The organism is Sediminicola luteus (assembly GCF_002514735.1).
GTDB lineage: Bacteria > Bacteroidota > Bacteroidia > Flavobacteriales > Flavobacteriaceae > HQA918.
In genome coordinates, this window is record NZ_NBWU01000001.1 from 634,386 (window position 1) to 865,071 (window position 230,686).

Consider the following 230,686-nt stretch of genomic DNA (forward strand, 5'->3'; position numbering starts at 1 on the left):
TGGGATCCGAATACAGCGGTGGAAGGGGATAAAAGCATACACCATATCCCGAACGGCAAAGCCTGGTATACCTATGTTCTAAAACGCTGGGTAGACAAAGAAGTAACACCCGATAGCCTGTTCCAGTTTGGGTTGCAGGAAATTGAAAAGGTGACTTTGGCCATGCAACGGATCCAGCAAAGATCAGGTTTGGACCCCAATGCCTTTCAAGCCCGTTTACAGTCGCCCGAATCTTTTACCGACGATGCCACCGAAATACAGCAACGCTTCGAAAAGGTTCATACTACGGTTACCCAAAATGCGTCCAGATTTTTTCCCTATCACGAAGACTTAATACCGCTTCGAATAGCCCGAGGCACCAATTCCCGTTTGGCCCATGCCCCTGCCTACTACCAAAACAATACTTTTTTCTACAACCTCTTCGATGCCCCCTTCAACAATCGCCAATATGGTTGGATCTATATTCATGAAGGCATTCCCGGCCATCATTTTCAAGCGGCCTTACGCGAGCAAAACGGACAAAGTCCCGTACAAGAAATGTTTTGGTACGGCGGGCTGGTAGAAGGATGGGCGGCCTATATAGAACAATACGGTTCGGAACTGGGTGCCAACGCCGACCTGTACGATGTTTACGGAAAATGGGAGTGGGACCTGATACGATCGGTACGGGTGTGTTTGGATATTGGCCTAAACTATTATGGGTGGACCGAGGAAAAAGCCTTGGCATTTTGGCAAAAACACATCCGGAATCAAGATCAAATCGCCCATCGGGAAATAGACCGCATGAAACGTTGGCCGGCCCAGGTGATTACCTATAAATACGGTGCCTATATCATTGACCGATTAAAGGCCCAAGCATCGCCAAAAAATGAATCTGAACTGAAAGTTTTCCATACCCGATTATTGGCCCTAGGCGATATGCCTTTAAGTGTTTTGGCCCGCTATTTCGATAACCTATAATTCTAATCTCATGTACAAATTTCTTTTCATTTTTATATGCCTAGGTAGTCAAGCCAATGCCCAAACTTTTGACTTTGCCCAAAAACAACTAGCTGTTTGGGAAATGGCCAAAAAACGAACCCTTGCGGTGGCCGAGGCCATGCCCCAAACCGATTATTATTACCAGCCCGCGCAGGGGGTAAAATCTTTTGCCCAACAAATTGCCCATATGACCAATAGCCTAAAAAGTATGCATACGCGGTTTATCTTAAAACAGCCTTATTCAAGTTCCGAGAAAGAAGCCGGGACAATGGGCAAAAAACAACTTGTTGCCGAACTCAGTGCGGCTTTTGATATGGTGTTGAAGGATCTGCCCAAATTGTCCGATACACAACTCCAAGAAACGGGAAAAACCCACGGGGCCTTTCCGCTTACCAAGTGGCAATCGTTATTATTTATGCAAGACCATATTACAAACCATAGGGCCAAGGCCGTATTATATTTGCGTATGAAAGGCATCCGGCCACCGCAGTATGGCTACAATTAATGGCACAAAAAAACCGTCGAGCGGAAAAAGCTAGACGGTTTACTTTAGTTGGGGTATTCGTGTTATTTACCCATCATCAAAATTTCGTAGGCCACCACCTCGGTTATATAGCGGGTCTGCCCTTCTTTGGTTTCATAACGTCGGTTAGAGAGTTTTCCCTCTAGGGCTACCTCTTGTCCTTTGGCCACGTATTTTTCTACTATCTCGGCCACCCGGTTCCAGGCAATAACATTATGCCAGGTGGTCTCGGTAATTTTTTCGCCCTCGGCATTCTTACGATGCTCGTTGGTGGCCAAGGAGAACCGGGCCAATTTTTTACCGGACTCCAAAGTAATTACCTCGGGGTCCTTTCCTAAATTTCCAATCAACTGTACTTTGTTTCTAAGCGCGTTCATAATCTATTGTTTTACGGGTTAACAGTTCATTCTATAGCATGACAATCATACTACAGCACAAACCTAAGTCGTTGAAAAACAAAGAATCGGTTACAAATTATTTATAGTCGGTTACAAATGGTTGTAAACGTTTGTTCAAAATTCAAAATGCAGGATATTTCTTGCATGCTAGAGTTTTAAACCTATCCCTATGAAATTTACGAAACGTGACCTTGCTTTTTTCCTTTTAGGATTCGCTACTTTGTTTATCATCGAAACCCTCATGGACTGGGAGGGCTCTAAAGCCACCTTTAAACAAGGTTTTGAAAACACCCAAACCGAATAAAAGCAAGATGCTAATGCAAAAAGCCGTTTATACCTAATGACACCTTTTAGTCTTTGGTATAAACGGCCATTAACCTTTTAAAATAAGGAGAGTCCGGCACTATTCTTTTTTGACCGGTGAAGGCATGGTCTCTTCAATCTGATCGCGGAGTTTTTCCTTGTCGCCTACCACGATCAAACTCATATTTTCGGGTTTGATGTATTTTTCGGCCATTTGACGTACCTGTTCCGGGGTCACGGCATTGATGTTGTTTACACGCTCTACTAAAAAGGATTCGTCCAAGTCGTGAATATCCAAAAAACTCATTTGATAAATGATTCCGCCAGGGGTAGAATTCCGCAACACATACAAACCACTTTCATAGTTTTTAATGCCCTGAAGCTCTTCTTCCGAAGGGGCCTCGGTCTTTAACCTTTTGATCTCTTTTTTGATCTCATCCAAGGAGGCACCGGTATGTTCGGTGGTTACATCGGCCACCTCGTACCAAAGGCCGCTTTTATAATTGGCATCCAAATCGCTATAGGGCGAATAGGTATAGCCTTTGTCTTCTCGGATATTGCTCGTAATACGAGACCCGAAGGAGCCACCTAAAATAGAGTTCATTACATCTAGGGCCACATAGTCGGGGTCGGACGGGCCGGCCACCGGAAGGCCAAAATATATGGTAGATTGGGGCGCACCGGGCCTATCAACGATTTTGGCCAAATGCTCAGTTTTGGCCTGGGCCACCGGATAACTGGGCTCCGGACCTTTTCGCCACTGCCCCAAAGCGCTTTCTACGGCTTGCTTAACCTTATCGGCATTGAATTTCCCTACCACATAGACCGTGGTACGCAAAGCCCCAAACTGTGCATCGTAATAGGCTTTAATGGAGGCCAAGTCGTAACTCTTTATCTGTTCAACGCTCGGGTAGATCCTTCCATAAGAATGGCCGGGGTACATCTCGGCCATAAAATCGCGACGGGCCTGGGATCCCGGGCGGGACAGCCGTACGGTTACATCGCGCTCCATATTGTTCTTAAGTCGTTCCAATTGATCGGCAGGCCATTTTGGATCGGTCATTACCGCAGCCAATAAACTCAGGGCTTCCGGGGTGAATTCGGACAGAACCGAAGTGCTAACCGAAGTGGTATGCATACCCACACCTACATTGAGGTTGCCCCCCATACCTGCCAATCGTTCTTTGACGTCGTAATCGGCATTCGGGCCTTCTTCCATTAAATCGCCTAAAATATCGGTGAGCCAAACCTGATCTTCACTTTCGTGTATGTTTCCGGTCTTGACCATAATATTAATGGTGGCCTTGGGAATACTGCCATAGGGCACCAATACCATACGTAATCCGTTATCAAAGGTGACCACTTCTTTTTCCGACAGGGTAAACCCCTTGGGCTCGCCCCCCTTTGGTGGCATTTCCTTTTCTTGGGCCATACCCAACCCTCCGAAAATAAGGGCCAATGTTACTAAAGCTATCTTTGTTTTCATGGTTTTGCTGTTTCGTTATCGGCCAAAAGTGGGTTTACGGTAAGTACGGTACGGTTGGTTTTCCTAAAATATTCGGCAATGGTCTTGTTCACCACCTCGGGAGTCACCTTTTTAAACTCGTCTTCCAAGCTATTGATCCTAGCGGGGTCGTCATCGAACAAGGCAAAACTACAGAGTAGATCGGCCCGACCCAAGCCAAACTGTCCGCCCAATTCGTCATATAAAGAAGAGCGCATTTTTACCAAGGCCTTATCCAACATTTCTTGGGTTACCCCTTGGGCCAATTGATCCATTACACTGTCAATGGCTTCAAGCACCTGGGCTTCCGACGTCTCGTTATCATAGGTGAAGTTGTACATAATCTGCATAGGGCCGTTGTAATTGAACATATTGCCCAAATAATTGATGCCCCCGCCCACATTGGAGGTATACCCCAATTCATCTACCAGTTTCTGTTGTAGAAGGGCATTGTCTCCTTGGATCAAGATTTGATCCAATAGCCCCATGGCATAATATTCCGGGGAGTTACGGGGTGGCATATGGTAAGCCACGGCCGTGGCTGGTTTATTGGCCAAGGAATCGTTTTTGATAAAATTTTTGGCCTCGGCCTGTCGGGGTTCCGAAATGTCCGGTTTTTCGGGAAGATCAACAGCCGGAATGGCACCAAAGTACTTTTGGATCCATGCTTTGGCCTCTTCCATATCAAAATCGCCTACAATAGATAGTGCGGCATTGTTGGGTGCATAATAAGTTTTAAAGAAACTGGCCACATCCTCGAGATTGGCGGCATCGAGATCTTTTAGATCGCCATAAAAGTTATGGGCGTTGTACCAATTGGTGTTGGCATATTGGGGCATATCTAACCAAGGGAAGCCACCATAGGGTTGGTTCAGTACATTTACCTTCACCTCATTCTTAACTACCCCTTGCTGGTTGGTGAGGTTTTCTTGGGTAATATCGAGCCCTTTCATACGATCGGCCTCGGCCCAAAGCATGGTCTCCAATTTATGGGAAGGCACGATCTCGAAGTAATTGGTAAAATCGAAACGGGTAGAACCGTTCAGTACCCCACCGTTACTCTGTACCAGTTTAATAAATTCCATCTTCCCCAAATTCTGGGAGCCCTGGAACATCATATGCTCGAATAAATGGGCAAAACCGGTACGGTCGCGGGGTTCTATCCTAAATCCGATATTGTAGTACACCGCCACTACGGCTGTTGGAGAGGTCGCATCGGGTGACAAGATCACCTTCAACCCATTGTCGAGTTTGTAGTACTCAACGGGTACGTTGTATACCGCCATATCGGCCGTATCTTCCTTTTTCTTCTGATCGCAACCTACCAGGGCCACCATCATCAGAAAAAGTAACATCCAAGTTTTCTTCATAATAAAGGTCTGATTGTTAAGCTTTATAAATATACTTCATCCATAGTAGACATAAAAAAACGGGATTAGTTACACCCTGATCCCGATCCCTTTTTAAAAACCGGATAGGATTGTTGAACGATGGGTAAGGTTTTCACGACCAATATTCCGTAACTTGCTTTCCATCAAAAAAACGAAAACACATGAGTTGGATAGAGACCATTCCATATCAAGAAGCCGATGGCCCACTAAAAAAACTATACGACCGGGTCAAAGGCCCCGATGACAAAATCGATAATGTACTTAGCATTCACAGCCTTCGACCACATACCCTAACCGGACACGTAACCTTGTACAAAAGTGTGTTGCACCACTCGGCCAACCAATTGCCCAAATGGTATTTGGAGGCCCTTGGGGTGTACGTTAGTCATTTAAACCATTGCGACTATTGTTTCGACCATCATTTCGAAGGATTTTCGCGTTTGGTTAACGATCCCGAAAAGGCGGCGGCTTTTAAAGGGGCCGTACTTACCGATTCGGTGGAACACTATTTTAAGGGGGCTTTTTTATCGGGCATGCGCTATGCCAAAAGACTGACGCTAAAACCAAAGACCCTGAAGGAAAAACATATCGATGTACTCCGGGTGGCCGGTTTTAACGATGGCGAAATACTCGAGATCAATCAAGTGGTCAGCTATTTTAACTACGTAAACCGCTCGGTGGTGGGGCTCGGGGTAACCACCCAAGGCGATATACTGGGCCTTTCGCCCAACGATAACGACGACCCCACCAACTGGAACCATAGCTAAAACAGTATGCAGAAAACCATAGACTATAAAGGCTTTGACCATGAGCTGTACCAAAGGGAACATTATGGGTCCGAACCCATGCTGGAACGCAGTAGCGCGTTTTACCAATGGCTCGATAAACGGCGGTCGGTACGGGAGTTCAGTGATGCACCCGTGGCTAAGGCCGTCATAGAACAGCTGATTATGGCGGCTTCTACGGCACCTTCGGGGGCGCATAAACAACCCTGGACCTTTTGTGCCGTGGCCAACCCGGCGCTTAAGACTAAGATTCGGGAAGCGGCCGAAAAAGAAGAGCGGGAAACCTATTCGAAACGTATGAGCGACCGTTGGCGCAACGATCTGGCCCCATTGGGTACCGATGCCAACAAACCCTTTTTGGAGGAGGCTCCTTGGTTGATCATTGCCTTTAAAAGGGTGTATGAACACGATAAGCAAGGGGTAAAACACAACAATTACTACGTAAACGAATCTATTGGTATTGCTTGTGGTATGCTAATCTCGGCCATTCATAATGCCGGACTGGTCACCCTGACCCACACCCCGAGCCCTATGAACTTTTTGACCCAGGTCTTAGATCGCCCCGGTAACGAAAGGGCTTTTTTGCTACTGCCCGTCGGTTACCCCAAAGATCCGGTCTACGTACCTAAATTGGAGCGCAAACCCCTAGGGGAAGTGAGCGTATTCTATGAGTAATACCTATGCCCATAGCGTTTCGGCCAGCCGTATTTTTCCGGTAGATAGGGCTTTGCTCTTTGCCACCTCGCAAGATATGGAACTGCGGCCCGAATGGGATACCCAAATAGAAAGTCTGGGTTTTATGCCCGGAAGCCGTCGCTTGGAGGCCCAAGCCCAAGTAGTTGTGGTGGACAAGGCCGGCGGACGTTCCGAAACCCGATACCTTCGTTACGACATTCCTGTTGGGATAACGGTGATCCAAACCGATACAAGCCGTTTTTTTTCGGCCTTTGAAGGCCGTTGGGATTATGAGGATCTAGATGGCCAAAACACCCGATTGACACTATGTTATAGCTACAATCTTCGATTTCCCTATAGCTTGGTGCCAGCCTTGGTTACAGGTAAAATCAAGAAAAAACTGGAGGCCAAACTGGGGTTATTATTTGATTTTATGGTGGAAGAAAATCCGGAAACCGGCTTGGCCTAATGTTTTTACTATGAACCAACTACCCTTTATCACCGATCAAGATTTTGGCAAGTTAAACGGTAAGGCCGCTTTGCCCAAAGGGGAATACGACGGTTGCCATTTTGAACATTGCGATTTTACCCAGACCCCCTTATCGAATTATAAGTTTAGTGATTGCACTTTTTCACATTGCGACCTCAGTAATGCCCCCTTGGTGAATACCCAGCTCAACCAAGTCCGCTTTACGGATTGTAAACTGATGGGACTCGATTTTTCGACCTGTGACGATTTCTTATTTACCGTACATTTTGAGCGTTGCCCTATGGATCTGTGCTCTTTTTACCAAGGCCGTATGCCCGCAACCACCTTTCTGGGCTGTTCCTTGAAAAAGGCTGACTTTACCGAAGCCGAACTGGCCGGGGCCGACTTTTCGGATAGTAATCTTGAGGGCGCGCTTTTCGAGGATTGTAATTTGGAAGGTGCCGATTTTAGGGAAGCCATATACCTATCCCTTGACCCAGCGCGGAACCGCATGAAAAATGCCCGATTCAAAAAGGAACAATTGGCCGGATTGCTCACCAAATACAGTTTGCAGATTGAATAAGGAAGCGATAGAAATAGCCAAAGAACTTGAACTACTGCCCATCACATTAGACGATGCAGCAGAATTGCTGCAATTGATGCAACGTATTTATCCGCCCCCCTACGCCCATCTATGGGACGATGATGGCGCCTGGTATGTACAACACACCTATAACCCCAAACAATTGGCCTTGGAATTGGCCCAACCCCATTGCCCGTATTTTTTTGTCCGTTTTCAAAACAGGCATATAGGTATTTTAAGGCTTTGCCACGGCTTGGAGTTTCCCGGAAAACCTAAAGTGCCCGCCACTAAATTACATCGCATTTATCTCGATAAGGCAGTACAGGGCCAAGGCATAGGGAATCGTTTAATGGCCTGGAGTAAAAAAGTGGCCCAAGAACAAGGCCACACCTTATTGTGGTTGGAGGCCATGGAGGTGCAATCCGGTGCCCGTTCTTTTTATGAAAAGCTGGGGTATGTGCAAGAAGGGAGGGTCACACTTCCGTTCAAACGCTTGTTGCCCGGTAAGGCGGGTCTGCTGCAATACTACTTGGAACTTTGATCCTGTCTGCCCGAAGTTGTTTATCTTTAAATCTCCAAACCTAGATCATGACCCGAAAATTACTTTTCTGGTTTTTCGTACTACTCTGCCTTGGGGTAGCCGTATATCCCATTACCTATTTTTTGGTGGAGGGTAACTTTGGCCTGCTCAGTACCAAACCCGATTCTTTGTTACAAGACCAACGGTGGCGTTTCTTTTTTTACGGCCATATCGTTTTTGGTGGGGTCGCCATGGGCCTGGGTTGGATCCAATTTGTGCGGGCCGCTAGAACAAAAGCCCCTTTCTTACATAGAATCATTGGGCTTTTCTATACCCTGGCCGTTATGGCCAGTGGGGTATCTGCCTTGTATATTGGTTATTTCGCCACAGGCGGACCCATAGCTTCCATAGGATTTATGACCTTGGGTTTACTTTGGATCGGAAGTACACTTGTAGCCTATGGCTTGGGTAAAAAAGGACAGTACCGTGCCCATGCCAAAATAATGGTCGTAAGTTATGCCTTGACCTTTGCCGCGGTTACCCTGCGGTTTTGGCTGCCTTTATTACAGGTGGTTACGGGCGACTTTGTGATTTCGTACCGTATCGTGGCCTGGCTCTGCTGGGTACCCAACCTTATTTTTGCCCTAACCTGGATTCGGAAAAGGGAGCGCTTGCCCATTTGACCCCTTAATTTTTTTCCAGACCGTTTGGTTTGTTTATTTTTGGACATTCAATTTCTAAGTATGTCCTGTAAATCCCTATACCAATATTTACTGCTCTTTGTATCGGTTCAACTCTCGGCCCAAGACTATGGTGCCCTAGTAGGTTATACCATGAATGGGAATATCGCCTCACTCGATAAAGAACAGGTAACCGCCCTCGATAAACTGATCTACTTCGGGATCGATGCCGATGCCGAGGGAAACATAGCCGTAGATAAGGTAAAAAAGGATCTTCACATCCTCGATTCACTCCGGCAAGGATCCAACACCGAGCTAAGCGTTTGTTTCGGTGGCTGGCACCGCTCCGATTTCTTTATCGAACTTTCGGCCGCAGCGGAAAGACGGGCGCATTTTGCCCAACAAGTATTGGAACTCTGTCGTACCTATACCCTAAAAGGGGTCGATATCGATTGGGAATTCCCCAAGGGTAAGGCGCAGAAACAAAATTTTGTACGCTTAATGCAGGCCTTACACCAAAAACTGCATCCAGCAGGTCTCGAAATTACCATTGCCGTTGGTTTTTGGAAAAAACAGGCCAAACTTAGCGCCCAGGTAAATCCTTATATAGATGGGGTTAACCTCATGTTGTACGATAATTTTAGTCCGTTTAAAGGCCAGGCCTCCTATACGCTGGTAAAGCGGACTACCAAACGTTTTATACGCCATGGGGTAGCGGCCGAAAAATTATTCGTAGGGGTTCCGTTCTACGGACGCCACCGCTGGAAATGGGGAAAGACCATGTCGTATAAAGACATTCACGATTTTGAGAAACTCAATGCTAAAGGGGTGTATAAAGGCTACTTTTTCGACAATAAAACCACCCTGGACCGTAAATTGGCCTGGGTTGCCGAAAAAGGTTTGGGCGGACTTATGTTCTGGGAATTGCAGGGCGATCTGCCGCTTAGCGACCCCAATTCACTCTTGGGCCATTTGCACCAACGCATAGAGTAAAGTAGAATGGCCCCCTTCTTCGATTCTTATATCCTTTTCGACCTAAAAAACCACACAAATAAGGAAAACGCCTTATTTTCAATGGCATGGAACGCCAATGTATGGAATGTGGGGATACGGTAAAGGGTCGTTCGGACAAAAAATTCTGCTCCGATGCTTGCCGTAATGCCCATAACAACAAACTGAACAAAGACAGTACCAATCTCATCCGGAACATCAACAACCGTCTTCGTAAAAACCATCGTATACTCGATAGTTTTCCTTTGACCGAAGGCAAAACCAAAACCACCAAACCCAAACTTCTGGATCTAGGTTTCGATTTTAACTACCATACCCATTTGTATACCACCCAAAAAGGTACCATCTATTACTTTGTATACGACCTGGGCTATTTACTGCTCGACAATGATTTTGTAATGATCGTAAAGCGGGAGAAACATCAATAAGCAACGTGAATCAAGAGTTGAACTCTCTGTGACCCTCTGTGCTACTCCGTGAAACTCTGTGCAACAATCGACAAGGCTCAAATAACACAGAGGCACGCCGAGAAGACGCAGAGTTACACTGAGAAATTGCCACAGATATTCAATAGATTACATAAACGCTTGATTCGAATAGGCAATTAATACATTCTGGCTGCCCTTTTAGAGACTGTTTTGAAACAATACCAAAAACCCCACCAAAAGGCAGGGTATCTTAGTTTCCTAATATGTTCTCCTATTTATAATTCTGGGCACTGAGTTTTAAGGCGGCGATCACCACATCTTTACGACTTATCTGCCCTACCAATATACCATCGCGCAGTACCGGAAGCCTTCTACGGTTGTTCTTATGGAAAATTCCGGCCGCATCGAATATACTGGTATCGTGCGATATGGTTTCTACGTTGGGCGTCATGTATTTAGATACGCTTTTATCTACTATGGGCATATTAAAATACCGGCTTTCCGCAATTTGTTTCATACAATCACCTTCCGAGATAATCCCTACCAGAAAACCGTTATCGTCCAATACCGGTCCGCCCGAAATACTGTGTTTGGCAAACAATTCCATCACTTCCAGAATAGACTGGTCGGGGTGAAAGGTTATCAATTTTTTCGTCATATGATCCGCTACCAAAATCGGTGCGTCATACTCCTTCTTGGCAGGGCCCCTGGCCCCCTGAAAACTTTTGATTCCCATAGTCCTTAGATTTTGGTTGATTAGTAATATAATGAATTTTAACCAATTGTATAAATTTCCCCGGTCAACGGACAGTAACGTCACTTTTTGTTATTTTTATACGATGGCCTTAACCAGGGTCTGTTTCAACCATACTTGTTTGTATAAAAACCATATCGGGAATTACCATTTCCTACCGTTACCATGAAAAAATCAACCTCATTACTCGCCGTAATCTTAATCGGTATTTTGGTGTTCTGGAGTTTCAGCGCCTTGTTACCCTCCTATTCACCCAAAACCGACACTCCAGAAGCCGAATTTTCTACCGATAGGGCCATGGCCCATGTAAAAGCGATGTCTACCGAACTGCATGGGGTCGGATTCCCCGGCCATGCCCCCGTACGCGAATATGTAGTACAGCAATTGGAAAAAATGGGTCTGGAGGTTAGCTTACAAGAGGGATATACCTCGGGCGACTGGGCCAACTACAGTAAGGCCATTAACGTTTTGGCCCGAATAAAAGGCAGCGGCAATGGTAAGGCATTATTGCTAATGTCGCATTACGATAGCGGGGTGCATTCGTCTTTTGGCGCCAGCGATGCCGCCAGTGGTGTAGCTACGGTCCTTGAAGGGATTCGTGCCTATTTGGCCAGTGGTGAAAGCCCGACCAACGATATTATTCTGTTGCTAACCGATGCCGAAGAACTTGGGCTTAACGGTGCCGACCTCTTTGTAAACCATCACCCTTGGGCCAAAGATGTAGGTTTGGCCATCAATTTCGAGGCCCGCGGAAGTGGAGGCCCCGGCTATATGCTCATTGAGACCAACGGGGGCAACAGCGCCCTAATCGATGCCTATGCCAAGGCAGATTCCGATTATCCGGTGGCCAATTCCCTGGCCTACAGCATCTATAAAATGCTTCCCAACGATACCGATCTTACGGTATTTCGGGAAGATGGGGATATCGAGGGCTTTAATTTTGCCTTTATCGATGATCATTTCGATTACCATACCGCTTTAGACGTAGCCGATAGGTTAGATCCGGAGACCTTGGCACATCAAGGGGCCAATCTTATGCCTTTGTTGCATCATTCCGCCCTGGCATCGTTAGCCTTAAAAAGCGATACCGATCAGGCCTATTTTAACGTCCCTATCTTTAAACTGGTTTCCTATCCCTTTTCGTGGATATACCCCATGTTGGGCCTGGCTGTCTTATTATTCGTGGTGCTGCTCATTTTCGGCTTTCAGAAAAACATGTTACAGGCCAAAGCGGTCTTTACCGGATTCTTACCGGCATTGATCGCCATTGTACTGGCTACCCTAGCCGGATTTATCGGTTGGAAAGCCTTATTGTGGATCTATCCGGACTATAACGATATGCTGCATGGCTTTACCTATAACGGTTATAGTTATATCGCTGCTTTTGTCGCTCTGGCCTTGGGTATTTGCCTATTGACCTATAAACGATTTAAGGAACTGGGCGCGGCCAATCTTTTGGTGGGGCCCATCTTTATTTGGCTTCTGGTATGTACCGCCACGGCACTTTATTTAAAAGGGGCCGCCTTTTTTGTAATCCCGGTTTTCGGACTATTAGCGGCCTTATGGGTGAGTATGAACCAAAAGCAACCAAGTATGTGGTTATTGGTACTCTTGGCGGTGCCCGCCATATGGATCTTTGCCCCTTTCATAAAAATGTTCCCGGTGGGGTTGGGACTGAAAATGCTTATGGCGGCCACCCTGTTTACGGCCCTTACTTTTTTCTTTGTACTGCCCTTGACCAGCAATTTTAAAAACCCCGGTTTTTGGGGGCGGGCCGGACTCTTATTCTTCCTTGGGTTTATGATCAAGGCCCATACCAATAGTGGGTTCGCTATAGACACCCCAAAACCCAGTAGCCTGCTGTATGTTTTGGATGCCGATACCAATAGCGCACAATGGGCCTCATACGACCATAGGCTGATTGATTGGAACAAACAGTTTTTGGGCCAATCGCCGGAACCTCCTACGGCTTTGGCCGATAACACCATTAGTAGCAAATATTCCACAGGCTTTAATTGGGTGGCCCAGGCCCCCATGAAGGCCATTGCGTCCCCTGATGTGCGCACAGTGACCGATACCCTGATCGGGGGAAAACGTCATTTGGAAATCTGCATTACCCCCCAACGCGATGTAAACCGTTTGGAGGTATACTCCAATGCCGTGGCCATTGAAAAGGCCTTGATTAACGAGATTCCCTTGTCGGAGGAGTTTATGTCGAGACGGAATCCGGCCGGAAAATTGCTAACCCATTATATTACCGATAACGAGACCAGCAACCTTTCTTTGGTAGTCGAAGCCGGCGAGACCCTGGAGCTTACCTTATATGAAGCCTCCAACGACTTACTATTCAACCCGCTATTCAGTATACCGCCACGACCGGAAACCAGTATTCCGTTACCCTTTGTGCTAAACGATGCGGTCTTGGTCAAAAAAACGGTTCGATTGTAAACGGTAGTCCATGCAAAAAATCGCCATTTTAGGCTGCGGATGGTTGGGCCTTCCTTTGGCCAAAACCTTGATAGAAAACAAGTTTTCGGTGGCCGGTAGTGTTTCCCGGGCCTCCCGATTACCCCTCTTAAGCGAAGCGGGAATACTCCCCTATCAAGTGATGTTGGCCCCCGATGGGGTACATGGCAATATTTCCGGGCTTCTTGAAAAGGCAGCTGTCTTGATAATCGCCGTCCCTCCGGGACTACGAAAAAATCCGGCAGGAAGCTTTCTCCAAAAAATGGAAAAGCTTCTGCCGCATATCAAATCGGCCGGCATCAAAAATTTGCTTTTCGTAAGTAGCACATCAGTCTATGGAGATATCCCAGGCTTGGTCACAGAGGCTACCCCAACCCAGCCCATTAGATCTTCGGCCCAAGAACTTCGAAAGGTGGAACAACTGCTATGTGCACATTTCCCCAATACCACCTTGGTTCGTATGGGTGGTTTGATCGGCCCAGACCGTCAACCTGTTCGTATGCTGAGCGGCAAGACCGAACTAAAGGGTAGATTATGGCCAGTGAACCTGATCCATCAAGCCGATGCCGTGGACTTGTTGCTCCATAGCATAGAACACCAACTATGGGGCAGGCTTTTCAATGGCGTCTATCCGGCACATCCGACCAAAGAAACCTATTACCAACAGCAAGCCGAGCGCTTACAGATTCCCCCTCCTCTTTTTGACCTACAAGACAGCTCCCAAGGGAAACAAGTCGATACCGCTGAAGTTGGACTGCTGGAACACTTTAGCTTCCAGCATCCTATTTAATTAGGCCTACATCTATTTTCTATGTCTTTTTTCTTTGAGCGAAGCGGTCTTAACCATAAACCTAAAGATTTCGGCGTCACATGAATGCCCTCACCCCTCTCTCCATCAAGAGAAGGGGCTTAAAAGCAAGTTGAGCGCTGCGTCAGCCGACAGGAGGGCGGTCAAAACCCTATTAAGCATATCGTTGTTCTATGCCCTTCGACGGCGCTCAGGGTGACATTGCTACGCGATCCTTTTATTACAACAAACTGGTACTCCATCTGAAAATAACTGGAGTGTCTAGACACCTCCCAGGAAAACAGGTCTATACCACTGAACTCGAATTGCTGAATCACCTCAGCTTCCAGTACCCCATTTAATCGAGCCTTCGTCTATTTTCTATGGTCTTTTTTCTTTTAGTGAAGCGGTCTAACCCCCATTTATGATTGCTTTCACACCCCATTTTAATTTATTTGTTTAGATTTGGCCGATTCCAAAATTTGATACCATGAAGAAGTTATTGCTGTTGGCCTTTTTGCTGACCGGAACCATACTACAAGCCCAAAGTAATGCCCAGTTGAAAGCGCATTTTCAAGGCTATTATGAAGCCATGCAAAAACAAGGCGATGTACAAGGGGTAATACAAGCCCTGACCCACCTCAATGTTTTGGAACCCTCTACCGCCCGTCGCGATACCCTGGCCATGATCTATGCCAACAACAACCAACACATGCAAGCGCTGAATACGGTTGGGGTAGAATTGGTGCCAACGGACAGTGATATGGCCGTACAAGTAAAGGCCATTTCTTTAAAAGCCATTAACCAACTTCCTAGGGCCATCGCACAATTTGAAGAATTATACAAAAGAAAACCCAATGCCTATTTGGCCTATGAATTGGCCGATCTAAAAATACAGACCGGTAAAATAGATGAGGCCAAAGCTAATATCGAGTACGGCATGGCCAACGCCAAGGAAGACGATCAATATGCCTTTTACGAAAGGCAGCAACCCTATCAAGTACCTTTAAAAGCGGCTTTTAAACATCTCGAAGCCTTAACGGTTTTCAATAAAGACAAAGATGTTGATAAAGCCATAGCGCTTATGGACGAGGCTCTGGCCATAGCACCGCACTTTAACTTGGCCAGTTTAAGTAAACAAGCCTTGGAAAAAAGAAAGGAACAACCCGAAGGAACTACCCAAGAATAAATTTTACGATGGCTACTTTTCCGTTGCACCTTTTGGGTCAATGGACTTTGGAATAGAATCAAAATCGGCAGCTTCCAGCTCTAAGATCACATCTAGATCAACATAGGTGTTCATCAATACCGAAAATTGGTTTACCCAAGCATTATAGGCCGTTACCAATTCGGTACTGGGTTCTTGAAGCCCCAAATTATAGGTTAGGGCGCCCTTAACCTTCAACACAAAGGTTTGGAACACCGCTTGGCGACTTTGTATCTGTGGTTTTTTAAACTCCTCAGGATATTCCGATTGGGCCAATAACTTTTCCTTGTCGATCAAATCATCGATAACCAAGGCCACATCTTCTTTCCCTTTTGCCGTGTATAGGGCATCCATAGAAGAAACCAAGGCGTTGTATTCGGGCCATTTGGCCAAAATTTCTCCAGCTTTGGCATTGGGTTGCTGTTTTTTTGGCAAACTAGCTCCATCAAAGACTATGGTTTCCTCATTTTGGGCAACCGCTTCCCCTTTTTTTTGGCCACAACCCGCAAGTAAGGACAACACAACAAAAGTGATCAGTATTCGAATCATGCAACGAAGGTACATATTTTTTAAGGCCATGGGTAACCCATTAACGTTCATTACAGGTTTCAGAGCATTTCTACTTCAAAATACATATGGACATATCTTTAAAAAATAATGACAAAAACTAAGAATTCGACAATTCGGATTATCTTTACGGCCATATTTTAAAGCATTCGCAACATATGCATCCAACTGTGTTGATTTTAGGCGCCTGTGGGCAAATCGGTACCGAACTTACCCTCTACCTTCGTGAACGATATGGTAAAGATCAAGTGATCGCTTCCGATATACGCGAAGGAGGTCGGTCTTTAATGGAATCGGGGCCCTTTAAATTGTTAGACGCCATGGATGCCGAAGGCTTGGCACAAGTAGTGGCCGATTATAAAATCGACCAAGTCTACCTTATGGCCGCCATGCTTAGTGCTACTGGTGAAAAATTCCCGGCCCGTGCATGGGATTTGAACATGACCACCCTATTCAACGTATTGGATCTGGCCAAAGCGAAAAAAATCAAAAAGGTGTTCTGGCCTTCGAGTATTGCCGTATTTGGGCCCTCTACCCCGGCTGAGAACACCCCTCAACAAACGGTTATGGAACCTACTACCGTGTATGGCATTAGCAAACAGGCCGGCGAACGTTGGTGCGAATATTACCATACCAAATATGGGGTAGACGTACGATCGGTCCGTTATCCCGGATTGATCAGTTGGAAAACCCAACCGGGTGGTGGTACCACCGACTATGCGGTAGATATTTACCACAAGGCCTTGGCCGAAGGAACATATACCTCCTTTCTTAAACAGGGTACACGCTTGCCCATGATGTATATGGACGATGCCATTCGTGCCACAGTAAGCCTAATGGAAACCGATGCCGATCGTATTCGTGTACGTTCTTCCTATAATTTGGCAGGCATGTCTTTCGCTCCAGAAGATATGGAAGCCAGCATTCAAAAACTGTTGCCTGATTTTAAACTGCACTACCATCCGGATTTTCGTCAGGCCATAGCCGATTCATGGCCCAGCAGTATCGATGATTCGATAGCCCAAAACGATTGGGGTTGGCAAGCCGAATTCGACTTGGAAAAAACTACCCGTGAAATGCTTAGCCAGTTGGGGCGCTTGGCCGACGATGGGGTGGTTCGTGGTTAGTGGCTCGTAAAAAATAATCATTGTCATTGGCACAATAAGGCTGATGGAATTCAATTCCAAAATCTAGTTCAACCTGAGGTCATTTTAGCCTAGGTGCCTTTCAAAATCCATTTTACCTCCTAAAACGCGTAAGACAAAAATACCCTCTGGGACTTTGTAATAGAACAATACATGTGCCTTAAAACGATAGCGAAAAACCATATGCGCTTTTATGGGCACATAGGCACGACCCAATTCGGGGTTGCTGGCCAATTTTTGAATCACTTTTATCAAGGCCTGTGCATATGCTAGGGATTGGTTTACACCAAAATTATCTAAGGTATAATCGGCAATTTGCCGTATATCTTGTTTTGCCCGAGCACTTAATACATAATTACTTTCCCGATTCATGGGCACGTATAGCTTCTTCCCAAATAGTTTCAATGGTAGCCTCCGTAGGACCGCTTTCCATCCCAGCAATCAAGGCCTCGTTTAAATCGATACTTCGCTTACGTCTCTCTTGATCTTTTCGGATAATATCGCGGATATATTCGCTGTCGTTGGTGTAAAATCCTTGTTCAATCAGACTTTTAACAAAGGCATCTTGTTGCTCGGTAAAGGTTATGGATTTTCGTACTACGCCCATTTTGAACCATTTTTAATACTATTGGTTCAAAATAATCAATAATTCCTATGAATGCAAAACTTTTACAGCACCAGACTTTCGACATTTGACATGCTGACGTTCGACTTCTAGTACATCATTTAGGTGACTTTTAGACAATTCCGTATCTTACTAGTATGGAAACACCCGATTTTTGGGTGTATTACGAACCTAAGCGTTACCACTATGAAAAAACTGCAAACATTCACCACACTTTTGATTTGCCTGCCCATGTTTATTTTGGCCCAAGTGGCCAATGGGGTCTATATGCACGAATCGGTAGATGCCGATGATAACCTACACCAAGAAAAATTCATGATCCAAGATGGGTATGCGGTACTTACCCAATACAGTAGCCAGCCGGCCGGATTTACCTCCACAAAAGGCGGAACGGTTACCACCAAACATGGTATAATGGAGATCTCCCTCGATTTCTCTACCACCTATGCCCAAGATGGGGCAAACGTAGCGGCGGTACCTTATGAGTTCGTTGGCGATACCTTGGTACTTGGTGGGAACAAGAAATTCACAAAACAAGCGGCCAAAGCCCAAGCTCTGGATGGACGCTGGCTTATGGGCGGCTGGGTAACCGACGAAGGCGAAAAACGGCGCGACATTACCCAAGCCCGGAAAACCCTGAAATTTCTTGTCGATGGGCATTTTCAATGGGTCGCCTTTACCCAAGGTACTTTTGAATTCTTCGGAAGCGGTGGCGGACAGTTTACTTCGGTCGATGGGGCCTATACCGAAAAAATCGAGTTCTTTTCACGCGATAACAGTCGAGTGGGTATGGGGCTCGAATTCCATTTCGACAGAAAGGATAACGACTGGTACCATAAAGGCTTTAGTAGCAAGGGCAAACCCATGCACGAGATTTGGACTATTTGGGCCGATTGACCTTCCCTCAACAGTAACTAAACATAAAACCCATTATCCCATGGCCACGTGGACCCATGGCCCTTGCAAATATTACCCAGCCTTGGGCCTTAATTGATTAGATAGGGAGTAATAATGGCGAAACTTGGATGGATAGCTTATCTTGAAGGGATTAGCATTTTACCATGAGAACCTTTCTACTTTTACTTTTCATCCCGGTTTCCTTATTCGCCCAATCATCGAATATCTACTGGGGCAATGCCATACCCGAAAACTGGAACGGCGATTGGCCCAATGATTTACGTACCGCCTGTGAAAAATCGGGCTTTACCCATACGGCCACCCATAACGACATTATGGACTACCTTTCGGAATTGCCCCGAAAAAGCGAATTGGTGTCCACTTCTACCCTATTCGTCAGCGACCGTGGGCTGGCTTCCCAGCTATTGATCATGGCCAACCCCAGAATCAGTTCGGCCCAAGAAGCCAAAGCCAGTGGTAAACCGGTCATTTATCTGCAAGGAGGCATACATCCGGGGGAACCCGAGGGCAAGGAAGCCCTACTTATGGTTATCCGCGACATTCTTTTTGGGGAGAAAAAACACTTGCTAGACAACTTGATCATTCTTGTAAACCCCAACTTTAATGTCGATGGAAACGAAACCCGTGTCATTACCAATGGTGACCTTAAACTGATGGGAACCCGTCGTAATGCCGCAGGTTACGACGTTAACCGCGATGCCCTAAAACTGCAGACCAAGAATATGCAAGGTGCCGTTAGCAAATTGTTTGCCCAGTGGGACCCCATTCTCATATACGACACGCATCGTATGGAGGAAACCCAGCATGGGTATGCCATTGCCCATGGCGGATCTAATGTGCCCACGGCTCATGCCGCCCCGCGCGATTATGTAACCTATAACATCTTTCCGGCCCTAGTAGACATCGCTCGAAAAGACTACCAGATTGAAGTAGGTATGCATTGCGGTTTGGACGATACTTGGCCTCCCAAAGTATTCTCCCACGATAATTCCATTTGGTCTACCGAAGGTAAATTTATGGTCAGTGGTTATGGGTTGCGTAACCGTATGGCCATTATTACCGAAACCCCCGAACGTGCCTCTTTTGAAAAAGCTGTCTATGCCCAATACGCCTATACCCAGGCGCTTTTAACCTATTGCCATACCCATGGACAAGAAATGAAGGCCCTTTGCGAAAAAACGGATGCCGAAGTGGTAGCCCAAATAAAGAACCATGCCAGCAGTGGCCAACTCACCAACTTTACCTCTGGCAAATATGTATCGGATGGTGCCCTAAAAATTCCCGCCTATCGCGACACCAAAAAGAAATTCGTGCCGGGCAGTAGTGTACAAGTATATGACCGCCCCGATACCCCCGAATGGGTAACCGTAGATTTGGTTACCAAACCTATTGGTACCCATTCGGCCAAGGTGCCCAATGCTTATTTGCTTCCGGAATCGCTAAAGCCAATAGTGGACAAGCTAAAAATGCATGGGGTACAGGTTTCGCAACTTGAGAAAGCTGTGAAAGTCAATGGCGAACGCTACCGGGTAGACCGTATGGAAAAAAGACCCATGGGTTTTGCCAAATATCCTATGACCACCCTGTTGGGCGATTTTGAACAAGCCAAACAGCAAAACTATCCGGCCGGCACCTATTTGGTTTCCCTAGAACAGCCCTTGGCCAACCTTATTTTCTATTGTCTGGAACCCCAAGTACGCGACGGACTCATGGGCTGGCAACTTATGGATGATCAATTACAGGCCCTCGAACAAAAAGGGAGTCCGTTTTATTATCCGGTCTTTAAGGTTTTTGGGGAGGTGAACTAATTGGAAGGAGTTAACCAGTATCTAGTATTAACTGGGAAGCTGATATTCACGTCGGGGGTACAATTTTTAAGGGCCTAAACCCGTTAGCCCTTATGTTTACCATTAACCCTTTCCCTTGAAAAAAGCCCTAGTTTTTCTTTTGATACTTCATAACAGCCTACAATCGCAAGAATTGAGCGAGCAAGAACAAATGCAAATCGACTTTGCCATTGATCTCTTTTACGCAGATGGTTCCAAAATTTTTGTTGACGGGCCGCTGTATTACACCAAAAAAACAGTCGACACCCCTTTGTTCTTGGCTCAGCTCCCCCCTAAGCAGGTGTTGAAAAACACTTTGGCCGCCTATGGTGAAATTGCGAAGCTGGAATTTGACGGCGAGGGCATGATGCACTCCCTAAATGTAGTAGCCACTTTGGAAAATATCGATTGGCCCCTACCCGAACTGTTCCAAATCTCCTTGGTCGGGAACAAGCTATTAGATGCCCAAGGCCAGGCCGTGGCCCTTAACGATCAAATTAGTACCAGCCATACCTACTTTACCCAGACCCAGCACGAAAATGGAGAAAACAAAATCTATAAAACCCTGCAATTAAGCTCGGGTATGTTCTTTACCGAAGACCATGTCGATACCCCCAAGGGCGATCTAAGTTTTCAATTGGATCTGATCTCGGGTTATGAAACGGTAAAAATAGGACCCCAAGATACGGGTAAGAAATTTTCGTTTTTGGGGGTTGATTATACCGTTATCGGTATTCGTAACAACTATGTTATCATTCACCCGGACCACTACGACCATGAAAAGGGGTTCCCTTTTAAGGTAATGCATCTAGACACCTCGAACAAAGCCCAATTTACCGAGTTGTCCTATGACGAAATCGAAGCCAGAAAGGAAGCTGGGGAAGTATTTGACAACGACGTTTTGGGTATGGGTACCGGAATGTTGAGCATTCCCCAAAACATGTATAAGATCTTTGAATCGGAACCGAAAATATCCAAGGCCGATTTTAAAAAGAAAGCCATGCCTTTATTATTGGCATCTTTAGCGGTTATAGGCGATGCCCCAAAAATGGCCGAGATATTAGGGCCCACCTATATCGTTATCCAAGACCTGGCACCTATTGAGCAGCTGTATTTATATGCGCCAAAATCAACGGAAAGTTTGACCATTACGAAGGCCTTACAATAAAAAACCCTCTCGACTGAGAGGGCTTTGGTAGCCTCACCAGGACTCGAACCTGGATCTAAAGTTTAGGAAACTTCTATTCTATCCCTTGAACTATGAGGCCAGTAAAATTGTTTTATACACATCGATCAACTTCTTTGTGTATCTGGCCCTAGGAAACTTCTTCCCGATAGTTCCGATAATTATCGGAATCGGGACTATCCCTTGAACTATGAGGCCAATACCCGAAAACATGCTTCGGGGCTGCAAAAATAATCGTTTTTTTAAAATTTGCATGCTATTCGATTCGTAATTCGCCTAAGCCCCTATTTACAATACTACCTAAAACCCTCACCGGTTTACCTGGGCTTGTCTTCCACCCCAACCAAAAAACATTGAAAAGCCCGCAAGGAAATAGAATACTTTTTTATCTTTTACCTACAGAAAACTGACAATTGTCAGTTTGCAATCCGTTTGGGCGATCTATCTTTGTGCCATGCAAGAGAAAGTTTCCCTTTTTCCGTTGGTATTGGCCCTTATGGTGCTCTTCGGTTCTTTTAAGGCCTCTTTCTCTTATGCCTACTATTTTATGGATACCGATGGGTTTATACAAACCTTTTGTGAAAACGTAGACAAGCCCGAACTCGATTGTAGGGCCAAGTGTTTTCTAAAAACGATAAACCAAGAGGTACCCGGGGATGCCGACGAACCCCAAAAGCATACTTTCGTCTACCGACTGTTGCTTTACCCCATGCAATTGGAGCAACTTCAACTCAATTCGATCGACCCGGCCAACCAACACAATTTCCGTTACCAAAACGGCTTTTCGCAGTGGCAACCGCTTACGGGTGGCCAACCCCCCGAGCTGGTATAATTCCGCTTATACTTTATTGACACTTCCGTAGCAGGGTTTCCTATGGTTTCTCCTGAACACCTTACCGTGTCATACCATCATTTTCATATACGAACCCGGAAGGGGTAACACTGGCCAAACAAGCCCTCAAGACCTCCTTCCAAAAAATACTACCTATGCGTACTTTTTTCGCACTATTCATGGGTGCCCTATGGCTACCCCTATCGTTATCCGCCCAAGAACAAGAAACCGATAGCACCGAGAAGCAAACCACTTTTTTAAACGAGGTAATCGTAACCGGTAACCTAAAGACCGACCCGGTACTGACCGAAACCGCAAACGACCTGGCCCAAAAAATCGTACAACCCAAAAACGTGGCCGACCTCTTTAAGGATGTCAATGGCTTTTCATTGATCAAAAGGGGCAATTACGCCATAGATCCCAGTTTTAGGGGATCGCAATACGAACAGCTGAACCTACAGTTCAACGGGGGTACCAAGGCCATGCATGCCTGTCCCAACCGAATGGACCCGGTGACCACCCATATTATCCCGGAGGAAATCGCCGATATCGAGGTCATCAAAGGGCCTTATTCGGTGCGTTACGGCGCCACTTTTGGGGGTATCGTTAACCTGGTGACCCAAATGCCCGACCTAAACGAAAAAGGTTTAAGCGGATTTGTCCATGGCGGGTACGAAAGCAATGGGAATACGGTGGTTACCTCTGCCGGACTCACACAGGTTTGGGACCGTTGGGATGTTATGGCCACCGGAGGATACCGCGATTTTGGAAATTATGAAGATGGAGATGGTACCGAGATCCCCTCAGCATTCCGTTCTACCGATTATGGGGTACGTTTAGGATTCCGCCCAACCGAAGACCAACGTTTACAGGCCCACTGGCGCCAGTCTTTCGGTCGTGACGTATTACATGCCGGTTTGCCCATGGATACCGAATACGACGACAGCTCCATCCTTTCTTTGGACTATAGCCACAAAGCCTTAAACGGATTCTTTACCAAACTCGCTGCCAAGGCCTACTATTCGTATGTAGACCATTTGATGAGCAATGTAAACCGACCCAATTTTATGATGGTACATGCCGTTTCGCCGGTAGAGGCCACCACCGTGGGCGGTAAATTGGAACTCACTTCCAAAAAACTGGGTAAGACCTGGTTTTATCTGGGTGCCGATTATTTCGGTATTGCCCGTGAAGGCAACCGTACCCGAACCATAAAACGCAATATGATGGGCATGCCTCTTGCCCAACCCATGGTGAAGGTAGACAAGATATGGCAAGATGCCTATGTAAACGACTTGGGTATCTTTTGGGAAGCCAAACACCCACTGACCGACAAGACCTTACTTACCGTTGGCGCCCGTTACGACAGGGTGGTCTCTGAGGCCCAAGACCCGGCCGAAGACTTCTTGACCATGTATCCAGACTTGGATAAACGTACCGAGAACAATATCTCGGCCACTGCCTCCATTAAATACCGTATGACGGAAGATTTTCTCTTGGAAATGGCCTATGGCCGCGGGGTAAGATCGGCCAATATGACCGAGCGTTTTATCAACCATTTTAGTGTAGGGCCCGACGGATTTGAATATGTAGGTAACCCCAATCTGGATGCCGAGGTAAACAACCAGTTCGAAATTGGCTTTAAAGGAAAGGCCCATGGGGAAACCAGTTCTTTTGACTACGGACTATCGGCCTATTATTCGATCTACGACAACCATATCGTACCGATCATAGACCCCAACGTTCCCCGAAAGTATATGCCCACCACCCCACCCACCGTGGCCAAAGTGTACCAAAACGTAGACGATGCCTACAAAACCGGATTCGAGGCTTATGGTAGTCTTAACTTTGCCGAACATTTTGAACTGGGCACCCAATTGTCGTATGTCTATGCCAAGAATAAAGACCTGAACGAACCCTTACCCCTTATACCACCGTTTACCGCCCGGTTTACCGCTGGTTTTGACAACAGCAAGTTTTGGGGTAAAATCGACTGGACCTTAAAATCGTCACAGGAGAACATATCGGAATCCTTTGCCGAGCAAGTGACCCCGGGTTATGGACTGGTTGACCTAAGGGCCGGTATCCGGGCATTTAAAAACCTTGATATCGGTGTGGCCGCCATGAATGTTTTTGACAAGACCTATCACGATCATCTGAATTTTTCCTTTGCCAACCAGCCTGGTTTTGGACGGGTACCGATCAACGATCCCGGAAGGAACCTTTCGGCTTTCGTACAGTATAAGTTTTAATGAAATCCACAGACCTGACAGGTTACCAAAACCTGTCAGGTCTACGATAACTCGATTCGACCGTTCCGCAGACGGTCTGGTACGATCAATCAAGGGAGGTTGATTTCTGATACTACAATAGAATTGAGTACTACAAGAAGACGGGTCCGCAGCCCGTCTTCTTTCTTTTTACATTTAAAGGGTTTGCTTATTTTTAGCAAAAAACCGCCAAACCTTGGAAACTTTCATCAAAAAAACCAAAGACACCATTATTTCCGGGATTATTCTTTCCCTACCTATTTTCATTCTTATTGCCATTTACCAAAAACTATACGGATTCCTATATGGTTTCGGACATAAAATAACGGCCGCCTTGGGGCTGCATGAAGTAGAAGGCGTAGATATCGCCCCTATTCTTACCTCTTTATTATTAATCGTGGCCCTGTATGTGTTCGGTTTACTGGGAAGGGTTTCCAAAATAGTTAATGGCAAGGATTGGATCGAGAACAATGTACTTACCTATATCCCTACCTATTCAAAATATAAAGCCACCATGATGAAAAAACTTCAGCCGGGTGAAGATCTTAGACAGCCCGTGTTCGTCGAAATGGCCGAAGGTTGGAAACCCGGACTCTTGGTACATGCCGAAAAACAAAAAGCCACCGTGTTTTTACCCTCTACCCCCGATACCGATTTGGGTGAGGTTTGGGTGGTCGACGAAGCCAAGGTTCGGCAGGTAAATATGACCGCTAAAGAATTTAAGACCGCGGTATTGCTTTCGGGGAAGGGCTTAAAGGTGGAAGCCTAGGCTGAACGCCTCCTATTACACATTCAATTCAGGAATACCCTGTAGTTCTGAACCCTCGGGCCTTCCTTAAGAACAATTATCAAAGGAAGTTAATGGCGCTATCCAGGTAAAAAAAACCTCTCTTCCCGAAAGCTATCGAAAAAGAGAGGGGCCTGGGCCATGGGCCACTACACTTCTTTACCCTGCATCATTTTATTCCAATACAAATAGGGTAACATATGTTTTTTGAACATATACAAACGCCAATGCTCCTTGGCGCTATTGAACACCAACATGCGTTTTAGTTTGGGGTCGGGTATAAAGTTGTTGTTATAGTCGAATTCGGCCAAGACCATCTTGCCATAACCGGTAACCAGAGGGCACGAAGAATAGCCATTATACCCGGTATTATCGGCCTGTTTTTTCGCCAAGAGTTTTAAGAGGTTATCGACCACAATCGGGGCCTGTTTTCTAATGGCTGCGCCCGTTTTGGCAGTTGGGAGTCCGGCTACATCGCCCAAACCAAAAATATTGGGGTATTTTTTGTGCTGAAGGGAGTGATGATCTACATCCAGCCAGCCATTGGCATTCACCAAATCGGAATCTTGAACGAACTGGGGAGCGGTTTGGGGCGGTGCCAAATGCAACATATCGTAAGGCATATCGATAATGGACTCGCCCTGTATATGTTCGCCGGTAGAATCGTCTTCGTTGATCACACAGGTATTGTCGCCCGGATTGGCATTTTTAAAATACACCACCTTATTGTCGGAATCGATTTTAATAGGGGTATAATGTGTACGAAAATCGATATTGTAACGGTGTAACACCTTGGTCAGGGTCTCTTTTATGGGTTTTACCCCAAAGATGACCGTACCAGGTGTGGCAAAGACCACATTGGTCTTATCGGCCAGACCGTGCTTTTTAAAATAGTGCGATGCCAAATAGGCTATTTTTTGGGGTGCACCCCCACATTTGATCGGGGTGGCCGGTTGGGTAAAGATGGCATTACCACCCTTAAAGTTTTGCAGCACCTTCCAGGTATGTTCGGGATCGGTATAGTTACTACAAACATTTTCTTTGCGTTCCAAAGCCTCGGTAAGGCCTTCTATCAGATGAGGGGCCATGACCAGACCGGGAGCTACCACCAAATAATCGTATTGCAATTTACCGCCGTTTCGGGTGCTTATCGCATTGTTGACCGGATCGAACCCTTCGGCATAATCCTTGATCCATGTTACCCCTTTGGGCATGACCGATGCCGTAGGCCGGGCGGTTTTCCCAAATTGGTAATCCCCAGCCCCTACCAAGGTCCAGGCGGGTTGGTAATAATGGGTCTCACTGGGTTCTAAGACCGCAATATCGAGTTTGGGGTCTTTTTTTAACAATTGTGCCGCGATCATAATTCCGGCCGTACCCCCGCCAATGACCACGATTTGATGATGTCCCTCCATGCTGTTACTTTTTTTATGGTTCCGCTAAATATAAAGGTAGTATTTTACCTATTTTGTAACTCGGGTTACAAATGCTTGCGAATACCTCGATTTCAATAAGACAATACTACCTATTATGGTAACTTGGGTTACGAAAAATCCGAATTCTAGCAACTAACTTGCGTCAAATTTTCCCTGTATGTATACAGATGCTTTTTTAAACGCCTTGATTGGTTCGGCCCAGTGGACCTGGAAATCCATCTTGTTCCAAGTGCCCTGGTACTCCAATTACTTTTGGGGCCTAACCCTGCTTTCATTGGTCGTCTGGGGGCTCGAATTGCTTTTTCCTTGGCGGAAAGATCAGAAACCCCTGCGCAAAGACTTTTGGTTGGATGGTTTTTATATGTACTTTAATTTCTTTGTATTCTCGGTGGCCATCAGTGGTTTTTACAAAGCCATCGGACTGTTTTTCGGGGGCATGGGTATCAGTATGCAATCGTTGGCCCTGTTGGATTTAAAAAGCCTACCCGCTTGGGCACAATTACTACTGTTTTTCGTCTTGCTCGATTTCGTACAGTGGTTCACCCATGTACTTCTACATAAAACACCTTGGTTTTGGCGTTTTCATCAGGTACACCATAGTGTGAAGGAAATGGGTTTTGCCGCGCACCTACGTTACCATTGGATGGAAAACCTGCTCTACAAGCCTTTAAAAACCGTCGGATTAATGCTTTTGGGCGGATTTGAACCTGAACAGGCCTATATCGTGCACTTTACCGCCATAGCCATTGGGCATTTGAACCATGCCAACATCCGGATTACCTGGGGGCCCTTAAAATACCTTTTGAACAATTCGGTAATGCACCTGTACCATCATGCCTATAACCTACCCGAACATAAGCCTTATGGTATGAATTTCGGAATCAGTCTCAGTCTTTGGGATTATATTTTCGGTACCGCCCATGTACCCGACGACAATGCCCACATTCAATTGGGTTACCCGGGCGACGAGCATATGCCCGACAGCTTTATGGGCCAATTGGGCCATGGGTTTAAGGACGCTTCTAATAAGTAACTGAGTCCTAAAAAAGAGGCTGCTATTACAAATCTGCGCCTTAAATTACTGATTACCCATTACCAACGATCATAGTAACACATTACGGCCTCATGAATCCCCGTGTTCTTGGGTTATGAATAGTTGTTACACAGCGTATCACGGAGCACCGCAGAGTTTTACAGAGTTTCTTACCCTTGATACTTGCTTTAAGGCAATTCGTTTAATTCGATTCGATCAATCGGATCAATTCTTGGGCAGGTACTACACCCGATTGGCGCCAGAGTTGTTTGCCGTTTTTGAACAACATTAGAGTAGGTACACCACGCACTTGATATTGGGCAGCCAAGGCTTGGTTTTTGTCCACATCTATCTTTAAGATAGCCGCCTTTTCCCCCACCGCGGTCTTTACTTCGGTCAAGATCGGGGCCATCATTTTACAGGGTCCGCACCACTCGGCAAAAAAATCGATGAGTACGGGTTTGTCGCTATTGATGATATCGTTAAAGTTCGCCATTTTCATTTGGGTTTAAAGTTATTCGCCACATGCCCCTGATTTCGTTTACGCCATAGCCTTGAGCGGCATCATTGGGGTAAAATCGTTTTATCATGTCCAAGGTAGCGGGTTTAATATCTTCCCCGGGTTTACCATGGCATTTTAGGCACATACTATTGGTCGTTATCGGATAATATACCTTAACCGGTGCTTGGGAGCTGTCTACGATAGGTTTCAAATCCATACCATCTTGTAATAACACTTTATAGGCATCCAATATCCCTTCTTCCGCAGCATTGGCCTTGTTAATGGGGTTACGGGCCTTGTCCGATACCCGTTTCACTTGGGCATGCATGGCTACCGACATACTATCGGTAAGCGGAATGGCACGGTCGTTACAAAAGGTCAAGGCCGCGGCTGGACCTTCTTTTTGTAGTTTCCCCATAAGGTTTTTGCCCAATTGTTTTTTGGTGGCCATCGCAATTTTAAGGCCTTGTTGGGCATAGTTCAATTTTTCTTTTTTAGCCTCCCAAACTTTTCCGGTTTGCTCATATTTACCATGCCCTTCGGCTACCCAATGTGCGTCCCACCACTGGGGTTGGGGTACTTTATAGGTATACAAATGGGCGGCTATGGCCTTTAGTGTTTCCTTAGGGTACGGCTGAAAAGGCATAACACCGAAGCGTTTCACAGCGCCCTTCATTTGGGCACTCTCGGCGCTGGGCTTGTTCAAAAAAGCAGCCATGTTTTGGTGAAATTCCTCAAAACCCATATTTGCCTCTAGATAATGGGCCTTTACGGCCACCATGGGCGGTGCCACACTTTCATCTAAACTAGGTTTGGCCCCATGGCATAGGTTACAATTAACCTCCATTAGGGCCTGACCCTTATCGGCCAAAGCCAAAATCTCGTCATCGGATAATTCGGATTCCCCTTTTTGTCCTTCTTTACAGCCTACGGTCACAGTGGCCAAAAGCAATAGCCCTAAAACGAACCTGTTTCCCATGATATTCTTATTGTGACATTTTACCCGTGGCACAACTTACAAAAGACTTGGCTTTGGACACTAAGCTATTGGCCTCGTCTACGGCCGGGTAGCCTAAATTCAATAAATTGGTCTTTACGTTTTGTACCTCCGTTTCCGAGGTGGCCACAAAAGCGATTTCAGAGGTCTCTGGCGTAACTACCACTTCCGACACCCCTTCTAAGGCACTGATTTTTTTGGTAATGGTCTTGGCACAGCCCCCACATTTTAGGTTCTGGACGATTATGGTTTGCTTCATCATTTATGTTTTTACGATTAACTTCCAAAGAAAAGTATTCCGCTTATCACGAAACAGGATATAAATCACCTTAAGACCACGCTAAATACCCCCCTCGCAAATCGTAAATCTCGGTAAAGCCCATGGCCGCCATCATACGGGCCGCCTTACCACTACGGTTTCCCGATTGGCAATACACATAAACGGGCTTGTCTTTCTTTAATCTTTCCAATCCGGACTTAAAACGGCTCCCTTGGAAAAAGTCGAGGTTCTTGGCTTTTGCGATATGACCCGAACCGAACTCACCTGCCGTCCGCACATCCAATATCTGCACCCCTTTTTGGCCGATTCCCGATTTAAAATCGGCCACATTCAACTTGGTGACCCCTGGAGTATCTTTTCCTCCGAACAAAAAACTTAATATGGACATATGCTTAATCTTTTAGTTGTATCTATTCAATTCGTTATTCACGAGTTTTAAAAATTAAAAACGGGGTGCGCAGTTACGCAACACCCCGCTTTCGGGGAACCAACCCATATAAACCCTCGTTATGGAGCCTTGCTCCAAATATTGTTACTCGCTATCCGAGCTTATTTGCGTGTACTGGGACAAACGAAATCGGTAGTTTCGATTCCGGCTTCCAAGATGGATTTCATCCCACCCGCAATATCTATTACATTATGTATACCCCTACTTTTTAAAATAGAGATCGCGATCATACTCCGGTACCCACCGGCACAGTGCACGAACATGGTATCTTCCGAATCAAAAGCCCCGATATGGTCGTTCAAATAATCGAGCGGGGTATGTTTGGCCTGTGCCAAATGCTCGGCCTCAAACTCCCCATCTTTACGTACATCGAAAACGGCCACTTCGGTATTGTTATCGAGAACACCTTTAAAATCGCTGGCCGGTATGGAACTGACCTTGTCAAATTCCTTTCCTGCTTTTTTCCAAGCTTCAAAACCACCTTCTAAAAAGCCAATGGTCTGATCAAAACCTACCCGAGACAAACGGGTGATCACTTCTTCTTCCCTGCCTTTGGGGGCCACCAGTAAAATGGGTTGTGCCACATCGGCGATCAACGCGCCTACCCATGGGGCAAATCCGCCATCGATACCAATAAATATGGATCTTGGTATATGGCCTTCGGCATAATCGTTCTGATGGCGTACATCGAGTACCACAGCACCACTTTCGTTGGCCATGGCCTCAAAGGCCTCGGGATCCAAGGGTGTGGTCCCCCTTTCGATTACGGCATCTATATGGTCGTAACCCTCTTTGTTCATTTTCACGTTCAACGGAAAATACTGTGGGGGTGGCAACAAGCCATCGGTAACCTCAGCAATAAATTCGGCCTCGGTCATATCGGCCCTCAGGGCATAGTTCATTTTTTTCTGATTGCCCAAGGTATCTACCGTCTCCTTCATCATATTCTTGCCACAGGCAGATCCTGCGCCATGAGCAGGGTAAACTATGATATCATCGGCCAGCGGCATAATTTTTTCACGTAGACTGGTATACAACAAACCGGCCAACTGCTCTTGGGTCATGTCGGCTGCTTTTTGGGCCAGATCGGGCCTGCCGACATCTCCCAAAAAGAGGGTGTCTCCGGTAAACAAGGCATGGTCTTTCCCATCTTTATCGCGCAAGAGAAAGGTGGTACTCTCCATAGTATGCCCCGGCGTATGCAAGGCGATGATACTTACTTCGCCCAGTTTGAATTCCTGTCCGTCTTCGGCAATAATGGCCTCGAAGGAAGGATTGGCATTGGGCCCATATACTATAGGTGCCTTGGTTTCTTTGGACAAGGTAAGGTGCCCGCTGACAAAATCGGCATGGAAATGGGTCTCGAAAATATATTTGATCTTGGCGTCGTCCAATTTGGCACGCTTCACATACGGATGCACCTCGCGGAGCGGGTCAATGATGGCCGCTTCGCCCTTACTCTCTATGTAGTAAGCGCCTTGGGCCAAGCATCCGGTGTATATTTGTTCAATCTTCATGATTCGTAAAAAGGTGGTTCCTAAGGGTTGTTCGATACTCGTTAAGGTTTCAACAAAAAACCTCTTTTGAGTTAACTTACCCTACAAATATACATTCCTTCGCCCTTGCTCAAGGTAACATTGGTTACCTAAACCTTTTTTAACAGGATTTTAAGGTTGCTTACTGGGTTCGATTTGAACCCAAAAAGGCAGTGTCCAGGTTTCCCCATCGAATATCCGGGGAATAAGTCGGCCTTTGGATTTAGGCAGGTATACCGAACGCCAAATACTGTTATCGGCGGTTATAGCACTCCAATTTTTTGAAACCAAGTATGAACCCAATTCCAATTTGGCCTCGGCCTTTGGGTTTTCGATCGGTTCCAGCATATGAAAGCGAATATCGTAATACCCCGCTTGGGCCACCTCAACTTCCCACGCCCCATAAACATTGGTGCTTTTACTCCAGATTCCCTCCACCCCAAAGGCATCGTTGCGGTTTAAGACCGTGCTGAGCTCATGTTGCGTACCAATTATGGCCCGCGGGTGTTCTTGTAAATGCCGACTTTGAATAATCTGTTGATACCAAGACTGGACCTCTTGCTTCATGCGACGTACCGGTTCTGTTTGCCCTTGGGCGAGGTTTTGTTGCTCGTAGGGATCTTGGGCCAAATCAAACAAGCCGAATTCCGAGGTGCCATTTTTGGTTTGGGCCACCAATTTTCGATCGCCTTGGATCAGGGTCATGTTTTTATAGAGTTCGGGATAACGGCGGTTCCAATACAAATAAATGGAACGGTCTTTCCAATCGGGCTCAGGTTCCCCGAACAATAATGGGGTCAAATCCTTTCCGTCTAAAGGAACATCTTTGGGCAGGGGTACGTTACACAAACGGGCCAAGGTGGGCAGCATATCGATATGGGCGGCGTTCGTCTGTACCTCTCTCCCCGCTTTTAAGGTCTTGGGCCAATGCCAAAAACTGGGCACCTGTATACCGCCTTGATATACCGAGCCCTTCTTTTCGCGTAGCCCATAATTGTACCTCGGGGTAGACGCCCCATTGTCGGTCATAAAAATGACCAAGGTATTCTCTGCCACACCCGATGCCTTGAGCTGGGCCATAACCTTGCCCACATTGTCGTCTATATTAGTTACCATACCATAGGCCTTACGGGCAATATCTACTTGGGCCGGGTTCATTTTCGGAAAGGGCATCTCCGTATCCCCCCCCACTTGGACCGACAAGTCTTTGTCCGCATAACGGTCGTAATATTCCTGGGGCACTTGAAAGGGGCCATGTGGGGCATTAAAGGCCAAATACAGGAAAAAGGGAGCCGCCGCATTGGCTTTGATAAAATCGACGGCAGCATCACCGAACACATCGGAACAATAGCCTTTGGTAGTTACTTTTTTACCATTGTTCCATAAGACCGGATCAAAGTAACTACTATCCTTGGCCATATAGTTGGGCCAATCGCCCACTTGGCCAATTCCACCCGACAAATGATATAAAGCCTCATCAAAACCTTGATCGTGGGGACGGGTAGGATAATTATCGCCCAAATGCCATTTGCCCACCATGGCGGTACGGTAACCGGCAGCCGATAGCATCTCGGCCAAGGTAACCTCTTCGGTTGCCATTATGGCCCCGCCGTTATAGGTATCGTGAATTCCGGTACGTAACGAATTGCGGCCCGTCATTAAGCTGGCCCGGGTAGGGGCACAAACGGGGGAAACGAAAAATCGGTTGAAACGGGTACTTTCCTCAGCCAGTTTATCCAAGACTGGGGTATGGATATGGATATTACCATAAAACCCGAGGTCGCCAATACCCTGATCATCGGTCATGATCAATACCACATTGGGTCGTTTTGCATTTATGTCGGTGGTTTGACCAAAGCCAAGCCCTACGCATAGCATCAAGAGTAAAGTTCCTATTGATTTCATAACCTCAATTTTCCATGGAAACTAATGCATCCACAAGAAATAAAGGTATGAATTAGACGAACATCAGTTAGCCATAGCCTAAAACATCGTTTTTTATGCCCCTGAAATGCGGTATTTGATATGGGTCAAAAGATAATCGTGTCTTTTTAATGTCCTTTACCCCACCATAACCAAAACGTTTATCCCATGAAAAAGAACTGGTTTATCGGTTTAGGCCTCATTATTTTTATAGTTGGGGCTTGTTCTAAGGATTCTGGTACGGAAGAACCCCTATCCCAAAACTACACTATTGTGCACGACGGGCTCCCCGCTCCGAACATCCCTTCGGATAACATACCAACGACCCAGGGGGTGGCGCTAGGCAGGCGTTTGTTTTACGAAAAACTATTAAGTAAGGATAACAGCATGTCTTGTGCCTCTTGCCATGAGCAAAAAAACGCCTTTTCGGATACCGATCGTTTTTCGATTGGGGTAGAAGGTAAACCTGGTAAAAGACAGGCCATGGCCATATTCAATATGCTCTGGAACCAAAATGAATTTTTCTGGGATGGTCGTGCCCATTTGTTGCGCGACCAAGCGTTAATGCCTATTGAAGACCCCTTGGAAATGAACATAAGCCACGAAGAAGTGGTCGAAAAACTTAATGCCCAACCCGACTACCAAAATCGTTTTAAAGCGGTTTTCGGTTCACCGGAAATAAACCCGAAACGTATTTCATTGGCCTTGGAACAGTTTATGAACATCCTGATCTCCAATTCTAGCAAATACGATAAGGTTTTGGCCGATAAGGCAGACTTTAGTCCGCAAGAAGCACGGGGGCGTGACCTATTTTTCAGTGGTTTCAATGCCCTGAACCCGGCCCAATCCGGAGCGGGCTGTTCCAACTGTCATGGTGGGCCCAATTTTGAAAACAACGCCTATATGAACAATGGCCTTGATCTTGAAGCCGATATTGTGGACGTGGGTCGCATGAAGGTAAGCGGCCAAGCCTTTGAAAAAGGCACTTTTAAGGTGCCCTCTTTACGCAATATAGCGGTAACCCCGCCCTATATGCACGATGGTAGGTTCAATACCCTAGAAGAGGTCATCGATCATTACGACCATGGTATCCGGTACAGTAGTAGCGTAAACAGTACCTTGGAGAGTATTCAACAGGCGGGCGGACTAGCCTTAACCCCGGCGGACAAGCAAGCCTTGATCGCCTTTTTAAACACACTGACCGACCACGAATTTTTAAACAACCCGAAATTCTCGGATCCGTTTTAGGTGACAACTTAGACCTAGCTCCCTCACCCCTAGCCCCTAACCCTTGGGGAGAGGGGCGCCAAAGCCTAATATGCATTAAAAAACAAAAGCCTGGGAATCCCCAGGCTTTCTTAGCAAACTCTATTTCTTATCTACAACATAGTCGTTGGGCACACATAGGCCGTTAATGGCAATTCGGTATTGACCATGTCTTTGAATCCGCCTGAGATATCTACAAAATTATCCCAGCCGCGTTGCTTTAAGATCGAGGCCGCAATCATTGAACGATAGCCTCCGGCACAATGAATAATAAAAGCCTTGTCTTTTGGAAATTCCTCTAAATGTTCATTGATTTCGTTCAGTGGAATATTAATGGCCCCTACTAAATGTTGGCTGTCGAACTCGCTCTTTTTACGTACATCGAAAACCAAGGGTGATTCATCTTTATAGATACTTAAAAAGGCATCGATATCTACTCGACCTACTTCAAAACTCAAACTATCCGACTTTTCCCAAGCCTCATATCCGCCTTGGAGATAACCTACGGTATTGTCATAACCCACACGCGATAAGCGGGTAACCGCTTCTTCTTCGTCTCCGGGATCGGTAACCAAAAGAATAGGCTGCTTTACATCGGGTATCATTTCACCCACCCATTGGGCGAAACTTCCTTTAAGACCGATATTGATACTTTTTGGTATAAAGCCTTTTGAGAAATCATCTGCAGAACGGGTATCCAAAATAAGGGCTTGGGTGGCATTAGCCACTTCTTCGAAGCCTTCGGGATCGAGTGGGTTCAAACCTCTATCCATAACCGTATCCAAAGACTCATACCCCTTAATGTTCATGAGCACGTTTTGCGGAAAATACCCCGGAGGTGTGGTAAGACCGGTCAAGAGTTCTTTAATAAACTCGTCTTTGGTCATATCGGCCCGGAGGGCATAATTGGTCTGTTTTTGATTACCCAATGTGTCGGTAGTCTCGGTACTCATGTTTTTACCGCAAGCCGATCCGGCGCCATGGTTGGGGTAAACAATCAGTTCATCGGCCAGGGGCATAATCTTGTTGCGTAATGAATCGAACAAATGCCCGGCCAATTTCTCTTCGGTAAGATCGGCGATAACGTGTTGGGCCAAATCGGGCCGACCCACATCTCCGATGAACAAGGTGTCACCCGTAATCAGGCCGTGTTCCTTTCCTTCGGCATCGATCAATAAAAAGGTCGTACTTTCCATGGTATGCCCTGGGGTGTGAATGACCTTGATCTTATAATCGCCAATCTCGAAAACCTGTCCGTCTTCGGCCACCGTAGCCTCATAACCCGGTTTGGCGGTTGGACCAAAAACGATCTGGGCACCCGATTTTTTCTTGAGGTCTAAATGACCCGATACAAAATCGGCATGAAAGTGGGTCTCGAATACATATTTGATCTTGGCCCCATCTTTGTCGGCACGATCTAAATAAGGTTGCACCTCACGTAAGGGATCGAAAACGGCGGCCTCCCCCTTACTTTCAATATAATAGGCGGCATGGGCCAAACATCCGGTGTAAATCTGTTCTACTTTCATGTGATTGTTTTTTATTCGGTTTGCAAAATTCGGCAATGGTAAGGTGATAGAAGCTGATAAAAGTCAGGCTACTTGGTCGCAGCCAGTATGTATTTCATAGGACCATAACCATTCGTACACCTCCAAAACCATAGCTTCAAATATAGCCGGGGCCTTGGCAGCTTGCAGTAACTTTGGTTACAAAGTCTTAGGTATAACCCTGTTAGACCTCTAACGCAATAATTTTAATGGAATTCCGGTGCAGCTCGATCATGCCCTTTTTCTCCAAACTTTTGAGCAATCGAGAAACCACAACACGAGAAGTATGCAGGTCGTAGGCAATTTGTTGGTGGGTGGCGTTGATCATATCTTCCTTGCCTATACGGGTCTTTTCCTTGAGGTATTTTAAGAGGCGTTGGTCCATATTCATAAAAGCGATGGAGTCTATGGTCTCCAACATTTCCATAAGTCGGGTATGGTAGCTTTCGAACACAAAATTGCGCCAGTTCCGGTATTTACCGGTCCACTCCTCCATTTTTTGCACCGGCACCATAATCAATTGGGTGTCGGTTTCTGCAATGGCCCGGATCTCGCTTTTGGCCGAGCCCATACAGCAGGTAAGGGTCATGGCACAGGTATCACCTGGCTCCAAATAGTAGAGCAGTAATTCATCGCCCTCTTCATCTTCGCGTAAGATCTTAATGGCCCCGGAGATCAACAAGGGCATCGATCGTATGTATTGCCCGATATCCATCAACAGCATCCCCTCGGTTACTTCCTTAAAAGTGCCTACCTGATTGATTTCCTCTATCAATTCCTTTTCGAAAATATACCCGTATTTCTCTTGAAGTTCCTTAAGCATCGACCTTTGTTTAACTATGCCAAATTACGATAAAAAGTAGCATGGTAAAAATACGGTCTAGGCATAAATTTTCTATCTTACTGTCGGTTAGCAACTTTATTCCAAAAACTATGGTCACGCGGCATGTACGGTATTTGATTTCACTTTTGTTAATGGTAACCATACCTAGTTGGGGTCAAGAGGAAGGCTTAGTCGTGCGGGGACAAGTACTTTCGGAAAGTCTTCCGTTGGAAGGCGTCAACATCTTGGTTATTGGAACAACTAATGGGGTGAAATCGGATAATTTCGGAAATTTTACCCTAAGGGCTACTGAGAATGACAGCATACTTTTTAGTTATTTGGGCAAGACCGAAAAGATCATTAAGGTAACTAAGAACATGCCATTTACCACCATAGTCCTTGAAAAGGCTACCAATCAATTGGATGAAGTGACCGTAGCCGCCCAAAAAACAAACGCCTATGGGGAAGTGATCACCGAAATGGGCAAGCCAGAAAAGGTTTATAACAAATTTGGGGAGGTGGATACCCGGAAATCGGGGGTGGCGATAAATTATATAGGGGAGAAGGAAATCAATAAACAAGCGCCCCAATCTATGATCCAATTTTTAATGAACCATGTCCCCAACTTACAAATGGATCCTGTTGGGGCGCATGAAGGCATTTACCTTAGGGGAGTGAACTCCATCGAATACCCAAAACCGGTCATTTTTGAAGTAGATGGTAATATAATGCGGGATCTACCCATGCTAGACCCCGAACTTATCAAAGATATACATGTACTAAAATCCTATGCCGCTACTACCAAATATGGTACCGAAGGTTCCGGAGGCGTAATCGTGATCAACACCAAGTTGATGCATAGGAACAAAAAGGGTAAAGGCAAAAACAAACGTACCAATACATATAAAGGCAATGCCAAAACCAAATTAAAATGGGCCAAACCCAACTATTTGATTGAATGGGAGAAAATGACCGATGCCACTCAGGTAGTAGCGGCTTATAAAAACGGATTAAACACCTTTGGTTCCATGCCCGCTTACCATTTGGATGCTCTGGAGGTTTTGGAGCACCAACACCAAAATAGGGCCGCTGCTCTGGAGGTGCTTGCGGAAATGCGGGGCCGCTTTTCGGAAGACCCCGAAAACCTAAAGCTCGTCGCTTTTGCCTATGACCGATTGAACGAAATAAAGAAAGCCTTGGTTACTTACAGGGCCATTTTCAACCTAGATCCGGTAAACGCCCAAAACCAGCGGAACCTGGCACAGGCCTATGCCCGAATGGACATGCCTAAAAATGCCTGGCAATACTATAAGCAATATGTTACTACGGGCCATCCGTTAGGAACCGAAGGATTGGGTAAGATCGTGTTCGATGAAATGGAGCACATCTATACCTTTGACAAACAAGCGGCCCAGATAACGGATCATTTCAATACTTCTTACAGCGAGGTTAAGGAACTTGACAAAGATCTACGCCTTGTATTTGAATGGGTGGGCCCGGAAACGGAGTTTGAAATCGAGTTCGTAAGCCCGCAAAAATTCACCTTCGATTTCAACCATACCGAAAAGGGTAATCCACAACGAATTGGACAGGAGATTACTTTGGGAACGGCCTCCGAAGCCTTTTTTATAGATGAGTTGAACGGATCTTGGTTGATCAACCTTACCTTTCGGGGTCAACCAAACAACGGCCCGGCCTATCTTAAAACCACCCTGTACTACAACTGGGCCCGGCCCAGCCAAAAAGAAGTCGTTCACCTGACCCGTATGAGTGAAAAAGGGGTGAAAGTAAACCTATTGTCCTTAAACCAATTGCCTTTGGCACATCAAGGAAAATAAGGTTCATTTTCACCCCCTGCCCAAGCCGTTATTACTTCTCTTTCACAAAATCTTTCTTTAAGCGGACCGGACTATCGGGAATGCGGTTTATCATGGTCTTTTTTCCGTCTTTTTTGATTAGATCGAAGGCATCGTACAAAGTACCTATAGGGGTATAGGCCTCATAGCTTATTTTATCGCCGTTTACCGTAATGATCTGAAACAGTTGGGTAAACTCTCCCCTTCTGTCCATCCACTTTTGGTCTTTGGATTCGTACATTTTTGGCCCACTTACCGATACGGTATATATGGTACCGATATCATCGACCTTGGTCATTCCTTTCCCATTGTTTTCGGCATACCCCCGCGCATAGGTATGATCGTGACCCTGTAACACCAAATCTACCTTGTATTTGTCGATCAAGGGCTTTAAGGCCTTACGTAGCTCTTTATTATCGCGTCCTTTAGCGGTAGAGTAAATGGGATAGTGCATGGTAATGGCCGTCCACTTTTGGGTATTGGCCGCCAAAACGGAATCTAACCATTGTACTTGGGCTTTGGCAGCCGCTTCACTTTCGTCGAAGCCTTCGGCATCAATAGATATCAATTTCATGCCTTGGTAATCCAGGGCGAAACAGGTTTCCTTTAATGCCTCGATTGGTCCGTTTTGTGGTAGGTTGAACTGGGGCCTCCATAAAGACGACAATACGCCATCTCGATATTCGTGGTTGCCCGGGGTCATGATACTGGGCACGGTGGCATGTATAAAACTACCGGCATGGAACCACTCGCCCCATTCGATATTGGCATCGCGATCATTGATCAAATCCCCGGCATGCAACATAAAATCCACCTCCGGGAATTGACGGTACGAATTTCGGATAACTCGAGACCACATCGATTTCACATGGTTTTGGGCATCGCCAAAATAGATGAAACTAAAAGGGGCATCGCCTTCTTGGGCCGTGGTAAACTGGAACCATTCGCTCCAACCCCTATTATCTACCCCTCCATTACCTACACGATATACATAGGTGGTGTTAGGTTCCAACCCATCGACCAAAGCCGAATGAAAAGCTGCTTTGACCAAGGGTTCGTTACGGTTCTGGTTTTCGAACATTTCGGTATTGGCGGTAATGCGCCGTGGGTTGTTCAGTAAAAAGCCAGGGCCGTCGGTGGCCACGGCCACTTCTACAAAGGCCTCTTGAATTTGTTGGTTGGTACGCCAGTTTACCGCAAAACTATGGGCCGGATCTTCGGTAAGATTGGTAATTACACGATCGGGAACTTTGGAAGGAAACAAGAGTTTATGGGCCAAAAAATCGTCATGCTCCCGGTAATGGGTGTGGGCTTCGCCCTCGCCGTGTTGGTGTTGGGCTTGTAACCCCAGACCTACAAAAAAGGCTGTTATGGCCAGTGTTCTGCTTACTATTGTTCTGGTTTTCATAATAGAATTAGTTTGGTAACTCCAAAACTAACCCATCAGGCCCTGAAAACCAAAGCCCCTATGTTAGCGCATGTTTAAATCTTGCCCTGGTAATTGATTATTGTTGAATCGTGTAGTTGAAAAATTCTCTATGAACCTCCGTGTAATAGCCGATAGTAGCAATTATTGAAACCCATAAAAAGTGTAACCGCTTATTCCCTACCCCCCTTTAAGCTAGCCAATACGTCTTCTTTATAACTGGCCCCTATGGGAATTTCCGTACTATCGATTTCTACATCGAGTCCGGTAAAAGCGGTAATCTTTTGGGTATTTACTACATACGATCGGTGTACCCGAATAAAATGGGAAGGTAACAAGCCCATAAAATCGCTGATCTTGAATTTGGTGGTATAGCTATCGTCTTGGGTATGTATGCGTACATAATCCTTTAGACTCTCGGCATACAACATATCTTGGAACAATACCTTGTGGTGTTTTTTGTTCACATTTACATAGATATGGTCGTTAACCAACGGACTTGAGGGAGCTGGCGTTACCGGGTTTGTAGGCTTATCTTGTAATTTATAGTATTTGTTTATGGCCTTTAAAAAGCGTTCGAACGAGATGGGTTTTAGCAGATAATCCAACACCTCCAGATCATAGCTTTCCAAGGCATATTCGCGATAGGCAGTGGTCAAGATTACCTGGGGCGGGTTGGTCAAGGCCTTTAGGAACTGCAGTCCGGTGAGTTTGGGCATTTGGATATCTAGAAACAGTAGGTCTATTTGATGTTTATTCAACAAATCGAAACCCTCCAAGGCATTTTCGGCCGTGGCCACAACCTCCATATCCGGAAAATGGGAAACATGCTGGCGTACCAATTCAATGGCCAGGGGTTCGTCGTCTATGATCAGGCATTTTATAGGCATGGTTTACAGCTCTATTTCCAAAAGTACGTGAAATTCAGCGGAGGTCTCCTCTATGTCCAATCGGTGGCTCTCGGGATAGATCAATTGCAATTGGTTTCGCATATTGCCCAAACCGATTCCTTTAGTGTATTGGGTGTCGTCTTTTGGTTTGGTTACCGCTTTGCCATTGACCACTTTTACCGTAAGCCTTCCTTCTTGGAGTAGTATTTCTATGGTTATCCAAGACTTGTCCACTCCAGAACTGGCACCATGTTTAAAGGCATTTTCAATTAATGGCACCAGTAACAAAGGGGCAATGGGACGCTCAGGGTCATCCAAGGATTGATCATATCTCAACGATAGCCGATCCCCATAGCGTAGTTTTTCCAATTCGATATAATTCTGGATCAACGCTACCTCTTTGCTCAAAGGCACCCGGTCGCCATCGCATTGGTACAGCATATAATCTAACATTTGCGATAGTTTCATAACCGTCTCAGGCGCCTTATCGGATTTCTGAAGGGTCAACACATACAAATTATTCAAAGTGTTGAACAAAAAATGCGGATGCACCTGGGCTTTTAGAAAGTTGAGTTCGGAGGTGACCTTTTCCTGTATCAAGGCCTGCTGTTTTCTTTCATTCACAAAGCGCTCCTTTATCAAAACGGCTACCGTAAAAGCAGAGGCGTACGAATATACTTTAAACACATAGCCCTTGATCAATCGCTTTATATCGGTCAATATTTCGGGAATGGATTCTTTTGCAAAGGGGGGTTCCCGATATAGTTCCTCTATAATATATACCATCATTAAACGGGCCAAGACCGAAAACACATAAACCGACACGAGCAAACTCAAAGCAAAGAGTAAATACTTGCGTTTGTACAACAATTGCGGTACCTGATAGTAGGCCAAGGTATAACCGGCCATTATTTGTGGAAAAAGCATCAAGGTCGCTGGGCCAATAACAACCAAAAAAGGATAATCGGCCCACATACTTTGAATGCAGCCAAACAACCATATGGCCAACCAAAAAAGAATGTGGAACCGAAGCTCATTTTGTCTATCAGGAGTAGTTACCATATCCTAAATGTAACCAATGTAGGGCGAATGACCGGCTACGCTTGCCAAACAGGTCTTTACGATTGACAAAACAAGGGGTAACACCCCCCGAAACACCTCCTTCGGATAGAACCTTTCTTTTATAGGTCGGAATGCACTATCGATATGTAGGCCGAATTCTGAACCGACCTAAACCCCAAATTTGTAATCGCAATCAAAAAACAAAATCAAATTTAGGTGACTTCATCATCCACCTAATCATCAATCAAAAAGCGAATGGTCATGAAATATGTAATCCCCTTAATTTTTGTACTCACCAGCTTGGTCGTTTCCGGCCAAAACCGACTGGAAGGTAAAATCATAGACGCCCAATCGGGACAAGTTTTGGAATTTGCCACGGTAAGTTTGCATCAAAATGGCGCACTTATCAATGGTATTATCACCGATCTAGAAGGTAAATTCGAATTAGAGGTTCCTTCTGGCACTTATCTTTTACGGGCCGAATTCCTTTCATATAAAGCCTACGAGATCGAAGTCGTACTCGATAAAAACTTGGTTATAGCTCCCATTGCCTTAACCCCGGATGTACAACAACTGGAAGGTGTGGAACTCAGTGGTGAAAAAGCTACCATTGGCCTGAGTCTGGACAAAAAAGTGTTCAACGTTGGCAAAGATCTTCTGAGTGCTAATGGTTCTTTAAGTCAAGTACTGGACAATGTTCCCTCGGTAACCGTAGATGTCGACGGGGCGGTCGCCCTTCGCGGTAATCCGAACGTTACTTTGTTGATCAATGGTAAACCTTCGGTCTTGGTAGCCAACAATGGCCTGGAACAAATTCCGGCAGAACAGATCGAGCGTGTCGAGGTAATTACCAACCCCTCTTCAAATATGCAGGCCCAAGGTACGGCCGGTATCATAAACATCGTACTCAAACGAAACCGGGCCGATGGATTCAACGGTTCTATCTCGGCCACCACAGGCACCCCGGCCAACCATAGGTTATCGGCCAACTTAAACTACCATACTGGCAAACTCAACCTATTTTCGACACTTGGGGTAAGGTATCTCGAGTTTATTGGATCGCAAGAGGTAGACCAAAGCAATGCGAATGCTTTTTTTCTGAAACAAAACGCCGAAATAAATCGTAACTATCGTAACCTGAATCTGTATGTGGGTGGCGAATATCAGATAGACAGTACCCAATCGATTACCTCGGCCTTTTATAGATCCATGAACCGGGCCCGAAACCGTATTCATAGCACCTACGACTACTTTAATACGGCTATGGACCTAGACAGTACCTTAACTCGACTAGAAAACTATAGGGAACCCCAAAACTACAACCAGTGGGAGGCCAATTACACCAAGAATTTCGATCGAGAAGGACAAAAACTCACCCTCGATTTCCAGTATGATTTTTGGGATGACGATGAAAACGAAAATTTTACTTCAGCGATTACCTTTCCCGAATATTTGGCCAAAAACGATTTGAGAACCAACAACATAGAAAGCAGTGACGACTTTCTAATCCAGGCCGATTTTACCAGCCCTATTGGGGAAAGCGGAAGGTTTGAAACCGGAATCAGGGGCGAAACCCGTGTTATAACCAGCAAATACTTGGCAGAAACCTTTACCGATGGCCAATGGCAAACCTATTTGGGTATCGATAACGACGTAGATTACCACGAGACCATTGGCGGGGCCTATGTACAATACGGAAACCAATGGGGTAAACTCAAATACCAAATGGGCCTACGGACCGAATACACCAAAATTAAGATCGAGGACAACAAAGGTGACTTTACCGATGAAAAAGAATACACACGCGTTTTCCCCACCTCCCATTTGGCTTACAATTTCAACGAAACCACCGAATTGAGGCTTGGGTATAGCAGTCGTATCAACCGCCCCAGATTTTGGCAACTGAACCCCTTTGGCGGACTATCCGATATTTCCGAAATCCGATTGGGCAACCCCGACCTCGACCCGGCCTTTACCGACGCTATAGAGCTTTCCTTTTTATCACGTTGGGAAGGCCTAACCCTTCAACCGGCCCTGTACTATCAAAAAACCGACAATGCCTTTTCCTTTTTCAACACCAGTAACCCAAACGGAATCATTAGTTATTTTCCGGTCAACCTAGACTATGAAGAACGCTTGGGCGCCGAGCTCTCGGTAAATTATAGGCCGTTGAACTGGTTAAATCTCTCCGGAGAACTTAACTATTACCGTTTTTTACAAAAAGGCAGCGTCGATGGTCAAAGTCTTGATTCCGAAGATCAAACCTGGACGGCTCGTTTCAATACACGTATGCGGCTACCCGCCCAAATGCGATTACAGGCCGGTTTTAATTTCAGGACGGCCAACCAAAGTGCCCAAACGTTAACCGAACCGGTCTATTTTCTCGACTTCGGGCTCAGTAAAAATTTTTGGCAAAACAAGGCCACGCTTAGCTTTAATGCCAGCAATTTATTCGATTTGCGTATTCGGGAAACCCGTACGACCGGGGTTGGGTTCTATAGGCACTCCAAAAGGAATTTGATCGGCGACCGCTATAGTCTCAGTTTTATTTACCGGTTCAATCCAAAGAAAGACCAAAAAGAACGGGGACCCAGCGATAGTAACAGGCAATAGTTTTACTACTTATCCGTAAAACTTTCCCTCTCATTTCTTTGTTAATATCTCTTCTATAGGCCACGGCATTCCCGTGGTCTATTTTGTTATTTTTGATAACATTTTTATCTAAAAACGATTCCATTCGTAATGAAAAACACAACCAAAACCTTTGTAACACTCGCCCTTGTGGCGGCAGCCCTAACCTTTACGGCTTGCAAACAGGCCCCGGCCGAATCTACCGAAGCTACCCTAGAAGTCGTCGAGGCCAATCCGCTACCCTCTTGGCACGATTCTGCATCAAAATCGCAGATAATGGCTTTTGTAGAGGCCGTTACCCAAGAAAACGGACCCGACTATGTGGCCCCGGCCAATCGTATCGCTACCTTCGACAACGATGGCACCCTATGGAGTGAGCAACCGGCTTATTTTCAACTGATCTATTCCATTGATTTGGTCAAAAAAATGGCACCGGAACATCCCGAATGGGCCAAAGACCCTGTATTTAAAGCGGTTTTGGACGATGATATGAAAGCCGTTATGGCCTCGGGCCATGCCGGACTCGGTAAGATCTTAATGGCTACCAATGCCGGAATGACCGTAGACGCCTATACCGAAAAAATAATGGATTGGTTGGCCACCGCCAAACACCCTACCAAAAACAAGGCCTATAACGAACTGATCTTTCAACCCATGTTGGAGTTGATCCAATACCTTACCGACAACGATTTTAAAGTATTCATTGTTTCCGGTGGTATGGCCGATTTTATGCGCCCATGGGCCAGTGAAACCTATGGCATACCCACCGAGCGTATTGTAGGCAGCACCTTAAAAGTGGTGTATACCGATGCCGGGGAATTGGAACTCTTACCTGAATTCGACCTTATCGACGACAAGGCCGGGAAACCTGTTGGCATACACAAATACATTGGTAAGCGTCCAATTGCGGCCTTTGGTAATTCCGATGGCGACCTTCAAATGTTACAATACACTGCGGCTGGGTCAGGCAAACGCCTTATGGCCTTTGTACACCATACCGATGCCGAGCGCGAATGGGCCTATGATCGGGATTCGCATATTGGCAAATTCGATAAAGGCCTGGACGAGGCCCAAGAAAAAGGCTGGACCCTAATCGATATGAAAAACGACTGGAAAACGGTTTTTCCAGAATAGATCCCATCCCAAATCTAAAATTAGTTAGATGATGAAACCGCCCTACCTAGGGCGGTTTTTTTGGTTATTTACGTGAATCAAGAGTTGAACTCTCTGTGGTCATCTGTGCTACTCCGTGAAACTCTGTGCAACAACACATAAGGCTCAAGTTACACAGAGGCACGCCGAGAATACGCAGAGTTACACTGAGAAATTGCATCTGGGTTTCAATGGTTTTCATTAACCCTTGATTCGCATTATTTATACTATCTTTTTCCCTTCCAATATCTATTCAACCATGGCCAAAGTATTTAGAAAACTGCGTCAAAAGCTCTTAGGTGAAAATCGAATTAAAAAGTATGTAATCTATGCCCTTGGGGAAATAGTTTTGGTGGTCATAGGTATTTTGATAGCCTTATGGATCAATAATGCCAATCAAAACCGGCAGTTGCAAAACAAAGAACAAGCGTATTTGACGGGCTTAAAGAAAGAGTTCGAAATCAGTAAGGCCAAACTGGAAGCGCTGATTCGAATTAATTCGAACCATTATCATGGCGCACTGCAACTGGCCGAAATGACAGCACGAACCGATAGTACCCCGACCGAAGTGCGGTTTTCAGAACTGCTGTTTCAATCCTTTGCTTCCGATATCGCTTTCGACCCTAACAATGCTCTACTACAGGAAATGATGAATTCCGGAAGCTTGAACTCTATTTCCAATCAAGAACTTCGCCTTCAGCTTACCAGCTGGATGGTTACCCTAACGGATGTTGAACGTCAAGAATCGGACCTTAACGCCCAACGCCTTCAAGTGCTCGATATGTTCAGGACCGATAGTTTAAGTATCCGTACCATTCTTGAGCAAACCGAGACCTCATCGGCCCTAGGATTGAAACCAAAAACCAATCTCCCATCGAACCTGGCCCTGCTCCAATCCAAGGCATTTGAAAATAACCTATTGATGTTCGCCCTTACCAGTCAAAGCACCGAACTTTCGCATTACCACCCCTTGTTACAGGAGTTGAATTCGATTTTAGAACAGATTGACAGCAGTATTACGGACTAATTTTTATTCGGCATCTACCACACAGCGGAAACCCAAATGGATTTGGCCCGAATCGGTCGAAGTTGCCATTCGGCTCGAAGGACGGTAGTTGGAGCAGTATTGGTCGCTACATAAAAAAGAGCCTCCTTTTATCACCCTTTTTTCGGTAACATAGGGATCGTTAGGGTCGTAACTGCTTTCGGGCCCTTTGGGATCCAAACAGATTTTGGAGGTTTGTTGCCCCAACAATTGCTTGGTATCGGGTCGGTACCAATCGGTGGTCCATTCCCAAACGTTACCGATCATATCGTAAAGACCATAGCCGTTCTTAGGGAAGGTTTTAACCGGGGCCGAGGTACGAAAGCCATCTTCCAAGGTGTTGTTATACGGAAAATCGCCTTGGAAAAAATTGGCCAAGTAGGTATTCTCAGGGGTCAGTTCGTCGCCCCAGGCAAATTGCTTATTGGTTTCCCCACCCCTAGAGGCAAACTCCCATTCGGCTTCTGTCGGTAAACGCTTCCCGGCCCATTTGGCATAGGCTTGGGCATCTTCATAGGCAATATGCACCACAGGATGGTCTTCTTTACCGCTAATATCGGAACCGGGACCTTCGGGGTGTTGCCAGTCGGCTCCACGAATCCAGGCCCACCAACGAAAATGGGTATCTAAAGGCACTCGAAAATTAGGCGGATTGAATACCAATGAACCTGGTTGTAATAACGAATCTGCCGGCTTTGGGGTACCCGCGGGCAAGTCTTTCTTGATCTGCTCCCATTCTACCGGTCGCTCGGCTATCGTCTTATATCCGGTGGCCTTAACAAATTCGGCATATTGGGCATTGGTCACCTCGGTCTCGTCCATATAAAAGGGCTTTACCTGTACCTGCAATTCCGGACCTTCGTGTCTTTCGGCCCAGGCGCCTTCCGACCCCATGGTATAAATGCCTCCTGGTACATAGACCATACCCTCATGGGCATCGGTAGTGTCAGAAATCGATTCATCTGCTTTGGCCAACCCAGCCGTCTTTTTATCCTTACAGGAAAAAAGAGTGGCTAACATCAGAACTAAGCTCAGGTTTATAACTATCCGTTGGGTCATGGTTCGTTTCCGTATTTTCGGGTTCGCACAAATATAGACTATATTCCAATGGTTAAGTTTAATCGTTTTGGAAGTTCAATAAAATCAAAACTGAAACCTCGAGATTTATGATATAATTTGGTTTCGCTTCATCGAAACATTACTAGTTTTGCCTTGGATTTTCCAGTTTTTAATCTTGGAAAATTCCGTTATATTGTATGGGGAACGCACAAGACCTCCCCCAATGAAAACATTTCGGATGAAAGCTAACTTTTTCCTACGAACGTCACGTTTTTTCGTACCGTTCGTACTACTATTATTCTTTGGGTCGCCCCTAGAGGCACAAGAAAAAAAGACCTATACCATTGGCATTTTGGGAGACGCTATGAATGAGCACTCCCGCGAATTGATGAACCAGATGATTCGTGAAACACAAGCCGTTGTAGGAGAGGATGCCATAATCAAATTCAGTGAAGATTATGTGCTTATCAATGAATTCAGTTTGGATCGTGCCACACAAAATTATAACCGCATGTTGGATATGCCCGTTGACCTGATCTTGGTCTTTGGTACCGTTAATGCTATGGTTATGGGGCAACAACAGCAGGGGTTTCCCAAACCTGTGATCTTGTATGGTTCTGTCAATAAAGACCTTATTCCCCTACGCTTCGATCAAACTACCTCGGGGGTAGGGAACCTAACGTATTTAATCGCCTCCCAGTCGTATAAAGAAGACCTGACCACTTTTAAGGAATTGGTCGATTTCAAAACAATAGGGATCGCTATCGAAAGGCCCGTGGCCGAGTCGTTGCGTATCCAAGGGTTCCTGAATGATTTAATACCCCAATTCGATTCACAATACAAATTGATCGCCTACGACAATGCGGCCGATATCGTAGACGGCCTTGAAGGTATTGACGCACTTTACCTAGCCGGGGGGTTCTTCTTATCCGATTCCGAAATGGCCGCTTTGGCCCAAGAGTGTATCAGTAAGAACATTCCAAGTTTTACGGCTACAGAGGTAGACGATGTAGCTGCCGGACTTATGGCTACCAATACCCCACCCGAAAGTACCGAACAAATCTTACGACGTATTGCCCTTTCTATAGAAGGTTATGTGAATGGCACCCCCTTGGCCGACATGAACGTATTCATAGATTACGAAAAACGGTTGACCTTAAATTACAATACCGCCGAAAAAGTAGGGGTCGACCTGAAATACAGCACCATGGTCAAAACCGATTTTATAGGGGAATTGGTAAACCCGAAAGCGGTAAAAACCTATAATCTATTGGATGTGATGACCCAAGCCTTGGAAACCAACCTAGGGTTACGGGCCGCACAAAAAGATGTTGAACTGAGCGTACAAGATACCCGAACAGCCAAAAGTAATTATCTGCCCAGTATTACAGCCAATGCCCAAGGTAAAAACGTAGATAAAGATATCGCCCTAATCACCAACCCGGAATGGTCTACCGCCGGAAGCATCAGTTTGGACCAAACCCTTTTCTCGGCTGCGGCCAATGCCAACATCAATGTTCAAAAACAATTGCTTTTGGCCCAAGAACAAAACTACCAAGCCGAGGCCTTGGACATGATATTCGAAGGGGCCCAGGCCTATTTCAATGTACTGGTGAACAAGGTAAACGTTAAGATCCAAAGTCAAAATCTAGAGCTTACCAAGAAAAACCTTAGGGTGGCCGAACAGAATTTTGAGGCAGGGCAATCGGGCAAACCCGATATGTTACGTTTTAAAAGCCAAATGGCCCAGAACACCCAAACCTTGGTAGAGGCCATTAACCAATTAGACCTTTCCTATCTTCAACTCAACCAATTGTTGAACAACCCACTGGACCACGAAATCGAAGTGGCCGATGCCGTATTCGGCCAAGGGGTATTCGAGCGGTATAATTATAATGAACTTACCGAGCTTTTAGATAATCCAAGTCTACGCGAACCATTCGGGGAATTCTTGAGCCTCGAAGCCCTTAAGAATGCTCCCGAACTGCGTTCTATGGCATATAACCTGGAAGCAACCGAACGCAATATCAAACTTTTTGGCTTAGGCAGGTTTCTACCAACCCTGGGACTGCAAGGCGGATACAACAAAAACTTTAACCAATGGGGTAAAGGGGCCACTGACCTTAACCTTGGCGGATACAATGTTGCGTTGGCTGTGAGCATTCCCTTAGTTGATAGAAATAGGCAAAACATCAACAAAAAAACGGCCATGATCCAAAAAGAACAATTGCTGTTGAACAAAGAAGGTTTGGAACAACGGGTTCGCACCAACATCAGAACAGGTATGCTATCGGTAATTAATGAGTACTCGAATATTAAACTCTCCGACATTTCGGAAGAAGCCGCCCGGGAAGGGTACGAACTCACTGAGGTATCCTATTCCGAAGGGGCCGTGAACATCGTACAGTTACTCGATGCCCAAAATAACTACCTGAACGCCCAATTGGCCAATGCCAGTGCGAAATACCAATTTTTGTTGAATTCAATCCAGCTAGAACGTTTTATCGGTTATAACTTTCTATTGCATAGCGACGCAGAGAACCTCGAGTTTATGAACCGTTTCGAAGATTACCTTAACAATCCTACCAATTAAAATAATGCCCATGAGATATTTCACCCTCCTAGCTTGTTCCCTACTATTAACCCTAACCGTAGGATGTAAAGAAGAACCTAAGGAAACGGCCCAGGTCGTGCGACCCATTAAGTTTGAAAAAGTCGGACTTATGGGCGGTGGTAAAAAACGGACTTTTAGCGGAACGGCCCGTACCAATAAGATCATTAATCTGAGTTTCCGCGGACAAGGTATCCTGACCGAGTTGAACATCAAAATAGGTCAGCATGTAAAAAAAGGGGAATTGTTAGGCCGTTTGGACAATGTTCAGAACCGCCTCAACTACGAAACCGCCATTGCCACACTTACCAGTAATACTTCGGAAATGAATACGGCCAAACTCAACCTAGACCGTAACCGTATTTTGTATGAAAAAGGCTCGGCATCCCTGAGTGATTTCGAAACGGCCAAAAACTCCTATACCACCGCACAAAGTGGATACGAATCGGCCAAGCGTACCGTGGCCATTCAAAAAGACCAGATCAACTACGGCTACTTATACGCTCCGGAAGATGGTACTATTTCGGCCGTAAACGTAGAGGTCGATGAAAATATCGGGTCCGGAAAAGTGGTGGGTGTTTTAAATTCGGGCGTTCGTATGGAAATCGCCTTGGGTCTGCCCGAAAGTGTGATCAACCAAGTCTCTGAGGGTATGAAGGCCAGCGTCAGCTTTTCTACCTTGGGTGACACCAGTTTTACCGGTACGGTCACCGAACTTTCACCAGCGGTAGATGCCAATACGGCCACCTATCCTTCCCGTATTACTATAGACAATCCGGCAGACGAGATAAAGAGTGGTATGGCCGCCAATGTTACCTTTAATTTGGGTGCCGAGGCCGACCATAAACCCCTACCCTTGGTTCCGGCCCAGGCCGTGGGTGAGGACAGCAACGGCAACTTCGTGTTTTTGGTAAACCAAGAAGGCGACAAAGCCACCGTGAGCAAACATCCGGTTACCGTGGGCGAACTTACTTCCGAAGGTTTCGCCATAACCCAAGGGCTTAGTGAAGGCCAATTGATCGCTACGGCTGGCCTACAGACCTTGCTCGATGGCCAACAAGTTTCCCTGGACCAATAACCAAACGCCCTGCCGCAAATGAACTTAGCAAAATTCTCCATAGAAAAAAACCGGATTACCTTTATGGTGCTGGCCACCGTACTGATTATGGGTGTGAGTATGTACCAATCACTTCCGCGCGACAGTATGCCTCCCTATACCATTCGGGTAGCCACCATAGTCTCTTCCTTCCCAGGGGCTAGCCCCGAACGGGTAGAACTCTTGGTGACCGATAAGGTAGAAAAGGTAACCCAAGAACTACCCGAACTCGACGAGGTAAGCTCTACCTCCCGATCGGGCCTGTCGGTAGTCTCGGTTACCCTAAAAGACGAAACCCCACCAGAGGCCCTACAGGCCGTTTGGGACCGCCTTCGCCGTAAGCTGGACGATATCGAAGGCTTGCCCGAAGGGGTTGTACCCAGCCTGCAAGACGATGGTATTGGCGATGTATATGGGATTGCCCTTGGCCTTACCTCCGACGGATTCTCCTATGCCGAACTAAAAGAATTTGCCGATGACATCAAAGACGAACTCATCAAACTGCCCGATGCCGCCAAGGTAGAGATTGGTGGGGATCAAGAAGAACGGGTTTTTGTTGAGTTCGACAACGCCCGCTTACGGGAATACGGGCTCTCGTCAAGTAAACTGCAAAGCATTATCGGTTCTACCAACATCTTGAACTCGGGCGGGCAGATCAACTTACAGGACGAACGTATTATTCTCGAACCTACCGGAAACTTCGATTCGGTTGAAGACATCAAACAAATACTAGTGCCCGTTGGGGAAGACGAAAGTCAGTTGGTGGCGCTAGAAGATATTACGACGGTAGTCAAAGGCTATATAGACCCGGCCAAACAAAAAGTACGTGTTAATGGTAAGGACGCCATTTCGCTGCATGTAAACCTTAAGGCCGGTAGTAATGTGATCAAGTTAGGTGAAGATGTAGATCGGGTAGTGGCCAAATGGCAACAGAAACTGCCCGTTGGTATCGAATTTTCGCGACTGGCCTCCATAGACCAATACATCGATGTAAAGATCAAAGACTTTGTAGTGAACCTCATGCAATCGATTGTTATCGTATTGGCGGTTATGCTTTTCTTTTTAGGTATGCGTTCCGGTTTGGTCATTGCCAGTCTTATTCCGATTGTGGTCATTACCACCCTTATGATCATGGGGGTCATTAATATGGGGCTCAATCAGGTGACCTTGGCCGCCTTGATCATGGCCCTGGGTATGATGGTAGACAACGCCATTGTAGTGGCCGAGACTATTATGGTAAAGATGGAAAAAGGTACGGCCGCAAAACAAGCGGCCATAGAGGCCTGTTCCGAACTCTTTACCCCCTTGCTTATCTCTACCTTAACCACCTCGGCTGCCTTTTTATCATTCTATTTGGCCGAATCGACCATGGGAGACATCGTAGGCCCCATCTTCGTGGTTATTTCCATTGCCCTGCTCTCTTCTTGGTTTATCGCCCTGACTATTGTAACCTTACTTTGCGTACTGTTTTTGAAGCAAAAAGAAAAAGGGGAAGCCGAAAAACCAAGTTTTATCGATCGCCTGATAGATACCCTGAAGGGATACTATAAAAGTTTGATTCTTGCCGCATTGGCACGTAAGTATATGGTTATCGGTATCATATTCGGGGCCTTCTTCTTATCGCTTTACGGCTTTACCAAAGTGGCTTTCATATTCTTTCCGGATAGTGATCGGAATATGATTACCGTAGATATCAACCTTCCGGAAAGCACTCGTATCGAACGTACCTCGGAACTTGTGGGCAGTATAGAAAAGTTTATGACCGATTCGCTTCAGGTTACAGAATCGCGGGTAAACGGTATCGTAGATTGGTCTTGCTTTATTGGCGAGGGGCCGGAATCCTACGACCTAGGGTATTCTCCCGACGAGGCGAATTCCAACTATGCGCATATGCTGGTCAACACCTCCTCCTTTGAGGTGAACAACGCCATGATCGCCAAGATCGATGCCTATTGTTTCCAAAATTTCCCCAATGCCGATGTAAAGGTAGGGGCCTTGGGTTCTGGGGGTAGCGGTACGCCTATCGAGGTAAAGGTTTCCGGTGATAACCCCGATGTATTGGCCCAGATTTCGGAAAAGGTCAAGATGAAACTGTCCCAAATATCGGGCACCAAGAACATTAAGGACGATTGGGGGCCCAAAACCAAGAAATTCGTTATCGACATTGACCAGAACCGAGCCAAACTGGCCGGTATTACTAACCAAGATGTGGCCGTGAGCCTGCAAACCGTTTTAGATGGGTTTAGGACCGGTGAATATCGCGAAGACGATAAATCGATTCCGATTATGATGCGTGGCGATGCCGATCAACAGCAGACCTTGGAATCGTTGGAGACCTTGAACGTCTATGCCCAAAACTCGGGTAAAAGCGTCCCACTTTTACAGGTGGCCAGTATCGTACCCCAATGGCAGTATTCCAGTATCCGTCGTTTGGATATTTTTAGGACCATCAATATCTCCAGTGAATTACGGGCCGATGGGAATGCCTCGGCCATTACTGCCGAAATCAAACCCTGGATCGAGGCCGAGGCCGCCAACTGGCCCGATGGCTACACCTATAAATTCGGAGGAGATGCCGAGAACACGGCCGATAATATGGGGGCCGTGGTTAAGTACCTGCCACTTTCCGCTTTTATCATCTTACTCTTATTGATCATCCAATTCAATTCGTTCCGTAAAATGACCATGATCACCCTTACCATTCCTTTGGGCATCATTGGTGTAGTGGCCGGTTTGTTACTTTTTGGGGAAGCCTTTGGATTTATGCCTTTCCTAGGGGTAATATCCTTGGCCGGTATCGTGATCAACAACGCCATTGTATTGATCGATAGGATCGAAATAGAACAGAACGAACTCAAGCGAAACATACACGATGCCATCATCATGGCTTGTCTGCAGCGATTCCGTCCCATTCTCTTGGCTACTTTTACCACCGTACTCGGGCTTATCCCCCTTTATCTGAGTGGTGGGGAAATGTGGGAAGGTATGGCCGTTAGTATCATGGTCGGACTCATTTTCGGAACCTTTATCACCCTGGTCTTTATTCCGGCCAGTTACAGTATTCTGTATAAGGTACATTACAGCGATTATAGCTTTAATGAGGCCCTGATGAAGGAGTAAAACATCTCTTGAATGAAATATTTAGAGCCAGACTGGATCATATCCTATGGATTAGTCTGGCTTTATGAATTCCCTACAAAATATATAGGAATTGCATGGAATAATACGAATAGCTCCTTAATTCGTCTTTTTTATTCCATATTCTTTAAAATTGGTTAAACCCCCTATCTTTGACGCGCCCAGCTTAAAATATTTCTTGGGATTAAGTCAAAGGTTATGGAATTGGAACAGCATTTTGCCACCTTTAGGGAGCATATCGTAGGTCAGGGGAAATCTTTTGAAAGTTTACACGGGAAACAACCCCTAATTTATGCCGATTGGATTGCCAGCGGACGGCTTTATGGCCCTATTGAAGATACGATGCGCAATGAAATCGGACCCATGGTGGCCAATACCCATAGTTTTTCTAGCGAGACCGGAAAAGCCTCAACCTATGCCTATCGCCATGCCCGACAAATTATTAAAGACCATGTAAACGCCGGAACCAACGATGTTTTGGTGACCACCGGTACCGGCATGACCGGCGCCTTGGCGCGTTTACAACGTATTATGGGGCTTCGTGTTGCCGATGCCCAGGCAAAAAAACAAACGCTTCCGGAAGCTGAAAGACCCGTTGTTTTCATCACCCATATGGAGCACCATTCCAATCAAGTACCTTGGATGGAGACACTGGCCGATGTCGTGTTATTGCCCTGTGATGGCGAACTAAACGTAAATCCTACGGCATTGGAAGAAGCCTTAACCAAATATGCCGATAGAAAAATTAAAATCGGTGCCTTTACCGCCGCTTCCAATGTCACCGGAATTATTACCCCATACAGCGAACTAGCCAAAATAATGCACCGCCACGGGGGTATCTGTATTATGGATTTTGCCGCCTCGGCCCCTTATGTAGCCATAGATATGCATCCTGCGGATTCGGAAGCCAAACTGGATGCCGTCATATTCTCGCCCCACAAATTCTTGGGCGGCCCCGGAACCTGTGGCGTATTGGTTTTCGATAAAAAGTTGTATCAGGTCAATTGCCCAGATGTACCTGGTGGTGGTAACGTAAAATGGACCGACCCTTGGGGCAATTATCAATATTACGACGATATTGAGACCAAGGAAGATGGGGGTACACCCGGCTTTCTTCAAGTAATGCGGGCCGCACTTTGTATGCGACTGAAAGACAAGATGGGTACCGATAATATCGCTGCCCGGGAAGAAGAGTTATTGGAAACCACCTTTACCCGCCTACGGGCTATACCCAATGTATCGGTCTTGGGCGACAATGGCAAAACACGCATAGGTGTGGTCTCCTTTAATGTAGACGGCGCCCATTATAATTTGATCGTACGCCTACTGAACGACCGTTTCGGCATACAGGTTAGGGGTGGTTGGTCTTGTGCGAGTACCTATGGGCATCACCTCTTTCAGATCGATGCCAAAAAATCTGGTGAAATTACAAAAGGTATCCAAACCAAAAACCTAACCGACAAACCGGGTTGGGTACGTCTGTCATTGCATCCGGTTACCTCGAATAAGGAGCTGGCATATATACTCGATGCCATCGAAAAGGTGGCCGCACACCATTTAGAATGGGCTACCGACTATACCTATAACCCGGCTTCGAACGAATTTGAACATGTTTCGGGAGATGCAAAAATGTTAGCCACCGTTACCGATTGGTTCGCATAGCTATCTTTCTGTGATCCTTATTGTTGATAAGTAGTAGCGGGTTTTAGACGAAGCCACCGTTTTTTCGCCCAAGGGTTATGCCCGGCTTTGGTAAATAACCCTAGACCAAGCTATTTTTGTGTTTCTCCTCTTCTTACCCGGATCCATATCCGGACTTTTCCCTTTGTGCGACGGGAACACGCACAACCATGAAAAGAACAATTTTGATATTAGGTCTAGGCCTAATACTTCCGGCATTGGGGTGGTCGCAATGGGTATTTGGCCCCACCAAACCAAAAGTTTTGGCACAAAACAAGGCACAAACGACAGATTTGCCTTCAACGGCTATTGGCTCGTATATCCATCAGAAAAACATAGCCCAAGAAATGGCCCTAAAAGCCATTCAAAAACCTTTGGCGCATGGCGAGCAGCTCTTGCTATGGGACAGTCTCTTACAAAAACCCCAAATCGAGCTAAAAGATTTGGAAATGTTTGTCCAAACCAACCCAAATGGTCCCTTAGCGGCATTGGCCCAAAACGCCTTAACATACTACAGTCATAGACAATTAACCTTGAGTCGGTTTAAGGGCAAGTTCCACTTCGTAAATCACGATAGCCTGGGTGAAGATTCGGTCAGTTTTGAGATAAACCAAGTGACCCCAGAAAACTTTACACCCTTTGTTAACGTTCACAGCCTAGAAATAGGGCCTTCGTTATCCGATGCCCAAACCTTGGTAGCTAAATTGCCGCAGTGGCTTAAAACGAGGATTTTGACCCTGAAAATCCATAATCCAAATCCCAAAAACGAGAATTACGGACTAAAAGCCGATTGGTCGTTCTTGGCAGAATTTCCGAACCTACAGAACATCAGCTTTCAAAACACCCATGTTAAAACGGCCCTAGCCACCTTAACGCAAAGCACGGAAATCAGAGGCGTGGCATTGATTAATATCCTGGATACCGATTTTTACCAAAATCTTGATGTAAATCTCCCCAAATGGCTCCACCTAAAGGAATTGGCCCTGTATGACGACCATAATTTAAAAGAAACACCAACAGTTCTCAGCAAATACCCGCTGACCAAATTACATATTGGCGGGGCCAAATTACAAGAGATCGAATCCGTAGGAAAAATAGCTGCATTGGAGACTTTGATTCTCGGAAAAGGGGATTATAAGGTGTTACCATCCGCCATTTTGGAATTACCTAACCTAGAACAAATACATCTTGGAAAAGGCAAGTTGAAGGATTGGCCTTTGGTCATGGAAAGCGCCCGAAAGTTGCAAATACACTACTACCAAAACCCCAAGACCAAAGGTACAGACCATGCTTGGCAAGCTTTGGTGGCTTTTGGTAGAAACCATGATCAAGTTAGGGTAAAGAAGCATGGCATTGCTTTGTCTAGGGTTTCCGAACTAAAATCACCAGAACGTATCCGTCCTTTTGCGCAATCAGAAGCCTTTAGGGGTTGGATGGCCCCATATTCAGATTTCAAAAGAATTTTAAACAATTATAACTATCCGACCACCCTACTTCAGGCCCTCCCATTGTCTTGTAAAACCATCGACGATATCGCTTTTCTTGAGGCTGAGAAAACCTATTGGAACAAACAACTACAAGCTACCCAAAGCATACCGGACTCCTTATTCCCTCTGGCCAATCAGCTTACGGAAATAAGCAGCTCTTTAGGCTTGCCCTTAGATTATACCAAACCAATTAACGAAGCCAAATTTGATAACCATATCCTTCAAACTTTAGACGGACTAAAGGCGCAGCTCTCCCAGCTTCAAATGGTAAGCCCCCAAAAAAAGGCCCCATTTAAGCTTCTAAAAAAGACAGATGCCCTTATTGGGTATCGAAACCCAGGAAATATAAAGCCTCAAATAAGCCTAAGATAATTGGCATAAATAGGGGCTTTGCATAGGCCAATACGGTCAATTTTTCTATGTTTATAGCATGATGTGGAAACATGGCATAGGAACACTATGGGCCTTTTTATGGGTAAATCTGGTTTTTGCCCAAAACCCCATGTCCAACATAGATAAAGTATTCCGGGCCCAGATAGTTCAAGCACAGCAGCTAGACTCCCTTTTCCACAAAGGCCATAGACCTGTTTTAGGGGTTATCTTGGCCAAAGACCAGTACCAATTCGATTCAGTAACCTCTTATTTAACCCAAAACAACCAAAAATACGAATCGGATTTCACCCTATGGAATCAAAACTCGCTACTGGTTCTACAAAGAAACCAGCTGAAAATGGTCCGGCCCACTCCCGATTCGGTAAGGGTTTTGCTAGATACCGTGGGCAAACCCCAATGGCTTAGGTCGCCCTCTTCCCATGCCGATAGCTTATTCCTTGAAGGATTAAGGCTTTGGCAAAAAACGGGAAAGGCCCCAAACTTTATTTCGGCCCCAAACCTGCCCGATAGTATCCGGACACAAGTCATCGATTCCCTAAATGGCCTACATCGCTTTATTGGCCAAATACAGCATAAAAACAAATCGCTTCATGGCATCCGTTGGAATGGCTTTCGAGGGAGCAATTCCCCAGCCCGATTCTGTTTCCCTTTAACCGAGCTTCAACAAACCTTTATCCCCAACAAAAACGGATATCGCATTAGTCCGCCCGTTGTCATTCACAATATCCATATGCGTGAACCACGCGATTTCAAAGCTACCCAAGTCGCACTTTCCGAGGCCCTTTTGTATAACCTCCCCTTGAACAAAACTGAAATAGACGGCGTTCACTTTAATGGCAACACTCTTATTGTAAAAGATACCATCAGGGGGAAAACCCTAGAACTGGATCAGAAAGATTCTTATCTGGAATTCACCTTACCCAATACCCTCGATTTTTCAAAATCGATTTCCATTTCAGTATGGGTAAAACCCAAGAGTATTAAAGAATATATGGGCATTTTAGGGATTGGCGATTCTTTTTCCTTCAAACTGAACCATGGCCGACCCGATTTTACAACGGCCAAAATCAAAGACCATATTGCACCTAAACGATTACAACTTAACCAATGGCATCATTTGGTGGTAGTATTCGACCCAGAAAGCAGTGTTCGCTTTTATATAGACAATGTTTTGGTAAACAGCCTCCCTACCTCGGCCATAAAACCCTCTAAAGAACCCTTGGTTGTAGGCCATAATGTTTGGGGCGAGCAGTTCTATGGGCGAATGCAAGGGCTAAAAATCTGGAATCGTGGTTTGGCAAAGCGGGAAATTGCTATGCTTTATGCTGAAAAACCCCAGCTCCAACCATGGACAAAAGCCATACTTTGGGCCCTAGGAATACTACTTTTAACCATACTTGGCTTTCTTATCTTCAGCTTTCGTAGAAATAGACCAAAACAAAGTGATATCAGTATAAAAAAAGAAGAATCTGTAGTCCGAATAAAACCTAATACGCCTTGTATTAGCCTGTTCGGAACGCTACAACTTAAAAACGATGAACAAGACCTCACCACCTCTTTTTCCCCTTTACTAAAACAAATACTGGTTTTCATCATCTTAAAAACAACGGTCCTAGGGAAAGGAGCGACTTCCAAAGAGCTGACAGAAACCTTTTGGCCCCATTTCAGTACCGCCAAAGCCAAGGAAAACCGGGGCACCAACATCAGAAAATTACGAGCATTATTAGCAAGTTTGCCCCAAATTCAACTCGATTTTGTAAACAACTCCTGGCAATTAAAGTCAACAGCATTGGAACAGGTAGATTACTATCATTTCCAAAACGTATTGGAAAATTGGAGCCAACCTCAAAACAACTTGAATACTGCCCGATTGCATACACTTTTAGGACTTATTGACCATGGCAATATAGTGCAAAACATGACCTACCCTTGGTTAGATCAGTTTAAGGCGGAAACCGTTGAAAAAATAGATGGCTTTTTCCAAAAAATTTACCAATCGGCTTGGAACACCCTTGATACCCCCACCCAATTACATTTGGCCCAAGTATGGTTAAAGTTCGATCCCCTTCACGAAACCGCTTTGGCCATTTTAATCCGTATTTTACATCTAGAAGGCAAACACGGGCAGGCACAACACGTATACGATAGTTTTAGTAAATCGTACTTTGAGCTGTACGACACCCCTTTCCCAACCGATTTTCTATCCCTCACACAAGAAAATCCATGATTATTTGGATTTATTCCCCCATTTGTTCCCCCATTCAGTTGGCTATAACTTAGTATATTACCCTTCCAAAAACCAAGGTGTACCCCTTGGGCATCATAACTTGAAAAAAACTTTAATATGAATTCAAATAGAAGGGATTTTCTTAAAAAAACCACCTTGGCCGGTACCGCGATCGGACTGGCCCCAGGATTGACCCAAGCCCAATTATTGGGACCGGAACGCTCATTTAAGGCTCAATATATGGGCGATTTTGCCGCTCCTAAATTAGAGACCATACGATGTGCCTTTATAGGTGTAGGTGCGCGCGGACCGGGGCATGCTAAACGTATGGCCGCCATTGAAGGCACCGAAGTGGTCGCTATTTGTGATCTGTACCAAGATTTTGCAGAAAAAACAGCCGCCGCAGTTAAAGAAATAGGAAAAGGGGAACGGCATCAAAACATCAAGCTTTACCATGGCGATGAAAATCAATGGGAAAAGATGTTACGCAAAGAAAAAATAGATGCGGTCTTTATCTGTACCCCATGGCGCTGGCATGCCACCATGGCCATTAAGTCAATGGAAGCCGGGGCCCACGCCTTTGTAGAAGTGCCCCTTGCCGTAACCCTAGAGGAAATGTGGGATATCGTAGATACTTCCGAAAAGACCAAGAAACACTGTATGATGATGGAGAACGTGAATTATGGTCGCGACGAACTACTCTATCTAAATATGTGTCGCCAAGGGGTTATCGGGGAATTATTACATGCCGAGGCTGCCTATATTCATGAACTGCGTGGCCAAATGTACAGTGAACGTAATACGGGTTCTTGGCGTACCTACCATTATGCCAAACGAAACGGAAACCTATATCCGACCCACGGATTAGGCCCGGTTGCCCAATATATGAACCTGGGCCGGGGCGATGACAATTTTAAACGAATTACTTCCTTTTCCTCGCCTGCCAAAGGACGTAACTTGTATGCTAAAAAGAATTTCCAGGCAGACCATAAATGGAACGCCCTCGATTTTAAGGGTGGCGATATGAACACTTCCATTATTAAAACCAATATGGGTAGAACGGTTATGGTACAATGGGACGAAACCAGTCCACGACCATATTCACGCCATAACCTGATTCAAGGAACCAAAGGCACTATGACCGGTTTCCCGACCCGTATTGCCCTAGAGGGTGGTTTTGGGGAGGCTACCAAAGACCACCATAGTTGGGTTCAGGGTGAAAAACTGGCCGAGATTTATGAAAAGTATGAACACCCACTCTACAAACGCGTAGGTGAACTGGCCAAGAAAATGGGTGGCCATGGTGGTATGGATTTTATAATGGAATTCCGTATTGCCGAGTGTTTACGCGAAGGATTGCCCTTAGACCAAAACGTTTATGAAGGTGCTTTCTGGAGTGCCGTTGGCCCCTTAAGTGAAATTTCGGTAGCCCAAGATGGCATGCCCCAAGATTTCCCCGATTATACCCGAGGAAATTGGAAAAATACCAAACCACTTGACATCGTTGTGTAACGCCATGTGAAAAGGTCGCCGATCGGCGGCCTTTTTGTTTTCTAGAAAAAACTTAGAAGCCCCCAAGCCAACAAGGTCAAAACCAAAACCGCGACGCCCTGTATGCCGGTAAGCAGGGTAAAAGATCTATGGGTGTCTTTGGGCGACAGGCCCCCGAATTGGGAGACCACCCAAAAGTAGCTGTCATTATAATGCGAAACCGTCATAGCACCCCCACCTATGGCCATAACGGCCAAGGCATAATCCGAAGGGGAACTCCAACCCAAAGCCGGAACCAAAGGCGCCAGTAAGGTAGCCGTAACCACCATGGCCGAAGTTGAAGAGCCTTGGGCACTTTTTAAAACGGCAGCGATAATAAATACCGCCACCAAAACCCAAAATCCGCCCATGTCGCCACTACCTAGCCATACCCCCACATAATCTTTTAAAGGCGTGGCCTTGAGTACCCCGCCAAATGCCCCGCCACCACCGGTAAGGATCAAAATAGGACCCGAAATCTTTACCGCTTCGGTAAACCAGCCCTTGCCTGTTTCGGCAGTACTTGTAGGTCCTAACAGAAACAAGGCCAATAAAGCCCCGATAAAAATGGCCACCACAGGATGGCTCAAGAAATGTAAACCTCCGTTTTCAATACCTAAAAACCGGGTCAAGGTACCCAAGGCAATAAGAGCAATGGGAAGCAAAATAGGTAAAAGAGCCTTCCATAAAGCGGGTAATTCCGAGGAAAACCTTTCTTCAGCCTGAATTTCGGCTTGACGTAATGATATGTTCTTGCCCAGTCTTTTCGCCATCAGTTGCCCCAACCATAGCACAGGAATACTAAAACCGATTCCCCAAAGGATGATGGTACCCAGGTATTTCTCGGCACCTATATTACCGGCCACGGCTATTGGGCCCGGGGTCGGGGGCACCAAAGTATGGGTGGTGTACAGTCCCGTGGCCAAGGCCAGCCCCATGGCCGCTTGCGACTGCTTACCCACCTTGGCCAATTTCTTGGACAGGCCAGAAAGCAAAATAAAGCCACTATCGCAAAACACCGGAATGGAAACCACGGCCCCTATCAACGAAATGGCGGCTATAGACTTGCCCCTTCCGAAAAGGTCGCTAATGGTATGGGCTATACGCAAGGCCGCCCCGGAACGCTCGAGAAACACCCCGATAACACTGCCGAAAACCACGATCAACCCAATATAGGCCATTAAATCGCCAAAGCCCTTTGTCATGGAATTCAAGAGAACGTCCATGGGCATTTGAACCGTCAACCCTAAAAAGAAACAGGCCAGGATCAAGGCCAAAAACGGATGCAGTTTCCATTTTACGGAGGCCAAGACAATGAGTACTATTGAGGCAACTATAAGTAATAAAAGAGGTATTCCGGTAAGCATGTCTGGTTATTTGAATATGTGGAAGTTACTCAATTAGCATCAATGCACAAACATTACATAAAAACCAAATAATGGTTTTTATATTGGTCACTTGTTCGCTTCAACGGATGTTAGCGGAATAAATACAATTCGTAAGTTTGTACTAAACAGTTAAGTAGCACCACCAACCAGCGCTTCATGAAAAGCTTATTTCGACTAGGTTTCCCGCTATGGGGACACTTGTTTGTAACCTACCGTGAGTACGAAACTAAAAACGAACCTTGCCCCTATCCAAATAATAGCTGTTCACCTTCTTTTAAACTGGATAAAAAAGGTTCTTATGGGGTGTTTACCAACACAAAATGGGTACCTCATCCTTCCTGTAATACATAACCTTAATTATGAAGAAATTTTGGCGCGAACCCTTTCTACATTTTTTACTACTTGGCTTAGGTGTTTTCCTTTTCTACGGATGGGTACAAGGCGATACCACGGATGACCAAGAGATTGTTTTGGACAATAGCGACCTCAAACAAATGATCTCTAAATGGAATTTGCAATGGAAACGTTTGCCTTCTGAAGATGAACTTACCGGGGTAGTGGAACATTATCTAAGGCAGGAAGTTTTATATAAGGAAGCCTTGGCCTTGAACCTAGACCATAACGATGAAATTATAAAAAGACGCCTTTCCCAAAAAATGGATTTCCTATCCGGCGATCTGGCCCAAATCGCCAGCCCGACCGAGGCCGAATTGGGCACCTATTTTGAGACCCATGCCGCACGCTATCGATTACCATTTAGCTATAGTTTTGAACAAATCGCCTTTACCCGCGATAAAAGTGGAGACCATCTCTCAAAGAACGCCACCGAAACCTTGGCCCGATTACAAAGCAGGCCTAGCTCGGCACCGGCCATTACGGGCGACCCCTTATCGGTACCCCGAAAATTCAACGCCATAGATGGTACGCGCTTGGCCTCACAAATGGGCGATGCTTTTGAAAAGGCCATGCAAACCGCCGCAATGGATACTTGGACAGGGCCCATAGCCTCAGGTTTTGGGGTACATTTGGTGAAAATATCCCAAAGGAAAAACCCTCAAATGCCCCATTTAGATCAGGTAAGATCCGAAGTACTGCGCGACTACCAGTACGATAAGGAGAAAGAAATCGGCAACCAACTATACCTCGAGATCCGCAAGAAATACCCCATACAAATCGAATTGGAACCTTTCGATGCCATTAACCAAGAATTCATTGATCAACTCGAACAAAAAATCAGCGAATAAATGGGGAAACGGTTTTTGATAATCTCAATACTTTGCTACCTCAGCAGTTTTTGGGGCCAGGCCCATGAACTGCGTCCGGCCTTGTTGCAGATCAAACAAACCGACAGTATCCATTACTCGGTGTTCTGGAAAATACCGCGATTGGGTGATAAAGTCCCGGGTATTTTCGTAGATATTCCCAGTGGCCAATTGCAGGCTTCGGGCCAACCCAGCCCAACAACCGGTTATATCGTATACGCCTATGAACTTACCGCACCAGATGGTATCCGTGGTAAACGTATCGGCATCGAAGGACTGGAAAACACTTTAGTAGATGCCTTGGTCAGTATCCAATTCTTGAATGGCGAAGGTATCAGTCTAATGCTTCAAGCCGACCGTACCCACGCCAAGGTACCCGAACAGGCCACTACTTGGAATGTGATCAAAACCTACACGATCTTAGGTATAGAACACATCCTCTTAGGCTTCGACCATCTGCTGTTCGTCTTGGCCTTGGTTTTGATCATTGGCCAGTTTTCTAAGTTGGTCAAGACCATTACCGCCTTTACCCTGGCCCATAGCCTTACCCTGGCCTTGGTGGTTTTGGGACATGTATCACTTCCCGGCCCTCCGGTAGAAGCCGTTATTGCACTAAGTATCGTCTTTTTGGCCCTTGAAATTTTACACCTTCAGCACGGACGCCCTACCATAACCCGACGAAAACCTTGGCTGGTAGCCTTTACCTTTGGACTCTTACACGGATTCGGTTTCGCCGGGGCCCTGTCAGATATTGGCCTACCCCATGGCGAAGTGCCTTTGGCCCTTGGCTTTTTTAACCTTGGGGTAGAATTGGGACAAATCGCCTTTGTCTCGGTGGCTTGGCTGCTAATCCAATGGATTCCTTGGCAACGCCCTATCTTCCGGCCATTAAAAAAAGTACCGGCATATGCTATTGGCACCTTGGCCATGTTTTGGACCCTAGAACGTATCATCGGAATGATCTAACCCTCCTATCATGAAAAACACAAGCATTTATTTATTAGCCATGGCACTACTGGTCTTAAGTTGTAAACCAGAGACCAAAAAAGAGGTCGCCCAACCTAAGGACAGCCCTACTTCGGCCGTAGTTGAAGTACCGGAGAACCCCTTGAAGGAAGCCTATTTTGGAGAGACCCATGTGCATACCTCGGCCTCTATGGATGCCTTTATCGGCGGTAACCGCCTGAGTACTGCCGATGCCTATCGTTTTGCCATGGGGGAAACGGTAATCGCCAATGGTCGTGAAATGAAACTAAAACGCCCACTGGATTTTTGTGCCGTTTCGGATCATGCCGAATTTTTAGGGGAGACCTTTACGCTACTGCATGAGGGTAGCCCGGGTTACGACCACCCGGTGGCCCAACAGATGCGAGCTTCCAATAATTATGAAGATGCCATTGCTCTTTTCGTAAAGTATGTGGCGACTCCTATGCGCAACGGTGGCGATGGTCATCCCGATTTTTACCAAGGGATCGAATCTACCAAATCGGGTTGGCAGGCCAATTTTGAAGCCACCGAACAATACAACCAACCTGGAATATTCACCACTTTACATGCTTTCGAGTGGACCTCCGCACCTAATGCCGGTAATTTACATAGAAACGTGATTTTTAGGGATTCCGTTGTACCCGATGTACCTATGAGTGCCAGCGATAGTCGAGATCCCCGAGACCTTTGGGCCTGGATGCAGCAGCAATTGGACAAAGGATCTACCCTCTTGGCCATACCCCATAACTCTAACGGTAGTAAAGGCCTTATGTTCCCTGAAAAAGACCTAGAGGGGAACCCTATAGATGCCACCTATGCCGCACAACGCCAAAAGATGGAACCTGTTATCGAAATGATGCAGATCAAAGGAAATTCTGAGGCCCATCCCAAATTTTGGCCCAATGACGAATTCGCCGATTTCGAAATGGCCTATTCCATACAAGATTATAGCGGTCGCTTGTTCGAAAAACGCAACTATGTACGTTCCGGTCTTAACCGAGGAATGCTTTTTGAACAAGATTTGGGCATTAACCCCTTTAAATATGGCTTTGTTGGCGGTACCGATAGCCATAACGGCACCCCCAGTAATGTGGACGAAGATAATTATGCGGTCGGAAGCCATGGATATGTAGACCGCTCGGCCCAAGATCGTACCAAACAGGTCATTGATGGTTGGGCCATGGCCTACGACATTAACCCAGGCTCTCTGACCGGGGTATGGGCACCGGCCAATACCCGTGGGCATATTTGGGATGCCATGAAAAACAAAGAGACCTTTGCCACCAGTGGCCCGCGTATCAAGGTGCGTTTCTTTACCGGAAACGGATTTGCCGATACATACGATTCCTACGAAGCCTTGGTTGCCGATGGGTATGCCAAGGGTAAACCTATGGGTTCCGATATTACCGATGGCATTACCCCACCCGAATTCTTGGTTTGGGCACAAAAAGATGCTCTTGGGCCCAACCTAGATCGTATTCAGATTATTAAAGGTTGGTTGGATAATGGTAAGATGAAGGACAAGATATATACCGTTGCAGCCTCTGATGGCCGAATCATAGATACCCAAGGTAAGACCACACCTTTGGACGCCCCTGTAAATCTTGAGACCGGTGCCTTCAATACCGAAAAAGGAAGTGCCGAACTTATGGCCAAATGGACCGACCCCGATTTTGACCCTGATCAAAGGGCCTTTTATTATGTTCGGGTTTTGCAATTGCCTACGGCCCGTTGGACCCTGTACGATGAGATTCGTGAGGGGGTGAGCTATCCGGAATCGGTGCCCAAGACCTTGGTAGAACGTGCTTGGGCCTCCCCGGTTTGGTATAGTCCAAAAGGAAAAGATCACTGATATTGTTTGCGAAAATCTTTAGGCCCCATGCCCGTTTCCGATTTGAATATTTTGGAAAAATAGGCATAGTCGGCATACCCTAGATCTAAGGCGATATTGGCCAAGGGCTCTTGGGTCTGTACCATATTCCTTTTGGCTTCCAATACCAACCGTTCCCGGATCATTTGCGTGGTTGTTTTGGCCAAACCGGCCTGTACGATACGATTGAGATGTTTGGGGGTCATGCCCAAGGCCGAAGCATAGTAGCTGGCCGATTTTTCTAGTTTAAAATGGGTTTCCAGCAAGGTTTCGAACCTGCGGATGCTATCTAAATATAAGGGCGACCCCACCATTTGGGCTTCCGTCCCTTGGTTATACCAGGGCGAGAGTTGAAGGTAAATGAGTTCCATCAAAGCCAAAAGCCTACGTTTCCGATAAGGTAAGGCCTCACCATAAAAGGCCACCAGATCTTTATAAAGGGGAATCAATATCGAAAGTTGTTTGGAATCCAAATGTAAAACCGGTGGGTTCTTCACCGAAAAATAAAAGGGGAAATCAGATAGCTTGGCTTGGGTATAATGATATTCGAAAAAGGCCTTCGAGTGAAAGAAGATATAACCATGTACCTCCGAATCGAATCGCCAGGCATGGGTTTGTCCGGGATGGAGGAAAAACACACTGCCCGGCTTTACCGGATAGGTATCGAAATCTATCTCATGTACCCCTGAACCGGTCACGAAGAGCACACATAAATAAAAGTCGTGTTTATGGGGGGTATGTACCATATGGGCATTGCGCTCTAAATGTATGGCTAAGTTGCTGGCATAGAACGAATCTAAGGCCGTAGGTGCCTCGAACTGTTCTATATGCAATACCGGTATTTGTTTTCTCATGTCCGAATAATACAATTATATGGACGAATCGCCAAACCAAAACCTGCTCATTTCAGGCTATTTTTGCCCGATTGACATTACAACACCCCTCCGTATTTAAATAAAATGTCTTTTTCATTATAAATTAAACCACCATGGGTTTTCTAAAAGGAACCAAGATCTACAGCATTTTTACAGGCTATTGCCCAGTTTGCCATTCCGAATCGATGTATTCGGAGGCCAATCCGTTTAAACTAAGTAAGACCTTGAAAATGAAGGAACGTTGTGGACATTGCGGTACCAAATACAAAATTGAACCTTCCTTCTTTTATGGGGCCATGTATGTCAGCTACCCGGTAGGTTTACTTTTCGCCGGGGCAGCCTTTGTTTTTTCCTATTTGGTCTTTGGTATCGGATTGGTACCTACCTATTTGATCATGGTAGCCGTAATGTGTATTTCCTTACCCATAATCCTCCGTCTGTCACGAAATATCTGGATCAACTTCTTTATGAAGTTCGACAAACTTAAGGCCACAGGATGAGGGGTTAAATAATCAAGTAGCCACCCTTGTCTAGTTATATAAAAGCGTTATGTGTTACTTTTGTAATACCCTAACGCACAATCTTATGAAATGCCCAGATACTGCGCGACGCCAACTTCGGTTCGTGTGCAACCTATTCCTCGGAAGTTACCTGTTTTTATGGTCCCTTCCCATATTTGGACAAAGCCAAGAAAATGAGAACCCGGGCCGTTTTCACTACCTTGAAATCGAGGGACATAGTGGGGGCTATCTATATTCTGGGCCCGACTTGGAAGAATCGGGATATCTGGAGTCGGGTTATGGGGCCTTCAATATGAAAATGGGTTGGCAATCTTCGCCATCAAGCGATTGGGCCGGGTATTACAACTACCCCAGCTATGGTATTGGTTTCTATTCGGGATTCTTGGGCAACGACGAGGTCTTTGGTCAACCCAATGCCCTTTATGGTTTTATTGAGTTTCCGTTAAGTAGGCCCGGAAGGAAATTCTCAGCTTCCTTGACCCCATCTTTTGGACTAACCTATAATCTGGAACCCTATGACCCCATAGACAACCCATTGAACGATGCCATTGGGGCCCGAATGGCCGTATATTTCAATGTAGATTACGGTTTCTCCTATCGCTTTACCCGGGAACTCGATTTTAAGGGAGGCATTGATTTTGGCCACTTTAGTAACGGTCGTACTTTCGTACCCAATTGGGGCTTGAATATGTTCGGTCTTAACTTTGGCATCAGGTACCATTATAATGCCGATCAATTCAAAAGAAACCCGGATGCGCCCTTACTACCGGCCCGAATGCAAAGACCTCCTAAAACCAAACTAAGCCAGCTTCGGGAAAACCATATATCGGTTTATTTGGCCGGGGGTTTGGTTCAAAACGAGGCCGACACCGACAATACCCGGCAGTATGGTACCTTTAGTGGGGTACTGGAATATAGCTATCGTTTTAATCAAATACACGGCATCAGTGCCGGATTCGATTATTTTTTCGATAATAGTCTTCGTCAGTACGAAAACGCCTCGGCACGCGATATGGCCGGGGTACACCTAGGGTACGACTTTATGTTCTATAAATTCACCATTAAGGGTCAAATTGGGGTATACCTTACCGATAATCGTGGCAAAGGTGGCTACTACATGCGACCTGCACTACGCTACGATTTTTCGGATAAGTTTTTTGCACAAATAGGTTTAAAAACCACCGACGGAGGCGCCGCCGATTGGGTAGAATACGGCATTGGTTTTAAACCTTTTCGTTGGTAAAACGTTAAAAGTAGGTGCTGATTTTTGCCCCGAACGGCTTTCAGGCCCTATAACCCCCGTATTTTCATAGGTTTATGACCTAAGCTTTCAGCCATGCGCCTTTTTTATACTACGCTGTTTTTAGGGGTACTTTTTGCCTGCCAACCGCATAAGACCACGGAAGTAACCCATTATCGCTATGCCAGCAGTATGGTCTTTCGAGAAACCCCTTTTGCCGATATTACACCGGCCAAATCCATCGATAGTGCAGTTACCATGAACATCAACCACTTTCAATTGAAGTATGATGGGCAAAACCGACTGACCGAACTGAAATATCGATTAGGACATACACCCAAGGCACATTACGAACGATTCATAAGGGCTCCTTGGATTACCTTTGAATACCTGGGCCAAAAAGAAATCCGGCGCTTTTACAACGAATATGGCCATCGCACCCTGGTTTCTGGTAATGTTTATGAAACCCATATTGATTGGGATGGACAAGGACATCGAAAATCACTAGTATTTCTTGGATTGAATGGAGAGAGGGTAGAGAATGATTTTGGCATCGCCAAATACAAATGGACGCAAGGTTCAGACGGAAGTGTAGTTGAAAAAAGATATGACTTGAATGGCAAGTTGGTTCGGAACAGACCTGGTTTCGGTTATATGATCACCCGATTTGAATACAATTCCCAAGACCTGCTTTACCAAATGACCAACATGGGCCATACCGGTGAACAACCCAGCCCCGATGAAGCCGGAGTGGTATATACCCAAATCGGGTATGACACCCATGGCCGCTTTTCACAATGGCTAAATCTTGATTATAATGGCCGCCCCATAAAAGGTATGAGCGAGATAGCCCAAATCAAATATATCCCTTCTGAATACAGTGGTGAAGGCGAAGCTGAATTCATTGATGAAAACGGGAACCCCCAATTTACCCGATGGGGCGCTCACCGGGTGGTTTACCAATTTGATAAACATGGCAATGAAGTCCTTAGACAGTTCAAAGGGCTTAAAAATGAAGCTATCAATGTTAACAACGGTATTGGTCAGATTAAAACCCAATGGAATCCATCCGGCACCCAAACACTACACCGTGCCTACTACGATAAAGATGATAATCCTATTGGCGTTGGGGACCATAACCTACATCAATTTGAAACCGAATTAAATGGAAACGGGAAACCTATAACCATCACTTCAAAAGACCTAAATGGACGTGCGGTCATAAATCCCAGTACGGCCTATGCCACTGAAAAACGGCTATACGATGATCAAGGCCGACTTATCGAAAGGCTATTCCTAGATAGTGAGGGCCAGCCTATAGACCATGCGGTTTGGCAAATTGCCCAAATCAAATACAGTTACTATGCAGAACATGGCCTTAAAGCGGTTAATTATTTCGATGCCAAAGGCCAAAGCCGCAAACCGCAATGGAATCCGGCCCATTAAAACAAGACGTTTGACAATCAAATCGTCCTAAAAGAGCACTAGGTTTAGGTAAAGATAAGTGAATGGATATTTCTTAATGACAGCCACAACCATCGTCGCCGCAGCCTTGTTGGGTTTTCTTTATCCCATTGGGCCACCAATGGGCGGGCCATAAAAACTTTTTGACCATAAACACCATGGCCGACCCCACACAGATAAATACCAGTATTTCTTGTAGTAGCTGCATCTTAACTTAAAAATTGATAAGCGACCAAGGAAACAAGATAGGCAAAAACACTCATAAACCCGAGCTGCCATAAAGGCCATTTCCAACTATTGGTTTCCCGTTTTACGATAGCCAAGGTACTCATACATTGCATGGCAAAGGCATAGAAGAGTAAAATGGAGATGCCAGAGGCGAAATTGAAAACGGGTTTGCCCGAATCGGCATGTACCTCGGCGGCCATACGTTGTTTTATGGTCTGCTCTTCTTCGCCATCGCTACCCACACTGTATATGGTGGCCAAAGTGCCTACGAATACCTCACGGGCGGCAAAGGAGGCTAATACGGCTATCCCTATTTTCCAATCGTAACCTAAAGGTTTTACAATGGGCTCAAAAGCCTTGCCCATTTGTCCCATTAGCGAATGTTCCAGCTTATAACCGGCCAGTTCATCTTCACGGGCCAAAGTAAGTAACTCTTGGTATTTTACCGTTAGGGAATCTTGCTTCTCCAATTGGCTGATTTGGTAGTCTCCGGAAGTAATCTTGCCATCCAGTTCGGTCCTGTACGCATCCATTTGGGCCATGATATGCTTTTGGCTAAAATCGGAGAAACCTGCCGTTTCGATCTTGGCGTCGACCATTTCCTCGGCATGCTTAAACTCTTCACTCCATCCGTAGGAGCCTAAAAACCATAAGATAATGGAAATGGCCAAAATAATCTGACCGGCCCCAACCACAAAACTTTTGGTCTTTTCCAGTACTGTTATACCCACATTCTTGGGTAAGGGCATTTTATAGCTGGGCATTTCCATGACGAAAAAGGACCGACTTTTAATCTTTAAGATCTTATGAAGGATCCAGGCCGAAAAAATGGCCATGCCGAATCCCAACAGGTACAGCGCCATTAGGGTAAGGGCTTGGTAGCCTAGGCCTAAAAAGCTGCCTTCGGGGATGACCAAGGCAATGATGATCAAATATACCGGTAAACGGGCCGAACAAGTGGTAAAGGGGGTTACCAGAATGGTGATCAAACGTTCTTTCCAATTTTCAATGGTTCGGGTGGCCATTACGGCTGGTATGGCACAGGCGGTCCCGCTGATCAGAGGCACCACACTTTTACCACTTAGGCCAAAGGGACGCATAAGCCGATCCATTAAAAAGACCACGCGGCTCATATAACCCGATTCTTCCAACAGTGAAATAAACAGGAACAAAAAGGCGATTTGCGGAATAAAGATGACCACGCCCCCGATCCCGGCCAAAATACCATCGGCCAACAGATTGGTAAAAGGTCCAGCCGGTAGGGTTTCCAAAACCCAACTACTGGCCGAAGCAAACCAAGCGTCAATGGCATCCATGGGATAACTACTCCAATCGTAAATGGTCTGGAAGATTAACAGCAAAACAGCAAAAAAGATCAGATACCCCCATACTTTATGGATGAGAATACGGTCTAACCGTGCCCTTAGGCTTCTATCTTTACTCTGATCGATCCGGAAACCTTGCTCCAAGGCTTGGTTGATCATTTGGTAGCGCAGGGCTGTTTCTTTATGCTGATACCGTTTTAATTCCGCTTTGGTGGCTATATCACGTGTGGCCTCCAACTGTTTTTTGGTAACCTCGGTAAAATTGACGTCTTGTGTGGTTACAAGCCATAATTTGTAAGCATCTTCATTCGGGAAACGCTTTTGCAAAGCTCCAATGAAGGATATAGACACACGGCTGATATCCAATAGTGGTTTGGTGGACAAAGACGGAATGTCGGTCAACAGATCCTTTAACTCATCGAGCCCTGTGCCTTTGCGGGCCGAACAAAGTACGATATGCGTATCCAAAGTTTTGGAAAGGGTATCGAGATCTAGACTGATTCCTTTCTTGTCCATACGATCGGCCATATTTATGACCAAGATAGTAGGTATGCCCAAATCCTTAATCTGGGAAAACAAGAGCAAATTTCGTTTTAGGTTCTCTACTTCGGCCACCACCACGGCTACATCGGGGTAATACTTCCCGTTTTTGTTCAGGAGTATCTCTACCGCAATACTTTCGTCTATAGAAGTGGTGTTAAGGCTGTAGGTACCAGGCAAATCGAGGATAGAAGCCGTATTGCCATTGGGTAGGGTACATGTCCCTATTTTTTTCTCGACCGTAATCCCCGGGTAATTCCCCACTTTTTGGTTTAAACCGGTAAGGGCATTGAAAACCGAGGTCTTCCCAGTATTAGGGTTTCCCAATAATGCTACTTGCAGTGCCTTTTTACTCATAGGGATGCATCTTCATTAGCCTCCAAGAGAATCTGTGCGGCCATATCGGTTCTAATGGCCATAAAAGTACCGTTCACCTTAAGATATAAAGGGTCTTGGAGCGGGGCTACTTGAAGGAGTTCCACTTCATTGCCGGGCAAACAGCCCATTTCCATCAACTTTAAAGGAAAATCCGGATTCTCGAACCCACTGATTATTCCTTTTTCCCCGTGTTTTAATTGTGCTACGCTTTTAACCAAGTTCTTATTTAGATTGGTTTTAAAGAGACAAATGTACAGCTAATTTGTCAAACCGTATTGGTTTTCGATATAAAATAAGGACTATTCCCCCGCCGCATTTTTATAGGATTCCTGCAGCACTCGTAGATCTTGCATCAGCAGTTCTATTTCCTCTGGTTTGGTACCGTCATAAAACCCACGGATCCGCCTTTTTTTATCGACTAGAATAAAGTTTTCAGTATGAATCATATCATAAGGCCCACCATCGCCATCTTCCAAGACGGCCAGGTACGAACGCCGCGCCAATTCGTAGATTTCCTTTTTGGGCCCGGTCACCAAGTTCCATTTGCTATCGTCTACCCCTTTTTCCAGGGCATATTTCTTCAATTGGGCCACTGAATCGATTTCTGGGGTTACGGAATGTGACAGCAATAAAACCTCCGGATCATTTTTAATACGCGCCTGAATATCGGCCATGTTTTTGGTCATGATCGGGCAGATCGTAGGGCAAGTGGTAAAGAAAAAATCGGCGATGTATATCTTATCGGCATAATCGTTATGGGTTACTGTTTTACCGTTTTGGTTGATTAAGGAAAAATCGCCTATATAATGGTACTTCTTAACGTGTTGTAAGCTATCATCGACCAACTCACTGTTTACCATGGCCGGATTGTAAATGGGGAGTTGTTTCTGCGGACTCAGTGCATCGTAAAACAACAAAATGATTATTACCGAGATTACACTTAACAGGATAAAGAAGAACTTGTATTTACCAAAAAAGGAACGCATGTACTGTTTTTATGCAAAAATAGGGTGTTTTTCGATGGCTAAAAAGTAAGAATGTGATGTAAAACAGATGAAGGGTTCGACTTTTATTGAAGACTTCAATAGACCATTTTGAGACTAAAAAGCAACCCGAGAAAAGAGTTACTTTTATTCCGACCTTGAAAAGTGTACTTTTGTCCGACTTTAATTTTTTGGAAATCCCTATGAATCCCATAGTTGTAAAAATCATACTCTTTATACTTAGCCTCTCTATTTTGATCGTTTTGCACGAATTCGGTCATTTTATTCCGGCCAAATTGTTCAAGACCCGGGTAGAAAAGTTCTTCTTATTCTTCGACGTTAAGTTTGCCCTGTTCAAGAAGAAAATCGGGGAAACCGAATACGGTATCGGTTGGTTGCCATTAGGAGGCTATGTAAAGATCTCTGGTATGATCGATGAGAGTATGGATACCGAGCAAATGGCCCAAGAGCCACAACCTTGGGAATTCCGTTCCAAACCGGCTTGGCAACGACTAATTATAATGACCGGGGGTGTCATCGTAAACTTTATCCTAGCCGCCATAATCTATATCGGGCTCATCTTTACCTATGGGGAATATACCTTACCCACTGATAAGATCAAAGATGGAGTTTGGGTAACCGACCCCGAGCTAGGTGCCGAATTGGGTATACGTACTGGCGATAAGATATTGGCCATAGACGGCAACCCCTTAGAGAATTTAGATCGCATCGGGGTAGAACTCATCAACGGGAATTCCATTACCATAGAAAGGGACGGCAAGCGCATCGAAAAAGATATGCCGGTAGATTTTATCTCGAAAATGATCGAAAAAGAAGACCGGGCCGCCTTTATATTCCCAAGAATGCCATTTTATATTGGGGGTATCCCAGAAAAATCGGCCAATTACAATAGCGGATTACAGGCCAAAGATCATGTAATTCGTATCGGGACACAAGAAATCACCTATTTCGATGAGGCCAAAGCTGCCTTGGAACAGTATAAAGGTCGGGCTACCGAAGTTGAAGTAATTCGTGAGGGCAAGCATGTTCAAATACCGGTTCAGGTTAGTGATACGGCTACCTTGGGCGTACAACGAGGACGGGTAGAACTTAAAGATCTGGATCGCTTAGGTTATATTGAGCTCAAACATACCGAGTATGGCTTTTTTGAGGCCATTCCGGCCGGCATCAAAAAAGGGGTAACCACCTTGGTCGATTACGTAAAGAATATGAAAAAGATATTCAACCCAGATACCGGGGCCTATAAAGGTGTTGGTGGGTTCGGTACTATTGCGAATATCTTTCCCGACACCTTCGACTGGGAGGCCTTTTGGGATCGTACCGCTTTACTGTCGGTTATTCTAGGTTTTATGAATATACTACCTATACCAGCCTTAGATGGCGGCCATGTTATGTTCTTGTTATACGAAATGGTAACCGGACGTAAACCTAGCGACAAATTTTTAGAATATGCGACCTTGGTAGGTTTCGTATTGCTAATCGCCTTATTACTATTCGCTAACGGAAACGATGTGTATAAATGGCTATTCAAATAAGGGCCTAACCATTAAAATAAAGGCGAGAAAAAAACACAAATTATTTGTGCTAGATAGAAAAAGATTTATATTTGCACCCGCCTAAGCAAATAAAGTGAAGGCGATTTACTGAAATTCCTCCTTAGCTCAGTTGGTTAGAGCATCTGACTGTTAATCAGAGGGTCCTTGGTTCGAGCCCAAGAGGAGGAGCAAAGCGAGTCAAAAAGCTGCACGGTAGGTGCGGCTTTTTTGCATTTATGCCTTGGGCGAGAAGTTTATACCGCATTTGGCGGTAAGCCCAAGAGGAGGAGCAAAGCGAGTCAAAAAGCTGCACGGTAGGTGTGGCTTTTTTGCGTTTATACCACGATTTCCTTTCCCTACCGTAACATAATATGGGTTGTTGCGTCTTGTTCGTACAAAACGGTTAATTGTAAACCCTAGAAATCTTAAGGAAGCCCTAAAAATGGCCTAAGGAAATGATAAGAATTCTTTGGCATCGTATTTGAAAGGCTACTTTGCATCAACAAAACGAACAACACCAACATGAAACATTCCGGTCTCATCCTACCGATCCTATTCACCTTATTTTCTTCGTTCATTACGGCGCAAACTACAATTTCGGCACGTCTGGTAGATTCCCTAAGTAAACGCCCTATTCCCTATGCTACCATTCAAACTGCCCATAAAAAAGGGGTAATCAGTAATGGGGAAGGGTTCTTCATTCTACAATTGAACGATACTGCCCAAATCGATTCCCTGTATATTTCCTGCATAGGTTATGGTTCCATTGCAAAACCCTTGATTCAGTTTCAAGACAGTATCATTTATCTTACCGAGAGTGCCATTGAATTGGATCAGGTAGTGGTATCGAACAAGAACCTGACCGTAGAGGAAATTCTGCAGCGGGTTAAAGACAGTTTGCCCAAATTGTACGATACCGGCTTAAGCAAAAAAAGACTGTTTTACCGAGACGCCTACCTACAACAGATAACCAAGGCCAACTACGATTTAAAAAAATCGACCATACCCGAGTTCAACAAAGCTTTTATAGACAGTCTGTTCGGATCTATACCCAAAAAACACGATTATTATACCGAAATCTTGTGTGATCTAAGTAGCAACCTCAATGGATCCGACCAAAAAATAGCTTTGATCAAAGCTTCTGAACTATATGATAAAACAGCCGAAATCGGTGTTGCTGCCCTAGAGGAAAAATTCAATACGGTTATTAAAAAACGAGTAAAACCCGATTCGTACTTTAAGATCAAATCGGGCATTTTCGGTACTAAAGTTGAAGGCGATGAACTTTTTGAAACAGAAGAAGAAAAGGCCGAATCGGAAATGCTGAAGGAAGAACTCGAGAAAAAGAAAAAAGAAGAAAAGGAGCGTAAAGCCAATTTCGCCAAATATCGCAGAAGACAATTGGGCGATATCTACAGTGGTCTCCTGGTTGGTGAAGAACCCCGATTGAACATTTTGGAAAAATCGAACCGTTACGAGTTTGTTCTCGATAACTTTACCTTCCTTGGCCTAGACCCTGTTTACGTTATTAGTTTTAGTCCAAAACGATCAGAAGATTATAAAGGCAAACTATATGTTAGTGCCGACGATTTCGGTATCCTACGTTTCGACTATGAAAATGTAAAATCGTTGCGATCAATAAAACTACTAGGCTTTTCCTATAAGGAGAATATAGACCGGGGTACGGTCTTTTTTCAGAAAGGTTACCAAGGTAAATATCAGTTGAAGTATTACGAAAGGGAAAGTGGTATGCTTACCGGTATCAAACGTCCTTTAAAGATTATTGAAAAGAACAAGCACGTAAAAGGGCGGAGAAAGCAAAACGAACTTTCGATGAAAATCGATTTTGCCCTAACAGGTTTCAACAAATATGAAGTTGTCGTATTTGATGCCCAACCCCTGGCCCAATCGGAATTCGATGGTATTACAGAAGATAATTCCGTGTTACCCACCTATATGCCCGCCTATGACCCCGAGTTTTGGAAAGGCTATAATATTATGGAGCCCAATCAGGCCATTCGAGAATTCAAAGCCCAGGAGGCGGAGTAAAGGCCTCACCCCCCATCTCTCCCATGCCTATCCCGCCAAATGGCGGGAGGAGATGGGTTTTGGCTATTTTACTAACCTTGAGAATAATCGACCTCCTAAATCATAAACCTATATACCAAAAGACCCCAGCCTAGCACCATAAGTAGGCCGCCCAGTGGGGTAATCGGGCCTAAGAATCGCCATTTATTGCCCTTGGCCCCGCTAAGGCATAAACCATATATACTGAACGAAAACAAAAGGGTCCCGAAAAGCAGACAATACACGATTCCTTTTTCCAAACCCGAGGAAAAGTGAAATAAATTACCTAAAACCACTAGGGTTATCGCATGGTACATCTGATACTTTACCCCAGTCTCAAAGCTTTGTTGCTGATCTACTGTAAAAATCTTTTTAAGCGCATGGGCGCCAAAAGCACCAAAAATTATGGCCAAAAGGCCTAAAAAGGCACCAATGGCAGCGGTAAACTCCGTCATTTTCTATTTCGTTTTTAAGCTATGGTAAAGGTTTTTAATAATGCCATCGGCCAGACCGATTTTGGGCACGTGTATTTTCTTGGCGCCGCTCCATTTGGCAGCCGATAGAAAAATACGTGTGGCCGGAATAATAACATCGGCCCTATCGGGATTCAAACCCAAAATTTTGATTCGGTCTTTATAGCCCATACTTTTCAAAAATTGGTATTGGGCATTGAGCCATAAGATGGATAAGGGTTGTCCCACTTTTCTGCCCGACATCTTATGTAGTTTATTGATGTTGCCCCCAGAACCGATTATAGATAGCTTACTTAAATCGGCGGTTTGGGTTTTAATCCACGTTTCTACCTCTTTCCATAAAGTTTTATCGACCTTATCTCGTAACAGACGAACCGTACCTATTTTAAACGATCGACTTACTAAAAGACGGCCTTGGGAAAAAATGGTGAATTCGGTACTGCCGCCCCCCACATCGACATACAAATACGATTTGTCGCGCTCAATGAGCTCATGTAGATCGGTAGCGGCGATTATCTGTGCCTCTTCCTTACCGTCGATAATTTCAATCGCCACGCCCGTTTCCGCTTTAACCAAACCACAAACCCCCCTACCATTTTCAGCTTCCCGCATGGCAGAGGTGGCACAAGCCCGATAATGATCTACCCCATGTACCTTCATTAATAAAGTAAAGGCTTTCATGGCATCGCACAATCTAAGCTGGTTCTCCTTACTAATAGGGCCCTGGTCGAACACATCCTTTCCTAAACGAATGGGAACGCGAACCAAAGCGCTTTTTTTAAAAACAGGGTCCTCGTCCGTTTCAATAATATTATAGACCAACAAACGTACCGCGTTAGAACCGATATCAATGGCCGCCAATTTATATAGCTCGTTGTGTAACATAGTCTTTCGTGAAAAACAAAAATACCATATAAAATAGGATAAGGCATCAGTAATCAAATCGCTCCCTAAACCTACTAGAATATTAGCCCTTTACTACTTAATTGTAATCTCATTCTTTCTTTTTGTGCTGTTTTGTAGCCACTGCTTGTAATCTTCAAAGAAAAAACTACTATTTACATGGTAATTCAACGGTAATTGGTATAATAATTCCGAAATTATTCCCGTTTTCATACAGAACCGAATGTTACTATATTGCTATAGATGTACAGTGAAATATTTCTAGTAGATGATGAAGAGCTAGTAAATACCATTAATAAATTCCAGTTAAAACGCTTAGGGTTCGATAAGGAGGTAACCTCCTATATCAATCCGGAGCAAGCTTGGGAAGCATTAAGGTCTAAACAAGATACACATCAAAAAATCTTGATCCTGCTCGATATAAACATGCCTGAAATGAGCGGGTTCGAATTCTTGGATCTGGTAGTTCGTCATGAATTCCCGGAATCCCTGGAGGTGGTCATCGTTACCTCTTCCGAATCACAATCGGACCGGGATCGCGCTTTGACCTATAAAAGGTATGTTAAGGATTTTATCCCAAAACCTCTCTCTTTCGAAAGATTGCGAGATTTTATGGTCCATAATAATGGATAAAATAATCCATTATCACCGAAAGTTTCATGTACTTGCTGGGCCGTAATTGTATTTAAATATTAAGAACCAACAGAAAACTGATTTACCAACCCTATGTCTAAAACCCAACCAACACGAATAACTGACAAAAAGTTCGCCCCTACCCAACCAAGGGCCATGCTCGAAGCCCTGATGGAGGGGACCAAACATGCCATTTGGTACCTCGATACTGATTATCGGTTTCTAGAAGGAAATACTGCCTTTATAGACCTTTACCTAAACTGTTTCGGTCAATTACCCGAAAAAGGTACCGCCCTCTATTGCGAAGCCTGGGAACAGTTTCCGCAACTAGGTTGTTTTGAAGACTATGAAAACGTTTTTAATGGAAATGGCGCAACAAGAAGCAAAACCGTAAAATTAGTAGCGACTGGCACCATCTATAAACTGGAGTTTCTTCCTATTACCGATACCAACCCTACTCAAGTACATGGGGTTTGTGTACAATTGAAAGATATTACCGCCCGTATTCGCTCTCGCCAAGAGCTGGAAGAATCGAAAACACAATTGCTGGAAGCCCAGGAGATCGGTGGCATAGGTAATTGGAACTGGGATATGGAAAACAACGAGATCAATTGGTCGGATCCCCTCTTCAATATTTTCGGATTGCATCCGAACGAATTTGATGGCAGCTATGAATCCCTTGTACGCTACATACACCCCGAAGAAAAAGAGGCTTTTCATGACGATATTAGACGTAGTATCCGTGAAAAATCGGATCATGACATTGTCTTAAGGATACTCACCCATAGTGGGGAGACTAAATACGTACACCAAAAAGGTAAGGCCTTTTATGACGATAATGGTTGGGCCTACCGAATGGCCGGCACCACACAAGATGTAACTCAGACGGTATTGGCCAATCAAAAAATAGCCCTTCAGAATAAAGAATTACAGCATTTCGTTCATGTGGTTTCGCATAACCTACGAAGTCCGATTTCCAATATTTTAATGCTACCCCAAGTTTATGTTCGGGGTAAACATCCGGCCAACGATGCCATAGTAGATCAAATGATCTATATGACCAAACGGTTGGACCAAACCATAAAAGATCTTAACCACACCCTAGAACTAAAAAAGGTGAACAAAGCCGATTTTAGGATGGTTAGCCTTCATAAGGTAATGCTCGAGGTTAAAAAACTATTGGACGACGATCTTAGAAAACACAAGGTACAACTGAGTACCGATTTTTCCTTGGCTTCGGATATACCTTGTTATCAAGGCTATATGTTGAATATTCTTTACAATTTGATCTTAAACGGTATTCGTTACAAGCAATTTGGAAAAAACCCGAAAATACATGTGAGTTCGGACAAACGGGATGGGAAACGTATCGTTCGGGTAAGAGATAATGGTATTGGTATAGAGCTAACCCCAGAAAGACGTAAAAAAATCTTTGAAATGTATGGTAAGCTCAGTGGCAAGACCAAAGGCAAAGGACTAGGGCTGTATTTGGTAAAGGCCCAAGTAGAGGCCCTAGAGGGCACTATAAATGTAAACAGTATACCCGGCAAAGGCACCACCTTTACCATGGAATTCAATGCTTTATAAGTTTAATTAACCGACTGTGGTAAACGAAGCTGAATAGTCTCAAACAATGCTTGGGTATCCAAACTGTCTCGATAATTTACGAATAAGCGTAGACTATCTTGATACACTAATTTTACTTTCGGACCCTCGGCCCGATCGAGAAATACATAAACGGTGGTACTATCTTCTAGGTTTTGATACACACCTTTTTCGCGGCCACGAACCGTAAACCCATGTTTTCGTTGCTTTCGGGGTAAACTATCGACCAAAACCACTGAATCGAGTTCAGTAAAGGCTATGGAATTTCGATAAAAACCCGAAGTCACCTTAAATTGATCGCGCTCTATCTGTATCCAGTTTTTGGTATGCGACAACAGGGCGGCACCACATAGTAGTACGGCCAATATCACCATAATCCATAAATACTTGCGCGGTTTTCTATAGGGTCTCATGCCTAATCTAACGTTTACGCCGGTGCTTTGTTGTAAGCTTATTCCTTTTCTTGCTCTGGGTATTTCTTAAACCAAGCCACGGTATGGGCAATTTTTGAAATCAGATTACTCGGTTTACGTGCAATACCATGGCTGGCCCCAGGTATCTCTACCAACACCGTTTCTACCTTGCGTAATTTCAAGGCATGGTACAATTGCTTGGCTTCGGACGGTGGGGTGCGCAGATCGTTCATACCCACCATGACCATGGTCGGGGTATTCACATTGCCTACCAGGCTAATAGGAGAGAATTTCCAGTAATTCTCGACATTTTCCCAAGGCTGGCCCGGATAACGGGTGTTGGCATAGTAGAAATAATTGTCGGCCACTAGGGTTTTCGAGATCCAATTCATTACAGGTTTGGCTACTACGGCCGATTCAAAACGGTCGTTTTTACCTATGATCCAAGCCGTCATAATTCCCCCGGCACTACCTCCGGTTACATACAATTTATCTTCATGGGCGATCCCTTTTTCGATACAATGATCCACCCCATCCATTACATCGTTATAATCTTCGCCAGGGTAATTGTTGTATAGTAGATTGGCGAACTCCTCACCATAAGAAGTACTCCCCCTGGGATTAGGATAGAATACAATAAAGCCTTCGGTAGCATAGAGTTGCATTTCGGCAGAAAAACGGTCGCCATAGTTCAAAATGGGGCCACCATGGTTTTCTACCATAAACGGATATTTTTTGGTAGCATCGTAATTTGGCGGATATACCACCCACCCTTGTATTTTACGCTGATCTACGGATGAGGTATACCAAATTTCCTCAACCTTACCCAAGTTTCGTTGATCTAACAGCCCCTGGTTTAGGTTCGTAATCTTTTGGGAACGTTTCGTTTTTACATTTCGAATGGCCAATTCGGCCGGAAACTCCGGACGGCTCATATTATAGGCCAAGCTGCCGTTATCCGCCACACTAAAAGAGCCCCCGGCATAGGGCCTACCGATAGAGGTGCCCCCCATACTATGGGCCATTTCGGTCAATTTACCATCCAAAGAAAGATACCCAATCTTGGAATTCCCGTTTTGATCATAGGCTACATAAAGCCCTTTCCCTTTGGAATCCCAACGTACATTGTAAAAACTAAGATCCAAATCGGACCCTATGGTTTTTTTGTTGTTCCCGTCACTATCCATAAGTTGGAGCTGGGTTAGCTGATAGGTATGCTTTTCTTTGATACCATACCCTAAATAGGCCACTTTGGATCCGTCAGGCGATACCAGTGGTGAATGGTCGGGGCCGTGCCTATCGGTAAGTTGGTCAATCGTCCCATCGGAAACGGATACCGTATAGATGTCGCTATTCCTAAAATCGTATTCCCAATCGGCCTTTCGGTTGGCCGAGAAGTAGATTCTTTGTCCATCGGGAGACCATGAAAGTTGTCCCCTATGATGAAAATCGCCTGAACTGATCTGGCGGGCCACCCCACCCGCAGCCGGAATGGTAAAAATATGGTTAAAGCCAGCTTTGATATAGCCACGGCCATCGGCCTCGTGGTACAATCGGTCGGTTATCCGAGCCGGTTCGGCCCATTTGGCCCCTTTGGGTTTGGCTGGCATTTTCGCAATAACCGGTGCCTTGGCCGGTACGTTCATGGAAAAAGCCAAGCTAGCGCCGTCTGGCGACCAAACCAATGAAGAAGGGCTGCCATTTAGTTGTGAAATACGGGCCGTTTTGCCACTGTCTTTCCAATATATGAACAGCTCGGCACCCTGATCGGTACCTGAGACAAAAGCCAAGCGATCGCCTTGGGGCGACCAACGGGGCGAAGATTCGCTTCCGGTCCTATGGGTCAGTTTTTGATGTTGGGTGCCATCGGTTTTGATCATCCAAAGATCGCCTTGGGATCTGTCTTTCAACTTATCAAAGCCCATGCGCCTATATACAACCCATTGGCCATCTGGTGAAATCTGTGGGTCCGAGACATATTGTAACCCATACACATCGAGATAAGAAAAGGCCGGTTTATCGGTCTGTGCGCTGAGCAATCCCAGCATACCGAAGAGCATAAATCGCAAAAGGAAAATCCGCATAACAAGAAAGTTTAGGGCAAATCGAAACAGGTAACCATGCCCAAATGAACAAGGCCTAAACTTACGATTTCAAGGGGAGTTGGGCAATGGGAACAGGTAACTATTTCATATGATACCTAAAACCGAACATTATACTATTTGAATTATAGCCTTCTAGGGTATACAGTTCTAATTCAGCTATTAGCTCGCCAAAAGGAACAATACGGTACCTAAGGTTACCTATATAGCTTTCGAAAGCCTCTTCATCGACTTCCCAATAATGGGCAGCTTGCAGACTAAATTGTATTTTATCGGTATCGTTCCCCATTCGGATAAGACCACCCACCCCGGCATACAAACGTTGATCATCCATCCAATAGGGAAACCCACCTCTGCGGTTTAGAGTACCCCAACCCACAGCTGCTTCCGCTAAAGGACCCGCAAAGAAATCCGATTTATCCCAAAATGAATATTCCCACCGGCTTACACCTAGAAAATCGAATTCAGCATCTGTATAGTAATTGGCTTCCCAAGAAAACACATAACGAAAATGCTTTCCGAAAGAAAATTCGTTTCCATTTTGAAGTTGTAATTGATAGAGATCCAAGGTATATCCAGGACCAGTTTTAACCGGATACCAATCCGCTTGAAAAGACCCAAAGTATTTTTCTTGGTTTATATCCAACGAAGCACCAAGTTGGTAATATAGATTATCGCGATCATCTTTTTCTATCCTCCCTTTGTACCTTACCACCTTTTTGGGATTTGATAAAGCTTCAAAGCCGTATTCAATACCCCATAAACTTCTTTTTTCATTTCCTAAGTTTGGCATTGACCCATTTACGGTATCATTAATAGGATCATTGGTAATATTTACGGGAAACAATTGGGAGTTGGTGGTTTTAACTTGATGGATATTACGTTTTGAACCATACCAAGAATATGACAACCCATACTCAGTAAGAATATTGGTTTCCCTATCGTTCAGTAAGGTATATTCACCTAACATATCATTACCTCTAGCCCAACGCAACTCTTGCTCCAATCTATCCTTGTCTTTTTTTGAAAGCAGATCGGGATATGTATCAAGGAATAATTTCTTTTTGGCTAGTGTTTCATTTGCCAGCTCCTTACCATAGGCCCTTCTTAACTCAAGTTTTGCCTTACCTGGTGGTAAAGGTTTGGCTACTGAAGCCGACTCGAACAACAAGCCTTTGTAAGATAACAATTGTGCCATATAAGCCCTTGCCTTGTTATCGTTAGGTGCTATTTTCATATGTCTGCTATAATACAGGCGCATACGATTGTATTCCCCCATTTCATATAGCCAAGATAACTTTGATGTGATAGGAAAATCAAGGGCACAGTCTGCCCATTCCAAAGCCTGGGTGAATTGTTTGTAATCGGCATACAAATAGGCAATATCAGAAGCCAATTTTTTTAGATCGGTTCTACAACTGGGTACAGTTACCAACTTGGTCATAGCCTTTTCCCGGTCAGTAGACATTAAATATTCGAGATAAAAAGGAAAATTCCTGGCCTCAATCCCCTCGAAATCACCAATTCTCAAATGCCATTCATCTATGGTGGCCTGGTCAATAGTTGCGCATCGGGCCCATTTTAAAGCATCGTAAATATGATCGGATTCGGCCAACACCCATGCCAAATCATTCGATAGGGTTGCATATCGTTGGTTACAAGGTTCCAGTGTTCGTATGGTTTCCAAATAACCTGGTACCCGGTAGTGCAGTATATGCTCTACATAGGCCAAGCCATAAGCATCCTCAGAAGTAAGGTCCACCAACTTTTTTAAAACCTGGGCAATTCTATTCTTGTTTCCTTCGGTATTAAAATCTGCTAGATAACGTTTTAATAATTCCGAATCTTCCGTATCCCAATCCATGGCCCTGACCAGCCAAAGTTCTTGTGTGGCATTATCTAAGAATCCGTAGTTATCGCCTAAAAACATGGCAACTTTTGTCAGTTCTAAAGAAGGGTATTCGGAATAATACTTATCCAAGGTATCCCAGAGCCTGTCAGGACGGTCGTCCCAACTTAACCATGTGGCATAATCAGCCCATTGTTGCTGCGTAAACCAAGTGCCCTTGTTCACGGCTTCTTCAAATATCCAAATGGCCGCGGGAACATCACCTTGATCGATTAGATCGTTCAGTTGGTCCAAAATAGGTTTCAGGGCCGCCCTTTCAGCATAAAAGTCGGTTTTTGAAGACTGTAATTCACTAATCAATACCTGATTACCCTTGTCGTTCGCCAAGCCGTTTATATTTGGAATAAAAATGGAAGGCCCCCTTGACTTGATGGTATACAAATGACCGTCTGAAAATTCACGCTTATCAAAAGCCAACCCCTTGTCAGTCAAATTTTTCTCGACTATTTTTTGTTGGGATTTAGGAAGGTAGCAAAACCAAAAATTACCGCTTCCGTTTGGTGCAGGCGAATCACCGGTTACCCCATATTCCTTAGGCCCCTCTAGATGAACATAGTCTGAATAACGCCAATCGCTAACTTTTTCCGATGCTTCTGTTGCCGCAAGGAATCGGGACATGGGATGTAATGATTTAAACTCGGCCATGTCTGCCTTAAATCTATCAAAAAGACCTACTTCCCCATTATGGGATTCCCATTTTAAGCCATACTTATTGCGAAACTCAAAATGACCTTGGGTTCCGGCAATCGCTCCTTCAGGTATTTGGAAAACATCGTCGGGATGTACGAAATGGGTCCAAATTCCGGTATACAAATACATAGATTCAACGGCCCACCAATCGTCAGGTTCAAGAAAGAAGCCACTACTGATACGGGGATAACCAAAAAACCAATTCACATAGGGGTCAGGGTCAAATTCACGATTACCTCCCACCTCTTGCTCCCCAAAATAGGTGCTTTGGATATATTTGATCGATGGCATGGCCTTATGTAATTGTACCAAACCAATGCTATCTATATAGTTTGATGGTGGCACATAGGATATTGGCATATTACCGAAGCCCGACAATTTCCATTTTTTTGAGGCCGCCTCCAAACCGGTTTTCATATATTCGGCCCTTTTCCAGTCACTTTGCAACAAAGAAACATGGTTATAGCCATGCAATGCCATTTCATGACCACTGTTTATAACATCTTGCCCCATTTGGGTGCTTTTCGAAATCAGCTTACCCCCATTATCCGTAGTTAAATTATTATCCCATTCGTTAAAAGTAAATGGTGGTGTAATATGCGTGTTATAGTCAAAAGCGACATAGGCCGAATAGGTTATATCTTCTTTTTGGGCGTAGGCTTTCATGCCAGGCCACCAAACTTTTTGTACATATTCTTCATTTGACAAACCCATTTCAGACTTTATAGGCTCTTGCATGATATCATAAAGGGGTGACGGAAAATCGTCCAAGAATATCGTTGAAACGTTGGCTACGGAATAAGGCACCCCATCCAAGCCTTGGAGTACCATACTGAATAGCAAGCCCCGATAAGATTTCTCAAAAACAGCCTGCGAATTCCAGAGTACTACCTTACCACGACCCAATTGTCTTTGGATTATGAGCGGATATTCCACTTCGGATTCTGCCGTTGCCATTACCTGATTGGTTTGCTCAAAATTAGAGATACCCAACCCATTATGGGCAACTTTATCCAATGACGCACGAAATCCGTTTCTTCCTGGAAATAAAGCCGATTTAAATCGAATGCCAAAAGCCACACTATCCCTACTGAAGTCACTTTCCGGTCGCATTCCTGTAATAAACATAGCCCTGGGATCGGTTTGGGCCTTCGTTACCACAAGGGTACCACCCCTACCGACGAAGGCCGTCAAGGAATCTATGGCATTATCGGTCAGGTCTGAGAAATCGCTTAGACAGACCACCCTACTGTTGGAACCGATACTACCATTCGAATTAAAAACTGCTTTATTCAGAATGCCAAATGGTAGTTTGGTATAGTCAGCAACCTTCTCCAGTTGCTTGGATTCTTTATAGTCTACAGCATTCGACGGATCTTGGATATACTGAATTATTGCGGGGGAGTTCCCTATTTTCGGAGGACTGAACGGTGAGCTGAAATTATAAAGGTCTTTCTGGCAAGCTGCCAAAAAAACACCGAGCAAAACCCCTATACCTAAGTTTCTTATTTGAATTACCATGCGCTACAGGTTAAAAATTAGGGCATTCAAATCACTGGAGTCTTCTTTATTCACTATCTCGTAAACCTGTAAATTCTCATCTTCAAAAAACGTTTCAATATGTCTTCCCTTTTTTCGTAAATTACGAAGTAGCTCCCCTATTCCCTCCCTAACTTCCGGAGGGGTGACCAAACCATATTCCGAGATACTCGCATCCGGTTTGGAAACAAAGACAAAAATACTGGGAGGTAATGCCGATTTAGGGTGGGCACGTAGATAATTTTTGTCATCCTTTATGGCTTGATACAAGGCATCCCGTTTCGGATAAGTATCCAAAAACTCGGCATAACCCATATAATGGTGTGATCCTTTGGCCAAGGTTAAACCGTAACCCTGATTTACAACACCATAGGAATAGGGCAAATTTCCCATTGACAAGGTACCGTAGGCTTTCAGTAACTCTTTTTTAAGCGGCTCTTTCTCTTTTAAAGAATACTCCGTACTTCCATTAAAAAGTAGTACACCAACCAAAATTAGGGACAATAAAGAAAGCCTTAGACTTTTTTTGTAACTGGAAAGCGGGGCGAAAACAATTTCCAAACAACTTCCTAAAACACGCAAAAACAATACCAACTGTAATACCAAGAACCAAGGTAGGCACTGCATTAAAATATCATTGTCGAACCAAGGCCAATCGATGTTTCTAAGCATTAATAAAATGGCAGTAAACAACATAAAGGCCAAAATCGCCCCCCATTTTCCCTTATCCCGGAAAAACAGAGGCAAGAGCAGCAATATGCCCAACCAGCCCATCCAATCGTAATATAGTAACAATTCGTCCAAGGTTACCGCCAACTGGGGAAAATAGGTATAGGTGTTCACTTGTATCAAATTGGTAAGTAAAAAGTCTAAAAAGACATAACCTTTGAACCAACTCATAAATCCATATAAAACCACTACCGATACGAGCCCTAAAGCATATGCCTTTGTTATTCTACCAAGCCGCTCTATGGGTGTTACCCTAATGATCGCCAATAACAACAAAAACAGGGGCATTATTATAAAGCCGATGAAAATACTTGTGGCGCAAATAGCGATCCCAACGGGCAATACAAAACCAAAAAGTGAAACCCCTTTAGGTAAAACCGTCGGTTTCCCAGCACTGAAATACATTAGTGGTATAGCCATGATCAATGCTAAAAACTCGGGATTATGTTTGTGCAACAAATTGATATTTAAGGGCAAAAAGCCATAACCAATGGCAAAAAGTCCGACGGCAAATAATGGTAAAACTAATTTTGACCCACTAAGTTTTCCTATTAACCAATACAACATTAAAACCAATCCTACATGCTCCAATAGACCAAAGGAACTCAATGCCACCTCTTGACTGATTCCCGTAATTTTCGCGTAAAAGTCTATTAGAATAGGTTCGCCCCTTACAAAAAGATCGTTTGCCACAAAAATGCCCTGATCAATGGATTTTACCCTTTCTAAGTCTTTAAGCCACAGGCCCGAAAGGGTATATAGGTCATACTTTAAGAACAAATAGCGAGATAGAAAGGTTAGCGCACCAACTAAGGCCAATACCAATACAATATAATTCTTAGACGCCTTCCAAAAAGGTTTCCGTTCTTCCCATAATTTTTCCTTACCCGGCTTTTTTTCAATGAAATCGAAAAAGGCCACCAAAAAAGGCATTTTTTTCCGGCTTAACCTGCGGTTTAGGTTCTTATAATTCTTAAGATCCAAATACTTGAGGCCTAGAAAAACCATAAACAAAAAAAATATGGTAAACAAATCGTAAGCCTTTAAGAATACCAAACAAAACAGTACAACTATCAAAATAGACATATACCTTGACAAATTGACAAAAGCCCAATCTAGATCGGTTTGTACCAATGGTTTCTTGGTAACCCAACGATAGAGAATAAAAAAACCAATGCCCAATACCGCCAATCGAAATGGGCCTAAAAGCATTCCATTTATGTTGGGTATACTCAATTCCATTATTCAAACTTGGGATTTTGGTTCAGATCGATATTGGCAACGAAAACATTGAAGTCCTTAGGTATGATTCTTTCGACCATAGTTTTAACCCTTGCACTTTGGGTGTATTCGACTATATAAATCTCTTTTTTGAATTTCTTTTTCACGGCCTTAAGTCTCTTGATTTGCTTTATCGCTTGCTCTTTAGAGGCCAATTCGTAAGTGCCCTTTTGAAAATCGAAAGCCGTAACAACCGATTCGACAAGGACCCCGCGGGTCAAAGGGCCAAAGAATTCCATGTTCCATAAGCCTCCATTCTGCAGCAATATAATGTCGTTTTTCAACTGGGTAGTGGCCCGAATCAAATCGAACAAACCCGACTGGATCCGAAACAACGGGCCCCATTGTGAAGCATTGTCCAGAGTATCGAGAAACAGTCCGTCAAACCCCTTGGCCAATACTGAATGAAAATATTGCAACAGTACGGAACGGCATTCTTCCATGGAAACATCGAGATAGTGACTATCCCAATTATCATTGGCACCTAACACAAAGTCAGAAACCTCCTCATAATAAGGAGCTTCTAAGTTAACCTCTGTACAACTCACATAGCCAATGACCTTTTCGTTATTCTTTTTGAAAAGCGCGATTTCTTCTTCTTTGTAGTGGCCTGGCTCTAAAATCACCATATCAAAACCTTGAATATGTTCAGGAGCCACCCTCCCGTAACATACGAACAGACTTTCTTGCGCCTTGGCCTGTAGTCCCAAGCAGAGCGGCATACAAAAAATAAGACTTTTAATACGCCGCATAATAATGATAATCCAATTCTTTAAAGAAGGCCAACACTTGTCTACAACTTAACACACCGAAGGTTAAAGCCCCCAATAACATGCCTATGGCACTGTACTCATACGACACCCATCTACTTAAAGCAAATCCAATTGTAAAATTTGTTGCAAAGCCCACCAATAGGCTAGTTAATGCGGGCTTTGGCTTATTCAAGGTGAATAAATACAATGAATTTAACATACCCCAGCTCAAGAACAAATACCCGATCACACCTATTAAACAGACTTTTAAACTTAAAGATTCCAAGGGTTCATCGAAACGCGATGTATACCCCATAGGGCTAGTTGCTACCCAATATATAAATGAGGCGGCAGCGACGGCCGAAACCACCAAAAGCCCCATATGCTTTAAGTACATTTGATGAAAAGCTTTATTGAATACGGCAACATCCAAGTAGCCCGTGTTTTTTTGCCTTATATCCATAAACTTACTAAAGGCGGCAATCGAAAATTCCATTACGCCTGCCAGAAGGAAAAACATCAGAATCGCCAAATCCATACCGATCTCATAGTCTTTCTCATAGAGCAGCATGAAACGATGGGTAATTCCCGTATTTGCGGTCCATGCCAAAATCCGATCAAGGAAGATAAAGGCATAGATACCCATTCCATAAAAGAAATAGGGATAATTTCTGTAAATGACCACTAATTTTTTGGGTTTTATATTTGGTTTTTCCAAGGCCTTTTTTTTCTTGAAAAGCCAGTACAGCAGTGTTTTAGAAACTACTATCGCCAATAAAATGCCTGTCCAGTGACTTAGGTAGACCCACACCCCCGCGGCATGTAAGCCCAAGGCGCATAAAGTGGCAATGATAACCGCCAATGAGATTCCCCAGCGTTGTTTCATGGTGTGGAACGGGGCCATAACTAATAATAAAAGGCCTATAAGAAAGGTATACACCACAACAACACATAAAAATGCGAATGGGTAAAGATTGAACAGAAAATTGATTAAAAATAAGACCACGAACATTCGAAGCATTCCTGAAACCCCTGAATATGTAATCTTGTCAACAACAAGTTTAGCTTTAGCATATTCGGCATGATCCCAATAAAAAGAGGCCTGCCTTCCCATAACCTGGACATAGCCCCCAGAGAAAACCAACCCTAAAATAACGCCTAACACTACTGCAGTTGACTGGATAATATTAAAACCCAAAAAAGTCCATAAGGAATAGCCAAACAATACAATCGCAGCGATTTGGATAAAAACCGGAAGGATGTGAAATAGGCCAAGCGGATAGTACTTACCCAAAATCTTGGCTTTGGTAATCAAGTAATCAGAGACCGGGATTTCATTTTGGTCGGTTTTTTTTACCCGCTCTTTTTCATTCAGTAAAACATTACCACCACGCTTTTCCTTTAGATCGGCATATATGCTACGTGCCAAATCGGTTAATGAAACGAAACCATAATCGCTAAAAACATCCTTATCCCTGATACCAAATGATTCGAGGCAAGCCACGACTTCAATGAAATTTACCGGATCCCCGATCTTATCAATAACATCTTGGGTAAGTGTTCTTACTTTTAAATGAAAATCCCCCATATTAAACGAATACCTCTTCTTGATTTAATTGGGGAATAACCCTTTCATGTTTTTCAGTATTAAGTTCGGCGTATAAGGACTCGAAATCGGAAATAAATTTATCGATAGTAAAAAAGGCCATCACTTTCTTTCTGGCCGATTCCCCCATTGACAAACGGATGGAATCGTTTTGCAATAAATGAACCACGGCTTTTGCGATTTCTTTGACATCCTTGGGCTTACAAACCACCCCACAACTAGGATCAATGGCTTCGGTTACCCCACCTACATCAGTGGAGACTACCGGTATACCACAACTCATGGATTCTATTACCGTGTATGGAAAACCTTCGGAAATGGAGGTTAATATAGAGAGGTCTCCTTCCAAATAGATTTTTTCCGGTCTGTTATGAAATCCGGCCAATACAAAATGATCTTCCAATCCAAGTTCCCGTATTAGGGATTCACATCTTTCGGTATATTCAGGTACCGCATCTTTATTACCGTAAACCAAGAAACGTACATCCGGTATTTTTTTACGTACCTCGTTACAAGTACGAATCATGGTTAAGATATCCTTTAACTCAAAAATTCGAGCAGCAGCGACTACAGTAGGCCTGGTACCGGTCCTTTGTTTTTTAGTGGGCTCGAATAATTTGGGATCTACCCCATTGTAAACTACCCTTATCCGATCTTTCTTTGCACCGTACAAAATTTCCCATCCCCGATTAAACTTACTTACCGTACTTATCAGATCTGAATGATAATACACCAAACGGGTTACCGCTTCAGAAAAATGAATTAGAAAACGCTTTAGGAAAAAAGAATAATCGGAAGTACCGATGGCAATCAAACGCTCACGAATGAACACCCCATGTTCTGTAAGCAGAATTGGAGTCCCAAACTTGTATTTTTGGGAAATGGCCGGTAATCCGGCGAAGCCTGCCATGGTTAAATGACTAAGATCGTATTTGGGAACCTCAATGGCCAAAGGCAATAAAAACCTGTACATCCATCGCATGGCCGTTGTCAAGTCTTCCAAGTTGGCCCTGCCCTCGCTGGGATCAGGATATAAATCAAAAACAACCTCCTTAAACGCCTTCCAAACCGATTGACTGGTCATGGTTTTTTTATAATCGAAACGTTGCCAAAAACGCCACATTCCCTTTAGCGCCTTGTCCAATTTCTTTGCAGATGGCTTTTCCTTGTATTGAAATTTGACAAACTTTTTAAAATAGGGAACAAACAACCTACGAATAGCTTCCTCGCTACTTCTTTCCCTTTTAAGTACAATTTGAGTATAGGGGATGTCATAATCGAGACAATCCATGGGTTCCTCCGGAGACCAAATAGGTACCTGGATAACCTTTTTAACGTTTGGACCTAATTCATACCTAGGACTAGGCTCGACCTCAGCATTGATCGCATAAATACCGAATTCCGCATTCTTAACATGGGAACAAAGATCATGGGCCCAAGTTGAAACCCCTCCACCATTATAAGGATACGTGCCTTCGGTAATTAATAGTACCTTGATTTTTGAATTGGTTGTTGGTGACATTCAGTAAATAGCAAAAGACATTTACAAAGAAACCATCTTTTGGTTTTTACACCCATTAAATCGGTTAAAACCCAGATTTCAACTACTAATTACCTTCTTCGAATTTCAACAAGCCAGCTCTTTTACCTTAACGGTTTCAATGTGTTCCCTCAAAATACTCAAAACCATCAATAATGTCAAGGTAAACCCCATCAAATCCAGCTTCCAAAATCTTATCCAAATAACTCGTTTTATTGCCAAGGATTATAGATTGCCATTCGGAGTGCCAATACTTTACTTTGTAATTACCCTCCCAATCCGGATTCTCAGCAGCAATCCATGTTGGTACTTGATCATCCCAATCGTACTCCCAGTAATACCTGTAATCTTCTGCTTCACCAATAGACATATAACAGACCACCAAACGCGCTCTCCCTGTTTTCGTTTGCGATAATCGAGATACTTCGTCCTTTGTCAAGGGCATATCACCAAAAAAAAGATCTATAATGAGTAAATCATACTCGGTAGCGGCCAATGCCTCTATAAAAGAAGTTCGGTCAGAATATGCGCTTGGATTTATTAAATACAAAAAATTGGATACCTCCGATAAGCGAAGTACCTTTTGCTTATTCACATTTGCTAACAACGGTACTTCGGTCAATTCCCTTGTTGCCGCACGAAAGCTAATGTACCCTTTCGCCAAATTATTTCTTCTAGCCTCTTCCTGTTTTGAAACTTTTGCACAATAATCCGTAACCAAAATGGTATTGCCAACGGCTTTGGATCTATCCAAATAAGACATTAGAAAACGAGTTTCTTTTTTAGGCGTGGGCTTGTCATTGCCGGCATACCCAAAAAACAAACTTTCTTGTCCATGACCATCAATGGCATTTAAATAAGGCTTGGATAATTTTCCATAAGGCTCACCATTATCCGTGACCAATTCAATGCCATTTTGAGGGATAACAACGAAATTTTCATTCTGACCTTTGGCATATTCACTTATGCGAATAACAAAATCGCGCATATATTGCCTATAGGGTAGTTCTTGGGCCGACATTGGAATGGCAATTAAAACCACCCAAAAAAGAAATAGCTTGTTCATAAGAAAATCGCTCCTTTCAAAGATAATCAATATGGGTAACTGCAAAATACTTGCCAATCAGGCATACAGCCCATAGAAATCCATGTTGCGGAAACGGGCCATATTGCCCCGTAGGGTTAGCATCATAAATACCCAAGAAGCGAACAAGGTGGCTATGATACGGTAATCGGCCCCAAACAACTGGCCCAAAACCATGCCTAGGGCCAATTTGGTCAATAAGCCAATACCAACGGCACGTAAAGGAATGTGGGCTATTTCGAGTTTAAAGAGATAGAAGCAATTCAGCAATCCCCAAGCCATAAAGAAGAACGACAGGCAGCTTAGCCCCCATAATCCTAAATCCACGGTATTATCGGGTAACATATCGGCCAAATGGCCTTCGAACGGAAAAGAGAAAAGCATGTATAGAAACAGCCCCATGGCCGAGGTCGCCCCCAGTAACATTTGAATCTGGTTTTTATATAGGTTGATGAATTCGGTATTGAACACCCTTTCATTCAAAAACCGGATATCGGTATTCTCTTTATTGATAAAATTCCCCAATTGTTTATTGGCCAATTCGATCAAACTTCCCAACAACAAAAACATAAGTAAGGCCAAGCCGGTTTCCTCCCCTTTAAAATCGAAGGAAGTAAAACCGGAATCGATCCATTCCAACACTCGATCCATAGCCACGAACACATATACCAAGAGTCCGAATATGATATAGGGATGTTTTTTATACCACGCTGTTTTAGGGGGGGCGTACAATCTACGTACCTTGTCTTGGGCCGATTTCTTTTTGGCGATATAATTCATGAGCAACCGCCCTAGCATAAGGGCCACCACCAACCCGATCCAATAGTAAAAATAGGTTTGGAAATGCGTATTCAACCTTACGATTACCGATACCGAAATGATGGCCAAAGGGGTTAAAATACGAAGCGGACGCCCATAGGACCTTGTTATGAATAAAAACAAGGACACAATAAGCAGGTGCAACAACACAATGTAGGTAATCTCTATCAGCATACGCGCACATCATTTGAAAATGGGACGTGCAACAAATAAATCACCACATACTCCGGGCTAAAACGAAATTAGGCCTACACCCTAAAAACTCTATAAAATACAAAGCTTACGGATGAATCCCCTGTATTGATCGATAAGCGGATAAGCCTCGTAAACCGCTTGGTCGGAAATTTGTTACCGATAGACTAGCCCAAGCCTACATCTAAGGTCATCATAACAATAAAACCGCCGATAAAACCCATCGTGGCTATGTCGGTATACTCATCGAGTTGGGTCTCGGGAATCACCTCTTCAACCACCACAAAGATCATGGCACCAGCAGCAAACGAAAGGGCATAGGGCAAAATGGGCTCAAAGGTCAATACGGCCCAGGCACCCAATACGGCAGCAATGGGTTCTACCAAGGCCGAAGCCTGTCCGTACATAAAACTCTTGGTACGGCTTAATCCCTGACGACGCAAAGGCATGGCCACGGCAAAACCTTCCGGGAAATTCTGTAGCCCAATACCCAAGGCCAAAGCTACGGCGCCTCCAATAGAGGCCCCTTCAAAACCAGCAGCCACCCCTCCGAACAGCACACCCACCGCCAAACCTTCCGGAATGTTATGTAGGGTAATCGCCAAAGTAAGTAAGGTAGTTTTATGCCAAGGGGTCTTTACCCCTTCTTTCTGGCTTTCCTTAAAATTAATGTGCAAATGGGGCAGTACCTTATCCAAACCAAACAAGAAAAGGGCGCCCAATAAGAAACCAACGGCCGAAGGAATCACTTTTACAAAGCCCTCACCCGGACTCATTTCAATACCAGGGGCCAACAGACTCCAAAAACTGGCGGCTACCATTACCCCGCCCGTAAAGCCCAACATGCCATCGAGTACCGCCCGGTTCATACCTTTGAACAAAAATACGAGGGCGGCCCCTGAGGCCGTAAGTGCCCAGGTAAACAAGGTGGCGTAAAAAGCCGCCAAAATAGGGTTGATCGATTCGAAATATGCAATTATCGATTCCATGGTCTATGAGTTTAAATATAGGTTGGATGCTATTTGATGGGAAATGGAAATCTCGCGGCCTTCGATCAACAGTGTCAAAGAACCGTCATACTCTTCCCGCTCCATAATTTTTATGTTATTGCCCAAGGCGATTTGGTGGCGGTCCAAGAATTTTAAAAAAGTGGCCGAACTGTCTTTTACCCCCACACAAATACCGGCTTCGCCCACATTCATTTCAGATAGCAATTTTTTTTCACGTCTTTCAAATTTTCCGTCCTTATCAGGAATAGGGTCGCCGTGCGGATCGTATTTGGGGTATTGCAAAAGGGCATCGAGCTTATCAATGAGCTTTTCGCTTTTAATATGTTCCAGTTGTTCGGCAACCTCATGTACCTCATCCCAACTAAAATGGAGCTTTTCTACCAAAAACACTTCCCAAAGACGGTGTTTACGTATCAAAGTCAAGGCCACGTTTTCGCCACTTTCGGTCAAAGAAACCCCTTGATAGCGTACATAATCCAACAATCCTTTTTCGGCCAATTTCTTTACCATATCCGTAACGGAAGAAGGTTTGGTAGCCAACCGATCGGCTATGGCATTGGTAGATACATAGCCATCGCCATCCCTACCTAAATGATAGATGGCCCGCAAATAATTTTCCTCGGAATGCGTCATGATGAATTAGCATTTTGACAAAAATACATTTTTATATGTAAAAACATATTTTTAGTTTTGTCTAAAAATTAATTCATTTTAAATTAAAAATGAAGTTTCACCTCCTATTTGCCTTACTAGTATTTCCATTTTTGGTACTGTCGCAGACCGGACATTTAGAAGGCACCATTACCCATAAAGATGCCCCAGCACCTTATATAACGGTGTTTATCAAAGGAAAAAGTATCGGCACTACCTCCGATGCCCAGGGTAAATACCACCTAGATGTTCCCTTGGGAACCCATACCTTGGTCTGTCAGGGTATAGGATATAAAACCTTGGAAAAAACGATTACCCTTACACAAAATCGTACTATTTTGACCGATTTTGACTTGGAAGAAGACGTTTTAGGTCTGGATCAGGTAGTGGTTTCGGCGACCCGGAACAATCTGAACCGAAAAGAGGCCCCCGTAATCGTGAGCGTGACCAATAGTGCCGTACTCAATTCTACCCAGTCCCTTTCGCTTTCCGAAGGGCTTAATTTTCAACCAGGACTGCGCATGGAGACCAATTGCCAAAATTGTGGCTTTTCGCAAGTACGTATCAATGGGCTCGACGGGGCTTACTCCCAGATTTTGGTTAATAGCAAACCTGTATTCAGTGCCCTGAATGGGGTCTATGGTCTCGATCAAATCCCTGTGAATATGATCGACCGTATCGAGGTGGTACGCGGTGGTGGTTCGGCCCTTTATGGTTCCAACGCCATTGCCGGGACCATAAACATCATCACCAAAGAACCTATTGAAGATGCTTTTCAAATCGGTTCCAACCTAGGTCTGATCGGTGGTGAGGCCGCCGACAAGGCCCTTACCTTAAACGCCACAATTGTAGACGATGCTTTAAAAAGCGGCATAACCTTGTTCGGTATGTACCGCGACCGCCAACCCTTTGATATGGACGGAGACGGTTTTACCGAAGTCACCCAAATGCAAAACCAAACCTTAGGTTTCAATACGTTTTATAAACCGACCGATCGTAGCAAGCTTTCGGCCGATTTCTATACCATAAATGAAGAACGCCGGGGCGGAAACCAACTGGACCTGCAACCCTTCGAAAGCGATATAACCGAGACCATAGATTCGGAAATTATCAGCGGTGGGCTCGCCTATGAACACTATAACAAAGATGCCTCTACCTCCTATTCCCTTTACGGTACCCTTCAGTTGTCTAAAAACGATAACTTCTATGGAGGTAAAGGCGATACCTTGGAAGAAAGTGTACGTGGTTTTGGAAACTCTAAAGATGATGTGTATGTCTTAGGTTCACAGTTTACCCAAAAAATGGAAAGTTTCTTGGGCGGAAGCGGCATTTTTACCGGGGGGCTGGAATTCAAGTACAACCTAACCCAAGATGCCAAACCCGGATTCAATGCCTTTATAGACCAGCAGATCCGTATTTATAGTGTGTATGGGCAACAGGAATGGCAGATAAGGCCCAACCTGAAACTCTTGGGCGGTTTGCGGGCCGATGTACATAACCTGACGGAAAAAGACATCAACCTAAACCCTAGGTTGAACTTGTTGTACAACCTAACCCCCGATATTCAACTACGGGCCAGTTATGCCAAAGGGTTTCGCGCACCCCAATACTTTACAGAAGACGTGCATTCGAGCGTGGCTGCTGGCGAGGTTTCTTTCGTGCGGTTCGCACCTGGACTCAAATCAGAGACCTCGCATACCTATTTGGCCTCCTTCGATTTATCGAAAAGCACACCCAAGGGGGATTATGGCCTGACCCTGGAAGGTTTCTACACCCGTTTGAACGACCCTTTTGTAAACGAGCAGGCCACTGATGAAGAACTGGACGAATTGGGCATTACCCCAGTAGAGGGTCAGTTTATCTACTTAAAAAAGAACAGTCCTGGGGCAGATGTATACGGAATGAACCTGGAAGGAAAATATGCCCCGAACGAAAAATGGCAGCTTCAAATGGGGGCCACCCTACAACGTTCACAATACGACGAAAAAGTGGCCTGGAGCGAAGATCCCGATGCCATCACCGACGATGCCGATCAGTTCTTTAAATCGCCCAACCTTTATGGTAACCTCATCGTAACCTTTGCCCCTACCAAACGCTGGCAAAACAACCTTTCGGCAGTTTATACCGGATCTATGTTCGTACCGCATATCGCAGGCTATATTCCGAACGACCGCTTGGAGAAAACCGATGATTTTTTGGAGCTGAACCTTAAAACGGCCTACACCTTCGACATCCATAAAGACTATCAGCTTGAAGTGGGTGGGGGTATCCAAAACCTATTTAACAGCTATCAGCCCGATTTTGACAAAGGTCCTGATCGCGATGCCAATTATGTTTATGGCCCCTCGCGCCCGCGTACTTACTTTATCAGTCTTAAAATAGGGTCGCTCTTAAATTAAAGATTGAGTTTAGATTCGCTAACTTTGAGGTGATTGATTGTATTCAAAACCTACCATATGCGAATCTTAATCCTGCTGCTCTCCCTTGTATTATCTGTAGTCGGTACGGCCCAAAACCGTAGTGACCAAGGCACTTTATCCTTATCGCCCCAACAAGGCCAAACCCACGATATTGCCCTTTTCGAAGGGGACCAACTCCGTTGGAGCGTGAGTGCCATCAGCCCTAAAAAAGCTGAGGTTGGTCTTATGCGCTTGTACGACGATCAGGAACAAGTACTATTAGAGGCCCAAGATTTTGAATCTAGAACTTTTGAATTCACAGCAAAAAAGGCGGGCGTAATTACGCTTTGGTTCCAAAACCTTTCTAACGAAAACGTGCAATATAAAGCCACTTATAGCGTGACTTCAACCCATAAAAAAGTACCGACCATCGCTTATCGCCAACAAAAGGATACTACTTACGGATTTGCCGTAAAACAATGGATAAGCCATCGTAAAAAGGATGTAGTACCCGTTCAGGAAGAGGGCTATTATCTTAACTCCACCTCCAATGCCCTGGTAAAAGGGGGCAAGAACCGCATTTTAATCCCAGTACAACTGCCCGAAGGCACCCAAGAATGGTACTATAGTTTTACCGCTTCCCGCGATAAGGAGCAGATGGAAAATACCTTGGCCTCCTTTCAATTGGCCTCCCAATTGAGCACGTATGCCGACAATGACCAAAAATTACAACAGGCCATTTCAACATTGAGTCCACCGCCCGGGGCGAACATTTGCGATGTGTATGTCATGCGTTCTGAAGCCCAGGCCATGCGATTTAAGGACAAGGAGGAGTTTAGTTACCACCTACCATCTTCCCGTGAGAATTTTAAATCGGGCGTGGTTCGGGTGAAAGACCGGCGCGATGCCTATATCGGTATACGAAACCCAGACAACCTCTATGGCATTCATGTTGGGCTGAGTATTACCGCTTTAGTATTGCAGGAAGACCGTAGGCTAGAAGAAGTTCAAATCCCCATAATCCGTGCCTATAAAAAGGGATATATCAAAAAATAAGGCCTTGAAAACCTATAAAAGTAAGTTTGGATATACCGTAGTTATTTTTACATGCTTGGTTTGCCTTTACCCTATTTTTTCAGGCTATACCCAGGGTAGCACCTTTTTGGAAAAACCCTTCCCCATCGGTGTTTTACTCTTCTGTATCGTATTGGTACTTTATCTTAATTTCGATACGCAATACACCATTCAAGACTCCCAATTAAAAGTACGTTGTGGATTTCTCTATCAACGCACTTTTGATGTAAACTCCTTTACCTCCGTCAAGCGAACGAACAATTTAATCTCTTCCCCAGCACCTTCGTTGCAACGTTTAGAGATTAAGTATGGAAACTACGGAAGTTTGATTATTTCCCCGGAAAACGAAAAGCAATTCGCAGCGGATTTGGTCCGGATAAACCCAACCATCCACAATAGTTTGTAGTCCAAAGGTTTAAAACTCCCGAACCAACAAGCCTTCGGCCATTTGCCTGAGCAGCCCGATCTTCTCCGTTTCGCCATCCAATTCATCTAAAAGGGCAAAAGCTTTTTCGGTATAGGCCTGCATTTCGGCCTTGGTCGCTTCGGCGGCCCCACTCTGGCTCATCCATTGGGTAACGGTTTCGATCTTGGGTGCCGGATCCTTTGGTTTTAGGGTATATAATTGGGCCAATTCCCAAGCCTGGTTTTGGGGCAATTGCTCCAAACACTTTAAATAGAGGTAGGTTTTTTTGTTTTCGATAATATCTCCCCCCGGTTGTTTTCCAAAGGTCTCAGGGTTACCGTAAACATCGAGATAGTCATCTTGCAACTGAAAGGCCATACCTACTTGAACCCCAAAATCGTATAATAGGTTTTGCTGTTTTTGGCTGGCCCCTGCGGTAATGGCCCCCATTTTTAGCGAACCTGCTAAAAGTACGGCCGTTTTGCAACGGATCATATGTAAATATTCGGCAACGGTGACATCGTCGCGTTCTTCAAAATCGACATCGTACTGTTGGCCTTCACAAACTTCCATGGCCGTAGTGCTGAAGAGGCTTACCAAGTCTTTGAATTTTTCGGCCGGATAACATTCCACCAAGGTATAGGCCCTAATCAACATAGCATCACCGGAAAGAATGCCTGTATTTATGTCCCATTTTTCGTGTACGGTCTCTTGGCCGCGTCGTAATGGGGCATCGTCCATGATGTCGTCGTGCACCAACGAAAAATTATGGAAAACCTCTACGGCCAAAGCAGCCGCCATGGCTTCTTGCCGTGTTCCGCCACAGATCTCAGCCGCCAATAGTGCCGCTACCGGACGCATTCGTTTTCCACCCAGATTCATAATGTATTTTATAGGAGCATACAAACCTTCAGGCTCTTGAAGTTGGATCTGTTCGTTAAGATAGGCCTCAAAATCGTTTCGGTAATCCGACAAAAACTGCATGGACAAAATTTTTTCCCAAAAGTAAGGAAACATGGTGAGGTTGTTGAAACGTTAAATGCTGTAGTTGTTTTATGAATGTATCAATGTGGTAATTTGAAGATGTGCCAATTTGAAAATGGGGTCGGGAAATACGATTTTGGAGTTACGAAGTGGGAAGTTGTTGTGTCATAACCCATAACTCCTAATTGATTTTGTTTAATCGTGTAGTTGATTAATCGAGATTAATACGGCTCAAAAGTGAACGAAATCATATTTTGCCCCCTCTCCTGAGGGAGAGGGCTGGGGTGAGGGCTTTCCTGAAAAACTGTTTTAATGGTTGAAAATGGGGTCGGGAAGCACGATTTCGGAGTTACGAAGTGGGAAGTTATTGCGTCATAACTCATAACTGGATAGTTGAATTGTGTTGTTTAATCAATGTTCCAATTTACAGATGTAGCCAATTTGAAATTGGTCTGGCAAATACAAAGAAAATGCTAAGAAGTACAAATTCGTGAATATCCACAAACAACACTTTAAGCCATAAACCCTTTTTAAGTACGAAGTGGGAAGTACAAGGTACGAAGTAAAATCGGTGGATATTAATGAACCTTGAACCCTTCAAACTTTTCCCAGAACGAAGTATCGTCATAACCCATAACTCCTAACTCCTAACTCTTAACTGGTTTCACACTTTGGAGACGGTGAAACCCAATATTTCCATTCCCGAAACGTTAAAGAATTGTAAACTATGGAAACTTTTTTTGTTCCGAAAGTTTCCGTGTCCTAATTTTGCCCCGCAAATCGTCTCAGTATGGAAGAAGAATTACTGGTGAAATCGGCAGAAATGTTTCTGCAATATGGCTTTAAGACGGTAACAATGGATGATATCGCCCAAGAAATGGGTATCTCCAAAAAAACCATTTACAAGCATTTCCCCAATAAGGAAAGTCTGGTGGAAGCCTCTACACTTGAAGTGCAAAAACAGATCGAGGTATTGATCCACCATACCATGGATTTAGGTTTGAACGCCATTGAAGAGAATTTCGCCATCAAAAAGATTTTTAAGAACATGTTCAAAAGGGCCAAGACTTCGCCCATGTACCAGCTTAAAAAGTACTATCCGAAAACTTGGACCAAACTGATGGAAAACGAGTTTTGTACGTTCGAAAATTGTGTGGTAGATAATTTAGAGCGGGGAGTATCCGATGGTCTTTATCGTAAAGAATTGGATCCGCGCATGATCATGCAGTTCTATTTTACCCTGGTTTTTGGCACTTATGAAAAAGGTACCCGAGAAATGAGCATGGAAGAAATGCTACATACCGAAATGTGTATACTCGAATACCATACCCGGGCCATAGCCACCCCAAAAGGTGTTCAAATCTTAGAAGAGCAACTACTACAATATCAGTCATAAAATCAACAATCATTACAAATTCCTATCGACAAACTACATGAAACATATTCCTATTCTCCTCTTACTGCTCCTAGGTTGGCAGTCTGGGGCACAAGAACCTCCGTTACGGCTTACTTTGGAAGAAGCCATAACCTACGGTCTTGAAAACAATCGTACGGCAAAAAATGCCGGACTAGACATTGAAGCGGCCATTAAACAGAAATGGGAAACCACTACCATGGGACTCCCACAACTAGATGCCGGTATCGATTACAACAACCACTTAAAACAGCGGGTGTCCTTGATTCCGGGCGAAATTGCCGGGCAAGATCCAGGCACCTTTGTTCCCGTGGTCTTTGGTACCCAACACGATGCGACCGCCAGTGCCTCATTACGCCAATTGATCTTTGACGGATCTTATATCGTAGGTTTGCAAAGTGCCAAGGTGTTTCTCGAAATCTCTGAAAACGCTAAAGAAAAAACGGATCTAGAAGTTAGAAAAGGTATTATCAGTGCCTATAGCAACGCCATCTTGGCCGATGAAACCTTGGCCCTGTTGAAAAAAGACCAGCAGACCTTGGAAAAGAACCTGCACGAAACCCAAAAGCTTTATGAAAATGGGCTTACCGAGGAAGAAGATGTAGAACAGTTACAGATTACCTTGGCGCAGATTACCAGCAATTATAACAATGCGGCACGTTTGCGGGAAGTGGCCTATGATATGCTCAATATTACATTGGGAAATAACATTACCCAAGAATTGTCCCTTTCCGACAACCTTGATGCACTCACCTTCCAATATACCGATCCTACTTTGTTGGAAAGTCCGTTTGCCCTGGAGAATAATATCGATTATCAAATTGCCAAGAATCAAGAAAAAACCTCCGAATTGAAAGTAAAACTGGAGAAAAGTAAGGCACTACCAACCCTTAATGCCTTTTTAAATGCCGGTTACTTAGGCAATAACGATGAGTTTGGGTTTTTGGAAAACGAACAACGCTGGTTTGGTTTCGCTACCCTTGGTCTGCAAATGAAGATTCCGATTTTCACTTCCTTAGGGAGAACCGCTGCTACACAACGGGCCAAAATCAATTTGGAAAAGGCCAAAAACGATTTGGACGAGAAAGAACAACAGATCCAACTCGAACTTTCCCGGGCACGTAGCCAATACAAATTCGCTTTGGAAGAATATGAAACCTCCAAAAAGAACCTCAACCTGGCCCAACGAATCGAGAATAAAAACCAAGTTAAATACAGCGAGGGTATAGCCACCAGTTTTGAACTGCGCCAGGCACAGACCCAATTGTATGCCGCCCAACGCGATTACCTTACCGCCATGGTCAATGTAATCAACGATAAAGCTTCATTAGAAGCCATTTTGAACAATAGCAATCAATAAACAACATAGCAATACTCGTATTATGAAAAAGGTATTAGCCCTTACTATAACCATGGTCGTTTTAACCGCCTGCGGGGGTGGTTCCAAAACCACCGAAGACATCATTGCTTCACAAGATCTACAGGCCATAAAGGCCAAACGTACCGAATTGGTGGCTACACAACAGCAGCTAAGCAGCGAACTCTCGCAACTGGATGCCGCCATCTTGAAGCTGGACGATAATATGAAAATTCCGTTGGTATCTACGGTAACCGTTCACGATACCCTGTTCAAACATTTTATCGATATACAAGGTAGTGTAGACACTAAAAACCTGATTACCATTATGCCCGAGTTCAGTGGTACCCTTTCCCAAGTGTACGTAAAAGAAGGACAAAAAGTGGGCAAGGGACAATTATTGGCTAAAATCGATGACGGCGGATTAAGCCAGCAACTGGCCCAATTAGAGATACAAGCCGCCCTGGCCAAAACCACTTACGAACGCCAAGAACGTCTTTGGGAACAGAATATTGGATCCGAGATCCAATACCTACAGGCCAAATCGGCCTACGAGGCCCAAGACCAAGCCATTGGCAATATGAAAAAGCAATTGGCCAAGACCCAGGTTACCGCACCATTCGCCGGCACCATAGACGAGATTATCACCGAAAAAGGTAATGTGGTGGCCCCGGGCCAGTCGCAGCTAATGCGTATCGTAAACCTGAACGATATGTATATAGAATCTGATGTGCCTGAGCGTTATATCGCAGCCATTAGACCCGGAACCGAAGTTAAGGTAGAGTTTCCGGTGTTGGGTACCTCTTTAGAGACCCAAGTTCGCCAAGTGGGTGATTTTATCAATAAGGCCAACCGAACTTTCCGAATCGAAGTCGGGGTGCCTAATCCGGAAGGTTATATAAAGCCCAACCTAACGGCCAAGCTGCGTATTAACGATTATAGTAGCGAAAAAGCCCTTTTGATCCCGCAAGACGTGATTTCAGAAGATGCCAACGGACAACAGTATGTATACGTATTGAGCGAGAAAGCCGATGGCCAAACCGGTACCGTGGCCCAAACCTTTATAAAAACAGGTCGAAGCCAAGGCGATTTTATAGAAGTATTAGACGGATTAAAAGATGGTGACGAGGTACTCCAAGAAGGGGCCCGATTCGCCAAAGACGGACAAAAAGTACGTATCAAAAACCAGTAAATCCCTCCCATGACGGAACAGAAAAAAAAGGTAGACAAAGAGTTTGGCCTGGCTTCGTGGGCCATTAACAATAAGACGACCATCTATGTGATGATCGTGCTCATACTCTTCCTTGGTTTCTCGGCATACAATTCCATGCCCAGGGAAAATTTCCCTGAAATCAAGGAAACCAAGATCTATATCAGTACCATATTCCCCGGAAATACGGCCGAGGATATCGAAAAACTGGTAACCGACCCCTTGGAGGACAAGGTAAAATCGGTAAGTAACGTGACCGATGTAAGTTCGACCTCCCAAGAAGATTATTCGATGATCATCGTAGAGTTCGATGAGAATATCACCGTAGATGCGGCCAAGCAAAAGATCAAGGACCAGGTAGATACCGAAACCGCCTCTGAAGATTGGCCCACCTTTAACGGGGCCAAGGTAGAGCCCAATGTGTTCGATCTAAGTATCTCGGAAGAAATGCCCATTTTGAACATCAATATCTCGGGGGATTACCCGGTTGAGAAACTCAAGGAATTCGGGGAATATCTCGAAGACGAGATCGAAGATCTGGACGAAATCAAACAGGTAGACATTCGTGGTGCCCAGGAAAAAGAGGTCGAAGTGGCGGTAGACATCTATAAAATGATGGCGGCCCGCGTAAGTTTCGACGATGTGATCAATGCCATTAGAAACGGAAACGTTACCCAATCGGCAGGTAACCTAATAACCAGTAACCAAAGGCGTACCATTCGCATCATTGGTGAGGTAGACACCCCCGAAAAACTCCTTAATTTTGTAGTAAAGGCCGAAAAAGGGAATCCGATCTACCTTAAGGATATTGCCGAGGTAAGTTTCCAAGAAAAAGAACGCAACACCTATGCGCGTGAATTTGGCCATAGCGTGGTAATGCTCGATGTTAAAAAGCGTTCGGGCAAAAATATGGTGGCCGCCGCCGAAAAAATCGAAAAAATCGTTGCCGACACCAAAGCCAATGTGTTCCCTTCTAATTTAGAGGTAACTATTGCCAACGACCAGTCTTCGAAAACTGTGGGACAGGTAGACGACCTCGTGAACAATATTGTATTCGGTATACTCTTGGTAGTCACTGTACTTATGTTCTTCCTCGGGTTCAAAAACGCCCTTTTCGTAGGTTTCGCCATCCCTATGTCGATGTTTATGTCGCTTATGATCCTCGAGTCGCTAGGTTATACCATGAATACCATGATACTTTTCGGGCTCATTATGGGGCTGGGAATGTTGGTAGATAATGGGATCGTGGTGGTAGAAAACGTATACCGCCTTATGGACGAGGAAGGCATGTCGCGTATTGAAGCGGCTAAAAAAGGGATCGGTGAAATCGCCTTCCCTATCATAATCTCTACCGCCACAACCGTAGCTGCCTTTATACCGCTAGGCTTATGGCCTGGAGTAATGGGTCAATTTATGATCTATTTCCCGGTAACCCTGTCGGTGGTTTTGGGCTCATCGCTGTTCGTAGCCATCTTCTTTAACTCGGTCATGGTATCGCAGTTTATGAGTACCGAAGACAGTGAAATGCCCTTAAAACGCATCATTACCCTGTCGGCTATTATCGGTGGTTTTGGTTTGTTCATTATCTTGGCCGGTGGCGGTATATTGGGCGGAATAATGATCGCCACGGCCATTATGCTGTGGGTGTACCGTTTGTTCCTTAGGGGTGCTGCGCAATACTTCCAAACCCGTATCCTAACCCTTTGGGAACGTTGGTACGAAGCCACACTTCGCCGTGCTTTGCGCGGAAAACTACCTTGGATCTTAACCACAGGGACTTTCATATTATTGATTATCGCCTTTATGGGCTTTGGGGCCTCGGTAGGAAGCCGACGTACCAAAGTGAACTTTTTCCCCGATAACAAGCCCAACCAGATTATTGTCTATATCCAATATCCGGAAGGTACCGATATCGAAAAGACCAATTCCATAACCAAAGACATCGAACAGCGTATGTACGCCCTTATCGATGATCCCGAATATAAAGATGGGGAATACAACTTTTTGGTAGAGAGTGCCGTATCGCAAGTGGGAGCCGGAGCCGGAAACCCACAAACAGAAGGAGGCTCGCAGGCCGAAATGCCGCACCGTGCCAAGATTACGGCCACCATGCGGGAGTACAAATACCGTCGGGGTAGGGAAAGTGAGGACTTACGACAGAAGATTTTGTCGGATCTCAACGACCGTTACCCAGGTCTATCCATCAGTGTAGAAAAAGATCCTGTAGGCCCACCTGTAGGTTATCCGGTCAATATTGAACTAGAAGGTGACGACTATGCCGAACTGGTCGCTACCGGAGAAATGATCCGCGATTATCTTGCCACCAAGAATATTGAAGGTATAGACGAGGTAAAAGTAGATGTCAATAAGTCAAAACCCACGATGCGGGTGAACATAGACCGTGCCAAGGCCGGGGAACTTGGGGTAAGTGCCGGACAGGTAGGCCAGCAGTTGCGCAACGCCCTTTTCGGGGCCAAGGCGGGCACCTATAAGGAAGCAGGTGAGGATTATGATGTATATGTGCGCTTTAACGAAGACATTAAATACAATACCTCGGCCCTGTTCAACCAAAAGATCACTTTTCGCGATATGGCCACCGGTACCATCAAGGAAATTCCGGTGTCGGCCGTTACCACCCGAAAGAACACCTCGGGTTATAGCGCCATTAAACACGAGATGGGCAAACGGGTAGTGGCCGTTTATGCGCCTTTCTCTCCCGGATTTAACGATGTAAATGCCGTGGTTAATGCCGCCAAGGCCGAATTGGTAGCCATTGAAGACCAAATTCCAGATACCGTAAAATGGAGCTTTACCGGAATGGTGGAAGAGCAGACCAAACAAATGAACTTTTTGTTCGGGGCCTTCTTTGCCGGACTCGGACTTATATTCTTGATCTTGATCTTCCAGTTTAACTCGGTATCGAAACCTACCATTATTATGCTGGCCATCTTCTTGAGTTTGATCGGGGTGTTCGGCGGACTTATATTGACCGGTTGGCCCTTTATTATTATGATGACCATGATGGGTATCATTTCCCTGGCCGGTATTGTGGTAAACAATGGGGTGGTATTGTTGGATTATACCCAACTTTTGATCGATCGTAAAAAGGTGGAATTCGGACTGCATCCTACTGAATACGTAGATAAAGACATCCTTTTGGAAGCCATCGTAAAAGGTGGTAAGGCCCGTTTACGACCGGTACTATTAACGGCGATTACAACTATTTTAGGATTGATCCCACTGGCTATCGGCTTAAACATTAATTTCTATACCTTCTTTAAGGAATTGGATGCCAATATCTATTTCGGCGGGGACAATGTAGTGTTCTGGGGACCTTTGGCCTGGACGGTGATCTTCGGACTTATCGTAGCCACCTTCCTGACCCTGGTGGTGGTACCCGTACTCTTTTACCTGATCACCCTCTTTAAAATGTGGTTACGTAAAAAAGGCTATACCAAGGCCGCTGTGTAGAAAAATCAGAATTATCTTATCTATATAAAACCGTCTCAAAATGAATTTGGGGCGGTTTTTTGTTGAAATATTCTACAGGTCCCCAAGATTTCAAACTTATAAACACTCCAACGTTATAGTGTACTGAGGTTCAGGCATCGCACAAAAAAAAATGTACCTTATGGCCTGAAATTAGTTTCAAACGACTCAAACAACTACTACTAAAAGAATGACAAAGAAGAACTTAGCGCGCTTTGGCGCCCTGTGTATGCTCTTGCTTTTGGGCTGGGCATGCCAAGACCAGAAGCAAAACGACACCACCGAAAGACCCCGTGATGTATGGGTGTTCCGTTCGGTTTTGGATCTTAAACCCCGAATGGCCACGGCCGCCCTACACAACGACCTTTGGATGGCCTACAACACCCAAAACGCTACCTTGTACAAAGCTTGGAAAGGTGGTGTGGAATTCGATGGGGCAGTGTATACTACCAAACACGGGCCACAACCAACTAGTTTAGGTTATGCCTATTTTACCTACGAAGAAGGTTGGGTGCTTCGTAAAGACGGACAAACCACTACCCCAAAAACCATTTACAAAGGCCATAAGATCGTAGATGGCGAAGTGATCTTCCAATCCGAATTGGAGACCCCAGATGGGAAACGTATCACATTGAACGAATCACCTCGCTATGTTTCTAAAGGGGAAGCTACCGGTATGACCCGGATTTTCAATCTAGATAACACCCATGGGTATGAGGTCGGACTTAAAACCGCCATTACCTCCTTGGGTTCGCAGAACGATTATGCCACTACGGGTACTTTTGAAGAAAACGAAGCATTGACCCACGATTACGACGGGGGTAGCTTGGCCCAAAAGAACGGTACACTTTGGTTGGCCCAAGGGACCACTGAAATTACCAACTATTTTCACCCTGGTTTTGATCAGGTGGCCGCCAACAACAATGTAAAATTAGGTGCCGTAGAAGGGAAAAAATTGCCTTTGGGGGCCGAGTTCATAGAAGCCAGCGACTGTAAGGCCTGCCATAACGAAACCCTAAAGACCGTTGGGCCGGCCTATTTGGAGATCGCTAATAAATATGCCGACGACGAAAAGACCATTTACAAACTGGCCGATAAGATCAAAAACGGTGGTAGTGGAGTTTGGGGCGATGCACCCATGACCCCCCACCCCAATCTAGAGGAGAAAAAATTGTTCGAAATGGTCAAATACATCCTTTCTTTGGATGATAACCTCGACAATGACGAAACCGGACAATCGGTAAAATATACCTTGGGCAAAAAATCGAGCTCCATGGACTTTACCGCCGATATGACGCCTTCGGCCGGGGCCGGATTGGTAGCCAATCTGTATGCCCGCTACCCGGACAAGCAAGATGAGTACTCGCCTGCCCCCATTAAAAATGCCGTGGTAGACCAAGTGCATGTGTTGAATGCCAAAGGTTTCGGAGGGCACGATTTAAACATTAAGATCATTCTTCAAGGAAAACTGATCATGCCGCGTGACGATAGTTACTCCTTCCGTTTGATCAGCGACGATGGTTCTATGCTTTATATCGATGGTAAGGAAGTTATCGATAATGGCGGATTCCACGGTTTTGAAGCCGTAGATGGCGAGGTTAACCTAAGCCAAGGCGAGCACGATGTTCGTATCGAGTTCTTCCAAGGCGGCGGCGGCGCCGGGCTGTCGTTCCAATGGTACAATAAAGAGACCAAGGCTTTCGAACTGGTCGAAGGGGATATGTTGGCCCATACCGAAGCCGATTTTACCGCTACCGCACCTTTCGAACCTATAGAAGCGGCCAATACCAAAAGACCTGGGGATCAGATCCCCTTGGAAGATGTACACCCTTCCTTTACCCTACACCAAGCCCGACCTAGCAGTTTTGAGCCTAAGGTAGGCGGACTCGATTTTCTTTCGGAAGACAGTATGATCGTGTCTACTTGGGATGCCGATGGTTCGGTATATCGTGTAGACAACTTCCGTTCCGAAGATCCCGAACAGATCCAAGTAACCCGTATAGCGGCCGGATTGGCCGAACCTTTGGGGGTTAAGGTGGTAGACGGGCGTATTTTCGTGCTCCAGAAACAAGAACTTACCGAGCTTATCGATGCCGATCAAGATGGCTCCATAGACGAATACCGCACTGTTAGTAACGATTGGAAGGTTTCGGCCAATTTCCATGAATTCGCCTTCGGACTCATCTATAAAGACGGGCATTTCTATGCCACTTTGGCCACCGCCATTTTACCCGGTGGGGCCAGTGCCGATCCACAGATCGAAGACCGTGGAAAAGTGGTTAAGATCAATCCGGATACCGGTAGCGTAGAATTCGTGGCCTTCGGGCTACGTACCCCGAACGGAATCGGTATGGATGTAAACGAAGAGATCTTCGTGGCCGACAATCAGGGCGATTGGTTGCCATCGTCTAAAATTGTCCATATTCAAAATGGTAAATTCTATGGTTCGCGTTCCGTTGATTTCGAAGGTACCGAGGGCGTAGAAGAAAAACTGCCCGTAGTATGGTTGCCACAAGACGAGATCGGTAATTCGCCTTCAGAACCTACCTATTTGAACCTAGGCCCTTATAAAAACCAATTGATCCATGGCGAGGTTACCCATGGGGGTATCAAAAGGGTGTTTTACGAAGAAGTCGAGGGCCAATTACAAGGCGCCTTGTTCCGCTTTGTACAAGGGGTTGAGGCCGGTGTAAACCGTATTCGCTGGGCACCTGATGGTTCTTTGGTAGTTGGGGGTATCGGCGTATCCGGAAACTGGTTACACTATGGTAAGTTACACCACGGCCTACAACGTTTGGAGTATAATGGCAAGACCACTTTCGAAATGTTGAGCATCAAAGCCAAACCCAATGGCTTCGATATCGAATTCACCGAACCTTTGGCCGATAATGTAACTGTTGGTAAAGATCTATTGGAAATCGAAATGTTCTACTATTTACCTACGGTGAATTATGGCGGACCTAAAATGGACCTGCGTGAGATGCCGATCCAAGGCCTTACCCTTTCGGACGATCGCAAGACCTTGAGCGTACGAATTCCCGGACTAAAAGAAAACCATGTGGTGTATTTTCACCTAAACCCGGAAATGAAAAGTGCTTCCGGCCAGCAGCTTTGGTCTACCGAAGCTTGGTATACCCTGAACCGTATTCCCAAACCATAAGATACCAAAGTTAGTAGTTTCAATAAATTAGCTAGAAATCCCGTACTGGACCTACCCAGACGGGATTTCACTTTTTGTGCTTAACCTTGACCAAACTCAATCTTCATCCTTTTCGATCTTTATAGCTAAAGTGGCCCTCCCATTATCGGCGAACAATTCAATTACCTCTTCCCCTTCGGCAAAGGCCTCAAGTACCGAATCGGTAATTTTAAGTTGCGGAAATTCGGTCGGATAGGCCCCACCACCTTGAGTAACTTGGGCCACATAATCGCTATCGGCAGACACGGTAAGTTGCATTTCGCCCCCGCCTTCGATCCGACCGAAGAGATCAAAGGAGTACATCAGATAAATGGGGCCGCTGTTCATACTCTCAAAACTGCAATAATTGAGCGCATCGTCTTCGGTGTTCACATAAAAATCCTCAAAGGTATTGTAGCCCCCAAGATGGTAGACCATTACCCTATCGGCCTCCATATTTTCGGATTGGGTTACCCCATAAAACCACTGTTTCCCCAACGGATTGATCTGATAAAAGGGTACCCTTAGGGCCGAACCATCTTCAAAAGTAGGTTCCTCCATCATTTCAGCAGCATCCATCTGGGTGATATCGAAGCCACGAACGGTGCTGGGATCGGCCGGGAATCGGATTTTCATTTTCTCATACACCAATTCCACCGCCACAAAACCCGGAGCTTCATAGGTTACTGATAGGGTATAGGTATCGGAACAGGGCGATTTAAATTCGAACTTTTCATCACTGGGGGTATCGGTAGGCAATACGATCAGATCGGGGTTTAGCATTTGGGCACATTCCTCCGGTTCCAGTAGTGACACCTCATAATGCCCGGCGGCGAGACCGTAACTTCCTTCTATTTGGGCGTCACCCGACTCAATGATCAACGCTATTTCTTCTTCCACCGAACTGCCTGGTCCAATACGTTTGAACAACAACTTACCCTTCTCCAATTTTTGATCTTCACCTTCCCAAACCACCACATCGGGTTCTAAGTCGTTGTCGTCGTAGTAATGGTTTACGGAAACCATGATCTCTTGGCGCTGATCCACTCCTTGGCCATTTTTCCATTCGACCAATACCGGCATTTTTTTCGGAACGATCCTGGGCGCCGTTTGCACATACCCTATCAAATAGGCCCACCTAAAGGGCGTATTCATATGTTGTGCATTGTTGGCCCCTTGATCCAGATCCAAGAGCCGGCCGGTAGCACTATAAATGGGTTGCCCGATATAGGTGTCTATAAGACCGCCCAATTGCCCAAGCTTTAACTGGAGTTTTCCCTGCGATGTAAAACGTATTTCGGTACCAATGATGTTCGCGGTACTACTAGGCTGCATCATATTCAAGAATCCCTCCAAACCCTTACCATCCAGCCCCGATATTTTTACCGAACCGGGCTGTATTTCATTGGGATCGGATAGGGTCAACCAATCGGGAAGCTCTTGCGCCCAACAGGAATTCCCAATTAGGCAAAGGACTATAAAAATAGCTTGTTTCATTAGCCGTTTACTCTTGTGTGAATTTCTTCATCATGGTATACACCTGACGCAATTCTTCTTCGGACATTTCGGCCATCTCAGGGTCGTTTTTGGTCACCAACTTCTTCCATTCGGAAAAAGACATCTTTTTCATTTTTTGCATCATTTCGCGATCTTCATCCGTCATTTCGGCCGACATACTTTCTTGTAGATCTCCCATTTGTAGCATACCCTCGAACGGATTCGATACCTCGGTTACGGCCACCCCATCGGGTATTTCGAAATGGGAATCGGACACCGAAGCATCCAAATCTATTTTTGTGGCGGTTTCTATCAAGGTCATGCCCACCATTTTCGTCTCCGTTTTTAGAGTGAGGCCTTTCCAGGTCCAGAGGGTATTCATGCCTTTCCATACATCACAAGATTTGCCCAACACTTTTTCTTGGCCCACTTTTTCGTACCCAAGACTTTCCAAAACCGATTCGCCCAAAGCGATATAATCGGCACCTACTTCATTGGCATAAGCCTTGGCGAAGGGGTTACTGGTCTTGGTGGCACTGCCTTTTTTTGAATCGATGGTTATTATGGTACTGCCTACACTTATACTCTTCTTTTTCTCGGTTTCCTTCACCCCCATAAAAGCCATGGTAGTTTCTTCAATAGTGGCCTCGCGATAGCCATAGTCGTCTATATACAGAGTTTTGGATCCTTGGGTATTCCCACTTAGATCATAGGTGACGATGGCGGTTCTAAACGGATATTTTTGGTACCGTTCTTGGGCCTCTTCACTGATTTGGGCCAAACTATCGTTCTTTTTTTCGGTAGATCCACAGGCCATAAGACCTAGGCCAGCCACAAAGGCCAAAAGCATATATTTTTTCATGATCGGATTGATTTAAAATTTTACGAATTCCACCCTACGGTTGTTCGCTTTGCCTTCGGGGGTGGCATTGGTGTCCAAAGGCTTCGATTCACCAAAACCTTTTGAGGTCAATCGGGCCGGGGCGATTCCCATAGCGATCAATTTTTCCATTACGGCTTTGGCACGGGCCTCCGACAGTGTTTGATTGGCCGTATCGGCCCCGTCGGAATCGGTATGCCCTTCTACCGAAAAGTTTAGATCGGCTTGTTTTTGCATAAGCTGGAAAATGGTGTTAATCGGCCCCATACTTTCGGGTCTTAAGCTGGCCTTGTTCACATCGAACTTGATGCCATTGACCACGATCTTACCTTCGGAAAGCACCCTGTCGTAATACTTTACCCCGCCCTTGGCAATACGGATATTTTTAAGGTACATCCCCTCATGGCTTGTCGAAATGGTAATCCCTGTAGGATTGCCTTCCAATCGGGGGATATTGATCAGGCGTTGGTCTTGCAGATACACTTTTAGCTTACCCTTGGTATAGGCAATGGAAACATGGCGCCAACCACCCACGGCATCTTTATTGCTCCGTAGGCCAGCCAGGGTACCATTGGAATTGCCTACCTCAACCGCATTTACATCGACTTCGATTTGCGGAATGCCGTTACGTTTTTGATTTTTTCGGTCATAGAGGGTAACATAGCTACCCCTATTGTATTCGTTGGCCGGATAGTATACGTCGTATTCTATGGTAAACACCTCGGGCAGATAATCTTCTTTTGCATCCTTTAGATAGGGTACAATACCCTTACGGTACATATTGCCCGAATCGGTAATGATGTAGATTACCGGTTCGCCATCTAATTGGGCTATTTCGGCCCCGCCCTCGAACAGGTCCCAACGACTGGGAAATTCGCCATTTTCCTCATGTTGCGCCGGACCATCTTCAAAGATCACCGTATCGCCGGGCACAAAGTCGAATCGGCTCCATTGCAGATCCGGTTTCGAGTCTTGGTTTTGGGGCGACTCACCTTCTTGCGGGCTTGGCATTTGCTTTGAAGGTTGCTGACCCTCTTGCTGGGCCACTTCCGGTTTTTTGGACTTGCCATCGATTTCATTTTCTACCTCGTCGAAACCTTTGTCAATGGCATCGTCTACCCGCTTTTGGGAACGCTTTTCGGCTTCGTCTTCAATTTTCTTTTCGGCCTTTTTGATCAGTTTTTTAAAAAACTGGGCCTCGGTCTGTTGGGGGGCCAAGCAAAAAAGGCCGACCAACAAACAGATTTTGATCCAAATTTTTTGGGACTTTAGATAGTGCATCGTACTTCGTTTTTGTTTGGGGTAAAAGTACTTCGGCACCCCTTTTTGGCCTTCACACCTTACGGTGAAACCCCTCACCCTTTTGGGTGATTTATCCCTAAAAACAGAGGTTTCCGACTAGTTGCCCACCTTTTTAAGGGCCTGTACCCTATTTTTTACATCGAGTTTGAGGTAGATGTTCTTGATATGGGTTTTTACCGTGTTCTGCGACACGAACAGGGCTTCGGCAATCTCGTTATTGCTATACCCTTTGGTTATGAGTTCCAATACCTCCACCTCGCGGTTCGACAATTCGAAACCCATCACCTTTTCCTTAAAATCAATGGGGGCTTCGGTTTGGCCCAACCGTAGGGCATCCAGCTCTTGCAGGTAATTTTTTAAGGCTTGGTTCTTTTGCTGAAAACGGAGGTCTACATTCTTTCGGTACAACCAAAACACGATAAAGCCACCGATAATAATCAACAGGGCCGCTATACTCAGCACCACGATGGTCTGTAGGTTAACATCGGCCCGGATGCGGTTGGCTTCTTTCTCCTTGGCCAATTGTTTTATGGTATCGTCCTTGGCCTGGGCCTCAAATGCGACCTGACTACTGATAATACTTTTTTGCGAGGCTTCATTAAGGATACTATCCTTGAAAAGCACGGCTAAATTCCGGGCGTCCAAAGCTTCTTTATAGGCGCCGTTTTGGGCATAAAATTCAGAGAGGGCCTCGTATCCCAAAAGGGTATTGTCTTTAGAGTTGATGGCTTGGGCCGTGGCCAAGCCTTGATCGATAAAGGTCTTTGCCTGGGCCATATGGCCCAAATGCAGGTGGTTGACCCCAAGATTGATCAGCGTATTACTTAAATACCTCGGGTTTTTGTGTTGCTCGAATATGGAAACAGCTTTACTGTAGTGTTGGTTAGAGGTCTCGAAATCGCCTTTCTTTTGGAACAACAGCCCCAATAGGTTCTGTTTGATTCCCCGGCCGTCTTTGCGGTGGTTAAATTCCGACAGCTCCCAGGCCTTGTTCAGGTACACATAGGCCGAATCGTAGGCTTGGGTATGTATGAATACCTCGCCCATATTGGCATAATCGTACTCCATGCCCCGCTCATTGCCCAACGACTCTTCGATTTTTAGGGCTTTTCTAAAGTAGTGTAGGGCCTTGTCGTACTCCTTGGTGTTTACGAAAACATTGCCAATACCGTTCAGGGCAATGGCCATAGAGCGCGAATGCCCCATATCCTTGGATAAGGTATAGGCTTGGAAATAATATTTAAAGGCCTGTTTCTCGAGATTCAGTTTTCTATAGGTGACCCCGATGGAATTGAGGCATTTGATACGCGCCATGGTATCGGTCGATTGTTCAAAATACCCCAAAGCCCTTTTGTGGTGGGCAATCGATTTACCATAATCACTGGCATAACGGGCCGTAATGCCCATACGATCGTAGGTCTTGGCGATACCATCGATATAATAGATCTTTTCGGCGGTACGCAAGGCTTCATCGAGAATCAGGGTGTTTACATATTTCTTTTTTACCGCCTTTTTAAAGAGTACCAATAGGGTGTCTACCTTTTCCTCACTATCGGGCCACGCTTGGTATTCCTTAAAAATACTATCGGTCTGCTTTTGGTTTTGGGTGGTTTGCCCCTGGCTTGTCCCATAGGCGACAAACAATAAGATCAGAAGTAATGGTCGGTAGATCGGCATGCTTTGGATGGTTAACTGGAGGTCCGTTCAACAAAATTACCCCAGCCTTTCGAGATTTACTGTATAGAATGTTACCAACAATTCACATAAATGGATTTTTAGAGTGATTCCAAACTAAATCGCCCCGAAAAACTCCTTTAGCACAGGGTTTAGGTCGTTCGACTAAAGCTTTTCTTTTTAAACGATTGCCTAACTACTTTCCTCTATCTTAAGTATCCGTATCATGCAAACCAGAATCGCCCTAAGTTTTTTATTGGTATTCCTCTTTCAATTCAGTCCGGCCCAAAAGCGCCAAGGCAATATTGTGGAATATTTTGGCAAGGAAAAAGTAAACGAGATCAAAGAAGGTAAGCCCTACCATGTCTTCTCTAAAGGATTATACCTAAGCGGACAACGTTCTGCCTTGAATTCCATGACCTTTCCGACCGACCCCGTTTTCAAGGATTTTCTGATGTCGGACAAAAAGGTGACCCAAGGGGAAACCGGATTTATTGATACGGAGGGCAACCCCCAGTCTTGGCAATCGATCAGTACCGATGACAAAAGCACCTTTAACGACCGGAAGCTCCGTGGGGCCTATGTGTACCTAACCTATACCTCAAAAACCGAAAAAACCGTACTTTTTGAAGCCTCGGGCCATACCAATGGCATTATCAACGGCTATCCACATGAGGGCGATTATTACGATTTTGGCTATAGCCTGATTCCGATTACCTTAAAAAAAGGGGTGAATACCTTCGTACTTAAGGTGGGGCGTTTTCCGCGTATACGCGCCCGCTTGATCGCACCCAAAAGCCCGGTTCTTTTTACCCAACGCGATATGACCCTGCCCGATCTGTTATGGGATACCGACCTTAAATACAAAGGGGCCATCCGTATTGTCAACAGTTCAAAAGATTGGGTGGAATCTTATGATCTTACCTCCACCTTACAGGGAAAACAACTGACCATATTAGTACCCGCCATAGCCCCGATGAGTAGCCTAAAGGTGCCTTTTGGTATTGCCGCCCTGGCCGAGGGTACTGAAAAAGGGAAGATTCAAGTGCAGTTATCACTTCGCAAACCGGGTGTAGGGGTAGTAGATGAAACGGAAATTTCGTTGCACATCAAATCGAGGCATCAAAAGCACAAACGTACCTTTATCAGCGACATAGATGGTAGTGTACAGTACTTTGCCGTTGCCCCGTCATCGAACCATGACCTAGAAAAGGGGGCTTTGTTTTTATCGGTACATGGGGCCTCTGTAGAAGCCACCAACCAGGCCAATGCCTATAAACAAAAAGATTGGGGTACCGTTGTGGCCCCGACCAACCGGCGTCCTTTCGGCTTTGCCTGGGAAGACTGGGGCCGACTCGATGCCTTGGAAGTACTGGCCGAGGGTAAACGTATCTACGCCCCTGATCCACAAAAAATATATTTGACCGGACACTCTATGGGCGGCCATGGTAGCTGGTATCTGGGCGCCACCTACCCCGATAAGTTCGCTGCCATTGCCCCCTGTGCCGGTTACCCAGATCTATTGGGCTATCGCGATAGTTTTGTAAAACGGGCCTTGCGCGCCAGCAAAGAAGAACTGAAACAATGGGGCATTACCCAAAAACAATTGGAACGTATGCAGCAAAAGCCCCAGCTCACTGCCATGGACCATATGATACAACGTGCCGGTAACCCCAGCCGTACCCTAAAACTCAAACGCAATTACCTACAGCAAGGGGTATATATACTGCATGGTGAAAAAGACAATGTGGTACCCACCTTTATCGCTCGCGAAATGCGGGAGAACCTAGGTACTTTCCACAACGATTTCACTTATTACGAATACCCCGGAGGAACGCATTGGTATGGTGACCATAGTATGGATTGGCCCCCTATTTTCGAAATGTTCAAAAGAAGGGAGATCAAAACCGACTCTACCATCAATACCATGGAATTCTATACGGCTTCGCCCGGGGTGTCGGCCCAATCGCATTTTACCACGATTTATCAGCAGGAAAAGCCCCTTGAGATCAGTTCCATCGATTTTTCACGCGAAAAAAACCGCATCACCACCGCTAATGTAGCCCTGCTGAAACTAGACACCCAACACCTAAAGCTGGAAACTGATCATATCGAGATCGATAGTACCCATGTTATGATCGATAGCGATGTACTTTACCTTACCCAAACCAACGGTAGCTGGGAAAAAACCGCTACACCGAACCCCGCTCTTAAAGGTCCGCATAGAAATGGAGGCTTTAAAGATGCCTTTAAGAACCAGATGGTTTTCGTATACGCCACCAACGGCACCCCTACCGAAAACCAATGGTATTTCAACAAGGCCCGCCTCGATGCCGAAACCTTTTACTACCGGGCCAACGGCCGGGTGGTTTTGGTACCCGATTCCGACTTTAGCCCCAAGGCCTATGCCGATAGAAACATAATCCTATACGGCAATGCCGATAACAACAAGGCCTGGAAAAAACTGTTGAAAAATGCCGAGGTACAGGTAATCAACGGAAAGGCCACCATTGGAGGCCGGGAAACCTTGGGCAACCAATGGGGACTCTATTTTGTACTACCCCGCCCCGATAGCGACACCGCCAGTGTTGGGGTGATCAGCGCCACGGGTACCGAAGGCATGAAAGCCATTTACAGCAACCACTACCTTATCAACGGAACCACCTACCCCGATCTTATGTTGTTTAGCAACGACATTATGCAGTTCGGGACCGATGCCGTTAAATGTGCCGGTTTCTTTGGTAACGATTGGTCGTATGAACAAGGTGATTGGCAATGGAAATAAGCTTGGAAGTTGGAAGTACGAAGTTGGAGGTACGAAGTGGAAAATTGTTGAATCGTTTAATCGGGATTTACAAGGCTCAAAAGTGGACGAAATCATATTTGCCCCCCTCTCCTGCGGGAGAGGGTTGGCCTGTCCCGAAGCATTTCGGGGGGTGAGGGCGAGCCAGTAAAATGTTTAATCGTCACAATCTATCATAACCCATAACTCTAAACTCATAACCGGTTATCATAATCGGGGCTTCTAAGGCTATAAAATGACCCAATCATACTGATTCTTGAAATTATCAGGAAGGGGGCCAAAAAAAACCCGAACCAATCGGTTCGGGCCTCTTACTTCTGCACACTGGTCTTACTTGTTCAGCACAACAGGGTTGCTGTCTTTCCAAGTAATCACTCCGGCTAAACGGCTGTCTTTAAAATCAACTTCATTCAAGGCATCTGCATTCCAGAAAAACCATTTACCGGTCCTTTTGCCATTATTGTACTCGCCCATGGCGATTTTCTTGCCTTCGGTATTGTACATCTTCCACTTTCCGTGCAACTTTTCGTTGAGGAAGTATCCGGTTTGTGCAATCTCTCCATTATCGTGGTAAAAAGTGGCCTTTACCAATTGGCCTTCTATTTCAAATTTAGGTGCTGCATCCTGAGCATTTGAAACCACTACGAACATTAAAGCGAATATAAAGCTAACATATTTCATATCTATATCTATTTGTGGTTGTACATTCTACTAACGCTACAAATTTACAATTATTTTACATTCAAGCCATATTTAGGTAACATTAAATTTACATTAAAATTCTATTTATTTGATTTTCAATGTCTTGTAATGTTAAGTAAATGAGTGTGTTATGTCGTACATCGAAAAAGTGCTCCATAAAAGGCAAGCCTAAACGGCCAACTCTTATCTATAACAACGACTATGTATTGCTTGAATAGCACATAAAAATCTATTCTAGGGAATAAAAAAAGCTATCCTGGTTATAGGATAGCTTTTATAGCCTATTGTTGTTGTTTTAGCCTAATTGGTTCGCACTATTTTTCGGATTCTATTATTATTTGTATCCGCAACGTAAATAATGTTATTGGGTCCAATAGTAATATTCCATGGTTTATTGAATTGAGTATTCAAGTCCGTTCCATCCAAAAAGCCTAAAGTACTCCCTACAAAATCACTTACCACTTGATCGGTCGCAATTTTTTTGATCTTTTCGTTGGAAGTATCCGCAACGAATACCGTGCCATCGGCCTCTACAGCCAAGCCCTGCGGATAATTAAACGCAACACTGCTTCCGCTTCCCCCTTGATCTCCCTGAATACTTCCGGCCCATGTGGTTACGTTACGCTGGGTATCTATTCTACGAACTTTATGGTTATGCGAATCCATAACGTATATAATTCCTGTGTTATCGACCCCTATTTGCCTCGGATAATAAAAACGGGCATTTACCCCTATAGCATCGACATATCCTTGTGAGCTACCAGCTACCGTAGTTACCACCGCCGTCGGTGATATTTTACGGATGCGATGATTGCCATAATCCGCTAACAGAAGATTACCATCGGCATCAAAGGCCAGCCCATGAGGAAATTGAACTCTAGCAGCTGTGCCTATACCGTTGGATGCACCGGAAGTAGATCCACCTACAAATGTAGTTACATCACCAGATGGGGTAATCTTTTTTATTTTATGGTTATTGGTATCTGAAACGTATACATTTCCATCAGCATCAACGGCAATACCCTGCGGATAGCTGAATTGTGCTTGGGTACCAGCACCGTTTAGGTCGCCTTCATCACTACCAGCTAAAGTGGTTACTTCACCGGAAGCCGTAATCTTACGGATTTTATGATTATAGGTATCGGCTACGTACACTGTTCCGTTCGCATCTACGGTAATTGCTCTCGGATTGTCAAATCGAGCTTGGGTTATTAGGCCATCGGCAAAACCACGTGTACTCCCTGCCAATGTTGTTACCGTAGCCATAGCTATTTCATCGACGTCGATAACACCAATGGTAACATCTAATTGGGTAGATAGGCTGGCATCGCTAATCTGAATACCAAGGGTATGTGAAGTGGCCGTTTCATAGTCTAGTTGTTTTCCTGCCAAAAGGGAAATTTCCCCATTGCCGTTAACTTCGAATAAACCCGATTCATCCGAAGATATAGAGAATAAAATCACATCTCCCTCAGGGTCACTAGCTAATATCGTTCCGATTACATGGTCAGAATCAATATTTTCCAACACATCATCTATATTGGAAGCATCGTTAAAAACCGGGGCTTCATTAATATCGGTTACCTGTATGGTTATATCCGTACTTGAAGTAAGTGAACCATCTGAAACGGAAATATTTAAAATATAGGTGTCGTTTCCTTCGAAATCAAGAGTTTCCCCATCTTGCAGTTTAAGTACCCCACTATCCGAAATCTCGAATACATTTTGAGTGGTCGTAATAGTAAAGCTTAATGCATCGTTGTTTGGATCTGTAGCCACTATATTGGCAATAGTTGCCGTATCATCAATATTTTCAGCAACAGAAAAATTTTGCGAAGCGATAGTTGGTGCTTGGTTTTCATCTATATCGCTTACCGAAATGGTTATATCTGCCTTAGCACTATCGGTACCATCGGTTACACTGACTACCAGGGCGTGTGAATTCTGGGTTTCATAATCCAATAGGGACCCTGAGGAAAGCCTAATTTCGCCGGTATTTTTAATTTGAAACAACCCGTTACTGTTAGTAGTCAAGGTAAAACTTAAAGTATCGTCATCGGGATCGGTAGCCAAAACGGTACCAATAATTTCGTTACCACTTGTGTTTTCAGGTGTACTAAAAATTTGATTTTTAATTAATGGGAGTCCATTTTCAGGTTCGTCGTCTTTTTTACAGGAAAAAACTGTTAAGCAGCAAACCAGTAGCCAGACTGGCATTTTTATTGTCTTCATGATTTAGAAATTGGGTTTGATGGCTCTTGCGCCTTTTTATAATCAGAGGCAAATTTCCTTTACTAATGTGTACCAAGTCCGACTTAACTGCTTAAACCCCGCTATCGATTGCTAAATCATTACATACCACTCACTAGTTTTAAGAACGCCTCTTTTTTGTCATTACTTATCGATACTGTCTTACCGTTATCAAGAACAATATACCCGCCATCGGTTTTTACGTATTGCTTGATAAAAGAGAGATTGATCAAAAAAGAACGATGAGGTCTAAAAAAAAAGGCAATGTTATGTAATAATTCTACAAAGTGTTTTAACGGTTTACTAATCATAATCTCACCATCAGATATAGTATAGATTTTCGTGTACATGCCATCGGCCTCGAATAAGACAAGCTCCTTAAAATTTATGAATTTAATACCATCGCTGACAGGCAGTGCAATTTTTTCAAATTGGTGGGCAGACAAGCTTGTTTTTAACTCAACCAAGCGGTCGTTAATTTTTGATTTACCAATAATATCTATGCATTTTTCAACGGCAGCCTTTAGTTGTTTTGGTCTGAGGGGTTTTAACAGGTAGTCTATCGCAGCCAATTGAAATGCCTGTAATGCATACTCGCTATGAGCCGTGGTGAAAACAATCTCGAAATCTACAAGTTCTTTTTCAATATAGTTTAGAATCTCTAAGCCGCTATGCTCAGGCATATCGATATCCAGAAAAACTATTTGCGGATTTTCTTTTTCTATTAAAGCCACACCTTCCAACAAGCTTTTGGCCAGGTATACTTCTTGAATCTTAGGGCAATTCTCAGAAATAAGGGTTTTTAATAAATTCCTGGCCCGGATTTCATCGTCTATAACTACTGCTCTCATTATCCGATATTTGTTATAGGTATGGTTAATATTACTTCGGTACCCGATACCTTACCCTTTATAATACAATCGTGTAGTTCCACCCCTATTTTTCGCTGCTTCCCATAGTTCAGCAAGGCTAATCGTTCTTCAGTAGCCCTATGGGCAAAAGATGTATGGCCCAGACCTTTCTTTTGTTTTTCAATTTTCGCCTTTTCCCGCCCAATACCGTTATCGGTAATAATGCATTTCAACTGTTCTTCATTTTCAGTTTTAAAAATCACTTCGATTACTTTGGCCCCAGTTTTTAATGCCAGTCCATGTTTTATTGCATTTTCAATATAGGGCTGCACCAGCATAGTAGGTATTTCTATAGCCAAGGTATCCAAACTATTTTCCGCATGTATCCGATAATTGAAATTGTCCTCAAATCGCAATGCCTCCAAATCAAGATACATACCCAAACTTTCCATTTCATCGGCCAAACTAATAGAACCCGCGTCACTATGTTTTAAATACATACGAATTACATCGGCAAACTGACCCAGGTAATCACTGGCTTCATTTTTCTTATTACTAATAATATAATCTTGAATGGAATTGAGCACGTTAAAAATAAAATGGGGATTCATTTGAGCCTTTAACGCTTTTAACTCACTATCTTTATATTGCTTTTCCAAGGCCAAACGCCGCTGCGACTCTTTAAGATCTGCAGCTATTCGCTTTATTTTTTCGGCATTCTTAAACCTGTAGAATAATAGTAACCCAATTACCAAACAACTTGCCCCTATCCCAATGGCCGCAATTAGATAATACCTATTGGCTTGTGCCCTATTATTGGCCAAAGTGGCTTGCGTTTGAGCCAATAGTTTTTCTTGGGCCAATTTTTCTGTTTCGTATTCAACTTTTAAAGCCGCTGTCAGCTTATTCCGATCTTCTGATTCAATCTGCTTTTTTAAGTTTACATAAGCATCATTCCACTTCCAGGCTTTTTCAGCATCTCCAAGTATCGAGTAGGCAATGAACAATTTCTGTTGTAAATCATTTTTATAAAATAAACTGCCTTTGGTACTATCAAGCAATACAATGGCTTTTTCATACAACGGAATAGAGGTTTTATGCTCGCTTTTTAAAGAGTATACCGTGGCCAAATGCCCCAATGATGCCATTTCCCTAGTGGTTTGACCATTTTTTCCATAATAGTCGGAAGTAATCTCGAATTGTTTTAAAGCTTTATCATACACCCCCATATTCCGGTAAAGGATACCCAGTTTTACCTTCATTAGCATTTCTCCTGGAACAAACCCAATGGTTTGGCACATATCAATCGCCTTTTTATACTCCTTCTCCGCAGCCGTATGGGCCTTTAAGTCTACGTAAATATTCCCCACATCGAAATGTAACCGAGCCTTATCCGATGATGGGGGGTCGGCAGCTACCAAAGCCAGGTTTTTAAGCCCGATCTCCAAGGCCTTTTCTTTGTCTCCAGTTGTTAAATAACTGTTCAATAGGGCACTATTCGCTAATATCCGCAAAGGTTTATCCCGTAAGGAATCGGCCATTTTTTGTGCTAAAATAGCTTGCTCCAAGGCCTCTGGGTTTTCACCTTTTGTGCGATGGTACAAGGCCCACTTGATACGGGTACGACCTTCGAGAACAGGAGAATTAAGGGCTAATGAAATCGCTAAAGCTTCTTCTAAAAAATCTGCAACCGAATCTAATTGGGTGTTCATTGATCGTTGCGAAAAATTTAATAACTGAATTACCCGAAGACTATCTTTACGATACGTTGTGGTATTTCCATCCTTCTTTTCAATCTGACATAAGGCAGACTGAACGGTAAAAATCAAAAGAACCAACCCAAAATTTCGATACATATAATCCCTATTTAAAACTCGGTGCAACATACGTACTTTATACCTGAGGCGATGCGGTTTTTTTCCGAATTCTAAATCTCAGTTGTTAAACCCTATCTTTTACAGAGAAAAACCCTTACTGCTTCACTTCTATCTCCCATCTGCGAACCGCACAAGAAAAGCAAACCAGTAATACTTCTAAAATCCCCCTTAAAAAAGTAACTTTGCGGCTTATTCAGAAAACTGAGACCAATGTTTAGGAGCCATAATTGCGGCGAGCTTAGGGCCGCACAGATCGAAAGTCAGGTAACCCTTGCCGGATGGGTACATAAAGTACGTGATAAAGGATTCGTAACCTGGATCGACCTACGTGATCGTTATGGTATTACCCAATTGGTACTCGATGCCGAACGTACCGATGCCGCCCTTTTGGAGCAGGCCCGTACCTTGGGTCGCGAGTTCGTACTACAGGTAAAAGGTACCGTAATCGAGCGGGCATCTAAAAACCCGAACATCCCTACCGGGGAAATCGAAATCTTGGTGGCCGAAATGACCGTACTCAACGAGGCCCTTACCCCGCCCTTTACCATTGAGGATGATACCGACGGGGGCGAAGACCTTCGTATGAAATACCGCTATCTCGATATTCGCCGTAACCCGGTTAAAGAGAGCCTGGTATTTCGACATAAAGTAAGCATGGAGGTACGCAAATATTTGTCCGATCAAGGATTTATAGATGTAGAGACCCCCTATTTGATCAAGAGTACGCCCGAAGGTGCCCGCGACTTTTTGGTGCCTAGCCGTATGAACGCCGGACAGTTTTATGCTCTGCCGCAGAGTCCGCAGACCTTTAAGCAGCTGCTTATGGTCGGGGGTATGGACAAGTACTTCCAGATTGTTAAATGTTTTAGGGACGAAGACCTTCGTGCCGACCGCCAGCCTGAGTTTACCCAGATCGATTGTGAGATGGCCTTTGTGGAACAAGAAGATATCTTAAACACCTTCGAAGGGCTTACCCGTCATCTTTTAAAAGAGATCAAAGGCGTAGAAGTGGCCGCCTTTCCCCGTATATCTTTCGATGATGCCATGCGTAAATACGGAAACGACAAACCCGATATCCGCTTTGGTATGGAATTCGGCGAACTAAACGCCGTGGCCCAGCATAAAGATTTTAAGGTCTTTAACTCGGCCGAACTCGTGGTAGGTATTGCCGTGCCCGGTGGGGCCAGCTATACCCGTAAAGAAATCGACAAACTTATCGATTGGGTAAAACGCCCTCAGGTGGGTGCTTTGGGTATGGTTTATGTAAAATGTAATGATGACGGGAGTTATAAATCTTCCGTAGATAAGTTCTACGACCAAGACGATTTGGCCCAATGGGCCCAAGCCACCGGAGCGCAAAAAGGCGATTTAATATGTGTGCTTTCCGGCGACACCAACAAAGTACGTGCCCAATTGAGTGCCCTACGTATGGAAATGGCCGAACGTTTGGGGCTACGCAAAGCTGATGAATTCGCCCCGCTTTGGGTGGTCGACTTCCCCTTGTTGGAACTAGACGAGGAAACCGGACACTACCATGCCATGCACCACCCCTTTACCTCGCCCAAACCCGGACAGTTGGCCCTCTTGGATACCGACCCTGGTGCCGTGAAGGCCAATGCCTACGATTTGGTATTGAACGGAAACGAAATCGGTGGGGGATCGATACGTATACACGATAAAGAGACCCAGGCGATTATGTTCAAACACCTTGGGTTTAGTCCCGAAGAGGCCAAGGCCCAATTCGGCTTTTTGATGGATGCTTTCCAATATGGCGCACCACCGCATGGGGGTATTGCTTTCGGATTGGATCGTTTGGTGGCCATTTTAGGCGGACAAGAGACCATTCGCGACTTTATTGCCTTCCCGAAAAACAACTCGGGCCGCGATGTTATGATCGATGCCCCGGCCACGATCGACAATGATCAACTAGATGAGCTGCATATCGCGCTGAAAGACTGATGAAAGACAACAAACAACTTAAAGAACTCGCCCTGTTTATCGGGGTGGCCATTTTGGCTTTCTTAATCGCTTCCTATGTGTTTCGGAATTGGGGGGCGTGGTTTTAGTGCTGCCAATTTAGAATTGAAAATACAAAAGCCCGATGAAATCAAGTTTCACCGGGCTTTTTGACTATAAATCAAGCGTAACTATTCCGCATCTTCTATTTTGAAGCGGGAAGCCGAATCGTTACATAACCAAGAAACCTATTTAATCCGGGCTTGTAATTCAGGAATCATGCCGGAATAACTTCGTAAGACCCGATCCCACTCCTTAAAGAGCTCGTCGTTCTTTACACTGGTCATGGGCATACCCGAGGCTTCCGATACCAATTTTACCTTAAAGGTCAAGGGGTCGTCGTTTACCTCTTTTACGATCACACGGGTACGTACTGTATTCTGTATAAAGGTCTTTTGGCTCCAGGCCGTTCGTATGTAACCCGTTTCTTTATCGGTCATTTCGATGACATCGATATACGAAAGCACGATCTGATTAATTAGTTTCCAGGCCCGGTCTTTGGGTATGGTACTTTTTAACTCAATACCCACATTCGCAATATCGGTTTGTATAGAGGCATCGAAAGAATCGTCGCGCCTTAACTCTACATAATCGGTCTTGGGCGGTTTGGGCATATTCTTGGTATTGCAATATTCGATCTTTTCGGTCAGGAAGCCTACCTTTTTTACCACCACGGTAATACAATCGTTGGAGGGCACCACCAATTCAATTGATCCCTTACCCAGCATCTTTCCGTTTACATAAATTTTGGCATCGGGTTCAGAGGTGCCGAAATCAATTTTTTTCTTTCCTAAAACCTCCGCATCCATGGCCATGGCCGATGTGGCCACAAAAAACACACCCAAAAGTGTGGCTATTCGTTTTACTAACATGTTCAGTCTGTTTGGTTAAAAATCTGGGATATTTTCCCGTCAACCTCAAAATTACGATGCCCGTCATTTCCATTTTATGATTTTGCTCATACTCCAATAGTTGATCTTCAAACCTTTACCCCTGTCGTTGGTACGCCAAAGCGAATGAGGAGCGGTAATTCCATTACCTTTATGGAATGCGAAACAAAAAATGGCTACGGATCCTAGGGTTGGTCATCCTGGGTATCCTTCTCTTGGCTGGTGGATTTGTACTCTATTCTTGGTATACCTTAAACCACCGCTATTTCCCAGAAACAAACCGTTTTACACAGGCCGCCAATTATATTGACCCCGAAAAGGCCATAGATCTTGGTGACTTTACCGTTTGCGACGAAGACAATATCTATGATTACTACAATAGCGATGGGGCCGATTACCAGGCCGGTAAAAACGGGCTACGTACCCAAATCTTATCGCAGTACCAAGCCGCACATTTTAAAGATTCAGGTTATCTGAACATCCGTTTTGTAGTGAATTGCCAAGGTAAGCCGGGTCGCTATGTGATGGAAACCTACGACTTGGATCTGAATGCTAGCCCTATGGATGAAGAACTCAAGGCGCATCTCTTTAACCTAACCCGTGACCTTAAAAACTGGAACCCTATACAAATTAACGGCACTGCCCAAGATGCCTATGTTTATATCTCATACCGTTTGGAAAATGGAAAGATCGTGGCCATATTACCTTAGTATTATCCTAGTGGCATGTTTCGTAAGTTGCGGTTCCCCTAGTGAAAAATCGGGACAGGCCACCCATGTGTCGCGTTTCCACTATCAGGGTACGGCCGAGAATATGAATGCCTTGGCCTATGCCCTGGAACAGGATCCGACCAATGCCCATGCTTGGCGCGAGTTTTCGATTCCCTACCTAAAACGGGGTATGCCGGGCGCCTGGAAAAAAGCCATGGATAGTGCCGTAAAATACGAACCCAAGTCCCTTACCCCAATCCGAGGTTATAACTACCTCTGGTTCTACCGCGATTATAAAAAAGCCATTGCCGATTTTAATGCCTCCGATACCTTAACCCCCCATCTCGATTATCCGCAAGGGCATAGTGTTGACTATTGGCGGGGTATCGCCTATCTGGGATTACAAGATTACCCGAACAGCATTGCGTTTTGGGACAAACATATCGCCAAGGAAACCGCCGATTCGGGCGAAGACTGGGTAGAGATCGAGGCTTGGTTGTTCCGCGGTATCGCCCATTTCGAATCGGGGAAGCTCACGGCTGCCCAAGCCGATTTCGAAAAAGCCCTTACCTACGGGAAAAAAAGTGCCGATGCCCATTATTACCTGGCCCAGATACATGCTGCCCAAGCACGGCCCAAGCTCGCCCGAAATGAGCTAAACTTGGCCAAACAAGACTTTAAGGCCGGCTATTTTAATTTTAAGGATAGTTATACCGAAACCCTTAGGCAAATCTATTGGGAAGACTTGGAAACTTTGGAAAAAGAATACTTACAAAGCCCTAGTAAATAAACCAGGGCCCCTTACTTACAATCATGGTTCCTCCTTACCGTAAAACCATGCCGGACGCGAACATTGTCTATAGACTATTTACGCTTCCCTTTTTTTGTTGTGATGATCACAACCCCATTAGGAGCGTTGTACTTCTCCGCGGCTTTCTTGTCTTTAAATACTTCAATACTTTCGATGCCGTCAGGTGATAATTTTTTCATGGTTTCTTGATCGGATTTCTTTCCATCGATAATGATCATTGGCGCTTCCCCCTCGGGAGCATAGCCCCTAATTCTTATCTCAGGTTTGTTGTCCCCAGCCGATTCCTTTTTGGTCTCCACGAGCAGCACCCCATTTTTTGCCCCGTATTCTTTAATTGCCTTTTCCCCTTTAACCACACTCACCGAGGCTATTTTATTGGGATCCAATAATTCCATAGGGAAATCGAACTTTTTCCCATCTACATAAATATCTGGTGCGGCCCCGTCTTTTACCAAAACGGCCAAGCCTTCTTTTTTGGTGGTTTTGGTTGTAATTTCCTGCCCTTGAATCCAAGAAAGGGACAGCATTAAAGCACATACAAGTAAAACTAAGTGTTTCATAGGTTTTAAGTTTATCATTACATAATTCATTATTTCAAATAAGGCACACCAAAACATTCATGGACCAACCCATTCCGGCTTGGCTAACAGCATGGCATTACGTTATTTTCTTTTTGTTGAATATTTAAATTGATTAAAAAGCCGACCTTACTCCTTGGTCGTATATATAATTACCATTTCATTTTCATAAACAATGGTGCGTTCAATCGCTGCGGGCTCCATACTACCGATCATATCCAAAGCTTCCTTGAATAGTGCTTCTTTTTGGGCAAAATCCTGTTCGTTGCTTTGCCTGGGACCCAGTATTAAAAAAGAGACCAACAGCAATACTGAAGCCGCAGCTGCCATGCCCCAAACCATCTTTTTTCGCTTTCGGTCCCGACCGCCTTCAAAGCTTTCCCATAATCTGTCATTAAGATCTTCTGGCGGGGTTATTTTGTTATTTTCCAAAAAAGTGAACCAATTGGCCCAAGGAGTGTCTGGTTCCTTTACATTTTCGAACAAAAACACCTCTTCTTCTAAGGTGGTTTCCCCTCTTTCATATTTTTCGGTCAACCGACGAATTTCATCCTCTCGCATAACCATATGTTTTTTCCAATGTTAACCCAACCTGTTTTCTGGCCCTTGACAATAAGACCCTAACATGTTCAATCTTAAGTGCTGTCGCGGCGGCTATTTCAGTAAACTCAAAACCATCTAGATCCCGCATTAATATAACTTCCCTTTGTTGTTTCGGTAAGGTATTTATGATTTGCCGAATAATCGCATCCAACTCTTTCCATTCTAACCACTCCAGCCCGTTTTCAGATTTTGACAACCCATATTCCAAGGTATAATGGGTATAGTCCAATCCTTTTTTCCGCAACAAATCGATACAGTGGTTTCGGGCGGTCAAAACCACAAAACCTTTAATATTCGGATGCCGCTCGATTTGTTTCCGCTTTTCCCAAAGCTTTATCATGATTTCTTGAATGGCATCTTCGGCCTTCGCACCATCACCCAGCATTCTTGAAACCATGGGAAACAAATGGGTCGAGAGTGAAAATACTTTATGTTTGAATTCGGTCTTGTTCATTCTACTCTAATAACGTGAAAGTAGTCCCTGCCATAACAAAAAATGCCATCTTTTTGCCTGTGGGGCTTTATTGATGATCTCTATCCTATAGCGACTAAAAGCCTTTACCCCCTGAAATCGCCAATGCTGGCCTGCCCATTTCCCAGTTATTATCCTACCCTAGTACACCCATTTACTGTAGCTGTATCTATTAGATTTCATTTTTGACGAAAGTTTTATCGTAGAAACGAGACCAAGTAAAAAATTGGCTTTATGCATTTGCTTCGCTTATTTAGGTTTTTCGCTTTTTCATTACTGTTCTTATCTATAGGCTGCCAATCCGATGACGATAATGGCCCAATTACCTTGGCAAGCCTACTCCAAAACCAGCAAACTGAAGAAGGGGGCGTAATCGCCTGTGCCGCCAGCGCCGACCTTAACCAGGTATTCGTTTTCTATTATCCAGAAGCCGGGGCCGATAACATCCGTTACTTTGAGAGTCCCGATGCAAGTACGGCTCCCAAAGACTGGGACAGCTATAGCGAAGTAATCCTGGAAACTGAGCCCGTTTTTAATGGCTATCTGGGTCGTTTTGTTATTTCACCTGCACAAGAAAAATGGGTGGTGGTCACCTTTGAAAAAGAAGGGGTACTGCATTTTTCGAACCCGATCCGACTCAAACAAAACAGCCAGCCTACGGTATGGCACGATCAAGTCAGCCTCGATAAAAATCAAGCCACCATGCCCCGATTTGAGTGGGCACCTGGGCCAGACGGACTCAATGCCATCTTTTTTCAAGTGGTGACCAATGCGCAAAACGATCTTTTATCGGGCACCTATACCTATGATTCCTTTTTCCGCTATTACGATACTTCTAATGTGGTACTGAACGTAACCACACAAAGCCCGCCCCAATTACAGTTCGGAAACACCTATGGCTTTACCCTGATGGCCGTAAGCCTCGATAATTGGGTAAATACGGTGATCGAAAAAGAATTTACTATTCCTTGACCGGGTTCAGGCCGATCAGGTGTTGGAAACCTGAGCTGTTCGCTCAACAACTAGCTTGTTGGGGCTATTTTTAAAAAAATGGTTATCTTATACCATCAATACCCCAAAGGACCCCAACGTCAAAGCCATGAAAAAGCGCCTATACCTACTGTGCCCATTCCTGATTTTTTATGCCTGCTCCAATTCCGATGACAGTCCGGAAACCATTTCCGGTACTTTGGAGTATACAACCATTGGTAATCATCAGTTTACCCTCGAAGCCCAACAAATAACAGCTACCATTACACTCATTGGCGGCGGGGGTGGCGGTGGCGGTGGTGCACCGTATGAATCGGGCGTCAATGCTACTTCCGGGGGTGGCGGTGGTGGGGCCGGGCAGCTTTTGATAATGGAATCGGTAGCCTTAAAAGATCAAACGGTCTACACCGTTTTTGTGCCTCCCGGCGGCAATGGGGGCAATGTTGGGTTTCCAGGGGGCGATGGTCTCGCCGCCAGTGTAAGTGAAGGAAACACGGTGCTCTTGGAAGGTCTCTCCGGTAAGCCCGGCCAACCAGGTCCTAAAGATGCCATGGAAGCCAGTTCGGGTGGCGCCGGATATCCCAATGGTGAAAACGGCGGTGGCGGTTCTACCTTAGATGCCAATGGCAATGCTACGGCAGGGGTCAGCGGTTTGGGTGGCAATAACGGTACGGCATATGGCTACGGCGGGAATGGTGGTATAGGCACCGGATTCAACAATAATCAAGCAAGCCCAACCATGCCCGGTACCCAAGGCGGTCCGGGTTATGTGAAAATCGAATGGACCGGTATCCAAAACTGACCTATCATTTACCCAGACCTGCAGACCTATCAGGTTTTGAAAACCTGATAGGTCTATGTGCTTATTCCGATCGGATTTGGTTATTTTGTAGTACGAAATCCAATTCATGACCAGCCGACGCAAGCGTTACATTACCCAGTTCCTCAAATGGCGGTATAAACATATCTCCAACAAAACCTTTTTACACCTATTGGCCGTGGGGGTGGGGCTTTTGGCCGGACTGGCCTCGGTAACCCTAAAAAACCTGACCCACTTTATTTCTAGCCTGCTCGAACGGGGTATCATCTTTTCAGAGAACCAATTGTATTTCGTGCTACCGGTAATCGGGCTGTTCTTGGTCTTCCTCTATGTAAAATTCGTGGTAAAACGACCCTTGGAACATGCGGTTTCCTCTATTTTGTTCGCCTTATCGAAACGCAAGGGTATCATTCCGCGCTCTAAGATTTATATTCCCTTAATTACCGCCCCGCTTACCGTAGGTTTTGGGGGTTCGGTGGGGTTGTTGGGCCCGGCCGTGGCTTCTGGGGCCGCGATCAGTTCCAATCTGGGCCGATGGTTCCATATGGATACCAAAACCCGAATTCTGCTTATCGCCTGTGCCTCGGCAGGGGCTATTGCCTCCATTTTCCAATCGCCCATTGCCGCCATTATCTTTGCGGTAGAGGTCTTTAGCCTCGACCTGACCCTGGTCTCGCTTACCCCACTTTTACTGGCCTCGGTCTCCGGTATCATCACCTCTTATTTCTTTATGGGCAACGAGGTCTTGTTCAACTTTAATATCAGCCAGGATTTTCAAATCAAGGATACGCTGTTCTATATCGTTTTGGGCGTAGGTACGGCCTTTGCCTCTATCTATTTTACCCGTATGTATTTCGGCATCCTAAAACTGTTCGAACCTTTTAAAAGCCCGAAATACCGACTTTTAGTAGGCGGTATCGCCATAGGGGTCATGCTGTATTTTATCCCGCCCCTGTATGGCGAGGGTCTGGGCTTTATCAACCAACTGCTCAACGGCGACCATATCGCCGCCATTGGCACCACTCCCTTCGATGCCTTTATGGATAATATTTGGGTGGTTATCGCGGTCATGTTCGGTATTACGATCTTTAAGGCCGTGGCCATGACCACCACTTTTGCCGCTGGTGGGGCGGGCGGAATCTTTATTCCTACCATGGTTATGGGCTCGGCCTTGGGCAATGTGGTGGCCAAGATCATTAACCATTCCGGACTCGGTTTTCAGGTTAACGAAAGTAACTTTACCCTGATCGGTATGGCCGGACTCATATCCGGGGTGTTGCATGCGCCCTTAACGGCCATTTTCTTGATCGCCGAGATTACCGGGGGCTATCAATTGTTCGTTCCGCTTATGATTACGGCGGCCATTTCGTACATCATCAAAAAGAACGCCATTGACCACACCATCTATACCCGTGAACTGGCCCGGACCGGGGCCCTACTAACGCATAATAAAGACCAGGCCGTGCTCACCTTTATGGACCTAGACGAGGTGATCGAACAAAATTTTATGACCGTGGCCCCCGATATGAGCTTGGGCGATATGCTGCACACCAAAGTGGCCAAAAGCAACCGCAACCTCTTTCCGGTGGTAGACGAGGCCCGAAAACTAGTGGGTATAGTACTACTCGACGATATTCGGGAGTATATGTTCAACAACGAACTCTACGATCAAATGACGGTCTCACAATTTATGAACCGTGCCCCCGAACTCATCTTTTATAACGAAGACAGTATGCAGCAGGTCATGGATAAATTCCAAGATTCCGGTGCCTGGAACCTACCCGTGATCAAAGGCGGAAAATACCACGGCTTCGTCTCTAAATCGAAACTGCTCACCGCCTATAGGCGAAAGTTGATTAATTTTACACGATAATACCTTATTAAAGTACGAAGTGGGAAGTACGAAGTGGGAAGTACGAAGTGGGAAGTACGAAGTGGGAAGTACGAAGTGGGAAGTACGAAGTGGGAAGTACGTAGGACGAAAAATGTACGTTGTACGTCCCTGATATAGGTAGCCCTTCAAACCAAGAACCAGCATAATGATAGCCCTTCGCAGGGTCGGGACGATAACGCGGATTAAAGCACGAAGTAATAGTATAATGGAAAACCTTTCAAACTAAAAACCTTTCAAACCAAAGAGATTTGACATGAAACGCAGACACCTTACCATATTCGTAGTACTGGCCTCCTTTGCGGCCATAGGCTATGGTTTCTATATTTTTGAAGACGAGCCCAAAAAAGGAAATACCTGTATCGGGGCGGGTACGGCGGGCCTCTTTCTCTTGGGTATGCCCCTTTTCTTGGCCGATGTCAGTCGGGGCAAAAAGGCCAAAGATTATATGCTTACCGACGAGAATATTAGAAAAATGCAAGGAAAAGAACCTAAAAACACTGAAAATCAATAATTTTCATAAAATTAACCTAGTGTTAGCCTAGGATTAAAATTTAAAAAGCTAACTTGCCGCTTATTAATTATTTTTTTTAGAATGACAGGTACAGTTAAATTTTTCAATGACACCAAAGGTTTTGGTTTCATTACCAACGACGAAACGGGAAGTGATATTTTCGTACACGTTAGCGCTTTGAACGGTACTACTTTGAACCAAGGGGACAAAGTAGAATACGTTGAGGAAGAAGGAAGAAAAGGAATGGTTGCCGCCCAAATTCAGGTGATCGGATAATATACTTTTTTTAGATTTCGGAACCCCTTTTCGGCAACGTTAAGGGGTTTTTTTATGCCGGCCCCCGAAGCCCCCTTCCCGATAGTTATCGGGACCCCAAAGGGGGAATTTATTCATGATGTTTTGGGGGTTACCCCTCCTATCGTCAGGGTCGGGCTTTACGCGGCAAATCCGCGCCACTTCGTACCTCAGGGCTGTGGGTTTTCTGCTGCAATCCCTAACCCGTTATGGGTTATGATCTAACTTCGTACTTGGAAAGGTTTGAAGGGTTTATGGTTTATAGTTCATTGTTATTCGGTTGAGCTCCCTATTCCAACAATGAACACTGAACAACGAACAATTTTATGTTGACACGAATTCTTCCCACTTCGTACTTCCAAAATCGTACTTACTGCCCCATTTTCAAATTGGCACATCTTCAAATTAGCAAATTGCTTCATTAAAAACTCACTTTTTCCGCCTTTGGGCAAAGAACGTCCGCATAAGGTCGGCGCATTCGGCTTCCATTATGCCGCTTACCACTTCGGTCTTGGGGTGTAATTGGGCGCCCATGGCCTTGTAGCCCCGATCTGTGTCCGAGGCCCCAAAGACTACCCGGGGTATCTGTGACCAATACAGGGCACCGGCGCACATTTGGCAGGGTTCCAAGGTAACGTACAGGGTGCAATCGGTAAGGTATTTGCCCCCCAAAAAGTGGGCCGCCGCCGTAATGGCCTGCATCTCGGCATGAGCGGTAACATCGGTCAGTTGCTCGGTAAGGTTGTGGGCTCGTGCAATAATCCGGTTCTGTACCACTACCACCGCACCCACCGGTACCTCGCCCTTTTCAAAGGCCAATTGGGCCTCTTGGTAGGCCTTTCGCATAAAATGGGCGTCGTCGAATTGTAAATCCATCATAATCTCTAAAACCTTAGGCCATCCCAAAGCACAATAAAAAATCAAATTTCGAAGTCTAATATCCCGCTAAAAATGCGGGATTAATTTATCATACTGTTTTGAATGCCTAGCTCCGCTACTTTTCAAAACCGTGATTCATTAACAAAGGTAAGCTATTGCCAAGTCTCCAATCGATAATACCCTGTATTTGCCGTACTTTTGCAGCGCATGCCGCTATTAGACCACATACAGTTTCCTGCCGACCTCAGAAAGCTAGACTTGGCCGAACTTCCGCAATTGGCCCAGGAGCTCCGTCGTTTTATTATCGATGTGGTGGCCACCAAAGAAGGACATCTCGGGGCCAGTCTGGGCGTGGTAGAACTCACCATTGCCTTGCACTATACCTTTAATACCCCCGAAGATCTGCTGATCTGGGATGTGGGCCATCAGGCGTACGGACATAAAATCCTTACCGGGCGTAAGGCGCAGTTCCATACCAATAGACAGTTCGAAGGACTTAGCGGCTTTCCCAAACGTAGCGAAAGCCCCTATGATGTGTTCGGTACCGGCCATAGCTCTACCTCTATTTCGGCCCTGATGGGCATGGCCCTGGCAGCCAAGATATCGGGCAAGACCGATCGTAAGCATATAGCGGTTATCGGCGATGCCTCCATCGCTTCGGGTATGGCCTTCGAAGGACTTAACCATGCCGGGGATACCGATGTGGATATGCTGGTGGTGCTGAACGATAATGCCATTGGTATTGACCCCAGTGTAGGGGCCCTAAAACATTACCTCACCCAGGTAAAACAGGGCAACCCCAGCCAGGACAATATTTTCGAGGCCCTGAACTTTACCTATTCCGGGCCCATAGATGGGCATGATCTGCCCGCCTTGATCGCGGAAATGGAACGCCTAAAAAAAGTACCCGGACCCAAATTCCTGCATGTGGTTACCACCAAGGGGAAAGGGCTACAACAGGCCGAGGAAAACCAGGTGACCTACCATGCCCCGGGTAAATTTGACCGGGAAACCGGCGAACTCCTGCCCAAAAACACCGCCGATCTGCCGCCCAAATTCCAAGATGTATTCGGACACGCCATCGTAGAACTGGCCCAACGCAACCCCAAAATCGTGGGCATTACCCCGGCCATGCCTACGGGTAGCTCTTTAAAATATATGATGGCCGCCCTACCCGAGCGCGCCTTTGATGTGGGGATAGCCGAACAACATGCCGTAACCATGGCTGCCGGAATAGCCGCCGAGGGTCTGGTGCCCTTCTGCAATATCTACTCCACCTTTTTACAACGGGCCTACGACCAAGTAATACACGACGTGGCCTTACAAAAACTACCCGTGGTCTTTTGCCTTGACCGGGCCGGAATCGTAGGTAAAGACGGACCCACACATCATGGGGCCTTTGACTTGGCCTATCTACGCTGTGTACCCAACTTGATCGTTTGTGCCCCTAAAGACGGGCCCGAACTGCGAAACCTGCTCTATACCGCCCAACTGGGTCTTGATCGTCCTATGGCCATTCGATACCCTAGGGGGCGCGACCTAGCACGCCATGGCGATACCCCTTTTTCTGAAATTAACATCGGAAAAGGCGAAACCATACAAAAGGGTACGGAAATTGCAGTGCTTAGCATCGGTCCGATCGGGGCAAAGCTGTATGAACAGCAGACCCATTTGGAACAGCCCCAAAAAGTAGGTCACTATAATATGCGTTTCGTAAAACCTTTGGATACCCAACTCTTGCACCGCATTTTTACCCAATACCGCGAAGTGGTTACGGTAGAAGACGGTTGCCTGGCCGGTGGCTTTGGCTCGGCCGTGCTCGAATGGGCCCAGGAACAGGGGTATGCCCTACCTATAAAACGCTTCGGTATACCGGACCGTTTTGTGACCCATGGCCCCACGGCCACCCTGAACGAGACCCTCGGATTAGATACCAAAACCATCATTACATACATAAACCAAAAAACCAGACCACCACTATGAAAATGAAGGCACTCCTCCTCGGGCTTGCCCTTGTATGGGCCTTTCAGGGCCTGCAGGCCCAAGAGACCGAACCCGAGGTAGATACCACTACGGTAGACACCATCGTGATCCGCCGGCTGCAGGAAACCGTAACCAGTCTGCCCCGGGGCGTACGCCATACCGTACCCAAAATCTCGTTCAACAAGACCCAGACCATGAACGAACCACCGCATCGTTTTAAGGTACCCTCGTTCTGGACCAAAAAGAACAACCTGAACGTACAGATCAGTGAGGTCGCTTTCGTAAACTGGAACGCGGGGGGTAACAACTCCATTACCGCCATCGGGAAACTCTTGTTCGAACGTAATTATAAATTCCGCTACGTTACCTGGTACAACACCCTAGATCTGCGCTATGGTAGCAACGCCCAAGAGGGACGCGAACTGCGCAAGACCGACGACCAGATCCGGCTAAGCTCTACCTTTGGTTACCGTACCGATACCATTAGCCCTTGGTACTATTCGGTAAAGCTGAACTTTAACACCCAGTTCGCCAACGGTTATAAATACCCCAATACCGACGACCCCATCTCGCGCTTTATGGCCCCGGGTTACCTCTTTCTCGGTGCGGGTGCCTCGTATATACCCGATGGGGGCAAATTTAACCTCTATATCTCGCCCTTGACCCTTAAAACCACCTTTGTACTCGACCAGACCTTGGCCGATAAGGGGGCCTTTGGGGTAGACAAGGCGATACGCGACGAAGACGGCAATATAATTACCCCCGGTGCCAACAACCGAACGGAGGTCGGTTTTCTGATCACCAACAAATGGGAGACCGAGGTGGCCAAAAACATTCATATGACCCATGCCCTGGGCCTCTATACCGATTACCTCAACAGCTTTGGCAATATTGATGTAGACTGGGAGCTAAGGTTCAAACTCAAAGTAAACAAACATGTCTCGGCCAGTATAGGCACCCATATTATTTACGACGACGATGTAAAGTTCGATATCGTAAAGGATGGCGATGGCAATGTGACCGATCCCGGCGGTGCCCGGGTCCAGTTTAAACAGATCCTGGGCGTAGGGCTGAATTATGATTTTTGATGTTTTCGGAATTCCGGGTTCAGAGTACTGAATGCTGATGGGTTTGGTAGGCAGCCGGCACTACCTCAAGTACCGATTGCTATCTGTACACGCGGGAGCGGTTTTGATAGGACAAGCAGCTGATAACCACTTACTCAACTGTTTGACATTGTCGTTTAATTTATATAATTCAATGAAATAAGCTGGCTTTCCTTTGATAATGTCATTCAGCGTTGGCGTGAAAGCTCTTTGCAACCGCAGGAGCGGGATTGCAATGTGCTTGAAACAGATAAGCTATTCTTTTATCAACGATTCGATTATTTCATCTGAGTCAAAATCTGGCGAACCTTGTCTAGCATAGTAACTTGAATATCTCTCTATTAAGTCCTTTAAAAATGGCATAGAAATAGTGGCAAATCTGTCAATATCAGAATTTTTTATTCCGGTTTGCAGTTTATCTAACGGTATTGAGAGTTTATGTTGAAAATCAATAATTCCAGCGTTAATACCTTTATGCTGAGGAATAAAATGATAATATGAACTCTTGTTTCCAATTAGTTTTTCTAATTTCCCCTTTTTTGTACTACTCAAACCCTCAATAGTTTGTATTTCTTCAATCCCACTAACTTCTTCTGAAATATCTTTTATTCGCAATAAAAACACTTTAGAAACTTTCTTTTGGGCAAAATCACAGGCTGGCGTAAGAACAACAAATCTGTTCCCATCCAAAGTAATCAAATCTCCAGTCGAAAGACTTTCCTTTACAGGTCTTGTTATATAAAACTCGCTAGGATGTACCTTGCTCTCATCTAAATACTCCAACATATGTAAAATGGTGTAACGTAGAAGTGAGTCTTCTTTCTCAGCTGAAGTTCGTTTGTTATCTAGTGCCCAATTGTCTATAGAAGTTGAAATGTGATTCCAGAAAATGTTTTGGATTAATTCTTCAATCTTTCCGTTTCGATTTAAAAGGTTAAGAATTCCTGTTGCTTTTATAGTCTTGAATTTATCAAGAGTAGCCATAACATCTACTTCATCTCTCTCAAAAACGTTAAAAACTGAACTTGGCACGTTTAATTCAGCTGAGATGTGATGTGGGGTTCCAGTGATGACAAAGGTTGGAAAACGTAAATTTTCTTTGATTTCTTTGACAACCTCGTTTCCAGAAGTATCAGTTCCTCCCGAACCCATTAAGTCTAAATCTACTATTGCCCCATCAAAAATATTGTCAGGGTTTTTTAGTGCTGCAATCGCCTCATCTTTGCTTTGTATCCAAACATCAGTTATTTGATGTTCCTTATTTTCTTTATTGAATAAATCAATATTTCTATTGTACACATCGTTGTAGATGGCCTTGTCATCTTCTACTATTAATATTCTTAACTCTTCCATAATTATTTGCTGATTTCTATTTGGAAGTTCACTCCGTTATCACTTTTTCTAGCAGAAAGTTCTCCATTAAGTCTATCTGATGCTTCACCAGCGATGGCTAAACCAAGACCAGTCCCATCAATTTTTTTAGAATAACCAGGCTCAAAAATGGCTCCAGATTCAATTTCCAAATCTGTTAAGCCTGGACCTGTGTCTTTATAGTCAATAATAACAGAGTCCTTATTTTGAATAACTTCTATTTCTATTTTCTTTTCATCTGTCTTGGATATACCCAGCCAATAAATACTGTTCTCAATTAGGTTTGTTAAGGCGATATACAAATCTTCTGACCAACCAAAAATTTCTACTTTTTCATCTCCAACGATTTCAAATTCAATATTTGCTTCTTCAATACTTGATTTGAAAACATCTAAACTCTCGTTAATGACACGAATAACTGAGAAGTCAGACTTTTTCTCCCTTTTCTGTTTGGCGAGAGGCGATATTCGCTTAAATAGAGTCGAAATGAACTTGCTATTAATCTTAAAGCCATTTATACTTTTTACTAGTTGTTCATAGTCCTCTTCAGTTGGTTTCGCTCGATAGAATTTTAAGTAACGTTCCATCACCTTAGTTTCTGAATTGAAGAACTGCAATGGTTTCCTGCCTTCGTGTAGAATAAAGTTGACAATTTTACCTAGAGTTGCTTGGCCTTGATAAATCGCTATTGTTTTTTCAATTTCCTCTTTGAGTTCAGCTTTCTTAGCCTCTTCTTTGGTTAATATATTGTCAATCTCATCAATTGCTTTTTTATCAATTTTAAACTCTGAAAGCTTTTTGCCTATAGATGACTTGACTTCTGCTAAGCTAAACAGGGAATTTATCGTGTCTTGTACTTTCGTTGGTTTCCCTCTGCTTTTTTCACTTTTTATTCTGTACGCTAGTCGCCTAGTTTCGAGTTCAAATAAGGCTTTTTGTGCCAGTTCCTTTAATCCAAAGTAGTACTCATTCTCTTTCAATCCATCTCTGGCACTTTTCTCTTCTAATCCAGATTTTTCCTCTGATTGAATCGTAACAAACCCTACTATCTGGTTATTGCTAATCTTTAAAGTGAAATTTTGTATTCTGTCCTTATCCAAATCGAGCCAATCAACACCACCATTACCATAAGGACGAATTCTAAAGTTGTTTTTGTAAACATTTACGCCATAAACTTCATTCAGAAGTCTTCTTGCTTCATTCTTACCCATATATTTTTTAGATACTGGGTTTATTAGTCCTTTATTAATCAAGTTGTCAATAGCATCAGGTTCACGGTCGAATACCCTAAAATCAACTTTGATTAGACCGCAATATTTATTGTTGCCAGAAAGCTCAAACTTTTGCGAGATTTTTTCTTTTTGAACAGCTTCTGGATTGATGTTATTCTCGAATTCTAAACTGGCTGTTCCATCATTTGAAATAGTTCCAAAAATTCGATAATCATAATATTTAATGATTGGATAAGTATCTATAGTGATTTTTTCATCAATCTCTTGGAATGGTGAATTCTCAAATGATAAGTTTATTTTAAACTCATCTTCGGTCGACTCTTCAAATGGTGATATGAGTTTTCTTAATTCATTAATCAACTGTTCTAGAGAGTCTTTATTCCAATAAGATAGTTTGGAATCAGTTTTTTCTATTACTTCTTCATCACCATTTTCATCAATAACTACTTCTTCATATATTTCATCTTTAGCAATAATTAAAATGTCTGTTCCTGAGGGCTCTTGAGTTTCCTTCTTCTCAATGAGAAGCTCTATGTTCTCTAGAAATTCATCTGTTTTAAAAATTCTCCAGTCAATAACCGCCTCAGATTTTTCACCATTTTCATCAACAGTAGAAAGTGTCATTTCTTGGCCTAAAATGGAAGCAGCAAAACGTCCAATACCTTTTCTCCCTTGCAAGGTTCTTGAACCTTTTTTACTTACTTTTCTCTTAAGCTTATCATCGGTCGCTGGAACTAGCCATTTGTTAATTACTGTGTCGAAATCCATTCCATGACCATCATCTTTGATAGAAATTATTAAAGCCTGTTCATTACCAATTTCGGTATATTTAAAAACGATGTCGACTTTCGTGGCGTCTGCATCGTATGAGTTTTTGACTAGTTCAACCAATGCAGCATAAGAGTCTCCAATTAAATCACTACCGATTGTATGTATCAATCTGGCTGCTGGTCTAATCTTGTATGTTAAATCATCGCTCATTGAAGCTGTTTTTTAATTTGACAAGCAATTTCTTTTGCCATCAATGGTGGAACGGCATTACCAATTTGTCTAAACGCAGCAGTTCTACCGCCTTCGAAATAATAATCATCTGGGAATGATTGAATTCTTGCAGCCTCACGTACTGAAATAGACCTAACTTGTTTAGTGTCAGGGTAGATATAATGATGTCCATCTTTAGCTATGTGAGCGACCATTGTATGAGAAAGTCCATTTATATCAACAACCTTAAATCTATCCACAAACGCTTTTTCGTTTTTGTGTGTTTTAAGTGCAGATGGCAAATCAGGATATTTGAGTCTTTCTGACTCATTTAGCCATTTGTTTATTGCGATTTGATAAATCTTTAAATCACGAACATTATGAGGTCTTGCAATATGCTGTGTTACAAAATCGACACCATTTCTTAGCTCAAACTTTTCAAGATATTCGGTACTAGGACTAATGTATTTAGTAACATTATTTTGGTCTCCAGGATTCAACGCCTTCAAATCAGAAAGAATCTGGCTTACTGTATATACTTCCTTAACTCTTTCAAATTCTGGATATTCAAAATCAACCCCTTTTTTCCATCCTATTAGTATTATTCTCCTTCTTTTCTGTAATACACCAAAATGCTCTGATTTTTGAATGGTATAATCTAGTTCATATCCAATACGCTTAAAATAGGCTCGCATATTCTTAAAATAGCTTCCTTTTTCGGCTGTGATTAGACCCATTACATTTTCAAAAACAAACACCTTTGGTTCGTATCTCTTTAGAAATTTTGCATATTCTTTGTAAAGAAAATTCCGAGGGTCATTCTTCATTCGATTTTTATCTCTTGACCTTCCAACTAGCGAATACGCTTGGCAAGGTGGTCCGCCAACTATTAAGTCAATTGATTTGTCGGCTGCTAGACTATCTATTTGTTCAAAAATGGCTTTGTTATTCTTCCCTCCAATGGAAGTGTTAATTACAGAATTGGATATTTCTGCTTCGCCACATTTCTCAATAAAAATTTTTCTTGAAATTTTTCCCGAAATGTAATCGTAGTAATCCTCTAGGTTATTTTCAGAGTTTAATTTGTGGTAGACTAATCTCGTTTCTAGAGTATCACAAGCCTTTTCATCTATTTCAACGTGTGCAACAGGATTGTAGCCAGCTTTTATGAAGCCTTCGGATAAGCCTCCTGCTCCTGAGAATAAATCTATGAAATTCAATTTTCTCATAGTTATACGTTAAGCTCTAAATGTCCATACAATTTCTCTAGAATCTCATTTGGGTCAGCACCTATTGCTTTAGAAATCAGATATAGTTCTTCAGCTTTTAAATTGGTTTTTTCTTTGGTGCTCAGTTGGCTTAGTCGGGATTTCCGTATTCCAGTTTTCCGAGAAACTTCTGCTTTGTTAATTGATTTATCCGTTAAATACTTACCAAGATGAGTCATTCTTCGTATGTTACAATTGTTTTTCAAATGTAAACAAAAGTTCCGAATAAAGAAACAAATGTTTTGAAATGAGTTATTTCATACTCGGTGTTTCGGGCGGTGGTGGGGAAGTGAAAGCTCTTTTGGTTTTTTAGCGTTGGGTTTAGCTTCGGCAAAAACCAAATGTGCTTGAACGTGCGGTTGGGGCTTTTTTCAGCTTGCATACAACGTTTAATAATGATTCACAGCTTGCTGATATCCCTACAATACCTTTAGTTTATCAATTGGTCAATCGGTTTTGGTTTTACCTCCTAAAACTACCCCTTCCGTATAAACATCACAATACCCATTACTAGGTATTTTTTGGGCGTTTTGGGGCTGTAATTGGGCCATTTGTAAGGGATTTCGACTTTTCTAGTTCTGAGTTAAGAGTTATGGGTTATGATGATTCAACTATTAAAAACAGTTTTACTGGTTAGCCCTCACCCCCCGAAATGCTTCGGGACAGGCCGACCCTCTCCCTGAGGGAGAAGGAGTCTATGATTTCGTTCATTATTGGCACTTAAAATCCTGATTCAACAAATCCTCAATTCGTACTTACCGTATTCATTTTCAAATTATCACATTGACAAATTGCTACATTGCTACATTGCTACATTGATTAAACAACTACACGATTTAACGATTCAACAAATTTCCACTTCGTACTTCCAACTTCCCCAGATATTTCAAAAATAGCGGACGCCCTTGAGGTTACCTTACGGAAAAGCGTAAGAACGCATTCTGAATCCTGAATTCTGAACTCAGAAGTCTCGGGGTCGAGATGATAACTTTAAAAAACCAGTTATGAGTTAAGAGTTATGGGTTATGTTCCACTTCGTATTTTGTACCTCCAACTTTGTGCTTACTTCACTCATTTTCAAATCTTCAAATTGACGAATTGATTATACAGTAATCCGTTACACAGAGTTTCACGGAGAATACACGGAGTTTCACAGAGGTTGTATTTTACCGGTTCAACAAACTAGTTATGGGTTATGTTCAACTTCGTATTTCGTACCTCCAATTTCGCACATAACATTCTCATTTTCAAATCTTCAAATTACCTCATTGACAAATTGCTACATTATCAGCGTTGCTGGGCCAACCAAGCTTTGGGGGGTTGCCCTTCGGCTTTTTTAAAGTAGGTGTTGAATACGGTCTTGGAGTTAAATCCGCATTCGTAGGCGAGTCCGAGTAGGGTGAGTTTTTGGTTGGTGGGCTCCAACGCTTTTTGCTTGAACAGGGCCAACCTTAGGCCGTTGATATAGCCGTTAAAGTTCTGTTGGTAATGGGCATTGAGCAACCAAGAGAGTTTGTTGGGGGTAAGCCCTAGGCGTTGGGCCAGGGCACGTAGGTTTAGGTCGGGGTTGGTATACAGGGTTTCGGCCTGCATCAGGGCATCCAATTGTTGGCTGTAGGCTTGAATCTCGCTGGCCTCCAACAGGGCCTTGGGCGTATCTTTGGTCGGGGCCGGGTTTCCGGCTTCCGGGAATTTCATTTGCTGGATCAGGGCCTGAAAGCGGTCGTGTCCACGTAGGTTGTCCCAAACGAAGAAATAGCGCAAACTGATCATCATAATGCTGTGCTGGGCCAGACCTTGTTCTAAAAAGGGCAGGGCCTTTTCGGGCATATCGAGTAGGGCGTATAGCTGGGCGGGGTCGCAGGGATCGTGGAAACTTATCTCTTCCATCTCTTGCAATACGGCTTCTTTTTCGCCCATAAGGATCTTTACCGTAAGCTGGTCCATTTTCGCCAAAAGCTGTCCTTGGGTTACCTCTAGGGCTTGGTCCAACAGGGGCAGGGCCTCTTCAAATCGGCCTAGGTAGCCCAGTACCAAGCCTTTCCAGCGTAGGGCCTCGCCAAAACGGGGCTCTAAGGCCAGGGCATGGTCAAAGGCCTGCAAAGCCTGCTCGAACTGCCGGTCAAAATAATAACAGGCGCCCAGTTGCCAATGGCTAAAGGCGTGTAGGGGATCGGTAAGTAATAGGTTTTGGGCCAGACCAATGGCATGGGCCTTTTCGTTCTTAACGAAAATATGGTAGTAAGACACAAATTCATTGGCCGCCGGCAGACCCAGGTCCAGGGCCTTTTGATAGGCGGTTTCGGTGCCCGCCCAATCCCAGGCGAACAGTTTCATATAGGCATCGATCTTATAGGCCCGGGCATTTTCGGGATCGGCCGCCATGGCCTGGGCAATATGGGTGCCGATCTGGGTATAGGCTTCGTTCAGGTCCATTTCGCCAAAACCCATATAGTGTATATAAGCCTCGGCCAAACAGGCATGGGCTTCGGCATAGTGCGGATCTATGGCAACGGCCTCGTTAAAACTGCCAATGGCTTGTTTAATGTCCTCAAAATCCTTGCGTTTTAGATAAAAAAGCCCTTTTAGGTAGTGGTCGTAGGCTGCCGTGGCCGGTACGGTATGGGGTTTTAGGTTGCCCTCTACCTCCAAATGCCCAAAATTCTCGCGGATCTGCTCAGCGATCAGCAGACTAATCTCGTCTTGTATGGCAAAGATATCGTGCAGTTGGCGGTCGTAGTTTTTGGACCAAAAATGGCTGCCATCGGCCGCATTGATAAACTGGGCGGTAACCCGTACCCGATCGCCCTGCTTGCGTACACTACCCTCCAAAACGGTACTGACCCCCAACTGCTGGGCAATGCTCCGTATGTCTATATGCTTCCCCTTAAAGGCAAAGGCCGAGGTACGGGCAATGACCCGCAGGCCCGGAATGGTGGTAAGCGCATTGATGATCTCTTCGGTAATGCCGTCGGAGAAATAAGTGTTGTCGGCATCGCCACTCATATTCATGAAGGGCAAAACCACGATCGATGTGTTGTTGGGCGCTTGCATTTGGTAGCCCTAAAAGTAGGAAACCCGATTTCCATATCAAAAAGTCCCGAAAGGTATTTCCGAACCTTTTTCAGGGATTCCCGAACGCTGGGGCCATTTGCCTGAACCATATTTGTAGCATCAATCAACCGGGGAGACCCAAAAAACGAAAAACATGAAACAGTTTGTATTGCTTTTAGCCCTTATGTGTACCCTAGCGGGACTATGGGCCCAAAGTGAAGCCCCACAAGCCCTAGGTTTTCAAACCCGTATTGGTTTTAATCGCTAATAAGATGAAGGCAACCGAACGCATTCGCCTAGGGGCTTGGGGCTGTTTTACGGCTTATGTGGTGGGTATTACCCTCTACCTTTTCGCCTTTGGGGAAGCCCAACCGCTAGACCTAGATATGATCCTGACCCAAAGGCCGCTTTACGAAAGCTGGATCACGATTATTTATATCGGTTTTGGTCTGGCCTTAGTGCTGCTTAACCACGGACTCAAACAAGGGGTGTCCGAGGACCAAGTTTTTTACCCGCTGGGGAATATCTGGGCCACTATGGTCTTGGCCAGTGGTTTCATTCTTTTGGTAGGGCTCGATAAAACGGCCCAAATGACCGATCCCGAACAGGCCCAACAGCATTGGGTAAGCCTATCGCTCATACAAGACGCCTTGGGCGGGGGCATTGAACTACTGGCCGGTCTATACACCCTGCTGGTATCGCGAAGTTTGTATAAAATTGGCGTATTTTCCCGTTGGAAAACCGCCTGGGGTTATGTCGTAGGCGCTTTGGGCATATTGAGCCTGTTTTCGCCTCTACGTACCAGTGTACTGGCTTTTGGTTTGGGCCAACTCCTTTGGTTTTTGTTACTAGGCCTACCCAAATTCAACCTTAAAATTTCCAATCCATGAAACATAAATTCCTTTTCGCACTAAGCTGCCTTTGCAGCATCGTTTGCTATGGCCAATCGCCTTTAGATAGTTTGTTGCGCGACCAGTTAAAACCGGAAGCCGAGCAACCGGTACACAGCATTTCGGTCTATTTTGAAAACGCAGGGAAAGTTACCCAAGCCGCCGTGGGGGTCGATCCGCATAGCGGTCCTGTTCAAAACGATTATGCCTTTCGGATCGCCTCGGCTACCAAACCCTTTGTGGCTACGATCATTATGCAATTGCAGGAGGAGGGCAAACTCAAACTAAACGATTGGTTGCAGACGCATTTGACCTTCGATTCGCTACAGCTTTGGCAAGGTAAGGACCATACGTCCCAATTGCGATTGATACAGCTGCTGCAACATCGTTCGGGTCTGGCCGATGTGTTGGGCGACCAACGGGAGGCCTTTACCCAACAACTCTTTGCCGACCCGCAACGGCAATACGATCCCCAAAGCATTTTGGAAACTTTTTATGCCCTTGACCTGCCCCAAAAAGCCCATTTTGCGCCGGGCGAGGGTTGGTTTTATTCCGATATGAACTATGTGTTACTAGGTATGCTGATCGAAAAACTGGAAGGGGTACCCTTGGCGGCGTCTATTCGCAAACGGATTCTAGACCCTTTGGGTATGCAGCATACCTATTTTGAATTTTACGAAACCCCGGCCAACCCCAAACCTATGGTTACCCCTTTTGTGGGCCCTTATGATTTTAGCCAGATCAATACCTCTTTTGATTGGGCCGGGGGCGGACTGGTGTCTACCCATCAAGATTTGGCGCTGTTTATCAAAGGTCTATTTCAAGGTCGATTGATCTCGGAAAAAAGTCTGGGCCAAATGTGCGACACCCAAGCTACGGGGAATACTGAAAGTCCATATGGATTGGGCCTTTACAAGGTGTCCTACCACGGGCAAGAATACTTTGGGCATTATGGTTTTTACGGTACCTTTATTGGGTATAGTCCCGCTAACCAGGGTCTAATTTCCTATAATGTGGCCCAAAGCGGTCCGCATTTTAATACCTATAACTTGATCAATCAACTTTTAGAACACCTAAACGATTAACCCTATGCCTTATCCAGATCCAAATACCACCTTTCCGCTGCCCGGTTACGACAAGCTCTGTTTTTTAAAGAACATTATCAAAAACCCGAATATTATCGTGGGTGACTATACCTATTACGACGATTTTGAGGATGTGGGGAATTTTGAGAAAAACGTCAAATACCATTTCGATTTTATTGGCGATAAACTCATCATCGGCAAGTTTTGCCAGATCGCCAGCGGGGTACGCTTTATCATGAACGGGGGCAACCACCTTACCGAGAGTCCGTCTGCCTACCCTTTTGCCATTTTCGGAAAAGACTGGGCCGGGGCCATGGCCGGAAAAAGTTATCCAACCAAGGGAGACACCCAGGTGGGGCATGATGTTTGGATCGGTCATGAAGCCACCATAATACCTGGGGTTCGCATAGGCCATGGGGCCATTATCGCTGCCAAATCGGTGGTGACCAAAGATGTGGCTCCCTATACGGTGGTTGGGGGAAACCCGGCCAAACCCCTAAAAAAACGATTTAGCGAAGCGAAAATAGCCCAGCTGCTACATACCGCTTGGTGGGACTGGCCGCTGGATAAAATTACCCAAGAACTGCCTTGGTTAACGGATGTTGGTTTTGGGGAGCGTTAGAAAGTACCGAAAGAAGTAGCTCCGTACTATGGACATATACCATTTCAATGTTGAAATGGTTTTAAATTTCAAAAGTATCCTTAATGGCTTTTGAGGCCAGCACTTTTTTTAAGGAAGCCAAACGGTCGTCAGCTTTTTGGAAATTGTGCTTGTGAAAAAGCTCTTGATAAGCGCGATACCCTTCATTTTCATAAGTATCGAGCTTTTTGGCTATCACCTTATCTATTTTGCTCAGGGTGCCTTTTTGAAACTGTAGGTTTTTGGGATCTACATAGCCTTTGGCAATAAAACCTTTGGTCTTTCGGGCACAACGGCAGGGATTTTCGGTACGTACCAAACCGCATTTGTCGTTCATAAATTGGTACAGTTGGGTACGGGTATGGCTCAGTTTTTTCCTAAATGCAGCCTTACTGGTTTCTATGACCGCACTACCCACCGTATCGGGGAATTCGAAAAGCTCACCCAACACAAAGACCAAGCGTTGCTCGGGGGTAAGGCACAACAACATGGCTTTCATACAACTGAGTTTGGCCTCTTTGACCACTTCCTTTTCGTTTCCGTCGGTATACTCGGCATCTATGGTATTATCGAGGTCTTGGGCAAAATCGTCCCAAGTTAAAGGGGTATGGTATGGTTTTTTCCGGGTCGCGTTCAGAAAGGTGTTTTTTAAAATACGGAAGGTCCAGGTCCTAAAGCTACTTTCCCCTTTAAACTGACTTAGGTTGGTAATGACCTTAATCAGGGTTTCCTGTACTAAATCGGAGGCATCGTGGGTATTTGAGGTCAGGTTTAAGGCCACGTTATACAACCAATCTTGATGTTTTTTCAAGAGCTGCTCCAACGCCTGTTTATCACCCTGTAAACTCAATTCTATAAGCTCATCGTCTTCCATATCCTTTGATATATAAGGGTCGGGGGCTGTGGCTCCCCGACCCTAAACTTAACTTTAATTATACTTTCGCTCCAAAATACGTTTTAGCAAAACCAATTCTTCCGCCAGTTGTTTTTTCTGTTGGGCCAAACTCCCCTCCAATTGCTCTAAAGGCACGGGTGGCGCCATTAAGACAAAGGTAAAAATGGCCGATTGGTCTTGATTGTTCCCTGTAATCCTAGAAAACGCTTGCCCCACACTACCATCTGGAAAGGTCATTAGGGTATCTACGGTTCGTAGCTCTGGGTTCGATTTCATCTCCAATCCGATCTCGACCTTGCCCTGAGGGGTTTCCATTAGGGCCGTGCTGCCATTTACTTTCGAAAAACCGATGGCCCATTTGGGTACATTGGTCGGTTCGGCAATAAACTGATAGGCCAAATCGGGTGCCACATGGATCTCAATGTCTTGTACATCATAATTCTTTGGTGTCATCTTGTATCGTTTTTTACAATTCATAGCTTAGACACATCTCGGGCCAAGGGTGTGACCGTTTTCATGATTTTTTTTCTAAACCATACCTTCCCAAGGTATACACGCCATGACCAATCAAAAAAACCAGCCGCGATATCTTTAGTACCGGGCTGGCTTATAAGCTTACGTTTATTATGCCTTAGAATTCGTTGGCCATAAGGGTTTCCATAATTTGCATACGTTGTTCACCTTGGTCTTGGGCATTGCTCAGTAATATGATAAGACCGTTATGCTTGGGGGCCAGCAACAACAAACTGGTAAACCCATCTATATCGCCCCCGTGGTGGTACACCAATTGGTTTTGTATGGGTAGACTAAACCAACCGGCCCCTGCCGTGTTCACGCCCGTTTGTTCGCTTGAGGCAGCAAAAACCAAGGCTTTTTCAGCCGGACTAAAGTAATCGCCCAGCATGGCATGGCCCCATTTTTCCAAATCGGTCAAGGTGCTTTCGAGCTCCCCGGCACTAAAGGCCAGATGCATGGGATAGGCGCCTACTTTTTGACCCTCGAAATACCCTTGGGCGCGTTGGTTGCCGCTAATCCCATCGGGACCTTTGGCCGTATTTTCCATAGCCAAGGGGGTATAGACCTTTTCTTGAAGATAGGCTGGGTAGGTAGTACCCGATAGTTCTTCGATCAAGAGTCCCAAAAGAAAATAATTGGCATTGGAATAGGAAAAGTATTCCCCAGGGGTAAACTGAAGACCATCTTCGGCCGTAGTTTCGGCAATGAGCTCGTAAATAGCGTCTTTATCCAGGTCCACTTGTTGGTCTATATAAGCACGGGCAGCACCTACATAATCGGGTATGCCCGAGTTGTGGGTCAACAAATGCTTTAGGCTAATCTGGTCGCCGAACGGAAAGTCAGTGTCGAATTCGTCCAAAGTTTGGTCCAGATTTTGGATCTTACCCTCGCGCATTAAGTGAATGATGGCCGCCGCGGTAAACGATTTGGTTACCGACCCAATGCGATAGATCAGTTCGGGCTCGTTGGCAATCCCTTGGGCGGCATTGGCCATACCAAAGCCTTTTCGCAATATATCCGTGCCTTCTTTTTGGATCAATACGCTACCGCGGAACCCAATTTCGTTTAAATAGGCCTCGGCAGAAACATAGCCCGTTTTTGGGCCCGGTTCCATGGTGCCATCGTCACTGGAACAGGAACCGAATAGTAGCACCATTAATGCCAAAAGGAGGAGTGCAGGAGTATTAATAACTGTTTTCATAATCGTTGTTTTTTAGTAACTAACCAGAGCCCCCTGTTTTGGCTACGAAATGGTCTTTTACGCTCTGTTTTTGTTATTTTTTTCTCACGTAGCGGTGCTATGCTTTGAAAAAAATCACTTCAACAGCACCCAAAATCCCTATTTCTCACCTCAAAACCTGCGACACTGATTAGTTACGCTTTTTGATTGATTTAAAATGATGGTACAAAATTGGGCCATAACAGCGCGCCAATCGTTCGGAAGGGTATTTTGGAACCCTTTTTAGGGGGTTTCGGTACCCAAGGCCTGTTGGTTTTGACGCTCACAATGGGTTGGAAGCACGGTAGGGGCCAAAGCAAACTACCGCCTTGTGGGATTTAGGGGTTGGGGTGATGGAAGGTCTTACACAGCGGTTGGCAGAGAAAATTCTGAGTTTTATGGGGATTTAACTGTTAGGAGTTAAGAGTTATGGGTTAGATGCTCAATCATTAAAACAGTTTTACAGGTAGGCCCTCACCCGAACCCTCTCCTCCCGCCATTCCGCGGGACAGGCACAGGAGAGGGGGTAATGTATGATTTCGTCCATTTTTGAGCCTTGGAAGCCTCGATTAAACAACTACACGACTGATTAAACAAAAACAGTGAGGAGTTATTGATGATACTTCGTACTTGGAAAGGTTTGAAGGGTTTCTGGTTTAAAGGTTTTGTCGTTTGTGGGTATTCACGAACTTTCGCTTATTCGTACTTACCAACTCATTTTCAAATCATCAAATTGACTAATTGGCACATTGTACATGGTTACATTGCCACAGGCTTGACACGAATTCCACGAATTCACACGAATAGAGAGGTTGTTCCACTTCTCACTTCGTACCTCCCACTTCGTACTTCCCTCCCTCATTTTCAAATCTTCAAATTAGCACATTGATAAATTGGTTCATTGCTACGTTGCTAGATCATTACAGCGTTCCACCATTGATCTTGTTATAGATCAAAACCGCGGCCGAGTCGGAGAGACTGGCTACGTAAGAGCAGGTGTTGATCAGTAGTTCGTACAAGCTGCCATCGGTCTGTTGGTAGAATTCGGGGAGGGTACCGATCAACAATTTGTCGTAATTGGAGGCTTCGCCCTCTTGTTTACGCACCAAAGCGGTGGTATAGCTCTCCAAGAGTCCGGCAATAATCTTATAACCTGCCAGTTCTTTGCCGATTACCTCTTGCGATTTATAGATCTTGTCTACGCTGAGTTTGATAATATCGTTGATTTGGGCGGCATATTTACTCTTGTCGAGCAGGGCGCAATCGAAATTGCCGGCCAAAATGGCTTCTTCATTTTCCAAAAAGATACGGGTGGCATCTTGGATCAGGGTACCAATGGCCAAGGCCCTTAGATATGACATACGATCTTCGCGATAAACCAATTGGTTGTACTTTTCGGAGTTGATACTGTCGCGTACCAGATTGATCAAATATTCGAGGGCATATTCCTCAGCGATCAATCCCATATTGATTCCGTCTTCAAAATCAATAATGGTATAACAGATATCGTCGGCAGCCTCTACCAAATACGACAAGGGGTGTCTGTGATAGGCCAAAGCCCCATCGAGGCCGAAAGAGGCCAGCCCCAATTCTAGGGCCACTTCGGTAAAAAAGGACTTTTCCGATTGGAAGAAACCGAATTTTTTATGGGCGATATGATCCGTAGGTCTTTTGGGCAGGGATTCCTTCGGATACTTCATAAAAGCGCCCAAAGTGGCATAACCCAAACGCAGTCCGCCCGCCACGCCTTTTCGCGATTGGCACAACAGTTTAAAACCATTGGCATTGCCCTCAAAATCGAGCATGTCTTGAAATTCGGCAGCAGTGAGCTTGTCCTCAAAATGTTTGCCTTCACCATTTTTAAAGAATTCGCCTATGGCTTTTTCGCCACTATGGCCAAATGGGGGGTTTCCGATATCGTGGGCCAGGGCGGCAGCGGCCACTATGGCACCAAAATCGTTAAAGGTATAGCCATGGACCGTAGCCAAATGCGGGTGCTTTTCCAGCAAACGCTTACCTACGGCACGCCCCAAGGAACGGCCTACGACCGAGACCTCTAGACTATGGGTAAGGCGGGTATGTACGAAATCGGTCTGGGAGAGGGGCACCACTTGGGTCTTATCTTGCAAAGAGCGAAAAGCCGAAGAGAAAATAACACGATCATAGTCGACCTCGAACCCCAATCGGGTATCGTCTTGCTCTTTTCGTAAGCGTTTATGCCTGTCGCCAAAGCGTTTTAACGACAATAATCTTTCCCATTCCATACCGTAACGTTTGGGCCGCAAGATACGGTTTTCGACTTAAAATAGGATGCGCCCGGAAGCCCTATGGACACTAGGAAACAGGCCCAAAACATAACCTTAACATAACATTGCAATGGGGAGATCTATGGATATTTGCCTACTTAATTTGACCTATGGAGAATATCTATTTGTTCATGATCGTGGCCCTGGCCGTTTTGGCCATTGCCGATTTGGTTGTTGGAGTGAGTAATGATGCGGTAAACTTCTTGAACTCGGCCATTGGTTCCAAGGCCATTTCCTTTAAAACCATTATGATCATTGCCAGTGTGGGCATCGCCTTTGGGGCCATGTCCTCTAGTGGTATGATGGAAGTGGCACGTAAGGGTATTTTCCAGCCCCAGCAATTTATGTTCAACGAGATCATGATCATCTTTATGGCGGTTATGATCACCGACATTTTGCTACTCGATTTTTTCAATACCTTGGGTATGCCTACTTCTACCACGGTTTCCATCGTATTCGAACTTTTGGGTGCTGCCGTTGCGGTAGCCATGATCAAAATCTTGGGTGGGGGCGAAGGTATAGACCAGTTGGGCGAATACATCAATACGGCCCAAGCGACCCAGATTATCGTAGGTATACTGCTCTCGGTAGTGGTGGCCTTTAGTGTGGGGGCTTTTGTACAATTCGTTTCGCGGGTATTGATCTCGTTCAAGTTCGAGGAAAAATCGAAATGGGTAGGTGCCCTTTTCGGGGGCGTGGCCATTAGTGCCATTATCTACTTTATCATTGTAAAAGGACTTAAAAGTGCTTCTTTGCTAGACGCGGATATGTTGTCGTTCATTACCAACAAGGCACCCTTGTTCCTCTTGATGAATTTCGTGGTTTGGACGCTGCTTTCCTATGTATTTACTGCGACTTTTAAATGGAATATCTATAAGATCATTATCATAATCGGAACCTTCGCTTTGGCCATGGCCTTTGCCGGAAACGATTTGGTGAACTTTATCGGGGTACCGATCGCCGCATTGCAATCGTATCAAGACTGGGTGGCTTCCGGTGTGGCTGCCGAAGCTTACAATATGCAAGGTTTGGCCGCCAAGGTACAGACCCCTACCCTCTTGTTGTTGTTGTCGGGTATGATTATGGTGGTCACCCTTTGGTTCTCTTCCAAGGCCAAAGCGGTGGTAAAAACCTCGGTAGACCTTTCACGTCAAGATGAAGGGGACGAGCGTTTTCAACCCAACTTCCTTTCGCGTCAGATCGTAAAATTCAGCATCCGCTTAAGCGAGAATATTTCGGGCATCCTTCCGAAGGAACTTCAGAAAAAAATAGATGGGCAATTCGAGAAACCCTATACCTACGTACCAAAAAACAAGGCGAAGGACCTACCTGCCTTTGACTTGGTGCGTGCGGCCGTTAACCTGATGGTGGCCTCGGTATTGATCTCGATAGCTACCTCCATGAAATTACCACTATCTACTACCTATGTAACCTTTATGGTAGCCATGGGTACCTCATTGGCCGATAGGGCTTGGGGTGTAGAAAGTGCCGTTTATCGTGTGGCCGGGGTGCTCAATGTGATCGGGGGCTGGTTCTTTACCGCCTTTAGTGCCTTTACCGCAGCTGCCTTGATCGCCTATATCATCCATTTGGGCGGATTCGTAGCCGTAGTGGTCTTGTTGATCGTGGCCGCTACCTTAATCGTGCGCAACTATATCATACACAACAAAAAGAGTAAGGAAATAAAGGCCGAAGATAGCCTTCGTAGGGCCGAGAGCAGCTCTATACAAGGGGTGATCGAAGAAAGCGCCAATACCATTTCTTCGGTGGTGCGCCGTAGTAATGCTATCTATACCGATACCATAAACGGACTTGGGCGACAGAACCTTGAACTGTTGAAATCGAGCAAAAAAGGCGTGGTGAAACTTTCGGATGAGATCGAAGACCTGCGTGACAATATTTTCTTCTTTATCAAGAATCTGGACGAAAGCAGTGTGGGGGCCAGTAACTTCTATTTGAGTATGTTGGATTACTTGCAGGATATGATCCAATCGTTGGAGTATATCGCCAAGATCAGTCACAAGCATATTAACAACAACCACAAGAAACTGAAATACAACCAAATCAAGGATCTTAAGGAAATAGACCAGCATTTGGAGGTATTGCTCAACCAGACCAAAGAGGCCTTCGACAGCCGTTCGTTTGAGCAGATCGGACAGGTTTTGGGCCGTAAAAAGGAGATTATCGAAGTGGTTTCGAACAAAATCGCCCAACAGGTAGAGCGTACCCGTACCGAAGAATCGAGCCCGAAGAATACGACCCTTTACTTTAACCTGTTGATGGAGACCAAAGACCTTACCGCCTCTACCATGGATCTTTTGGAACTCTATTACCAAGAGCATGATAGTAGTGTAGAGCCTGCCCGTATTTTGGAGAACAGGTAAAGTATTCGAATTGGGCAATGCATGGTGTATGCCCTTTATACTCGCGGAAATTCGGTTGATAATTCTTGTCACAAAATCCGAAGGTCTTCGTCTATAGGATATGGTTATAGCGCGAACCCTCTTTTTCGTAATTTTTTTGTGGATTTCTAGCTGGACAGTGGCCCAGACCCCTATTCCATTTGCCCATGCCGCACCGGAATCCAAAGGGTTTTCTTCCGAAAAATTGGCCTTACTGGAACAACATTTAGAGGCCAGTGGCGCTTCTTCCATGATGGTCTTGGTCGATGGGGCGGTTATTTTCGAATGGGGCGATACCAGCCGGAAACATTTGATCCACTCCATCCGTAAAGCACTTATCAACGCCTTGTATGGCATAGCCATCGAAAAAGGTCAGATCGATACCTCCATGACCCTAAAAGCCTTGGGGATAGACGATATCGCACCTAAGTTAAACCCAGAAGAACAGGAGGCCCGTATTGCCGATTTGTTAAAATCGCGATCGGGGGTATACCACAATGCGGCCGCGGAAAACCAAGCCATGCTACGTTCGAGACCCCCAAGGGGAAGCCATAAACCCGGCACCCATTATTACTACAACAATTGGGACTTCAATACGCTAGGGGCCCTATTGGAAAAACAGACGGGCCAAAGCATTTATAAGCTGTTCAAGAAACAAATAGCCCAACCCTTGGGTATGCGCGAATACAAGGGGCGCTACTTAACTATGGACGTGGATAGTATAATCCCGGACTTTGGAAACTTGGATGGATTTTACCAATATGAAAAAGAACGCTCCCAGTACCCGGCCTATCATTTTCGATTATCGACCCGTGACCTGGCCCGCTTTGGTCAGTTATACCTTAACCATGGGAATTGGGAGGGCCAACAGATTTTACCAAAGAAGTGGATCGATAAGAGTACCAAACCCTATTCGGTATACAACCCCAAATACGGCAATGCCTATGGCATGTTGTGGCGGGTTAGGGTACCCAACAAGCAAACGAAACGCAACTCATTTTTCCATACGGGCCTAGGCATACATATGTTGGGCGTGTACCCCGATTCAAAATTGGTTATGGTGCACCGTGTACCTACCGAAGGCGATTTCGATTATAAGGAAATGGATTTCTACAAGATGTTGGGGCTGTTGTTCGGGGCCCGGATTCAGGAGTAGACCTAAGTAAACATTTCACTTACTCCGGTCGCATCTCGATCGCTTCGTACCCATACAAGTCCGTGGTCTCCGTATTAAAACGGGTGTTTTCATCAAGGATAGGATTAAGATGGATATCTACATAGGTCTGGTCGATAAAAACTATTTGCTCCAGACTTCCTTTACTATAAAACTGACCTTGAACCCGTATCGGATACAGGCCTTCCTTATCTATAAAATACCGATTCTCCGAAACCCTGCCCGCTTGATCCTGCAGCTGTAAGGCAAAACCAGGCATACCCATTTTATCCTGTAGCACCACCGACACCACATAACATTCCCGGCCATTAACCGTGGTGTCGGGCCGTCTTTTTATGGTATACAATTCTTGGTGCCGAAGCATATATTTAAACTCGAACTGCATCCCATACCACGTATTATGGCTCCAAAAATGCTTTTGCCTAAAAGCCGGATATTTTTGTAGATCAAAAATCCTTACCATTTTGTCCTTATGGTTTACACGTAGCAGGCGTTGCCCATCATAAATATCTTCATAAATCACATGTATGGTATCGTGCACATACATATACCAATGGCCCTTAACCCCAACAATGGAATCGGTGGCCAGCCGCTTAAAATACATTTCCCTATGTCTGCGGATGGTATCGTTTAGGTTTTGAGGGTTGGAACGAAACATCTTTTGCTTGTAATGTAGCGTCTCAATAGTATCTATGGAGGCTATGGTCTTTTGCAATATTTCGGGGGCGGTTTGCCCAATAACCATAGGTCCCCAAAAAAGCAATAGGAGCAAAACTTGGGATTGGCCCAGGAACGACAATCGAGCCTGATTCTTGGTGGAGATTTTATCCCTACATTTTAAGTTGCGCATCGATTTCCAATTTACTTTTTCGCAATTGTTTGTTCAGGGCCTCTAAGTCTTTTTGAACCAAACGTTCGTAATCGGCCATGGACTGCTGTAAGCGTTGGTCAAATACGTTAAAAACGGCCTGTTGCTGTTCGGTCGGTTCAAAATCGATGCCATGGCCCGTTAGATCACTGGCCAAGGCACTAAGGCGGCCATATAGCCTCATGGGAGAGCGAAAGGCATCTTCCCGTGCCCCGGTAAGGTGTATGTCGTACAAAGCCCCGGCAATGCCCTCGGCACTGACCAGCATTTGTTGGGCTTTTCGCTTATCTGCCGGCCGTTTCAATTCGGGTAAAAGGGCCTCCAACTCTTTTCTCAATACCTCAACGCTATTGATCATTTCCACCGCTTGGTTTATGGCATCGCGTAACTCTAACGAAAGGGCCACTTGTTTTGTAATACTTTCCAAATCACCTTCCGAATCGGGGTCCTTAAGAACCGCTACCTTTTGGGTATATTCTTGACCCTCGATAATCAGTTTTACGCTATAGGTATCGGGTACTACTTTAGGGCCGAACTGCCCTCGCCAAAGGTCCAGGTCCCAAGTTACCAAAGGCCGCCAGCCTTCGCCATTGAGTTGTACCCAAGGCCGCCCTGGTGGACTCGTACGTAACTTGGGTTTGTAGGTGGGTTCGTAACGCAGGTCCCACATGACCCGGTTTATGCCCTTCTTACCAGTGCCTTTTAGGGTACGGACGACCTCTTTTTCGGAGGAGAGGATCTGGATTTGGATATCGGCCTCGGTACTATCCTTTAGAAAATAGTTGATATCGGCCCCATAGGCCGGATTCTTTCCACTGTTAAAGCTGGGGCCATCGGTCTTAATGGCTTGTTTGTTATGGAAGCGATAAGCCGGACGTAAGGCGAACAAATGGGCCATGGCCGCATCGGCCTTGGCCTCCCCTATTTTACGTATGGGTTCTAGATTATCCAAAATATAATAGCCCCTACCATAGGTACAGATTACCAAATCGTCGAAACGTTCCTGAATGTCGAGCCAATAGACCGGCGCTGGAGGCAGGTTTAGGCGTAAACGCATCCAAGTATTTCCGTAATTGTGACTAACGTATACCCCATTGTCGACCCCAACATAGAGCATGCCGGGCTTTTTAGGGTCTTCTTTGACCACATGGGCAAAACTATGTACCGATTTCGGTATGCCGGCCCCGACCGCCTTCCAGTTTTGGCCATGATCTTGGGTCATATATATATGCGGATCAAAGTCGCCCATTTGATGCAGATCTATGGTCACAAAGGCCGTTCCCTTTTGGTGTTTGGATACCTGGATACTCGATATTTGAGCCCCATCGCGGAGTACGGGAATCTTATCGGAAAGGTTTTCCCATTGGCCGCCCCCATTTTTACTCAGGTGTAGACTCCCATCATTACTACCTACCCAAATATGGCCGGGTTCCACAGGCGATTCTTCTATGGCCATTAAGGTAGCGGCATCAAAGGTCATAAGGTTGTCTACGGCAATCCCACCCGATGCCTGTTGATGTTCGGCCTTGTTCTTGGTCAGATCCGGGCTAATGATCTGCCAGCTATGGCCATTGTCATCACTTTTATGTACAAACTGACTACCCACATATACCCGATGTGGGGTATGGGGCGAAAAACTGAGCGGAAAATTCCAATACCAGCGGTATTTCATATCGGCCGGTGCCCAACCATAACCTGCTTCCGGCCATACGCGTACGTCTTGGGCATGGCCCGTTTTGGCATTATAACGTTCCAAACCCCCATCGTAACAACCCGACCAAACGATATTGTTATCAAAGGGGTCGGGGCGGGCAAAACCACTTTCACAACCGCCCACACCCTGCCACAAACCAATGGGGATATATCCTTGCAGGCTATTACTAGGACCTTTATACGAATACCCATCCTGGCGATTACCGTAAAGGTTATAGGGAATTTGGTCATCGACGGCCACATGGTACATTTGGGCTATGGGCAATACGATACGCTGCCAACTTTTACCTCGGTTCAGGGATATACTGGTACCCCCATCGTGGGCCACGATCATACGATCGGCATTGGTAGGGTCGATCCACATATCGTGATTATCGCCCCCGGCAGCATAGCCCCCCGTAAAAGTATTGCCTCCATCTTTGGAACTCCCAAATTTGACATTTAAGAAATATAACTCTTCCGAATTATCGGTAGACACCGCCATACGGGTATAATAGGGCGCCCTTTCGTTCATGCTATGATCTCTACTGACCAAAGTCCAACTGTTTCCAAAATCGTCGGAACGGTAAAGGGCAGGACTATCGATTTCAAACAAAGCATATACCGTATCGGGAGTTTTATGTGAAAGGGCCAAGCCTGTTTTCCCCACGGGCCGCTTTGCTCCCCCGGGCAGACCGTTGGTATGCATGGCTTGCCAGGTTTTACCCCCATCGAGACTGCGGTACACGCCTCCACCGGGCCCACCACTATTCAGCCCCCAGGTATTGATGTGTATGCTCCACATACCTACCATTAACCGATCAGGATTTTGGGGGTCTAGAATTATATCGGAGGCGCCCGTATTTTCGTCTATGTGTAAAATCAGTTTCCAGCTTTTACCCCCATCGGTGGTTTTATAGAGCCCCCGCTCTTCTTGCGGACCATAGGCATGGCCCAAAGCCGCCACATAAACAATATTGGCATCGGTCGGATGTACCACGATTCGGGCGATTCGGCCTGTTTTATCCAATCCCATTTTTTGCCAGGTCTTACCGGCATCGGTAGAACGGTACACCCCGTCGCCCATGGCATGGGCCGGACGGATTAAAAAGGTCTCTCCCGTACCTACCCAAACCGTATCGGGATTCGAAGGGGCCAAAGCCAAGGCACTCACCGACGACACCTCGAAACCATCAAAAATAGATTTCCATTGTATACCCCCATCCGTGGTTTTCCAGAGGCCGCCCGAAGCCGCCCCGATATAATTGACCATAGGGTCGCCGGGTACCCCAGCAACGGCAATGGTACGGTTACCTTCCGGGCCTACGAAACGGAATTTAAGAGCGCCTAAATCTTCATCCGTCGTTTGGGCCGAGGCCATGGAAAGAAACAAACAGAAGCATAACCCAAAAAAACGCAATGGGGTAAAAGAGGAGGAATACGATATCATATCTAAAAGCCTAATTGAGGTGTTTAAACATACAAAAAGATCCTTGAATACCATCAAGGTAAATCCTAGCCTAGTGACAGTATCGAATTTTTTAAATATATTGCTGAAAACCAACCAACAAAACCTATGAAACCCTTATTAAGACCCTTGGTTTTCCTTATCGTACTTTGGGTACTTGACATTGTTCTCCGGAAAGGTTTTATCCTCTTTTTCCTTCCCTTTACATTACCCGGGAACCTCAACCATTTGTTATTCTTTACGCTCTTTGCCTGGGTCTCTTGGTATTTGAGTAAACGTATGGCAGCCCAAGCGGGCAACACCATGACCACCCTTGGTGTTTCCTTTAACCGTAAAAACAATATGGAGTTTTATTCCGGACTGCTGATCGGTATACTTTTATGGGGCATGGTGGCCTTGATTCAAGGCGAAATCGCCGGTTTTTCTTGGGTACTTCGGCCTGAATCGGGAGCTTTTAACCTACTATACGGCCTCCTATTTATTTTTATTGCCGATCTGGGTACCGAATTATTTACCCGACCCTACCCCTTGACCCAACTGGAATCGAATTATGGGATATGGTTCGCTATGGTATTTATGGTGGCTTTCGTCGCTTTAAAGAGTATTTCTTTTGAGGTTTCCGGCCAGCTTTTGTTCTTTAGCATACTCATACCCGCATTACATACGGTATTCTTCAGCTTTATTTATTTTAAGACCAAAAGGATCGGGGGTGCTTTGGGGCTGCATACCGGGGCCAATTTTGTAACCATCAGTGTTTTTGATCTACGGGAAACCCAAACCAACCAACCCATTCCTTCGGGTTTGTTCCAGTCCGATTCGGCACTCGATGGGCTCTCCATGGTTGCCCTTCAAATGCCTTATGTGCTTATGGCCGTTCTTTTGAGTGTGGCTACCTATTGGTGGTGGCGTAAAGAGACTAGCAAAACCGAATGACCCTTGATCAGGGGTTGGGCTTCCCAAACTTTTTGTTCAATTTGCCCTCGATCCAAACGATACCGCCAATGGCGCCAACAAACATGGCCACCAAGGCCGCGGTGTTCGCCTTTTCGGGTTGTAAATAGGCAGTTATACTTCCAACTAAAATACTAAGGAATCCGCCTGCAAATATCAGGTTGGGGCCCAATTTATTGGCATATTCCCAGACTTCTTGTGAATTCATGGAACGGGCCGTACGATACCCATACCAATTGTTGATTTTTTTCGGAGGAAAAAATTTATAGATCAGTCCCACGGCCAATATAATGCCACCGAAAATCCATACGTTGAGTAGTGCGTCCATTCGCGTGTCGAATTAGACGATAAAGATACGGAATCGGGCTTTACCTGATTGATTTAGGCAAACAAGACTCCCCTTCTCCCCCTGGGAGAGGGGGCAGGGGGGTGAGGGCCCTACCTAACCCGCATCAATAAGCAAAAAAACCGCTCTTTTCAGAACGGTTAGAGATTACTTTTTAATAGGTCATTTGGACTTTAACACCGTTTTACCCTCACCCCAACCCTCTCCCGCAGGAGAGGGGGTATGAAAGTTTATGCAATACAATTAGAGCCTAGAACAAATCCACATTTTGGATATTACCTAAGGTGATTGTTATTCCAGCTCCCGCACCCAAATGTTGCGGTAGCTTACCCGGCTATTGTCCCTATGATCTTGTAGGCGGATAGCGCCTTTACCATGGGGTTTGTTTTTGGGCCAACCGATATACTCCGTAGTACCCAACAATTCGAAATGATCTTGGATCAATACCCCATTGTGTATTACGGTGAGACTTCCTTTTTGGATTACCTCACCCAATTTCCCGAAAACCGGGGCATGGTAAATGATATCGTAGGTATTCCATTCCCCCGAAGGCTTTGAGGCCATGGCCAAAGGAATGGCTTGTTTGTAAATGGATCCGACCTGTCCATTGACGTAGGTGTCATTGTTGTTATTGTCCAATACCTGAACCTCGTAGCGGTCTTGTAAAAAGATGCCACTATTGCCCCTGTTTTGACCTTTACGCTGCACTTCTGCCGGCGATTTCCATTCGATATGCAATTGTACACTACCAAACTCTTGTCGGGTACGTATATCGCCTGCCTTGTCCTTTACGGTCATGCTACCATCGGCATTGAGGGTCCATTGGGCGGCATCGCCATCGCGACCACTCATCCAGGCATCCAAATTACTGCCGTCGAACAATACAATGGCATCGGACGGTATGCCTTTTTCATTCACCCTTACTTTCGGGGGTACCGGTTCGTATACTTCGGTTTCAGCGGGTTTGGTCGGTTCTTTTTGTTGGGCCCAGGCCATCGCACTACAACATCCTATCAAGGAAAGGGCCAAAACTTTTATCCGCATCACCTATAATTTTTTGATTTTGATATTCCTATAGGCCACGATATCGCCGTGATCTTGCAAAGAAATATGACCTGTTGGGAAATCCCCAAAACCGTCCCAATCGGCAAATTTAGACTTGGCTACCATGGCATCCCAAGCTTCGCCGTGTACCGGGAAGTTTACGATCTCTACATCGTTCAATACCACCTTACCCATATTCTTGTTATGGTCGATGGTGATCACACAATGGTTCCATTCACCCACGGGTTTGGTAACATCTTCCGATGGGGCGATCATATCGTATAGGGCCCCGGCCTGGTGGGTTTTTCCACCACGATTGGCATCGGGATGTTTATCGTTATCCAACACCTGAATCTCAGGTCCGGTGGCATAGGGTTGCCCGTATTTAGGGTCTTCTTTTACGCCCCAGAATATTCCGGAATTTCCGGCTTCGGAAATCTTCCACTCCAAGGACAATACGAAATTGGTATAGGTGCCTTTAGAAACGATATTGCTGTTTTCCCCTTCTTTTCGGGCTTCCGGATAAAACACCATGGCGCCATCTTCCAATTTCCAGGCGGCCGGCATGGTCTCCCCCAAATAGCCGCGCCATCCGTCTAAAGAAGAACCGTCGAACAATACCTCCCACTCCCCTTCTTGGGTAGTGGGCTGGGTCTCCACCACTTCGGCTTGGGCTTCGGCTTCCGCAGCGCTGTTATCCGTACTTTTTTGCTTTTCCTTACAGGCTCCCAAGCTGGTTAAGGCCAAGGTTGCCATGGCTATTAGCTGTATTTTTTTCATGTTGAGTCGTTTATTTATTGTAGTTGTTGATTCGTTCTTTAACGTATTTCCTTGATTCTAACATTCCTATAGGCCACTGGGGTTCCGTGATCTTGAAGCCCTAATTTTCCGGTTTGGGAAGTTACGAATCCTTTCCAAGTACCAAAATGGGAAGCATCCACCAGAGCTTTCCATTCCGGTCCGTTTACCGGGAATTCAATCAAATCGGTTCCGTTGAGTACCACTTTACCCTGATTGCGGCTATGATCTATGGTGATGCGGTAGCTGTTCCATTCGCCAATGGGGTTTACTACCTCTTCGGAAGCGGAAGGTACGATACCGAAAACAGCACCCGCTTTACGGATCCTATGATCATGCACCTCGGTAGGATATACCGCATTGTCCTGTACCTGGATCTCGGCCCCGGTCATATAGGCTTCGGTATAGGCGGGATCTTCGTTCACACTCCAAAAGAAACCGGAATTACCGGCTGGGGTCAATAATTTCCACTCCAGTTCCAAAATAAAACTGGTGTACTCCCTATCGCTGATTAAGGTATAACTATGGTCGCTCTTACCTACCCTTTTGGTTGGGTCAAAGACCATAGCCCCTTCTTCCAAAGACCAAGCATCGGGTATCGGCTGACCGGCTTTTAAATAGGCATGCCACCCCGCAAAGGAAGTGCCATCGAATAACACTGTCCATTCGGCATCGGGTTTGGTGTTGACTTCGGTCGACTCCGTTACCACCTCTTCGGCCTGGGATTCCTGTTTTTTGGCCTCGCCCTTGCATCCTAGGCTAAGTGATAGGCCCAGAAACAAGATCGCTACATAGTTAACAGCCCGCATTAGAGTCCCAGTATTTTCTTCAGGTGCTCCTTGTCTACATCGCCCCCGGCAAAATCGTCGAAGGTTTTTTGGGTAGCTTCTATAATATGGTCCGAAATAAATTTGGCTCCCTCACGGGCACCCTGTTCCGGACTTTTTATACAACATTCCCATTCCATGACCGCCCAAACGTCGCAGCCGTATTGGGTCAGTTTAGAGAATATGGTCTTAAAGTCGATCTGGCCATCGCCCAGGGAACGGTACCTTCCGGCGCGGTCGCCCCAGTCGTTAAACCCACCAAAACTACCTTTCTTTCCGGTAGGGTTGAATTCGGAATCCTTTACATGGAACGATTTGATGAATTCGTGATAGTGGTCTATATAGGTGATATAGTCCAATTGCTGCAATACAAAGTGACTGGGATCGTACAAAATGTTTACCCGCTTATGATTACCCGTAGCCTCTAAAAAGCGTTCGAAGGTATCGCCATCGTGCAGATCTTCGCCCGGATGTATCTCGTAACATACGTCTACCCCCTGCTCATCGAAATGGTTCAAAATAGGCAACCAACGGTTGGCCAGTTCTTCAAAGCCCATCTCTACCAATCCTGGAGGACGTTGTGGCCAAGGGTGGGCCGTATGCCAAAGTAAGGAGCCCGAGAAGGTCGCATGGGCATTCAAGCCCAACCTTCTACTGGCCGTTGCGGCATTCTTTACGGTCTGTATAGCCCATTCGGTACGGGCCTTTGGGTTGTTCTTAAAAGCATCTGGAGCAAAATTATCGAACATAAGGTCATAGGCCGGATGTACGGCCACCAATTGCCCTTGGAGGTGGGTAGATAGCTCGGTGATCTCGAGACCGTAACTATTGATCTTGCCTTTGAGTTCGTCGCAATAATCCTGACTCTCAGCAGCCAGGTCTACATCGATCAGGAACTTTTCCCAAGTGGGAATCTGAATGCCTTTATACCCCAGGTCGGCGGCCCATTTACAAAGTCCGTCCAAACTATTGAACGGGGCTTCACTATCAACGAATTGTGCCAAAAAGACGGCTGGTCCTTTTATTGTCTTCATCTATCTGTGCGGTTGAATTATGTTATGGATCTGCCCTCCCATTGTGGAAAGGACTATGGGTAAATATAATGATTCTTAGGGTTCACCAAGCCTTTTACAAGCCCTAAAAAGGGCGAAAAACCAACGATAACGTTTGAGTTACTTCCACTTTTTCCCATGTCTCGGTCACGGACGACCAAAAGCTTCCATGCCTATATAATAACTGCTTTTGACTAAATAATCCCTATCCCTATGTCATACTACGCCAAACTTTGTCGATAAGCTAGTATATTTAACGCCTTGGTATGAATGCACATCCCTTTCAAAAACAGTTGAAACGCATCTGTAACACCCTGTTATGGGGTAGTGGTTGTATTCTTATGTTTGGAATACTGACCCCCTTACTTTATCAGGGTTGCAAAACCGAAACCAACGTTCCAAAACCACTATCTTCATACGAACTGAACCTAATTCAACATAGCCTTCCCCAAGATGGATCGGAAACCTCGGCACGTACCCGCTACGGATTTGAACTTTTTTACGATACCCCAACCCATTTAGGCCCGGAAAACAAAAACGGCTGGGAGCCCTATAGTGGCAATCATTTGGCCTGCTCCAACTGTCATTTACATGGGGGCACCAAGGCCTATGCCGCCTCCTTGATCGGGGTGGTTCAACGTTTTCCGCAGTACCGCGGACGGGAAGATAAAATGGGTACCATTGAAGAGCGGATCAACGGTTGTTTCGAACGCAGTATGAACGGACGGATGTTGGATCCAACCAGCGAAGAAATGAAAGCCTTTGTGGCCTATCTGAATTGGTTGGGCCGGGATTCGGATGGCCAACATGCCAAAAAGGGATTCGTGTCCATAGAAATTCCGGAAAGGGCCGTAGATCTTAAGCATGGTAAAGAAGTTTTCGAAAAGCAATGTGCCCTATGCCATGGTGCCGACGGACAAGGTAAACGTGGTACGGATAGCTATTACCAATACCCACCTTTATGGGGACCCGATTCGTACAACAATGGGGCCGGTATGACCCGTGTACTTACCGCGGCCCGTTTTATTAAAGGTAATATGCCCTATGGCGCCACCTACGACAACCCTATACTCACCGATGCCGAGGCCTATGATGTGGCCGGTTTTATTAACCAGCAAGAACGGCCGGTAAAGGCCAATTTACAAGCCGATTTTCCGAACAAACTTAAAAAACCGGTCTCTAGCCCCTATCCGCCCTACTCCGATAACTTTAGTATTAGCCAGCACCAATTGGGACCTTTTCAACCCATTATGACCTATTATTGGCAAACCCATGGTATAAAAAAGACGAAATAATTCTCAAGGAGGTTGCATAAATACCCCTCCCTTTTGACGGAATACTACATACTTCCGTTTATACCCTAACCTACCTTCGTTTCCTGAAATATCAACCTAATACCCACAAGATTATGGAAATGAACAATAGTAACTCTAGACGGAATTTTATCGGGGCTTTGGCCCTGGGCGCAACGGCTAGCGGCTTGGCCTCTTTTATCAATCCTTTACATGCGGCCATGGCCCCACCCCCCCACCCCACCATGGTATCGGAAGCGGAAGCCTTCTTTAAAAAAATAAAAGGTACCCACCGGGTGGTCTATGATGGCTCTACACCGCATCATGGTTTTCCTATCGCCTGGAACTGGGCTTTTTACCTGACCAATAACCAAACCGGCTCTCCGGATTCGGATATCACGGCGATGACGGTACTTCGGCATAACGCCATTGCCTTTGCCATGGATGACAGTGTCTGGAAAAAATACAAGCTGGGAGAGCATTTCAACGTAAATGACTATACCCAAAAACCCGCTTTACGAAACCCCTATTACGACCCTAAACCCGGTGATTTCATCTTACCTCCTATAGAAGGAATCAAACGACTTCAAGAACGGGGCGCCCTTTTTTGTGTTTGTGGTTTGGCCATTTCCGTAAATGCAGGGTTTATCGCCCAAAGCACCGGTGGGGATGCCAAAGCCATTGAAGCCGAACTAACGGCAGCTGTTTTACCACAGATACAGATCGTACCATCAGGCGTATGGGCCTTGGCTCGGGCACAGGCACATGGTTGTGGGTATGTATTCGCCGGAGATTAATAATGAACTCATTCAGTCATTTTCAATTTGCTAAAAAACACCACATGAAAAAATACATCGTAATACTCTCACTGGTTTTCTTACCTCTTGTATTATTGGCCCAAGAAAAACCCATAAAACTGGTTATGGATGTCAGTAGTCCGGATCCCAACACCCATAAGGCCGTAGCCTTACATTTGGGTCTGCTCAGCAAAAACTATCCCGACTCCCAATTCGAGGTCATACTCTATGGTAAATCGTATGATATGGCCATCAAAGAGAAATCGAGTGTGGCCAAGGAGTTGGAAAAACTGGTCAAGAACGAGAGGGTCTCCATTAAGATCTGTCGCATTGCCATGGATCATTTTAAGGTAACCGATGCCATGCTGATCCCCGGTATAGAACCCGTGCCCGATGCCTTTATGGAAATTGCCCTAAAACAAGGCGAAGGCTGGGCTTATATCAAGGAGGCCCATCATTAGTCTGAGATTTGAGATTTGAGATTTGAGATTTGAGATTTGAGATTTGAGATTTGAGATTTGAGATTTGAGATTTGAGAAAGTTAAACGAAAAAAACAACAAATTATCCCTAGAGGGACCGAAGTGAAAAACAAAAAAGGGCCGCAAACTGCGGCCCTTGGCATATGGGGCTGGTTCCCCTTATCTTAACGTCTTAGCTTTCTAAGGACACCCATATGTTTCCTTGTTGGTTAGAGGCTACTGATTTTTCTATAAAGTCCATACCACGAACCCCGTCGGTCATGGTCGGGAACTCCCCGGCATCATAGGCTTCTCCGCGAACGGCCTTGGCCACACCCAGATAAATATTGGCCATGGCATCGAATATACCCTCTGGGTGACCCGGAGGTAATTTGGTGCCATTCAACGACAACTCGCTATTATAGGCATGTCCGGGTTTGTACACCTGCATAGGACCGCTTTCGGGGAAATAATATACAAAATTTGGATTTTCCTGCTCCCATTTAATACCTCCTTTATCACCATAGATGGCAATACTCAGGTTATTCTCCTCGCCCGTAGCGATTTGGCTGGCCCTAATGACCCCTTTGGCCTTACTGCCATCAAAACGTACCAAGGTGGTGGCATCGATATCCATCGGATTGTCATCGTACAGACTATTCATATCGCACAGAATATCGTTAATACGCAAGCCAGTGGTAAACTCGATCATATTAAAAGCATGCACTCCAATATCGCCATTACAGCAACTGGCCCCCGATTTGGCCGGATCTAATCGCCAGGTAGTGGTACGTTTTTCTTTATCGTGGATCAGATCATTGATCCAACCTTGGTAGTACTTGGCATCGACCTTTTGGATATTCCCCAACATACCCCCTTCGATCATTTTTCGGATCTGACGGGTCATAGGGTACCCGGTATAGGTATGGGTAAGACCGAAAATACTTCCCGATTTTTCTTGGGCCGCCTGCAATTGTTTTGCTTCTTCCAAGGTAGTGGTCATGGGCTTTTCGCAAATCACATGAAACCCATTTTCCAATAGCTTATGGGCCATGGGAAAATGCAGGAAGTTGGGTGTTAACACCGAAACCACCTGTATACGTTCTTCGGCGGGCAACTTCATTTCTTCGGCCACAAAAGTGTCGAAATCTTTATAAATGCGATCGGTAGGTACATCGATCTCGCGGGCAAAAGCCAAACTTTGCTCGTGATCCGGATTAAATACGGCCCCGGTAATTTCGTAATTGTCATTGATAAAAGAGGCTACCCGGTGTAGCACCCCGATGAGGGAGTCTCCCCCACCACCTAAGATTCCCAATCTGATCTTCTTCGGCATATGAAATGATTTTTAGTGTAGATGAATTATTCTTTGTATTCTATTTTTTCATTTTTAAATAACAGCACGAACAATAGCATGACTCCAAAGGCAAAGGCCGCTGGGTACACCCAGATCTGTTCCCAATCGTGTCCGCCACCCTGCAACAGGAACATATCGGTAATTTTACCTGCCACCCAAAACCCGATGAGCATACCCACCCCATAGGTGGCCAAAGTGATCAAGCCTTGGGCCGAACTTTTATATTGCTCCCCGGCCTTGCTATCGGTATAGATTTGACCGGACACGAAAAAGAAATCGTAACAGATACCATGTAGGGCAATACCTATGACCAACATAAAGAAGAGGTCTCCGGCATTACCAAAGGCAAAAAGCATATAACGAACGGTCCAAGCAATCATTCCGGCCAAAATGGTCTTTTTAAAGCCATATTTCTTAAAGAAAACAGGAAGCAAAAGCATAAAAAATATCTCCGAAAATTGTCCCATGGAGGCCCAAAAAGTAGAATTTTCGACCTGAAGTTCGGTCAAAAACAAACTAATGTATTGATAATAAAAGGCCAGCGGAATACATATCAATACCGAGGCGATAAAAAATATCAAGAAGTTCTTATCCTTTAATAATTTTAAGGCATCCAAGCCGAGCATTTCGGCTATCCCTACCTTTTTAATTGATTTAGCGGTCGGAGGCGTTTTGGGTAAGCCAAAACTAAACAGCCCGAGTACCGCTGAGGCTATGGCCACCATCAAAAAGGTATTCTTCAATAATCCTGCCTCCAAGTTTTCCATGGAGTCCCAAGAAAAGGCCAAACTTATGATCCAGCCGGCCACTATCCAGCCAAAGGTACCAAACACCCGTATCAATGGAAAATCCTTGGCGGGATCTTTCATTTGGTTAAAAGCCACCGAATTTACCAGGGCCAAAGTGGGCATATACAAAATCATATAGCCCAAGACATAGGGGTAAAAGGTGGCAAAATCGTCGGTACCGTACATGAGGTACATGAGTACGGCGCCGGCCAGATGCAACACCCCGAGTATGCGCTCGGCATTAAAAAAACGGTCGGCTATTAATCCTATGATAAAAGGTGCGATAATCGCTCCCCAAGACTGTGTGGAATAGGCCTGGGCCGTTTGAGCCCCAGTGGCATTTAGAATCTGACCCAAAAAGGTACCTAAAGTAACGAACCAGCCGCCCCAGATAAAAAATTCCAGGAACATCATAAACGAAAGTTGGGCCCGTACTATGGGTTTCATTGGGATTGGGTTTTAACGTTTGTAAAAAATATAATCCAAGGGAATAGGCTCAAGTCCAGCTTCCCGTAAGATGCTATTGATCTGCCCTCTATGATGGGTACCGTGGTTTACGATATGGAACAATACATCGCGGACCACATTGGTATACACATCGCCTTTGGAATTGGTGTAGGTTATAGAGCCTTCAAAACCATCGGCATTGCGAATAAGCCCGAAAGTGGTGCGCTGATTGTCTTCGTGAATGGCTTCCCAAGCCTTGGGTTCATGGGTTTGAAAAACACCAAGTTCCGGGGTCTTACCCGCTAACCTTTTATTCCAGATGTGGTGGGCATTCAAGATGTGGCTGAATAAATCCAAGGCCTTTTGAGGCACCTCTTGGGTATGCGCAAGGGCATCCATCAACCTTTTGTTCAATTGGTAATCGTAGTCAAAAAGTTGATGGAAAAACACTTGCATAGGTACTGGTGGTTATTGGGTTTTTGGGCACTGGTTATGCACCCTTTTTAACCCATACTTTTATTTCACTTCTTTTGCCGCCTTGACCAATAGATCACGGGTAGCGATGATGCCATCTTCCTCAGACAGTTCACTGCCCTCGTACTCCACACCGATATAACCGGTATAACCGGCATCTTTTACGATCTGCAACAACTTCACATAATCTTTTTCGGTCTCGTTACCTTCGGCATCGAAATTGTGCGATTTGGCGCTAACGGCCTTAGCATAAGGCATAAGTTCGGTTACCCCTTGGTAGATATCGTACGATTCGGCACAACCTCCTTTTTCACGTTTGATACAGAAGTTTCCGAAATCGGGCAAGGTCCCGCAGTTATCCATATTTACCTTGGCCATAACCTCGGCCAAATAGGCCCCGTTAGACGATAGCCCTCCGTGGTTCTCAACGGTAACGTTTATGTTTTTATCCTTGGCATAGGTAGCCAATTGGGTAAGTCCGTCTACCGCGGCAGCCGTCCAGGCCTCTTTTTCATTGCTTCCGGCCAGGTTTACGCGAATGGTATGGCACCCCATGGCAGCGGCGGCATCTACCCATTTGTAATGGTTTTCTACAGCTTCCTTACGCTTGGCGGCATCAGGTGTGGCCAAATCCCCCTGACCATCGATCATGATCAACAGGTTTTCCATACCGTACTTTTTGGCCTCGGCATTGCTACGTTCTACGAACTTGGCCATGGCAGCCTCAGAAAAATTATCTTTTTTAAGTTCGTTATAGTATAGTCCGCTTACATATTCCAAACCACTAAACCCCCATCCTTTGGCCTTTTCGGCAAATTGATAGGGATCCACCCCATCTTTCCAGATCATATTGTGCATTGACCACTGGGCCAGCGACAATTTAAAAAATGGTTCTTGGGCCACTTCTTCGGCCACAACTTCGGCTTCTGCTACTACTTCTTTCTTTTTTTCCTTACAAGACTGGAAACTGATTAACAAAACACCTAATCCGAGCATCAATCCTTTGGATGCCAATCGATAATTCTTCATCATTTTTTGGTTATACCGGGGTTATTATCAAAACTACAACGTTATAGTTGGCTTTTCCCTAATTTCTAAGCGGTTAAATGTAGAAAATTAATTTTATATTGAACCCTATTCTCAACTTAAACAACCACAATAAATGAGTAAGTTTTATTACAATGAACCCCAGGATTCCTATGATGCCATAGTAGTGGGAACCGGCATTAGCGGAGGCTGGGCGACGAAGGAATTGTGCGAAAACGGCTTAAAGACCCTCGTACTCGAACGCGGTCGTATGATCAAACACATCGAGGACTATAAGACCGCCAATATGGATCCTTGGGATTTTCCGAACAATGGCGAGTTGACTCGCGAACAAATGGCCCGCCAAGAAAAACAGGCGCGCACGGGCTATACCGTTAAAGCCCCACACCATTTTTACTTTGTAGACGATGTTGACCATCCCTATAACGAAACCAAGCGTTTCGATTGGATGCGGGGTTACCATGTCGGCGGACGCTCACTACTTTGGGGGCGCCATAGTTACCGTTGGAGCGATATCGATTTTGCCGCCAACAAAAAGGATGGTACGGCCGTAGATTGGCCCGTACGTTACAAAGACATTGCCCCTTGGTACGATAAGGTAGAGGAATACATTGGGGTCAGTGGTGAAAAATTGGGCTTGGAGCAACTACCCGATGGCCAATTCGAACCTATGATGCCTTTAAACTGTGTAGAGCAGGAAGTACGTGAGAAAGTGGCTGAAAAATTCGACGGACGTGTCATTACGGCCGGAAGGGTGGCCCATATCACCTCCGACAAACCTTTTGAGGGGCGTACCAAATGCCAGTACCGTAACCGCTGTATCCGCGGCTGTCCTTTCGGGGGGTATTTTAGCAGCAATTCTTCTACCCTACCCGCCGCAGAACGCACCGGAAACCTTACGCTTAGGGTAGATTCGATCGTACATGAGGTGATCTACGACCCCAAAACCAAAAAAGCGACCGGGGTAAAGGTGATCGATCGTGAGACCAAAGAAGAACATATCTTTAAGGCTAAGATCATTTTCCTTTGCGCCTCTGCTGTGGCCTCTACCTCTATTTTAATGCAGTCGAAATCGGAGCGTTTCCCCAATGGACTGGGTAACGATTCCGATCAATTGGGCCGAAACCTCATGGACCACCATTTTAAGGCCGGTGCCCGCGGAAATTTCCCGGGTTTTAAAGACAAATATTACAAAGGACGCAAGCCGAACGGTGTTTACGTACCTCGCTTTAGGAACTTGGGCGGCGATAGCGACCAACCTAATTATAAACGGGGTTATGGGTACCAAGGCGGTGCCGGAAGGGGCAACTGGGAAGAAAGTATTGCTGAGGCCTCTTTTGGTAAAGACCTTAAGGATGCCATTACCAAACCCGGCGGATGGCAGATGGGCCTTATGGGCTTTGGAGAACAACTACCCCACCCCGATAACCGTATGACCTTGGATTACGATAACCTGGACCAATGGGGCTTACCGACGGTTACCTTCGATGCCGAATGGAAGGAAAACGAATGGGAAATGCGTAAAGATATGGTACAACAGGCCATTGAAATGCTCGAAGCGGCCGGATGCACCGATGTAGAAGGTTACGACTTACCCGGCGCTCCCGGACTCGGTATTCACGAAATGGGTACCGCCCGTATGGGACACGACCCCAAGACATCGGTATTGAACAAGCATAACCAAGTACATAGTGTACCCAATGTGTATGTAACCGATGGTTCGTTTATGACCTCGGCCTCTTGCGTTAACCCGTCGCTGACCTATATGGCCTTTTCGGCCCGGGCAGCCAACCATGCTGCCGAACAATTTAAAAAAGGACTTTTGTAATGGATAGAAGAAAAGCACTTAAAAATATAGGATGGGGACTCGGTTATGCCGCAGCCACCCCGGCGGTTTTTAGCTTATTAAAGAGCTGTAAGGAAGCCGCTCCCACTTGGACCCCCGAATTCTTTAGTATGGACGAGGGGAAGGCCCTTACCCATTTGGTAGATATCTTGTTGCCCAAAACCGATACCCCTTCGGCCTCGGAGCTGGGCCTTCACGTTTTCGTAGATGGTTTTAATAAGGAAGTGGTACCCGTAGCGCAGCAACAGTTCGTTAAAATGCTATTCGGCAAGTTCTTGGAGAAATCCGTGGCCGATAGTGGTAAGGAAACTGCCGCCGATCTTAATGCCGCCGATCTTCAGGCCACTTTGGCCACCGCTTTAGATGTGGATAAGACCGCCAAAAAAGCCCATAACGAGGCCGTAGCCGAATTTATGGAGGCCGTAGAAGCCGGGGGCAGCCCAAAATTGGCCGATGAGACCGCGCATTTTACCTTTGCCGACGGCTTGCGAAACACCTGTATCTGGGCCTTTAAAAACACGGAAGAAATCGGAAAGAACCAATTGGCCTATTTGCCCGTACCGGGCGAATACATTGCCTGTGGCGACCTGAACGAACTCACCGGGGGCAAAGCCTGGACGTTATAACCAAAAAACAACAGACCTGGCAGGTTACAAAACCTGACAGGTCTAGTATTGTACTCGTGTAAAAACAGCTGCCTTGGGGTGGCTGTTTTTTATTTGGCCAACATTGTAGGGTGCATCCGGCTTCTTATACAAAACAAACTATAGCGGTTAAAATACCAACTCGCCTTTCAGGGTATAATGTTGGGCCTCGTAATCGTATCGGGATAATACTTTTTTGGCATTATCAGGTATATAGGCTTTGATATAATCGTCGCCAGCAAATTGTTTGACCGATGCCAGATTATCGAATTGAAGGGTTAAAAAGAATTCCACTTCATGTTCCAATTCTTGGGTAGCAATACTTACTTTTTCCAGTCCGGTCACCCCTTTGGCCTTTACCGCCGGAAAAACCTCTTGGGCCAACATAGCCTCATAAATCGGGGCGTTTTCATGGGAGGTCCAGCCCCGCCAAGTGCGTAATATCTTCATAGTACCCCTATTTTTCGATGCTGTTCCAAATTTCTAAATACACCTTCCATTGGCCGGCTTCTTTACGCCAGACGTTTACATATTTCCCATGCACCTTACTTTCGGTACCCGCTTCATTTTGCCAAGTTCCGGCGTAGTGCCCATAGGCATAGGCATGGTCGTCTACGATTTTGATTTCTGAAGGGGTAATCTTGTGGGAAAGGTAGGTTATGGTCTCCGGCAGTTTCCAAAAGGTAGCGATCTGGTCCGCACCTTGTACGATTTCCATTTTATTCGGGAATAATTTGGCGTCTGTGGTATAGCGACTTGCTACCAAATCGTAATCACCATTCACGAAATTCTTTGAAAAATCAGCCTTACTTTTAAGTATGAGGTCGATATCTTTTTGGTTGCCATGGAAGTCTTGAGCATACAACTTGGGTAATGACAAAAGGCAAAGCGCCAAAACCAGTCTAATCATTGATTTTTTCATAGTGTGGGTTGGGTTGGTTAGTATTCCATGTCTCTTTCAGTATGCCTTTAGTACCAATAACGCCCATCATGTGACCTCTTTAGCTGGCAAATGACTAATCAAGGATATTGAAATTGTTTAATTATCTAAATATAAAGGTTTTACACGCCGAACCCAAATCCAAGAAAACCTGTCAGGTTTTGGAAACCTGACAGGTCTGGGTGAAAAAAAACCAGCCAGGCATAACACCTGACTTGTCCCATTCGCTTTTTGATTGATTTGATGTGGTTAGCTTGGTATTACTAATTCTGCTTCCCTTTCTTTTTGGTCTCCAATTCTTTTTGGGCCCGCTCCAAGGCACCTTGGGCGCGTTCCAATTCCATTTGGGCCTGCTCTAGTCGGCGCTGTGCCCTTTCGTAACTGCGTTCGGCCGACTCTTTGCTTATCTCATAATCCCTTAAAGCCCCTTCATATTTTGGACGACTACGACCGCCAACAAGCTCGGCGGCCCTTTCCATGATCTTCTTTTTATCGGTATAATCGGCCTTTCCCATAAGGTTACGATCCATAAACACCCGCCATTTGCCCTTACCTACGGTACATTCAAAAGATTTCTCGCCTTGGGCCACATCGGCCCATACATAACTACCATTGACCCGCATACCTTCTGCCCCTAGTTCCGATTTTAGAAAATCGATCAATTTTTCGGTATTCTTTTTACTAAAGCTCGATTTAACCTTATAGCTGGTATTGGTCTCACTGACCGATATAGAGATATTACTACTTGAGGAACTGCTCCGGCTACTAGATCTGCTTTCTTGGGCCATGCCCGTTGTTACCATTGAAATCGCCATGATCAGGCTTACTACTACATTTTTCATTTTTTACGTTTTTTTGATTCGATACCCCTACCGGCCAAAAGCTCAGCGAGGTTTAATTTAATTCATATGATCCCGGTCCCTTCGGGTATTAGCCTACCCTAAACTCCAAGCCCAGTCCGCGGATGCTTTGAATGGAGATTTCGGGGTCATGGGCCAAGTATTTCCGTAAACGGCTAATGAAAACATCCATACTACGGCCCGAAAAGAAATCGTCATTGGCCCATAAGGCTTTTAGGATCTCTTCCCGTTTGATCAAACGGTTTTTGTTTTTATATAGATAGACCAACAAGCGGCCTTCTTTTTCGGTAAGCCTTTGGGTATGGCCAAAGCCTTTTAATTCCAAGCGTTCGCCATCATATTCAAAGCCTCCGATCTTCATTAAGGGGGCTTCCATTTTGGTCGGACTACCCGATCGGCTACGCTTTACAATGTTACGCAACCGCCATACCAGTTCTTCAGCCTCAAAGGGTTTTACGATATAGTCATCGGCCCCCAGTTTCAGGCCTTTGATCTTATCTTCCTTCTGCCCTCTTGCCGTCAAAAAGACAAAGGGGGTTTCCGGTTTGAGGGCGATCATTTTTTCGGCCAGGGAAAAGCCGTCCAATTCGGGCATCATAACATCGAGCACACAGATATCCACTTCCTGCTTTTGAAAATGTGTCCAGGCCGTGGCCCCATCGGCATACCAATGGACCCCGTAGCCGTGCAATTCGAGGTATTGCTTCAAAATACTTCCGAAATCGGTATCGTCTTCTGCCAATAAGATCGTACTCATTGCACCGGAATTTTTAGGGTTATGGCCGTATACTGCCCTGGTTCGCTCGCCAGACTTAGGCTTCCGTTATGGGCCGTAACGATCTGCTTTACGTAATACAAGCCCAGACCCAGGCCTTTTACATTATGAAGGTTGCCCATCTTTACCCTATAAAATTTATCGAACACGGCCGTTTGTTCGTTTTTGGGAATCCCGGGTCCATCGTCACTGATGGTAATGCGCCAATACCCCTGGTCCAAGGTGCTTTCTATATCGATTTGGTTCCCGCCATACTTTACGGCATTGTTCAACACGTTCTGCAAGGCGGTGGTCCACTGGAAAGGGTCAATACATAGTTTGGGCACCTTTTGGCCCCATAACATACTGACCGATTTCTGGGGCACTTTAATACTAAAATCATCTACCAAGTCCTTTAAGAAAAGCTGTGGCTCTATTTCTTCTTTGCGTAAACCGATGGCCTTATGGCCCAAACTGTGGTTTACCACCTGATCTACCAAACCACGAAGGCGATCCGATTGACGGGATACGGTGTCCAGACCTTTCTCTAGCAAAACGGGATCGTGCTGTACCTTGGGGTTACGTAGGGTTTTGGTAGCGATCTCTAAAGTGGCCAAGGGGGTATTGAGCTCATGGGTAATATTGTTGATGAAATCGGTTTTGATATCGGCCAGTTTCTTCTGGGTCAACAACGATCGTAGGGCAGCGACAAAAAGTATGATGACCACCAGTAAACTGCCAATGGACAAGGCCAAAATACCAGCCATACGCTTAAAAATGATACTCTTGGAATTCGGTACGGATACATATTCCTTGAGTTCGATCACCGATACCCAATGTTGTTCTGGAAGCAGGTCTTCGCCATCATCGCTAAAGGAGCTGCTTTCCCAACGGCCCGAATTGAAAAACATGCGGTTATCGGGCTCCAGGTCCTTTCCGAACAATAAAAACTCTTGTTTGCCAGTAGACATTAGGGTATCGTTTTTAACGATGTCAAAAAGGTACATACCCGTAATATCTTTTTGGTAATCGATATGGTAGGGCAAGTTTCTCTTTTCAAGTTCGCGTGTATAGGCCGCCTGGAAACCTTGGTTCAACGAATCCAAGAATTTACGGAAACCACCCAGCATACGTTCTTGTTCCCAACCTTGGGCAAAGCCTTGTTTGACAGCTGCTTGCAGATGGTGAACATAGGCATCTTCCAAATCGTCGAAAACGGCCTCACTATCCAAAAACTTCATCTCGCCGCGTACCTCTTTCATAAAGGCCTCCTTTTTGACGGCATAGGCATCTGAAATCAGATAATACTGTATACCGGAAAGCGCGATCAACGCCAATAGCGAGCCTCCGATTAATATGTAAATGCGCTTATCCATGCTGCCAAAAGTAGTACAAACCGCCCTGAAGCCCCACCAAAACAAAGGCATTAACCTTGCATTAACCGACCTCGACCGTCTTGGACCTATAAGTACTGGGCGGTTGCCCCTTAGGTTAAACCATATCCCAATGCCCTAAAATCTCCTTAACCCTGCATTAACCCCCACTTAACCATTTTACCGAAGCGAAAAAGGGAGTTTTGACCTACAATAACGCAACGACATGAAACGATTTGTAACCCTTCTGTTTATAAGTCTACCGCTATTAAGTGTGGGGCAATTCCACCTAAAAGGCCAGGTAGTCGATAGCAGCCAACAGGCCATCGCCTTTGCCAATGTGGTGTTAGTTCAAGAAAACCAGGTGTTGGCAGGAAAAATTACGGATACCGATGGGTATTTCGAATTTGAATCCTCTAAAAAAGGCAGCTATACCTTGAAAGTTTCCTTTGTTGGATTCGCCGAGTATTCCCATAATTTTACCTGGGACAAAGACATCGATTTAGAGAAGCTTATCTTGAAAAGTAGCGCTCAAAACCTCGATGAAGTGGTCGTGGCCGCCAAAAAACCCACTGTGGTCAAACAAGTAGACCGATTGGTTTTTAATGTTGAAAACAGTACTATTTCCAATGGGAATGCTTGGGAAATATTAAAAAAGACACCTGGTTTAATCTCTCAAAACGATAATTTAAGTGTGCGTAATACCAGCGATTTGATTTTGTTGATCAATGATAAACGGGTCTACCTAAGTCAAAGTGAACTTAAAGATCTTATGGAGGGTACGGCCGGTACCGATATCACCGCTATCGAGGTGGTCGATAACCCCCCTGCCAAATACGATGCCGAAGGTGGGGCCTTGATCAACATAAAAATGAAAAAGTCGGTATTGGCCGGATACAAGGGCAATGTATCTACGCATTTCGAGCAATCTATCTATGCCAAATGGCAAGGGGCTACTTCACATTTTTACAAAACCAAGAAATTGGATCTCTACTTGGGCTACTCCTATAGCGATGGTCGTAACAACCGGCAGGAAGATGAGGATATCCGATTTACCGACCAGGGACTACAGACTAGATTCCTGACCGATCTTGACCGTAATAGTTGGTACCAAAGCCATAACCTTCGCCTAACCGGGGCATATGAACTCTCAGAAAAAAGTGAAGTGGTGCTAAGTACCAATGGCTTTCTCTCCCCCAATAACAAAAGCCTGAACCAGGCGCGCACTTTGGTTTTGGATCCTATGGGTACGCCCGACTCCCGATTTACGACCGAAGGACTTTCGTTTCGGGAAAGTCATAATCTTGGGCTAGACCTTGACTATATACAACAACTCGATGACCAGGGGCAAAAAGTGACCCTTAGTGGGCACTATACCGACTATGACCGAAAAGGTAATCAGTACGTTTTTACAGAATTCATGGAAATCGATGGGGCACTCCTATCCGACGAGCTGTTCACCACACAAAGCCAGCAAGACACCCAAATCCGTTCGGTACAGGCCGATTATGAAAACCCCTCTGAAGATGGCACTTCTTGGGAAGCCGGACTAAAATGGGCCGAGGTAGGTTCGGATAGCGATCTACAACACTTCAATTACCCGAATGGCCTACCCATACCCGACCCTAGCAAAACCAACCGATTCCGCTATTACGAAGCTAACCTGGCCGCCTACACCAGCGCCCATCGCGATTGGCAAAAATGGTCGGTTAAAGCCGGATTGCGAACCGAATTCACGCGTTTAACAGGTATCTCGACCACCTTAGATCAAAAAAATACCGATAATTATTTAAAATGGTTCCCCACGATTTACCTGCAATATCGCCCCCATGAAGACCATGATCTTAGCCTATCGTATGGCAAACGTATACAACGGCCCAGTTACAATTCGCTAAACCCCTTTACTTTCTATTTTGGGCAGTATAGTTATTTTGAGGGCAACCCCAACCTTAGACCGAGTATAAAACACAACTTGGACCTAGAGTATAGCCTAAAACAGAACTTCAACTTCGGGCTCTTCTACCAATACGCCACCGATGCCATGTTGGAAGTCAGTTTTCAAGACAACGACGGACAGACCATTCGCTATACCACCATCAATACCGATCGCGAGATTACCTATGGTGCCTTATTCTTTAGTAATATGGACCTAAACCCCGATTGGAACCTGTATGTATCGCTGGAGGGCTACTATGAACTAAGCCGGTTCCAAGCCTTGGAAAACGAAAACCAACTGCTTACCAACGACAATTGGCTGTATTATGTGTATGCCTCCACCACCTACCAATTACTGAATGACAAAAGTCTGATCGCCGAGCTCAGTTTTTGGACCGTTTCCGATGCCATCCAAGGCTCCATGAACATTTCCGGCACCCAAGATCTTTCGGTCGGGCTCACCAAAAAGTTGTGGGACGAGAAGCTCACCCTCGGATTGCGGATAAACGATATTCTGGACACCCAAGTAAGTACCATTAGCACTCAATATTTGGATCAAAACAGTTCTTTTCTCGACAATCGGGAAACCCAAAGCGTGGAACTGTCGTTGCGTTATGCCTTTGGCAACCAAAAGTTGAAGAAGAAAAATGGTAAAGAACGGTCGGCCGAGCAAAAAAGACTGTAGGCGACTTCGTTACATTACTTAACCCAGTTCTTTACTCCCTTACCTTTGGAAGCTCAGTAAAAGGTTTAATGCCAAACTCCGGATATATTTCGGTCGGATAATAGAACACCCCGCCTCTTGACACTAGGGCAATGGTTTTAATAGCCTTGATATCTTCGACCGGGTTACCAGGTACCAAAAAGAAATCGGCCAATTTACCCACGGCAATGCTTCCAGAATCGGTATCGCCCATGTATTGGGCCATGTCGTAACTGGCCAGTTTGACCAGCTCGGCCGGACTATACCCCAATTGTTGGTACAGCTCCAATTCACGATGATACAGGAAAGAACCTCCCAAATCGGTGCCCGGCACGATAAATATGCCTTTTTCCTTCATCAATTTTAGGGTCTCCACAATTTTATCATAGGCTTCTTTATAGGCCTTGTCGTCTTCCTCGGAAGCAATCTGGGCCAAGGCTACCTTGTAGCCGCGTTGCTCGTTGGGCGGCATATGGTCTATAAAGTCTTTGGTACCTTCCCAAACCTCGCCGTTCCTGGCCTTCATCAATACCTCGTGAATGGTCAAGGTAGGATCCATGGCCGTTTTATGTTTTAAAAATAGATCTAAGGTCTTTTGCACCGGGGCACTTTCAAGATCTACTTGAGGCAATCGCTTCAGGGCCGTTAAGCGCAGTAGGGTACGGGTATCTTCGTCCGGGGCCAATACCCACCCCAGCATGGTTTGGTTAATGTGGGTCATTTCATCAAAACCGGCGGCTAACATGGCATTGGCATTGGAAAAGGCAGGTACATGTCCGCATACGAACATGCCATACTCATGGGCTCTGGCAACAATGGCCGGGGCCCAATCGCCATTCATGGAATTGTACAATTTAACGCCATAGTATCCCATATCATGGTAGGTATCTACAGCTGCCAAGGCCTCTTCTTGGCTGGCCACCACGATACCGTTATTGGCGCTATAATCGCTTTTACCCTCTATAAAACCCAAACGGTGTACCCGTGGTCCCGCCAAAACACCCGACTCGATCTTGCCTACTAATTCCTCTAAAACGGCATTGTCGTTACCCATATCCCTAAAGGTGGTTATACCGGCCAAAACATTCAGCAAGGCGCCCTCATCGCCGGTATGGGCATGCATTTCGTACATTCCGGCTACCAAGGTTCCGCCCTTGCCATCGATAACTACTTCATCGGGTCCGGTGGCGTCGGGGCCATCAATGCTTGCAATACGATCTTCAACCACAGAAACCGATGCTGGATCACTTATGTTTAAGGTTTTGGGGTCAAAAATGCGCACATTGGTTATACGTACCTTTTTGCCATAGTCATGGGCATATTTCTTTTGAATGGACTCAAAACGTTCGGTAGAATAGCGTTCGGCATAAGCGCGTAGATCTTTTTCGTGCGCTTCAAAGCCTTCACGTACGATTACAAAACGCGGACTGATTACAGCGAAAAGCCTATGGTCGGTATCGGCGATAAAATACGATGGGTTCATGTCGGCACCCGAGAGGGCATAGGTAATTAGATCTAACTGCGTACTATCTTGGGTGATGCTGCTCCGCTCCATTTCGGTCAAACGTAGGCTGCCTCCCGGTAAAACGGCCATAGTCTGATCAGGAGCCGCCAAAAGACTACGGGCCGTAAGTATCACGGAGTAGGGGCTCCCCGATTGGTTTACATACCAGTGGGGACTTGAAATGTTGGTGCTATCGCTTCCGGTTGCATCGGTCCAAGCCGCTTTTTGGCTCGACAGCGTATAGGTTTCATCGACATCGTTACCAAAGGTGGTATTACCGGTAATTTGCCATTGCACCGGAAAACCTTCAGGGTTCAGTACCAAGGTTTCCTTCATGGTCGGGCCCCGACCGTTGTTCTTATAATCGTAATCGACGGCTATGGTATCGCCTACAATCTGGGTCTTCAAATGTCCGACTACGGTGTTTCCAAAAATGACCGAAAAGGTCTCGTTACCTTGGTAATCCGACAAGGAAGTGGTTTTGTCTTTCCCTGGCTCACAGGACAAAAAGAGCGCCACTAGGGCCAAAAAGAATATTGAAGGTCTCATAACGGATTGGTTTTAAGTGCCCCTGAAGATAACCAAAATAAAAAACCACAACCATCTGAATTTTGATGGCTAAGACAAAAAGAGTAAAGAGAAAAGACATTGTTTTCTTTACCGTAGCTTCCTGTATGGAAACTTCTGATCTTTCCTGATTTAAATTTTTCCACAAAACATAAAAACACAGCACAGTGCATATCATAAAGTCTATGTTCTACCCATGCCATGGGGCAGGGCTAAGTGAGCGAAGCGGTCTAATCTCAAAATACTTCTTACAAGACCAACACTTGGCTTTCCTATTGTTTTCAATCACAACCTATACATAGTCTCCATTCGTTTGGCCATAAGTTTAGTTGGCATCGCCTTTAGCAATTGGTTGCGCAAGTCTTGACCATATTTCCAATGGGCCATTTTACCGGTAGTCCAAGAGCGTTTCACAATGGTATTAACCTTCGGCTGCCTGTTACGTTGAAAGGCCTCGAAACTGGGTCCGGTCGGAAATTGACCCATCGTTTGGGCCAAATGATAGGCATCTTCAATGGCCTGGGCCCCACCCTGACCCATATTGGGCGTAGTGGCATGGGCTGCATCGCCCAAAAGACAAATATGACCTTGGTGCCATTGCCTTATCGGTTTGAGGTCGCTGATATCGTTTCGAAGTGTTTTATGTTCCGGAGTGGCTTCGATTAAGCGGGACACCCTGGGATGGAAGGTCGAAAACCCTTCCAATAGTTTCTGTTTCCTACCCTTGTCCCCTTCAAAATCGGTGGTGGCTACCGCGAACCAATAGACTTCCTTCGGACCTGTTTTTGAAAAACCAAATCGGATTCGATCGCCCCAGAGCTCCAAGCCCCAATGTTCGAATTCCTCTTCCAAATCTTCTTCCGCCATGCCACGCCAACAGCATTGTTGGGCATTACGGATTATACTTTTCGGAAAAAGTTGCTGGCGTACCCGAGACCGCAAGCCATCGGCACCAAGTAGATATTTGGTTTCTATGGAAGTACCATCTTCGAAATGAACCCGAACGGCTTCCGAACCCAACACTTCATACTTGGCAAAGGCTTTGCCTAAATGGACTTTTTCGGGGGGTAATGCCTGGTACAACACTTGTTGAAGTCGAGCCCGATGTATGGCCAGGGTAGCTTCCCCGAAGGTGTCTTCGATTTCGGTTTGGGGTATAACTAACAATACCTTTAAATCGGCGGTACATAAACTTACCCTGTGGATCGGGTTTCCGTTTTGCTTCAGCTGTTCCAAAACCCCAAAATAGTCCAAGGCCTGAAGCGCATTGGGCGCCAACCAAATTCCGGCCCCTACGACGGTCAGTTCCGGAGCCCTCTCGAACAACTGATAATCGACCCCGATCTGTTCGAGGGCCAAAGCGGTAGACAATCCGCAGATTCCCCCTCCGATTATGGCGTATTCCATATTTGGCTTTTTGTATAAAAATACAAAGCAAAGCCTGAAATATAAGCTTCTCCACCTAACGAATTTGCACTTAAAACCATAACCTTTAAGTAAAAGCAAACGTAACCTTTCAACCTTAAAATTTGTAAGTGTTTTCCCTAAACAGTCTTGGCTATAATAAGTACACGCCCCACTTTAACTTGCAAGCTAAAACCAACCCCTTGACCAACATGCGAAATTTCAATACTGTCGCCTTTCTGTTTTGTATGCTTACCCACTTAACTGCCCAACAAAGCGACCTAGGCAATTGGTTAATTTATTTTGGCAACAAAAGCCTGCCAAAAAATTGGAATTGGCATCATGAGATCCAATATCGCAACTACGACGCCATTGGCGACCTAGAACAATTGTTGTTACGTACGGGTCTGGGCTATAACCTTTCGGAAAACAATAACAATCTACTTCTTGGATATGGGTTTATACACAGCCAAAACTATGTCGATGGGCAACTTGATAAGGTAAAAAGCAACGAACATCGTATTTACCAACAATTCATCACCCGCCAACGTTTCGGAAAATTCTATTTACAGCATCGGTACCGAATAGAACAACGATGGATCGAGGGGCATGATTTTCGGTTGAGGTTCCGGTATTTTTTGGCCCTGAACATTCCGCTGGCCAAAGCGGAAATGGGTGACGACACCTTTTATTTTTCGAGTTACAATGAGATTTTCATCAACCATGAGGCTACGGTATTCGACCGCAACCGCCTTTATGGGGCACTGGGTTATCAGCTTAACCCAAAACTTCGTTTCGAATTGGGTTATATGAACCAATTCATGAATACCGAAAATAGAGACCAAATAAACCTGGTCACTTTCTATAATTTTTAACCTAAAACCAAAAAGTAATGAGAACCCTAAATTATTTGTTAGCCTTTGGATGTTTGTGCCTACTGAACATAGCCTGCCAAGGACAAACCCCTAAAAAAGAAGTTTCGGAAGAAACCGCCAAACCCATAACGGGCTTAATCGAAGATGTGCTGACCCAAGCAGAGCAAGACGCGCTTACCCCAACAATGGTATTGACCGCACTAGAGGAGGGGAACAAGCGATTTAGAAGTAATGACCTCACGGCCAGGAACCATTCTGAAATGGTGCGTAAAAGTACCCTTCAGCAATTTCCGAAAGCCATCGTTCTGTCTTGTGTCGATAGCCGGGTTCCAGTAGAAGACGTTTTCGACCGAGGCATAGGCGATATTTTCGTAGCCCGGGTAGCCGGTAATTTTGTCAATGAAGATATCCTCGGTAGTATGGAATTCGCCACCAAGGTTTCTGGGGCCAAATTGGTCTTGGTAATGGGCCACGAACATTGTGGTGCCGTTAAAGCGTCCATTGACCAAGTAGAATTGGGTAATATAACACCCATGCTCTCAAAAATATGGCCAGCCGTGGTCGCGGTTGATTATGAAGGTGACCGAAGTTCTAAAAACCAAGGTTTCGTAGAAAAGGTATGTGAGAGCAATGTAAGGCTCACTATGGAAAATATCCGTAGCCAAAGTCCAATTATGAAAGAACTGGAAGCCGAAGGGGCCATTAAAATTGTGGGTGCGGTATATAATATGGCCACCGGAAAAGTAGAGCTATTACCCTAGCACTTTACGAAAACCTATACAAATGCCTCATAGGAAGCCAAAAGTGGAACCGAAAGATGATTTTCATCATCCGAGGTATCCACTTTGGTTTTTTTACCTATTGTCAGAACCATATATGGCCCATTACCAATTTACAAATCGGCCAGCAACTCGTCTACCGCTCTTTTCAATTGGGAATCGGTATTCTTGGCTTTTTCGTCTGGGGCGTTCAAGACGGTGATGTCGGGTATGGCCGGCACGAAATCCATGTTTTTCTCTGTACGGTGGTTGTACCAGCCTCGGAAAGGGATACGTACGTACGACCCGTCAATTAGGCCTTGTCCCCCTGTTGAAATTACTGCCCCAAAAGTGGGGTTTCCTACCAATTTTCCGATTTCGAGGTTTTGATAGGCATGTGAAAATATTTCGGCATTGGAATACGAATTCTGGTTGCAAAGGGCAATAGAGGGTTTGGTCCAAGAGGCCAAGGGCAGTCGTTCGCTGAACGGATAGGTATGTTTAAAATTGGCATGCTCTTTGGCTAGATCTTTCGCTGCGCCCCTGGGTACGGTATAGGCATGTTGCTGTACGTTTAATACGGCCATAAGGTAATCGGTGGTCCAGCCACCGCCGTTATAGCGTACATCGATTACAATGCCTTCCTTACCATGGCCCGCAGCCATGAGTTCGCGCTCGAACCGTTCAAAGCTGGTCCAGTTCATTCCCTCGATATGCAAATAGCCCAAACGCCCGTTAGAGTAAGTGTCTACCAATTTACGTTTTTGGGTTACCCAAGCATCGTATTTGGCATCGGAAGTGGAAGAGGCGGGTTCGATAACCAATTCTTTATTCACGCCTTGACGTTGAATTTTCAGAATTACCTTTTCCCCAGCTTGAGCTTCCAAAAGCTGAAAAATATTCGTCTGGGCCGTCAATACTTCCCCATTAACCTCCTTTATGATATCCCCGGGCAATAATTTGCTTTCTATACGATCGGCAGGGGTATTCGGGGTAACCGAAACCACACTTAAACCATTCGGTACATTTTTAAAGGCCGCACCCAATTGTCCGGTTTTCACCTTTTTGATATAGGGGTATAGGTTACGGTTGTACATACCCATGTGTGAGGCATTGATCTGGCCGAGCATCCAGTTAAACATCGCCACAAAATCGGTGCGGGTAGAGGCTTTCATGGCCAAGGGTCGGTATTCTGACTTTAAAGCATCCCAGTCGCGTCCGTGGAAATTAGGGTCGTAGAACCTTTGGTCTAAAGCCGCCCAAGCCTCTTCGAACAACTGTTTTTCTTCTTCTTTATAATCGAGCTTCATTTTGGCGGTAAAAGGTCGCCCCTCTACCTTGGCCCCATCGAGTTTTAATTTTTTGATACCTCCCTTTTGCAAGTAATAGGCATTTTCGTTTTTGGCATCGAAAACCACCCCTCTCGGACGTGCATTTTTCTCGGTAATGGCTTTTCTATCCTTGGCTTCCCAACTAATGCTATACAAATCGGAATCTACCTTGGCATTGCCCCTAGACCAATTACCGGTGGTATAATAGAGAGTTTTACCATCTTTGGAGAAGCCCCTAATAAATTCACCTTCGGTATAGGAAGTGATTTGTTTCTGACGTTTGTAGATATCTTCAAAATCGATTTGTACGTTTACCTTTTTATCCTTGTCCTTTTTATCGGCCTCGGGTTCGTCTTCCCAATCATAACCTGTCTTTTCCCAATCGGATTTCTTGAGCCAGGTAAACCAAACATCATAATCGCTGTTATTGCGGTTCGAACTAAAGCCCAATTTACTACCATCGGGAGACCAACGGGGCATAATGTCGCCTTTGGGGTGCATGGATACATTTACCCGGGCCTGGCTTCCGTCGGCCTTGTGGATATACACTTCGGCATTAAAGTTCAAATCTTCGTGGCTATAGGCCAGCCATTGGGAATCGGGCGACCAGCTCAAATCTTCTACTTGATCCCAATGGTCTAACAGTACTTTCGCATTGCGAAGACCGGAAGTACTGATCTCGGCCACTATTAATTGATTGTCTTTGCTGTAGGCTATTTTCTTCCCATCGGGCGACATTAATATATCGCGTTCGGAAGCCTTGGAATTAGTAAGGTTTTTGATTCGAAAACGAAGTGATCGATAGAGTACGGAATCGGAAAGGTTTTGGGCCTGGGCCATATAGATATCTTTCTGACCCTCACGATCCGATACGAACAACAGATGGTCCTTATCTAACCATTGGGGCTCTACATCGCGATAGGGGGATCGGCTAATATTTACCGAACGTTTGATTTCCTTATCGTTTTTCTTTACAAAAATCTCACCCCGTACCTCAAAAGCCAACATCTTGCCTTTGGGTGAAGGCACCACTTGGTTGGCATCGCTAGAAAAGCTTTTGTTTTCAAATGCCAGGACCACCCTTTCTCCTTCTGGGGCGATAGCGATCTCGTTTACCGCGCCCGTATTCGCATCTATCTTTAACAATCGGTCACGTTGCATGGCCAAAACCATACCGCCACCATAACTGAACTCGAAAAGCCCTTGGGTTTCAAAATTGGTCAAGGCCTGGGGAGCACTTGCCTTAGCGCCATTTTCGGACAGGGTTACCGTATAAAGGTTGTATTTTTTGGTGCGGCCCGATTGGAAGATCAAGGTGGTATCGTTGATCCAATAAGCATTAAAATCGTTATGGGGATCGGTGGTGATCTGATGATAGGTATCGTTCTGGGTATCGTATACCCAAATATCGCGATTGGCCGAACCGCTATAGGCCTCACGGGCTATACGGCAACTGCCTTTGGTTAAGGCCACCAAACGGCCATTGGGCGATAAACGGGCATCGCGACCGGTAGTAGTCAGTAATTGTTCTGGGGTGCCACCGATTATGGCCACTTGGGCCAATTCGGGTTCCCATTCCACTTGCGCAAACTCGCGATCTGTGGTAAAAAAGATATGGTCGCCGAATACCCCGGTCAAGTTATCGGATACACTATTAAAGGTATGTTGGGTAACGGCACTACCGCCAGATTTCATACTAAAGATGTCGCTGTTGCCAAAACGGTTGGATGTAAAATAAATGCGGCTGCCGTCGGCACTCCAAACCGGGTTTTGATCGTAGGCCGTATGGGCCGTTATCCGTTTGGGATTACTCCCATTACTGTTGGCTGTCCATATATCGCCTTGATAACAAAACGCTATTTGTTGCCCATCTGGGCTGGCCACAGGTTGATGGATCAGGGCATTTTGAGCCAAGGCCCCTATAGTACAAAAGGCCATAATGATAACGCTAAGTATTCGCATAGTGTAGTGGATTGCTTTTCCGATTGTCGTCGGAAGAATAAATAAACAGTTTCTCAAAACACCTAAAATACGAAGAGTTTGGCAGACGCCCTTATGTATGTTTAGAAAGCGCGAATGGCGCGGACATTCATTTTACTCTCATCGCGTAGCGTTTGAATGTATTTGTCCGGGTTTGCCCCCATAAATTGAAAATACACCGTATTCAAACTAGCTTCGGTCGAACTCCAGTATTCGGCATCATCAATGGTCTTACCGCTATTTTTCTCCAAAGCTTCATCTACCAAGTCTTTATTTAAGCTCAGAACCTTTAGCTCGTCTATACTGGGCATAAACCAATCGTCGAAACCACCAGATTCATAATCTATACATAACTCAGCAGCAAACTCGGTGCCTTTACATCGGTCTGCGATATCCAAGGTGTTTTGGGCACCAGCACCAATTTCTTTTCCATCGGCCCCATCTATTGCCGCTGTTTCACAACCCCAATACACCTCAAAATGCTGATCTTCCATAGCGCATACCAAACCATGCTCACCCGTTTCATCTAAATAAAAGATGATGCCGCCTTCATGTAAATCACCCAATTGTAATACAATCGGAGGTGGGGCATTGTCGTCACTACTACAGCTTAACACCCCCAATAAAACAGCACAAAGAACAACTACTTTTTTCATAAGTTAGGTTTGGTTTTAATTGAAGTTTCGAATATAGGTAAACCGATGGTATTTTCATTCGAAACTGTAAGTGCTCACGAATAGATTAAGGGGAATTCCATCGGTTGACCATCAATTTACTACCCATTTCGTTTTACCCCTGGGGTGACGAAAACAAAAAAGGACGTCCCTTGCAAGACGTCCTCTTCAAACTATATATAGCGTAGTGGGGGGTTATTTAACTTTCTATGAACCGCACATTAGGCAATCGTCGTCGCCTTGGCCAGCTTTGGCCTGGGCGATCAAAGCTTTCATTTCCTCCGGGCTCATGGGCGCTATATCTACCTCTTGTTGGGCTACCGGGGTCGGGGCCACTTTAATGTCCTCGGGCTTGTTCAAGGTCGCTGCGGTCACCTCGGCCTCGGCGGCTATACTTACCGGAACTTCCTTCTTTTTGGTGTTGTCCAAGGTAAACTTAATGGCATCTACGGCAGCTTTGGTTCGTAGGTAATACATACCTGTCTTTAGACCACTCTTCCAAGCGTAAAAGTGCATGGAGGTAAGTTTGGCAAAGTTGGCGTTCTCCATAAAGAGGTTGAGCGACTGACTCTGGTCGATAAAGTAACCCCTATGGCGACTCATATCGATAATGTCTTTCATACTCAGCTCCCAAACGGTTTTATACAACTCTTTGATATCTTCGGGTATACCATTGATATGCTGGATCGATCCGTTGGCACGCATCAACTCCTGTTTCAAACTCTCGTTCCAAAGGCCTAGGTTAACCAAGTCTTCCAGTAGGTGCTTGTTTACCACGATAAACTCGCCAGACAATACCCTACGGGTATAGATATTGGAGGTATAAGGCTCGAAACATTCGTTATTACCCAAAATCTGGCTGGTAGATGCGGTTGGCATTGGGGCTACCAATAGCGAGTTACGCACCCCATGCTCCATAACCTCGTTACGCAAGGCGGCCCAATCCCAACGACCGGATAGGTCGCTATCGTTAATGCCCCACATATTGTATTGGAACTCTCCTTTAGACATGGGTGAGCCTTTAAAAGTAGAGTATGCCCCTTCTTCTTGGGCCATTTCTTTAGAAGCGGTTACGGCTGCGAAATATAAGGTTTCGAAAATTTCCTCGTTCAACTTTTTAGCTTCATCAGAGGTAAAAGGCAAACGCAACATAATAAAAGTATCGGCCAAACCTTGTACACCCAAACCGATCGGACGGTGACGCATATTCGAATTCTCGGCCTCTTTGATCGGGTAATAGTTACGGTCGATAACCCGGTTAAGGTTACGGGTAACCCTTTTGGTGACACGGAACAGCTCTTCGTGATCAAACGCTCCGTTCTTAACGAACATGGGCAAGGCAATGGAAGCCAGGTTACAAACAGCCACCTCATCGGGCGAGGTGTACTCCATAATCTCGGTACAGAGGTTAGACGAGCGAATGGTACCCAAGTTCTTCTGGTTACTCTTACGGTTGGCCGCATCTTTATACAACATATAAGGCGTACCCGTCTCGATCTGGCTTTCCAAGATTTTTTCCCAAAGGTCGCGGGCCTTAATGGTCTTACGCCCTTTTCCTTCGGCCTCGTATTGTAGGTATCGTTTTTCAAATTCCTCGGAATGGGTATCGTACAAGCCTGGACATTCGTTGGGACACATTAAGGTCCATTTTTCGTTGTTCTCTACCCTTTTCATGAATAAATCGGAAACCCACATGGCGTAGAAAAGATCGCGTGCACGCATTTCTTCCTTACCGTGGTTTTTCTTCAATTCCAAGAAATCGAAAATATCGGCATGCCAAGGCTCCATATATACGGCAAAGCTCCCTTTACGCTTACCGCCACCTTGGTCTACATAACGGGCGGTATCGTTATACACCCGTAACATAGGTACGATTCCGTTAGAGGTACCATTGGTGCCTGCGATATAAGAACCAGTTGCGCGAATGTTGTGTATAGAGATACCGATACCACCGGCAGATTGCGATATTTTGGCCGTTTGTTTTAGGGTGTCATAAATCCCGTCGATACTGTCGTCTTGCATAGCCAACAAGAAACAGGAAGACATTTGTGGCTTGGGTGTACCCGAATTGAACAAGGTCGGCGTGGCGTGGGTAAAGAACTTCTTACTCATTAGTTCGTAAGTCTCTACCACGGCATCCAAGTCGTCTAAATGGATACCTACCGCTACACGCATAAGCATATGCTGCGGACGCTCGGCGATCTTACCGTTCAATTTCAACAAATAGGAACGCTCTAAAGTTTTAAACCCAAAATAATCGTAGCCGAAATCTCGGTTGTATATGATCGTGGAATCTAAAAAATCTTTATTGGCTTGGATTACCTCGTAAACCTCATCGGATAAAAGCGGCGCATCTTTACCGGTTCTCGGGTTTACATATTCGTAAAGATCCTTCATGGTATCGGAGAAGGACTTTTTGGTATTCTTATGTAAATTGGAAACGGAGATACGGGCGGCCAATTTGGCAAAATCCGGATGGGTGGTGGTCATGGTGGCGGCGGTCTCTGCGGCCAAATTATCCAACTCTGAGGTGGTTACACCATCATACAATCCTTCGATTACGCGCATGGCCACCTTGGTGGGATCGACCAGGGTATTTAAACCATAACATAATTTACGCACTCGGGCCGTAATCTTATCGAACATTACAGGCTCTTTCCTACCGTCTCTTTTTACTACAAACATGGGCTACTACTGTGAATTTTTAAGCAATTATTGGTTAGGCCATTCCCGTATACGGAACTGGCAAAAAGGGGCATCCGAAGGCCTCTAGGGCCCACGGTAAACAGGTCTATTATCGGTTAAAAATCGGCGTCGAAGCTGATTTTTTGGGATTCCTCATCATTTTCTCCCTGCTTGAGTACACCGGCTTTTTGATATTCGGAAACCCGTTTCTCAAAAAAGTTGGTCTTACCCTGCAGTGAGATCATATCCATAAAATCGAATGGATTGGAAGCGTTGTATACCTTTTCACATCCCAATTCTACCAACAAACGGTCGGTTACGAACTCTAGGTATTGGGTCATGAGTTTGGCGTTCATACCAATCAAACTTACCGGAAGCGATTCGGTGATGAACTCACGCTCAATGTTCAGGGCGTTTACGATAATCTCGGTAATACGCTCCTTGGGTACTTTATTGATCAAATGGTGGTTGTGTAGGTGCACCGCAAAATCGCAGTGCATACCCTCATCGCGGGAAATCAATTCGTTGGAAAAGGTAAGTCCGGGTAACAGACCTCGTTTTTTCAACCAAAAGATAGAACAGAAAGAACCCGAAAAGAAAATACCCTCAACGGCGGCAAAGGCGATCAAGCGCTCGGCAAAACTGGGCGACTCGATCCAACGCAAGGCCCAATCGGCTTTACGTTTAATGGCCGGGAAATTTTCAATGGCTTTAAAAAGCTGGTCCTTTTCCTTTTCGTCCTTGATGTAGGTATCGATCAATAGCGAATAGGTCTCTGAATGTATGTTCTCCATCATAATCTGGAAACCATAGAAGAATTTTGCTTCAGAGTATTGTACCTCGTTTACGAAGTTCTCGGCCAAGTTTTCGTTTACGATGCCATCAGAGGCAGCGAAAAAGGCCAAGATATGTTTTATAAAATAGCGCTCATCGTCGTTGAGCTTATTGTTCCAATCGTTTAGATCTTGGTGAAGATCGATTTCCTCGGCGGTCCAGATACAAGCTTCTTGTTTTTTATACCATTCCCAAAGGTCGTGATGTTGAATAGGGAAAATAACGAATCTGTCTTTGTTCTCTTGTAAGATGGGCTCTACCGCGGGCATATTGATAATCTATTATAAAAGTTAGTGTTCTCGAAGGTGGGTTGCCTCCGTTAGGGACTAACAAAGATGATCAATTCCTTGTCTGGTACCGGGGGGGTACGATCCAAAGTTTTTAACACGTTTTGTTGAAATGTAGATCGGATCCCCATATTTATTGACCTCGATCAAAAACAACTTTTTTTACTTTTTTTTTGACGGCTTTTTCCTTCAAAAAATAAACCAATAGGTTTTATCAGAACTCTTCTAAAATCACCCAGCTGGTCACATCTAGCAGCTTGGGTCGTTTTCTTACCCCCGTTAAGACAAAGAACAGCTAAGCCAAACAAGATCAGACCACTACCCTGGCTACTATCTGCACCTACTGGTTATTTTGAATACCAGAAAAGAAAAATCCCGCATCTTTCGATACGGGATTTTTAGCTAAAAGAACAAAACGCTACGACCCACGGGCCCGATCAGGATTTGGGTAAGCCGTTCCCCTGGGCTTTACCCAAGATCGAACCCTTGGATACCAATATTATTGGCTAGGCTGTGCACCTTTGTTATTTGCCGGACACTTGGCAAAAAATCCATGGAAATCCCACGGGTCGATAGCGATTGTTGGTACGGTTGGTCTCTAGCATATTTTACCGGCTACTTCGTAGAACCATTGTCCCTTCGGACTCAACCGTTTTTATTTCTTCGTTTTGGGCCACCATTACCGCAATGAACAGCATGGTCAACAACAAACCGAACATGATCAAACACTTTCTCATAGTCTTTCTTTTCCTTACAATTTCACGAATTCTACCCTGCGGTTTTTGGCATGGGATACCGGACTATTTCCTTTATCCAATAATTCGGACTCCCCTTTACCTTCGCTGCTCAATTGCCCAGACGAAACCCCAAAATTCTGGGTTAGGGCCTCTTTAACGGCCGCCGCACGTTTCTCCGATAACTTTTGGTTCATATCGTCTGACCCATCGCTGTCGGTATGGCCAACCACCTTTACTTTAACACTGGGATTATCATTTAATATCTTGGCTATTTTCTTAAGTACCCCTTGGGACTCTGGATTCAAATTGGCCTTGCCTTTTTCAAAAGTAATCCCATAGGTAATCAACTTTCCTTCGGTCATAAGTTTGTTGCGCATATCGGCTTTACCTACGGCGTAGCGAATATTACCTACATAGTACTGTTCGTTATCATTGGTCAGGTCACTAAAGAAGCGAAGGGTCGTTATTTCGTTACCCGGTTCAAATGCCCGAGGAATATCAAAGACTTTTTGCTTTTCTACATACATACGTAAGCGCTTGCCTTGCCGCCAAATGGATACATGCACCGGTTTACCCCTCATTTTGTTCCCTTTGGCAAAAACCGGCAGCTCTTTAGTATTGTGCAGGTTTAAATTGGCATCGGTGGTAAATTTTCGAATCTTGGCACCACCACCATAACTTATACCTCCATAAAGACTTAGCAGCACACCATTTTTACCTGCTGTTTCCCGCGAGAGCTGATATCCCGGGTTCTCCAAATCGGAGAGTAATACGGACAGGTCTCGTTTATAGGCATATTTACCGGGGTCAAAATCGTAAACAAAATCGAACTCCAAAGTGAAGTTTTCTGGGTATTGGTCTATAAACTCGGGCACTAAAGAGCCTTCGCCTTTGCTTAATTGCATCCAATTGCCCTCGGTCGTATTCAAGGTTACCACCTCGGCACTGTTCGAGGTATTCCATTTGGCAGGCAGGTCGCCGACCTCATCCTGACTAAAATCTTCGTAGGCGATAACCGTCTCGCCCGGCACAAAGTCGAATTTTGATGTGGCCGAAAAAACAGGCCCATCGTTTCCACCATTGGGCAACTCCATTTTTCCGCCTGGATCACCCCCTGAAGTATCGGGCCTTCGCGATGTGGGTTGCCCCCCGCCCTGTGGTGCTGGCTGTTGTGGCTGGCCATCGTCACCGATCAAAATACTGTCCAAGGCCTTATCGGTGGTCTTTCGGGTTTCTTCTTCGGCACGATCCAACACGGTCTCTTCTACCGATTTTTCCAACTTCTTCTTTAGCTTCTTGAAAAACTGTGCCTCTACCTGACCCGTAGCAAAGAAAGCCAGACAAAACAATATAGATAGTAGTGGTCTCATAGGTGGTTCTCGATCTTACGGCCGCAAAGTACTGAGACCATAGCCCTTAAACCCCACCCGATGTATAATTGGTAAAGAATTTTGTGTAATTGGAAAATTAAGACCAAAACCTCTTGTATCATGGCTTAGGGCCTATAAACGATCGCTGAACTACCATATACACTCAAAAAACGGCCAGCCATACAAAACTTTCCTACCTTTAGGTGCTTTGCGGTTAACTTTATAGGTTCATTGCTATTTTTTACCCAAAACGTATGTTAAAAGCTGTTATCGTAGACGATGAGATCAAGGCCCTACAAAGCCTTTCTTGGGAACTGACCAATTTTAGTCAGGAGATCGAGGTGGCCGCTTCTTTCACCGACCCCTACGAAGCTCTTGATTATTTAGGCTCCAATGCTCCGGATTGTTTATTTCTGGATATTGAGATGCCCAAGATCGATGGGTTTCAGTTTATTCAAAAATTGGGCGAAAAAGATTTTCCGGTAATCATTACCACCGCATATAACCAATACGCCATCAAGGCGCTTAAAAACGAGGCCATTGACTATCTGTTGAAACCTATCGACACCGACGATTTGCACGACACCCTGCACAAGGTGAAGAAATACCATAAAAGGACCAATACGGCCGAAAAACTGGAACAGATACTCATCAAATTCAACGCCAATTCACTCCAGAAGAAAATCACCATCAATACCGATGGTAAATTGATGTTCGTAGAAAGCGACGATATTTTATATGCCGAATCGGAAGGCAACTATAGCACCCTCTATTTTACGGATGGAAACAAGGTGGTTTTGACCAAAAAACTAAAGGAACTGAACCAAATACTACCGGCCGACACATTTTTTAGGATCCATAACTCTTATATCATTAACTTGGGCAAGATTAAAGAATTCATTAAAACGGATGGCTATGTGGTACTCAGTTCCAATCATAAAATACCCGTATCGCGCCAGAAAAAATCCGATTTCCTAGACTTATTTTAATGCGCCTACCCACGCCTACATCCAACCCACCGCAATATTCCTTTAACCCAACCCTAATTTTGGCCATTTTCTTATTTGGCCTCTTACCCTTAAAAGGCCAACAACTATTGCCCTCGGTAAAACGAAGTATGGACAGTATCGTGGCGGCCCAACCCCAGACCTATTCAGAGATCGATAGGCCGGTTAAAAAGTTTCGAAGGGATACCCTGTACATGAAATATTTACTGGAAGCCTCGGAAAAAGCCGATTATTTGGCCGGTCAATCCTATGCCTTAAACCAAATGGGCACCAAATACCGCAATATTTCGAGGTATACCACCGCCGTAGCCCTTCACGAAAGAGCTCTGGAATTGGCCAAAAATGCGAGGAACGTAGAATTTGAGATCCTGAGTTTGAATATGCTAGGGGTGGTGTACCGCAGGAACGATGCGGTGAAAACCGCCTTGGATCATAACCAGGAAGCATTGACCTTGGCCGAACAGATAGAAAACCCATCCGAAGGCATAAAACGCAGCATAAATGTTTCGCTGAACAGTATCGGAAACATTTATATGAGCCTAGAGCAATACCAACTGGCCATTGAACAATTTAGAAGGTCTTTGGTATTGGAATCGGAATTGGGCAATAGACTCGGACTCGCCATTAACCACCAAAATATTGGGGAAGCCATGGAGGCCCAAGGCCGGTTGGACGATGCCCTGGAAAACTACCGTACCTCATTGGCCTATAACGAAGAGATCGATTCGGATATGGGCCGTGTAATCTGCAAGAACAGTATTGCCCAGATTTACATTAAAAAAGGCATGCCGCACCAAGCCTTGGAAATTTTAGTGCCTGCCCTGGCCGATTCTAAAGCCCTAGGTGACAAATTCATCACCGCACCGGTTTATATCAATCTCGGAAAAGCCCAAATGGATGTAGGCCAATTCAAACAGGCCGAAAAAAACCTCTCTGAAGGTATTTCTATGGCCAAACGCTTCAAACTACCCCGGGTTACCTCAGACGGACTATCGGCCATGGCCGAACTTATGGAAGATACCGGGCGTAACAAGGAAGCCCTATCCTATTTTAAGGAAGGGATTCGATTTGACGAGGAAGTGACCAACGAACGTAACCTGCGCTATGTGAACGATATGATCATGCGCTACGAGTCTGACAAAAAGACCAATCAAATACAGGTGTTGGCCCAAGAAAACGAGATCGTAAAACTTAAACTTCGTAAAAATCGCATTACCCTAATTATCGGCTCTATGGCCCTCGCCTTGTTATTGGGTATTCTATTCATTTTGTACCGCCAATGGCAATTGAAAAAGGAGAAAGAGTTACTCACCTTAGAGCAACGCTTGCTACGTAGTCAAATGAATCCGCATTTCTTGTTCAATTCGCTCAACTCGATTAAGCTCTATATCATAAACAACGAGCAAAAAAATGCGGTACACTACCTCAATAAATTCTCGAAGCTGGTACGTAAGATCCTCGATGCCTCCTCGGTACGCGAAATTCCGTTGGTCGAAGAATTGGAGACCGTAGAACTCTATATGAATATTGAGAACATCCGCTTTTCCAATGAAATCGATTTTAAGATACATGTGGCCGACGGTATCGACAAACATCAGGTAAAAGTACCTTCACTGATCTTGCAGCCCTTTCTCGAAAATGCCCTTTGGCACGGATTATCGTCCAAAGAAGGTGAAAAAAATATTTCGGTAGACGTTACCCAAGAAAACCCGGAATTCCTCACCATTCGCATTACCGATAACGGAGTGGGCCGTGAAGCCGCGGAACGTATCAAACAAAACAAGTTGTTGAAAAAGAAATCGATGGGTATCGATATTACCAAAGAGCGGTTGGCCAATTTTTCGCGCCATTACCAAAACACCTTTGCCGTAGATATCATCGATTTGGTAGATAGCACCCAATTACCCATAGGCACCCAGGTGGTGTTGACCTTACCGGCCGTTTAAGTAGTCTGCCGCAGCCTGCTCCAACTCGGCGTACCAGGCTTCCCCGAACTTACGCACCAAAGCCTCTTTTACGAACTTATATACAGGTACTTGAAGCTCCTTGCCCAAACTACAGGCATCGTCACAAATATGCCAGCGGTGGTAGTTTACCGCCGTAAAGTGGGTGTATTCGCGTAGTCGTACTGGGTATAAATGACAAGAAATCGGCTTTTTCCAAGAAATGGCCCCCGCTTCGTAGGCCGCTTCAAGTCCGCATTTGGTCATACCGCCTTCGGTAAATATCACATAAGCACATTCGCGGTCGTTCACCAAAGGGGTTTCCCAGTCGCCATCGTTTCCTTTGATATAGGGCCCTTGCTCCTTGATGGCCGCTATTCCCTCTGGTCGCAAAAAGGGAAAACTAGGTTCGGCCACTGCCGCCAATACTTCCAACTCATCTTTGAACAAGGGTGCCCCCGCACTACCTTCAACACAACAAGCCCCTTTACAGGCCGATAGGTTGCACACAAAATCGTTGTCGAATATCTCTTCGGATACAATGGTCTTGCCCAGTTCAAACATAGCATATATCAAAAGCGCAAAGATAGTATGCTTTTTTAGTTGTTCGGTCTATCACATTTCGAATCCTCACTAGGTATGAGTTAGGTTTTCAGTGATTTTCGAAAGCCATGGCACCTTTATACCTGACTCTCCTTGCTGTGCCTGTCCAGTGGAATTGCGGAAAAGAGCTGGTCGGTGCGCATGCCCTGATTCTTGAAATATGTACTTGAAGACGTGTACTATGTAAATAAAAAAGCGAATCGAGGTTAAATGTAATTGCTGAAAAACCAGAAGCAATTTCTCAGCGAAACTCTGCGTATTCTCTGTGAGCCTCTGTGTAATTATGATCTTTTGTATTGTTACACCGAGTTTCACGGAGTAGCACTGAGAACCACAGAGGGTTCAACTCTTGATTCAAGTTACCACTTCAATTTACATTTCATAATTTCCATTGTCCTAATCCAAACACAAAGGTTATCACGTACCTTTGTACACAAATTCGTTTGCCATGAATTTCGACATCAGGGAAATCGTTACGGCCAGTATGGTTCTTTTTGCGGTAATCGATATTATCGGCAGTATTCCTATTATTATTAGCCTACGGGCCAAAGTGGGCCATATTCAGAGTGAAAAGGCCAGTTTGGTGGCCACAGGAATTATGATCGCTTTCCTGTTTTTAGGAAAACAACTGTTGAACCTTATCGGTATCGATGTAAACTCTTTCGCCGTGGCCGGTTCGTTCGTGCTCTTTTTCCTGGCCATAGAAATGGTACTTGGTATTACCCTCTATAAAGACGACGAACCCGAAAGCGCCTCTGTGGTCCCCATTGCCTTTCCGCTAATCGCCGGGGCAGGAACACTGACCACCCTTTTAAGTTTAAGGGCGGAGTTCCATGTAGAGAATATTATCGTCGCCATTTTGGTAAACATTATTTTTGTTTATTTTGTGCTCAAATCCTCTAAAAAAATAGAACGTTTTCTAGGTAAGAATGGTCTAAACGTAATCCGGAAGGTCTTTGGGGTTATTTTGTTGGCCATTGCCGTAAAACTGTTCGCTACCAATGTCAACGGATTGTTTTGATCTTGTTGCCTTAATTTGGATCCTATGAATAAATATTTGGTCTACTTTTTAGTGTTTGTAGGTGTTGCCCTTATCGTTTACAACAGCACCATTCTCGATTTCAACAACCTCTTTGAAGGCGATAGTATTATTGCCCTAATCGGTATTATGGCGGCCCTTTGCGCCATTGTATTATTGCTAATTTTCGTTACCGCCAAAAAAATACAGAAGAAGGTAGAAGGCTAAGGACTCCCCCTTTATAATTTGATGTATGGCTACTGTGCCGACCATTGATTTGGATCGTATCGCTTATTCTCGGTCCGATTTGCAATGCTATTTCCTATTTTCCTAAAAAAATTTGTGACCACGAAGCAACCATTTTATGCTTTTGGCATCTTGGGTATGTCCGGAGGTTGTTAACGGTGTCCTCCGGCACTAGGTTTAAAAGGTTGAACGCCGCCATGTTAGCATGGACGCTATGAAAAAGGAATGTATTTTCCTACTTAAGGGCCCTCGATGGGCCTTTTTGTATTTCTATAGGTCCTGGTAAACAAAATACTCCGAAGGTTTTCAGCCTAACCGTTTAATTTTCCAAAAGTCCAAGGCCACCGGCCTATTCCCCTGCTTTCGACACTGCCATAAATTATGCTATCTTTACCGGTAATTAAATTTTGACCATTCCCAACCCCTCACGGGTTTGGAAACAATATATACAATATGGGTTGTAACAGTTGTGGTTCGCATGCGGACGGACAACCTAAAGGCTGCAAGAACAATGGAACCTGCGGTACCGATGGTTGCAACAAACTGAGCGTTTTCGACTGGCTTTCCAATATGGCACTCCCCTCGGGGCAAGTGGCCTATGACTTTGTGGAAGTACAGTTTAAAAATAGTAGAAAGGAGTTTTTCAAGAATACCGAGAACCTACCATTGGCCATGGGCGATGTGGTAGCTACACAAGCCAAATCGGGACACGATGTGGGTATAGTCACACTTACCGGTGAGTTGGTGCGTATTCAAATGAAAAAGAAAAAGGAAAACCCCAAGCCAGAAGAGGTGCGTAAGGTATATCGTAAGGCTTCTCAAAAAGACATTGACATCTGGCAACGTTGCCGGGGCCGTGAGGCCGAAATCCAAAAACGATCTCGGGAAATTGCCATCTCACTCGGACTCGAAATGAAGATTTCCGATGTAGAGTTCCAAGGCGATGGCTCTAAAGCTACCTTTTATTATACCGCCGAAGATCGGGTCGATTTTAGGCAATTGATCAAAGACATGGCCAAAGCTTTCGGTATCCGTATCGAAATGCGCCAGATTGGATACCGCCAAGAAGCCCAACGTTTGGGGGGCATAGGCTCTTGTGGGCGCGAACTATGCTGCTCTACCTGGCTTACCGACTTTAGATCGGTGAGTACCGCTGCGGCACGTTATCAACAATTATCGCTAAACCCACTGAAACTGGCCGGTCAATGTGGCAAACTGAAATGTTGTCTCAATTATGAGTTGGATACCTACCTCGAGGCCCTTTCCGATTTTCCGGGTCAGGATACCAAATTGTTTACCGAAAAAGGCATGGCCTTCTGTCAAAAAGTAGATATTTTCAAAGAAACCCTTTGGTTCTCCTATAAAGACGACCCCGCCCATTGGCACACCCTGACCAAAGATCAGGTGAACGAGATTATTGCCCTGAACAAGGAAAAAGAAAAAGTAGCCAGCTTAGAGGCCTATGCTGCCGATAATATTGTAGAAACCGAAACCTTCGAAAAGGCCGTTCTAGAAGATAGTATTACCCGATTCGACAGACCCAAAACCAGAAACCGAAACCGTAAAAAGAAACGCGGGGCAACCCAAAAGGTGACCCAAGGCGGACAAAAACCGGCGCAAAAAGGCAACCGAAAAAGTGGTGGCGGATCAAAAGGAGGCCAAAAAGGAACACCGAAAGGGGGACAGCAGTCCAAAAGAAACAACCCTAAGGCCAAGGGTAATAACCAAAAGCGCGGTGGTAGAACGAATAACAATCCACCGAAGAAAAACAATACCCGAAATAATGCCAAGTAAACGTTTTTCCCTTGGGGCCTTGGCCCTATTATTGGTATTAGGTTGTCAGCAAGGCTTGGAAGAATCGCAATATCAGTCCCTTTCAGATGCCCTATGGGATAAGGACCGTACCCTCGAATTCCAGTTTACGCCCCAAGACACGCTGAGCGACCACCATATTTTCATCAACCTGCGTAACGATAATGCGTATCCCTTTGCCAATTTGTTCCTAATCACCGAAATGGAGTTCCCTACCGGCCAAATGGTGACCGATACCCTAGAGTACGATATGGCCTTGCCTTCTGGCGAATGGCTCGGACAAGGTACAGGCAGCATAAAAGAAAATAAACTTTGGTATAAAGAAAACATCGTTTTCCCCAGTTCGGGCGTATATACCTTACGGATATCGCATGCCATGCGTGACAATGGTAGCATACCCGGCGTTAAACTTTTACCCGGCATTACCGATGTAGGGTTCCAAATTGAAAAAACCGAATAAACATGGCCACAGCACCTACCAAAAAAAAAGCGCCACGTAAAAAACCGCAAAAGAAGAACAACTTTAAGCCCATTATCAAATGGTTTTGGATTCTGTTTTTTAGTGGGGTATTCTCAGCGTTCCTCTTTTTTCAATTGGCCGCTTGGGAGGTTTTTGGCCCTATGCCCACTTTTGAGCACATAGAACATCCGCAGACCAATTTGGCCTCCGAGGTATTCTATGCCGACGGTAGCACCATGAACAAATTCTATTTGGACGATAACCGTACCCCGGTCAATTTCGAAGATTTACCCCAAAACCTAATCGATGCCTTGATCGCCTCGGAAGACATCCGGTATTTCGATCATTCGGGTATTGATGCCAGGGGCACCTTACGGGCCTTTGTCTTTTTGGGGGGCCGTGGAGGGGCCAGTACCATTACCCAACAGTTGGCCAAATTACTCTTTACTGAAAGAGCTTCCCGAAATAAATTGGACAGAATTGCACAAAAGGCCAAAGAATGGGTTATCGCCACCCGATTAGAGCGCAACTATACCAAAGAGGAAATCATTAAAATGTACCTGAACCAATACGATTTTGGCAACAATGCCGATGGTATTCGTTCGGCGGCCCGTATCTACTTTGGTAAAGAACCCAAAGATCTGAAAGTCGAAGAATCGGCCGTGCTGGTAGGTATGTTGCAAAACTCGTCTTATTTCAACCCCATTCGACGGCCCGAAAAAACCGAGAACAAACGCAATATCGTCTTGGGTCAAATGGCCAAGTTCGAATATATAACCGAACAGGAAAAAGACTCACTACAGGCCCTAAAAATGGATATCAATTACCATCCGGAATCGCATCGCGATGGATTGGCCACCTATTTTAGGATGTACCTGCAACGCTTTATGAACGGGTGGATCAAAAAGAATCCCAGACCGGCTTTGGAGGGCGATCGCGATAAATGGAACCTCTACCTCGATGGTCTAAAAATCTATACCACCATAGACCCCAAGATGCAGGCCAATGCCGAAGCTGCCGTACAGGCCCATATGAAACGGCTACAGGCCGAGTTCTTTGTACAGAACACCAAAAAACGAAATCCGACCGCACCATTCCTCGATCTAGAAAAAGAAGAAATCAATACGATTCTAGAACGTGCCATGAAAGTTTCCGACCGCTGGCGTGTGATGAAGAACCAAGGCAAATCGGAAAAAGTTATCCGGGCCTCCTTTACCGAACCCACCGAAATGACCGTTTTTGATTGGAATAGCGATACCCAGGAAAAAGATACGGTAATGACACCTTTGGACTCTATCCGTTATTACAAATATTTCCTACGTACGGGCATGATGAGTATGGAACCCCAAACCGGACATGTAAAAGCTTGGGTAGGCGGAGTTAACTACAAGCATTTTCAGTACGATAACGTAATCCAAGGGGCCCGCCAGGCCGGATCTACCTTTAAACCCTTGGTATATGCGGCAGCCATTGATCAGTTGCGACTATCGCCCTGCGATACCCGAATTGACAACCAATATTGCATAGAAAAGGAGAAATACGGGAACCCGGAATCTTGGTGTCCCAAAAATTCCGATGGTAAATATAGTGGCGAATTAATGACCCTGAAAAATGCCTTGGCCAACTCGGTGAATACGGTAACCGCCCAATTGATCGATGAGGTAGGCCCTGCACCTGTGGCACAAATGGCAAAAAACCTGGGTATAACCCGTGAAATTCCCGAAGTACCTTCCATTGCCCTGGGTACCCCCGATATGAACGTGTACGAAATGGTTGGGGCCTATGGGGCCTTTGCCAACCAAGGGGTTTATGTAAAACCCGTAATGGTGACCCGTATCGAAGACAAAAACGGAACCGTGCTTTACGAATACGTACCCGAGACCCGCGATGTAATGAGTAAGGAAGTGGCCTACGCCATGGTAAACCTTATGGAAGGAGTGACCCGTGGCGGCTCCGGTACCCGCTTGCGAACCAATGTGGCCAAACCACCGGTTGAATATAAAGAAATCATAACTGGTTACCCCTACCAATTCAAAAACCCCATTGCCGGAAAAACCGGAACCACCCAAAACCAAAGTGATGGTTGGTTTATGGGTATGGTACCCAATTTAGTTACCGGTGTTTGGGTAGGTGGCGATGATCGTGCCGTTCGTTTCCGATCTATTCGTTATGGTCAGGGTGCCTCAATGGCCTTACCGATTTGGGCCATGTACATGAAGGCCAATTACGAAGACCCCGATTTGGGTATTTCCCAAGAGGCTTTTGAAGAGCCGGAAGACCAATCGATCCGGGTAGACTGTAACAAGCCCGAAGTATCGGAAGAAGAGCAGATCGACACCGATGACGATTTAGAGGAAATTGAATTTTAGCGAACAGTCTTTTCTAAATAATAGTAAAGACATTTTCCTTGAGGCTAATCGATAGCTGAAGTTGGGCAATAATTCAGACTGTACTGAGCAAGCCAGCCAATTAGGTGGTATGCCCGTATGTTCTTAAATAGTCACACCTAATTTGTTTCAATTTGTATCCTAGGATATTTATGTAACCCGTATCTTTAAACGGCAAGATTTCTTTATTAACAAACTATTCAGCCTATGATCCGAAAAACCGTAGCAAACGTTCAAGAAGCCGTTTCCGGGGTAGCAGATGGCATGACCTTGATGCTAGGGGGCTTTGGCCTTTGTGGCATACCCGAAAATGCCATTGCCGAGCTAGTTCGCCTTGGGGTAAGTGATATTACCTGCATTTCGAACAATGCCGGGGTAGACGATTTTGGTTTGGGACTACTCCTACAGCAAAAACAGATCAAAAAAATGATCTCGTCTTACGTTGGGGAGAACGATGAGTTCGAAAGACAAATGCTAAGCGGGGAACTCGAAGTAGAATTGACCCCTCAAGGTACCTTGGCCGAAAAATGTAGGGCCGCTCAAGCGGGGATTCCTGCTTTTTTTACCCCTGCCGGATATGGCACCGAGGTAGCCGAAGGTAAAGAGACCCGCGAATTTGATGGAAAAATGTACGTGATGGAACCCGCGTATAAAGCCCAATTTGCATTCGTAAAAGCCTGGAAGGGCGACGAAGCCGGAAACCTGATCTTTAAGGGTACGGCACGTAATTTTAATCCCTGTATGTGTGGGGCGGCCCAAATTACCGTAGCCGAAGTAGAGGAATTGGTTCCCGCCGGTACATTAGACCCGAACCAAATCCATATTCCCGGAATTTTCGTAAACCGCATTTTCCAAGGGGCACAATATGAAAAGCGGATTGAACAGCTAACCGTAAGAACAAAGCCAATTTGAGAATGAGTCAATTTGATAATTTGGAAATGGGTTAGTTTTAAAATTTATGATTTGAGAAATGATAGGGAAAACATTATCGTAAAAATGACATTGGATTTCGCCCTTATAATTATCGATTTCTCAGAACAACTTAGAGAGCTCCATAAATATGAAATGGCTTCTCAAATTTTTAGAAGTGGCACATCAATAGGGGCAAACACTAGAGAAGCCCAAAATGCCGAAAGCAAGGCGGATTTCATCCATAAATTCAAGATTGCCGCTAAAGAAGCTGATGAATTAGAATATTGGCTAACCCTATGTAAATTATCAAAACATTACCCAGATCCAATGGAAGAGACCTTTATATCATTGGAAAACATTATTAAAGTAATCAGCAAAATAATCAGTAGTTCGAAAAGAGGATAATTCAAGGGGGCATCTTCAAATCATCCCATTTTCAAACTTTCAAATTATAATAGCATGGCATTAGATAAAAACGGAATCGCAAAGCGCATCGCAAAAGAAGTTATGGACGGTTATTATGTAAACCTGGGTATTGGCATTCCCACCTTGGTGGCCAACTTTGTGCGTAACGACATCAGTGTCGAATTCCAATCGGAAAACGGGGTTTTGGGTATGGGCCCATTTCCGTTCGAAGATGAGGCAGATGCCGATATCATCAATGCCGGTAAACAAACCATTACCACCTTGCCCGGGGCCTCATTCTTTGATTCGGCCACCAGTTTTGGCATGATCCGTGGTCAGCATGTAGACCTCACCATTCTAGGTGCTATGGAAGTGGCCGAAAATGGCGATATAGCCAATTGGAAAATTCCGGGTAAAATGGTAAAAGGCATGGGCGGCGCCATGGATCTCGTAGCCTCTGCCGAAAACATCATTGTGGCTATGATGCATACCAACAAAGCCGGAAAATCGAAAATACTGAAAAGGTGCAGCTTGCCCCTTACTGGTGTAGGTTGTGTAAAAAAAATCGTGACCAACCTTGCCGTTTTGGAAGTTAAACCCGGAGGGGGATTTAAACTTCTTGAACGTGCCCCTGGGGTTTCCGTAGCCGAAATACAAGCCGCTACCGAAGGTGATCTTGAAGTTTCGGGTACTATTCCGGAAATGGCTCTATAGCGAAATGCATCAAGAATATGGCAGCGTATTATGGCGCATGTTTTGTTTTTACCATCATTTTCTAAAAATCCTTACGAAATCGTTATCGTTTTTAAGATAACATATCCACATCCTTGAATTTCAATAGCTCATCATAAATGTTAACGATTGTTAAAGGAACCTGAAATAGCAGGGGTTTTATGTTAAATTGCAGGGAACAAGAAAACAATTAACGAACCACGATGAGACAACTGTTAGTAAAATCGTCCATGGCCTTTGCACTTGGTATCATGGTCGTTTCCTGTAAGCAGGAACCCAAAGAAGAAGTGGCCGAAGCTACCCCAGGACTAGAGCTGGAGTTTATGGACACCTCGGTAGACCCCAAAGCCGATTTTTATAATTACGTAAACGGAAACTGGATGAAATCCGTTGAAATTCCAGAAGAAGAAGCTACTTGGGGCGGATTCGGCGTGTTGCGAAAAAGTACCCGCCAAGATGTTTTGGAGATTATGGCCACGGCCAAAGAGCTCGGGCGTTACGAAGACCATACCGACCAGGCCAAGGCATTGTTCCTTTTCAACTCTATTCTCGATACCACCGCTCGTAACGAAGCTGGCTATGCCCCTATTCAACCGGCCCTTGAAAAAATCGCCGGTATCAAATCCGTAGCAGACCTTCAAAAGGTATTGGCCGAGAACCCGGGTACGGTTTCCGATCCCTTTTTCGGTTTTACTTCTTTTGCCAACCTAACGAATAGTGATATCAATTCAGCCTATGTAACTACAGGCGGATTGGGACTTCCGGATCGGGATTACTATGTGGAGAACGACGATAATTCCAAGGAGGTTCGCGAAAAATATGTGGCCCATATTAGCCGTATGTTCCAAATGTTGGGCGACGCTAAAGAATCAGCCGATAAAGACGCTGCCGACATCCTCGCCCTCGAGACCCGTTTGGCACAACCCCGTTTAGATAAGGTAGCCGCCCGCGATGTACGTAACTATAACAATCCACGTACCATTCCGGAACTACAGCAAATGGTTCCTGCCATTCAGTGGAATCAATTGTTCGCAGACTTAAAGACCAAAAAATTCGATACCGTTATCGTAATGCAGCCCAAGTATATGGATGAGTTGCAAAAGGTATTGGCCGAAGGCGATATGGATCTGATCAAAAAGGCCGTACGTTGGAGCACTCTTAACAATGCCGCCTCGCGTATGACCACCGCCATGGACAAGGCGAATTGGGAATTCTATTCCAAAGAGCTTAACGGCGCCAAAAAACAACGTGCCGCCGATGAGCGTGCCCTAGCCACCGTAAACAATGGGGTTGGTGAGGCCATCGGGCAATTGTATGTAGACTCTAAATTCCCGCCGGAAGCCAAGGCCAAGGCCGAGAAAATGATCGCCAACGTAATCCGTGCCTACCAAAAGCGCATTGAGAAACTCGATTGGATGTCCGAAGAAACCAAGTTGAAGGCCATTGAAAAACTGGATAAGTTCACCGTTAAGATCGGCTACCCCGACAAATGGGAAGACTATTCCAACTTGGCCATCAAAGGCGATAACTCCTATTACGAGAATATGGTTGCCTTGAGTAATTGGAATTTCCAACAATCTTTGGACGATATCGACGAGCCGGTCGACAAGACCGAATGGGGTATGGCGCCACAGACCGTAAACGCTTATTTTAATCCTTTATATAACGAGATTGTTTTCCCGGCGGCCATTCTACAACCTCCGTTTTATAACTACCAGGCCGACGAGGCCGTTAACTACGGTGGTATAGGTGCCGTAATCGGACATGAAATCTCGCATGCCTTCGACGATTCGGGAGCCCGTTTCGATGCCAATGGCAACCTGAACAACTGGTGGACCGACGAAGATTTGGCCGAATTCAAGAAAAGGGGCGATGCCCTAGCCGCACAATACGATGCCATTGAGGTATTGGATAGTGTATACATAAACGGTAAGTTCACTTTGGGAGAAAACATCGGCGACCTTGGCGGGGTTTTGGGTGCCTATGATGGTCTCCAACTCTTCTACGAGGAGAACGGAAGACCTGAAGATATCGATGGGTATACGGCCGAACAACGTTTCTTCCTTTCTTGGGCCACCGTATGGCGTACCAAAATGAGGGAAGAGGCCTTACGTACACGTATTAAGACCGACCCGCATTCGCCAGGCATGTACCGCGCTACCCAGCCACTTAAAAACGTAGATGCCTTTTACGAAGCTTTCGATATCAAAGAAGGCGACGCCATGTATGTAGCTCCCGAAGACCGGGTACGTATTTGGTAACAAACCATAGGCTTAAACAAAGCGCCTAAAACGTATTGAACTTGTTCATTTGAGTGCCGTGTCTACTGACCGGCAGCCAGTCGAGAATCTTTATGACCCGAAATCTGACTCGGGCTTCGACTGCGCTCAGCCTGACAATATATTCAATACATTTTAGGCGCTTTTTTTTATTTCTGGCGTTCGAAAACGTTATAGTTCGCCGTCCGGGAGAAAAAGGGTAGACAACTTCCAATTTTTGGCTATTTTGGGGCTGACTAGCGTCAAATAACTTAAACGTAAACATGAAACGAATCACCCTTTTGGCATCGATGTTTTGCATTGGTGCTTCCTTATGGGCCCAACAAGAGCCTTTACAAGACCTATCGGGTTTTGAATCGGTTCAAGGCAATTGGCAAATTGCCGGTGCCGTGGCCGTAGATCCGAGTATTGACAGCAACAAAAAGGCCATCCCCTTTAGTAAAAAAGAGCTTAAAAAGCGAAAAAAGCAAGGTTTGTCCTTGGTACCTCCATCGGCCATTAGCCTTACGGCAGGGCAGGGTGTATTGGTGCAGCCCTCACCAGAAAAGGCAAAACTTAGCACCAGTTGGGAACATGGCAACCTAGACCTGGAATTCGACCTGCTTTTGGCACAAGGGGGACAAGCTACCCTATGGCTTCAAGGCAGTTACCCAATTCAGTTGAGCGATAGTTGGAACACCGCAGTGCTTAACCCCCAAGACATGGGCGGGGTTCCCTTAACCCATGGTGATTATAAAGGAAAGGCCCCAAATGCCAATGCGGCCAAAGCACCCGGACTCTGGCAACATGTAAAACTTAGGTTCTTGACAGCAGTTCCGGAAACTGGGGATTCAAAAGGCAGTCCGGCCCGTCTGGAATTCTTGGAAATAAACGGCCAACGGGTTCAAGAGCAGTTGCTCTTAACCGGACCAAGCCCTAAAACCCAAGCCCCATTGACCCTCGAAGGCCATGGTGTGGCCCTTAAAAACCTCAGCTATAAGCTACTTAACGCCTGTACCGCCAGTTGGAGTGCCTTAGGCTATAAAACCTATAAAGGCAAAATAGATTCCTTTGAAAATATGGCGACCATGCCGGTAGAATTTTCAGGGGAAGCCGACCTTATTGATGTGCGTGCCGCCCAAAGAAATGGCAATTATGGTATTTACTTCAAAGGTGCCCTCGATATTCAGGAAAAAGACACTTATACCTTTAGTGCCGCTTTCCATGGCGATACCCAAACCACCATTAACGGTATTCCTATGAAACCGAGTGGTTGGGGCCAGCAAAAGCTTACCTTGGCGCTAGACCCCGGGGAGTATATCGTAGAGATACGCAACAAAAAGGGCTATAGGAACGCCCCGAAATTCGGATTGTGGGTATCGGGCAGCAGCACTTTGCCCAAAGCCCTGCATACGGCCGCTTCAGTGCCCTTACAGCCTAGCCGTATGGGAAGCCCGATTTTTATCAATGTAGGGCAGAAACCAGAGCTGGTACGTGCCTTTTACGATTATGAAGGCGATAGTAAACAACGGCTTACCCATTCGATGGCGGTCGGCGATCCTAGCGGCATTCATTATGTATACGATCTAAAACAAGGTAACCTGGCCTGTGTTTGGAAAGGCGATTTCTTAAACGCTTCCCCCATGTGGGACGGTCGTGGTAACGGCACCTATAGATTACGTGGGGCACGGCAACATATTTACAATGCCCCCACGGTAAGTGGCGATGAGGTCGACCTTACCCCAAAAGGCTATAGCGTAGACGCTAAAAGTGGATTACCAACCTTCGAATACAGCTTGGGCAACACCCAAATATCCGACAGGATCAAACCCAATGGCAATGGTGGGTTACAAAGGATAATCAGTGGTAATGGGGTTGGCAACGGACTGACCGTACAATTGGCACAAGGCCAACAAATCGAAAAATTAAACGACCGTTATCGGGTAGATGGCGGCTATTATATCATACCTAAAACCGCTTGTTCGGTTCAAGAGAAAGACGGGAAACAAATCTTGGTAAGTTCCTTACATGATCAACCTATTAAATACGACATCCAATGGTAAGTAAAACAACATTTTTGCGTACGGCCATCTTGACCTTGGTCTTTGGATGTTTTATCCAAACGAGTTTCGGGCAAAGGATCCCGAAAGAGAGCGATTATTACGAAATGGTGACCCTACCCGTACCCGAAGGCATGCTTTTCGAGGTCGGGGGCATTACCACCCTACCCGATGGGCGAATCGCCTTGGCCACCAGGCGCGGGCATGTCTATTTGGTAGACAATGCCTATATGGCCCAAGGTAAGGCACCACAATACACCCTTTTCGCCTCGGGGCTTCACGAACCCTTAGGCCTGCTATACCACCAAGGTGCACTGTATACGGCGCAACGTGGCGAATTGACCAAATTGATCGATACCAATGCCGATGACAAGGCCGACCGCTACGAAACCGTGCATGCCTGGCCTTTATCGGGTCATTATCACGAATACTCTTTTGGCCCCAAATTGGCGCCCGATGGCAGTTTCTTCGTAACCGGCAACGTGGCATTTGGAAGTGAGGAATGGTGGCGTGCCGAAAGTAGGGTGCCCATGCGTGGCTGGACCATGAAAATCTCAGAAGATGGCCATATGGAACCCTGGGCATCCGGTATGCGATCGCCCGCTGGTCTGGGTATGATCGATGGGGAATTATTCTATGACGATAACCAAGGCGACTGGGTAGGGTCCGGTGCCATTTGGCATCTGCAAAAAGGAACGGTCTCGGCCCATCCGGCCGGATTGGTTTGGTCCGATAGATCCGATTCGCCCATTACCATGACCAATAAGGAGTTCTTGGATACCTATGACGAGCGTCGTGTTCGCAAAAACGGTAGGGCCGTAAAACCGGAAAATATCCCGAATGAAGAAAACCCATTGACCATGTACGAGGCCCGGAAAAAATTCCCGGAGATAACCCTGCCTGCCGTATGGTTGCCCCATGGGGTATTGGGTATTTCCAATTCCGAAATCCTGAAGGACGATACCCAAGGCGGATTTGGCCCTTTTGCCGGGCAGATTTTTGTCGGGGATCAAGGTCAGAGTAAGATCATGCGGGTGGTTATGGAAAAAGTGAACGGGGCCTTTCAAGGGGTCGCCTTCGATTTTCGTACCGATTTTCAATCGGGTGTCCTCCGAATGAACTGGGGCGCCGATGGCTCGCTGTTCGTGGGGGAAACCAATCGCGGATGGGGCTCGGCCGGAAGCAAGAACTCCGGGCTCGAACGTTTGGTATGGACCGGCGAAGTACCTATGGAAATGAAAACCGTTTCAGCTCGACCAGATGGCTTTGAAATCGAATTTACCAAACCCGTAAATAGGGAAACTGCCGAAAACCTTGATAGTTATTCAGGTAAGAGCTTTACTTATAAATACCATTCGGTATATGGGAGCCCGACCATTATGGAAACCCCCTTGGACATCAAAGGTGTAAAAGTTTCCGACGATGGCCTAAAAGCCCGTATCGTTGTGGGCAACCTTACCCAGTTCCACATCCATCAGTTGGAGGTCAAAGGCATCCGTTCGCAACAAGAAGGACATCCGGTGCTTCACCCTGTGGCCTATTACACTTTGAACCATATTCCGGATGGGGCCAAACTACCCGCCTCGGAATGGAGTACCAAACGCAGTAAAAAGAAAAAAGCGGCGCCCAAGGCCGTGGCCGCGAAAACGGTAAAAAAGAAATCGAAAAAAGCGGTGCCCACCGATGAAGAAATCCAATCCCTTTTGGCCAAAAATACTTGTGTGGCCTGCCATAACCGTGAAAAACGACAGATTGGCCCATCGTTCAAGGCCATATCGGAACGTAGGTACACCAATGCCAAGATCGTGGATCTGATCTATAACCCAGTACCCAGCAACTGGCCCGATTACCCTACGCCCATGGCACCTATGACACAAGTGCCCAAAGCCGAGGCCCAACAGATCGCGGCTTGGATCAATTCGCTACGCTCTGGTGATTAAAAGCCGATACATAGGGTCCAATATTTGGGTTTTCGCGTTTTGCTGCCTGTTCTGTTTACCATTATCCTCACAGGTAACGGTAAGCGCAAAACGCTTGCAGTATCCTTTAATTGCAACCCAAACGGACAATTACCTATATCGCATTAATTTAAAAACCAACGAAACCCAGACCGCCATCCGTGGTCTGGGTTTTGATTTAACGGGCAGTACGGATCTTACGGATATCGTCGGTTTACGTTTGTACAGCTCCGGTACCGATTCCATAATCAATGCCAGCAACAAAAAACTTTTGGCTACGGTTAGGCCCGAAACGCCCACCGGTGCATTCCGTTTTAAAGCATCATTGGATAGCACGGTCTATTGGTGGGTTTCGGTACAAATGTACACCGGGACCAAGCTGGAACATCTACTTCACTTCACCCCTACCCGATTGGAAACGGCGGACAGCTCCATTAGCATCGATCCAAAAAATACGGACACCCCATATCGTATGGGTGTGGCCCTACGTAAGCATCGAGACGATGGGGTTCATACCTATCGCATTCCGGCACTGGTAACCAGTACCCAAGGCACCCTCTTGGCTGCTTATGATGTACGCCGCGATGGGAGCCGCGACCTTCAGGGCGATATTGATATTGGTATTAGCCGAAGTACCGACGGCGGTCAAACCTGGGAACCCATGCAGATCGCCCTCGACATGAAAAACTGGGGCGGATTACCCGAAAAATTCAATGGGGTCAGTGATGCCAGTTTGCTGGTAGACCAAAAAACAGGTACCCTATTCGTTTTTGGCCTTTGGATGCATGGGGTAATAAATCCGGATGGAAAATGGGTGACCGATTTAACAGAAACCTCCACCGACTGGAACCACCAATGGCGCAACAAAGGCTCACAACCCGGATTTGGGGTAAAAGAGACCAGCCAGTTTTTAATGGCCCAAAGTACCGACGACGGAAAAACCTGGTCCAAACCGGTAAACCTGACCCAAATGTGCAAAAAACAGGAATGGTGGTTATGGGCCCCGGCCCCAGGAAATGGTATTCAGCTTACAGACGGTACCTTGGTCATTCCTACCCAAGGTAGGGACGCCCAAGGGGAAACCTTTTCGAATATTACCTATAGCAAGGACGGGGGCCAAACTTGGCAGACTTCCCAACCCGCCCGCACCAATACTACCGAATGCGCCGTAGTTGAACTGCCCGATGGCGGTCTAATGTTGAATATGCGTGATAATCGCAACCGTAAAGAAAAAGGGGGTGCCAATGGTAGGGCGGTGGCCGTAACCTATGATTTAGGGGAAAACTGGCAACGCCACCCCAGCTCGAATGGCCTTTTACCAGAGCCCGTATGTATGGGTTCGTTGTTGGCGGCGGATGGACGTTTGTTTTTCTCGAACCCGAACAGTAAGTACCGCCGCCAGCACATCACTGTTAAAACGAGTACCGACCAAGGCCACAGCTGGCCCGAAAAAAACTGGCTATTGCTCGATCAGGGCCATGGCAGTGGCTATAGTTCCTTAACCAAAATTAACGAGGAGTATCTTGGCATATTATATGAAGGCAGCCAAGCCGACCTTATCTTTCAAAAGATACCTTTGACAAGTCTAGTATCGGACAAGCCTTAAAAACCAGTTTAATGACAGCCCCTTTTGAAACGCCATAACCCTTTTATCAAGCATTTACCCACCCGCCTTAAACGTGTAGGATTTTGGATATGGCTTTTGGGAATGGCACCGGTTTGGGCGCAAAACATTCCGCCCAGCATTACCGCTACCGGAGACCAATTCTACTGTCCACTTACCCAGATCCCCATTGCCGAAAGCGTTTCGATCGTAGACCCCGACGATCCTGGTATTGAGGCTGTGTACCTTCAGATTTCAACGGGGTACCGCCGGGCCACCGAGCAATTGGTGTTTACTGGAAATGCCCTTAACATAAGGGCTGTTTGGAACAATCAAGAAGGAAAACTGACCCTTAGTTCCCAAGATGGCAGTGCAATTCCGTATCCCGATTTAATTACCTATATACAACAAGTAGTGTTCGAAAGTACCGACCCCAACATTAGCGGGGAACGTTTTTTCTCGATCAGCCTGGGCGATGCCAACTACCTGCCGGAAACTGGACACTATTACGAATACATACCAAATTTTGGAATAACCTGGACCGATGCCTTGGCCGCAGCCGCCACGCGTACCTATTTCGGGCTTCAAGGCTATTTGGCAACCGTTACCTCTTCGGCAGAGGCCCAGTTGACCGGGGAACAGGTAGCAGGCTCGGGCTGGATCGCCGGTTCGGACCGTGACCAAGAAGGCCAATGGAAATGGATGGCCGGTCCGGAGGAAGGCACCGTTTTTTGGAACGGTGGTGTTAACGGTAGTAGCCCGAACTTCGCCTTTTGGAATACCGGTGAACCCAACCAATCGGGCGATGAGGATTATGCCCATATCACCGACCCCACGGTTGGCACCCCAGGTTCTTGGAACGACCTAAGCAATACCGGGGCCCCGGCCGGTGTCTATCAACCCAAAGGGTATGTAGTGGAGTATGGCGGCCTACCCGGTGACCCCGAACTAAATATATCGGCCAGTACCAAAATTACTATGCCCCAACTTGAAGGCACCACCCCAGCCAGTAGATGCGATTCGGGCACACTAACCCTATCGGCCCAAGCAAGTACCGGAAGCGATGTGGCTTGGTTTGACTCCGAAACCAGTGACACCCCTCTTTTTATTGGAAATGATTTTACCACCCCTGTACTCAATACCACGACTACATACTACGCTCAAGCTTATGTTTCTGGTTGTTCAACAGGGCCCAAGACTGCTGTGGTTGCCTCGGTGCATCCGCTACCCCAGATCCAAAGCCCCGTACAATTGGTAAATTGTGATGTAGATGGGGTTCCCGATGGGTTTACCGACTTTGACCTGACCAATGTCAATAGCACGATCTCACAAGAAAACCTAAGCTTCTCCTATTTTTTGGATCCCTTGGAAGCTGCCCAAAATACCAATCCCATCCCGGGATCACCCTTCAATAATCAAACGGCAGCTATTGTGTATGCTCGCGTTGAGACCCCTCAAGGCTGTTTTCAAATTGCCGAGATCCAACTATCGGCTACCACCACCTCACCTGTCGATGGTTTCCGTACTACAATTCAACAGTGCGACGACGATACCGATGGCCTCGCCACCTTCGACCTTAACCTGGCCACCCCCGATATATTGGCGCAATTCCCTGCCAACCAAAGTCTGACCGTACAGTATTATGCAACCCTGACGGATGGCCAGTTGGAACGGAACGAAATCACTTCTAGCTATGCCAATACATCTCCCGGAGGAGAAACCGTTTATGTACGTATTGAAAGTACCACCAATGGCGATTGTTTTGGGCTCGGCCCCCTTTTGCAATTGCAAGTTGACCCCTTACCCCTATTCGAATTGTTGGAGCGGCAATACATTTGCCCCCAAAGCCAAGTTGTTCTAGAACCCACCGAGCTCGAATTTGCCACCAGTTTCCTATGGACCGATGCCCAAGGCAATGCCCTAGGAAACACCCCTATGATCAGTATAAACGAACCGGGTACCTATACGTTAATGGTTAGCTCGGAAAATGGCTGTCAATTCTCTAAAAACACCGAGGTAATCGCTTCTGCCCCGGCCGAACTTACCTATGATAAGGTTCGGATCGAAGATTCGGAAGACCTTGGTCGTATTGAAATACTGGCATCGGACCAAAACTTGGGTATAGGCGATTATGAATATGCCCTAGACCGATCTTTGGGGCCTTATCAAGATAATCCGGTTTTTGAAGACGTAGCTCCCGGAACCCATACCCTTTATGTACGGGACAAAAATGGTTGCGGCACCGTTAGCTTGGAAGTTGGGGTAATCGGTATTCCCAAATTCTTTTCCCCAAATGGCGATTCCCATAACCCCACTTGGAAAATAGAGGGCCTTGATCCTAATTTATACCCTCAAAGCGGACTGTATATCTTTGATCGTTATGGCAAACTATTACGTCAGCTCAATGCCTATGGCGATGGTTGGGACGGAATTTATGCCGGAAACGATCTACCGGCCAATGATTATTGGTACCGCTTGGTTTTGATGGATAGGGATGGAAATCTGCAAGAAAGAAAAGGTCACTTTAGTTTAATCAGATAATTACACCCGTTTAACTATAATTTGGTAATATTCGGTCAATAATGTAAACCTTATGGCCGTATTACGCATAAATCAGTAATTCTAATTACCAACCACCTTGAAACCAAGCTTTACCCCTTTCAGTAAAGAGGCCCTCGAATTGGGTCGATCCACCTATTTTGTACGTACTAATGGCGGTATTTCGCTACCCATCGCAGGTTTTTTGTATTGGTTGGCCTTGGGTATACTCGGTTTTTACATAAAGCCCGAAACTTGGTGTCTTACGGCATTTTTTACTTCCGGACTCATATTCCCTATCGGATTGGCGCTCTCACGTCCTTTTCATTCCAATATAATGCTCAAGGCCCCTTTGAGTGGACTGGTTATGCCCGCCATGACGGCCATGTTCTTGAGTTGGCCCATGACCATTGCCGGTTATTTGACCGATATGCAACTGGTACCCCTTTTTCTGGCTATAGGTATGAGTCTACACTGGCCCGTAATCGGCTGGATGTATGGTAGCATTACCTGTACCTTCCATGCTATTTTGCGGGTGGCCTTAGTTACCGTATTATGGTTTTTAGAACCTACGGAACGCTTTACCTTTATTCCCTTATTAGTTTCCCTTTTGTATTTGATTACTGTTTTCGGACTCAAAAAGGAAGTGGCCCAAAGAAAGAGGGAATTGGGTAATGCACTGGGCTAAATAAGGCACCTACTACTTACCTGGTTACAAACCTAGTAGTCGGTAGTGGTTTTAAACTACCTTGTTCTTTCTCTTGTTTCCTTCCACTGGACTTCATTCCTTGCATTTTATCTGTTTTTACAACGGTATACGCCCCAACCTTTGACATCGGTTTTAGACGCATCGGTCTAAAAGCCCATAGTTGGCTCGTACGGATAAATTCGGAATTTTAGTCTATTTTTAAAGCTGTACGTAAGGCCATTCGTAACCCTACGACCTTATAAAAGATAGATGGTGCAGCCAAAAAACCCCATAGCGATACTCCTTTTTGCCCGGTCGGCATTTGCCGAACGTAAGGCCAAAGGCCTGCCGGGTGGAATACGTTTGCATCAAATGCTGTTGGCCCATACCCAACAAACAATACAGGCTTCCGGACTCCCTTGTTATACTTTTTCAGAAAAAGAACAGCATGGACCGGATTTTGGATCGCGGCTGTTCCATGCCATGCAATCCGTCTTCCTGCAAGGGGTTCAAAAACTGATTGTTTTGGGGGCCGATACCCCCCAGCTGAAACCATCACATATCGGTTTGGCCATACAGGCACTAGATCGGGGGGAACAGAGTTTAGGTCCAAGTGAAGATGGCGGTTTCTATCTCTGGGGATTAGATCATCAACAGTTTCAACAAATCAATTTTAACAAGCTTCCTTGGCAACAAGGTCAATTGTTGGAAGATCTGTCCGTACAAATCAAACACAATCAAGCCCAGATAACCTTTTTGGAACCCTTGGGCGATTTGGACCGTACCTCCGATTTCACCTTGCTAGGTAAACGCCAGGGAGTTCCGTTGGGGCTACACCTCTTTTTACGAATGGTCTTGGCCAATTTGGATAAATGCTTCAAAATTCTTTCCCAAAAATATATACCCAAGGTATTTGTAAACGTCTACTACAACAAAGGCTCGCCCCTTACTTTGGCTTGACCCAGAACCTTTTCTGTATTCCTTAATTCCACCGGACAAATGTCCCAACTGCTTTTTGTATATAATGCCGAACCTGGCCTAGGCCATGCCTTGGTCGATAGCCTTCATAAATGGCTTTCGCCCGGCACCTATTCCTGTTCTCTATGTGCCCTTACCCATGGAGGTTTTGGCAAAAAAAAGGATTGGGCCGAATACTTGGATAACATCCCGTTACCCAAACGGTTTGTATATAAGGATGCCTTTATAAAGGAATTCGGAACAAGGCAGGTACCCGCCATTTACCTAGAGCACAACCAAAACCTACATAGCCTGATTACTGCCGAACAATTACAGACTACGGACTTGTTAGGCCTTATGGAAACATTGACAACACAATTAAAAAAATATACAGATGTCTAAACCTTATTACGACCCCGCCGACCTTCGCAAATTTGGAAAGATCACCGAATGGAGTGAAGAGATTGGGAACAAATTTTTCGATTATTACGGAAAAGTATTTGAAGAAGGCGCCCTGAGTGCCCGCGAAAAATCGTTGATCGCCTTGGCCGTGGCCCATGTGGTCAAATGCCCTTATTGTATAGATGCCTATACCAAAGACGGTCTGCAACGTGGCATTACCAAAGAAGAAATGATGGAAGCCGTACATGCCGGTGCCGCCATAGAGAGTGGGGCTACCTTGGTTCATGGGGTACAGATGATGAACAAATACAATAAATTGAGCATGTAAGGCCAATCCATTTGCTTGTGTTAATCATAATAATGGTACCGATAGCAGCTGTATCAAAAAACATTGCATTATGACCAAAATGCCGACAAAATCGCTAAAAGCCCGTGAAAAGGAACTGGCGGCCATTGAGAAACAAATGGAAGTATTGAACGGGGAACTTTTTCAAAGTGGTGAGCTGCCTTTTTTTAAGGATAAAATAGCCGAATTGGGGTGTTTCCCCCTAAAGCCCAAAAAACTGGAGATCCTACAGATCAACGTGGGTTATATGTGCAACCAGGTCTGTGCGCATTGCCATGTAGATGCCGGCCCCGATCGTAAAGAGATTATGACCCGCGAAACCATGGAACAATGTCTGGAGGTAATTCGGCATACCGGCGCGCATACCCTTGACCTTACCGGTGGGGCCCCAGAAATGAACCCCAATTTCCGTTGGTTCGTAGAAGAGGCGGCCCAAGCTGGCATTCAAGATTTTATCGTACGGTCTAACCTTACCATTATAAGGGCCAATAAAAAATACCACGACCTACCGGAATTCTTTAAAAAACATAAGGTGCATGTTGTCTCTTCCATGCCGCACTATACAAGAGGTAAAACGGATAAACAACGGGGCAATGGGGTTTTCGATGCCTCTATACAAGCCTTAAAAGATCTGAATGCCGTGGGTTACGGCATGGCCGATAGCGGACTCCAACTTGATTTGGTCTATAATCCGTCAGGGGCGTATTTGCCCGGGGATCAAATGGCCTTGGAAAACGATTTTAAAAAAGCCCTGCTCGAAGACTTTGGGATTCACTTCAATAGTCTGTTCGCCATTACCAACTTGCCCATCTCCCGTTTTCTAGACTACCTCTTGGCTTCCGATAATTATGAAGACTATATGTATGCCTTGGTAGAGGCCTATAACCCGGCGGCGGTAGCCAACGTAATGTGTACCAATACCCTTTCGGTAAGCTGGGATGGTTGGTTGTACGATTGCGATTTTAACCAAATGTTGGATATGAAGGTAGCCTCGAAGGTAAAGCATATCAAAGACTATAATGAGGAAATCGTAAACGACCGAAACATTATTATCTCGCAACACTGTTACGGCTGTACCGCCGGTGCCGGTAGCAGTTGCCAAGGTACTGTGGCTTGATATCGCCTAGGTTATAAACTAGATCTAGTGAGATTCCAGAGAACAACCTCGAAACAACTTTACCGATTGTTTTCGAGGTTTTTTTATTGTTTTCTGTATTAGGCCTGACACTTTTGAATCACTCCATTTGATGTAAATTTGTTGGGTACCCAAAAGAAAAATCTGCAAATGAAATTCACCATGTTTCAATATGAACTTGGTCCCAAAAAATTGTCAGTTACAGAAATGGCTTTCTGGGGTGGTTTAGTTTTTCAGTTGCTGCTATTATTGGCTCCAATTTCAGCAGAAAAATACTTAAACATAAAAACTAATGGAGATAGTATTCTCTTTCTCTATTTTATTGGATTGATTCCACTTGTTTTTTCATATATCTATCAATATTATGAATATGAGAACATTAACACCCAAAAAAGAGGGCATATTGAATTCGACGAAACCGGTATAACTCTGGACTATAATCTTCAAATTCCCTATTTATCAATTTCACATTTCCGTATTGATTGGGAAAGGTATTATGGCCAAAAAATAAACAAAAGACCTTTTGGAGGTCCTTACCCAAAATATAGTTTAGGAGTAAAAAACAAACTTAGATTCCGTTCCAATGACCAAGAGTATGAATTTCATTTCAAATTGGAAGACGAAACCCATTTACACCAATTTCAACGCTTTTTGCTAGAACTGGTTACAACAGATAAATTATACCATTTACCGCCAAAGAATCAAATAGGACTTATATCCGATAAATTCAAACATTTATCACAGTTCAAGTACTTTGTCATTAAATTGATTGAGGAAAATCGAATTGATTGTACCACAGGACTATTACTTCATGGTTATAAAACAGATAAAGAGGCCGAATTACTTAGAAAAAAACATTGTCAAGGCAAATAACCCTCTAAAAACCAGCCGTTTTCACGCACACTTCAACCCAAAAAGTGCTTTTTATCGAAAAATATGGTCGTTCAGCTGTTTTCAATTAGAAACGAACGACCCTACCCGTTTACTTTATCCGACCCTAAAGTCAGAAGCATAACCTAACCCAGACCATATGGAAAAGCACTTGAAGCGCATCGTTACTATGCAACGTATGCAAAAAACAGGCCTCGAATTATTCTACCAAAAAGGCTATTTCAACACCAGTATAGACGATATATTAAAATCGCTTTCCCTTTCTAAAGGGGCCTTTTACTATCATTTTGCCTCCAAAGACGAGTTCTTTATCGGCATTATACAACAATTGCTTTTCCGAAAGGTCTATAGCGCCTTGATCGAACCCTTGGAATCCAACGAAAATCCGTTGACCTTAATCGAGCGCACCTTAGACAATACCCTAGAGACCGCACAACACAACAAATACGATTATGGCTTTGCCCTAGGCAATTTTTTGAACGAATTCAACGGGCGCCACCCAGAGATTATGCGATACTTAAAGGATATTACGAAAGTATGGGAGGTAAACCTAATCAGTGCCCTACAACGGGGCAAGAGCAACGGTTATGTATCGCGTCATATAGATAGCGAGTCCGTAGCCTTATTCATTATCTCCTCTTTTTTGGGTATGCGAACCCTTATGGTAGAGGGCAATGGCAAATTGTTGCGCTATAAGTATATGCAACAATTACGGACCTATTTAAAAACGATGGAAGCCGTAACCCACTAGTAAACCACTTCGCTGCATTTAACATAGATGGAAAACCTGTCCGAATTTTTTGGGCAGGTTTTTTTATGACCCTCTGAATGGTAAATTAAATAGTCAGTAAACTACCACTCCACAATCCCGATAGTTCCGATAACTATCGGAACGGGATTCGAGGCATCTGAAGGAAATATGGTTTTTATTTCGAGACAAGCCTGGCGGTAATAAACCCTTTTGGCGGTGCCAAAAAAAGAGGCGCCAAAAGCACCTCTTTTCATAGCTAATTCGTTATAGAATCATTTTAAGTTTCGGATGTAAGCATCCTCATCGGATTCGGAATCCGGAATCTATAACGACGTCAGCCACCGTCGAGCAACCCTTGTCCCGCTATACGACAGGTACGGTCGCCCTTCAGTAAAAACAATGTAATGCAAAAGCCCATAGCTTTTCTTTTCCTAATAGATGCAGAAAAGGGCTAAAGGTTGTGTACTCCCCCGGGTAACAACCCCCAAGGCGAAGGCAAAATTAAAGTCTTGGCCTTCTTCAAAAGTTTGGGTACTTTAGCTATCCTAACACTTTTTTGAAATGAGCTCGGAAAAAGACGCAAAATTAAAAGCTTTAAAGCTTACCCTAGATAAATTGGACAAAACCTACGGTAAAGGTGCCGTAATGAAAATGGGCGACAGTGTCGTAGAAGATGTTGAGGTAATCTCATCGGGATCTCTCGGCCTAGATCTTGCCTTGGGCGTAGGAGGGTATCCCAGGGGAAGGATCATAGAAATCTATGGTCCCGAATCTTCGGGTAAAACCACCCTTACCCTGCATGCCATTGCCGAGGCCCAAAAAAGTGGGGGCATCGCCGCCTTTATTGATGCGGAACATGCCTTTGACCGTTTCTATGCCGAAAAATTGGGCATTGATATCGACAACCTCATCATTTCCCAGCCCGACCACGGGGAGCAGGCCTTGGAAATCGCCGATAACTTGATTCGTTCAGGTGCCATTGATATCGTTATCGTGGATTCGGTTGCCGCTTTGACCCCAAAAAGTGAGATCGAAGGCGAAATGGGCGATTCTAAAATGGGGCTTCATGCACGATTGATGTCCCAGGCCCTACGAAAACTTACGGCCAGTATCAGCAAGACCCACTGTACCGTAATCTTTATTAACCAATTGAGGGAAAAAATTGGGGTTATGTTCGGTAACCCAGAAACCACCACTGGGGGTAATGCCCTTAAATTTTATGCTTCGGTACGATTGGACATCCGTAGATCTACCCAGATCAAAAATACCGATGGGGAGGTTATGGGTAACAAAACCCGAGTAAAAGTGGTAAAAAACAAGGTGGCCCCACCGTTTAGGGCTACCGAATTCGACATTATGTATGGCGAAGGTATTTCCAAGGTCGGTGAGATCATTGACCTCGGGGTACAGTACGAGATCGTTAAAAAGAGTGGCTCGTGGTTCAGTTATGGTGATACCAAGCTGGGACAAGGCCGCGATGCCGTAAAATCGTTGATCTTAGACAACCCCGAACTCATGGAAGAACTGGAGGCCAAGATCAAAGAGGCCATCGATGCCGTA

At 45.3% G+C, this 230,686-nt stretch carries 188 protein-coding genes and 2 tRNA genes (2 of these 190 only partly in view); 101 read left to right on the forward strand and 89 right to left on the reverse strand.

The window, feature by feature from the left end; all coding sequences use genetic code 11:
• Both B7P33_RS09430 and B7P33_RS09435 read left to right on the forward strand, forming a co-directional pair.
• Positions 1-960: the 3' portion of a DUF885 domain-containing protein gene (locus B7P33_RS09430; protein WP_172435906.1), read on the forward strand. The gene continues 339 nt to the left of window position 1, outside the view; 960 of the gene's 1,299 nt are visible here — the last part of the coding sequence; its start codon lies beyond the left edge, outside the window; its stop codon occupies positions 958-960.
• A 10-nt stretch (positions 961-970) separates the two neighbouring features.
• Positions 971-1,486 carry a DinB family protein gene (locus tag B7P33_RS09435; protein ID WP_097441721.1) on the forward strand — a complete coding sequence of 172 codons (516 nt, stop codon included), beginning with the start codon at positions 971-973 and terminating at the stop codon, positions 1,484-1,486.
• A gap of 62 nt (positions 1,487-1,548) precedes the next feature.
• Here the strand turns inward: B7P33_RS09435 and B7P33_RS09440 are convergent, their stop codons facing one another.
• On the reverse strand, positions 1,549-1,881 hold the full coding sequence (locus tag B7P33_RS09440; RefSeq protein ID WP_097441722.1) for a single-stranded DNA-binding protein: 333 nt from the start codon (positions 1,879-1,881) through the stop codon (positions 1,549-1,551).
• A gap of 190 nt (positions 1,882-2,071) precedes the next feature.
• On the opposite strand from B7P33_RS09440, the gene B7P33_RS19730 reads away from it, so the two are divergent.
• Positions 2,072-2,206: a hypothetical protein gene (locus B7P33_RS19730; RefSeq protein WP_262508025.1), complete on the forward strand. Its 135-nt coding sequence runs from the start codon at positions 2,072-2,074 to the stop codon at positions 2,204-2,206.
• Between the two features lie 99 nt (positions 2,207-2,305).
• Here the strand turns inward: B7P33_RS19730 and B7P33_RS09445 are convergent, their stop codons facing one another.
• A complete protein-coding gene (locus B7P33_RS09445) occupies positions 2,306-3,691 on the reverse strand; it encodes a M16 family metallopeptidase (protein ID WP_097441723.1) in 1,386 nt (461 codons plus the stop codon).
• Positions 3,688-5,079, reverse strand: a complete 1,392-nt coding sequence (locus tag B7P33_RS09450) for a M16 family metallopeptidase (RefSeq protein ID WP_097441724.1) — start codon at positions 5,077-5,079, stop codon at positions 3,688-3,690. The genes B7P33_RS09445 and B7P33_RS09450 overlap by 4 nt, the downstream gene beginning before the upstream one ends.
• Positions 5,080-5,261: 182 nt before the next feature.
• On the opposite strand from B7P33_RS09450, the gene B7P33_RS09455 reads away from it, so the two are divergent.
• The 8 genes from B7P33_RS09455 to B7P33_RS09490 all read left to right on the forward strand — a co-directional run bounded on the left by B7P33_RS09455 (position 5,262) and on the right by B7P33_RS09490 (position 10,251).
• Positions 5,262-5,867, forward strand: coding sequence for a carboxymuconolactone decarboxylase family protein (locus B7P33_RS09455; protein WP_097441725.1), 606 nt, complete (start codon positions 5,262-5,264; stop codon positions 5,865-5,867).
• Between the two features lie 6 nt (positions 5,868-5,873).
• Complete coding sequence (locus tag B7P33_RS09460; protein ID WP_097441726.1) at positions 5,874-6,560, forward strand: nitroreductase family protein; 687 nt, start codon at positions 5,874-5,876, stop codon at positions 6,558-6,560.
• Positions 6,553-7,029: an SRPBCC family protein gene (locus B7P33_RS09465; RefSeq protein WP_097441727.1), complete on the forward strand. Its 477-nt coding sequence runs from the start codon at positions 6,553-6,555 to the stop codon at positions 7,027-7,029. The genes B7P33_RS09460 and B7P33_RS09465 overlap by 8 nt, the downstream gene beginning before the upstream one ends.
• A gap of 10 nt (positions 7,030-7,039) precedes the next feature.
• Positions 7,040-7,612: a pentapeptide repeat-containing protein gene (locus tag B7P33_RS09470; RefSeq protein ID WP_097441728.1), complete on the forward strand. Its 573-nt coding sequence runs from the start codon at positions 7,040-7,042 to the stop codon at positions 7,610-7,612.
• Positions 7,605-8,153 carry a GNAT family N-acetyltransferase gene (locus B7P33_RS09475; RefSeq protein WP_172435907.1) on the forward strand — a complete coding sequence of 183 codons (549 nt, stop codon included), beginning with the start codon at positions 7,605-7,607 and terminating at the stop codon, positions 8,151-8,153. The genes B7P33_RS09470 and B7P33_RS09475 overlap by 8 nt, the downstream gene beginning before the upstream one ends.
• A gap of 47 nt (positions 8,154-8,200) precedes the next feature.
• On the forward strand, positions 8,201-8,815 hold the full coding sequence (locus B7P33_RS09480; RefSeq protein ID WP_097441730.1) for a DUF2306 domain-containing protein: 615 nt from the start codon (positions 8,201-8,203) through the stop codon (positions 8,813-8,815).
• A 60-nt stretch (positions 8,816-8,875) separates the two neighbouring features.
• Complete coding sequence (locus tag B7P33_RS09485; protein ID WP_097441731.1) at positions 8,876-9,805, forward strand: glycosyl hydrolase family 18 protein; 930 nt, start codon at positions 8,876-8,878, stop codon at positions 9,803-9,805.
• A gap of 86 nt (positions 9,806-9,891) precedes the next feature.
• Positions 9,892-10,251 (forward strand): hypothetical protein, encoded by a 360-nt coding sequence (locus B7P33_RS09490; RefSeq protein WP_097441732.1) that lies wholly within the window; start codon positions 9,892-9,894, stop codon positions 10,249-10,251.
• Positions 10,252-10,522: 271 nt separating this feature from the next.
• Here B7P33_RS09490 and B7P33_RS09495 read toward each other — a convergent pair whose 3' ends face one another.
• Positions 10,523-10,987 carry a CBS domain-containing protein gene (locus B7P33_RS09495; RefSeq protein ID WP_097441733.1) on the reverse strand — a complete coding sequence of 155 codons (465 nt, stop codon included), beginning with the start codon at positions 10,985-10,987 and terminating at the stop codon, positions 10,523-10,525.
• 183 nt (positions 10,988-11,170) lie between these two features.
• On the opposite strand from B7P33_RS09495, the gene B7P33_RS09500 reads away from it, so the two are divergent.
• The 3 genes from B7P33_RS09500 to B7P33_RS09510 all read left to right on the forward strand — a co-directional run bounded on the left by B7P33_RS09500 (position 11,171) and on the right by B7P33_RS09510 (position 15,447).
• Positions 11,171-13,453 carry a M28 family peptidase gene (locus tag B7P33_RS09500; protein ID WP_097441734.1) on the forward strand — a complete coding sequence of 761 codons (2,283 nt, stop codon included), beginning with the start codon at positions 11,171-11,173 and terminating at the stop codon, positions 13,451-13,453.
• A gap of 10 nt (positions 13,454-13,463) precedes the next feature.
• Complete coding sequence (locus B7P33_RS09505; RefSeq protein WP_097441735.1) at positions 13,464-14,261, forward strand: NAD(P)H-binding protein; 798 nt, start codon at positions 13,464-13,466, stop codon at positions 14,259-14,261.
• A 487-nt stretch (positions 14,262-14,748) separates the two neighbouring features.
• On the forward strand, positions 14,749-15,447 hold the full coding sequence (locus B7P33_RS09510) for a tetratricopeptide repeat protein (RefSeq protein ID WP_097441736.1): 699 nt from the start codon (positions 14,749-14,751) through the stop codon (positions 15,445-15,447).
• A gap of 12 nt (positions 15,448-15,459) precedes the next feature.
• On the opposite strand, the gene B7P33_RS09515 is transcribed toward B7P33_RS09510, so the two are convergent.
• Complete coding sequence (locus tag B7P33_RS09515) at positions 15,460-16,014, reverse strand: hypothetical protein (protein ID WP_141402435.1); 555 nt, start codon at positions 16,012-16,014, stop codon at positions 15,460-15,462.
• Positions 16,015-16,190: 176 nt separating this feature from the next.
• Here B7P33_RS09515 and B7P33_RS09520 point away from each other — a divergent pair, with 176 nt between their 5' ends.
• Positions 16,191-17,159: an NAD-dependent epimerase/dehydratase family protein gene (locus B7P33_RS09520; protein ID WP_097441738.1), complete on the forward strand. Its 969-nt coding sequence runs from the start codon at positions 16,191-16,193 to the stop codon at positions 17,157-17,159.
• Positions 17,160-17,243: 84 nt separating this feature from the next.
• Here the strand turns inward: B7P33_RS09520 and B7P33_RS09525 are convergent, their stop codons facing one another.
• Entirely contained in the window at positions 17,244-17,549 is a 306-nt protein-coding gene (locus B7P33_RS09525; RefSeq protein ID WP_097441739.1) for a type II toxin-antitoxin system RelE/ParE family toxin, read from the reverse strand.
• Complete coding sequence (locus B7P33_RS09530; protein ID WP_097441740.1) at positions 17,533-17,784, reverse strand: type II toxin-antitoxin system ParD family antitoxin; 252 nt, start codon at positions 17,782-17,784, stop codon at positions 17,533-17,535. Before B7P33_RS09530 ends, B7P33_RS09525 begins: the two co-directional genes overlap by 17 nt.
• Positions 17,785-17,988: 204 nt before the next feature.
• Between B7P33_RS09530 and B7P33_RS09535 the strand changes: the two genes are divergently transcribed.
• The 3 genes from B7P33_RS09535 to B7P33_RS09545 all read left to right on the forward strand — a co-directional run bounded on the left by B7P33_RS09535 (position 17,989) and on the right by B7P33_RS09545 (position 21,714).
• Positions 17,989-18,699, forward strand: a complete 711-nt coding sequence (locus B7P33_RS09535) for a hypothetical protein (protein WP_097441741.1) — start codon at positions 17,989-17,991, stop codon at positions 18,697-18,699.
• A gap of 164 nt (positions 18,700-18,863) precedes the next feature.
• On the forward strand, positions 18,864-20,528 hold the full coding sequence (locus tag B7P33_RS09540; RefSeq protein ID WP_097441742.1) for a M14 family metallopeptidase: 1,665 nt from the start codon (positions 18,864-18,866) through the stop codon (positions 20,526-20,528).
• A gap of 115 nt (positions 20,529-20,643) precedes the next feature.
• Positions 20,644-21,714, forward strand: a complete 1,071-nt coding sequence (locus tag B7P33_RS09545) for a hypothetical protein (protein ID WP_097441743.1) — start codon at positions 20,644-20,646, stop codon at positions 21,712-21,714.
• A 25-nt stretch (positions 21,715-21,739) separates the two neighbouring features.
• On the opposite strand, the gene B7P33_RS09550 is transcribed toward B7P33_RS09545, so the two are convergent.
• Positions 21,740-21,814, reverse strand: a tRNA-Arg gene (locus B7P33_RS09550).
• 372 nt (positions 21,815-22,186) lie between these two features.
• Between B7P33_RS09550 and B7P33_RS09555 the strand changes: the two genes are divergently transcribed.
• The 3 genes from B7P33_RS09555 to B7P33_RS09565 all read left to right on the forward strand — a co-directional run bounded on the left by B7P33_RS09555 (position 22,187) and on the right by B7P33_RS09565 (position 25,603).
• Complete coding sequence (locus B7P33_RS09555; protein WP_097441744.1) at positions 22,187-22,564, forward strand: hypothetical protein; 378 nt, start codon at positions 22,187-22,189, stop codon at positions 22,562-22,564.
• A 155-nt stretch (positions 22,565-22,719) separates the two neighbouring features.
• Positions 22,720-24,816 carry a TonB-dependent receptor domain-containing protein gene (locus B7P33_RS09560; RefSeq protein ID WP_245871739.1) on the forward strand — a complete coding sequence of 699 codons (2,097 nt, stop codon included), beginning with the start codon at positions 22,720-22,722 and terminating at the stop codon, positions 24,814-24,816.
• A gap of 214 nt (positions 24,817-25,030) precedes the next feature.
• Positions 25,031-25,603 (forward strand): DUF502 domain-containing protein, encoded by a 573-nt coding sequence (locus B7P33_RS09565; protein ID WP_097441746.1) that lies wholly within the window; start codon positions 25,031-25,033, stop codon positions 25,601-25,603.
• Positions 25,604-25,770: 167 nt separating this feature from the next.
• Here B7P33_RS09565 and B7P33_RS09570 read toward each other — a convergent pair whose 3' ends face one another.
• A complete protein-coding gene (locus tag B7P33_RS09570; protein WP_097441747.1) occupies positions 25,771-27,036 on the reverse strand; it encodes an NAD(P)/FAD-dependent oxidoreductase in 1,266 nt (421 codons plus the stop codon).
• Positions 27,037-27,214: 178 nt separating this feature from the next.
• Here B7P33_RS09570 and B7P33_RS09575 point away from each other — a divergent pair, with 178 nt between their 5' ends.
• Entirely contained in the window at positions 27,215-28,090 is an 876-nt protein-coding gene (locus B7P33_RS09575; protein ID WP_097441748.1) for a sterol desaturase family protein, read from the forward strand.
• Between the two features lie 202 nt (positions 28,091-28,292).
• Here B7P33_RS09575 and trxA read toward each other — a convergent pair whose 3' ends face one another.
• The 6 genes from trxA to B7P33_RS09605 form a co-directional block, all read right to left on the reverse strand.
• A complete protein-coding gene (trxA, locus tag B7P33_RS09580; RefSeq protein WP_097442297.1) occupies positions 28,293-28,586 on the reverse strand; it encodes a thioredoxin in 294 nt (97 codons plus the stop codon).
• Positions 28,573-29,571, reverse strand: a complete 999-nt coding sequence (locus B7P33_RS09585) for a Tll0287-like domain-containing protein (RefSeq protein WP_097441749.1) — start codon at positions 29,569-29,571, stop codon at positions 28,573-28,575. Before B7P33_RS09585 ends, trxA begins: the two co-directional genes overlap by 14 nt.
• Before the next feature lie 7 nt (positions 29,572-29,578).
• Positions 29,579-29,848, reverse strand: a complete 270-nt coding sequence (locus B7P33_RS09590) for a heavy-metal-associated domain-containing protein (protein ID WP_097442298.1) — start codon at positions 29,846-29,848, stop codon at positions 29,579-29,581.
• Positions 29,849-29,918: 70 nt separating this feature from the next.
• Positions 29,919-30,257 carry a rhodanese-like domain-containing protein gene (locus B7P33_RS09595; RefSeq protein ID WP_097441750.1) on the reverse strand — a complete coding sequence of 113 codons (339 nt, stop codon included), beginning with the start codon at positions 30,255-30,257 and terminating at the stop codon, positions 29,919-29,921.
• A 161-nt stretch (positions 30,258-30,418) separates the two neighbouring features.
• Positions 30,419-31,834: an MBL fold metallo-hydrolase gene (locus tag B7P33_RS09600; RefSeq protein ID WP_097441751.1), complete on the reverse strand. Its 1,416-nt coding sequence runs from the start codon at positions 31,832-31,834 to the stop codon at positions 30,419-30,421.
• A 150-nt stretch (positions 31,835-31,984) separates the two neighbouring features.
• Positions 31,985-33,757 carry an arylsulfatase gene (locus B7P33_RS09605; RefSeq protein ID WP_097441752.1) on the reverse strand — a complete coding sequence of 591 codons (1,773 nt, stop codon included), beginning with the start codon at positions 33,755-33,757 and terminating at the stop codon, positions 31,985-31,987.
• A 186-nt stretch (positions 33,758-33,943) separates the two neighbouring features.
• Between B7P33_RS09605 and B7P33_RS09610 the strand changes: the two genes are divergently transcribed.
• Positions 33,944-35,023: a cytochrome-c peroxidase gene (locus B7P33_RS09610; protein ID WP_097441753.1), complete on the forward strand. Its 1,080-nt coding sequence runs from the start codon at positions 33,944-33,946 to the stop codon at positions 35,021-35,023.
• Positions 35,024-35,154: 131 nt separating this feature from the next.
• On the opposite strand, the gene B7P33_RS09615 is transcribed toward B7P33_RS09610, so the two are convergent.
• Both B7P33_RS09615 and B7P33_RS09620 read right to left on the reverse strand, forming a co-directional pair.
• On the reverse strand, positions 35,155-36,570 hold the full coding sequence (locus B7P33_RS09615) for an MBL fold metallo-hydrolase (RefSeq protein WP_097441754.1): 1,416 nt from the start codon (positions 36,568-36,570) through the stop codon (positions 35,155-35,157).
• Between the two features lie 202 nt (positions 36,571-36,772).
• Positions 36,773-37,411 carry a Crp/Fnr family transcriptional regulator gene (locus B7P33_RS09620; RefSeq protein ID WP_097441755.1) on the reverse strand — a complete coding sequence of 213 codons (639 nt, stop codon included), beginning with the start codon at positions 37,409-37,411 and terminating at the stop codon, positions 36,773-36,775.
• Between the two features lie 110 nt (positions 37,412-37,521).
• Between B7P33_RS09620 and B7P33_RS09625 the strand changes: the two genes are divergently transcribed.
• Complete coding sequence (locus B7P33_RS09625) at positions 37,522-39,249, forward strand: tetratricopeptide repeat protein (RefSeq protein WP_172435908.1); 1,728 nt, start codon at positions 37,522-37,524, stop codon at positions 39,247-39,249.
• 31 nt (positions 39,250-39,280) lie between these two features.
• Here B7P33_RS09625 and B7P33_RS09630 read toward each other — a convergent pair whose 3' ends face one another.
• From B7P33_RS09630 to B7P33_RS09640, 3 genes are all read right to left on the reverse strand, one after another.
• Positions 39,281-40,675, reverse strand: a complete 1,395-nt coding sequence (locus tag B7P33_RS09630) for a purple acid phosphatase family protein (protein WP_097441757.1) — start codon at positions 40,673-40,675, stop codon at positions 39,281-39,283.
• Positions 40,676-40,866: 191 nt separating this feature from the next.
• Positions 40,867-41,583 carry a LytR/AlgR family response regulator transcription factor gene (locus B7P33_RS09635; RefSeq protein WP_097441758.1) on the reverse strand — a complete coding sequence of 239 codons (717 nt, stop codon included), beginning with the start codon at positions 41,581-41,583 and terminating at the stop codon, positions 40,867-40,869.
• A 3-nt stretch (positions 41,584-41,586) separates the two neighbouring features.
• A complete protein-coding gene (locus B7P33_RS09640) occupies positions 41,587-42,558 on the reverse strand; it encodes a sensor histidine kinase (protein ID WP_172435909.1) in 972 nt (323 codons plus the stop codon).
• Between the two features lie 348 nt (positions 42,559-42,906).
• Between B7P33_RS09640 and B7P33_RS09645 the strand changes: the two genes are divergently transcribed.
• From B7P33_RS09645 to B7P33_RS09655, 3 genes are all read left to right on the forward strand, one after another.
• Positions 42,907-45,258: a TonB-dependent receptor gene (locus B7P33_RS09645; RefSeq protein WP_172435910.1), complete on the forward strand. Its 2,352-nt coding sequence runs from the start codon at positions 42,907-42,909 to the stop codon at positions 45,256-45,258.
• Positions 45,259-45,387: 129 nt separating this feature from the next.
• The gene (locus tag B7P33_RS09650; RefSeq protein WP_097441761.1) at positions 45,388-46,410 is read left to right on the forward strand and encodes an HAD family hydrolase; all 1,023 of its coding nucleotides are present in this window, start codon (positions 45,388-45,390) and stop codon (positions 46,408-46,410) included.
• A gap of 277 nt (positions 46,411-46,687) precedes the next feature.
• Positions 46,688-47,455 carry a DUF6090 family protein gene (locus tag B7P33_RS09655; RefSeq protein ID WP_097441762.1) on the forward strand — a complete coding sequence of 256 codons (768 nt, stop codon included), beginning with the start codon at positions 46,688-46,690 and terminating at the stop codon, positions 47,453-47,455.
• Between the two features lie 3 nt (positions 47,456-47,458).
• On the opposite strand, the gene B7P33_RS09660 is transcribed toward B7P33_RS09655, so the two are convergent.
• Positions 47,459-48,493, reverse strand: coding sequence for a formylglycine-generating enzyme family protein (locus B7P33_RS09660; protein ID WP_245871741.1), 1,035 nt, complete (start codon positions 48,491-48,493; stop codon positions 47,459-47,461).
• A 277-nt stretch (positions 48,494-48,770) separates the two neighbouring features.
• Here B7P33_RS09660 and B7P33_RS09665 point away from each other — a divergent pair, with 277 nt between their 5' ends.
• The 7 genes from B7P33_RS09665 to B7P33_RS09695 all read left to right on the forward strand — a co-directional run bounded on the left by B7P33_RS09665 (position 48,771) and on the right by B7P33_RS09695 (position 62,676).
• The gene (locus B7P33_RS09665) at positions 48,771-51,125 is read left to right on the forward strand and encodes a TolC family protein (protein ID WP_172435911.1); all 2,355 of its coding nucleotides are present in this window, start codon (positions 48,771-48,773) and stop codon (positions 51,123-51,125) included.
• 10 nt (positions 51,126-51,135) lie between these two features.
• On the forward strand, positions 51,136-52,221 hold the full coding sequence (locus tag B7P33_RS09670) for an efflux RND transporter periplasmic adaptor subunit (protein WP_097442299.1): 1,086 nt from the start codon (positions 51,136-51,138) through the stop codon (positions 52,219-52,221).
• Positions 52,222-52,239: 18 nt separating this feature from the next.
• The gene (locus tag B7P33_RS09675; protein WP_097441765.1) at positions 52,240-55,359 is read left to right on the forward strand and encodes an efflux RND transporter permease subunit; all 3,120 of its coding nucleotides are present in this window, start codon (positions 52,240-52,242) and stop codon (positions 55,357-55,359) included.
• Positions 55,360-55,575: 216 nt separating this feature from the next.
• The gene (locus tag B7P33_RS09680) at positions 55,576-57,039 is read left to right on the forward strand and encodes an aminotransferase class V-fold PLP-dependent enzyme (protein ID WP_097441766.1); all 1,464 of its coding nucleotides are present in this window, start codon (positions 55,576-55,578) and stop codon (positions 57,037-57,039) included.
• A gap of 188 nt (positions 57,040-57,227) precedes the next feature.
• Positions 57,228-58,916 carry a leucine-rich repeat domain-containing protein gene (locus B7P33_RS09685; protein ID WP_097441767.1) on the forward strand — a complete coding sequence of 563 codons (1,689 nt, stop codon included), beginning with the start codon at positions 57,228-57,230 and terminating at the stop codon, positions 58,914-58,916.
• Positions 58,917-58,974: 58 nt separating this feature from the next.
• Complete coding sequence (locus B7P33_RS09690) at positions 58,975-61,164, forward strand: LamG-like jellyroll fold domain-containing protein (protein ID WP_097441768.1); 2,190 nt, start codon at positions 58,975-58,977, stop codon at positions 61,162-61,164.
• A gap of 117 nt (positions 61,165-61,281) precedes the next feature.
• Positions 61,282-62,676 (forward strand): Gfo/Idh/MocA family protein, encoded by a 1,395-nt coding sequence (locus B7P33_RS09695; RefSeq protein ID WP_097441769.1) that lies wholly within the window; start codon positions 61,282-61,284, stop codon positions 62,674-62,676.
• A gap of 41 nt (positions 62,677-62,717) precedes the next feature.
• Here B7P33_RS09695 and B7P33_RS09700 read toward each other — a convergent pair whose 3' ends face one another.
• Positions 62,718-64,061 carry a GntP family permease gene (locus B7P33_RS09700; RefSeq protein WP_097441770.1) on the reverse strand — a complete coding sequence of 448 codons (1,344 nt, stop codon included), beginning with the start codon at positions 64,059-64,061 and terminating at the stop codon, positions 62,718-62,720.
• Between the two features lie 380 nt (positions 64,062-64,441).
• Between B7P33_RS09700 and B7P33_RS09705 the strand changes: the two genes are divergently transcribed.
• Genes B7P33_RS09705 through B7P33_RS09715 form a run of 3 tightly spaced genes read left to right on the forward strand, consistent with a single transcriptional unit; the run spans position 64,442 to position 68,183 of the window.
• A complete protein-coding gene (locus tag B7P33_RS09705; RefSeq protein WP_097441771.1) occupies positions 64,442-65,326 on the forward strand; it encodes a peptidyl-prolyl cis-trans isomerase in 885 nt (294 codons plus the stop codon).
• Complete coding sequence (locus B7P33_RS09710) at positions 65,327-66,310, forward strand: HupE/UreJ family protein (RefSeq protein WP_097441772.1); 984 nt, start codon at positions 65,327-65,329, stop codon at positions 66,308-66,310.
• A gap of 10 nt (positions 66,311-66,320) precedes the next feature.
• On the forward strand, positions 66,321-68,183 hold the full coding sequence (locus B7P33_RS09715) for a DUF3604 domain-containing protein (RefSeq protein ID WP_097441773.1): 1,863 nt from the start codon (positions 66,321-66,323) through the stop codon (positions 68,181-68,183).
• Here B7P33_RS09715 and B7P33_RS09720 read toward each other — a convergent pair.
• Positions 68,177-69,055, reverse strand: coding sequence for a helix-turn-helix domain-containing protein (locus B7P33_RS09720; RefSeq protein ID WP_141402436.1), 879 nt, complete (start codon positions 69,053-69,055; stop codon positions 68,177-68,179). The two genes, B7P33_RS09715 and B7P33_RS09720, sit on opposite strands and share 7 nt — an antisense overlap.
• Positions 69,056-69,189: 134 nt before the next feature.
• On the opposite strand from B7P33_RS09720, the gene B7P33_RS09725 reads away from it, so the two are divergent.
• From B7P33_RS09725 to B7P33_RS09735, 3 genes are all read left to right on the forward strand, one after another.
• Complete coding sequence (locus B7P33_RS09725) at positions 69,190-69,576, forward strand: DUF983 domain-containing protein (RefSeq protein WP_097441775.1); 387 nt, start codon at positions 69,190-69,192, stop codon at positions 69,574-69,576.
• Between the two features lie 85 nt (positions 69,577-69,661).
• On the forward strand, positions 69,662-70,840 hold the full coding sequence (locus B7P33_RS09730; protein ID WP_172435912.1) for an acyloxyacyl hydrolase: 1,179 nt from the start codon (positions 69,662-69,664) through the stop codon (positions 70,838-70,840).
• Between the two features lie 93 nt (positions 70,841-70,933).
• Complete coding sequence (locus tag B7P33_RS09735) at positions 70,934-72,283, forward strand: hypothetical protein (RefSeq protein ID WP_097441777.1); 1,350 nt, start codon at positions 70,934-70,936, stop codon at positions 72,281-72,283.
• A gap of 73 nt (positions 72,284-72,356) precedes the next feature.
• Here B7P33_RS09735 and B7P33_RS09740 read toward each other — a convergent pair whose 3' ends face one another.
• From B7P33_RS09740 to B7P33_RS09755, 4 genes are all read right to left on the reverse strand, one after another.
• Complete coding sequence (locus tag B7P33_RS09740; RefSeq protein ID WP_097441778.1) at positions 72,357-72,509, reverse strand: FeoB-associated Cys-rich membrane protein; 153 nt, start codon at positions 72,507-72,509, stop codon at positions 72,357-72,359.
• 1 nt (position 72,510) lies between these two features.
• Positions 72,511-74,751 carry a ferrous iron transport protein B gene (feoB, locus tag B7P33_RS09745; RefSeq protein ID WP_097441779.1) on the reverse strand — a complete coding sequence of 747 codons (2,241 nt, stop codon included), beginning with the start codon at positions 74,749-74,751 and terminating at the stop codon, positions 72,511-72,513.
• Positions 74,748-74,990 (reverse strand): FeoA family protein, encoded by a 243-nt coding sequence (locus tag B7P33_RS09750; protein ID WP_097441780.1) that lies wholly within the window; start codon positions 74,988-74,990, stop codon positions 74,748-74,750. Before B7P33_RS09750 ends, feoB begins: the two co-directional genes overlap by 4 nt.
• A gap of 81 nt (positions 74,991-75,071) precedes the next feature.
• Positions 75,072-75,758, reverse strand: a complete 687-nt coding sequence (locus tag B7P33_RS09755) for an SCO family protein (protein WP_097441781.1) — start codon at positions 75,756-75,758, stop codon at positions 75,072-75,074.
• A 200-nt stretch (positions 75,759-75,958) separates the two neighbouring features.
• On the opposite strand from B7P33_RS09755, the gene rseP reads away from it, so the two are divergent.
• The 3 genes from rseP to B7P33_RS09770 all read left to right on the forward strand — a co-directional run bounded on the left by rseP (position 75,959) and on the right by B7P33_RS09770 (position 79,360).
• A complete protein-coding gene (rseP, locus tag B7P33_RS09760) occupies positions 75,959-77,311 on the forward strand; it encodes an RIP metalloprotease RseP (protein WP_097442300.1) in 1,353 nt (450 codons plus the stop codon).
• 115 nt (positions 77,312-77,426) lie between these two features.
• A tRNA-Asn gene (locus B7P33_RS09765) sits at positions 77,427-77,500 on the forward strand.
• Between the two features lie 333 nt (positions 77,501-77,833).
• The gene (locus tag B7P33_RS09770; protein ID WP_097441782.1) at positions 77,834-79,360 is read left to right on the forward strand and encodes a carboxypeptidase-like regulatory domain-containing protein; all 1,527 of its coding nucleotides are present in this window, start codon (positions 77,834-77,836) and stop codon (positions 79,358-79,360) included.
• 95 nt (positions 79,361-79,455) lie between these two features.
• Here the strand turns inward: B7P33_RS09770 and B7P33_RS09775 are convergent, their stop codons facing one another.
• Both B7P33_RS09775 and B7P33_RS09780 read right to left on the reverse strand, forming a co-directional pair.
• Positions 79,456-79,833 (reverse strand): DUF423 domain-containing protein, encoded by a 378-nt coding sequence (locus tag B7P33_RS09775; RefSeq protein WP_097441783.1) that lies wholly within the window; start codon positions 79,831-79,833, stop codon positions 79,456-79,458.
• 3 nt (positions 79,834-79,836) lie between these two features.
• On the reverse strand, positions 79,837-80,736 hold the full coding sequence (locus B7P33_RS09780) for a Ppx/GppA phosphatase family protein (protein WP_097441784.1): 900 nt from the start codon (positions 80,734-80,736) through the stop codon (positions 79,837-79,839).
• A gap of 261 nt (positions 80,737-80,997) precedes the next feature.
• Here B7P33_RS09780 and B7P33_RS09785 point away from each other — a divergent pair, with 261 nt between their 5' ends.
• Entirely contained in the window at positions 80,998-81,387 is a 390-nt protein-coding gene (locus B7P33_RS09785; RefSeq protein WP_097441785.1) for a response regulator, read from the forward strand.
• Positions 81,388-81,480: 93 nt separating this feature from the next.
• Complete coding sequence (locus B7P33_RS09790; RefSeq protein ID WP_097441786.1) at positions 81,481-82,974, forward strand: sensor histidine kinase; 1,494 nt, start codon at positions 81,481-81,483, stop codon at positions 82,972-82,974.
• A 2-nt stretch (positions 82,975-82,976) separates the two neighbouring features.
• Here B7P33_RS09790 and B7P33_RS09795 read toward each other — a convergent pair whose 3' ends face one another.
• From B7P33_RS09795 to B7P33_RS09845, 11 genes are all read right to left on the reverse strand, one after another.
• Entirely contained in the window at positions 82,977-83,405 is a 429-nt protein-coding gene (locus B7P33_RS09795; protein ID WP_141402437.1) for a hypothetical protein, read from the reverse strand.
• Positions 83,406-83,443: 38 nt separating this feature from the next.
• The gene (locus B7P33_RS09800) at positions 83,444-85,489 is read right to left on the reverse strand and encodes a S9 family peptidase (protein ID WP_097441788.1); all 2,046 of its coding nucleotides are present in this window, start codon (positions 85,487-85,489) and stop codon (positions 83,444-83,446) included.
• A gap of 100 nt (positions 85,490-85,589) precedes the next feature.
• Positions 85,590-89,627, reverse strand: a complete 4,038-nt coding sequence (locus B7P33_RS09805) for a DUF2194 domain-containing protein (RefSeq protein ID WP_097441789.1) — start codon at positions 89,625-89,627, stop codon at positions 85,590-85,592.
• A gap of 3 nt (positions 89,628-89,630) precedes the next feature.
• On the reverse strand, positions 89,631-91,616 hold the full coding sequence (locus B7P33_RS09810; protein WP_097441790.1) for a hypothetical protein: 1,986 nt from the start codon (positions 91,614-91,616) through the stop codon (positions 89,631-89,633).
• Positions 91,616-92,377, reverse strand: coding sequence for an endo alpha-1,4 polygalactosaminidase (locus B7P33_RS09815; protein ID WP_172435913.1), 762 nt, complete (start codon positions 92,375-92,377; stop codon positions 91,616-91,618). The genes B7P33_RS09810 and B7P33_RS09815 overlap by 1 nt, the downstream gene beginning before the upstream one ends.
• A 16-nt stretch (positions 92,378-92,393) precedes the next feature.
• A complete protein-coding gene (locus B7P33_RS09820; protein WP_097441792.1) occupies positions 92,394-93,995 on the reverse strand; it encodes a hypothetical protein in 1,602 nt (533 codons plus the stop codon).
• 1 nt (position 93,996) lies between these two features.
• Positions 93,997-95,535, reverse strand: coding sequence for a GT4 family glycosyltransferase PelF (pelF, locus tag B7P33_RS09825; protein ID WP_097441793.1), 1,539 nt, complete (start codon positions 95,533-95,535; stop codon positions 93,997-93,999).
• 136 nt (positions 95,536-95,671) lie between these two features.
• The gene (locus tag B7P33_RS09830) at positions 95,672-96,541 is read right to left on the reverse strand and encodes an endo alpha-1,4 polygalactosaminidase (RefSeq protein WP_172435914.1); all 870 of its coding nucleotides are present in this window, start codon (positions 96,539-96,541) and stop codon (positions 95,672-95,674) included.
• Positions 96,542-96,676: 135 nt separating this feature from the next.
• Positions 96,677-97,630: a hypothetical protein gene (locus tag B7P33_RS09835; RefSeq protein ID WP_097441795.1), complete on the reverse strand. Its 954-nt coding sequence runs from the start codon at positions 97,628-97,630 to the stop codon at positions 96,677-96,679.
• A 185-nt stretch (positions 97,631-97,815) separates the two neighbouring features.
• Entirely contained in the window at positions 97,816-98,637 is an 822-nt protein-coding gene (locus tag B7P33_RS09840; protein ID WP_097441796.1) for a ZIP family metal transporter, read from the reverse strand.
• A gap of 3 nt (positions 98,638-98,640) precedes the next feature.
• A complete protein-coding gene (locus B7P33_RS09845; RefSeq protein ID WP_097441797.1) occupies positions 98,641-99,291 on the reverse strand; it encodes a metal-dependent transcriptional regulator in 651 nt (216 codons plus the stop codon).
• An 89-nt stretch (positions 99,292-99,380) separates the two neighbouring features.
• Between B7P33_RS09845 and B7P33_RS09850 the strand changes: the two genes are divergently transcribed.
• The 3 genes from B7P33_RS09850 to B7P33_RS09860 are packed head-to-tail and all read left to right on the forward strand — an operon-like array spanning position 99,381 to position 103,188.
• Entirely contained in the window at positions 99,381-101,708 is a 2,328-nt protein-coding gene (locus tag B7P33_RS09850; protein WP_097441798.1) for a TonB-dependent receptor, read from the forward strand.
• A gap of 57 nt (positions 101,709-101,765) precedes the next feature.
• On the forward strand, positions 101,766-102,764 hold the full coding sequence (locus tag B7P33_RS09855; protein ID WP_141402438.1) for a hypothetical protein: 999 nt from the start codon (positions 101,766-101,768) through the stop codon (positions 102,762-102,764).
• A gap of 4 nt (positions 102,765-102,768) precedes the next feature.
• Positions 102,769-103,188, forward strand: coding sequence for a PH domain-containing protein (locus B7P33_RS09860; RefSeq protein WP_172435915.1), 420 nt, complete (start codon positions 102,769-102,771; stop codon positions 103,186-103,188).
• A gap of 9 nt (positions 103,189-103,197) precedes the next feature.
• Here B7P33_RS09860 and B7P33_RS09865 read toward each other — a convergent pair whose 3' ends face one another.
• A complete protein-coding gene (locus tag B7P33_RS09865; protein WP_097442301.1) occupies positions 103,198-104,172 on the reverse strand; it encodes a polyprenyl synthetase family protein in 975 nt (324 codons plus the stop codon).
• Positions 104,173-104,962: 790 nt separating this feature from the next.
• Between B7P33_RS09865 and B7P33_RS09870 the strand changes: the two genes are divergently transcribed.
• From B7P33_RS09870 to B7P33_RS09890, 5 genes are all read left to right on the forward strand, one after another.
• Complete coding sequence (locus B7P33_RS09870) at positions 104,963-105,568, forward strand: TetR/AcrR family transcriptional regulator (protein WP_097441801.1); 606 nt, start codon at positions 104,963-104,965, stop codon at positions 105,566-105,568.
• Positions 105,569-105,605: 37 nt separating this feature from the next.
• On the forward strand, positions 105,606-106,946 hold the full coding sequence (locus tag B7P33_RS09875; RefSeq protein WP_097441802.1) for a TolC family protein: 1,341 nt from the start codon (positions 105,606-105,608) through the stop codon (positions 106,944-106,946).
• 22 nt (positions 106,947-106,968) lie between these two features.
• Complete coding sequence (locus tag B7P33_RS09880; protein ID WP_097441803.1) at positions 106,969-108,135, forward strand: efflux RND transporter periplasmic adaptor subunit; 1,167 nt, start codon at positions 106,969-106,971, stop codon at positions 108,133-108,135.
• A 9-nt stretch (positions 108,136-108,144) separates the two neighbouring features.
• Positions 108,145-111,624, forward strand: coding sequence for an efflux RND transporter permease subunit (locus B7P33_RS09885; RefSeq protein ID WP_097441804.1), 3,480 nt, complete (start codon positions 108,145-108,147; stop codon positions 111,622-111,624).
• A 208-nt stretch (positions 111,625-111,832) separates the two neighbouring features.
• On the forward strand, positions 111,833-114,802 hold the full coding sequence (locus tag B7P33_RS09890) for a PA14 domain-containing protein (RefSeq protein ID WP_097441805.1): 2,970 nt from the start codon (positions 111,833-111,835) through the stop codon (positions 114,800-114,802).
• 96 nt (positions 114,803-114,898) lie between these two features.
• Here the strand turns inward: B7P33_RS09890 and B7P33_RS09895 are convergent, their stop codons facing one another.
• From B7P33_RS09895 to B7P33_RS09910, 4 genes are all read right to left on the reverse strand, one after another.
• Positions 114,899-116,317 (reverse strand): hypothetical protein, encoded by a 1,419-nt coding sequence (locus B7P33_RS09895; protein WP_141402439.1) that lies wholly within the window; start codon positions 116,315-116,317, stop codon positions 114,899-114,901.
• 7 nt (positions 116,318-116,324) lie between these two features.
• Positions 116,325-117,179, reverse strand: a complete 855-nt coding sequence (locus B7P33_RS09900) for a hypothetical protein (protein WP_097441807.1) — start codon at positions 117,177-117,179, stop codon at positions 116,325-116,327.
• Positions 117,180-117,191: 12 nt separating this feature from the next.
• Complete coding sequence (locus B7P33_RS09905) at positions 117,192-118,478, reverse strand: OmpA family protein (RefSeq protein WP_141402440.1); 1,287 nt, start codon at positions 118,476-118,478, stop codon at positions 117,192-117,194.
• A 117-nt stretch (positions 118,479-118,595) separates the two neighbouring features.
• Positions 118,596-120,176, reverse strand: a complete 1,581-nt coding sequence (locus tag B7P33_RS09910) for a LuxR C-terminal-related transcriptional regulator (RefSeq protein WP_097441809.1) — start codon at positions 120,174-120,176, stop codon at positions 118,596-118,598.
• A 223-nt stretch (positions 120,177-120,399) separates the two neighbouring features.
• Between B7P33_RS09910 and B7P33_RS09915 the strand changes: the two genes are divergently transcribed.
• Positions 120,400-122,958 (forward strand): carboxylesterase family protein, encoded by a 2,559-nt coding sequence (locus B7P33_RS09915; RefSeq protein WP_097441810.1) that lies wholly within the window; start codon positions 120,400-120,402, stop codon positions 122,956-122,958.
• A gap of 348 nt (positions 122,959-123,306) precedes the next feature.
• Here the strand turns inward: B7P33_RS09915 and B7P33_RS09925 are convergent, their stop codons facing one another.
• The 4 genes from B7P33_RS09925 to B7P33_RS09940 form a co-directional block, all read right to left on the reverse strand.
• Complete coding sequence (locus B7P33_RS09925; RefSeq protein WP_097441812.1) at positions 123,307-123,657, reverse strand: toxin-antitoxin system YwqK family antitoxin; 351 nt, start codon at positions 123,655-123,657, stop codon at positions 123,307-123,309.
• Positions 123,658-123,978: 321 nt separating this feature from the next.
• Positions 123,979-125,910 (reverse strand): cadherin domain-containing protein, encoded by a 1,932-nt coding sequence (locus tag B7P33_RS09930; protein WP_097441813.1) that lies wholly within the window; start codon positions 125,908-125,910, stop codon positions 123,979-123,981.
• 119 nt (positions 125,911-126,029) lie between these two features.
• Complete coding sequence (locus B7P33_RS09935; protein ID WP_097441814.1) at positions 126,030-126,779, reverse strand: LytR/AlgR family response regulator transcription factor; 750 nt, start codon at positions 126,777-126,779, stop codon at positions 126,030-126,032.
• Positions 126,779-128,491 (reverse strand): histidine kinase, encoded by a 1,713-nt coding sequence (locus B7P33_RS09940; RefSeq protein ID WP_172435916.1) that lies wholly within the window; start codon positions 128,489-128,491, stop codon positions 126,779-126,781. Before B7P33_RS09940 ends, B7P33_RS09935 begins: the two co-directional genes overlap by 1 nt.
• Positions 128,492-128,866: 375 nt before the next feature.
• On the opposite strand from B7P33_RS09940, the gene aspS reads away from it, so the two are divergent.
• Positions 128,867-130,615, forward strand: a complete 1,749-nt coding sequence (gene aspS, locus B7P33_RS09945; protein ID WP_097441816.1) for an aspartate--tRNA ligase — start codon at positions 128,867-128,869, stop codon at positions 130,613-130,615.
• 245 nt (positions 130,616-130,860) lie between these two features.
• On the opposite strand, the gene B7P33_RS09950 is transcribed toward aspS, so the two are convergent.
• Positions 130,861-131,544 (reverse strand): hypothetical protein, encoded by a 684-nt coding sequence (locus B7P33_RS09950; protein WP_097441817.1) that lies wholly within the window; start codon positions 131,542-131,544, stop codon positions 130,861-130,863.
• A 176-nt stretch (positions 131,545-131,720) separates the two neighbouring features.
• Between B7P33_RS09950 and B7P33_RS09955 the strand changes: the two genes are divergently transcribed.
• Both B7P33_RS09955 and B7P33_RS09960 read left to right on the forward strand, forming a co-directional pair.
• Positions 131,721-132,272: a hypothetical protein gene (locus tag B7P33_RS09955; RefSeq protein WP_097441818.1), complete on the forward strand. Its 552-nt coding sequence runs from the start codon at positions 131,721-131,723 to the stop codon at positions 132,270-132,272.
• Positions 132,244-133,062, forward strand: a complete 819-nt coding sequence (locus B7P33_RS09960) for a tetratricopeptide repeat protein (protein ID WP_097441819.1) — start codon at positions 132,244-132,246, stop codon at positions 133,060-133,062. Before B7P33_RS09955 ends, B7P33_RS09960 begins: the two co-directional genes overlap by 29 nt.
• Before the next feature lie 74 nt (positions 133,063-133,136).
• On the opposite strand, the gene B7P33_RS09965 is transcribed toward B7P33_RS09960, so the two are convergent.
• The 3 genes from B7P33_RS09965 to B7P33_RS09975 all read right to left on the reverse strand — a co-directional run bounded on the left by B7P33_RS09965 (position 133,137) and on the right by B7P33_RS09975 (position 134,718).
• Positions 133,137-133,643: a TonB-dependent receptor plug domain-containing protein gene (locus B7P33_RS09965; RefSeq protein WP_172435917.1), complete on the reverse strand. Its 507-nt coding sequence runs from the start codon at positions 133,641-133,643 to the stop codon at positions 133,137-133,139.
• Positions 133,644-133,790: 147 nt separating this feature from the next.
• Positions 133,791-134,222: a hypothetical protein gene (locus tag B7P33_RS09970; protein ID WP_097441821.1), complete on the reverse strand. Its 432-nt coding sequence runs from the start codon at positions 134,220-134,222 to the stop codon at positions 133,791-133,793.
• On the reverse strand, positions 134,209-134,718 hold the full coding sequence (locus tag B7P33_RS09975; protein WP_097441822.1) for an RNA polymerase sigma factor: 510 nt from the start codon (positions 134,716-134,718) through the stop codon (positions 134,209-134,211). The genes B7P33_RS09970 and B7P33_RS09975 overlap by 14 nt, the downstream gene beginning before the upstream one ends.
• Positions 134,719-134,970: 252 nt before the next feature.
• Between B7P33_RS09975 and B7P33_RS09980 the strand changes: the two genes are divergently transcribed.
• The 5 genes from B7P33_RS09980 (at position 134,971) to B7P33_RS10000 (ending at position 139,227) form a co-directional block, all read left to right on the forward strand.
• Positions 134,971-135,708 (forward strand): hypothetical protein, encoded by a 738-nt coding sequence (locus tag B7P33_RS09980; RefSeq protein ID WP_097441823.1) that lies wholly within the window; start codon positions 134,971-134,973, stop codon positions 135,706-135,708.
• Between the two features lie 127 nt (positions 135,709-135,835).
• Entirely contained in the window at positions 135,836-136,528 is a 693-nt protein-coding gene (locus B7P33_RS09985) for a glycine-rich domain-containing protein (RefSeq protein WP_141402441.1), read from the forward strand.
• A 106-nt stretch (positions 136,529-136,634) separates the two neighbouring features.
• A complete protein-coding gene (locus B7P33_RS09990) occupies positions 136,635-138,419 on the forward strand; it encodes a chloride channel protein (protein WP_097441825.1) in 1,785 nt (594 codons plus the stop codon).
• A 274-nt stretch (positions 138,420-138,693) separates the two neighbouring features.
• Positions 138,694-138,951 carry a hypothetical protein gene (locus B7P33_RS09995; protein WP_097441826.1) on the forward strand — a complete coding sequence of 86 codons (258 nt, stop codon included), beginning with the start codon at positions 138,694-138,696 and terminating at the stop codon, positions 138,949-138,951.
• A gap of 81 nt (positions 138,952-139,032) precedes the next feature.
• Complete coding sequence (locus tag B7P33_RS10000) at positions 139,033-139,227, forward strand: cold-shock protein (RefSeq protein WP_097441827.1); 195 nt, start codon at positions 139,033-139,035, stop codon at positions 139,225-139,227.
• A 447-nt stretch (positions 139,228-139,674) separates the two neighbouring features.
• On the opposite strand, the gene B7P33_RS10010 is transcribed toward B7P33_RS10000, so the two are convergent.
• Complete coding sequence (locus B7P33_RS10010) at positions 139,675-140,121, reverse strand: nucleoside deaminase (RefSeq protein ID WP_097442302.1); 447 nt, start codon at positions 140,119-140,121, stop codon at positions 139,675-139,677.
• A 210-nt stretch (positions 140,122-140,331) separates the two neighbouring features.
• Between B7P33_RS10010 and dxs the strand changes: the two genes are divergently transcribed.
• Complete coding sequence (gene dxs, locus B7P33_RS10015; RefSeq protein ID WP_097441829.1) at positions 140,332-142,107, forward strand: 1-deoxy-D-xylulose-5-phosphate synthase; 1,776 nt, start codon at positions 140,332-140,334, stop codon at positions 142,105-142,107.
• The gene (locus B7P33_RS10020) at positions 142,104-143,195 is read left to right on the forward strand and encodes a DUF3078 domain-containing protein (RefSeq protein WP_097441830.1); all 1,092 of its coding nucleotides are present in this window, start codon (positions 142,104-142,106) and stop codon (positions 143,193-143,195) included. The genes dxs and B7P33_RS10020 overlap by 4 nt, the downstream gene beginning before the upstream one ends.
• A 273-nt stretch (positions 143,196-143,468) precedes the next feature.
• On the opposite strand, the gene B7P33_RS10025 is transcribed toward B7P33_RS10020, so the two are convergent.
• The 5 genes from B7P33_RS10025 to B7P33_RS10045 form a co-directional block, all read right to left on the reverse strand.
• Complete coding sequence (locus B7P33_RS10025) at positions 143,469-144,566, reverse strand: hypothetical protein (RefSeq protein WP_097441831.1); 1,098 nt, start codon at positions 144,564-144,566, stop codon at positions 143,469-143,471.
• Positions 144,567-144,568: 2 nt separating this feature from the next.
• Positions 144,569-146,797 carry a sensor histidine kinase gene (locus B7P33_RS10030; RefSeq protein WP_097441832.1) on the reverse strand — a complete coding sequence of 743 codons (2,229 nt, stop codon included), beginning with the start codon at positions 146,795-146,797 and terminating at the stop codon, positions 144,569-144,571.
• A complete protein-coding gene (locus B7P33_RS10035; RefSeq protein WP_097441833.1) occupies positions 146,794-148,026 on the reverse strand; it encodes a DNA cytosine methyltransferase in 1,233 nt (410 codons plus the stop codon). Before B7P33_RS10035 ends, B7P33_RS10030 begins: the two co-directional genes overlap by 4 nt.
• 2 nt (positions 148,027-148,028) lie before the next feature.
• Positions 148,029-148,244 (reverse strand): helix-turn-helix domain-containing protein, encoded by a 216-nt coding sequence (locus tag B7P33_RS10040; protein ID WP_097441834.1) that lies wholly within the window; start codon positions 148,242-148,244, stop codon positions 148,029-148,031.
• 1,108 nt (positions 148,245-149,352) lie between these two features.
• A complete protein-coding gene (locus B7P33_RS10045; RefSeq protein ID WP_216359377.1) occupies positions 149,353-151,119 on the reverse strand; it encodes a helix-turn-helix domain-containing protein in 1,767 nt (588 codons plus the stop codon).
• 272 nt (positions 151,120-151,391) lie between these two features.
• Here B7P33_RS10045 and B7P33_RS10050 point away from each other — a divergent pair, with 272 nt between their 5' ends.
• The 3 genes from B7P33_RS10050 to B7P33_RS10060 are packed head-to-tail and all read left to right on the forward strand — an operon-like array spanning position 151,392 to position 153,716.
• Positions 151,392-152,009 carry a hypothetical protein gene (locus B7P33_RS10050; protein WP_097441835.1) on the forward strand — a complete coding sequence of 206 codons (618 nt, stop codon included), beginning with the start codon at positions 151,392-151,394 and terminating at the stop codon, positions 152,007-152,009.
• The gene (locus B7P33_RS10055) at positions 152,006-153,094 is read left to right on the forward strand and encodes a serine hydrolase domain-containing protein (protein ID WP_097441836.1); all 1,089 of its coding nucleotides are present in this window, start codon (positions 152,006-152,008) and stop codon (positions 153,092-153,094) included. The genes B7P33_RS10050 and B7P33_RS10055 overlap by 4 nt, the downstream gene beginning before the upstream one ends.
• 4 nt (positions 153,095-153,098) lie before the next feature.
• Positions 153,099-153,716, forward strand: a complete 618-nt coding sequence (locus B7P33_RS10060) for a CatB-related O-acetyltransferase (RefSeq protein WP_097441837.1) — start codon at positions 153,099-153,101, stop codon at positions 153,714-153,716.
• A gap of 61 nt (positions 153,717-153,777) precedes the next feature.
• Here the strand turns inward: B7P33_RS10060 and B7P33_RS10065 are convergent, their stop codons facing one another.
• From B7P33_RS10065 to dgt, 4 genes are all read right to left on the reverse strand, one after another.
• Positions 153,778-154,608 carry an RNA polymerase sigma factor gene (locus B7P33_RS10065; RefSeq protein ID WP_097441838.1) on the reverse strand — a complete coding sequence of 277 codons (831 nt, stop codon included), beginning with the start codon at positions 154,606-154,608 and terminating at the stop codon, positions 153,778-153,780.
• A 54-nt stretch (positions 154,609-154,662) separates the two neighbouring features.
• Positions 154,663-155,082, reverse strand: a complete 420-nt coding sequence (locus B7P33_RS10070; RefSeq protein WP_097441839.1) for a hypothetical protein — start codon at positions 155,080-155,082, stop codon at positions 154,663-154,665.
• Positions 155,083-155,260: 178 nt separating this feature from the next.
• Entirely contained in the window at positions 155,261-156,346 is a 1,086-nt protein-coding gene (locus tag B7P33_RS10075) for a serine hydrolase domain-containing protein (protein WP_097441840.1), read from the reverse strand.
• A gap of 938 nt (positions 156,347-157,284) precedes the next feature.
• Positions 157,285-158,628 carry a dGTP triphosphohydrolase gene (gene dgt / locus B7P33_RS10080; protein ID WP_097442304.1) on the reverse strand — a complete coding sequence of 448 codons (1,344 nt, stop codon included), beginning with the start codon at positions 158,626-158,628 and terminating at the stop codon, positions 157,285-157,287.
• A 152-nt stretch (positions 158,629-158,780) separates the two neighbouring features.
• Between dgt and B7P33_RS10085 the strand changes: the two genes are divergently transcribed.
• Complete coding sequence (locus B7P33_RS10085) at positions 158,781-161,054, forward strand: inorganic phosphate transporter (RefSeq protein ID WP_097441841.1); 2,274 nt, start codon at positions 158,781-158,783, stop codon at positions 161,052-161,054.
• A gap of 100 nt (positions 161,055-161,154) precedes the next feature.
• Entirely contained in the window at positions 161,155-162,228 is a 1,074-nt protein-coding gene (locus B7P33_RS10090) for a serine hydrolase domain-containing protein (RefSeq protein WP_097441842.1), read from the forward strand.
• Between the two features lie 19 nt (positions 162,229-162,247).
• Here B7P33_RS10090 and B7P33_RS10095 read toward each other — a convergent pair whose 3' ends face one another.
• Together B7P33_RS10095 and B7P33_RS10100 are read right to left on the reverse strand one after the other, a co-directional pair.
• Positions 162,248-163,096, reverse strand: a complete 849-nt coding sequence (locus tag B7P33_RS10095) for a hypothetical protein (RefSeq protein ID WP_097441843.1) — start codon at positions 163,094-163,096, stop codon at positions 162,248-162,250.
• Complete coding sequence (locus tag B7P33_RS10100; RefSeq protein WP_097441844.1) at positions 163,077-166,256, reverse strand: WD40/YVTN/BNR-like repeat-containing protein; 3,180 nt, start codon at positions 166,254-166,256, stop codon at positions 163,077-163,079. Before B7P33_RS10100 ends, B7P33_RS10095 begins: the two co-directional genes overlap by 20 nt.
• 126 nt (positions 166,257-166,382) lie before the next feature.
• Between B7P33_RS10100 and B7P33_RS10105 the strand changes: the two genes are divergently transcribed.
• Entirely contained in the window at positions 166,383-167,207 is an 825-nt protein-coding gene (locus tag B7P33_RS10105) for a CPBP family glutamic-type intramembrane protease (RefSeq protein ID WP_097441845.1), read from the forward strand.
• A 7-nt stretch (positions 167,208-167,214) separates the two neighbouring features.
• Here B7P33_RS10105 and B7P33_RS10110 read toward each other — a convergent pair whose 3' ends face one another.
• From B7P33_RS10110 to B7P33_RS10130, 5 genes are all read right to left on the reverse strand, one after another.
• Positions 167,215-167,553 (reverse strand): SdpI family protein, encoded by a 339-nt coding sequence (locus B7P33_RS10110; RefSeq protein WP_097441846.1) that lies wholly within the window; start codon positions 167,551-167,553, stop codon positions 167,215-167,217.
• 309 nt (positions 167,554-167,862) lie between these two features.
• Positions 167,863-168,567, reverse strand: coding sequence for a 3-keto-disaccharide hydrolase (locus tag B7P33_RS10115; RefSeq protein ID WP_245871777.1), 705 nt, complete (start codon positions 168,565-168,567; stop codon positions 167,863-167,865).
• 51 nt (positions 168,568-168,618) lie between these two features.
• Entirely contained in the window at positions 168,619-169,395 is a 777-nt protein-coding gene (locus B7P33_RS10120) for a 3-keto-disaccharide hydrolase (RefSeq protein WP_097441848.1), read from the reverse strand.
• A 38-nt stretch (positions 169,396-169,433) separates the two neighbouring features.
• On the reverse strand, positions 169,434-170,222 hold the full coding sequence (locus tag B7P33_RS10125) for a 3-keto-disaccharide hydrolase (protein WP_097441849.1): 789 nt from the start codon (positions 170,220-170,222) through the stop codon (positions 169,434-169,436).
• Positions 170,222-171,274, reverse strand: coding sequence for a sugar phosphate isomerase/epimerase family protein (locus tag B7P33_RS10130; protein WP_097441850.1), 1,053 nt, complete (start codon positions 171,272-171,274; stop codon positions 170,222-170,224). The genes B7P33_RS10125 and B7P33_RS10130 overlap by 1 nt, the downstream gene beginning before the upstream one ends.
• A 284-nt stretch (positions 171,275-171,558) precedes the next feature.
• Between B7P33_RS10130 and B7P33_RS10135 the strand changes: the two genes are divergently transcribed.
• From B7P33_RS10135 to B7P33_RS10145, 3 genes are all read left to right on the forward strand, one after another.
• Positions 171,559-172,587, forward strand: a complete 1,029-nt coding sequence (locus B7P33_RS10135) for a c-type cytochrome (RefSeq protein ID WP_245871746.1) — start codon at positions 171,559-171,561, stop codon at positions 172,585-172,587.
• A 113-nt stretch (positions 172,588-172,700) separates the two neighbouring features.
• Positions 172,701-173,381: a twin-arginine translocation signal domain-containing protein gene (locus B7P33_RS10140; RefSeq protein WP_097441851.1), complete on the forward strand. Its 681-nt coding sequence runs from the start codon at positions 172,701-172,703 to the stop codon at positions 173,379-173,381.
• A 44-nt stretch (positions 173,382-173,425) separates the two neighbouring features.
• Positions 173,426-173,842 (forward strand): DsrE family protein, encoded by a 417-nt coding sequence (locus B7P33_RS10145; RefSeq protein ID WP_172435918.1) that lies wholly within the window; start codon positions 173,426-173,428, stop codon positions 173,840-173,842.
• Between the two features lie 191 nt (positions 173,843-174,033).
• On the opposite strand, the gene B7P33_RS10150 is transcribed toward B7P33_RS10145, so the two are convergent.
• From B7P33_RS10150 to B7P33_RS10165, 4 genes are read right to left on the reverse strand one after another with little or no spacing between them, the layout of a single operon-like run.
• Positions 174,034-175,176, reverse strand: coding sequence for a Gfo/Idh/MocA family protein (locus B7P33_RS10150; protein ID WP_097441853.1), 1,143 nt, complete (start codon positions 175,174-175,176; stop codon positions 174,034-174,036).
• Positions 175,177-175,202: 26 nt separating this feature from the next.
• Positions 175,203-176,432, reverse strand: coding sequence for a nucleoside permease (locus B7P33_RS10155; protein WP_097441854.1), 1,230 nt, complete (start codon positions 176,430-176,432; stop codon positions 175,203-175,205).
• A 12-nt stretch (positions 176,433-176,444) separates the two neighbouring features.
• Positions 176,445-176,888, reverse strand: coding sequence for a DinB family protein (locus B7P33_RS10160; protein WP_097441855.1), 444 nt, complete (start codon positions 176,886-176,888; stop codon positions 176,445-176,447).
• 60 nt (positions 176,889-176,948) lie between these two features.
• Positions 176,949-177,935: a sugar phosphate isomerase/epimerase family protein gene (locus B7P33_RS10165; protein WP_097441856.1), complete on the reverse strand. Its 987-nt coding sequence runs from the start codon at positions 177,933-177,935 to the stop codon at positions 176,949-176,951.
• 133 nt (positions 177,936-178,068) lie between these two features.
• Here B7P33_RS10165 and B7P33_RS10170 point away from each other — a divergent pair, with 133 nt between their 5' ends.
• The gene (locus tag B7P33_RS10170; RefSeq protein ID WP_097441857.1) at positions 178,069-179,781 is read left to right on the forward strand and encodes a GMC oxidoreductase; all 1,713 of its coding nucleotides are present in this window, start codon (positions 178,069-178,071) and stop codon (positions 179,779-179,781) included.
• Positions 179,781-180,425 (forward strand): gluconate 2-dehydrogenase subunit 3 family protein, encoded by a 645-nt coding sequence (locus B7P33_RS10175; protein WP_097441858.1) that lies wholly within the window; start codon positions 179,781-179,783, stop codon positions 180,423-180,425. Before B7P33_RS10170 ends, B7P33_RS10175 begins: the two co-directional genes overlap by 1 nt.
• A 147-nt stretch (positions 180,426-180,572) precedes the next feature.
• Here the strand turns inward: B7P33_RS10175 and B7P33_RS10180 are convergent, their stop codons facing one another.
• The 5 genes from B7P33_RS10180 to B7P33_RS10200 form a co-directional block, all read right to left on the reverse strand.
• Complete coding sequence (locus B7P33_RS10180) at positions 180,573-180,893, reverse strand: antibiotic biosynthesis monooxygenase (protein ID WP_097441859.1); 321 nt, start codon at positions 180,891-180,893, stop codon at positions 180,573-180,575.
• Between the two features lie 7 nt (positions 180,894-180,900).
• Positions 180,901-181,365, reverse strand: coding sequence for a YybH family protein (locus B7P33_RS10185; protein ID WP_097441860.1), 465 nt, complete (start codon positions 181,363-181,365; stop codon positions 180,901-180,903).
• Between the two features lie 281 nt (positions 181,366-181,646).
• Positions 181,647-182,225 carry a hypothetical protein gene (locus tag B7P33_RS10190; protein WP_097441861.1) on the reverse strand — a complete coding sequence of 193 codons (579 nt, stop codon included), beginning with the start codon at positions 182,223-182,225 and terminating at the stop codon, positions 181,647-181,649.
• A gap of 88 nt (positions 182,226-182,313) precedes the next feature.
• On the reverse strand, positions 182,314-183,000 hold the full coding sequence (locus tag B7P33_RS10195; RefSeq protein WP_097441862.1) for a response regulator transcription factor: 687 nt from the start codon (positions 182,998-183,000) through the stop codon (positions 182,314-182,316).
• Entirely contained in the window at positions 182,997-184,373 is a 1,377-nt protein-coding gene (locus tag B7P33_RS10200; protein WP_172435919.1) for a sensor histidine kinase, read from the reverse strand. The genes B7P33_RS10195 and B7P33_RS10200 overlap by 4 nt, the downstream gene beginning before the upstream one ends.
• Positions 184,374-184,596: 223 nt before the next feature.
• Here B7P33_RS10200 and B7P33_RS10205 point away from each other — a divergent pair, with 223 nt between their 5' ends.
• The gene (locus B7P33_RS10205) at positions 184,597-186,990 is read left to right on the forward strand and encodes a TonB-dependent receptor domain-containing protein (protein ID WP_097441864.1); all 2,394 of its coding nucleotides are present in this window, start codon (positions 184,597-184,599) and stop codon (positions 186,988-186,990) included.
• Between the two features lie 31 nt (positions 186,991-187,021).
• On the opposite strand, the gene B7P33_RS10210 is transcribed toward B7P33_RS10205, so the two are convergent.
• The 3 genes from B7P33_RS10210 to B7P33_RS10215 all read right to left on the reverse strand — a co-directional run bounded on the left by B7P33_RS10210 (position 187,022) and on the right by B7P33_RS10215 (position 190,486).
• The gene (locus B7P33_RS10210) at positions 187,022-189,061 is read right to left on the reverse strand and encodes an amidohydrolase family protein (protein ID WP_097441865.1); all 2,040 of its coding nucleotides are present in this window, start codon (positions 189,059-189,061) and stop codon (positions 187,022-187,024) included.
• Entirely contained in the window at positions 189,058-189,282 is a 225-nt protein-coding gene (locus tag B7P33_RS19590) for a hypothetical protein (protein WP_141402442.1), read from the reverse strand. The genes B7P33_RS10210 and B7P33_RS19590 overlap by 4 nt, the downstream gene beginning before the upstream one ends.
• 82 nt (positions 189,283-189,364) lie before the next feature.
• Positions 189,365-190,486 carry an FAD-dependent monooxygenase gene (locus tag B7P33_RS10215; RefSeq protein WP_097441866.1) on the reverse strand — a complete coding sequence of 374 codons (1,122 nt, stop codon included), beginning with the start codon at positions 190,484-190,486 and terminating at the stop codon, positions 189,365-189,367.
• Between the two features lie 209 nt (positions 190,487-190,695).
• Between B7P33_RS10215 and B7P33_RS10220 the strand changes: the two genes are divergently transcribed.
• Both B7P33_RS10220 and B7P33_RS10225 read left to right on the forward strand, forming a co-directional pair.
• Positions 190,696-191,358, forward strand: a complete 663-nt coding sequence (locus B7P33_RS10220) for a DUF2490 domain-containing protein (protein WP_097442306.1) — start codon at positions 190,696-190,698, stop codon at positions 191,356-191,358.
• Positions 191,359-191,375: 17 nt separating this feature from the next.
• On the forward strand, positions 191,376-192,119 hold the full coding sequence (locus B7P33_RS10225; RefSeq protein ID WP_097441867.1) for a carbonic anhydrase family protein: 744 nt from the start codon (positions 191,376-191,378) through the stop codon (positions 192,117-192,119).
• A 131-nt stretch (positions 192,120-192,250) separates the two neighbouring features.
• Here B7P33_RS10225 and B7P33_RS10230 read toward each other — a convergent pair whose 3' ends face one another.
• The 6 genes from B7P33_RS10230 to B7P33_RS10250 all read right to left on the reverse strand — a co-directional run bounded on the left by B7P33_RS10230 (position 192,251) and on the right by B7P33_RS10250 (position 202,014).
• On the reverse strand, positions 192,251-195,409 hold the full coding sequence (locus tag B7P33_RS10230) for a S41 family peptidase (protein ID WP_097441868.1): 3,159 nt from the start codon (positions 195,407-195,409) through the stop codon (positions 192,251-192,253).
• A gap of 101 nt (positions 195,410-195,510) precedes the next feature.
• A complete protein-coding gene (locus tag B7P33_RS10235) occupies positions 195,511-196,083 on the reverse strand; it encodes an Lcl C-terminal domain-containing protein (RefSeq protein WP_097441869.1) in 573 nt (190 codons plus the stop codon).
• 225 nt (positions 196,084-196,308) lie between these two features.
• Positions 196,309-198,786, reverse strand: coding sequence for a ribonucleoside-diphosphate reductase subunit alpha (locus B7P33_RS10240; protein WP_097441870.1), 2,478 nt, complete (start codon positions 198,784-198,786; stop codon positions 196,309-196,311).
• Between the two features lie 116 nt (positions 198,787-198,902).
• Positions 198,903-199,889: a ribonucleotide-diphosphate reductase subunit beta gene (locus tag B7P33_RS10245; RefSeq protein WP_097441871.1), complete on the reverse strand. Its 987-nt coding sequence runs from the start codon at positions 199,887-199,889 to the stop codon at positions 198,903-198,905.
• 626 nt (positions 199,890-200,515) lie between these two features.
• Positions 200,516-200,644: a hypothetical protein gene (locus B7P33_RS19735; RefSeq protein ID WP_262508028.1), complete on the reverse strand. Its 129-nt coding sequence runs from the start codon at positions 200,642-200,644 to the stop codon at positions 200,516-200,518.
• A gap of 14 nt (positions 200,645-200,658) precedes the next feature.
• Positions 200,659-202,014, reverse strand: a complete 1,356-nt coding sequence (locus tag B7P33_RS10250) for an OmpA family protein (protein WP_097441872.1) — start codon at positions 202,012-202,014, stop codon at positions 200,659-200,661.
• A 254-nt stretch (positions 202,015-202,268) separates the two neighbouring features.
• Between B7P33_RS10250 and B7P33_RS10255 the strand changes: the two genes are divergently transcribed.
• Together B7P33_RS10255 and B7P33_RS10260 are read left to right on the forward strand one after the other, a co-directional pair.
• Positions 202,269-203,003: a LytR/AlgR family response regulator transcription factor gene (locus B7P33_RS10255; protein WP_097441873.1), complete on the forward strand. Its 735-nt coding sequence runs from the start codon at positions 202,269-202,271 to the stop codon at positions 203,001-203,003.
• Positions 203,003-204,967 carry a tetratricopeptide repeat-containing sensor histidine kinase gene (locus B7P33_RS10260; RefSeq protein ID WP_097441874.1) on the forward strand — a complete coding sequence of 655 codons (1,965 nt, stop codon included), beginning with the start codon at positions 203,003-203,005 and terminating at the stop codon, positions 204,965-204,967. The genes B7P33_RS10255 and B7P33_RS10260 overlap by 1 nt, the downstream gene beginning before the upstream one ends.
• Here B7P33_RS10260 and B7P33_RS10265 read toward each other — a convergent pair.
• The gene (locus B7P33_RS10265) at positions 204,953-205,528 is read right to left on the reverse strand and encodes a DUF3109 family protein (RefSeq protein ID WP_097441875.1); all 576 of its coding nucleotides are present in this window, start codon (positions 205,526-205,528) and stop codon (positions 204,953-204,955) included. The two genes, B7P33_RS10260 and B7P33_RS10265, sit on opposite strands and share 15 nt — an antisense overlap.
• Positions 205,529-206,015: 487 nt before the next feature.
• Between B7P33_RS10265 and B7P33_RS10270 the strand changes: the two genes are divergently transcribed.
• The 21 genes from B7P33_RS10270 to recA form a co-directional block, all read left to right on the forward strand.
• The gene (locus B7P33_RS10270) at positions 206,016-206,588 is read left to right on the forward strand and encodes a MarC family protein (RefSeq protein WP_097441876.1); all 573 of its coding nucleotides are present in this window, start codon (positions 206,016-206,018) and stop codon (positions 206,586-206,588) included.
• Between the two features lie 24 nt (positions 206,589-206,612).
• Positions 206,613-206,813, forward strand: coding sequence for a hypothetical protein (locus tag B7P33_RS10275; protein WP_097441877.1), 201 nt, complete (start codon positions 206,613-206,615; stop codon positions 206,811-206,813).
• 471 nt (positions 206,814-207,284) lie between these two features.
• Positions 207,285-208,625, forward strand: coding sequence for a PSP1 domain-containing protein (locus B7P33_RS10280; protein WP_097441878.1), 1,341 nt, complete (start codon positions 207,285-207,287; stop codon positions 208,623-208,625).
• The gene (locus tag B7P33_RS10285) at positions 208,615-209,103 is read left to right on the forward strand and encodes a gliding motility lipoprotein GldH (RefSeq protein WP_097441879.1); all 489 of its coding nucleotides are present in this window, start codon (positions 208,615-208,617) and stop codon (positions 209,101-209,103) included. The genes B7P33_RS10280 and B7P33_RS10285 overlap by 11 nt, the downstream gene beginning before the upstream one ends.
• A 2-nt stretch (positions 209,104-209,105) precedes the next feature.
• Complete coding sequence (locus tag B7P33_RS10290; RefSeq protein ID WP_097441880.1) at positions 209,106-211,472, forward strand: penicillin-binding protein 1A; 2,367 nt, start codon at positions 209,106-209,108, stop codon at positions 211,470-211,472.
• 225 nt (positions 211,473-211,697) lie between these two features.
• Complete coding sequence (locus B7P33_RS10295; protein WP_097441881.1) at positions 211,698-212,402, forward strand: CoA transferase subunit A; 705 nt, start codon at positions 211,698-211,700, stop codon at positions 212,400-212,402.
• A gap of 51 nt (positions 212,403-212,453) precedes the next feature.
• Entirely contained in the window at positions 212,454-212,807 is a 354-nt protein-coding gene (locus B7P33_RS10300; RefSeq protein WP_097442307.1) for a four helix bundle protein, read from the forward strand.
• Positions 212,808-212,861: 54 nt separating this feature from the next.
• On the forward strand, positions 212,862-213,521 hold the full coding sequence (locus tag B7P33_RS10305; protein WP_097441882.1) for a 3-oxoacid CoA-transferase subunit B: 660 nt from the start codon (positions 212,862-212,864) through the stop codon (positions 213,519-213,521).
• A gap of 221 nt (positions 213,522-213,742) precedes the next feature.
• Positions 213,743-215,800: a M13 family metallopeptidase gene (locus B7P33_RS10310; protein WP_097441883.1), complete on the forward strand. Its 2,058-nt coding sequence runs from the start codon at positions 213,743-213,745 to the stop codon at positions 215,798-215,800.
• A gap of 281 nt (positions 215,801-216,081) precedes the next feature.
• Positions 216,082-217,860 (forward strand): 3-keto-alpha-glucoside-1,2-lyase-like domain-containing protein, encoded by a 1,779-nt coding sequence (locus tag B7P33_RS10320; protein ID WP_141402443.1) that lies wholly within the window; start codon positions 216,082-216,084, stop codon positions 217,858-217,860.
• Positions 217,861-217,874: 14 nt separating this feature from the next.
• Entirely contained in the window at positions 217,875-219,797 is a 1,923-nt protein-coding gene (locus tag B7P33_RS10325; RefSeq protein WP_141402444.1) for a hypothetical protein, read from the forward strand.
• Positions 219,790-221,421 (forward strand): sialidase family protein, encoded by a 1,632-nt coding sequence (locus B7P33_RS10330; protein WP_262508029.1) that lies wholly within the window; start codon positions 219,790-219,792, stop codon positions 221,419-221,421. Before B7P33_RS10325 ends, B7P33_RS10330 begins: the two co-directional genes overlap by 8 nt.
• Positions 221,422-221,523: 102 nt before the next feature.
• The gene (locus B7P33_RS10335; RefSeq protein ID WP_097441887.1) at positions 221,524-223,959 is read left to right on the forward strand and encodes a T9SS type B sorting domain-containing protein; all 2,436 of its coding nucleotides are present in this window, start codon (positions 221,524-221,526) and stop codon (positions 223,957-223,959) included.
• 97 nt (positions 223,960-224,056) lie between these two features.
• Entirely contained in the window at positions 224,057-224,644 is a 588-nt protein-coding gene (locus tag B7P33_RS10340) for a DUF7010 family protein (protein ID WP_097441888.1), read from the forward strand.
• A gap of 270 nt (positions 224,645-224,914) precedes the next feature.
• Complete coding sequence (locus B7P33_RS10345) at positions 224,915-225,604, forward strand: TIGR04282 family arsenosugar biosynthesis glycosyltransferase (protein WP_097441889.1); 690 nt, start codon at positions 224,915-224,917, stop codon at positions 225,602-225,604.
• A gap of 39 nt (positions 225,605-225,643) precedes the next feature.
• Complete coding sequence (locus B7P33_RS10350; RefSeq protein ID WP_097441890.1) at positions 225,644-226,003, forward strand: GTPase; 360 nt, start codon at positions 225,644-225,646, stop codon at positions 226,001-226,003.
• Positions 225,996-226,331, forward strand: coding sequence for an arsenosugar biosynthesis-associated peroxidase-like protein (locus B7P33_RS10355; RefSeq protein ID WP_097441891.1), 336 nt, complete (start codon positions 225,996-225,998; stop codon positions 226,329-226,331). Before B7P33_RS10350 ends, B7P33_RS10355 begins: the two co-directional genes overlap by 8 nt.
• A 79-nt stretch (positions 226,332-226,410) precedes the next feature.
• Positions 226,411-227,466, forward strand: coding sequence for an arsenosugar biosynthesis radical SAM (seleno)protein ArsS (gene arsS / locus B7P33_RS10360; protein ID WP_097442309.1), 1,056 nt, complete (start codon positions 226,411-226,413; stop codon positions 227,464-227,466).
• Positions 227,467-227,634: 168 nt separating this feature from the next.
• Positions 227,635-228,357 (forward strand): hypothetical protein, encoded by a 723-nt coding sequence (locus tag B7P33_RS10365; protein WP_141402445.1) that lies wholly within the window; start codon positions 227,635-227,637, stop codon positions 228,355-228,357.
• Between the two features lie 157 nt (positions 228,358-228,514).
• Positions 228,515-229,126 carry a TetR/AcrR family transcriptional regulator gene (locus tag B7P33_RS10370; RefSeq protein WP_097441893.1) on the forward strand — a complete coding sequence of 204 codons (612 nt, stop codon included), beginning with the start codon at positions 228,515-228,517 and terminating at the stop codon, positions 229,124-229,126.
• 561 nt (positions 229,127-229,687) lie between these two features.
• On the forward strand, positions 229,688-230,686 hold the 5' portion of the coding sequence (gene recA, locus B7P33_RS10375; RefSeq protein ID WP_097441894.1) for a recombinase RecA. It continues 9 nt past the right edge of the window; 999 of the gene's 1,008 nt are visible here — the first part of the coding sequence; the start codon lies at positions 229,688-229,690; its stop codon lies beyond the right edge, outside the window.

Coding starts and splice junctions, on each gene's coding strand:
- B7P33_RS09660 (WP_245871741.1), bottom strand. CDS start 48,493: ATGTTAGCCACTCTTTTTTCCTGTAAGGATAAAAAGACGGCTGGGTTG.
- B7P33_RS09655 (WP_097441762.1), top strand. CDS start 46,688: ATGGCCAAAGTATTTAGAAAACTGCGTCAAAAGCTCTTAGGTGAAAAT.
- B7P33_RS09455 (WP_097441725.1), top strand. CDS start 5,262: ATGAGTTGGATAGAGACCATTCCATATCAAGAAGCCGATGGCCCACTA.
- B7P33_RS10270 (WP_097441876.1), top strand. CDS start 206,016: ATGAATTTCGACATCAGGGAAATCGTTACGGCCAGTATGGTTCTTTTT.
- B7P33_RS10160 (WP_097441855.1), bottom strand. CDS start 176,888: ATGCAAGTGTTTTTCCATCAACTTTTTGACTACGATTACCAATTGAAC.
- B7P33_RS09890 (WP_097441805.1), top strand. CDS start 111,833: ATGACAAAGAAGAACTTAGCGCGCTTTGGCGCCCTGTGTATGCTCTTG.
- B7P33_RS09910 (WP_097441809.1), bottom strand. CDS start 120,176: ATGCCGATCTACCGACCATTACTTCTGATCTTATTGTTTGTCGCCTAT.
- B7P33_RS09535 (WP_097441741.1), top strand. CDS start 17,989: ATGAAAAAACTGCAAACATTCACCACACTTTTGATTTGCCTGCCCATG.
- B7P33_RS09775 (WP_097441783.1), bottom strand. CDS start 79,833: ATGACGGAGTTTACCGCTGCCATTGGTGCCTTTTTAGGCCTTTTGGCC.
- B7P33_RS09645 (WP_172435910.1), top strand. CDS start 42,907: ATGAAATATGTAATCCCCTTAATTTTTGTACTCACCAGCTTGGTCGTT.
- B7P33_RS09505 (WP_097441735.1), top strand. CDS start 13,464: ATGCAAAAAATCGCCATTTTAGGCTGCGGATGGTTGGGCCTTCCTTTG.
- B7P33_RS09490 (WP_097441732.1), top strand. CDS start 9,892: ATGGAACGCCAATGTATGGAATGTGGGGATACGGTAAAGGGTCGTTCG.
- B7P33_RS10075 (WP_097441840.1), bottom strand. CDS start 156,346: ATGAAAACAGTTATTAATACTCCTGCACTCCTCCTTTTGGCATTAATG.
- B7P33_RS10205 (WP_097441864.1), top strand. CDS start 184,597: ATGAAACGATTTGTAACCCTTCTGTTTATAAGTCTACCGCTATTAAGT.
- B7P33_RS09480 (WP_097441730.1), top strand. CDS start 8,201: ATGACCCGAAAATTACTTTTCTGGTTTTTCGTACTACTCTGCCTTGGG.
- B7P33_RS09675 (WP_097441765.1), top strand. CDS start 52,240: ATGAACTTAGCAAAATTCTCCATAGAAAAAAACCGGATTACCTTTATG.
- B7P33_RS09845 (WP_097441797.1), bottom strand. CDS start 99,291: ATGACGCATTCCGAGGAAAATTATTTGCGGGCCATCTATCATTTAGGT.
- B7P33_RS09870 (WP_097441801.1), top strand. CDS start 104,963: ATGGAAGAAGAATTACTGGTGAAATCGGCAGAAATGTTTCTGCAATAT.
- B7P33_RS10130 (WP_097441850.1), bottom strand. CDS start 171,274: ATGAAGACAATAAAAGGACCAGCCGTCTTTTTGGCACAATTCGTTGAT.
- B7P33_RS10050 (WP_097441835.1), top strand. CDS start 151,392: ATGAAGGCAACCGAACGCATTCGCCTAGGGGCTTGGGGCTGTTTTACG.
- B7P33_RS09815 (WP_172435913.1), bottom strand. CDS start 92,377: ATGCCGCTCTGCTTGGGACTACAGGCCAAGGCGCAAGAAAGTCTGTTC.
- B7P33_RS09500 (WP_097441734.1), top strand. CDS start 11,171: ATGAAAAAATCAACCTCATTACTCGCCGTAATCTTAATCGGTATTTTG.
- B7P33_RS09935 (WP_097441814.1), bottom strand. CDS start 126,779: ATGAGAGCAGTAGTTATAGACGATGAAATCCGGGCCAGGAATTTATTA.
- B7P33_RS09560 (WP_245871739.1), top strand. CDS start 22,720: ATGCGTACTTTTTTCGCACTATTCATGGGTGCCCTATGGCTACCCCTA.
- B7P33_RS10335 (WP_097441887.1), top strand. CDS start 221,524: ATGGCACCGGTTTGGGCGCAAAACATTCCGCCCAGCATTACCGCTACC.
- B7P33_RS09530 (WP_097441740.1), bottom strand. CDS start 17,784: ATGGGCGTAGTACGAAAATCCATAACCTTTACCGAGCAACAAGATGCC.
- B7P33_RS19730 (WP_262508025.1), top strand. CDS start 2,072: ATGAAATTTACGAAACGTGACCTTGCTTTTTTCCTTTTAGGATTCGCT.
- B7P33_RS09595 (WP_097441750.1), bottom strand. CDS start 30,257: ATGTCCATATTAAGTTTTTTGTTCGGAGGAAAAGATACTCCAGGGGTC.
- B7P33_RS10105 (WP_097441845.1), top strand. CDS start 166,383: ATGAAACCCTTATTAAGACCCTTGGTTTTCCTTATCGTACTTTGGGTA.
- pelF (WP_097441793.1), bottom strand. CDS start 95,535: ATGTCACCAACAACCAATTCAAAAATCAAGGTACTATTAATTACCGAA.
- feoB (WP_097441779.1), bottom strand. CDS start 74,751: ATGAGTAAAAAGGCACTGCAAGTAGCATTATTGGGAAACCCTAATACT.
- B7P33_RS09715 (WP_097441773.1), top strand. CDS start 66,321: ATGAAAAACACAAGCATTTATTTATTAGCCATGGCACTACTGGTCTTA.
- B7P33_RS09445 (WP_097441723.1), bottom strand. CDS start 3,691: ATGAAAACAAAGATAGCTTTAGTAACATTGGCCCTTATTTTCGGAGGG.
- B7P33_RS09665 (WP_172435911.1), top strand. CDS start 48,771: ATGAAAGCTAACTTTTTCCTACGAACGTCACGTTTTTTCGTACCGTTC.
- B7P33_RS09810 (WP_097441790.1), bottom strand. CDS start 91,616: ATGGAATTGAGTATACCCAACATAAATGGAATGCTTTTAGGCCCATTT.
- B7P33_RS10260 (WP_097441874.1), top strand. CDS start 203,003: ATGCGCCTACCCACGCCTACATCCAACCCACCGCAATATTCCTTTAAC.
- B7P33_RS09840 (WP_097441796.1), bottom strand. CDS start 98,637: ATGGAATCGATAATTGCATATTTCGAATCGATCAACCCTATTTTGGCG.
- B7P33_RS10035 (WP_097441833.1), bottom strand. CDS start 148,026: ATGAGAAAATTGAATTTCATAGATTTATTCTCAGGAGCAGGAGGCTTA.
- B7P33_RS10110 (WP_097441846.1), bottom strand. CDS start 167,553: ATGGACGCACTACTCAACGTATGGATTTTCGGTGGCATTATATTGGCC.
- B7P33_RS09510 (WP_097441736.1), top strand. CDS start 14,749: ATGAAGAAGTTATTGCTGTTGGCCTTTTTGCTGACCGGAACCATACTA.
- B7P33_RS19735 (WP_262508028.1), bottom strand. CDS start 200,644: ATGAGAAAGTGTTTGATCATGTTCGGTTTGTTGTTGACCATGCTGTTC.
- B7P33_RS10305 (WP_097441882.1), top strand. CDS start 212,862: ATGGCATTAGATAAAAACGGAATCGCAAAGCGCATCGCAAAAGAAGTT.
- B7P33_RS09650 (WP_097441761.1), top strand. CDS start 45,388: ATGAAAAACACAACCAAAACCTTTGTAACACTCGCCCTTGTGGCGGCA.
- B7P33_RS09980 (WP_097441823.1), top strand. CDS start 134,971: ATGCATTTGCTTCGCTTATTTAGGTTTTTCGCTTTTTCATTACTGTTC.
- B7P33_RS09600 (WP_097441751.1), bottom strand. CDS start 31,834: ATGAAGATTGAACAAATATACACCGGATGCTTGGCCCAAGGCGCTTAC.
- B7P33_RS09465 (WP_097441727.1), top strand. CDS start 6,553: ATGAGTAATACCTATGCCCATAGCGTTTCGGCCAGCCGTATTTTTCCG.
- rseP (WP_097442300.1), top strand. CDS start 75,959: ATGAATCCCATAGTTGTAAAAATCATACTCTTTATACTTAGCCTCTCT.
- B7P33_RS10020 (WP_097441830.1), top strand. CDS start 142,104: ATGAAAATGAAGGCACTCCTCCTCGGGCTTGCCCTTGTATGGGCCTTT.
- B7P33_RS10225 (WP_097441867.1), top strand. CDS start 191,376: ATGAGAACCCTAAATTATTTGTTAGCCTTTGGATGTTTGTGCCTACTG.
- B7P33_RS09960 (WP_097441819.1), top strand. CDS start 132,244: ATGGAAAGATCGTGGCCATATTACCTTAGTATTATCCTAGTGGCATGT.
- B7P33_RS09950 (WP_097441817.1), bottom strand. CDS start 131,544: ATGTTAGTAAAACGAATAGCCACACTTTTGGGTGTGTTTTTTGTGGCC.
- B7P33_RS09525 (WP_097441739.1), bottom strand. CDS start 17,549: ATGAATCGGGAAAGTAATTATGTATTAAGTGCTCGGGCAAAACAAGAT.
- B7P33_RS10210 (WP_097441865.1), bottom strand. CDS start 189,061: ATGAGACCTTCAATATTCTTTTTGGCCCTAGTGGCGCTCTTTTTGTCC.
- B7P33_RS09855 (WP_141402438.1), top strand. CDS start 101,766: ATGCGAATCTTAATCCTGCTGCTCTCCCTTGTATTATCTGTAGTCGGT.
- B7P33_RS10045 (WP_216359377.1), bottom strand. CDS start 151,119: ATGCAAGCGCCCAACAACACATCGATCGTGGTTTTGCCCTTCATGAAT.
- B7P33_RS09955 (WP_097441818.1), top strand. CDS start 131,721: ATGCGAAACAAAAAATGGCTACGGATCCTAGGGTTGGTCATCCTGGGT.
- B7P33_RS09785 (WP_097441785.1), top strand. CDS start 80,998: ATGTACAGTGAAATATTTCTAGTAGATGATGAAGAGCTAGTAAATACC.
- B7P33_RS10350 (WP_097441890.1), top strand. CDS start 225,644: ATGTCCCAACTGCTTTTTGTATATAATGCCGAACCTGGCCTAGGCCAT.
- B7P33_RS09700 (WP_097441770.1), bottom strand. CDS start 64,061: ATGCTTACCGGAATACCTCTTTTATTACTTATAGTTGCCTCAATAGTA.
- B7P33_RS09875 (WP_097441802.1), top strand. CDS start 105,606: ATGAAACATATTCCTATTCTCCTCTTACTGCTCCTAGGTTGGCAGTCT.
- B7P33_RS09735 (WP_097441777.1), top strand. CDS start 70,934: ATGCGCCTTTTTTATACTACGCTGTTTTTAGGGGTACTTTTTGCCTGC.
- B7P33_RS09925 (WP_097441812.1), bottom strand. CDS start 123,657: ATGAAATATGTTAGCTTTATATTCGCTTTAATGTTCGTAGTGGTTTCA.
- B7P33_RS09770 (WP_097441782.1), top strand. CDS start 77,834: ATGAAACATTCCGGTCTCATCCTACCGATCCTATTCACCTTATTTTCT.
- B7P33_RS10155 (WP_097441854.1), bottom strand. CDS start 176,432: ATGAAACCCATAGTACGGGCCCAACTTTCGTTTATGATGTTCCTGGAA.
- B7P33_RS10010 (WP_097442302.1), bottom strand. CDS start 140,121: ATGGATTTACAATTCGACGACGCCCATTTTATGCGAAAGGCCTACCAA.
- B7P33_RS09495 (WP_097441733.1), bottom strand. CDS start 10,987: ATGGGAATCAAAAGTTTTCAGGGGGCCAGGGGCCCTGCCAAGAAGGAG.
- B7P33_RS10365 (WP_141402445.1), top strand. CDS start 227,635: ATGAAATTCACCATGTTTCAATATGAACTTGGTCCCAAAAAATTGTCA.
- B7P33_RS10165 (WP_097441856.1), bottom strand. CDS start 177,935: ATGAAGAATTATCGATTGGCATCCAAAGGATTGATGCTCGGATTAGGT.
- B7P33_RS10180 (WP_097441859.1), bottom strand. CDS start 180,893: ATGAAGATATTACGCACTTGGCGGGGCTGGACCTCCCATGAAAACGCC.
- B7P33_RS10320 (WP_141402443.1), top strand. CDS start 216,082: ATGAAACGAATCACCCTTTTGGCATCGATGTTTTGCATTGGTGCTTCC.
- B7P33_RS09780 (WP_097441784.1), bottom strand. CDS start 80,736: ATGTTACACAACGAGCTATATAAATTGGCGGCCATTGATATCGGTTCT.
- B7P33_RS09995 (WP_097441826.1), top strand. CDS start 138,694: ATGAAACGCAGACACCTTACCATATTCGTAGTACTGGCCTCCTTTGCG.
- B7P33_RS09515 (WP_141402435.1), bottom strand. CDS start 16,014: ATGATTCGAATACTGATCACTTTTGTTGTGTTGTCCTTACTTGCGGGT.
- B7P33_RS10295 (WP_097441881.1), top strand. CDS start 211,698: ATGATCCGAAAAACCGTAGCAAACGTTCAAGAAGCCGTTTCCGGGGTA.
- B7P33_RS09575 (WP_097441748.1), top strand. CDS start 27,215: ATGTATACAGATGCTTTTTTAAACGCCTTGATTGGTTCGGCCCAGTGG.
- B7P33_RS10240 (WP_097441870.1), bottom strand. CDS start 198,786: ATGTTTGTAGTAAAAAGAGACGGTAGGAAAGAGCCTGTAATGTTCGAT.
- B7P33_RS09570 (WP_097441747.1), bottom strand. CDS start 27,036: ATGGAGGGACATCATCAAATCGTGGTCATTGGCGGGGGTACGGCCGGA.
- B7P33_RS09640 (WP_172435909.1), bottom strand. CDS start 42,558: ATGTGGGCCGATTATCCTTTTTTGGTTGTTATTGGCCCAGCGACCTTG.
- B7P33_RS10040 (WP_097441834.1), bottom strand. CDS start 148,244: ATGACTCATCTTGGTAAGTATTTAACGGATAAATCAATTAACAAAGCA.
- B7P33_RS09685 (WP_097441767.1), top strand. CDS start 57,228: ATGAAAAGAACAATTTTGATATTAGGTCTAGGCCTAATACTTCCGGCA.
- B7P33_RS09880 (WP_097441803.1), top strand. CDS start 106,969: ATGAAAAAGGTATTAGCCCTTACTATAACCATGGTCGTTTTAACCGCC.
- B7P33_RS09915 (WP_097441810.1), top strand. CDS start 120,400: ATGCAAACCAGAATCGCCCTAAGTTTTTTATTGGTATTCCTCTTTCAA.
- B7P33_RS09905 (WP_141402440.1), bottom strand. CDS start 118,478: ATGCACTATCTAAAGTCCCAAAAAATTTGGATCAAAATCTGTTTGTTG.
- B7P33_RS09520 (WP_097441738.1), top strand. CDS start 16,191: ATGCATCCAACTGTGTTGATTTTAGGCGCCTGTGGGCAAATCGGTACC.
- B7P33_RS10280 (WP_097441878.1), top strand. CDS start 207,285: ATGGGTTGTAACAGTTGTGGTTCGCATGCGGACGGACAACCTAAAGGC.
- B7P33_RS09605 (WP_097441752.1), bottom strand. CDS start 33,757: ATGAAATCAATAGGAACTTTACTCTTGATGCTATGCGTAGGGCTTGGC.
- B7P33_RS10090 (WP_097441842.1), top strand. CDS start 161,155: ATGGTTATAGCGCGAACCCTCTTTTTCGTAATTTTTTTGTGGATTTCT.
- B7P33_RS10220 (WP_097442306.1), top strand. CDS start 190,696: ATGCGAAATTTCAATACTGTCGCCTTTCTGTTTTGTATGCTTACCCAC.
- B7P33_RS09795 (WP_141402437.1), bottom strand. CDS start 83,405: ATGAGACCCTATAGAAAACCGCGCAAGTATTTATGGATTATGGTGATA.
- B7P33_RS10070 (WP_097441839.1), bottom strand. CDS start 155,082: ATGACACCAAAGAATTATGATGTACAAGACATTGAGATCCATGTGGCA.
- B7P33_RS09620 (WP_097441755.1), bottom strand. CDS start 37,411: ATGCTTAAGGAACTTCAAGAGAAATACGGGTATATTTTCGAAAAGGAA.
- aspS (WP_097441816.1), top strand. CDS start 128,867: ATGTTTAGGAGCCATAATTGCGGCGAGCTTAGGGCCGCACAGATCGAA.
- B7P33_RS09470 (WP_097441728.1), top strand. CDS start 7,040: ATGAACCAACTACCCTTTATCACCGATCAAGATTTTGGCAAGTTAAAC.
- B7P33_RS09820 (WP_097441792.1), bottom strand. CDS start 93,995: ATGGGGGATTTTCATTTAAAAGTAAGAACACTTACCCAAGATGTTATT.
- B7P33_RS09705 (WP_097441771.1), top strand. CDS start 64,442: ATGAAGAAATTTTGGCGCGAACCCTTTCTACATTTTTTACTACTTGGC.
- B7P33_RS09930 (WP_097441813.1), bottom strand. CDS start 125,910: ATGAAGACAATAAAAATGCCAGTCTGGCTACTGGTTTGCTGCTTAACA.
- B7P33_RS10285 (WP_097441879.1), top strand. CDS start 208,615: ATGCCAAGTAAACGTTTTTCCCTTGGGGCCTTGGCCCTATTATTGGTA.
- B7P33_RS09865 (WP_097442301.1), bottom strand. CDS start 104,172: ATGCAGTTTTTGTCGGATTACCGAAACGATTTTGAGGCCTATCTTAAC.
- B7P33_RS09895 (WP_141402439.1), bottom strand. CDS start 116,317: ATGAAACAAGCTATTTTTATAGTCCTTTGCCTAATTGGGAATTCCTGT.
- B7P33_RS09680 (WP_097441766.1), top strand. CDS start 55,576: ATGGAATTGGAACAGCATTTTGCCACCTTTAGGGAGCATATCGTAGGT.
- B7P33_RS10060 (WP_097441837.1), top strand. CDS start 153,099: ATGCCTTATCCAGATCCAAATACCACCTTTCCGCTGCCCGGTTACGAC.
- B7P33_RS09800 (WP_097441788.1), bottom strand. CDS start 85,489: ATGCGGATTTTCCTTTTGCGATTTATGCTCTTCGGTATGCTGGGATTG.
- B7P33_RS10185 (WP_097441860.1), bottom strand. CDS start 181,365: ATGAAAAAATCAATGATTAGACTGGTTTTGGCGCTTTGCCTTTTGTCA.
- B7P33_RS10120 (WP_097441848.1), bottom strand. CDS start 169,395: ATGAAAAAAATACAGCTAATAGCCATGGCAACCTTGGCCTTAACCAGC.
- B7P33_RS09625 (WP_172435908.1), top strand. CDS start 37,522: ATGGTCACGCGGCATGTACGGTATTTGATTTCACTTTTGTTAATGGTA.
- dxs (WP_097441829.1), top strand. CDS start 140,332: ATGCCGCTATTAGACCACATACAGTTTCCTGCCGACCTCAGAAAGCTA.
- B7P33_RS10190 (WP_097441861.1), bottom strand. CDS start 182,225: ATGAAAAATGTAGTAGTAAGCCTGATCATGGCGATTTCAATGGTAACA.
- dgt (WP_097442304.1), bottom strand. CDS start 158,628: ATGGAATGGGAAAGATTATTGTCGTTAAAACGCTTTGGCGACAGGCAT.
- B7P33_RS09990 (WP_097441825.1), top strand. CDS start 136,635: ATGACCAGCCGACGCAAGCGTTACATTACCCAGTTCCTCAAATGGCGG.
- B7P33_RS09450 (WP_097441724.1), bottom strand. CDS start 5,079: ATGAAGAAAACTTGGATGTTACTTTTTCTGATGATGGTGGCCCTGGTA.
- B7P33_RS09985 (WP_141402441.1), top strand. CDS start 135,836: ATGAAAAAGCGCCTATACCTACTGTGCCCATTCCTGATTTTTTATGCC.
- B7P33_RS10265 (WP_097441875.1), bottom strand. CDS start 205,528: ATGTTTGAACTGGGCAAGACCATTGTATCCGAAGAGATATTCGACAAC.
- B7P33_RS09590 (WP_097442298.1), bottom strand. CDS start 29,848: ATGAAGCAAACCATAATCGTCCAGAACCTAAAATGTGGGGGCTGTGCC.
- B7P33_RS09805 (WP_097441789.1), bottom strand. CDS start 89,627: ATGGTAATTCAAATAAGAAACTTAGGTATAGGGGTTTTGCTCGGTGTT.
- B7P33_RS10215 (WP_097441866.1), bottom strand. CDS start 190,486: ATGGAATACGCCATAATCGGAGGGGGAATCTGCGGATTGTCTACCGCT.
- B7P33_RS09835 (WP_097441795.1), bottom strand. CDS start 97,630: ATGCTGATAGAGATTACCTACATTGTGTTGTTGCACCTGCTTATTGTG.
- B7P33_RS10170 (WP_097441857.1), top strand. CDS start 178,069: ATGAGTAAGTTTTATTACAATGAACCCCAGGATTCCTATGATGCCATA.
- B7P33_RS10345 (WP_097441889.1), top strand. CDS start 224,915: ATGGTGCAGCCAAAAAACCCCATAGCGATACTCCTTTTTGCCCGGTCG.
- B7P33_RS10195 (WP_097441862.1), bottom strand. CDS start 183,000: ATGAGTACGATCTTATTGGCAGAAGACGATACCGATTTCGGAAGTATT.
- B7P33_RS09540 (WP_097441742.1), top strand. CDS start 18,864: ATGAGAACCTTTCTACTTTTACTTTTCATCCCGGTTTCCTTATTCGCC.
- B7P33_RS10030 (WP_097441832.1), bottom strand. CDS start 146,797: ATGAGCGATGATTTAACATACAAGATTAGACCAGCAGCCAGATTGATA.
- B7P33_RS09615 (WP_097441754.1), bottom strand. CDS start 36,570: ATGAAAGTAGAACAGATTTACACCGGATGTTTGGCCCATGCCGCCTAT.
- B7P33_RS10250 (WP_097441872.1), bottom strand. CDS start 202,014: ATGAGACCACTACTATCTATATTGTTTTGTCTGGCTTTCTTTGCTACG.
- B7P33_RS09585 (WP_097441749.1), bottom strand. CDS start 29,571: ATGGGAAACAGGTTCGTTTTAGGGCTATTGCTTTTGGCCACTGTGACC.
- B7P33_RS10140 (WP_097441851.1), top strand. CDS start 172,701: ATGGAAATGAACAATAGTAACTCTAGACGGAATTTTATCGGGGCTTTG.
- B7P33_RS10370 (WP_097441893.1), top strand. CDS start 228,515: ATGGAAAAGCACTTGAAGCGCATCGTTACTATGCAACGTATGCAAAAA.
- B7P33_RS09885 (WP_097441804.1), top strand. CDS start 108,145: ATGACGGAACAGAAAAAAAAGGTAGACAAAGAGTTTGGCCTGGCTTCG.
- B7P33_RS09965 (WP_172435917.1), bottom strand. CDS start 133,643: ATGAAACACTTAGTTTTACTTGTATGTGCTTTAATGCTGTCCCTTTCT.
- B7P33_RS09610 (WP_097441753.1), top strand. CDS start 33,944: ATGAAAAAGAACTGGTTTATCGGTTTAGGCCTCATTATTTTTATAGTT.
- B7P33_RS09755 (WP_097441781.1), bottom strand. CDS start 75,758: ATGCGTTCCTTTTTTGGTAAATACAAGTTCTTCTTTATCCTGTTAAGT.
- B7P33_RS09635 (WP_097441758.1), bottom strand. CDS start 41,583: ATGCCTATAAAATGCCTGATCATAGACGACGAACCCCTGGCCATTGAA.
- B7P33_RS09630 (WP_097441757.1), bottom strand. CDS start 40,675: ATGAAAACCAGAACAATAGTAAGCAGAACACTGGCCATAACAGCCTTT.
- B7P33_RS09970 (WP_097441821.1), bottom strand. CDS start 134,222: ATGCGAGAGGATGAAATTCGTCGGTTGACCGAAAAATATGAAAGAGGG.
- B7P33_RS09830 (WP_172435914.1), bottom strand. CDS start 96,541: ATGCGCGATTTTGTTATTCGCATAAGTGAATATGCCAAAGGTCAGAAT.
- B7P33_RS10150 (WP_097441853.1), bottom strand. CDS start 175,176: ATGCCGAAGAAGATCAGATTGGGAATCTTAGGTGGTGGGGGAGACTCC.
- B7P33_RS10100 (WP_097441844.1), bottom strand. CDS start 166,256: ATGATATCGTATTCCTCCTCTTTTACCCCATTGCGTTTTTTTGGGTTA.
- B7P33_RS09975 (WP_097441822.1), bottom strand. CDS start 134,718: ATGAACAAGACCGAATTCAAACATAAAGTATTTTCACTCTCGACCCAT.
- B7P33_RS09720 (WP_141402436.1), bottom strand. CDS start 69,055: ATGAGAAAACAAATACCGGTATTGCATATAGAACAGTTCGAGGCACCT.
- B7P33_RS10175 (WP_097441858.1), top strand. CDS start 179,781: ATGGATAGAAGAAAAGCACTTAAAAATATAGGATGGGGACTCGGTTAT.
- B7P33_RS10115 (WP_245871777.1), bottom strand. CDS start 168,567: ATGGCCTGGGCCCAACAAAAAGAACCGACCAAACCCGCTGAAACCGAA.
- B7P33_RS09440 (WP_097441722.1), bottom strand. CDS start 1,881: ATGAACGCGCTTAGAAACAAAGTACAGTTGATTGGAAATTTAGGAAAG.
- arsS (WP_097442309.1), top strand. CDS start 226,411: ATGCCGACAAAATCGCTAAAAGCCCGTGAAAAGGAACTGGCGGCCATT.
- B7P33_RS10095 (WP_097441843.1), bottom strand. CDS start 163,096: ATGCGCAACTTAAAATGTAGGGATAAAATCTCCACCAAGAATCAGGCT.
- B7P33_RS10135 (WP_245871746.1), top strand. CDS start 171,559: ATGAATGCACATCCCTTTCAAAAACAGTTGAAACGCATCTGTAACACC.
- B7P33_RS09790 (WP_097441786.1), top strand. CDS start 81,481: ATGTCTAAAACCCAACCAACACGAATAACTGACAAAAAGTTCGCCCCT.
- B7P33_RS09850 (WP_097441798.1), top strand. CDS start 99,381: ATGAAGTTTCACCTCCTATTTGCCTTACTAGTATTTCCATTTTTGGTA.
- B7P33_RS10245 (WP_097441871.1), bottom strand. CDS start 199,889: ATGCCCGCGGTAGAGCCCATCTTACAAGAGAACAAAGACAGATTCGTT.
- B7P33_RS10290 (WP_097441880.1), top strand. CDS start 209,106: ATGGCCACAGCACCTACCAAAAAAAAAGCGCCACGTAAAAAACCGCAA.
- B7P33_RS09670 (WP_097442299.1), top strand. CDS start 51,136: ATGAGATATTTCACCCTCCTAGCTTGTTCCCTACTATTAACCCTAACC.
- B7P33_RS09485 (WP_097441731.1), top strand. CDS start 8,876: ATGTCCTGTAAATCCCTATACCAATATTTACTGCTCTTTGTATCGGTT.
- B7P33_RS19590 (WP_141402442.1), bottom strand. CDS start 189,282: ATGGCATGGGTAGAACATAGACTTTATGATATGCACTGTGCTGTGTTT.
- B7P33_RS09435 (WP_097441721.1), top strand. CDS start 971: ATGTACAAATTTCTTTTCATTTTTATATGCCTAGGTAGTCAAGCCAAT.
- B7P33_RS09940 (WP_172435916.1), bottom strand. CDS start 128,491: ATGAACACCCAATTAGATTCGGTTGCAGATTTTTTAGAAGAAGCTTTA.
- B7P33_RS09460 (WP_097441726.1), top strand. CDS start 5,874: ATGCAGAAAACCATAGACTATAAAGGCTTTGACCATGAGCTGTACCAA.
- B7P33_RS10145 (WP_172435918.1), top strand. CDS start 173,426: ATGAAAAAATACATCGTAATACTCTCACTGGTTTTCTTACCTCTTGTA.
- trxA (WP_097442297.1), bottom strand. CDS start 28,586: ATGGCGAACTTTAACGATATCATCAATAGCGACAAACCCGTACTCATC.
- B7P33_RS10230 (WP_097441868.1), bottom strand. CDS start 195,409: ATGCGAATACTTAGCGTTATCATTATGGCCTTTTGTACTATAGGGGCC.
- B7P33_RS10355 (WP_097441891.1), top strand. CDS start 225,996: ATGTCTAAACCTTATTACGACCCCGCCGACCTTCGCAAATTTGGAAAG.
- B7P33_RS10055 (WP_097441836.1), top strand. CDS start 152,006: ATGAAACATAAATTCCTTTTCGCACTAAGCTGCCTTTGCAGCATCGTT.
- B7P33_RS10275 (WP_097441877.1), top strand. CDS start 206,613: ATGAATAAATATTTGGTCTACTTTTTAGTGTTTGTAGGTGTTGCCCTT.
- B7P33_RS10310 (WP_097441883.1), top strand. CDS start 213,743: ATGAGACAACTGTTAGTAAAATCGTCCATGGCCTTTGCACTTGGTATC.
- B7P33_RS09725 (WP_097441775.1), top strand. CDS start 69,190: ATGGGTTTTCTAAAAGGAACCAAGATCTACAGCATTTTTACAGGCTAT.
- B7P33_RS10025 (WP_097441831.1), bottom strand. CDS start 144,566: ATGGAAGAGTTAAGAATATTAATAGTAGAAGATGACAAGGCCATCTAC.
- B7P33_RS09710 (WP_097441772.1), top strand. CDS start 65,327: ATGGGGAAACGGTTTTTGATAATCTCAATACTTTGCTACCTCAGCAGT.
- B7P33_RS10000 (WP_097441827.1), top strand. CDS start 139,033: ATGACAGGTACAGTTAAATTTTTCAATGACACCAAAGGTTTTGGTTTC.
- B7P33_RS09690 (WP_097441768.1), top strand. CDS start 58,975: ATGATGTGGAAACATGGCATAGGAACACTATGGGCCTTTTTATGGGTA.
- B7P33_RS09730 (WP_172435912.1), top strand. CDS start 69,662: ATGAAATGCCCAGATACTGCGCGACGCCAACTTCGGTTCGTGTGCAAC.
- B7P33_RS09740 (WP_097441778.1), bottom strand. CDS start 72,509: ATGCAGCTACTACAAGAAATACTGGTATTTATCTGTGTGGGGTCGGCC.
- B7P33_RS10085 (WP_097441841.1), top strand. CDS start 158,781: ATGGAGAATATCTATTTGTTCATGATCGTGGCCCTGGCCGTTTTGGCC.
- B7P33_RS09695 (WP_097441769.1), top strand. CDS start 61,282: ATGAATTCAAATAGAAGGGATTTTCTTAAAAAAACCACCTTGGCCGGT.
- B7P33_RS10125 (WP_097441849.1), bottom strand. CDS start 170,222: ATGCGGGCTGTTAACTATGTAGCGATCTTGTTTCTGGGCCTATCACTT.
- B7P33_RS09900 (WP_097441807.1), bottom strand. CDS start 117,179: ATGAAAAAATATATGCTTTTGGCCTTTGTGGCTGGCCTAGGTCTTATG.
- B7P33_RS09555 (WP_097441744.1), top strand. CDS start 22,187: ATGCAAGAGAAAGTTTCCCTTTTTCCGTTGGTATTGGCCCTTATGGTG.
- B7P33_RS10235 (WP_097441869.1), bottom strand. CDS start 196,083: ATGAAAAAAGTAGTTGTTCTTTGTGCTGTTTTATTGGGGGTGTTAAGC.
- B7P33_RS10255 (WP_097441873.1), top strand. CDS start 202,269: ATGTTAAAAGCTGTTATCGTAGACGATGAGATCAAGGCCCTACAAAGC.
- B7P33_RS10065 (WP_097441838.1), bottom strand. CDS start 154,608: ATGGAAGACGATGAGCTTATAGAATTGAGTTTACAGGGTGATAAACAG.
- B7P33_RS10200 (WP_172435919.1), bottom strand. CDS start 184,373: ATGGATAAGCGCATTTACATATTAATCGGAGGCTCGCTATTGGCGTTG.